Below are 230686 nucleotides of genomic sequence, written 5' to 3'. Positions count from 1 at the left end.
TATGAATCGCTCGTTTTTCATCATCCCGGGACTGGCGAATAAAACAGCAAACGTGATATAGTTCACACAACTTATGTAACGAAAACATTCTGTTTCATTCAGTTCGTCTGTTTTATAGAGGATGGGTTTTATGGCAACCATTACTACCAGCATGGTACTCCTGCGCTGGCCTTTGTTGAGTGCGGTACTGATGTTTTTGGCCAGCACGCTGAACATTCAGTTTCGTAAATCTGACTACGCGGGTCTCGCTGTCATCAGCACGCTGTTGGGGCTGGGGGCTGCCTGCTGGTTTGCAACGGGTCTGCTTGGCATTACCCTGCTGGATATGGCCGCCGTCTGGGAAAATATCAAAGTGGTGATGGTTGAGGCGATGAGCCACACGCCACCAGACTGGCCGATGGTGATTACCTGATCCCTTATGGAATAAAAAAACCCAGACGATGTCTGGGTTTTTTGTTTGGGGAACGCGGAAATCAGAACGGTTCTGTTTACCTGATAAATACAAGAAACATAAAAAACATTAAATTTCAATCGAATGCTATAAATCATCGATATTAAGTAAAATTTTGTGTAAAACTTCATATACTACACTCATCAAACTTTACATTTGTCTTACCTCAGTAAGGCTGAGAAAATTCACCTACTGGGCAGAGATTGTTATAATATTTTCACCATTGATAGATTTTGGGGTATTCTTGAAAAATCAAATTAATATCAAACTCCATACGCAAATAGGGACGCTGTACAACGCCGCGCCCGAAAATTGTAGTAAATTTAAATGGTTAGAAGTAGAGCCTGGCGTCGTCATCACGTATATCGATTAAAATCTAAGCGCAAAAATATAGGGCTGCAACGGTTCAAATACCGAATTCTACCGTTGTAGGGAAAACTTATAGCACACTTTGTGCATGTTCTTGTTATATCTGTGGTAACCAAAAAATTAACCATGGAGTCAACATGCAAGAGCGTAGAGTCAAGTTGCATTTCACTGATTGACTTTCGCAAGTTTCACGTTTTTTAATTCTAATAAAGGCTCCTGTTCCAGGAGCCTAAATTTATAAAAGCTATTGCAACGTACCAAACTCAAATCACTACACAGCAACTTCCATATGCTCACCAACACTTTTTAATAATGCCGTATATTGATCCTCATCCTCTTTGAGTCTTTCAATGATTTGTCGCGCAGCTGTTTGCATCTCGGGCACTTCCACTGGGGTAGCTCCGCGTTCAAATACGCCACACAAATGTGAATACTCATTATTAATTCTGTCGGATAAGATGGCAGGAATTTTATCCTCACCAAAAAACAGCCTGAGCGTACTTTCATTCATCCCTTGATCTGGGTATTTATAATATAAATATATTTCAAAAAATTTTCGCGCATTATTTGCGAAATTATAAAAGGTAATATAATTATTATCATCCACAGAATTAATACTGGAGCATTTATAAATCTGATGAAAGAGATAGTTGAACTCTGTAACATAGTCCTTTAAATACGATGGCATAACTTGAATACTCGATTCTCTATCATTCCTTACAACAACAAAAAATGCTTTTTGGAAGCTAGCCTTCTTATTGTTTTCATCTATAAAGTTATCCTTCAATCTTTTAAGATACTTTAGAAAGTCAAGATTGTGCGTTGAAATAAATAACTGTTTAAACTTCCCAGAAGACACAATTTCTGCATTCAATAAACTGTAAATAAAAAATATGTGATTACCATCCAATGAAGAGATTGGATCGTCAATCCAAATAATTGGCTTCGAATCTCGTGTTTCGATATCGTCCAATTTAGCAAGGAAATAACAAAATGCTAGAAGACTGCATTCACCTTCACTTAGATGATAAGCTTTTTTTCCGTCCCTCATAACTTCAAATCGAATTTGTGTACGATTATTATCGTCAGTCTGTTCTTTTAAAGCTTCAAGAGATAAGAATCTATGGCCAAAGAAGTTATTCAAATATTGATTAACTTTTTTTGCTCCTTTCGCTTCATCATTTAGCTCACGTTTCTTTTCAGTAATTAATGATTGCTTCTGAGAGATCGTCCTAGTAATACGCGCAAGCTCATTATATGAGTTATCAGATTTAATTTTCAACTCAGCCACAGAACTACACAAGTTTTTATAATCTATTGTAATTAGATAGTTATAAACTTCATTATATCTTAGAAACTTCCTCGCTTTAGCTTGTTCAGTGCTTAAGGAGTGGGTAAACATATCCGATTTAATGCAAATTTCTGAATATTGACTCAAAATATTCTCTAATTCATGTGTAAAGTCCAAAGGTATATCAAAATCCTTAGAATTTAATGTATCTTGCTGTCTAGCATTGAGTTGCTGAATCAGGCTATCTAGTGACAACTCATAATTTTTATAGGTAGAGTTTAAATTTAAAATAAAATCATCCAATTCATTATGGAATTTTGTGTAAAATAAAGATTTATTTACTGATAATAAATTACTTATTATTCTTTTTTCGGTCGTGATCTTTGTAATAAGTAAGTCAATATCCCTGTCTAACTGCTCTGACTCTTCATCAAAATGTTTATCAAGTTTGCTCCATCTTTCCGATGATATTGTATTGTCACAAAATCCACATTTATCATGTTTATCTCTATGATGTCTCCGCCCCTCATTAACCCATCGATTTAAGATTGCATCCTTGACTAACTCATCAATCTTATCAGATGCACTAATTTTTTTAGTAATGAGTTTCTCTGCATCTTCCTCAAATAATTTGAAATTAAGGTCTGGAATTTTAAATTTAGGTAAGTTTGGTAACACTCTCTCAGCGATCAACTTATCATATTGCTCTAACTCTTCATCGCTTAGCGGTATATAACTGCTTTTATTTACCTCTGCAATTTCATTTTTAAGTTTTACTATCGTGTAATTCTGATCTCCATAACGCTCAGGCTTATACTTTATTCCAATATCTTTACCTGTAGCTTTATTTGTCAACTGTTTATCTAAATTATCGCTAGCAATTTTATATTCCGAAGAAGCATTATTGTAATCTATAGTTGCCGTTTTTTTACTTGCATATAAAGCAGTTTCTTTCCCTTCGTCATTAATTCCTAATTCTAAATTTAATTCTGCTAACTCCCTTTCTATCTTATTGTTGTCATCGCCAAGGATAGCGAAAGACTCAACACTCTCTTCAGGGTTACTGATGAAACGCAGATTGTCTCGGATAAAATCCTCATTAAATACACGGATTTTTTTATCATGAGTTGATAGATTATCATTAGTTACTTCAACATTATCTGCAAACTTTAAATTAAACGAAGGTGTGCCGTATTTATCTGAGATATTCCCTTTTTCTAAGGAACGAATAATACGAGAAAGTGTTGTTTTTCCTGAGTAATTTCTACCATAAATTATATTAATATCAACAAAGCTTTGAACTGCGCCTCCTTTATTTAAAACTTGCTGATCCCAAATAAAATCATCAAACACACCCAACTTTTTAATATGGTTAAATTTTTTAAGCATTTCATCCCCTTACTGAGTTCTTGCATCAAGCATTAAATTAGCCCATAACATTTTCTATTAAAAGGTAAATGTAGCAATCAAAAAATGATAATCGTCACAATATGAAAAAAAACATCCCAACCTATTGACACTTTATGATTTTAAATAAGGGGTATTTCTTTCATATAAAAAAGAGTAATAAATATAAACTCACAAGAAAACATATTCAATAATATATCTTAATAATTGAGCTATTTTTATTACCGTTTTTGTCCATCACTATGGGTTGTAATTAAGTTGTGTAATTTCCTGTTTTTGATATTCCCACTTCAGAAAAGGAGACAGCCAATTATGGACGAAAAGAAAATCACGGTATATTAACCAACCGGGAGTAGGTCAGATGTATCAGAAACATTTCGTGACTCATTCGATGCAGGCGTTAAAAAAGCTCAAAAACGCTAGAAACGCAAGGCTGACAGAACGGCCGTAGCTTGAAGAGGCCCCCTATAGAGGCTTTTCCTCCCCGAGTCACCCCTTCTGCAACTGAAACGTAACTGGCTTTAGGAATTAATAATAAAATATTAGAGAATCAGATCAGTAGCAGTATCATTGCTCATCTTGTTACCGTTGCGATTCAGACTGCTTCGCAAATAAATATCTGACGCAGGATCCTTTTTGCGTTAGTTTTTGAAGAAATACGGATATTAACGCAGTTAAGGATCCAGATTTACGGATTCGTTTACGGAGTTCATCAAGTCTGAGCACTACATATAGTAGTTCATGTATTTATCCACGGTACTATATATAGTGGATAAGCGAAAAACGGGGAGTGGAGGGCGTGCGGATCTATAACACTTTTGACGCAGTATCAGAAACGAAAAAGGAGCCTTAGGCTCCTTTTGATGAAAATCAGTAAATGCTGAATTTTACTGTTTCGTCAGTAAAAGATTCATTATCAGCCGTGTCTTCTCGTAACTGCCGTGCGAGTTTTACGAGGCCAGAATTTGCAGAGATGAGAGCGGGAGCTGCAGCCTTCTGCCTTGCAATACGATCCTTTTGTTCACGACCGAACTGATTAATACGTTTCCAGTCGGAATCCTGTCTGTTAGGCATTCAGCGTACCTCCTGAGAAAGTAACAGATACATCACCGTTCATATTATAGACAGATTTCATATGTGGTGCAATTCGGATGTTCTTTTTATAGCATGCATCGAACATGCTCTGGAAAACATCATCAAAATATGGGGTTATTTCTTTAATAAATTCAATCTGAGGGGCATAATTGCGATCATGATACAGACCATCCGCGAAGTAAGTATACAAAGAGGTCATTGCCCTGGGTTTATGATAAACAACGCAGACTGCCCCATCTAATTGTACCGAGACATTCGGCGACACAACATTATAAAATGCAAAATAGCAGAGAATATATGCTGCTGCGCTTATCGCGTACTTTTCAAAGATTAATATAATTTGTACTGCTGGGTTGCTGGATTCGATTGCAGCAATGAGATCAACTGCATCCTGAATTGCACCACCATTATTTTGATTAAAATATATTAATACTTTATCTGAAGGTGAAGCATTTGTAATAGTGTTTATAGCAAGGGTTACCCGACTATCATTGCTGTTAATTATATTGTTAATATATATTTTATGTTCTTTCATTATTGTCCATTAATCTTATAATTAAAGCCGCCGTGATAGGATTTATGTAATTTTTCTACTAACTGGATTTTATGATATCTCACAGAATTTAATTTATCGAATGCAACAAGCTTTTCTTTTTCAAAATTATCTCGGATCTGATTATTATCTGAATCCCTAATCATATCATCGCAGTAACTGATATAGTGCTTAATATCATCCATGTCGTTATTAAGAACAGCTAATTCTGACTCTAATTCTTCGATTGATTTCTGATATACGACAGTACCCAATGCTTGAGAACTGAACTCGCACAAATAGTATGGAAGATTTAATACATTTAAATCAGATGCAGATGATGTTGCTGCTGATGCAAGTTCTGTTATTGATGGTTCATCAATTTTCGCATTGAGCGATTTCACGGCATGATGTAAAAAAGAGTCAATCTGATTTAGAAGGAAAACTTCAATATTTGCTTCCTTTTTAATTTCAGTTACGAGTGATTCTGAAGGCCCTCGAATCTTACCATTAATTTTATATACAAAATCTTCTTTTTCGTCATTAGTGACATAAATGATGTTTTTATATTGCTGGTCTTTTGCCTTTTGAACTATTTGTTTCCAGATATATAAATCACCATACTGAGCATCGAAATTTATACCATTAAAGGAGAATCGTTCATTCTGCTTTTCTTTTGCATCTGCAAAACCTGGCCCTGTTGAGTATTTATATCTTGTCGCACCTTCTTTATTAACTTTATCGATAAAATCCTGATCAGGTTCCTCACCTATACAACCTGCTGTTAATTCATCAATGAGATCACGTATTTCATCGTGTGAATTTATAAAATTAATATTCTGCCTGCGGCTCTCCAGACTATTGAGCGTGAATTCTGATACAATTTTTGAAAGGGAATCTTTAAGCTCTCCTAATTCAGTCCTCAAATTAGAATATCGGGATAGGGTTTCCCTTATAGGTCCAGACTTTTCGAATTCCATAAAAACAGTATCGATACCATTATTCAGTACTTTACTGATTGATTTAAGAGAATTTCTAGAACTGTTTATAACGCCTAATCTGTTTCGTTGATATTCGAGGCATACATTGAAAGGTATCCAGACCTGATCTTTTAGATTCCTCCAGACTTCGAGGAACTGCAATCGAGTGGATTCTTCACAGCGATAGAGCGATAAAAGAATGTTTGTGTCGAATATAAACAGTGTATTTTTATCTTTATAGGCACTGTCGATGTCATGCTCTGATGGGCCGTAGAAGCCGGCAAACTGTTGTTTCATAAACGGGCTTTCCATGTTGGACTCTTTGATTACAACATTTTAACTCTTTTAGTGATGTTATGTGAGAGGTGGCTGAGCACAAAAACAAAAAAGGCGCCTTTCTGAGCTTTTCAGAAGAAGATTTGTATCGGGTCTTCCTACTTTCTCAAGCCGATGCCATATTTTGTACAATATTTTCCGTATCCAAAACGGAGCCCTTGCTTACACTGCCACTACACGAGAAACACACCCTCGATATCCACGATATTGGTGAACTCATCATCCAACCAAAGGGTGGAGAGCACCTTTGATGGCATCCTGCCTTGCTTGCGCTGAGCAAAGTCTCTCAGATCGTCCATCTCATGTGACTTGAAGAAATCTTTGGTCAATAACCGTGCTCAAGGTTTATGCCACGACTATCTAGAAAGCGTAACAACAAGACTAGATTGTTAGCAGCAGCTAGCGTCGTTGAGAAGGCATTGCCTTTATTGCGGATTTGGGTTGTTAAAAACAAAGTTGGGTAATACATGGGAAGCCCAGAAGCACGATCCACTACCATGCAATAGCGCTCGCCACTATCCATGACAAATGTTGTAACTCTGTAGTTCTTTTCCATGCACTCACACCCCATAAACATTTCACAATTACAAGGTACACTTTATGTGAAAAATCACCAATTCATACAAGACACTTTTTCCGACGATAGAAACAAAAAACCCCTGAATTAACAGGGGCCTATGTTTTCATTCTATACAGATAACTCTAAGGTCATCTTCAGAACGGAATGTCGTCGTCGAAATCCATTGGCGGTTCGTTAGACGGTGCAGGAGCAGACTGCTGCTGCGGGCGAGACTGCGCGCCGCCGCTGAACTGGTTGCCACCCTGCGGCTGCTGAGGCTGACCCCAACCGCCCTGCTGCTGGCCGCCACCTGCTGGTGCGCCACCGCCCTGACGGCCACCCAGCATCTGCATGGTGCCGCCGACGTTAACCACCACTTCCGTCGTGTACTTCTCAGCACCGGACTGATCGGTCCATTTGCGGGTGCGCAGTTGGCCTTCGATATAGACCTGAGAACCTTTACGCAGATACTCACCGGCCACTTCGGCCAGTTTGCCAAACAGCACAACGCGGTGCCATTCGGTCTGCTCTTTCATCTCACCGGTCGCTTTATCACGCCAGGATTCGGAAGTAGCCAGCGTAATGTTGGCAACTGCGCCACCACTCGGCATGTAGCGTACTTCCGGGTCCTGGCCCAGATTACCGACGAGAATCACCTTGTTTACGCCTCTGCTGGCCATGTTCGTGTCTCCTGAATACGTTTCTTAATAGTGTAAACGCGCGAGTGTACCATTTCCATGCTGCACTTTGATAGTTGCGTAGCACGTTCCAGAGTTCTCCCGCAACTCGACATTGTTACACAGCGAATCAGAAAATGCATTCCAATACTGTATATTCAAACAGGTCAAATTGTGTCATAATTAGCCGTTTCTGACAGCCGTTTGTCCTTCAAACAAACCAGGCAATCCGTGTTCCAACCGGGAAAGGTGAATGGATAAGATCGAAGTTCGGGGCGCCCGCACCCACAATCTCAAGAATATCAACCTGATAATCCCTCGCGACAAGCTGATTGTCGTGACCGGGCTGTCGGGGTCTGGCAAATCCTCACTGGCTTTCGACACCCTGTATGCCGAAGGACAGCGTCGTTACGTTGAATCACTCTCTGCGTACGCGCGTCAGTTCCTGTCGCTGATGGAAAAACCGGATGTCGACCACATTGAAGGGTTGTCCCCTGCTATCTCTATTGAGCAGAAATCCACCTCGCATAACCCGCGTTCAACGGTCGGTACCATTACCGAAATCCATGACTACCTGCGTCTGCTGTATGCCCGCGTGGGTGAGCCGCGCTGCCCGGACCACGACGTCCCGCTGGCGGCACAGACCGTGAGCCAGATGGTGGACAACGTCCTGTCGCAGCCGGAAGGCAAGCGCCTGATGCTGCTGGCACCGATCATCAAAGAGCGTAAGGGTGAGCACACCAAAACGCTGGAGAACCTGGCAAGCCAGGGCTATATCCGCGCCCGTATTGACGGCGAAGTGTGTGACCTGTCCGATCCGCCCAAGCTGGAACTGCAGAAGAAGCACACCATCGAGGTGGTGATTGATCGCTTTAAGGTGCGTGACGATCTCGCCACGCGTCTCGCAGAATCGTTTGAAACGGCGCTGGAACTCTCCGGCGGCACGGCCGTGGTCTCCGACATGGACGACCCGAAAGCGGAAGAGCTGCTCTTCTCCGCCAACTTTGCCTGCCCGATTTGCGGTTACAGCATGCGCGAGCTGGAACCGCGCCTGTTCTCGTTTAACAACCCGGCGGGCGCCTGCCCGACGTGTGACGGCCTGGGCGTGCAGCAGTATTTCGATCCGGACCGCGTGATCCAGAATCCGGAGCTTTCGTTGGCGGGCGGCGCCATTCGCGGCTGGGACAAGCGTAACTTCTATTACTTCCAGATGCTGAAGTCGCTGGCAGAGCACTACAAGTTCGACGTGGAAGCGCCGTGGGCCAGCCTGAGCCCGAACGTACACAAAGTGATCCTGTTTGGCTCTGGCAAAGAGAACATCGAGTTCAAATACATGAACGATCGCGGTGATACCTCCGTGCGTCGCCACCCGTTCGAAGGGGTGCTGCACAATATGGAGCGCCGCTACAAAGAGACCGAATCCAGCGCGGTGCGCGAAGAGCTGGCGAAGTTCATCAGCAACCGCTCCTGCGCCACCTGCGAGGGCACACGCCTGCGTCGCGAAGCGCGCCACGTGTTTGTGGAAAATACGGCGCTGCCGACCATCTCAGACATGAGCATCGGCCACGCGATGGACTTCTTCAATAACCTGAAGCTCTCTGGCCAGCGCGCGAAAATCGCCGAAAAAGTCCTGAAAGAGATTGGCGATCGCCTGAAGTTCCTGGTGAACGTCGGCCTGAACTACCTGACGCTTTCCCGCTCGGCAGAAACGCTCTCCGGCGGTGAAGCTCAACGTATTCGTCTGGCGAGCCAGATTGGTGCGGGCCTGGTGGGCGTGATGTACGTGCTGGACGAGCCGTCAATCGGCCTGCACCAGCGCGATAACGAACGTCTGCTCGGCACCCTGATCCACCTGCGCAATCTCGGTAACACGGTGATTGTGGTCGAGCACGACGAAGATGCCATTCGCGCCGCTGACCACGTGATCGACATCGGCCCGGGCGCTGGCGTGCACGGCGGTCAGGTGGTGGCGGAAGGCACGCTCAAGGACATTATGGCGGTGCCCGAGTCGCTGACTGGCCAGTACATGAGCGGCAAGCGCAAGATTGACGTCCCCAAACAGCGCGTGGCAGCGGATCCGGAAAAAGTGCTGAAGCTGACCGGCGCGCGCGGCAATAACCTGAAAGACGTCACCCTGACCCTGCCCGTCGGGCTGTTTACCTGTGTCACCGGCGTGTCCGGCTCCGGTAAATCGACGCTGATCAACGATACGCTGTTCCCGATTGCACAGACCGCGCTAAACGGTGCGACGCTGGCAGAGCCGGCACCGTACCGCGACATTCAGGGGCTGGAGCATTTCGATAAAGTTATCGATATCGACCAGAGCCCGATTGGCCGTACGCCGCGCTCGAACCCGGCAACCTATACCGGCGTTTTCACGCCCGTACGTGAACTGTTTGCCGGTGTGCCGGAGGCGCGCTCACGCGGGTATACGCCAGGGCGTTTCAGCTTTAACGTACGCGGCGGCCGCTGCGAAGCGTGCCAGGGCGATGGCGTGATCAAGGTTGAGATGCACTTCCTGCCGGATATCTACGTGCCGTGCGACCAGTGCAAAGGCAAACGCTATAACCGCGAAACGCTGGAGATTAAGTACAAGGGCAAGACCATCCACGAAGTGCTGGACATGACCATCGAAGAGGCGCGCGAGTTCTTTGACGCCGTTCCGGCGCTGGCGCGTAAGCTGCAGACGCTGATGGACGTCGGCCTGACCTACATTCGTCTGGGTCAGTCCGCAACGACGCTGTCCGGCGGTGAAGCGCAGCGCGTGAAGCTGGCGCGCGAGCTGTCAAAACGCGGTACTGGCCAGACGCTGTATATCCTGGATGAGCCGACTACCGGTCTGCACTTTGCCGACATCCAGCAGCTGCTGGACGTGCTGCATCAACTGCGCGATCAGGGCAACACTATCGTGGTCATCGAACATAACCTGGACGTGATTAAAACCGCGGACTGGATTGTCGATCTCGGCCCGGAAGGCGGCAGCGGCGGCGGTGAAATCCTCGTCTCCGGTACGCCAGAGACCGTTGCAGAGTGCGAAGCCTCGCACACCGCGCGCTTCCTTAAACCGTTGCTGTAATTGTCACACGGAGAGCTGCTGTCGGGTCGTTTCCGGCAGCAGCTCAACCGCCTGCTGATAGGATGCGTCCACCAGGTAGTAAATTTGTGAGCCTGGAATCGATCCATCCAGATAGACGGTGCTCCAGTGCGCCTTATTGAGGTGCTGGCTCGGCCTCACGTCATCATGCTGCTGACGGAGTAAATCGGCCAGTTCAGGGCTGGTTTTCAGCGACGCCGCCGGACGGCCCTCCACCTCTTTCACCATCGCAAACAGCACATCCCCCACCTTAACCTGCGTGGCCTTCCAGTCGCTGTGGACGCTCTGCTCCGCGCCGGGCTTGCTCATGCAGTACTGAAGTATCTCCGAAATTGTCATCTTTATTCCCCTTGTAGCGTGGCGATAATTTTACGCGAACCACCGTGAATGCGATGCTCTCCCAGCCAGATCCCCTGCCACGTGCCCAGCAGCAGCCGCCCGTTGTGGACCGGCAGCATCAACGATACGCCCAGCAAAGAGGACTTAATATGCGAAGGCATATCGTCCGCCCCCTCATAGTCATGCTCGTAAGGGGCGTTGTCCGGGACGCTCTTCAGAAAATGCCGCTCCATGTCAGACCGGACGGTGGGATCGCAATTTTCATTCAGCGTCAGAGAGGCAGACGTATGCTGAAGCAGCAGATGCAGTAAACCCGTTCTGACGCGCGACAGGTCGCGGAGTTGCCCGATGACTTCATCCGTCACCAGGTGAAATCCGCGTGGCTTCGCGCTTAAGGTCAGGGTCTGTTGGTACCACATAGGCTGCTCCGTGATGAAAGATGAATCTTTCTAAGTGTGCAGCAAGAAGACGAAAGGTAAAACCCGCAGCAGCGAGATTTGATTAAAAAAGAGTCAAACTCGCTGCCAGGGACTCAGTACTCCGAGTTGACGATCACCTCTTCGCCAAACTTTCCGGCCATCGGCAGCGGTCGATAGGTAGAGTTAGACGCGCGTAACACCCTGATCCCTCTGGCTCCTGCATCCTGCGCGGCGGTAATGTCGTTATCCGAATCGCCATAAAACACTTTGATGTTTTTCTTTTCCAGCCACTGGGTTTTGGTGTTTTGCCCCTCTTTGTCACCGGCAAAAATGACCGGGTTCATGTTGGCTGCCGGGATCTGGAAATCGTCCTGCAGTGTTCTGGAGACGGTTTCCGTTTTGGTCTGGCTACGACCGGTGACGAAATAAATACTGTCGCCACGCTTAACATGCATAGCAATTACCGCCCGGGCGACCTCTTTCGGAATGCTGTACTCGTCCCAGCCGTTATTCATCTTTTCCCAGAACTCCGGGTTCTTCAGATACGCTTCGCTGTCGGGAGAATACATTTTTTTGCCGCGCCAGAATCCCGGGCTTGAGAACAACACGGTATCGTCAATATCGAAGCCCACGGCCATTGGTGGGCGCCCCATCAGGCTGTTTTCGATTTGGGCCACGGAAACCCAGTGAATGGGCGCCTGCTCGGCGAGAATGGCGGCGGTAGTGCCGGTGTAAAGCGGCGTCGGGGCGGAAGCTCGCGCGACGACGGCGCTGTTAAGTGAGAACAATAAGCAGGCGGCGCTGAGCGCCAGTGTGATCTTGCGCATATTTTCCCTTGAATATTCAGCTTGTTATCGTTTTATTTTGAGTGAATGGTCAAAAAACTATCCGACCATAACCCCAGCGGGAGGTGAAGGGAAGGAGTTTTTGCTTATGAAGCGGAATAAAAAGAAGCTGATCACAAAGGGTAGATGAGTGATGTAGGCCCGGTAAGGCGCAGCCGCCACCGGGCAAGATTTTCTGCGGCCTGATGCCCTCACCCCAGCCCTCTCCCACAGGGAGAGGGAGATAATAAGTAGTGAGTACTTACATCACAGCTGCAAACGCCTGCGCCACGCGATGAACGTTGCCGGCATTGAGGCCCGCCACGCACATACGGCCGCTGGCGATCAGGTAGACGCCGAACTCTTCGCGCAGGCGATCGACCTGCGCCGCGCTCAGTCCGGTATAGCTGAACATCCCGCGCTGCTTGAGCAGATAATCAAAGTTATGCCCTGGCACGGCCTCTTTCAGGACATTAACCAGCTCCTGACGCATCGACAGGATGCGCTTACGCATCGCCTCCACTTCGCCAAGCCAGGACGCTTTCAGCGTTTCGTCACCGAGAACCGTTGCCACCACCTGCGCACCAAAGTTTGGCGGGCTGGAGTAGATACGGCGCACCGTCGCTTTCAGCTGACCCAGCACGCGGCTGGCTGCTTCGGCGTCTTCACATACCACGGAAAGACCACCAACGCGTTCACCGTACAGGGAGAAGATTTTAGAGAAGGAGTTACTCACCAGAACAGGCAGCCCGGCGCTGGCAGCGGCGCGGATGGCATAGGCGTCTTCTTCCATACCCGCGCCAAAGCCCTGATAGGCAATATCGAGGAATGGGATCAGGTTACGGGCCTTCAGCACCTCGATCACCGCATCCCACTGGGTATTGGTGAGATCGGCACCGGTCGGGTTATGGCAGCACGGATGCAGCAGCACAATACTGCGCTCCGGCAGGGTGTTCAGTTTTTCCAGCAGCGCGTCAACGCGCACGCCGTTCGTTTCGCTGTCGAACCACGGATAGGTCGCCACCTTAAAGCCCGCGCCCTCGAAGATCGCAACGTGGTTTTCCCACGTCGGGTCGCTGACCCACACGCCTGAATCCGGGAAATATTTTTTCAGGAAGTCTGCGCCCACTTTCAGCGCACCCGAGCCGCCCAGCGTCTGGATGGTCGCCACGCGTTTTTGCGCGAGCACCGCGTGATCGGCGCCGAACAGCAGCGGTGCGATGGTGTTGCGATAAGCGTTTAGCCCTTCCATCGGCAGATACAGAGAAGCGCCGTGTGGAACAGCGTTCAGACGCGCTTCGGCTTCAGCTACGGCTTTTAATTGAGGAATAATGCCATCCTCGTTGTAATACAGACCGATGCTGAGGTTCACTTTGTCGCTGCGAGGATCTTCTTTGAAACGCTCCATTAAGGAGAGGATAGGGTCGCCGGCATAGGCGTCAACTTTCTGAAACACGCGATGGTTCTCCGGAATTCGATGAGGCAGGGATTTCAACAATAAACCGGAAGCAGGTGAAGGTCGAGAGCGATATCAGGCCAGACACTCGATATATCGGCAAATGCAATCGATTCGCTCAGGCACCGAGCCCTGCACGCGCAGAAAAGGAATGTTTCGTTGTGATAGCTCTGCTTCATACCATACCTGCTGTCTGTGGCGAAACGCCTCCCCCTGCCGGGTGCCATCCTGCACAAACGGAAAATCATCTCCGCACAGCACGACCAGTGCATAGTCTCGTTCAGCAAGCGCCATTAACGCCTGCGGCGCGCTGCCAAACTGATCGAGCGCGTAAAACAGGGTCGTTAAAGGTGACGTATCACAGACCAGATAAGGCGCCGTGCAGGCTGATTCTTCCCGACGCACCTGCTCGCGGGCAATATGCAGCAAATCCTCCAGATCAAGGATGCCGTTCTTCTTTTCCCAGTGTTCACGACCATACTCTGCAACGTACGGAACGTTTAGCGTTTGCGCCAGTGCCTTTGCAAGCGTGCTTTTGCCCGTCGATTCTCCACCTAATAAGCAGATACGAAAAACAAAGCTGCGGTACACCTCTGGGGACATCATCTTGCGATAACGATGAACATCAGAGCGGATGAGCGTTCCCGATGGAGCTTCTGGTCCCGGTTGACGCTGGAGACGCACGTGCGCAACCGGTCGTCTGAAACGCTGGCTCAGGACAGTGGCAAACCCGTCTCCATAGTCTTCTGCAGTAAATACCGCCTCTGGCTGACAATGCAGAATGTCCTCACATAGCGTTGCAACATAATGCCGGTGAAGATCGTCATCAGCGTCATTCGGTGGCGCAAGGCCATATGAAGCCAACACTTGCGGCGAAAGCACGAGGTGGCGACATTGTGGGAAGCGCGTTGTTAACCAGTTAAGCCGCTTTTCAGGTTCGTAACCGTGTATTTCCGGCGACGAATAGCTGATGATACAGACCGTCTCGCACTGCTCAAGTGCCGTATTGATAAGCGCTTCATGGCCCGCATGTAATGGTGCGAACTTGCCGACCACCAGACCGTTGGCATACAGCGTCATTGCGCACGGATCTCCTTGCGCCACTGATACAGTCCGTGCCACGCATTAAACCAAAACACCAGATATAAACCGGCGGTCAGATACAGTTCTCTCGTCGCATACAGCGGTACTGCCAGCGTGTTAACGGCAAGCCAGATGTACCAGTTTTCCAGACGCCGTCCCATCAACATAAACTGAGCAAGAATGCTGAATGTCAAAATGATGGAGTCCAGCCAGGGGGCCCATGCATTGGTATAGAGATGCAATATCCACCCGTACGCCGCTGCTACGCTTACGGCGCAGGCTAAAAGCATAAAAAAATGTCCCGGTCTGGTACGACGGACAGGCAAGACCTCTCCATGATTGCCTTTAAGCCAATGCAGCCAGCCGGTTATGCTCGTTATGATGAAAAAGAACTGAAGGGTAACGTCAGCATAAAGCTGTACAGAATAGAAGACCCAGGCATAAAGCCCGCTACCAATGATACCTATCCACCATGTATGGATGTTGTTTCTGGCGGCCAGCCAGACGGAGAGAGCATAGGCCAGACACGCAGCGATTTCTGAAGGGGACATTATCCTTCCCTGGAATAAAATGTTAGTCGACGTACTTCATCGCCACCCGAGACGTCAGGCGGGTAATAAGTTCGTAAGCACTCACTTTCGTGATTTCAGCAATACGTTCAACGGGTAAACCTTCCCCCCACATCACCACATCGTCGCCGGGTTTATCCTGGGCTTCAGGACCCAGATCGACACAAATCATGTCCATCGCCACGCGGCCAACGATCTTCACTTCGCGACCGTTGACCAGCACCGGCGTACCCGTGGGTGCAGCGCGCGGATAGCCGTCGCCATAGCCCATCGCCACGACGCCGAGGCGGGTATCACGCTCGCTGATCCAGGTGCCGCCGTAGCCCACCGGCTCACCGGCTTTGTGTTCGCGCACGGCAATCAGAGTAGACACCAGAGACATGACTGGCTGAAAACCCATGTCCGGCCCCCAGGGTTTATTCTCCAGCGGCGACACGCCGTAAAGAATGATGCCTGGTCGCGCCCAGTCGAAATGCGACTGCGGCCACAGCAGGATCCCGCCGGATGCGGCGATCGAGCGCATCCCCGGCTTGCCTTCGCAGAAGGTATTAAAGATATCCAGCTGCCGCTCGGTCGCACCGCACTCGGGCTCATCGGCACGGGCGAAGTGGCTGACAATATTCACCGGCTGGCGCACGTTTTTACACCGGCATAAACGCTGATAAAACGCTTCGGCATTTTCCGGACGCACGCCCAGACGGTGCATGCCCGTATCAAGCTTCATCCACACGGTCACCGGCTCGCTCAGCTCAGCGGTTTCTAGTGCGGCCAGCTGTTCTTCGTTGTGTACCGCCGTGTGCAGATGCTGATCTGCGATGGTTGGCAGATCGGTGGCTTCGAAAAAGCCTTCGAGGAGCAGAATAGGTTGGGTAATCCCCCCCGCGCGCAGGCGGAGGGCTTCTTCAAGACGGGCGACGCCAAAGGCGTCGGCATCGGGGAGCGTTCGCGCGGTCTCAAGAAGACCGTGTCCGTAAGCGTTCGCTTTCACGACTGCAACGAGCTTGCTGGCGGGTGCCAGTTCACGCAGACGTTGCAGGTTGTGTCGCAGAGCGCGGCGGTTAAACACAACAGTTGCCGCTTGCATTTGAATTCCTTAGAAATTACTCATCATCATATTGAGGACCGGCATAGTTGTCGAAACGCGACCACTGTCCGTTAAAGGTCAGACGTACCGTCCCGATTGGGCCGTTACGTTGTTTACCAATAATAATTTCGGCGATCCCTTTCAGGTCGCTGTTCTCGTGATAAACCTCATCACGGTAGATAAACATGATTAAGTCGGCATCCTGCTCGATGGAGCCGGATTCACGCAGGTCGGAGTTGACCGGGCGCTTGTCAGCACGTTGTTCCAGAGAACGGTTAAGCTGCGACAGCGCCACCACCGGCACGTGCAACTCTTTGGCTAACGCCTTGAGCGAGCGGGAAATTTCGGCGATCTCCAGCGTACGGTTGTCGGAGAGCGACGGGACGCGCATCAGCTGAAGGTAGTCGATCATGATAAGGCCGATACCGCCGTGTTCACGGGCGATACGACGCGCGCGGGAACGGACTTCCGTCGGCGTCAGGCCGGAAGAGTCATCAATATAGATGTTACGTTTTTCCAGCAGAATGCCCATGGTGCCGGAGATGCGCGCCCAGTCCTCATCGTCGAGCTGGCCGGTACGGATGCGGGTCTGGTCCACGCGCGACAGCGATGCCAGAGAACGCATCATGATCTGCTCAGAGGGCATCTCAAGGCTGAAAATCAGTACCGGCTTATCCTGCAACATCGCCGCATTTTCGACGAGGTTCATCGCAAAGGTCGTTTTACCCATCGACGGACGCGCCGCGACGATAATCAAATCCGACGGCTGCAGACCGGCGGTTTTCTTGTTGAGATCGTCATAACCGGTGTTTACCCCGGTCACACCGTCGTGCGGCTGCTGGAACAGCTGTTCGATACGGGCGACGGTGGCGTCGAGGACATCGGCGATGTTTTTGGGGCCTTCGTCTTTGTTGGCACGGCTTTCGGCGATTTTGAAGACGCGGGACTCGGCAAGATCGAGCAGGTCTTCACTGGTGCGACCCTGCGGATCAAAACCGGCTTCGGCGATCTCATTCGCCACCGAGATCATCTCGCGGACAACGGCACGTTCACGCACGATGTCGGCATAAGCGCTGATGTTTGCCGCACTTGGCGTGTTTTTTGACAGTTCTGCCAGATAGGCAAACCCGCCGACGCTGTCCAGCTGTCCCTGACGCTCCAGCGATTCCGCGAGCGTGATCAGGTCAATTGGGCTACCCGACTCCTGCAGGCGCGCCATTTCGGTAAAGATATGACGGTGCGGACGGGTGTAGAAATCCTCAGACACCACGCGCTCGGCGACGTCGTCCCAGCGTTCGTTATCCAGCATTAAACCGCCCAACACCGACTGTTCCGCTTCAATCGAGTGCGGCGGGACTTTTAACCCTGCGACCTGGAAATCACGCTCGCGAGGTTCAGTCTGTTTGTTGAAGGGTTTGTTTCCTGCCATAGTGAATGGAGTTACCGAGATAAAGAGTGGGTCGAAAGATTACCACATTCTGGAGGAAGCATGGCAACACGTATTGAATTTCACAAGCATGGTGGCCCTGACGTACTCAACGCGGTGGAGTTCACCCCCACCGCGCCTGGCGAAAACGAAGTGCAGGTTGAAAACAAAGCCATCGGCATAAACTACATCGACACCTATATTCGCGGCGGGCTCTACCCGCCTCCGTCGATGCCGAGCGGACTGGGCACCGAGGCAGCCGGTGTCGTCATCAAAGTGGGCAGCGCGGTTAAGCATCTTAAAGAGGGCGACCGCGTGGTGTATGCACAATCTGCGCTGGGCGCTTACAGCTCCGTCCACAACGTCCCGGCGGATAAAGCCGCCCTGCTGCCTAATGCCATCTCCTTTGAGCAGGCGGCAGCCTCCTTCCTGAAAGGGTTAACCGTTTACTACCTGCTGCGTAAAACCTATGAAATTAAACCCGATGAGCAGTTCCTGTTTCATGCCGCGGCGGGTGGTGTCGGGCTCATCGCCTGTCAGTGGGCAAAAGCGCTGGGTGCAAAACTGATCGGCACCGTGGGCAATGCCCAAAAAGCGCAGCGCGCACTGCAGGCGGGCGCCTGGCAGGTGATTAACTACCGTGAAGAGAGCATCGTCGAACGGCTGAAGGAGATCACAAGCGGCAAAAAGGTGCGCGTCGTATATGACTCGGTTGGGAAAGACACCTGGGAAGCATCGCTGGACTGCCTGCAGCGTCGTGGGCTGATGGTGAGCTTCGGAAACGCCTCAGGTGCTGTCACCGGCGTGAATCTCGGCATCCTGAACCAGAAAGGCTCGCTGTACGTCACGCGCCCTTCCCTGCAGGGTTACATCACCAACCGGGAAGAACTTGAGGAAGCCAGCAATGAGCTGTTCTCTCTGATCGCCAGCGGCGTCATTAAGGTGGATGTGGCAGAAGCGCAGAAATACCCGCTAGCCGATGCGCAGCGTGCGCATGAGGTGCTGGAGAGCCGGGCAACGCAGGGGTCGAGTTTGTTGATTCCCTGAGCCCCAAAAAGAAATTGGGCTTCCCGTGGGAAGCCCTTTCTTTTTTTAGTTCGGCTGTATGTAGGGTACAGCGCGATGAATTCTTTAACGGCAGTCATAGTGACAGATTCGATAAGTAAATCCTATTCTGTTCTAAGCCATGCTGCCGGAAAAGTTACAACTCTGTGACGAACCCCTCAATACCTTAGTAACGGAAGCGGTTATTGCGCTGATAACTGGGCACTTTTGGCGATTTAATCGCCCGTATCACCCACACCACCGCCACGGCCAGCAGTAGCCACGGCAGCAGTTTGATCGTCAGGGCAAACAATCCGCCAATAAACATGACGACCGTCGCCACCACGATAGCCGCCAGAATGCCGAGCAGCGAAATGCCCGTTGCTAACAGCATGACAAAAAAGCCAATCACAAAAAGTAGTTCCAGCATGGTGCTCTCCCACGAGTTCCCGAATGATGCTGCAAACATTACAAGAATCATGCCAGACATAACGTGTTGTTCTTAAAGCAAAACGCCCCGCGAGAATTCGCAGGGCGTGGTGAATTTGACGAACTTTTAGCGAAAGTTATCGCTTGTCTGCCACCAGTCGCAGCGCATGTTCCAGCACCTCGATATCGGCACCGGCTTTATGTGCGTTTTCGCTCAGGTAGCGACGCCACTGACGCGCGCCCGGAATGCCCTGGAACAGCCCAAGCATATGGCGGGTGATATGGCCGAGATACGTACCGTTGCTCAGCTCGCGCTCAATGTAAGGATACATCGCCCGCACGACGGCAACCGGATCGGTGTCTGCACCTTCGATGCCAAAGATTTCGCGATCGACCGTCGCCAGAATGCCCGGATTCTGATACGCCTCGCGCCCAACCATCACCCCATCCATATGTTCAAGGTGCGCTTTGGCCTCTTCCAGCGACTTGATGCCGCCGTTAATGGACATGGTCAGATGCGGGAAGTCACGCTTCAGCTGATACACGCGCGGGTAGTCCAGCGGCGGGATTTCACGGTTCTCTTTCGGGCTCAGGCCGGAGAGCCAGGCTTTTCGCGCATGGATGATGAACATCTCGCATTCACCCTTTCCGGAGACCGTATTGATGAAATCGCACAGGAATTCGTAGCTGTCCTGGTCGTCAATCCCGATACGGGTTTTGACCGTCACCGGAATGGAAACAACATCACGCATCGCCTTGATACAGTCCGCCACCAGTTGGGCATTCCCCATCAGGCAGGCACCGAACATACCGTTTTGCACACGGTCTGACGGACAGCCAACGTTCAGGTTGATCTCGTCGTAGCCGCGCGCTTCTGCCAGCTTCGCACACTGCGCCAGCGCGGCCGGATCGCTGCCGCCCAGCTGCAGGGCAACCGGATGTTCTTCTTCGCTATAGGCCAGATAGTCGCCCTTCCCGTGGATGATTGCGCCCGTGGTCACCATTTCGGTGTACAGCAACGTATGGCGGGAGAGCTGGCGCAGGAAATAGCGGCAGTGTCTGTCCGTCCAGTCGAGCATCGGCGCAATGGAAAAACGGTGTGCAGGGAAAGCGGTCTGTAATTCTGACGACATGGCGAAGTTTTAAGCATCTGGTGGAAAAGGGGCGCTACTATAGCACAAAGAAAAGCCGGAGGCGCAGCGCCTCCGGTTGACTTTAGAACGTCATGCTCAGCTGAGCCCCTGCGCCCCAGGTTTCGTCTTCACCGTACAGGCCCATCAGGTCAACATGCACGGTGCTAAACGGCGCGAAACCGACACCGCCGGTAAAGACATTGCTGTCGTTACCCTTCACGTCGGCACGATAACCCGCACGGACCGCCAGCCAGCTCAGCGGCGTCACCTCGGCACCGACACCCACGTACTGCGACGTATCTTCGCTCTTGAAGCCTTTGGTTTCCGTCAGATCGCCATCGGCGGTCAGCGTCACCAGATCGTTGTGCCAGGCGGCACCGGCGGTCACCAGCGGACGGATCTGGTAGGTGTCTTTATAGCTCACCACTTCTCCCGTACGGCCATTGCGGATACGGATATCTTTGGTGTCGATATCACGCGACATCAGGTTTTGTCCGCTCACGCCAACGGTCCAGTTTTCGCCGAAATCGGCCGCAATACCGGCATCCACGTTGAAGCCCGTATCGTCAGTACGGTAGCGGCTGTCGTTCCACTTGTTACTATCGTAATCGTAGATTGACGTGGTGTAGTTATAGACCCAGGTTTTTTGCAGCTTTGGTGTTACGCCCACGGAAACCGGGACGCCGCCGAGATCAAACTGACGGGCAACGGCAACACCGTAGTCGGAGACAATCGCCGCCCGGCCGGACGCCGTTGAGTTGAGGTTCTTGGTGATCTGATCCGTACCGTTCAGCGCAGCATCCAGCGCAACACCGGCCGCCACCACATTACTTCGTTGAATACCACGCAGATAATCAATGTCTTGCTGATCGATAGACGAGCTCACCCGGCCATGTGCATAACCTTTCGCCATGAAGGCGACGGAAAGGACATCGTTAGGGATACTCACCGCAAGCCCTGCACCAGCCGTTGCGCGTGCGGTTTTGCCTTTGAGATAGTCCAGCTCATCGGCCAGATCTTTGGCCGCGCCCTGGAATTGATTAATGGAACCTAACGGATTGGTGATAATTTCTCGTGGCGTGAGATTATCAACCACATCCTTGTAGTGATTGATTTTGTCATTGATGTTATCAATCTCGTCCTGAAGATTGTCTTCATCCGTCACCTGCACCCCAACGGCTGGCAAGATGACCGTCACATCATCGTCCGGTTTTGCCTTTGCCAGCAGCGCCGGGTTGATTAACGCCCCACTGCCATAGCTTCCCGACGCCACGCCGGTGCCACCCATGGCGTCGCTGCGTGATTCTGTCCAGGTATTGGCTGCTCCCGCCTGATTTGCCATAAACAAGGAGACAGCAATGCTAACCACCGAAAATTTAAAATTTTTTTTCACAGTATGCCCGTTATAGTCTGTTATGAAATAACCCCTGTCTGTTATCACCCAAACAGGAACGAACTATTGCTGTGAATAAGTAGTAAAAGACCCGCTATTTCTTTCCCTAAGTAAAACTCCCTTACGGCCTGTTATATTTTGTGACGGCCCTCAATATTTATAGAAGAGGAAATTATTTTTTCCCAGGTTTTCCATCATGCGGCCCAAAAAACTGTGGGGGATGGTCTACCCAGCGATCTTCCCGCGTGGCGGCATACTCAGGGTTGAGCGGATAGTAGATGCGGTTGTGCTTCTTGTTGGCCTCGCCAACGACCAGTAACCGAACCTCGTCGTCCGTGTTGTTGATAAAGGTATGACAGATGCCGGTTCCGGCGGGAAAACCTACACTGTCGCCAGGCTCCAGCTTCCACAAGTAGCCGTTAATCCAGGCTTCAGGGTAACCTTCGAGCACGTAAATAAACTCTTCTTCGTCGCTCTCCGCATGCGGATAGGACGTTCTGCGCCCCGGCGGCAGGCGCTCATGATGGATGCCAATACGCCCGAGCCCAAGCCTGCGAGCCAGCGGTGCGCCGATAGAGAACAGCTCATCGCTGTCGGGGTAGGTCGAGTCATCCGCGCCTTCCACGTCGCGCCAGTGCCGAATACAGTCAGGTCTTTTCATTATGCATCTCCCGGTTTGCGATGGGTCAGGTATAGCACAGACTGGCGGATCTCGGTGTTTTTAGCAGAACATGATAAAGTGGGGGTTTTCCGTCCTATAACATCCGGGGTGCTACATGGATAAGTCCACAAAAGAGCTGTTAGCGCAGGCCGAAAAGCTGTGTGCGCAACGCAATGTGCGCCTGACTCCGCAGCGCCTTGAAGTCTTACGCCTGATGAGCCTGCAGCAGGGTGCCATCAGCGCCTACGATCTGCTGGATCTGCTGCGCGAAAGCGAGCCGCAGGCAAAGCCGCCGACGGTCTATCGCGCACTGGATTTCCTGCTTGAACAAGGGTTTGTGCACAAGGTGGAATCCACCAACAGCTATGTGCTGTGCCATCTGTTCGATCAGCCCACCCACACATCGGCGATGTTTATCTGTGACCGCTGCGGCGTGGTGAAAGAAGAGGCTGCGGAAGGCGTGGAAGATATTATGCATACGCTGGCAGCGAAAATGGGTTTTGCCCTGCGTCATAACGTGATTGAGGCGCACGGGCTCTGTTCTGCGTGCGTGGAGGTGGAATCCTGTCGTCATCAGGACGCGTGTCAGCACGACCACTCTATTCTGGTGAAGAAAAAGCCGCGTTAACGGCAAAAGAAAAGGCGGCTTAGAGCCGCCCTGTGGGTTATTCAGCGTTACCAGCGGTAGTCGTTGCGTTTTTCCCAATCGCCCACTTCTTTTTCCGCCTGGTCTTTTGCGTAGCCGTAACGTTCCTGAATTTTACCGACAAGCTGATCGCGTTTGCCTTCGATGACGGTCATGTCGTCATCCGTCAGCTTACCCCACTGTTCTTTCGCTTTACCTTTGAACTGCTTCCAGTTGCCGCCGATTTCGTCTTTATTCATCATCGTGTCCTCTTCGTTAAGCGTCGGGTCGTAACGTCCGTTACGTTCTTTTCTGCTGGACGTGATAATTATTGTAGTTAAGGATTCCGTAGTTAATTTCATATTCGGAATCTTTAACCGTCACGATATATCGTGACGCGGGGGAAACCAGGTATTGTTTTGCCAGTGTCGATGCCAGATAAACGCCAGCGACAACCCGCGCAGTGAGAGGAAGACGGCCAGGGCCAGCCACAAACCATGATTCCCCAGCCAGGGGAGCGTCAGCAGCGTCAGGCCAAACCCGGCCGCCGCGACGGCCATGCTGTTACGCATTTCGGCCCCGCGCGTCGCACCAATAAACATGCCGTCCAGCAGATAACACCAGACGCCAACCACCGGTAAAACGACTTGCCAGATGAGATAGTGGCTCGCCAGCTCGCGTAGCGCAGGGAGAGAGGTAAGCAATGCAACGATCTGCTCACCAAAGCAGGCGTAAACCAGGCCAAATGCCAGCGCCACCAGTCCCGACTGACGGCAGGCAGCCCGCCAGACCTCCCGTAGCTGCCCGCTTTCGCGCGCACCGTACGCCTGCCCGGAATGCGCTTCAACCGCATAGGCAAAACCGTCCAGCGCGTAGGCGGTAAACGTCAGCAACGTCATCAATACTGCGTTGACCGCGACGATTTCTGGCCCCAGTCGAGCCCCGAAAACCGTCAGTGCCCCGAAGCAGAGCTGGAGAAGAAGCGAGCGCAGCATGATGTCACGGTTGAGGGCCAGCAGCTTACGGATATTGCCGCGCCATGCGGTTTTGAGCAGCGCCAGGGAGATCCCGCGCATGGCCAGTACCCGCCAGACCATCCACAAGCCAATGATAAAGGTCCCGTATTCGGCAATCGCCGTTGCCAGCGCCGCGCCCCGCACGTTCATATGCAGACCCATGACCAGCCAGACATCCAAAACGATATTGAGCAGGTTACCCACCACCAGCAAAATCACGGGCGCACGGGCGTACTGCACGCCCAGTAGCCACCCTAGCAGAACCAGGTTAGCCAGCGATGCGGGCGCGCTGAGCCAGCGGATTTCAAGGAAACGTCGCGCCTGCTCTAATACCGCCTCGCTGCCGCCAACAATATGAAGCGCAAGATCGATCAGGGGTGCCCGCAATAAAACGATGAACGCACCCGCGCCAAGCGCGAGGATCAGCGGCTGCACCAGCGCGCGCGCCAGACGCAGCGGATCTTTCGCGCCATAAGCCTGTGCGGTAAGACCGGTGGTGCTCATGCGCAAAAAGAGCAGCAGCATAAACAGGAAGCTGGTTGCCGTCGCGCCAATCGCCACTCCGCCAAGATAAACCGGTGAGTCAAGATGGCCTATAACGGCAGTATCGACCAGCCCCAGCAAGGGTACGGTAATATTGGAGAAAATCATCGGCAGAGCAAGACGCCACAATGCCTTATCGGATGCCGTCAGCAGTGACATGAAAGATACCGGGAGTGGGGAATGAATCAGGCTACAGCGGTGCCATAGCCTGTCAGGAAGAGGTTACAGCCATTCACCGTTGCGAATCACCCCGACCGCCAGTCCTTCGATAGAGAAGTTCTGTTCGCGGAGATCGACCACAATGGGTGAAAACTCGCTGTTTTCAGGCAGCAACTGTACGCTGTTACCCTGTTTTTTCAGACGCTTAACGGTCACTTCGTCATCAATGCGCGCCACCACCACCTGGCCGTTTCGCACATCCTGTGTTTTATGCACCGCAAGCAGATCGCCATCAAGAATACCGATGTCTTTCATCGACATGCCGCTGACGCGCAGCAGGAAGTCAGCACTCGGTTTGAACATGCCAGGATCGACCTGGTAATGGCCTTCAATATGCTGCTGAGCCAGTAAAGGCTCACCGGCAGCAACACGCCCTATCAGCGGAATGCCCGTCTCTTCTTCCACCAGCAGGCGGATACCCCGTGACGCGCCCGAGACAATCTCAATCACGCCCTTACGCGCCAGCGCTTTCAGGTGTTCTTCGGCAGCATTTGGAGAACGGAAACCCAGACGCTGCGCGATTTCCGCACGCGTGGGTGGCATACCCGTCTGGCCGATATGATCCCGGATGAGATCAAACACCTCTTGCTGCCTGGTCGTTAACGCTTTCATTCCGCCCCCTGGGTGTATATACAGTTATGCTGTGAGTATATACAGTCAAAGGCGATTTTGGAACCAAAAACTGCACAAAAAACCAGGGACTTAATTATTCCTCGAGGCTCATCGGAAATGTGACCAAAGCAGCGTGACCCAAGTGATAACGGCAGTGATAATCGCCAGCAACACGGCAGCAGAGCCCATGTCTTTTGCACGGCCAGAAAGCTCATGGAAATCGGCACCAATGCGATCCACAACGGCCTCAATAGCGCTATTAAGAATTTCCACTATCATCACCAGAAGAACGGAACCGATAAGCAGTACGCGGGTAATCGCATCAACATCAAGGAAACAGGCGACGATCACCGCGATGATAGCGGCGACGCCCTCCTGGCGAAAGGCGGCTTCGTTGACCCATGCGGCACGGAAACCTTTCCATGAATAGCCGGCGGCTTTGATGATACGTGTTAACCCAGTGGTATTATTGGCCATTAAAAGAACCTTTTTTAAAAAAGAGCGTCAGTAACAGGAGCCGTAGCGCGTTTCGCTACAGCCTGAAGTATGACGGGTAACAACAGAAATTTTGCGCGCTTTCTGTTATCCTTGCGCCGCAATTGCATTATTAACCAGAGGCTTTACATCGTTTATGTCCGGCTGGCCACGAATTTACTACAAATTACTTAATTTACCATTAAGCATCCTGGTAAAAAGCAAGTCTATCCCAGCAGAACCCGCGCTGGAATTGGGGCTCGATACGTCACGCCCCATTATGTACGTTTTGCCTTATAACTCGAAGGCTGACTTACTGACGCTTCGCGCCCAATGTCTGGCGCATGACTTACCTGACCCGCTTGAACCGCTGGAAGTTGACGGTACGCTGCTGCCGCGCTACGTGTTCATTCACGGTGGACCGCGCGTGTTTACCTATTACACGCCAAAAGAAGAGTCCATCAAGCTGTTCCATGACTATCTCGACCTGCACCGCAGCAATCCCGATCTGGATGTGCAGATGGTGCCGGTATCGGTGATGTTTGGTCGTCGTCCGGGCCGTGAAAAAGGCGAAGAGAATCCGCCGCTGCGCATGCTTAACGGCATCCAGAAGTTCTTCGCGGTCTCCTGGCTGGGACGCGACAGCTTTGTGCGTTTCTCCCCTTCCGTTTCGCTGCGTCGCATGGCGGACGAGCACGGCACCGACAAGATCATCGCGCAAAAACTGGCGCGCGTGGCGCGTATGCACTTCGCACGTCAGCGCCTGGCTGCCGTAGGACCACGCCTCCCGGCTCGTCAGGATCTGTTCAACAAGCTGTTGGCCTCCAAAGCGATTGCCCGCGCCGTTGAAGATGAAGCGCGCAGCAAGAAAATTTCGCATGAGAAAGCCCAGCAGAACGCCATTGCGCTGATGGAAGAGATTGCAGCGAACTTCTCTTACGAGATGATTCGCCTTTCTGACCGTATTCTCGGCTTTACGTGGAACCGCCTCTATCAGGGCATTAACGTCCATAACGCCGAGCGCGTGCGTCAGCTGGCGCATGATGGCCATGAGATTGTCTATGTCCCCTGCCACCGCAGCCACATGGACTACCTGCTCCTTTCCTACGTGCTCTATCATCAGGGGCTGGTACCACCGCACATCGCAGCCGGTATCAACCTGAACTTCTGGCCAGCAGGTCCGATTTTCCGCCGCCTGGGCGCGTTCTTTATTCGTCGTACCTTCAAGGGCAACAAGCTCTACTCCACCGTGTTCCGCGAGTATCTGGGCGAGCTGTTCAGCCGCGGCTATTCCGTGGAGTACTTCGTGGAGGGCGGTCGTTCCCGTACCGGACGTCTGCTCGATCCGAAGACCGGCACGCTGTCGATGACCATCCAGGCGATGTTGCGCGGAGGTACCCGTCCGATCACGCTGGTGCCTATCTACATCGGCTACGAGCACGTGATGGAAGTGGGCACGTACGCGAAAGAGCTGCGTGGTGCGACCAAAGAGAAAGAGAGCCTGCCGCAGATGCTGCGCGGCTTGAGCAAGCTGCGTAATCTCGGTCAGGGCTACGTGAACTTCGGTGAGCCGATGCCGCTGATGACGTACCTGAACCATCACGTTCCGGAGTGGCGCGAGTCCATCGATCCTATCGAAGCGGTGCGTCCGGCCTGGCTGACGCCAACGGTTAACGGCATCGCATCCGAGCTGATGGTGCGCATTAACAACGCCGGTGCGGCTAACGCCATGAACCTGTGCTGTACGGCACTTCTGGCTTCACGTCAGCGCTCGCTGACCCGTGAACAGCTCACGGAGCAGCTGGATTGCTATCTGGATATGATGCGTAACGTGCCGTACTCGGTTGATTCGACCGTGCCTTCTGCAACCGCCAGTGAACTTATCGATCACGCGTTGCAGATGAACAAGTTTGAAGTGGAGAAGGACACGATCGGCGACATCATCATTCTGCCGCGCGAGCAGGCAGTGCTGATGACCTACTACCGCAACAACATCACGCATATGCTGATGCTGCCGTCGCTCATGGCCGCCATTATTACCCAGCATCGTCATATCTCCCGTCAGGAGCTATTGCGCCATCTTGAGACCATCTATCCGATGCTGAAAGCGGAGCTGTTCCTGCGCTGGAGTAAGGATGAGCTGGCGACAGAACTGGATAAGATGACGGAAGAGATGCGTCGCCAGGGGCTGATTACCCTGAACAACGACGAGCTGCACATCAATCCGTCACGCTCCCGCACCCTGCAGCTGCTGGCGGCCGGTGCGCGCGAAACGCTGCAGCGCTACGCCATTACGTTCTGGCTGCTGAGCGCGAATCCGTCTATCAACCGCGGTACGCTGGAGAAGGAGAGCCGGACGCTGGCCCAGCGCCTGTCCGTTCTGCACGGCATTAACGCCCCTGAATTCTTCGACAAAGCGGTCTTCAGTTCCCTGGTGCTGACGCTGCGTGATGAAGGCTTCATCAGCGATACGGGTGATGCCGAGCCGGAAGAGACGCTGAAGGTGTACCAGATGCTGGCAGAGCTGATTACCTCGGACGTGCGCTTGACGATTGAGAGCGCCACGCAGGGTGAGTAACACAATGCCGGGTTATGGCCCGGCCTGACGCCATGGATAATAAAAAGGCCCGGTAAGCGCTGACGCTACCGGGCCTTATTTTTAGCCTTGTTAAATCACCGCATTTAGCTGAGCAGCGTAAAGGCAATCATCCCGACAATTGCACCCGTCGTTCCGAGAATGGTTTCCATCAGCGTCCAGGTTTTCAGGGTTTGCGCTTCGGTGGCGCCGGTAAACTTACCGAACAGCCAGAAGCCGGCGTCGTTAACGTGAGAGACCACAATCGAACCACCCGCGATACAAATAGAAAGCGCGGCCATCTGGGCACCGGAGTAGTTCAGCTGTTCAATCACCGGCATCACCAGACCCACGGCGGTTAAACACGCCACGGTAGCAGAACCCTGGATGATACGTACCGCCGCGGCCAGCACAAAGCAGGTCACCGCAATCGGCAGGCCCATCCCGGTCAGCGCTTCACCCAGAGCCGGGCCCACGCCGGAATCCACCAGCACCTGCTTGAACACGCCGCCTGCACCGATCACCAGCAGGATAATCCCCGCAGGCTGCAGCGCCGCACCGCAAATCTCCATCACCCGGTCTTTTGGCATCCCCTGACGCATCGCCAGGCCGTAAATCGCCACCAGGCACGCCACCAGAATCGCCGTAAACGGGTGACCGATGAACTCAAACCACTCGTAGGCAGTGGACCCCACCGGCACAAAGCGCGCAGCGATGGTTTTCAGACCCACCAGCACCAGCGGCAGCAGGATCAGCGACAGGCTGAAGCCGAAGGATGGCATTTTGCCCTCGCCCAGGTGCGGCTCGGTGATGTCATCCGGAATATGCAGCTCAACGTAACGGCTGATGAAGTTGCCCCACAGCGGGCCGGCGATAATCATCCCCGGGATTGCCGCGCACAGGCCAATCAGAATCATCCAGCCAAAGTCGGCGTGCATCTGGGATGCCAGCAGCATCGGGGCGGGTCCCGGCAGCAGAAACGCCGCCGCCGCCGCCACGCCCGCAAACAGCGGAATGACCAGTTTCACGAGGTTAGTACCGGTATGGCGCGCCATGGAGAATGCGACGCTTATCAGCAGCACAACGGCTACTTCGAAGAACAGCGGCAGCGCGCAAATCAGACCGGCCAGACCAATCGCGTAATGCGCACGGCTGTGGCCGAAGGATTTCAGCATCTTGACGGCAATCTGGTCGACCGCACCCGTCTCGTGCAAAATCTTGCCAAACATCGCGCCCAGCGCGACCACAATCGCCAGGAAGCCCAGCGTACCGCCCATCCCTTTTTCCATTGTCGCGGCGATCTTGTCGAGCGGCATACCGGAAAAGAGACCTGCACCAATAGAAACCACCATCAAAGCAACAAAGGCGTGCATACGCGCCTTCATCACTAAAAACAGCAGCAGCAATACCGAACCCACTGCTGTCAAAACTAGCGTTAATGTACTCAAAACTTACTGCCTTTTATTAATGACCTCGATGGTGCTGGCAACAACACCCTCCAGTGACTGATCGATATCAACCACTAAGACGTCTTTCTCGTCTTCACCCGGTTCCTGCAGCGCTTCGAACTGCGTTACCAGCATCTGGGTTTTGAAGAAGTGACCTTTCCGCGCCTTCAGGCGGCTTTCAATCACCTCGAAATCCCCTTTCAGGTAGATGAAAGAGAGGTTTGGGTTGCCGTCGCGCAGCAGGTCGCGATAGGTTTTTTTCAGCGCGGAGCAGACGATCAGGGAGACTTTGTTGGTGCGCTGCATCGCGAACGCGGCGTCATTCAGCGCCTGCAACCACGGTTTGCGGTCGTCATCGTTCAGCGGCTCGCCGGAGGCCATTTTCATGATGTTGCTGCGCGGATGGAGGAAGTCGCCATCAAGAAACGCAGCCTGGAGTTGATGCGCCACTTCGCTGGCCACGGCTGATTTCCCGCTACCGGAAACGCCCATCAGGACGTAGACGTGGTGATCGTGATTAGTCGTGCTCAAAGGGTGTCCCTCAGTCAATTGTTACGGGTAACAGTTATCGGTAACATTGTCCTGCTGGGGCAAAAGAGAAGCAATATCCAAACGTGCGCGAAGTGAATAAGTGTGAGCTACTTCAAATTTGTCAGTTCAAATAGATCCACCCGGTGACAAGGTGAAACCTAAATCTAACATTTTCGGGGTCACCGTCTCGCCACGAATGCGCGCCAGCAGGCGTTCTGCGCCAATACGGCCCATACGTTCACGCGGCGTCAGGACGCTCGCCAGACGCGGCTCCATAACCTGGCCAATATCGTGGCCGTGGAAACCGGCGATCGCCATATCATCAGGGATCTTCAGCCCCAGACGCTGACACTCAAATGCTGCGCCGACCGCAAGGTCATCGTTGGTACAGAAAATACCGTCCAGTTGCGGATACTCGCGTCGCGCCTGACGCATCAGCTCAATACCCGACGTATAGGAAGAGGACTGCTCCACCATCACGCTGTACGGGGTTAAGTTCGCGTCGAGCATCGCCTGCTCGTATCCCTTCTGTTTGATGATAGTACGTTCATCAAGACGCGCACCCAGATAGGCGATATGACGATGCCCACGGGCGATGATGGCCGCCGTCATCTGACGCGCCGCTTCGAAGTTATCAAACCCCACGGCGATGTCGAGGCATGGCGACTGGCTGTCCATCAGCTCCACGACCGGAATACCGGCCACTTCAATCATTTTGAGCGTGCGGGCAGTGTGGGTACGTTCGGTTAAAATCAGGCCGTCAATGTTCCAGGAAAGCATCGATTCAAGACGTTCCTCTTCGAGTTCAGGCTTGTACCCGTAGTGGGCGAGCATGGTCTGGTAGCCAAACGCATCGGTGACGCTTTCAATTCCACGTAATACTTCTGCGAAAACCTGGTTGGTCAAAGAAGGAAGCAGAACGCCCACCGCGCGGCTGGTCGCATTGGAGAGAATATCGGGCGCGCGGTTGGGGATGTAACCCAGTTCATCAAGGGCAGCGGCAATCTTGCCACGTAACGCCACGGAAACCTGTTCCGGGTTACGTAAAAAACGGCTGACCGTCATTTTGGTCACACCGACGCGATCGGCGACATCCTGAAGTACGGGGCGTTTCTTTTTCATCGTCCTGAGAAATCTTGAAGTGAGAGATTTGCTCAGTTTACCACGGACAAAGCCCATCCTTCCCCTGTCAAAGGGAAGGATGGGGATTTATTTATGTTTTATTACACCGGCGGCAGGTCAAACAGCAGAATTTCGCTTTCGCTGTCGGCGTGCACGGAGATCGCCTGCTCGTCCCAGATGGCCAGACCATCGGCGGTTGTCGCTTTGGTCCCGTTGATGGACACGTCGCCTTTCACCACCTGGATCCAGACGCGGCGGTTAGCGGCAATCTGATGCACGGACTGTTCATCTTTCGCCAGCGCCCAGCGGTACAGCTCCATATCCTGATGCACTTTCAGGGAGCCTTCACGCGCATCCGGGGAGAGCACCAGTTGTTTACCCTGTTTCGCGTCGAAGCGGCGCTGCTCGTAGCGCGGCGTGATGCCGGTCTCTTCTGGAATGATCCAGATTTGATACAGGTGCAGTTTTTCCGTTTTGCTTGGGTTGTACTCAGAGTGACGCACCCCGGTACCCGCGCTCATAATCTGGAACTCGCCCGCCGGAACCTGCTCTTTGTTGCCCATGCTGTCCTGGTGCTCAACCGCGCCTTCCAGCACATAGGTCAGGATTTCCATGTCTTTGTGCGGGTGGGTACCAAAGCCCTGGCCTGCATCAATCACGTCGTCGTTAATCACGCGCAGTGCGGAGAAGCCCATGAAGTTCGGGTCGTAGTAGTCGGCAAACGAGAATGAATGCCATGAGTCCAGCCAGCCATGATTCGCGTGACCACGTTCGTTTGCTTTGCGTAAGTAGATCATTGTTTTCACCCTCAGTTCGTTTCGATGGAGTAAGTGTGGACGCAAACGGCCTGGGATCATAGAGGGTGAAAATTGACTCCTCTGTTCAAAAATTGTGAACAAGTGCAGAGGAGCCGTTTTTGCTTATTTTGCGAGGGTTATCGTGGCAGGAGAAGCCTGTTCGAAGGCCCGTTCAAGGATTTCGAGGTTGGTCAGAACGTCAGATTCCTTGACGTAATTCGCCATGCCGTTTGTGAGGGTCTCAAACAGCGCATCATAGACGCGGCCATAGTCGCCGGTTTCCGGCTTCAGCGTTTCTTTGACCGTCACGCCCTCGTCGTTCACATACTCCAGCACGCCCACGGAATCGTCCGCGGCAAAGCCTGGTTCACCCGGCATGATATTGGCCTTCAGGCTGGTCTCCTGCTGGTCGATACCGTATTTGATAAACGAACCTTTAGTGCCGTGAACGATAAATTTCGGGTAGTCGATTTTCACCAGGTGACTGGTTTTGACGATGGCCTTCAGATCGCCGTAGAACAGCTGGGCTTCGAAGGTATCGTCCGGGTTGGCTTTGTTGCGCAGGCTGCGAATGTCATACGCCACGTGGTCCGGGCGGCCAAACAGGGAGATGATCTGGTCCATGGTGTGCACACCCAGACCATAGAACGAACCATCCTGAGGCAGTCCGGGTTGCGTTTCCGCCACCGGACGGTAGTAATCGAAGTGACTTTCGATTTCCACGATGTTGCCGAGCTTGCCGCTTTCAATCGCTTTTTTCGCCGTCAGGAAGCAGCTGTCAAAGCGACGGTTCTGATACGGCGTGACGGTCAGGCCTTTGCTTTTCGCCAGCGCGAACAGCTCTTTCGCTTCGGCAATAGTCGGGGTGAACGGCTTTTCTACCAGCACGTTTTTACCCGCATTGAGCGCGCGTTTGGCATAGTCAAAATGGCTGTCGGCGTGGGTGCAGACAACCACCAGCTTCACTTGTGGGTCGTTAAGCACCTCATCGAGATCGCTGGTGAAGTGGATGTGGGAATACTGCGGAGATTGCTCTTCCGGCTTCGCGCGGCGGCGGTAGATATGGGCCACATGCCAGCTGTCTTTGCGGTTAAGAACATACGGCAGGTGATAGCGGGTCGTACTTTTACCAAATCCAATAAATGCGCAATGTAGTGTCATAGCTCAGTCCTTTTGGAAGGTTACTGAGTCTAACCATAACAAAAAAAAAGCCAGCTAAAAGCTGGCTAAAGTAATACTGGAAGCAATGTGAGCAATGTCGTGCTTTCAGGTTCCCGTAGGGGTCTTCCTGAATGCAGAGCAATAATAATCATTCTCATTCGCACTTGTCCAATACTTTTTGCAAAAAATAGCGGTTGACTCAAATTTTAAAGTCATTGATGTTGGAAGGGACGTTTAACTGACTGAGGAACAAGGAATGAGTGAGATAGTGATACGCCACATCGAACCCAGCGATGCAGAAGCTTTACGTGACATCATGTCGCATCCTGATGTGTATCACGACACGCTACAGCTCCCTCATCCTTCTATGGAAATGTGGCACGAACGCGTTGCGACAAAACCAGGCCGGCGCCATCTCGTTGCCTGTCTGGACCAGCGCGTTATTGGACATATGGCGCTGGACGTAATGGAAAACCCGCGTCGCAGCCATGTTGCCACATTCGGCATCAGCGTGGCTGCGGATATGCAGGGACGCGGCGTAGGCCGCAGGCTCATGAGCGAGATGATCAACCTGTGTGACAACTGGTTGCGCATTGAACGTATCGAACTGACGGTCTTTGCCGATAACCCCGCGGCAGTTGCCCTCTATAAAAATTTTGGTTTTGAAATCGAAGGCACCGGCAAGAAATTTGCCCTGCGCAACGGCGAATATGTGGACGCGTACTACATGGCGAGAATGAAGTAGTGATTTGCCGGGTGGCGGCTTCGCCTTACCCGGCCTACGTTTGTGCAGTTGTAGGCCCGGTAAGCGCAGCGCCACCGGGCAATACATCAATACCCCGCCGTCAAATCATCCACCGAACGCGGATCTGATGCGCCAAACAGCGCTCCGTCCGGCCCCACCATAATGCTCTGGGTGCTGCCCATCGCCTCTTTCACCGCCACCTTCTGCCCACGCTGCTCAAGCAGTTTAATGGTGTCCGGGCTAAAGCCCTTTTCGACGCGCAGCTCGTCCGGCAACCACTGGTGGTGGAAACGCGGGGCGTTGGTGGCTTCGGCGACGTTCATCCCAAAGTCGATGCTGTTCACCACCATCTGCAATACGGTGGTGATAATCCGGCTGCCGCCCGGGCTACCGGTTACCAGCCAGGTTTTGCCCTCTTTCACCACGATGGTGGGCGACATGGACGACAGCGGACGTTTCTTCGGCCCTACCGCGTTCGCATCGCCGCCGACCAGCCCGTAGACGTTCGGCACGCCCGGCTTGGCAGAGAAGTCATCCATCTCGTTATTCAGCAAAATGCCGCTGTTACCCGCCACAATCCCGGTGCCGAAGGTCGTGTTGAGCGTATAGGTCACCGCCACTGCGTTACCGTCTTTATCCACCACCGAGAAGTGGGTGGTCTGGTTGCTTTCATACGGCGCCAGCTTGCCGGGGCGGATCTCGCTCGACGGCTTAGCCTTGTTGATGTCGATCTGATCGGCAATGGATTTGGCATACGCCTTGTTGGTCAGCGCCTGCCACGGCACCTTCACGAAGTCCGGGTCGCCGAGATATTCCGAGCGGTCGGCGTAGGCGCGTTTTTCCGCTTCCGCCATCACCTGCATGGCATCCGCGCTGCCGAAGCCGAACTTGTGCATATCGAAGTTTTCAAGAATGTTGAGGATCTGCACGATGTGAATGCCCCCGGAAGAAGGTGGCGGCATAGAGAAGACCTCGTACCCGCGGTAGGTGCCGCTAATCGGCTCGCGCTCTACCGCCTTGTAGTCCGCCAGATCCGCTTTGGTGATGAGCCCGCCGTTCTTCTGCATCTCATGCGCAATCTGGTCGGCAATCGCCCCTTTGTAGAAGGCGTCAGGACCGTGCTCCGCAATCAACTCCAGGCTTTTAGCGAGGTTCTTCTGCACCAGCTTATCGCCCTTCTTAAGCGGTTCACCGTCTTTCCAGAAGATGGCCTTGCTGTTTTCGTGATTCGGAATCACTTCGCTGCCGTAGGTTTTGAGGTCGTCTGCCAGCGCGTCATTCACCACAAAGCCCTCCCGCGCCAGCTTGATAGCAGGCTGTACCACCTTGTTCAGCGGCATCGTGCCGTATTTTTCCAGTGCCAGCGAGAAGCCCGCAACGGTGCCCGGCGTGCCGGACGCGAGATGCGAGGTCAGGGATTTTTTACTGTCCGGGTTCCCCTGGTCATCGAGGAACATGTCCCGTGACGCCTGAGAAGGCGCCATTTCACGGAAGTCGATAGCGGTGGTTTTCCCGTCTTTGGTACGCAGCATCATAAAGCCACCGCCGCCCAGGTTCCCCGCCTGCGGGTGCGTCACCGCCAGCGCATAGCCCACGGCGACCGCCGCATCCACCGCGTTACCGCCCTGCCTGAGAATATCGACGCCCACGCGGGTCGCCAGCGCATCCACGGATGCCACCATGCCGTGGGTTGCCCGCACGGGATGAAAAACATCTTCCTCCACGCCGTAAGAGACCGGAGGCGCCGCGGGCGGGTTGGCCGCCACGCTAAATGTACCGCCTGCCATCAGCGCGGCGAGGGCGACCCAGCGCAAAAACGTTGGTTTCATCATTATTGTTCTCCAGGTGAAGGGATCCATATTCCCCGCTTAAGCCTGGTTCACAACTCCTAAAAAATCATCGTCATGGTGAAATCAGGGTAAACTTAAGAGAGACCTCAACAGGAGGAAATGACAATGAAACGCTTATTGATTCTTACGGCGCTGATCCCCTTTGCCGCGCTCGCACAGCCACTCAACACCATGAATAACCCGAACCAGCAGGGGTATGTCATCCCGAGCCAGCAGCGTATGCAGACCGAGATGATGAGCCAGCAACAGCAGCAAAAAGGGATGCTGAATCAGCAACTGAGATCGCAGACCCAGATGCAGCAGCAAAGCCTGCAAAATCAGATGAACGCCAACACCCAGCGCGTGCAGCAGGGGCAGGTGCGCGAGCAGCCGTTGCCGAACAAAAACGGCGGAATGTTAGGTGGGATGACCTCGTCAGGTAGCGGACAGCAGCATATGCTGCCGCCGCAGTCGAATGGCAGTATGCTTAATCCGCAGAACTAAAGTCCGGGCCGATCAGGTCAATCGCATCGGTACAGATGCTGTCCACGCCCCAGCGCAGCAGTTCGGCCGCACGCTGGGGTTTATTGACGGTGTAAACCAGAATACGCAGGCCCGCGTCTTTCAGCATCTTCACCCGCGCCTCATCCAGCAGCATGTGATTAAGATGAATAGAGACACACGCTAAGCGCGTCGTCAGCTCGCGCCAGTCCTCGCGCCACTCGTCCAGCAGCAGTCCGCGCGGCAGGTCCGGCGCTGCGGCCTGTGCGGCCTCCAGTGCATCGATTTCAAATGATGACAGCAGCGGCGCGGTCATTCCCTCCCACAGCTCGCGCGCAGTAAGGGCAATGACTTTGCCCGTCAGCGGCCCGGTGCCGGTGGTCGGTTTAATTTCGATATTGGCCATCATGCCATGCTGGCGACAGCGATCGGCCACTTCCGCCAGCAGCGGCAGCGGTTCGCCTTTGAATTCGCCGCTGTACCAGCTTCCGGCGTCGACTTTAAGCAGATCGCGCCACGGCAGCTCGCCCGCGACGCCCCAGCCGTTGCTGGTGCGTTCGAGGTTATCGTCATGCAGCAGGAAAATCTCGCCGTCTTTCGACAGCTTGGCGTCGAACTCGATCATCGTGTGGCCGTAGCGCGCGCCAACGTCAATCGCCGCCAGCGTGTTTTCCGGCGCCAGCTTACCGCCGCCACGGTGGGCGACGACATGGGGATAAGGCCAGTTGCTCATACTCGTTGTCCTGTTTCACCGTCAAACAGGTGCAGATGATTTTCCGGCAGGTGCAGCCACAGCGTGCTGCCTGCTTTAGGGCGCTCCTGATGTGCCAGACGCACCACCATTTTTTGTTCGCCCCAGCGCCCGTGCGCCAGGTTATCTGCACCCAACATCTCCAGCGTGTCCATCACCAGCGGCACGCCGCCTTCCGCCTGAGTGGTTAAACCGATATGTTCCGGGCGGATACCGAGCGTCATCTTACGCCCGGCGTAGCCACGATAGTACCAGTTGATCGGCAATGCCATCCCGCTTTCCAGCTCAAAGTGCGAGCCCGCGCTGCTGATGCGCCCTTCCAGCAGGTTCATCGCCGGGCTGCCGATAAAGCTCGCCACGAAACGGGTGGCCGGTTTCTCGTAGACTTCCACGGGGGTGCCAATCTGCTCGGCAACGCCTTTGTTCATCACCATCACGCGCTGGGCGAGGGTCATGGCTTCGACCTGATCGTGGGTAACGTACAGCGATGTGGTTTTCAGACGACGGTGCAATTGCTGCAGCTCAAGACGCATCTGCACGCGCAGCTTGGCGTCGAGGTTAGACAGCGGCTCGTCGAACAGGAATACCGCCGGGTCGCGCACGATGGCGCGCCCCATCGCTACGCGCTGGCGCTGGCCGCCGGAAAGCTCACGCGGGCGGCGCTTCAGCAGGCCGTCCAGCTCCAGAATGCGGGCGGCTTCTTTCACGCGCTCCTCGATATGGCCTTTGCCCATGCCGCGTATTTTCAGCCCCCAGGCCATGTTCTCTTCCACGCTCATGTGCGGATAGAGAGCGTAGTTCTGGAAGACCATCGCGATGCCTCTGTCTTTCGGCTCCATCTCGGTGACGCGCTGGCGGTCAATCCAGATATCCCCGGAGGTCACGCGCTCCAGCCCCGCCACCATGCGCAGCAGGGTGGATTTGCCACAGCCGGATGGGCCGACCATCACGATAAACTCCCCGTCCGCCACGTCGAGCGTGAGCGGCTGAATCACCTGGGTTTTGCCGTCCCAGCTTTTGGTTACTGCCTGAAGTTTTAAACCTGCCATCTTATTTCTCGCTATCGACCAGGCCGCGGACAAACGCGCGCTGCATGGCTAAAACAATGACTACGGGTGGGATAAGGGTAAGCAGCATCGCCGCCATCACCTGGTTCCAGAGGGTGGTGCCTTCGCCGGTGGCAATCATGCCTTTGATGCCCGCCACGGCGGTGCCGAGATTGACGTCCTGAATAATCAGCAGCGGCCACAGGTACTGGTTCCAGCCGTAGATAAAGGTGATCACAAACAGCGCCGCAAGGTTGGTTTTCGACAGCGGCAGCACGATGTCGCGGAAGAAGCGCATCGGCGAGGCGCCGTCGATGCGCGCCGCTTCAATCAGCTCGTCCGGCAGGGTCATAAAGAACTGGCGGAACAGGAAGGTGGCGGTCGCCGAGGCCATCAGCGGCAGGGTCAAGCCCGCGTAGCTGTCGAGCATCTTCAGGTTGGCGATCACTTCCACCGTCGGGAAGATACGCACCTCCACCGGCAACATCAGGGTGATAAAAATCATCCAGAAAAACAGGTTGCGCAGCGGAAAACGGAACCAGACGATGGCGAAGGCCGAGAGCATCGACACCGTAATTTTGCCGACCGTAATGCCGAACGCCATGATGAAGCTATTGAGCATCATCAGCCAGAACGGCGCGCTGTTGGCGCCCACGCCCTGGGTCCAGATGGTCTTCATGTTCTCGAACAGATGTGTGCCTGGGATCAGCGTCATCGGCGTGTCGAACACCGCTTTGGTGTCCAGCGTGGCGGCGACAAAGGCCACGTACAGCGGGAAGAGGATGACGATAATCCCCAGAATCAGCATGGTGTGGCTGAAAATCGTCAGCCCGCGACGGTTCTCAATCATTGGTAGCGCACCTTACTTTCGACATAGCGGAACTGCACCACCGTGAGGATGATGACGAGGAACATCAACACCACCGACTGCGCGGCGGAGGCGGAGAGATCCAGCCCGGCGAAGCCTTCGCGGTAGATCTTGTAGATAAGCGTCGTGGTCGCCTGCACCGGGCCGCCTGCGGTGGCCGCATCGATCACCGGGAAGGTGTCGAAGAAGGCGTACACGAGGTTAACCACCAGCAGGAAGAAGCTCACTGGGGCGATCAGCGGCAGCGACAGCCTGAAGAAGCGACGAATCGGCCCTGCGCCGTCAATCGCGGCGGCTTCCACCAGCGAACGGGGAATGGACTGCAGCGCGGCAAAGAAGAACAGGAAGTTGTAACTGATCTGCTTCCACACCGAGGCGAACACCACCAGGAACATCGCCTGGCCGCTGTTCTGGGCGTGGTTCCAGTCGTAGCCGAACTCTGCCAGGAAATGGGTGATCAGCCCGCGACCGGGGTTAAACAGGAAAATCCACAGTACGGCAGCGACGGCGGGTGCCACGGCGTACGGCAGCAGCATCAGGGTCTGATAAATACGACTTCCGCGCACCACGTAGTCCACCAGCGCGGCAAAAAACAGCGAGGCAACAAGGCCGCTGACGGTGACCAGCGCGCTGAACTTCATCGTCGTCCAGAAGGCGTCCAGGTAGTAGCTGTCATGGAACAGCGCGGTAAAGTTGTCCAGCCCGACAAACTGGCTGGAGAGCCCAAACGGATCGACGCTTTGTACCGAGTACCACAGCGCTTCGCCCGCAGGCCAGATAAAGAAGATAACGGTGATGACCAGCTGAGGCGCGACCAACAGGTACGGCAGCCAGCGGGAACGGAACACCGGACGGGATGATGACATTGAGATTGGGTTCCTGAGCAATGCCGGGTGGCGGCTGCGCCTTACCCGGCCTACAAATATTTCTCCCTCTCCCCGTGGGAGAGGGTTGGGGTGAGGGCATCAGCCCGCACGATCCCCGTAGGCCCGGATCGCTACGCGTCACCGGGCGAATCACGGATTACGATTTCGTCGACTGCTCAAAGCGGCGCAGCAGCTGATTCCCGCGCTCTACTGCGGAATCCAGCGCCTGCTGTGGCGTTTTCTTCCCGGTCCACACGCTTTCCAGCTCTTCATCCACGATGGTGCGGATCTGCGGCATGTTGCCCAGGCGCAGGCCTTTGGTGAACGGCAACGGCGGCTTGTTCAGCATCTGACGCGTCGCGATATCCGCGCCCGGGTTCTTGCTGTAGAAGCCCTGCTCGCGGGTCAGGTCATACGCGGCTTTGGTGATCGGCAGGTAGCCGGTCTTCTGGTGCCATTCGGCAGCGTTTTCCGGCTTCGCCAGGAAGTCGAGGAATTCGGCCACGCCTTTATAGGTGCCCTTGTCTTTACCCTGCATCACCCACAGGCTCGCCCCGCCGATGATGGCGTTCTGTGGCGCGCCCTTCACGTCAGCGTCGTACGGCATCATGCCCACGCCGTAGTTGAATTTGGCGTAGTGACGGATATCCGCCAGAGAGCCGGACGAGGCGGTGGTAATGGCGCAGTCGCCGTTGTAGAACTTCTCGGTGGATTCGTCTTTACGCCCGAAGTAGCTGAAGTCGCCCTTCTTGTTGAGTTCTTCCAGCAGCGCAATGTGCTTCACCTGCTCCGGCTTGTTGAACTCCAGTACCGCATCGGTGCCGTCGAAGCCGTTGTTTTTGGTCGCCACCGGCAGGCCGTGCCAGGCGCTGAAGTTTTCAATCTGGATCCAGCCCTGCCAGCCGCTGGCGTAGCCGCACTTCATCCCCGCCGCTTTCAGCTTCGCGGTGTATTCGGCCAGGTCCTGCCAGGTTTTTGGCGGCTGCTCCGGGTCTAAACCGGCTTTCCTGAAGGCGTCTTTGTTGTAGTACAGCACCGGCGTGGAGCTGTTAAACGGCTGAGACAGCAGATGTCCGGTTTTGGAATCGGTGTAGTAACCCGCTACGGTCGGCACAAACTGGGATTCATCGAAGTTGATACCCGCTTCTTTGAACACTTCATAGACCGGCTTGATAGCTTTGGAGGCCATCATGGTGGCGGTGCCCACTTCATAAACCTGTAACAGTGCAGGCGCGTTGCCGGTACGGAAGGCGGCGATGCCCGCGCTCAGGCTCTGCTCGTAGTTACCTTTGTACACCGGCACAATTTTGTAATCCGGATGGGTGTCGTTGAAACGCTGCGCCAGGGAGTCAACTTCTTTACCCAACTCCCCTTCCATGGAATGCCAGAACGGAATGGTCGTCACAGCCATTGCGTTCGTCGCAAAAGCCAGACCCAGTGCCAGACCCAAAGCTGTGTGTCGTAACGATGTCATTGTCATCTCTCTTATTGTGCCGGATGCGCGATATCACGCGTTTTATGCTCGCGAGGTAACATGACATGCTCGAATGACAGAAAAATAACTGTTTGTTTACAGATAAGTGACAGTAAAGGGTCAGGGGGATGATGGTTGTGTGAAGGGGGTTTATGTGAAAAAGCCGGGTGGCGGCTTCGCCTTACCCGGCCTACTTGATACCGTAGGCCCGGTAAGCGCAGCGCCACCGGGCGATACAGACGGCTCAGCCGCCCAGGTAAGCGCTCCGCACCGCTTCGTTCGCCAGCAGCGCATCGCCGGTGTCTTCCAGCACCACGCGGCCGTTCTCCAGCACGTAGCCACGGTCAGCGAGCTTCAGCGCCTGGTTGGCATTCTGCTCGACGAGGAAGATGGTCATCCCCTCTTTACGCAGCTGCTCAATGGTATCGAAAATCTGCTGGATGATGATCGGCGCAAGACCGAGCGACGGCTCGTCCAGCAGCAGGAGACGCGGCTGGCTCATCAGCGCGCGGCCAATTGCCAGCATCTGCTGTTCACCGCCGGACATGGTGCCCGCACGCTGAATGCGACGCTCCCACAGGCGCGGGAAGAGTTCGTACACCCACTTGATGCGGGTCTGGTATTCATCGCGATGGGCGAAGAAACCGCCCATCGCCAGGTTCTCTTCCACCGTCATACGCGAGAAGACGCGACGCCCTTCCGGGACAATCGCCACCGCCTCACGCATGATTCTGGCCGTCTGCCAGTCGGTAATGTCCTTACCATCGAACACAATCCGCCCGCTGGTGGCGCGCGGGTCGCCGCACAGGGTGCCGAGCAGCGTGGTTTTGCCCGCGCCGTTGGCGCCAATCAGGGTCACGATTTCACCCTGATTGATATGCAGGCTGACGTCGTGCAGCGCCTGGATCTTGCCGTAGTGCGCGTTGACCTTGTCGAACGTTAACATCGCTTTTTCCATCTTATGCCTCACCCAGGTATGCGCGGATCACGTCCGGGTTGTTGCGGATCTCTTCCGGCGTGCCGTTTGCCAGCGGCGTACCCTGGTTAACCACGTAGATACGGTCGGAAATGCCCATTACCAGCTTCATGTCGTGCTCAATCAGCAGAATGGTGGTGTCGTGGTGATCGCGCAGTTCGGCAATCAGCTCGTCCAGCTCTTTGGTCTCTTTCGGGTTGAGGCCGGCCGCCGGTTCATCGAGCATCAGGATCTCCGGCTGGGTCACCATGCAGCGCACAATCTCCAGACGACGCTGGTCGCCGTAGGCCAGGTTACTCGCCTGACGGTTGGCGTGCTGCAGCAGGCCAATGCGGTCGAGCCAGGTGGCGGCGCGATCGAGCGCTTCATCCTGGGCGCGGCGGAAGGCCGGGGTTTTCAGCAGGCCGGAGAACAGCCCGGTTTTCAGCTGCTGATGCTGCGCGACCAGCAGGTTCTCAATCACCGTCATCTCGCGGAACAGACGCACGTGCTGGAAGGTACGCACCACGCCCATGCGGGCAATCTGCTGGCCCGGCAGCCCTTCAAGATGCTTGTCGCGCAGCATGATGGTGCCGCCCGTCGGCTTGTAAAAACCGGTCAGGCAGTTAAAGACGGTGGTTTTCCCCGCGCCGTTCGGGCCAATCAGGGAGACAATCTCTTTCTTGTGCAGATCCAGTGACACATTGTTGACCGCCAGCAGGCCGCCAAAACGCATCATCAGACCGTTAACGGATAATAATGGCTGACTCATGCCTGCTCTCCTTTCGCTTGCCCGTTCTTCAGCTTCAGCTGTGGACGGGTCATCGGCAGCAAGCCCTGCGGACGCCAGATCATCATCAGCACCATCAAACCACCCAGCATTAACATGCTGTATTCGTTAAAGTCGCGCATCAGCTCGCGCGAGACCACCAGCAGGATGGCCGCGAGGATAACGGCAAACTGCGAGCCCATCCCGCCGAGCACCACAATCGCCAGCACAAAAGCGGATTCGGCAAAGGTGAACGATTCCGGGCTGACGAAGCCCTGACGCGCGGCAAACAGCGTCCCGGCGAAACCGGCAAACGCGGCGCTGATGGTGAACGCGGTCAGCTTGATGCGGGTCGGGTTCAGGCCCAGGGAACGGCAGGCAATCTCATCTTCGCGCAGCGCTTCCCACGCGCGGCCCAGCGGCATGCGCAGCAGGCGGTTAATCACGAACAGGGTAATCACCACCAGCAGCAGCGCCACCAGATAGAGCCAGATGACGCGGTCGGACGGGTCATACTTCACGCCGAAGAAGTTACTGAAGGTGTCCCAGCCGCCTTCGCGGGCGGTACGGCTGAACTCCAGGCCAAAGAAGGTTGGTTTCGGGATCTGGCTGATGCCGTTCGGTCCGCCGGTCACTTCGGTGTTGTTCAGCAGCAGGATACGGACGATTTCGCCAAAGCCTAAGGTCACAATCGCCAGGTAGTCACCGCGCAGGCGCAGTACCGGGAAGCCGAGCAGGAAGCCGGCCGCGGCTGAGACCAGCCCCGCCAGCGGCAGGCAGGTCCAGAAGCCGAGCCCGTAATAGTGATTCAGCAGCGCGAAGGTGTAGGCGCCGATGGCGTAGAAGCCGCCGTAGCCCAGCACCAGCAGGCCAGAGAGCCCCACCACCACGTTCAGACCAAGACCGAGGATCACGTAGATCATGGTGAGGGTAGCGATATCCACGGTGCCACGAGAGACCACAAACGGCCACGCCACGGCAGCCACCAGCAGCGCCACGAGGAACAGCTTCTGCTTAACGGTAGACCCGTCGATGGCCGGCAGAACGAATTTCGGCCCGGAGACGTTTTTCAGCGACTTCTGGAACAGCGGACGCAGCAGCTGGAACAGGAACACCACGGCAGTGCCGATAAATACCCACTGCCAGCGGATGTCGGGGGCGGCATCCACCACCAGCTTCGTCCCATCCAGACCTAACTGGACGCCCATAAAGACGCCTGCCAGCACGAAGAACATGGCGGCAGAGAGCAGCGCCATTGCAAAATGCATCGGTTTCATACTTTCTCTACCTCCGGACGGCCCAGAATGCCGGTAGGCATGACCAGCAGAACCAGAATCAGCAGGGCAAACGACACCACATCTTTATATTCCGTGCTCAGATACGCCGAGGAGAGCGCTTCCGCCACGCCCAGGATCAGGCCGCCAATCATCGCGCCCGGAATACTGCCGATACCGCCCAGCACCGCCGCGGTAAAGGCTTTCATCCCGGCCATAAAGCCGATGTACGGGTTGATTACGCCGTAGAACTGGCCGAGCAGGACACCTGCGACGGCCGCCATCGCGGCGCCAATCACGAAGGTCAGGGCAATCACGCGGTCGGTGTTGATCCCGAGCAGGCTCGCCATCTTCAGGTCTTCTGCGCAGGCGCGGCAGGCGCGTCCCATCCGCGAGTAGCGGATGAACAGCGTCAGGGCAAGCATCGCAATAAAGGTCACGACCCAGATAACCAGCTGCATGGTGGTGATAGAGGCCGCGAAGTTTTCACTGGCCCCCACAATCCACTGGCCGTTAAACAGGCTTGGCAGCGCCACGTCGCGCGAGCCTTCGGTCAGGCTGACGTAGTTTTGCAGGAAGATCGACATCCCGATGGCGGAAATCAGCGCAATCAGGCGTTTGGAGCTGCGCACCGGCCGGTAGGCCACGCGCTCGATGCTCCAGCCGTAGGCGCTGGCAATCACAATCGCGCCGACAAACCCGGCGGCGACCAGCAGCCAGCTACTGTCGATGCCCATCATCATCAGGGCGGCGATAATCATAAAGGAGACATAGCTACCGATCATGTAAACCTCGCCGTGGGCGAAGTTAATCATGCCGATAATGCCGTAAACCATCGTATAGCCGATGGCGATCAGCGCGTAGGTGCTTCCCAGCGTGACGCCGTTAAACATCTGCTGCAGGAAATAGAGAAACTGCTCGGACATATGCAAACCTTTTTATACCCGCCCGTCAGTCCGGGCGGTGGGATAATTATTTGGCGGCCGAGGATGACCCGTCGGCGTGCCACTTAAAGACACCAAACTCAAATCCCTTCAGATCGCCTTTCTCATCCCAGTTCAGCGGCCCAATCACGGTGTTCGCCCCGTGTGCTTTTAAATCTTTCACCAGATCCAGCGGTTCTTTGCTGCCGGTACGATCCAGCGCGGTGGCCAGAGACTGCACGGCGGCGTAGGTGATCCAGACGTACGGACCACTCGGATCTTTCTTCTGCGCCTTGAGCGCATCCACGATAGCCTTGTTGGCCGGATCCTGGTCATAGCGTTTTGGCATCGTCACCAGCATGCCTTCGGCAGAATCCCCGGCGATGTTGGACAGGGAAGCATTGCCCACACCCTCTGGCCCCATAAACTGGGTCTTCAGACCGGTGGCGCGCGCCTGACGCAGCATCTGCCCCATCTCCGGGTAGTAGCCGCCGTAGTAAACAAAGTCGATATTCTCTTTTTGCAGACGAGCGATCAGCGCGGAGAAGTCTTTTTCACCGGCGGTAATCCCGTCGAAGAAGACGATGTTTGCGCCGCCTTTTTTCAGGCCGTCCTGAACGGAGCGCGCCAGGCCTTCACCGTACTGCTGCTTGTCATGAATAATGGCGATACGCTGCGGCTTGACGGTTTCAAGGATGTATTTGGCGGCGGTTGGCCCCTGAGAGGAGTCCAGCCCGGCGGTACGCATGATGTGCTGATAGCCGCGCTGGGTCAGTTCCGGGTTGGTCGCACCGGGGGTGATCATCAGAATGCCTTCGTCTTCGTAGATATCAGACGCGGGCTGGGTGGACGACGAGCACAGGTGGCCGATCACATACTGGATGCCATCGTTGACGATTTTGTTAGCGACCGCGACGGCCTGTTTCGGATCGCAGGCGTCGTCATATTCTACGCCCACCAGCTTGTCGCCTTTGATGCCGCCCTTAGCGTTGATGTCTTTGATGGCCTGGCGCGCACCGTTGAACTCCATGTCACCCCACTGGGCAACAGGGCCGGACATCGCACCCACTACCGCAACTTTAATGTCCTCCGCCATGGCGGCATGCGAGATCGACAGTGCGACCATCCCCGCGATTAACGTCTTCGCGTTCCTTTTCATCTCTGAATCCCCATTCGTGATGTCGTGTTTATATTTTGTTTTATTATGGTTAAAAAGCATTCTGTACTTTTAATGAACAACGCTATTTTTACCAGTGCCTTTAATGGTTTAGCGCAGGTTTTTGTCAAAAACCAGACTAAAATCTCTATTTTTCAGGCGATTAAGCAAAGATAATATTCTGAAATCAGGCAGAGATAAACAACTAAAAGTGCAGTTTGCAGCATAAAATAACGACACAAAGCGCCGAATAAATCACTACCCATCAGGTTAAAATTCTGCGTATTTTTCGATCCATGTGTTTTCAAACTGCCCAACGCGTTGCCAAAAAACTAATCACCTGGCGAATGAGAATAAAAAGAGGAAGCCCCTGAGTGAATAAATTGAGTACACTGCCTCTACTCAATTTGATTTGGACAAGTAGCTAATGAAACTGACTATCGTGCGTCTGGTGACCTTTAGCGACCAGGATCATATCGACCTGGGCAAGATCTGGCCGGAATATTCCCCTTCGTCGCTACGCGTGGATGAAACCCACCGCATTTATGCCGCGCGTTTTAACGAGCGCCTGCTGGCAGCGGTTCGCGTCACCCTGAGCGGTACAGAAGGGGCGCTGGACTCGCTGCGCGTGCGTGACGTCACCCGTCGTCGCGGCGTGGGACAGTATTTAATTGAAGAAGTGATCCGCGAAAACCCGAGCGTGACCTCCTGGTGGATGGCCGATGTTGGCGTGGAAGACCGCGACGTGATGGCGGCGTTTATGCAGGCGTTAGGCTTTACGGCGCAGGAGAGCGGGTGGGAGAAGCGCTAAAAGAAAGCCGGGCGGCGGCTGCGCCTTACCCGGCCTACGAGGTGCTGTGCGGTCTGATGCCCTCACCCCGGCCCTCTCCCACGGCGAGAGGGAGAAAACATTAAAAAAAGGCAACTTACGTTGCCTTTTTGCTTTTATTTGGCGTCGGTCGCCGTGCCGTTAGCATGCCAGTCAAACACGCCGAACTCGAAGCCCTTCAGGTCGCCCTTCGCGTCCCAGGAAAGAGGCCCCATGACGGTCTCAACCGTGTTCGCTTTCAGCCAGGTGGCAATCTCAGCCGGATCGGCTGACTGGTTCAGGCCCGCCTGCAGAGACTGCAGCGCCGCATAAGTGGTCCAGACGAACGCGCCGCTTGGATCCTGTTTCTTCGCCTTGATGGCATCTACGATAGGTTTGTTCGCAGGGACCTGGTCGTAGTTCTTCGGTTTGGTCACCAGCAGGCCTTCAGCGGATTCACCTGCGATGTTCGACAGAGAAACGTTCGCCACCCCTTCCGGGCCCATGAACTGGGTTTTCAGACCCGCTGCGCGCGCCTGGCGCAGGATCTGACCCATTTCCGGGTGGTAGCCGCCGTAGTATACGAAGTCGATATTCTCTTTCTTCAGACGCGCCACCAGGGTGGAGAAGTCTTTCTCACCGGCGGTGATCCCGTCGAAGAACACCACGTCGGCATTGGCTTTCTTGAGGTTGTCCTGCACTGAACGCGCCAGACCTTCACCGTACTGCTGCTTGTCATGAACGATGGCAATGCGCTTCGGCTTCACTTTTTCAACGATGTATTTCGCCGCGGTTGGGCCCTGGTCAGAGTCCAGACCGGTGGTACGCAGGGTCAGCTTGTAGCCGCGCGCGGTCAGCTCCGGTGCGGTCGCAGCCGGGGTGATCATCAGGATACCTTCGTCTTCGTAGATGTCAGACGCGGGCTGAGTAGAAGAAGAGCACAGGTGACCGATAACGTATTTGATCCCGTCGTTCACCACTTTGTTCGCGACCGCGACCGCTTGTTTCGGGTCGCAGGCATCATCATATTTTACGATCTGCAGTTTTTCGCCCTTAATACCACCTTTGGCATTAATGTCTGCAACCGCCTGTTCTGCGCCAGTAAACTCCTGGTCGCCGTACTGCGCTACCGGTCCGGACATGGCGCCAACCACAGCCACTTTAATGTCTGCCTGTGCCATGGTGCTGAATGCCAACGCGATACATCCTGCCAGTAACGCTTTACCCTTCATGTTCATCCTGAGATTCCCCATTATTATGGTTATTACGATTGTTGTGATGTTGTTGTGCAGCGCTTTATGTCAGTTATAGGTGTGCTGTTCGCGCTTTTTCAGCATACTCTGCTAAAACATACCCGATTTTTATGATTTTGGAATAGCTAATTTGAAATGAATATATGATAGGCCCGGCAGGGATTTTCGCCGGGCATATGGCTTTAACGTGTCAGCGAGGCGGAGATAATGTCCAGCGCTTTACGGAACTGCACTTCGGGAATCGTCAGCGGATACAGGAAACGAATGACGTTGCCGTAGACGCCGCAGCTCAGAAGAAGCAGTCCTTCCTGCAACGCACGCTCCTGCACCTGACGGGTAAATTCTGGCGAAGGCTGGCCCGTTTGCGGGTCGTTAAACTCCACCGCCACCATCGAACCCTGGGCGCGAATATCCGCGATATACGGGCAGTGTTCCTTCGCTTTGTTCAGCACTTCCACCAGGTGATGGCCAAGATGCGCCGATCGCGTACAGAGATCTTCCTCATCAATCACGTCCAGTACGGCATGCGCCGCCGCAATCGCCAGCGGGTTACCTGCGTAGGTGCCACCCAGCCCGCCCGGCGCGGGCGCATCCATCACCTCAGCACGTCCCGACACCGCCGAGAGCGGCATCCCGCCCGCCAGGCTTTTCGCCATGGTGATCAGATCTGGTTTCACGCAGTGGTGTTCCATCGAGAACAGCTTGCCGGTGCGGGCGAAGCCGCTTTGCACCTCGTCGGCAATCAGCAAAATGCCGTGGGTATCGCACAGGGCGCGCAGCGCCTGCATAAAATCAGCAGGAGCGATGTTGAAGCCGCCCTCCCCCTGAACCGGTTCGAGAATTATCGCTGCGACCTGGTCAGGAGCAATATCCGCTTTAAAGATACGTTCCAGGCTTTTCAACGCCTCAGCGGTGCTGACGCCGTGCAGTTCATTCGGATACTGCGCGTGATACACCGAGCCGGGGAAGGGCCCAAAGCCGAGCTTGTAAGGCGCAACCTTGCCGGTCAGTGCCATGGTCATAAAGGTGCGGCCGTGGAACGCGCCGCCGAAGGTGATAAGGCCAGGACGTCTGGTAAAGGCGCGGGCAATTTTTACGGCGTTTTCCACCGCTTCTGCGCCCGTCGAGAAGAACGCCGTTTTCGCCGGGCCGTCAATGGGCACGCGTGCGTTGATGCGCTCGGCAAGCGCCACGTAGCCTTCGTACGGCACGATCTGGTACGCCGTGTGGGTAAAGGCGTGGAGTTGTTTTTCGATGGCGGAAATGACTTTGGGATGGCGATGGCCGGTATTCAGCACCGCGATACCGGCGGCGAAGTCGATGTACTCATTGCCCTCGACATCCCACACCGTGGCGTTTTCTGCTTTATCGGCATAGAAGTTACACATCACGCCGATGCCACGCGGCGTCGCCTGTAAACGCCGGTCGTTCAGTTCGTTGTTTTTCACCCTGTCCCCCTGAGAAAGTCGCCTGCTTAGCGCATCAGTAAGTGTTTGCCAGGGGGAGGGAATTCGCCAGAGCGGGCGCTAAAAAAACAAAACCCCCAGACTCTCATCCAGGGGTTCTCGGTGTACTTCGCGGAAATTACGCTTCGATAGCGGCGCGAAGTTTTTTCATGGCGTTCTTTTCAAGCTGACGGACACGTTCCGCAGAGACGCCGTAGCGGTCGGCCAGCTCCTGCAGCGTGGACTTGTTGTCTTCGTCCAGCCAGCGGGCGCGGATAATATCCTGGCTACGTTCGTCGAGGCCTTCCATCGCATAGCTCAGCTTGTTCGCGGCCTGATCTTCCCAGTTGTCCTCTTCGATGCCGTCAGCAAAGTTAGAGGTTTTATCCTGCAGATACAGAACCGGTGCCATTGGCTGGCTGTCGGATGCGTCGTCGTCGGAGGACATATCAAAGGTCATGTCCTGCGCGGCCATACGGGATTCCATCTCACGCACGTCTTTGCTGGATACGCCCAGCTCGCGCGCCACCATTTCCACTTCATCCTGATTGAACCAGCCCAGACGCTGCTTGGTTTTACGCAGGTTGAAGAACAGTTTGCGTTGCGCTTTTGTCGTGGCGACTTTCACGATACGCCAGTTGCGCAGCACGTATTCATGAATTTCAGCTTTGATCCAGTGTACGGCGAAGGAGACAAGTCGCACACCCACTTCCGGGTTAAAGCGACGCACAGCCTTCATCAGGCCGATGTTACCTTCCTGAATCAAGTCCGCCTGCGGCAGGCCATAGCCCGCATAATTACGAGCAATGTGAACAACAAAGCGCAGGTGAGACAGGATCAGCTTTTTCGCTGCTTCCAGATCGCCCTGGTAATGCAGCTTTTCAGCAAGCTCCTTTTCTTCCTCGGCCGTTAACATCGGCCAGGTGTTCGCAGCCCGGATGTAAGATTCCAGGTTACCAACAGGGGCTAAAGCTAAAGTTTGCATTTCTTTGGTCATTCATTCCTCTCAGTGTTTCTTCTGGTCCAGGTTGTCCCCGTCAGGCAACAACCATGCCAAAGCGTTTGAGCAACGAGATTAGCATTCACTCTTTTATCAGACAGTGATTTTATCCACAAGTTCCAGGTGCAACGGTGAATAAATTACGCACAAAATGTGACATGGAGATGATAACAGGGGAAGAGGCAACAGGGACGCTTTCCCTGCAGAGCGAACATCTCGGTGCAGGGAAAGATTATATCACGCTTTTATTAGTCGGGAGTAAAGTGACGTAAATGTTGAACGGTTGCCAGCCACGCTGCCACCCACCCAATCATCGAACACACCAGCAGCAGCAACAGGCACTCATCGAACCCTAAGCCACTGATATCAAACTTCGTTCCGAAAACCTGCGCCACTTCAGTCACGGCAGAGGAAAGCCGCATCACCAAAATTTCTGACAATATCAGTGAAAGAAATGCGCCGGAAAAACCGAGCAGTGCGCCACCGTAAAGGAACGGTCGGAGGATGAAGCCATCTGTCGCACCAATCAGTTTCTGCACGTTGATGGTGTCGCGACGGGCGAAGATGCTCAGGCGAACGCTGTTGCCGATGACGAGGAAGACCGCCGCCACCATCAGCACGCCAATCATCGCCGCGACGCGGCCTACCAGCCCGGTCAGAGCAGAGAGACGCGCAAACCAGCTGTCATCCATGCGCACTTCATCAATCCCCTTAATGCGCGTGATGCGATCGCGCAGGGTGTTAAGCGAATCGGTCCCCTGGAAATCCAGCTTCGGGATCACCACCGCCACGGCGGGTAGCGGGTTCTCCTCGAGCATATCCAGCGCGCCGCCAAAGCCAGACCAGTTCCTGAACTCGCCCAGCGCGTCTTCACGTGAGAGATAATTGACCTTCTCCACGCCCTGCTCGGCCTGAATTTGCCCAACCACCTGCGCCGCTGCGTTATCGTCGAGCGCTTTATCCAGATAGACCGTGATCTGCGGAGACGGATAATACTGCGACGCCGCCTGGTTGACGTTTTTATAGACCATATAGCAGACGCTTGGCAGCGTGAGGGAGATGGCGATCACCATCACCGTCAGGAACGTCGCCAGCGGTTTGCTTTTCAGGTCCTGCAGCGCGCCGTGGAACGCGTAGCGCACCTGCTCGTTGAACACGTTGGTTTTACGGGAGGCTGGCTTTGGCACGGCCTTCTGGCGCTTCGGCGCATTACGATTGCCGTCACCCCCGCCCTGCGGCTTACGGAAACGGTCAAACCGGTTCCCGAACTGCCGAATCTGGTTTATTGCATCACGCTTATTCACCGTGGCCTCCGTGCAAATGACCGTCGCTCAGGGTCAGCATGCGGTACGAACGACGGGAAATCAGCCCGATGTCGTGCGTCGCCATCAATACGGTAACCCCCACGCGGTTAAACTCCTCAAACAGACGCAAAATCCCTTCTGACAGGGCATCGTCCAGGTTACCGGTCGGTTCATCCGCCAGCAGCACCGCGGGCTTGTTCACCACCGCACGGGCGATACCCACGCGCTGCTGTTCACCGCCGGAGAGCTGGATCGGGAAGTTCTTCGCTTTGTCCAGCAGCCCGACCTTATCCAGCGCCGCGGAAACGCGACGGCGGATATCATCATAGCTGGCGCCGGCAATAATCAGCGGAATGGCCACGTTATCGAAAACGGTGCGATCCATCAGCAGGTGGTGATCCTGGAAAATCATGCCGATCTGACGACGCAGGAACGGCACTTCGCGGTTTTTCAGGCGGCTGATCTCATGGCCGCCGAAAAAGATTTTCCCGGCGCTTGGCCGCTCGATCCCACAGATAAGCTTGAGCAGGGTACTTTTCCCCGCGCCGGAATGGCCGGTCAGGAATGCCATCTCGCCCGGCTGCAGGTGGAATGTGACCCCCTGCAGCGCTTGTCTCCCACCGAGATAGGCCTTGCTGACGTGTTCAAAGCGAATCATTGTTAGTCCTCTCGGGCAAATAATGCCTCAATAAAGTCGTCCGCCTTAAACGGACGTAAATCCTCAATACGCTCGCCCACACCGATGTAACGGATAGGAATGCCGAACTGGTCGGCCACGGAGAAGATCACCCCGCCTTTCGCGGTGCCGTCCAGTTTGGTCAGCGTGATCCCCGTCAGTCCTACCGCTTCATGGAACAGTTTTGCCTGGCTGATGGCGTTCTGTCCGGTGCTGGCATCAATGGTCAGCATAATTTCATGCGGTGCGTCTTCGTCCAGCTTCTTCATGACGCGAACGATTTTCTTCAGCTCTTCCATCAGGTGCGATTTATTCTGCAAACGCCCTGCGGTATCGGCAATCAGCACGTCCACGTTGCGCGCCTTCGCTGCCTGGATGGCGTCAAAGATCACGGACGCGGAATCCGCGCCGGTATGCTGAGCAATGACCGGGATGTTGTTGCGCTGGCCCCAGACCTGCAGCTGCTCAACCGCCGCCGCACGGAAGGTGTCGCCCGCCGCCAGCATCACCGATTTACCCTGCTGCTCGAACTGACGCGCCAGCTTGCCGATGGTGGTGGTTTTACCCACGCCGTTCACGCCGACCATCAGAATAACAAATGGCGTTTTGCCTTCAATATTAAGCGGTTCGTCAACTTTTGCGAGAATTTCACCCATCTCGTCTTTCAGCAGGCCGTACAGCGCTTCGGCGTCACGCAGCTGTTTGCGGCTCGCCCCTTCGGTCAGATTAGTGATGATCTTACGGGTGGTTTCGACACCCACGTCCGCAATCAGCAGTTGCTCTTCCAGCTCTTCAAACAGATCGTCGTCGATCTTCTTGCCGCGGAACAGACTGATAAATCCGGAACCTAAGTTTTCTTTGGTTTTAAGCAGGCTGCGTTTCAGACGCGCGAAGAAACCCTCTTTGGTCGGTTTTTCCTGCTCCTGAACGGTCTCTTCTTCGGCCTGCTCTTCTACCGGCACAACGATAACCGCTTCTTCAGCGGCCTCGGCCGCCAGCGCCTGAGCTTCCAGCTCTTCGTCGGTCAGCTCTGGCTCAAGCGCCGCCTCTTCTTCCACCGCCTCAACAATTTCAACGGTTTCCGCTTCGGCCTGCCACTCTTCGGCAGACACCGCTTCGGCTTTCACCTCTTCCGGCAGCGGAAGCTCTTCGTGTTCGATTCCGGCCTGTGGCGCTTCGGTAACGGCGTCGACGACAACCGGCTCTGGCTTCTCGCTTTCCTGAACCTGTTCAGTGACCTCAACCACCTCTTCAGCAAAGGTTTCAATCTCTTCTTTGCTGTGCGCCGTCTCTTCCGCGTCGACAACCGCGGCGGTTTCTACAGGCGTTTCAGGCTGCGACGGCTCTTCAACGGCATGTTGCTCTTCGGTTTTCTGTTCTGTTTCTTGCTCTTTTTCACCGAAGCCCAGCCAGGAAAAGAAGCCACGTTTTTTTTGTTTTGCCATCTGCGACTACACTCCTCGCGGCGCTATATACATGGAAGCTAAAAAAATGATGAAATAGTCTAACACTTTACTTAATTGACATCACCGCCCGCAATCGCAGGCCAATTGTTAACAGAGCTTTCCTGAGATGAAGAAACCCAACCGCGCCCCGGCCGGTCAAATTCGTATTATCGGCGGTCAGTGGCGAGGCCGGAAATTACCGGTGCCGGACAGCCCCGGTTTACGCCCTACTACCGACCGCGTGCGCGAGACGCTGTTTAACTGGCTGGCCCCGTCAATGGTAGACGCCCGCTGCCTGGACTGCTTCGCCGGTAGCGGCGCGCTCGGGCTGGAAGCCCTGTCGCGCTATGCTGCCAGCGCCACGCTGCTGGAGATGGAGCGCGGCGTGGCGCAGACGCTGCAGCAAAATCTGGCGACGCTGAAAGCGAGCAACGCGAAAGTGGTGAACACCAACACGCTGAGCTTCCTCGCGCAAAAGGGCACGCCGCACACCGTGGTGTTTGTCGACCCGCCGTTCCGCAAGGGGCTGCTGGAGGAGACGTTATCCCTGCTGGAGCAAAACGGCTGGCTGGCGGATGACGCATTGATTTACGTGGAAAGCGAAGTGGAAAACGGTATACCGCCGGTTCCCGCCCACTGGGATCTGCACCGTGAAAAAGTCGCAGGTCAGGTTGCTTATCGTCTGTATCACCGTCAGGCACAAGGAGGATCCGATGCCGGTACTGATTAATCTGGGACGCTTGCTGATGCTGGGCGTCTGGGCGTTTTTGCTGCTCAACCTGGTGCACCCGTTCCCGCGCCCGATGAATATTTTCGTTAACGTGGCGCTGATTTTCACCTCGTTCATGCACGCCCTGCAGATGGTGATGCTGAAAAACGGCCTGCCGAAAGACGGCCCGCAGATGACGGGCTGGCAGCAGCTGCGCGTGTTTATTTTCGGCGTGTTTGAGTTGCTGGTGTGGATGAAGAAGTTTAAGGCGCAGGTGAAGAAGTAAGGTGCGCGCTATCGCCCGGTGGCGCTTCGCTTACCGGGCCTACGAAACCCTGTAGGCCGGGCAAACGCAGTGCCGCCCGGCGTTACCGCTCCGGTGCAAACCCTTCGAATCGCGACCCTTTGTAGCTCAGCGTTCCTTTCTCTCCCACCGTCAGCTGGTGGTACTGCTGCGCCTCCAGACGGAAGGTCATCTCCAGGCCGCCCGTTTCCGGCTTAAAGCTCGCTTCATAGCGCATTGTTGTGCCCGCAGGCGTCACCTGCTGCTGGCGCGAGCGGCGGTCATTGAGCGGTTTTTCGCGTTTGTTCGTCACCACCACGCGCTTTTGCATCAGCGGTGCGGCATCGTTATCCGCCTTCTCGCGGCGCTGCTGCACGAAGCGGAACGAGGCGGCAATGACGATAATCGCCACCACGATAATAAAAAACAGCGGCATCTTGCTCATTCTACAATCCCATCAGATTATGCGGAATTCAGGATACCCTGCCTTCCCCGGCATTGCCAAACGCCCGCCCGCGTCACTACACTGGATCAGAAACTGATTATTCAGACTTAACAGATACAGGGAGTTAATATGCTTTGGTCATTTATCGCTGTCTGTTTTTCCGCATGGCTTTATGTCGATGCGTCGTACCGTGGTCCCACCTGGCAGCGCTGGCTGTTTAAACCCGTCACGCTGTTGCTCCTGTTGCTGCTGGCCTGGCAAGCGCCGATGTTCAACGCCGTCAGCTATCTGGTGCTCGCCGGGCTGTGCGCCTCTCTGATTGGCGACGCCCTGACCCTGCTGCCGCGCCAGCGCCTGCTGTATGCCGTAGGGGCATTTTTCCTGTCGCACCTGCTGTATACCATCTACTTCGCCAGCCAGATGACGCTCTCTTTCTTCTGGCCGCTGCCGCTGGTCCTGCTGGTGATTGGCGCCCTGCTGATCGCGGTGATCTGGTCGCGTCTGGAAGAGATGCGTTTGCCGGTCTGCACGTTTATCGCCATGACCCTGGTGATGGTATGGCTGGCAGGTGAACTGTGGTTCTTCCGTCCGACCGCTCCGGCAATGTCCGCATTCTTCGGCGCCGCGCTGCTGCTGATTGGGAATATCGTGTGGCTGGGCAGCCACTATCGCCGCCGTTTCCGGGCGGATAACGCGATTGCCGCCGCCTGTTACTTTGCCGGGCACTTCCTGATTGTGCGTTCGCTGTATATCTAAATAACGCTTGACTCTGGAGTCGACTCCAGAGTGTATGCTGCGGTTAATGAGAAAATTATCATTGCCGGAGACTGCCATGTCGACTCCAGAAACACCCAAAAAAGTTCCTCAATTCTCGGCGCTTAAGCTCAGTCCGGTTCCGCCTCAAGACGACTGCTGCTGCGAAGGCGCGTGCGAAACGCAAACGGAAATGCTGCCCGAAAGCGGCAACCGCTACAGCTGGGTCGTTAACGGCATGGACTGCGCCGCCTGCGCCCGTAAAGTAGAAAATGCGGTGAAACAGGTGCCGGGCGTCAGCCACGTTCAGGTGCTGTTCGCCACCGAAAAGCTGCTGGTTAGCGCCGAAAACGACGTCAGCAAACAGGTGGAAGCCGCGGTAAGCAAGGCGGGTTACAGCCTGCGTAGCGAAGCCGCGCCCGCGGAAAAAACGTCTTCCCTGCGGGAAAACCTGCCGCTCATCACCCTCATCATCATGATGGCACTGAGCTGGGGGCTGGAACAGATTAACCATCCGTTCGGCAACCTGGCGTTTATCGCCACCACGCTGGTCGGTCTGTTCCCGATTGCCCGTCAGGCGCTGCGCCTGATGAAAAGCGGCAGCTGGTTTGCCATCGAAACGCTGATGAGCGTGGCGGCCATCGGCGCGCTGTTTATTGGCGCGACGGCAGAAGCGGCGATGGTGCTGCTGCTGTTCTTAATCGGTGAACGCCTTGAGGGCTGGGCAGCCAGCCGGGCGCGCAAAGGGGTCAGCGCGCTGATGGCGCTGAAGCCGGAAACCGCCACGCGCGTGGTAAACGGCACGCGTGAAACGGTCGCCATCACGACCCTTCGTCCGGGCGACGTGATTGAAGTCGCGGCAGGTGGACGCTTGCCTGCAGACGGTGCGCTGCTTACCGCCACCGCGAGCTTTGATGAAAGCGCCCTGACCGGCGAATCCATTCCGGTTGAACGTGAGGCGGGTGAAAAAGTGCCTGCAGGCGCCACCAGCGTCGACCGTCTGGTGCAGCTCACCGTGCTTTCCGAGCCGGGCGACAGTGCCATCGATCGTATCCTGAAGCTGATTGAAGAGGCCGAAGAGCGCCGCGCGCCAGTCGAACGCTTTATCGACCGCTTCAGCCGCATCTACACGCCCGCCATTATGCTGGTTGCCCTGCTGGTTACCGTCGTTCCGCCGCTGTTCTTTGGCGCGCCGTGGGAGGGGTGGATTTATAAAGGGCTGACGCTATTGCTGATCGGCTGTCCTTGCGCGCTGGTCATTTCCACCCCGGCGGCGATTACCTCCGGGCTGGCGGCGGCGGCACGTCGCGGGGCGTTGATTAAGGGCGGCGCGGCGCTGGAGCAGCTAAGCCAGGTCCAGCATATCGCTTTTGATAAAACCGGTACGCTGACCGTGGGCAAGCCGCGGGTGACCGGTGTGTATCCGCAGGACATCAGTGAAGATGAACTGCTGACCCTGGCCGCCGCCGTTGAGCAGGGGTCCACTCACCCGCTGGCGCAGGCGATTGTGCGAGAGGCGCAGTCGCGCGGGCTGAACATCCCTCCGGCAACCGCCCAGCGGGCGCTGGTCGGGACAGGGATTGAGGCCACCGTTGACGGTAAAAAGGTACTGATTGTCGCGGCGGGCAAGTCTTCTACGCCAGAGGTGGAGGCGTTAGAACAGACCGGACAAACTGTCGTGACCGTTATGCAGGACGGCACCGCAAAAGGGATGCTGGCGCTGCGCGACACCCTGCGCGATGACGCAAAAGAGGCCGTGACGGCGCTACATCAGTTGGGCGTGCAGGGCGTGATTCTCACCGGCGATAACCCGCGCGCAGCCGCCGCCATTGCCGGTGAGCTGGGGCTGGCGTTTAAAGCTGGATTGCTGCCGGCGGATAAGGTCAGCGCGGTGACGGAACTGAATGCTCAGGCGCCGCTGGCGATGGTCGGTGACGGGATTAACGATGCCCCGGCGATGAAAGCGTCCACCATCGGTATTGCGATGGGCAGCGGTACCGACGTCGCACTGGAAACGGCTGACGCGGCGCTGACCCACAACCGCCTGACCGGACTGGCGCAGATGATCGATCTTGCGCGCGCGACGCGGGCCAATATCCGTCAGAACATCGGCATCGCGCTGGGGCTGAAGGGGATTTTCCTGGTGACCACGCTGCTGGGCATGACCGGGCTGTGGCTGGCGGTGCTGGCGGATACCGGCGCGACGGTGCTGGTGACGGCGAACGCGCTCCGGCTGTTGCGTCGCCGGTAAAAAAACGCCCGGTGGCGCTGACGCTTACCGGGCCTACATATCCTGCTAAATCGTAGGCCGGGTAAGGCGAAGCCGCCCCCCGGCTTTTTTTATATGAAGTAGCTCATCGCCAGCCCTAAAAACAGCACCAGACCGACGTAATTATTGTTCATAAACGCCTTGAAGCAGGCGTCGCGTTCGCGCTTCGCAATCAGCTTTTGCTGGTAGGCAAACAGCAGCCCCGCCACCAACACGGACCAGTAAAACTCCCAGTTCAGCCCGTTCAGGCGGCCAATCGCCACCATCAGCGCCAGTACCGTGACCTGCAGGATACCGATAATCAGCTTGTCCTGACGGCCAAACAGAATGGCGGTGGATTTGATGCCAATTTTCAGGTCGTCATCGCGGTCAACCATCGCATACTGCGTGTCGTACGCCACCGCCCAAAGTATGTTCGCCAGGAACATCAACCAGCAGCTGAGCGGTAAGGACTCACTAACTGCCGCAAACGCCATCGGAATCGACCAGCCAAACGCCGCCCCCAGCACCACCTGAGGCAGGTGGGTATAGCGCTTCATAAACGGATACACCCAGGCCAGGGCCAGCGCCGCAACGGAAAGCAGGATGGTCATGGTGTTGAGGGTTAACACCAGCAGGAAAGAGAGCAGCACCAGAATGATGAACAGCACGCGGGCTTCTTTCCCGGTGACCTGCCCGCTGGGTAACGGACGACCGGCAGTACGCTTTACATGGCCGTCGAATTTACGATCGGCATAATCATTGACCACGCAGCCCGCCGCGCGCATCAGCCAGACGCCAGCCACGAACACGCCAAGGATCCACAGCGGCGGCACGCCCGGCGTGGCAACCCACAGCGCCCATAGGGTCGGCCACAGCAGCAGCAACGCGCCAATCGGTTTATCGGTACGCATTAAGCGGTGATACGCCAACAGCTTATTCTGCGTCAGGCTCCACTCCATTTTTTCTTCCTCTTAGTACAACGGCGATGCCGGTAAAAAAAGCTCCGTCAGAATTAACGGCTTACCGCTCAGGCGAAGGCGGGAACGACGCCCCCACAGTTCTGCATCACGACCAATCTCAATAAAATCCCGGGTAAGCTCAGACGAGGTGAAAAGGTAACGCCCCAGCGGCGTTTTCCCCAGACGTTGCAGCGCCAGTTCTGGCCCGGACAAAGTGGACTCGGGCACCACCGTCCGCCCGGCAAGCCATGGCTCGCCATCAGCGCAAAGTAAAATTTCACGCAGCCAGTAACGTGGCTCGTGCGGCAGCAGCGGCAGCTCGTTGGCGATCTCATCGCCAGAGACAAACCCTTCCTGAATCAGGGTCACCGTGACCGTTTTTCCCTGCTGCTCAAAACGTTTCGTCATGGAATCTTCCAGCAGCAACCAGTCCAGTTGCTGGGGATCAAGCGCAGGTATTTGGTCGAAATAGCGCAGCGCACGCAGTTGCGTTAGCGCAGGGTGTGACATGCCAGACTCTCCGATACATAACGTAATGGCATTGTATCGCAGAAACACGGATTGAGGGGGGCCAAACGTTATTTAACGATCACGATCGCAACAAGAGTGCAACAGCCCGGCGGAGACGAAAAAAGTGCGCCCACTCAGGCGCACCAAACGACTAACAAATCAGCACTGCGGGGAAACGGTTACCCCTTGCCTTTTACACTGCTGATAAAGGTGGAACGGGCAGTGGTTGAACCTAAACGTTCGGCTTCATCAAGCAGTTTCAGCGCTTTATCGACATCGCCGCGCTTCACCGCCTGCTTAATGGCGTTGTTGAAGTATTCTTCGGTGTCGTTCAGTACCGGCTCCGCTTTCTTCGCCGGGGCTGGCGCTGCGGTCGCTACCGGTGCGGCTGTCGTGGCAGCAGGTGCGGTATAGGCAGGCGCAGCGGTATTACCTACCGTGACAGGGCCGGTACCGGAGGAGCCAAACAGCGGGCCGACCAGGACGCTGGATGCACTGCTGGTCGATACTTTCAGCTTCACAAGGCCGTCAGTGGTATGGCGGGCAATCGGGTCCGGAATATCCGGTACGGCGTTACCTACGCCTTTGGCATAGGCCTTAGCGGGATCAAGCAGCGTGGTGGTTTGCTGCAAATCTTTTTCCGTGGTGAAGACGAGAACATAAATTTTCTGCTGACCCAGCGCAGGCGTCAGGCGCATTACCCCTTCCAGGCGGTCTGCGCTCATGACGCCGGGTTCCTGATAGGTAAAGTATTCGCTCGGGAAGAATGCAGAAGGCGTCATGTTCTGGTCAAGAATCAGCACGTTCGGGGCAAAGACGCTGGTCTGTTTATTGACTTCACTGGAGAGCGTTAACGTCAGTTCGCCAATGTTAGCGGGCACGCTGTATGCGACCACCGGGCCACTGATGCCTGGAACATTAAGCGGTTGTCCCCCCGTCGAGAGCTGGGTCGTTTGGGCTTTAGATTGATCGACAGGCGTCCAGACCAGCTGTTGCAACGCTGCGGCCGGTATGGCCGGCGCGGATGTTGTGTTTTGCGGAACGAAATTCACATTAGCGAGCGTTACAGCAGGCGCGCTCGCCAGCAGCCCTGCGGATAAACAAAGGGCAAGGAGAGTTTTGTTCATTTTCATTGTTATCACCTCAAAATGCACAGGTCAGCGGTAGCCAGGCAATAGCGCGCCGTCCCAAGGATTGAGGGGCTTGCGCCCCTCAGTTTGGTCATTACGTCAGGTTAAGACGGTATTACCACCAGATTTCCATCTGGGCGCCGAAGGACCACTCGTCGTTGTCACCGCGGCTGTAGGTTGTGGCTTTGGTATCGCTTTTTGCAATGCCGTTGTCATAACCCCATTTCTCATCCCACTTCGCGTAAGTTGCGAAGACACGGATCGCTGGACGGGACCAGATGCTGTCACCGGCCTGCCATTGCTGTGCAAGGGTAATTTTGTACTGGTTGTTGGTATCGTCAGTTTTCTGCGACTTAACGTTGTCGTAGCCTACTTCAAGCAAGGTGCTCATGATTGGCGTCCATTTATACATTGGGCGCACACCCACGGTGTACCAGGTCGTACCGTTGTTGTCGTCACGATCGATATCCTGATACATACCGACGTACATCAGATCCCAGCTGTCACCCAGAGAGATCGCACCGTGGTCGAGAATACGAACCAGAGAGCCGTTGTTGTTGATCTTGTTGTCTACAACACCAATTTCAGCGTCTTTGTCATAGTTGTTGCCGGTGAAGGAACCCTGCGGAATACCTTTGCCCTGAGTGGTCATTGCATCGGTAGCGTACTGAACAACAAACTTGTTGTAGCCTTTCAGCATGCTCTGGGTATGTTCAGCGGTGAACATCCAGCCATCTTTAGATGCGCCATCAGCGAAGCTGTAACCGTCAGTTTTGTTAGCTCGGCCATAGTCAACACCCAGCTCCAGCGTACCGCCCGGGTTGATTTCCATCTGCGCTAAACGCACATCGAAGACGTCGTTAGCGGTGTCTTTGAAGTTATGATAGATATCGTTGCTGGTGAAGATGTATGAACCGCCCGCTTCCTGAGAACGGGTCGCGGCCAGAGACAGTTTACCGAAGCCCAGATCGACGTTTTCGATACCCGCACCAGGACCTGAAATATCCCAGTAGTAGAAGTCGATCATGTGGACGTCATGACGCTGATAGAAGCGCTTACCGGCCCAGATGGTGGAACCTGGCAGCCACTCAATCAGGTTTTTACCCTGCACGTTGGCTTCACGGAACGCCGGATCAGTGGCTTCCCAGTCGTTCTGTTGCGCCACGGAGTACGCTACGTTGGTGTCGAAGTAGAAGCTCTTGTCGCCTTCTTTCCACACTTCCTGGCCCAGCTTCAGTTCCGCATAGGTTTCACATTCGTTACCCAGACGGTATTTACTTTGAGCACCGGTTGCCTGGAAGCACTGTTGTTCGCCGCCACTCCCCGTCCAGCCGATACCGGAACGAGCATAACCATGGAAATCCACGGCCATTGCCTGAGCAGACATTACGCCCGCTGCGACGGCAACTGCCAGAGGAAGTTTGCGCAGAGTAATCATCATTCTATCTCCTGAGATCATTGCTTTTCTTTGAACACTTCACCTGTCGGTTTCGTGTCTTCTTTTGGGATTGCTTAAACGCCTGGCTCTTTGTGCAACCGACGACATGCAGTGCCATCCTCACGGAACAGATGGCAGCGCTCTGGCGGCAAGCCGATAGCGAATGTGGCACCCTCTTCTACCAACACCACGTCATTCTGGCGGTAGACCAGGTTCTGACGGATGGCGGGGATCTGGATATGAATCTGTGTTTCGTGACCAAGCTGTTCGACGACCTGAACTTCACCTTCCAGCGTCACATCGGCGATGTGGCTCGGCAGTAAATGCTCAGGACGAATACCGAGGGACATGTTTGCCCCCACCTGTACGTTGGCGCTGTCGACCGGCAGCCACACCTGCTGGCGGTTTGGCAGCTCCACCTGTACCTGTTCAATCGCTGTCGCGGTCACTTTGACGGGCAGGAAGTTCATCTTTGGCGAGCCAATGAAGCCCGCAACAAAGCGGTCTGCCGGGTAGTGATACAGCTCCAGCGGTTTGCCCACCTGCGCCACGCGGCCGGCATCCAGCACCACAATTTTGTCGGCGAGGGTCATCGCTTCGACCTGATCGTGGGTGACGTAAATCATCGTGCGGCCAAGACGCTTGTGCAGACGGGAGATTTCGATACGCATCTGGACGCGCAGGGCGGCATCCAGGTTGGAAAGCGGTTCGTCGAGCAGGAAGACGCGCGGCTCGGCGACCAGGGTACGGCCGATCGCCACACGCTGACGCTGACCGCCGGAAAGCGCTTTCGGCTTACGCTCCAGCAGGTGCGCCAGCTGTAACACTTCCGCCACCTGCGTCACGCGCTGGTTAATGACCTCTTTCTTCGCGCCGGCCAGCTTCAGACCAAAAGACATGTTCTCGGCGACGGAAAGATGGGGATAGAGAGCATAAGACTGGAACACCATGCCTACGCCACGTTCGGCAGGCGGGATGTCATTCATTCGGGTATCACCGATCAGCAGGTCGCCGCTGGTGATGGTTTCAAGACCGGCAATCATACGCAGCAGAGTTGATTTACCGCAGCCTGATGGGCCGACAAATACCACGAATTCACCTTCGTGGATGTCCAGATTGATGTCTTTCGACACCACAACGTCACCCCAGGCTTTCGTTACATTACGCAGCTGTACGCTCGCCATGCCCTTCTCCCTTCGTTACAACCTGTCACCGACAGAAACATTCAAGATAAGTTCACTATGGGGTATCCATTACTTTCCCGAATCCTCCACCCCCCGGCTTTTTTATGGGGGAGGAGGCGGGAGGATGAGAGAGCAGGCTCTGCGACCGGCACGGGCGGGCCAGGGCAAAATTCGTGAAGCCGCCTGCAAAATTCAGTGCGTTTTTATGTGCGCCAGCACTCATAACTTAAATTTATGCAACGGAGATCACACAAACGGGGGGTGGGGCGTAGGGGTTGGGAGGATGGAAAGAGGATGTCAAATAAGGAGACTGAGTCACGTTGAACCACTGAAGTCATACCACGAGACATCACCAAAAAGGATGGCAGATATGAATATCAAGACTGGCGCACGCGTTTTCGCATTGTCCGCCCTCGCAGCAATGATGATTTCCGCACCGGCGCTCGCCAAAATTGAAGAAGGCAAACTGGTTATCTGGATTAACGGCGACAAAGGCTATAACGGCCTGGCCGAAGTGGGCAAAAAATTCGAGAAAGACACCGGCATCAAAGTGACCGTAGAGCATCCGGACAAACTGGAAGAGAAATTCCCGCAGGTTGCGGCAACCGGCGACGGCCCGGACATCATCTTCTGGGCGCATGACCGTTTCGGCGGTTACGCGCAGTCTGGCCTGCTGGCTGAAGTCACCCCGGACAAAGCGTTCCAAGACAAACTGTTCCCGTTCACCTGGGATGCCGTTCGCTATAACGGCAAGCTGATCGCGTACCCTGTCGCGGTCGAAGCCCTGTCTCTGATTTACAACAAAGACCTGGTCCCTAACCCACCGAAAACCTGGGAAGAGATCCCGAAACTGGATAAAGAGCTGAAGGCGAAAGGTAAATCTGCTCTGATGTTCAACCTGCAAGAGCCGTACTTCACCTGGCCGCTGATTGCTGCCGACGGCGGTTACGCATTCAAGTTTGAAAACGGCAAATACGACGTGAAAGACGTGGGCGTCGACAGCGCAGGTGCGAAAGCGGGTCTGACCTTCCTGGTTGACCTGATCAAGAACAAACACATGAACGCGGATACCGATTACTCCATCGCGGAAGCGGCGTTCAACAAAGGCGAAACCGCGATGACCATCAACGGTCCGTGGGCCTGGACCAACATCGATAAGAGCAAAATCAACTACGGCGTGACGCTGCTGCCAACCTTCAAAGGCAAGCCGTCTAAACCGTTCGTTGGCGTGCTGAGCGCAGGCATCAACGCTGCCAGCCCGAACAAAGAGCTGGCGAAAGAGTTCCTCGAAAACTACCTGCTGACCGATCAGGGTCTGGATGAAGTGAACAAGGACAAACCGCTGGGCGCCGTCGCGCTGAAATCTTTCCAGGATCAGCTGGCGAAAGACCCACGTATCGCGGCCACCATGGATAACGCCCAGAAAGGCGAAATCATGCCGAACATCCCACAGATGGCCGCATTCTGGTACGCCACCCGTACCGCGGTTATCAACGCTGCAAGCGGTCGCCAGACCGTTGATGCCGCGCTGAAAGATGCTCAGGGCCGTATTACGAAGTAAGCAGAAAAACGGCGGGTGGCGCGTGCGCTTACCCGCCCTACGACTACGGCACGATCCGTAGGTCAGGTAAGCGCACGCGCCACCTGACGATAAGATTCCACCGTTGTAGAGGAAGAACCCCATGGATGTCATTAAAAAGAAACGCTGGTGGCAAAGCGACGCGTTGAAGTGGTCAGCGATCGGTCTGCTATGCCTGCTGGTGGGTTACCTTGTTGTTTTAATGTACGTACAAGGGGAATATCTGTTCGCCATCATGACGCTGATTTTAAGCTCTGCTGGCCTGTATATTTTCGCCAACCGTAAAGCCTACGCCTGGCGCTATGTCTACCCTGGCGTGGCCGGGATGGGGCTGTTTGTCCTGTTCCCGTTGATTTGTACCGTCGCCATTGCGTTTACCAACTACAGCAGCACCAACCAGCTTGCGCAGGAACGCGCGCAGCAGGTCCTGCTGGACCGCTCATACCAGGCAGGCAAGACCTTTAACTTCGGCCTCTATCCTGCAGGCAATGAGTGGAAGTTAGCGCTCACTGATGAAGCAAGCGGGAAATACTATGTCTCTGACGCCTTCAAATTTGGCGGCGAGCAGAAGCTGGCCTTAAAAGAGGCGCAAGCCCTGCCGGAAGGTGAACGTGCCAACCTGCGCGTCATTACCCAGAACCGTCAGGCGCTGACCCAGCTCACCGCCGTGCTGCCGGACGAAAGCAAAGTGATCATGAGCTCGCTGCGCCAGTTCTCAGGCACCCAACCGCTCTATACCCTGGCGGATGACGGCACGCTGACCAACAACCAGAGCGGCGTGAAATATCGTCCGAATAACGACATTGGTTTCTATCAGTCCATTACTGCCGACGGCAAATGGGGTGATGACAAGCTCAGCCCGGGCTATACCGTCACCATCGGCTGGGACAACTTTACCCGCGTGTTTACCGACGAAGGCATTCAGAAACCGTTCTTCGCCATCTTCGTCTGGACGGTGGTCTTCTCCGTACTGACCGTGATCCTCACCGTGGCCGTGGGCATGGTGCTGGCCTGTCTTGTCCAGTGGGAATCCCTGAAGGGCAAAGCGATCTACCGCGTGCTGCTGATTCTGCCGTATGCCGTGCCATCGTTTATCTCGATTCTGATTTTCAAAGGGCTGTTTAACCAGAGCTTCGGTGAAATCAACATGATGCTGAGCGCGCTGTTCGGCATCAAACCGGCCTGGTTCAGCGACCCAACTACCGCCCGCTCGATGATCATCATCGTGAATACCTGGCTGGGCTATCCGTACATGATGATCCTGTGCATGGGGCTGCTGAAGGCCATCCCGGATGACCTGTACGAAGCTTCTGCGATGGACGGTGCGGGCCCGTTCCAGAACTTCTTTAAGATTACGCTGCCGCTGCTCATCAAGCCGCTCACCCCGCTGATGATTGCCAGCTTCGCCTTTAACTTTAACAACTTCGTGCTGATTCAGCTGTTGACCAACGGCGGCCCGGACCGCCTGGGCACCACCACGCCGGCAGGCTATACCGACCTGCTCGTGAGCTACACCTACCGTATCGCCTTCGAAGGCGGCGGCGGTCAGGACTTCGGTCTGGCGGCGGCGATTGCCACCCTGATCTTCCTGCTGGTAGGCGCACTGGCGATAGTGAACCTGAAAGCCACGCGTATGAAATTTGACTAAGGAGGGCACTGAACATGGCTATGGTACAACCCAAATCTCAGAAACTGCGCCTCCTGGCGACGCATTTAGGCCTGCTGATTTTTATCGCGGCGATCATGTTCCCGCTGCTGATGGTAATCGCCATCTCCCTGCGTTCGGGTAACTTCGCCACCGGGAGCCTGATCCCGGACGAAATCTCATGGGAGCACTGGAAGCTCGCGCTGGGCTTCAGCGTGGAGCACGCGGATGGTCGCGTCACGCCGCCGCCGTTCCCGGTGCTGCTGTGGCTGTGGAACTCGGTGAAAATCGCAGGCATTACTGCGATCGGTATCGTAGCGCTGTCCACCACCTGCGCTTACGCCTTTGCCCGTATGCGTTTCCCGGGCAAAGCGACGCTGCTGAAAGGGATGCTGATTTTCCAGATGTTCCCGGCGGTGCTGTCGCTGGTGGCGCTGTACGCCCTGTTTGACCGCCTGGGCCAGTACATTCCGTTTATCGGTCTGAACACCCACGGCGGCGTGATCTTCGCCTACCTTGGCGGTATCGCACTGCATGTGTGGACCATTAAAGGCTATTTCGAAACCATCGACGGTTCGCTGGAAGAAGCGGCCGCGCTGGATGGGGCTACCCCGTGGCAGGCGTTCCGCCTGGTGCTGCTGCCGCTGTCGGTGCCGATTCTAGCGGTGGTGTTTATCCTGTCGTTTATCGCTGCGATCACCGAAGTACCGGTTGCCTCACTGTTACTGCGTGATGTGAACAGCTACACCCTGGCCGTGGGTATGCAGCAATACCTCAACCCGCAAAACTACCTGTGGGGCGACTTTGCCGCGGCGGCCGTACTCTCTGCCATCCCGATTACCGTGGTGTTCCTGCTGGCGCAGCGCTGGCTGGTCAACGGCCTGACGGCGGGCGGTGTGAAAGGTTAAGTTTCATTTTGTTATGCCACTGCAACCCTCAACTTTAGACGTATTGTATTGACCCAACTTGTGACTGTTGTTAGGCGGCCTCCGGGCCGCCATTTTTTTATTCGCGTTTCAGCCGCTTCGAGTTACACAGCCAGAGGGTGATCACCAGCAGCAGGATCGCCGCCGAGTAGATCAGCACGTCGAGCGGGGATTTATGATCGACGATGATCAGCCGCACAATCGCGGTGATCCCGATGTAGACAAAATAACGCAGCGGGAAGTGAAAGCCGGACTGAAAATACTTCACAATCAGGGCGATAAATTCAAAGTAGAGAAAATAGACCACCAGTCCTTCCACCAGCGCATATTTGCTGGTTTGTTCAGGGGCAAACAGCACATCCGCCAGATGCACCGTCTCCTTACCCAAAAAGACGACCAGTATCAGGCCAAGGCTCAACAGACCGAGGTTCAGCACGGTCTGGAGGATAGTTGAGATAAACTCAACGCGCGGGCGAGTCAGGGATGTCATACAGCACCTCATTCTCCAGGGCGAGGTTTCTGTATAACGCAAAAATGTGACGGAGATCTATATTTTTTAATTATGTTTTATGTAGGGAGGTAACCGATGGATCGTAAACCAACCGGGGTTCGCAACGTGACGTGCGGCGACAATGTGACCGTATATGAACCCACTAATCTTTACGACTGTGTACTGGGCAACGGCGTGTTCGTCGGCCCGTTTGTTGAAATTCAGGGCAATTCGCGCATCGGTGACGACAGCAAAATTCAGTCGCACACCTTCATCTGTGAGTATGTGACCATCGGTAAGCGTTGCTTTGTTGGCCATGGCGTGATGTTTGCCAACGATATGTTTCGTGAGGGGAAACCGAACGCCGACCGGACCAGCTGGGGCCACATTACCATCGGAAATGATGTGTCGATTGGCAGCGGTGCCACCATTCTGGCGGTCTCCATTTGCGACGGAGCGGTGATTGGGGCGGGAAGCGTGGTGACAAAATCGATCGTCGAGAAAGGTGTCTATGCCGGGAACCCGGCGAGGCTGCTGCGCCGCTTGTGATTCGCCCGGTGGTGCTGCGCTTACCGGGCCTACAAAAACCGTAGGCCGGGCAAACGCAGTGCCGCCCGGCGTGAAGCATCAGCGGAAGTTAATGTTCTTATCGCTCGTCATGTCGTACAGCTGGAACTTACGTCCAAGCTGCTGACCGCCGTCGCGCGTCAGCGGCGTCCAGCCGATGGCCGCGCGGCTGCGGGTTGGACCGGATGAGAACAGATCCAGCGGAATCGACACGTAAACCCCTTTGGTGAAGTCTCCTTCCCCGTACTCGTCCGGCGAGACGTTGGTAATGGTGGCGTAGCCGCCCACCACGACGCCGCTGTCGAAGTGTTTGGAGATGTCCAGCGTGCCGCCCTTGTCGCCCGCCAGGTACTGGCCGACGCTGGCTTTCACCAGCACGTCAGGCGCGAACGACGGCGTCCAGTAGGCGGTCAGGTGGCCGGTTTTGACGCTGTAGTCGGTGAACTTCATCATGTCCTGGGCGCTGCGCCAGTCACGCTGTTTGACGTAGTTGGCATCAATCCCGAACGCCCAGTTGCTGTCGACAGGACGATAAAGCACTTCTGCCCCCGCGCCGCCGTACATGGTTTCCAGATACCCGCCGTACACCTGGCCGTAAAAGCCGTTGCCGAAGTACTGGAAGTAGTTGGCCTGCAGGTTATTCACGTAGGCATCGTTCTGCACGTACTCACGCACGCGGGTACGCACGCGCGGTAGCGTCGAGTCTTTTGGCGGATTGGTGTAGTTGAACTTGTCGTAGTTGTTGGCGATGTTGCCGAACAGGCTGCCGGTGGTCAGCAGGTGGTCGGTGAGCCACAGATCCGCCGTCGCCATGACGCCCAGCTGATACATGTAGAAGTTTTCCGGCCCGCCGACGGACTGGTTCAGCACCGGATCGATATGGAAATCGAAGCGCGACTTGTCGATATACCAGCCCTGCTCGGTGGTCTCCGGCACGATCGGCTCAACGCGTTTTTGCACCAGCTCGGTTTCATGCCCAAGCGGTTCGCCCTCCAGGTGGCGCTTAAGGCTGGCAACGTCCGTTTCCGTCGTCACCTGCGGCAGGTTGAGACGATTCTCCGTCACGCGGATCGTGCGGATCCCGTCCGGGAGATCGTTCATGATGATCCGGTTGGCGCGCTCGATCCCTTCCCGCGAGTCGCGGTATTTCACCTGCTCGCCGGTGACGTAAAGCGTATCGCCTTTCACCTGAATTTTCGGATCCGCCAGACCGGCATTGTATTTCAGCAGCGTCAGCTGGTTTGCCACCACGGAGTGCTGCAGAATCGCATCCTGCGGCTCCGGCTGGTATGCAGGCCGCGCGTTATCATTGTAGTGCGGCCGCATGTCGTTAAAGTTGGTGCGCAGCGTGAAGCCAAACATCACCGTATTGCCGCGCTCGTAGCTGAGGTTAACGTCGGCCCAGTCGGTGACGCGATAAATGGCGCCGACGTTAAACTTGCTCTTCTGCTCAATCTTCCCGGCGAAGTCCTGCGAGTAGTCATTCCCCTCGTACTCCAGCTTCAGGCGTAATGGCTGCCAGGGCGTCTGATATTCAACGCCGCCAAACAGTGACGCCGGACCGTGGAACATCTGGTCACCGTTGATGGAGCCCGCTTTCTGGTAGCTGTTATCGCGGTAGCAGTATTTATCGCTGTAGGAGCAAAACGGGTTTTTCACGTTGCCGCTGGTGCCGAGATAGCCCCATCCCAGACCGAGTGAGAAATCAAACGGTCCCCAGGCCTTGCTGGCCACGATGTATTCCGCGTCAAACAGGCCGGTACCGCCGATATCTTTGGCACCCACGGAGACCTGCGGCATCCAGTAGCTCTCTTCCCACAGGCGCAGCTTGACGTCGAAGGCTTTATCTTTGTAGGTCTGATCGCCTGAGAACGCCTCGACGCTGCTGTATTGTTTCGTCCGCACGTCGGTATAGCGCAGCGTGGTTTCAAGCCACGGGAACAGCTGCACCGACGCCGAGTAGTAGCGATACTGGTCGTTATCACGGTAGTTAAGGCTAATTTCCCCTTCACGCGCCATACGCGCGGTGGGCGTTTGCAGTAAACCGACGCCGCCGAAGTCTGACTGAGACGGGCCAATGGGTGCCGGATACGTTTCTGCATGGCAGGCGGCACTCACGCAGAGCGCCAGCATGCTGTAGAGATAGGTTCTTTTCATTATTCCGGTATCCGCTGAATCAGGGAGTGAAGGATATCGGCGTTAAGCCCGTCATACGCCTTCGTCCAGAAATGGTCGGCAAAACCGACAAAAATAATACTGCCCGGCATGGGTTCGATATGACGCTTATTCCAGTAAGCGACGGGGGCTTTTTGCGTGTGGCCGTCAGGGTAAACCACCCAGGCATAGCTGTTATCCGCGCCGCTCAGCAGACTCTGCTCGTCGAGATAGCTCGCCACGTCACGACCGGGGGTAAAGGGCTTCTTACCTGGGCTGCTGATAAGCCCCATCACGGTCACCGTCGTCGGCTTCGCCGGAAGCCAGAGCGTATAGTCCCCTTCCAGCGTGGGGTTGCCGTTTTCCGTGACGCGCACGTCATCCGGGTCAAGATTGACGTTCTGTCGGCCCGTCACCTTCAGCGCCTGCAGTTGCTGACGGACGCTATTAATGGCCGCCGCGTCGTCGCCATCTTCCTGTTCCGCGAGTCCCGTTAGCCTGGCAAGAAGCGCCTTGTGCTGCTGTTCCGCTTCCACGGTCTTCTGCCGTTCAGCGATGACCGCGCCTGGCCACCAGCTGTTGGCGAGCCTTGGCTGTCCGACAAGATCGAGCAGGTGTTCGGCGTGGGTTAAGGTTTTGGGTTTTTCACTGTCCGGCGTGTAGACCTTTACTGTCCCGGCGGACCATGCCAGCGGCGCGGCAAAACTGGCGATAAGCGCAACGTGAATGAGCGTTTTCATGATTTCGCCGCCTTGATCAGGGTGGTTTTGACCGGGAAGAAACCGGCACCGAGATACTGTAAGGACTGACGGATCTGCCCTTCCTCGTCGATCCAGAAGCGGTTATGCCAGGTGGCCTGGTCGGTGGTGACCTCTTCATCCAGCACGCGAACCTGCGTTTCGTCGCTGCCGACTTTCACGCTGTCGGTGGCGTCCCAGCGGAAGGTCGAGCGTGCCGTGGCGTAACGCACCTGCTTGTGTTCGGTCCAGCCCATCGTGCGCGTCCAGCCTGCGCCGTCGGCGATCTGGTTCGGCTTGATCAGCGGGTCGTCGGCGATATTATTCACCTCCAGCAGGTTATCGCCGCCCAACAGGGTTTTCACGATACGGCCATGCTGCGTCACGATGGTGGCCTGATCCTGCGTCACCCATTTCTGCTGCCCGTTTTCATCGAAAGCGAGCACCACAAACAGTTGCGGGCCATCGTTAAGCTGCATGTACTGACTGGCATAGGGCATGTTCTGAAGTTCGTCATCGGTCAGATGCACGCCCGGTGTGCCGAACAGGCTTTCCCACAGTGAGTTTCCCAGCCCCTTAGTGGTGGCCGAGCACGCCTGCAGCAGCAGGCAAATCAGAATGATTGCAGGTCGCTTCACGACTCTTCTCCGAAGGGGCGAAATAACCACACCGAAGTGTGGTTATGATTAAAACACCCGCTATTACTGGGTGCTGGTTGTCGTGGTGGTCGTGGTTCCGGTGTTGGAGCCATCACCGCCACCGGTTGCCGCCAGCGCGACACCCACGGCTGAACTTACGGTGCTGGCGCTGGCTGCGGTAGAACTCCCCGCAGACGCAGACGTCGCAGCCGACCCTGCCGCTTCCCCGACCTGAACCGGAGCTGCATAGACAGATGTCGCCGCAAGCGCAGATATGGCAAAAATGCCATACAGTACTTTCTTCATAACAATTTCCCTTCAATGAATGAATGGAGATTTGCCCGAAAAGAATTTCAGGCGGAATCGAGTATACACAACTACTGCCGCGGGTTTGCCGTAAGGGGAAATAGGGAGAGGGTTTTCGGACTAATGGATAAAATCGAAATGAAAGGAAAAACAGGAAAATATATAACCAATAAAAATCAAGAAGTTATAATATAGAGATATTAACTGACTTCTGCGTATTTTCTTAAAATAAACCGCAGCAATTAACGGGTTAAGCGTCTTTTTCGGATTAAACTCAGAACCAGAATTTGAGTTAACTAACAGACATCAGGAATTATCCGATAAAAAAATGCCGGCATTAAGCCGGCACGTTTTCATGACGTTTTAATTACGCACGCCATGCTTTATAACGGTTGATCAAACCATTGGTCGAGCTGTCATGGCTGGTAATCGCTTTATCATCACCCAGCTCTGGCAGAATACGGTTTGCCAGCTGTTTGCCCAGCTCAACGCCCCACTGGTCAAAGGTGAAGATGTTCAGGATCGCGCCCTGCGTGAAGATTTTGTGCTCGTACAGAGCAATCAGCGCACCCAGGCTGAACGGCGTGATTTCGCGCAGCAGGATGGAGTTGGTTGGACGGTTGCCTTCGAACACTTTGAACGGGACAACGTGGTCCAGCGTGGCCGGATCTTTACCCTGGTCGCGGTATTCCTGCTCTACCACCTCGCGGGATTTACCGAACGCCAGCGCTTCGGTCTGAGCGAAGAAGTTAGACAGCAGTTTCGGATGGTGATCGGACAGCGGGTTATGGGTGATAGCCGGGGCGATGAAATCGCACGGTACCATTCTGGTGCCCTGGTGAATCAGCTGGTAGAAAGCATGCTGGCCGTTAGTACCCGGCTCGCCCCAGATGATTGGGCCAGTCTGGTAGTCCACCGCGTTGCCATTACGGTCAACGTATTTACCGTTGGATTCCATGTTGCCCTGCTGGAAGTACGCAGCAAAGCGGTGCATATACTGGTCGTACGGCAGGATCGCTTCGGTTTCAGCGCCGAAGAAGTTGTTGTACCAGATCCCGATCAGCGCCAGCAGTACCGGCAGGTTTTTCTCTGGTGCGGTGGTGGAGAAGTGTTTGTCCATCGCGTGCGCGCCGGAGAGCAGCTCAACGAAGTTGTCGAAGCCCACGGACAGGATGATGGACAGGCCAATTGCAGACCACAGAGAGTAGCGGCCACCAACCCAGTCCCAGAATTCGAACATGTTCGCGGTGTCGATACCGAACTCGCTGACGGCTTTACCGTTGGTAGACAGTGCCGCGAAGTGTTTCGCCACGTGCTTGTTGTCGCCCGCGGTTTTCAGGAACCAGTCGCGCGCGCTGTGGGCGTTGGTCATGGTTTCCTGGGTGGTAAAGGTTTTAGACGCAACCAGGAACAGGGTGGTTTCCGGGTTCACGTTCTTCAGCACTTCGGCGATGTGGGTACCATCGACGTTAGACACAAAGTGCATATTGAGGTGGTTTTTGTACGGACGCAGCGCTTCGGTCACCATGAACGGGCCAAGGTCAGAACCGCCGATACCGATGTTTACCACGTCGGTGATCGCTTTGCCGGTGTAGCCTTTCCAGCTACCGGAGATGATCGCTTCGGAGAAGGTTTTCATCTTTTCCAGCACCGCGTTCACTTCCGGCATAACGTCTTTGCCGTCAACGATGATTGGCGTATTGCTACGGTTACGCAGAGCGACGTGCAGCACGGCACGGTCTTCGGTGCGGTTGATCTTCTCACCGGAGAACATGGATTTGATGGCGTCCGCCAGCTCGGTTTCTTTCGCCAGATCCTGCAGTTTTGCCAGCGTCTCTTCGGTAATGCGGTTTTTAGAGAAATCCACCAGCATCAGGTCGTCGAAAGTCGCGGAGAACTTGTTGAAACGATCGGCATCTTTCGCGAACAGATCCGCGATGGTGACGTCTTTCATTTCATCAAAATGTTTCTGGAGTGCCTGCCAGGCAGCGGTCTGCGTTGGGTTGATGTTTTTCATTAGCAATACTCTTCTGATTTGAGAATTGTGACTGCGGTCGATTGTAGCGCCTGCAAATAAAAATTGTGATGGTTTTTATGCCATTGCCCTGGCCTGCATCAAACACAGGTGAAAAGACCCGAAAAGTATAGCTGCTGAAGCGCCTTCCAGGAGCGGTGAAATGTCGGTCAAAATGCCCTAAAACGGAGCATAAAATCTGGCCCTGTTATAAGTCCTGTTTCTCAGGGGTACCCCCCCATAAAAAATCCGCATAATCCCAGCATTGACAGGACCTCCCCCGCATTTTATTTATAGGGCCGTATTTTGCGCCTGCACCTGTTTTCGTTTCACTCTTGTGCCAAGGTCGCTTATTCATTCCCTGACACGAGGTTGTTATGACGAGTTTTGTGGTCGCCAAATTTGGCGGCACCAGTGTGGCCGATTACGATGCCATGAACCGCAGCGCCGATGTGGTGCTGGCCGATCCGAATACCCGCCTGGTGGTGCTGTCTGCATCTGCCGGCGTGACGAACCTGCTGGTTTCTCTGTCTGAAGGACTGGAAGCGACAGAACGTTTCGTGAAGCTGGATGCACTGCGCAAAATTCAGTTCGACATTCTTGAGCGTCTGCAGAACCCGAACGTCATCCGCGAGGAAGTGGAACGTCTGCTGGAAAACATCACCACCCTGGCAGAAGCCGCCTCGCTGGCCACCTCCACCGCCCTGACCGACGAGCTGGTCAGCCACGGTGAACTGATGTCCACCCTGCTGTTTGTTGAAATCATGCGCGAGCGTAACATTCAGGCGCAGTGGTTTGACGTGCGTAAAGTGATGCGCACCAGCGACCGCTTTGGTCGCGCCGAGCCGGACGTTGAAGCACTGGCCGAGCTGACCAATCAGCAGTTGGCCCCGCGTCTGGCAGACGGCATCGTGATCACCCAGGGCTTTATCGGCAGTGAAGCGAAGGGCCGCACCACCACGCTTGGCCGTGGCGGCAGCGACTACACCGCCGCGCTGCTGGGCGAGGCCCTGCATGCCACGCGCGTGGATATCTGGACTGACGTTCCGGGTATTTACACCACCGACCCGCGCGTCGTTTCTGCGGCGAAACGTATTGATGTGATCGCGTTTGAAGAAGCGGCGGAAATGGCCACCTTCGGCGCGAAAGTGCTGCACCCGGCAACGCTGCTGCCTGCTGTGCGCAGCGATATTCCGGTCTTTGTCGGCTCCAGTAAAGATCCAAAAGCCGGCGGGACGCTGGTCTGCAAGAAAACGGAAAACCCGCCGCTGTTCCGCGCCCTGGCCCTGCGCCGTCGCCAGACGCTGGTCACCCTGCACAGCCACAATATGCTGCACTCCCGCGGTTTCCTGGCGGAAGTGTTTGGCATTCTGGCACGCCACAATATCTCCGTGGATCTGATCACCACCTCTGAAGTGAGCATTGCGCTGACGCTGGACACCACCGGTTCTACCTCAACCGGTGATACCCTGCTGACGCAGTCGCTGCTGATTGAGCTGTCTGAGCTGTGCCGCGTGGAAGTCGAAGAAGACCTGGCGCTGGTTGCCATCATCGGTAACAAGCTGTCACGCGCCTGCGGCGTGGGCAAAGAGGTGTTTGGCGTGCTCGACCCGTTCAACATCCGCATGATTTGCTACGGTGCGTCCAGCTATAACCTCTGCTTCCTGGTGCCAGCCGATCAGGCCGAGCAGGTGGTGCAGAAACTTCATCAGAATTTGTTTGAATAAAATTCGTTAGCACGATAAATAATACCTATAAGCCGGGCACAGACCCGGCTTTTTTATAACTAAACAACACGACAATACTGCAAGGAATCCATTATGTTATCCGCTATTACGCGGCTCTTCCCGTTATGGGCGCTGCTGCTCTCCGTACTCGCGTATTACACGCCCACCACGTTCACCGGTATTGGTCCGTGGGTCACCACGCTGCTGATGCTGATCATGTTCGGTATGGGCGTGCATCTGAAAGTCGACGACTTCAAACGCGTGCTGTCTCGCCCTGCGCCCGTCGCGGCAGGAATATTTCTGCACTACCTGGTGATGCCGCTCGCGGCGTGGCTGCTGGCGATGGCCTTTAAGATGCCGCCCGACCTTTCCGCCGGGATGGTGCTGGTGGGCAGCGTGGCCAGCGGCACGGCGTCCAACGTCATGATCTATCTGGCGAAAGGCGACGTGGCGCTCTCCGTCACTATCTCGTCCGTCTCTACGCTGGTGGGCGTGATTGCCACGCCGCTGTTAACCCGCCTGTACGTGGATGCGCATATTCAGGTGGACGTGATGGGTATGCTGCTGAGCATTCTGCAAATCGTGGTGATCCCGATTGCGCTGGGGCTGGTCATTCACCATCTTTTCCCGCGCGTGGTGAAGGCCGTTGAGCCATACCTGCCCGCATTTTCGATGGTCTGTATTCTGGCCATCATCAGCGCCGTGGTGGCGGGCTCCGCCTCGCACATTGCTTCCGTAGGCTTTGTGGTGATCGTCGCGGTGGTGCTGCATAACACCATTGGCCTGCTGGGCGGCTACTGGGGCGGGAAACTGTTTGGCTTCGACGAATCGACCTGCCGCACGCTGGCAATCGAGGTAGGGATGCAGAACTCCGGCCTGGCGGCGGCGCTCGGTAAAATCTACTTCTCGCCGCTGGCGGCCCTGCCGGGTGCGCTGTTCTCCGTCTGGCATAACCTCTCCGGCTCGCTGCTGGCGGGCTACTGGTCCGGCAAACCGATTGAGGAACAAACGAAAAAAGATGCGGTGAAGCAGGGTTAATTGACTCAGCTTGCTTTACACTGAAGCCTCTCTCTCAGGAGGCTTCAGCAATGGCGACACCACGTTTGACCCAGAAAGACATGACGGAAGCCGAGCAGCGCGAACTGAAAACGCTTCTCGACCGCGCCCGCATCGCGCATGGCCGTACGCTGACCAACGCCGAAACCAATCAGGTGAAAAAAGAGTACATCGACAAACTGATGGCGCAGCGTGACGCCGAGGCGAAAAAAGCCCGCAAACTGAAAAAGCAGCAGGCTTACAAGCCGGATACCGAAACGACCTTTTCCTGGTCGGCCAATACCTCTACCCGTGGAAGGCGCTAGCTAGCGCCCTTTCTTTTTACGGCCAGGCTGGGTAAATCGCTTCCCGTTGCCCGGTTTGCCGCGTCCTTTCTCTTCCGCCTGCGGTGCCTTCACGACCGGACGTTTAATCGCCTGGGTTTTCGGTTTTGCTTTGGCCTTCGGCTTCGCTTCGGACGAGGAGTTCTCGATAAGCTTGAACAGCTCGATCAGTTCGTCGTCCGTTAAGTCGCGCCATTCGCCCAGCGGAATGCCAGTCAGGCTGACGTTCATGATGCGCGTGCGCTCCAGCTTCGTCACTTCATAACCGAAGTACTCGCACATGCGGCGGATCTGGCGGTTTAAGCCCTGCACAAGGGTAATACGGAACGCGAACGGCGCTTCTTTTTTCACCTTACACTTTTTCGTAACGGTACCGAGGATCGGCACACCGGCGCCCATACCGCGAATAAAGTCGTCCGTGACCGGCTTATTTACCGTCACAATGTACTCTTTCTCGTGATCGTTACCGGCACGCAGGATCTTATTGACCAGATCGCCGTGGTTAGTGAGGAAAATCAGCCCCTGAGAGTCTTTATCCAGACGGCCAATCGGGAAGATACGGCTGCTGTGGTTCACGAAATCAACGATGTTGTCCCGCTCGCCATCTTCCGTGGTGCTGACAATCCCAACCGGTTTGTTCAACGCGATAAACACCAGGTCTTCGGCATCACGCGGTTCGATGAGCTGACCATTCACTTTAACCACATCGCCAGGCATCACCTGGTCACCAATCGTGGCGCGTTTGCCGTTGAGGAACACATTACCTTGTTCAATGTAACGGTCCGCCTCGCGACGTGAGCAGATCCCGCTCTCGCTAATGTATTTGTTTAATCGGGTTGATTGAGTTGGCAGCATAGTTTCTCCTGTGAAGGGCGAAATATACCTTAGGTATGGACTGGAAAAAAAGATTAGCCGACGGTAACTGAGACGGGTTTTTTAGTTTGCGAGACGCTTTCAGGATTTTGCATCCTGTCATTTACCCATGTGTTCAAGCCTTTTAGTTTTACTCTCCATGGAGAAGTATTTGTAGTTTATAAATCACAGGGAGTAATATGAAGGAGATTGTTCAGACAGAATCCTTCCGACGCTGGGAGCAAAACTTAAAAGATCGACGAGCGAAGACCATTATCGCTTCCCGCCTCTTTCGGTTGGCAAATGGCTTAGCGGGCGACGTTAAACCCGTGGGAGAAGGTATAAGTGAGCTAAGGATCCACTTTGGTCCGGGCTACAGAATCTATTTTAAAGACCAGGGCAATTACATCATCGTGCTGTTATGTGGTGGTGACAAAAGCAGCCAGGCCAGAGACATACTGATGGCAAAAATGCTGAGCAATGTATCCCAATGGCAGGAGTGAATGAGCATGCATAAATTAACACCTTACGATCCCGCCAACGCGTTGGTGGATGACGAGGAAATCGCCGTGTTTATCGCTGATGCACTAGAAACAGGCGACTCGACATATATCGCTAAAGCCCTTGGTGTTGTCGCGCGAGCCAAAGGCATGTCGAACATTTCACAGCAAACCGGTTTATCACGTGAGCAGCTTTATCGGTCATTCAGTGATAAAGGAAACCCAACGCTCAAAACCACGCTCGCGGTCATGAAAGCATTGGGTTTTGGGCTAACACTCAAACACGCCGGGGATTAATACTCATCCCGCTGGTCATCTTCATCCGGCTGTTCCATCACGCTGTACGCCACGGCACAGAACAACGAGTTGAGGCGCTTCATATCCCCCAGCAGTCCCAGGTGGAGTGAGCTGGTTTCGATACTTTGCACGTTTTGCTGATGCAGACGCTCAACGTGGGCGTGCGAGTAGCGGCGGTTAAGAATGCGGAATCGATGCTTGTTGCGGCGCAGGCGGCGCGCGCTCGGGACGTCGCTGGAAAAGAAGACCAGCATCGCCAGCTTCAGGTTACTGACCAGCTGCTCGTGCAGCGCTTCCAGCTCCTTCAGGCCTTCAACGGAGAACGCCCGGCGTGCGGCCAGCGACTTATCGGCGATCTCGCTGCCCATGCGCTCAACGATATCGGAGGCCTGCTCAAGGTTGAGCGACATCTCAATGATTTCCGCCCAGCGGCGGGACTCCTCCTCCGCCAGCTCGTCCTGCGGCATGCGCGCCAGGTAGAGCTTAATGGCGGTATAGAGCACGTTGATATCGTCCGCCAGTCTGCGCAGCTCTTTCTCCTCCCGCGGCTCGCCGTGCATTACCTTTTGCAGGCCTTCGAGCATGGTCTCCATCGCGTCGCCCATGCGCAGCGTCTCGCGCGCGGCATTCGCCAGCGCCAGCGCCGGGGTGTCCAGCGCGGAGGTATCCAGGTGCTTCGGCTTCAGGCGCGCATCCAGCTCCGGTTCGTCCTGAATGAGTCGTTCGCAGAAGCGGGCCATCGACCCGGCAAAAGGGATCATCGCCAGGCAGCGCACCAGGTTGTAGAACACGTGGAAATAGATCACCAGCTCCGCCTTCGGCAGCGGGAGGTTGTCCATCAGGTTCGCCAGCGGATGGATAAAGGGCAGGATAATCAGGCTGCCCACCAGCTTAAACAGCAGGCTACCGAGTGCCACGCGGCGGGCGGCAGCATTGGCGGCGCTGTTATTGAGCATCGCCAGCAGGCCAGAGCCGAGGTTGGCACCGATCACCAGACACAGCGCGACCGGGAAGGAGATCGCCCCGGCGGCGGTGAGCGTGGCCGTCAACAGCACGGCGGCCAGGCTGGAGTAGCTGACGATGGCAAACACCGCGCCAATCAGCGCGTCAAGCATGATGTCCCCGGTCAGGGAAGCGAAGATGACCTGAACGCCGTTGGCCTCAGTAATCGGGGTGACCGCCTGCACAATCAGCTCCAGCGCCAGCAGAATCAGCCCCAGGCCAATGCCCACGCGTCCAAGCTGGCCGGCCCGCGTCTGTTTGCGGCCGAGGAAGAAGATGACGCCGACAAAAATCAGCAGCGGCGACAGCCAGGAGAGGTCAAACGTCAGGATACGCGCCATCAGCGCGGTACCCACATCAGCCCCCAGCACAATGACCAGCGCCGGGGCCAGCGCCACCAGATCCTGCGCCACAAAGGAGGTGACAAGCAGGGTTGTGGCGTTGCTGCTCTGAACCAGTGCCGTTACGCCAATGCCCGCGCAGAAGGCGAGCGGCTTCTTCTCAACGCTACTGCTGAGAACGGTACGTAAACGGGCGCCAAAAACGCGCATCACGCCGGTACGGACGATATGGGTGCCCCATACGAGCAGTGCAACTGCAGAGAGCAGATGTAACAGGGTCAGCACGGAAGGTCTTCCTCCTTATCATTATTCGTTTTCCATAGGTTTAGTATAAGGGGTTAAGCGTAAGAAAGAGACAAGGCACCCTTGAGGTGCCTTGTTTGTTGTAAGGAAAAGTGACGTTAGTCGGCGTCGTAGCCTAAGTTCGGGGCCAGCCAGCGCTCGACTTCTGATACGCTCATGCCTTTGCGCAGGGCATAATCTTCAATCTGATCGCGCTGCAGCTGCGCCACGGCAAAGTACTTGCTGTCCGGATGACTGAAGTACCAGCCTGAAACTGACGCACCCGGCCACATGGCGAACGACTCGGTGAGCTTCATCCCGGTATGGGCTTCGACGTCCAACAGTTGCCAGATCGTGCCCTTTTCGGTGTGCTCCGGGCAGGCCGGATAGCCCGGTGCCGGACGAATCCCCTGGTAGTTTTCGCGGATCAGCTCCTCGTTGCTGAGGTTTTCATTCGCCGCGTAGCCCCAGTGCACCTTACGCACGCGCTCGTGCAGGTACTCGGCGAAGGCTTCCGCCAGGCGGTCGGCTATCGCTTTCACCATGATTTTATTGTAATCGTCGTGCTGCGCTTCGAACGCGTCCGCCAGCGCATCTTCTTCCAGACCGCCGGTCACGGCAAAGGCGCCAATATAGTCGGCTTTACCGCTCAGCTTCGGCGCGACAAAATCGGCCAGGCAGTAGTTGGCAAAGCCCACTTTCTCGGTTTGCTGACGCAGATGGCGGCTGACCGCCAGTATGTGGGTGCGAGTTTCATCGCGGTAAATTTCGATGTCGTCACCCACACGGTTAGCCGGGAACAGGCCCACGACGCCGCGCGGGTTAAGGGTTTTCTCCGCACTCAGCCTGTCGAGCATGTCGTTAGCATCTTTAAACAGGCGTTTCGCCTCCTCACCTACCACCTCATCTTCCAGGATGCGGGGATATTTGCCCGCGAGCGACCAGGTCATAAAGAACGGCGTCCAGTCGATGTAGTTGCGCAGCGTTTCAATGCTGGCGCTGACCTCCTGAACGCCCAGGCGGTGCGCGACCGGCGGCGTATAGCTCGACCAGTCAAACGCCAGATCGTTATCGCGTGCCGCCTGGAGTGAAACTGGCGGGGTACGCGGTTTCTTGCGCCCGTGCTGGATGCGAACGGTTTCGTACTCTTTGCGGGTGCGCTCAACAAACTCGTCGCGCTGGGTGTCAGAGAGCAGCGCGGAGACCACGCCCACCGTACGCGAGGCGTTCTGCACGTACACCGTCGGCCCGCTGTAGTTCTGCTCGATTTTCACTGCCGTGTGCGCTTTAGAAGTGGTCGCGCCACCAATCAGCAGCGGAATGGTGAAGCCCTGACGCTCCATCTCCTTCGCCACGTTAACCATCTCGTCCAGCGACGGGGTGATCAGCCCGGAGAGGCCAATCAAATCGGCATTCACTTCGCGCGCGGTCTTGAGGATTTTATCCGCCGGGACCATCACGCCGAGGTCGATAATCTCGTAGTTATTACACTGCAGCACCACGCCGACGATATTCTTGCCGATGTCGTGCACGTCGCCCTTGACGGTGGCGATGACCATCTTGCCGTTGCTGGAGCCTTTCTCTTTGCTGGCCTCGATAAACGGCTCCAGGTACGCCACGGCCTGCTTCATCACGCGGGCGGATTTCACCACCTGCGGCAGGAACATTTTGCCTTCACCGAATAGATCGCCCACCACGTTCATGCCGTCCATCAGCGGCCCTTCGATCACTTCAATCGGGCGGGCTGACAGCTGACGCGCCTCTTCGGTGTCCTGCTCGATAAACTCGGTGATGCCTTTTACCAGCGAATATTCCAGACGCTTTTTCACGTCCCAGGCACGCCACTCGGCCTGCTGAACATTGGCTGCGTCATCCGACTTGCTGCCGCGGTATTTCTCCGCCAGGTCCAGCAGCCGTTCGGTGGCGTCGTCGCGGCGGTTAAGGATCACGTCCTCTACGGCATCGCGCAGCTCGGCAGGCAGGTCGTCGTAAATCGCCAGCTGGCCGGCGTTAACGATCCCCATGTCCATCCCGTTGCGGATGGCGTAGTAGAGGAACACGGCGTGGATCGCTTCACGCACCGGGTCGTTACCGCGGAACGAGAACGAGACGTTCGACACGCCGCCGGAGATGAGGGCATGCGGCAGCTCGCGCTTAATGTCCTCGCACGCGCCGATAAAGTCCTGGGCGTAGTTATTGTGCTCTTCGATGCCGGTCGCCACGGCGAAGATGTTCGGGTCAAAGATGATGTCTTCCGGCGGGAAGCCCACCTCTTCGGTCAGTATTTTGTACGCGCGGCGGCAAATCTCAATTTTACGCGCGCGGGTATCGGCCTGGCCCACTTCGTCGAAGGCCATGACCACCACGGCGGCACCGTAGCGGCGGACCCTCTTCGCGTGGTGGATGAAGACATCAACGCCCTCTTTCATGGAGATGGAGTTGACGATGCCTTTACCCTGAATGCACTTCAGCCCCTTCTCGATCACGTCCCATTTGGAGGAGTCGATCATGATCGGCACGCGGGCGATGTCCGGCTCACCGGCAATCAGGTTGAGGAAACGCACCATCGCCGCTTCGGCGTCGAGCATCCCCTCATCCATGTTGATATCGATAATCTGCGCGCCGCTTTCCACCTGCTGGCGGGCAACGTCCAGCGCTTCGCTGTACTTCTCTTCTTTGATCAGGCGTTTAAACTTCGCGGAACCGGTGACGTTCGTACGCTCACCCACGTTCACAAACAGGCTGTCTTCACCAATGGTCAACGGCTCAAGGCCGGAGAGGCGACAGGCAACCGGCAGTTCGGGCAGCCTGCGTGGCGGCAGCCCGGCGACGGCATTGCTCATGGCGGCGATATGCTCCGGCGTGGTGCCGCAGCAGCCGCCGACGATGTTCAGAAAGCCAGACTCGGCCCACTCGCGGATTTGTGCCGCCATGGTGTCGGCATCCAGATCGTATTCACCGAAGGCATTTGGCAGACCGGCGTTCGGGTGCGCGGTGACGTAGCATTCCGCGATGCGCGACAGCTCCTGCACGTACTGGCGCAGTTCATCCGGGCCCAGCGCGCAGTTCAGGCCGAAGGAGAGCGCGTCGGCGTGGCGCAGGGAGTTATAAAACGCTTCGGTGGTCTGGCCGGACAGGGTACGGCCAGAGGCGTCGGTGATGGTGCCGGAAATCATGATCGGCAGGTCAACGCCCAGCGCCTCGAACTCCTCTTTCACCGCGTAAATCGCGGCTTTGGCGTTGAGGGTATCGAAGACGGTTTCAATCAGGATCAGATCGGAACCACCTTCCACCAGCGCTTTGGTCGATTCCCGGTAGGCCGCAACCAGCTGGTCAAAGGTGATATTACGAAACGCCGGGTCGTTGACATCCGGTGAAATCGACGCGGTGCGGTTCGTCGGGCCAAGCACCCCGGCAACGTAGCGCGGTTTATCCGGCGTGCGGGCCGTCCACTCGTCGGCGCAGGCGCGCGCCAGCTTCGCGGCTTCAAAGTTGATTTCCGCCGACAGGGATTCCATCTGGTAATCCGCCATGGCGATGGTTGTCGAGTTAAAGGTGTTGGTTTCAACGATATCCGCACCCGCTTCGAAGTAGGCGTTGTGGATATCCTTAATAACGGACGGCTTGCTGAGCACCAGCAGGTCGTTGTTCCCTTTCAGGTCGCAGGGCCAGTCGGCAAAGCGTTCGCCGCGGAAATCATCTTCACTCAGGCGATAGCCCTGGATCATGGTGCCCATGCCGCCGTCCAGCACCAGAATTCGTTCATTTAACTGCGCACGCAGTTGCTCTACTTTGCTGCTCACACTTGCTCCCGACAACGCTCAACAAGGCCAAAAGGCTGCGTTCCATACTGGCACAATCTCGCAGGGTGGAAAAGCCGCTCAGCGGTAACATGAGACATGTTCACCATCACTCCTCCGATCAGTCAGGATAACGGTTGCAAATTCACCAAATAAAACGAAAATGATTTCCACGATACAGAAAAAGGAGATCGTCATGGTCGCGACCGTTCCCGCTAAACGCGGCAGAAAACCTGCTGCCACCACCGCTGCACAACAGGGCGGACAGGTTCAATCGCTCACGCGCGGTCTGAAGCTGCTGGAGTGGATAGCCGAGTCGCACAGCAGCGTGGCCCTGACGGAGCTGGCCCAGCAGGCTGGCCTGCCGAACTCCACAACACACCGCCTGCTGACCACCATGCAGCAGCTGGGTTTTGTCCGCCAGGTGGGCGAGCTGGGGCACTGGGCGGTAGGCGCGCATGCGTTTATCGTGGGCAGCAGCTTCCTGCAGAGCCGCAACCTGCTGGCGATTGTGCACCCGATTCTGCGCAAGCTGATGGAGGAGTCCGGAGAGACCGTAAACCTGGCGGTGCTGGACCAGAGCGATCACCAGGCGATTATCATCGACCAGGTACAGTGCACGCAGCTGATGCGCATGTCCGCGCCAATTGGCGGTAAGCTGCCGATGCACGCGTCCGGGGCGGGGAAAGCATTTCTCTCGCAGCTGAGCGAGGAGCAGGTGACGGGGCTGCTGCACCGTAAAGGGCTGCACGCCTATACCCACGCCACGCTGGTTTCGCCGGTGCATCTGAAAGAAGATCTGGCCCTGACCCGCAAACGCGGCTATTCGTTTGACGACGAGGAGCACGCCCTCGGCCTGCGCTGTATCGCAGCCTGTATTTTTGACGAGCACCGCGAGCCGTTTGCCGCCATCTCTATCTCCGGGCCGATTTCGCGTATGACCGACGATCGGGTCACTGAGCTGGGTGCGCTGGTGATTAAAGCGGCGAAAGAGGTGACGCTGGCGTACGGTGGGATTCGTTAAGCATGCATTGCCGGGTGGCGGCTTCGCCTTACCCGGCCTACATGATGCCCTCTGAAAACCTGATGCAAAACCGCTGCTTGCGGCGGTATGCATACACATCTTCGACATGCCCATTTTTGATCCGCGTTTGCAGTCCGCGCCAGTAACTGGCGCGAAACAGATCGGCATGCATCTCTTCGAATAGCGGCCCGATGCGCGGATCGGCGCACAGCCAGTGGCGAAACTCTTCGGGAAACACATCGCCCGGCGAAACGCTGTACCACGGCTCGCTGGAAAGCTCATCTTCCGGGTAGCGGGGCGGTGGGATATCGCGGAAGTTTACCTCGGTCATGTAGCAAATTTCGTCGTAATCGTAGAACACCACCCGACCGTGACGGGTGACGCCGAAGTTTTTAAACAGCATATCGCCCGGGAAGATGTTGGCGGCGGCAAGCTGGCGAATCGCGTTGCCGTACTCTTCAATCGCATCTCTTAAAGCCTGACCTTCGGACTGCTCCAGCCAGATATTCAGCGGCACCATGCGTCGTTCAATATAGAGATGGCTGATGGCGATCTTGTCGCCAAGATCGGTGATTTTGGCAGGTGCTTCCTGCAATAAAAGCGCCATGAGTGCCGGATCGATCTGCTGCTTATCCAGCACAAAGTTTTCGAATTCCTGAGTATCCGCCATGCGCCCGACGCGGTCATGCTCCTTAACCAGCTGGTAGCATGCGCGGACGTGCGCGGCGGTCATCTCTTTCTGCGGCGCGAATCTGTCCTTAATTACCTTAAAGACCCGGTCAAAGCCCGGCAGCGTAAACACCAGCATCACCATGCCGCGAATGCCGGGCGCTTCGATAAACTGCTCATCAGCGGTAGTGACATAACGCAGGTATTCCCGGTAGCTTTCCGTTTTAGCGTGCTTCTGGCAGCCAATAGCCATATACAGCTCGGCGGTGGTTTTGCCCGGCAGGATCTCGCGCAGCCACTCCACCAGCGCGGCAGGTAACGGTGCATAGACCATAAAATAGGAGCGGGCGAAGCCAAACACGATGCTGGCCTCGGCGCTGGTGGTCAGGCAGGTATCGACAAACAGTTCCCCGCCGTCGGTGCGGTGAATGGGCAGCAGAAACGGCACAATGGCCGTCGTCGTAACCAGTTTGCCCACCAGCCAGGCGGCTTTATTGCGGTAGAAAAGCTCGTTGGCCACCTGCAAATGGCTGTGGTTGAGCACCTCCGCGCCGAAGGCTTCATTGAGATGGGCGTGGATATACCCGATATCCCGGGTTTTATTCTCCCAGGGCAGGCGCAGAGGCAGATCTGTAAGCACGCGGTGCAGGAGCTTTTCCCATCCGCGATCGGGGAAGAAATCTTTCGCCAGCGGACGCGGAATGGTACGAAAGCGTCGCTCGGGCTGGGAGCTGAAGATAAATAACCGCTCAGGAGATAATGAGCGGTGGTCAAATAACCGGCAATAGACGGAGTTGAAAAAGCTCTCCGCAATCTCGAAGCGCGGGTAGTCGGGTAACAAATGGGTGTAATGCTCTTTTACGCGCAGTAAAAATTCCGCGTCCGGACTTTTACCGTCGGTAATACAGCGCAACTGCTCCACCACCAGACCCACGTGGTGGTCATAAAGATGGATACGCTGCTTCATGGCCTGCTGAACCGCATGCCAGTCTGCGTGTTCGAAGCGCTGCTGCGCGCCGGAGGTCACTTCAAGAAAACGACCATACTGGGCATCGAAGCCCTGCAAAATAGTTTGGGCAATCAGTAATTCCAGGCCACGCGACATATATTCCCCCTCACCACCAACCCTCTCCCCAGGGGGGAGAGGGGAAAAGATTAGAACTGTGCTTCTTCCGTTGAACCCGTCAAGGCGGTGACGGAGGAGGTGCCGCCCTGAATAATCGTGGTCACATTATCAAAGTAGCCGGTGCCCACTTCCTGCTGGTGAGAGACGAAGGTGTAGCCATCTTTGCCCGCCGCAAATTCTGGCTGCTGCACCTTCTCAACGTAGTGCTTCATGCCCTCACCCTGCGCATAGGCGTGCGCCAGGTCGAACATGTTGAACCACATGCTGTGGATGCCTGCCAGAGTAATGAACTGGTATTTGTAGCCCATGTCGGACAGCTGCTGCTGGAAGCTGGCGATCGTTTTGTCATCCAGCTTTTTCTGCCAGTTGAAGGACGGCGAGCAGTTGTAGGCCAGCAGTTTGCCCGGGTACTTCGCATGAATGGCATCAGCAAAGCGTTTTGCCAGCGCCAGATCCGGCGTGGACGTTTCACACCAGACCAGATCCGCGTACGGCGCGTACGCCAGACCGCGGCTGATCGCCTGCTCGATACCCGCGTGGGTACGATAGAAACCTTCACTGGTGCGCTCGCCGGTGATGAACTCGCTGTCGTACGGATCGCAGTCAGAGGTGATCAGGTCAGCCGCGTCGGCATCGGTACGGGCAATGACCAGCGTCGGCACGCCGAGCACGTCAGCAGCCAGACGCGCGGCAACCAGCTTCTGAACCGCTTCCTGTGTGGGAACCAGCACCTTCCCGCCCATATGTCCGCACTTCTTCACTGACGCCAGCTGATCTTCGAAGTGAACGGCCGCTGCACCGGCTTCAATCATCGATTTCATCAGCTCAAAGGCGTTCAGCACGCCGCCGAAGCCCGCTTCCGCATCTGCAACGATCGGCAGGAAATAGTCAATAAAGCGCGGATCGTTAGGTTCGATGCCCGCCGCCCACTGGATCTGATCCGCACGACGGAAGGTGTTGTTGATCCGATCCACGACCGACGGCACGGAGTTAGCCGGATAGAGCGACTGATCCGGGTACATGCTGGAGGCCAGGTTGGCGTCCGCCGCCACCTGCCAGCCGGAGAGGTAGATAGCCTCAATACCGGCCTTCGCCTGCTGCAGAGCCTGACCGCCGGTCAGCGCACCGAGGCTGTTGATGTAGCCCTTTTTAGAGCCACCGTGCAGCAGCTTCCACATTTTAGCCGCGCCATTTTGCGCCAGCGTGCATTCCGGATTGACCGAGCCGCGTAATTTCACCACGTCCTCCGCGCTGTACGGACGGCGGATGCCTTCCCAGCGAGGTTGTGTCCACTCTTTCTTTAATTCTTCGATTTGTTGGGTACGGGTTTTCATGTGCAGATGCTCCATATTGTTATGTGGTGAGTTACGCCAGGAAGCGGTAGCCCGGCAGGGTCAGGAAGTCGATTAAGTCATCTGATGTGGTGATTTGCTCCATCAGGCGCGCAGCGTCGTCAAAGCGTCCGCTGCTGAAGCGGTGTTCGCCCAACTCGTCCTGGATCACCCTCATCTCTTCGGCCAGCATCTGGCGGAACAGGGATTTGGTCACCGGCTTGCCGTTGCTGAGCGTTTTTTGATGGTGGATCCACTGCCAGATAGAGGTACGTGAGATCTCCGCCGTCGCAGCATCTTCCATCAGGCCGTAGATCGGCACGCAGCCGTTGCCGGAGATCCACGCTTCGATGTACTGCACCGCAACGCGGATATTGGCCCGCATCCCCTCTTCCGTCCGTTCGCCCGCGCATGGGGCCAGCAGCTGTTCTTCAGCCGTTGGGGCATCATCTTCACGCGTGACAAACAGCTGGTTTTTATTGTCGCCAAGCACGCGGTTGAAGACGTCCATCGCCGTATCGGCCAGACCCGGATGCGCGATCCACGTCCCGTCATGGCCGTTACGTGCTTCAAGCTCTTTGTCGGCTTTAACCTTGTTGAGCACCTGATTGTTGCGCTCAGCATCTTTGCTCGGGATAAAGGCCGCCATGCCGCCCATCGCGAAGGCACCGCGCTTGTGGCAGGTTTTGATCAGCAGACGCGAGTAGGCGCTCAGGAACGGTTTATCCATGGTCACGACCTGGCGATCCGGCAGTACGCGATCGGGATAGTTTTTCAGCGTTTTGATGTAGCTGAAAATATAGTCCCAGCGTCCGCAGTTCAGGCCGACAATGTGGTCACGCAGGGCGTGCAGAATTTCATTCATCTGGAACACGGCAGGCAGCGTTTCAATCAAAAGGGTGGCTTTGATGGTGCCGCGCGGCAGATTGAAACGATCTTCCGCATAGCTGAAGACTTCGCTCCACCAGGCCGCTTCCTGCCAGGCCTGCGTTTTAGGCAGATAGAAATACGGGCCGCTGCCCTTCGCCAGCAGAGCTTTATAGTTGTGGAAGAAATAGAGCGCAAAATCAAACAGGCTTCCCGGAATGGCTTCACCACGCCAGGTGACATGTTTTTCCGGCAGGTGCAGCCCGCGCACGCGACAGATCAGTACCGCCGGGTTCGGTTTAAGCTGGTATATTTTGCCGGCTTCGTTGGTATAGCTGATGGTGCCGTTTACGGCATCGCGCAGGTTGATCTGTCCGTCGATAACCTTACGCCAGTCCGGTGCCAGCGAGTCTTCAAAATCAGCCATAAAGACCTTAACGTTGGCGTTCATGGCGTTGATCACCATTTTGCGCTCTACCGGACCGGTGATCTCAACGCGACGATCCTGTAAATCTTCAGGGATGCCGCGGATTTTCCACTCGCCACGGCGAATGGAAGCGGTTTCCGAAATAAAACCAGGCAACTTGCCGTTATCAATTTCCTGCTGCTGATGAATACGTGCCGCCAGCAGCTTATTGCGCTGCGGCGTAAAGCGGGTCACCAGTTCAGTCAGAAATTCTACCGCTTCTGCCGTCAAAACTTGCTGTTCTTGCTCGCCATACGGCTGGGTAAAGGCCAGTTCATCGACCGTCGTTGCCTGTTGAGTCATTACTCTGCTCCTCATCAAAGATCCAAAATCACGCTCCCGATGCGAACGAAAGATCGTTGGGTAGTTTTCGCTCAGCAGAATTAAGACTATCTCTATTTTTTCTAAAATCAAAAACAATTTCCATTTTAATTATAAATTGCAATTAATTGATTGATTTTATTGAAATTAAAGTTTTAAAGAATGATGAGTGACATTTCGGAAATAAAAAAGGCACCCGAAGGTGCCTGATTTGAATAGCTGAAACGCTTTAGGATCGTTTAGTGCAGACGATTACTCCAGCGTTGGATTCATGTGACGCAGATCGTATGGTGTTATCTGGTAGACGTAATAGTTGAGCCAGTTAGTAAAAAGCAAATTCCCGTGGCTGCGCCAGGTCGCTCTCGGTTTGTTTTGCGGATCGTCTTTCGGGAAATAGTTGTACGGGACATCCGGGTTCAGACCCGCTTCGACATCACGGAAATACTCTGACGCAAGGGTGTGCGGATCGTACTCAGGATGTCCGGTCACAAAGGCAATGCGCTTATCTTTACTGGCAAACAGGTAAGCGTCCCCATCTTCCGTTTCGGCCAGAATCTCCAGATCGGTGTAATCACGAATCAGCTGGGCCGGGAAGTCAGCGTAGCGAGAATGCGGAGCCAGGAAAGAATCATCAAACCCGCGCGTCAGCAACGCATGGGGATGGAGAATATGGTGTTCGTATACGCCGGAGAGCTTTTCAGTGCGGGTTTGCTTGGGGATGCCATAGAGAATATTCAGTGCGGCTTGTACCGCCCAACAGACAAACAGTGTGGACGTGACGTGATCTTTTGCCCACTCCAGAACCTGTTTGATCTGCGGCCAGTAAGCGACATCGTTAAATTCCACCAGGCCCAGCGGCGCGCCGGTCACAATCAGACCGTCGAAGTTTTCACCCTGAATGTCATCGAAGTTGCAGTAGAAGTTGTTCAGATGCTCAGAAGGCGTATTGCGTGACTCGCGGGCGTCGATTCGCAGCAGTTGAATATCGACCTGCAGCGGGGAGTTCGACAGCAGACGCAGGAACTGGTTTTCTGTTTCGATCTTTTTGGGCATCAGATTGAGAATAAGCACCTTCAGCGGGCGAATTTCCTGACCTGTCGCACGTGAAGTCGTCATCACAAAGACATTTTCTTCACGCAAGAAATTGACGGCTGGTAGCTCGTCCTGCACCCGAATCGGCATAGCTTTGTATCCTCACAGCATACGTATAAACGTTTAGACATCCAGACAGCTAACGATACCCAGAAATGGCTTGAATGTCGAGTCTGCAAGCAGAAGGTGAGAAAGTTTCAAGGAGAGGGAGAAAACAAAAGCAAAAAACCCCGCACCTTACGGTACGGGGTTCTTCTTAATTGATGCCTGGCAGTTCCCTACTCTCACATGGGGAGACCCCACACTACCATCGGCGCTACGGCGTTTCACTTCTGAGTTCGGCATGGGGTCAGGTGGGACCACCGCGCTAAAGCCGCCAGGCAAATTCTGTTAAATCTGTATCAGAGCTGAAAATTGATTGTCTGTCTCTTCGCCGAAACAGCTTCGGCGTTGTAAGGTTAAGCCTCACGGTTCATTAGTATCGGTTAGCTCAACGCATCGCTGCGCTTACACACCCGACCTATCAACGTCGTCGTCTTCAACGTTCCTTCAGGAGACTTAAAGTCTCAGGGAGAACTCATCTCGGGGCAAGTTTCGTGCTTAGATGCTTTCAGCACTTATCTTTTCCGCATTTAGCTACCGGGCAGTGCCATTGGCATGACAACCCGAACACCAGTGATGCGTCCACTCCGGTCCTCTCGTACTAGGAGCAGCCCCCCTCAATTCTCCAGCGCCCACGGCAGATAGGGACCGAACTGTCTCACGACGTTCTAAACCCAGCTCGCGTACCACTTTAAATGGCGAACAGCCATACCCTTGGGACCTACTTCAGCCCCAGGATGTGATGAGCCGACATCGAGGTGCCAAACACCGCCGTCGATATGAACTCTTGGGCGGTATCAGCCTGTTATCCCCGGAGTACCTTTTATCCGTTGAGCGATGGCCCTTCCATTCAGAACCACCGGATCACTATGACCTGCTTTCGCACCTGCTCGAGCCGTCACTCTCGCAGTCAAGCTAGCTTATGCCATTGCACTAACCTCCTGATGTCCGACCAGGATTAGCTAACCTTCGTGCTCCTCCGTTACTCTTTGGGAGGAGACCGCCCCAGTCAAACTACCCACCAGACACTGTCCGCAACCCGGATCACGGGTCTACGTTAGAACACCAGCCATTAAAGGGTGGTATTTCAAGGACGGCTCCATGCAGACTGGCGTCCACACTTCAAAGCCTCCCACCTATCCTACACATCAAGGACCAGTGTTCAGTGTCAAGCTATAGTAAAGGTTCACGGGGTCTTTCCGTCTTGCCGCGGGTACACTGCATCTTCACAGCGAGTTCAATTTCACTGAGTCTCGGGTGGAGACAGCCTGGCCATCATTACGCCATTCGTGCAGGTCGGAACTTACCCGACAAGGAATTTCGCTACCTTAGGACCGTTATAGTTACGGCCGCCGTTTACCGGGGCTTCGATCAAGAGCTTCGCGTTGCCGCTAACCCCATCAATTAACCTTCCGGCACCGGGCAGGCGTCACACCGTATACGTCCACTTTCGTGTTTGCACAGTGCTGTGTTTTTAATAAACAGTTGCAGCCAGCTGGTATCTTCGACTGATTTCAGCTCCACCCGCAGGGGCTTCACCTACATATCAGCGTGCCTTCTCCCGAAGTTACGGCACCATTTTGCCTAGTTCCTTCACCCGAGTTCTCTCAAGCGCCTTGGTATTCTCTACCTGACCACCTGTGTCGGTTTGGGGTACGATTTCGTGTTACCTGATGCTTAGAGGCTTTTCCTGGAAGCAGGGCATTTGTTACTTCAGCACCGTAGTGCCTCGTCATCACACCTCAGCGTTAAAAGGTACCGGATTTACCTGGAACCTCCGCCTACATGCTTAAACCGGGACAACCGTCGCCCGGCTAACATAGCCTTCTCCGTCCCCCCTTCGCAGTAACACCAAGTACAGGAATATTAACCTGTTTCCCATCGACTACGCCTTTCGGCCTCGCCTTAGGGGTCGACTCACCCTGCCCCGATTAACGTTGGACAGGAACCCTTGGTCTTCCGGCGAGCGGGCTTTTCACCCGCTTTATCGTTACTTATGTCAGCATTCGCACTTCTGATACCTCCAGCATGCCTCACAGCACACCTTCAACGGCTTACAGAACGCTCCCCTACCCAACAACACATAGTGTCGCTGCCGCAGCTTCGGTGCATGGTTTAGCCCCGTTACATCTTCCGCGCAGGCCGACTCGACCAGTGAGCTATTACGCTTTCTTTAAATGATGGCTGCTTCTAAGCCAACATCCTGGCTGTCTGTGCCTTCCCACATCGTTTCCCACTTAACCATGACTTTGGGACCTTAGCTGGCGGTCTGGGTTGTTTCCCTCTTCACGACGGACGTTAGCACCCGCCGTGTGTCTCCCGTGATAACATTCTTCGGTATTCGTAGTTTGCATCGGGTTGGTAAGCCGGGATGGCCCCCTAGCCGAAACAGTGCTCTACCCCCGAAGATGAATTCACGAGGCGCTACCTAAATAGCTTTCGGGGAGAACCAGCTATCTCCCGGTTTGATTGGCCTTTCACCCCCAGCCACAAGTCATCCGCTAATTTTTCAACATTAGTCGGTTCGGTCCTCCAGTTAGTGTTACCCAACCTTCAACCTGCCCATGGCTAGATCACCGGGTTTCGGGTCTATACCCTGCAACTTAACGCCCAGTTAAGACTCGGTTTCCCTTCGGCTCCCCTATACGGTTAACCTTGCTACAGAATATAAGTCGCTGACCCATTATACAAAAGGTACGCAGTCACACCACGAAGGTGCTCCCACTGCTTGTACGTACACGGTTTCAGGTTCTTTTTCACTCCCCTCGCCGGGGTTCTTTTCGCCTTTCCCTCACGGTACTGGTTCACTATCGGTCAGTCAGGAGTATTTAGCCTTGGAGGATGGTCCCCCCATATTCAGACAGGATACCACGTGTCCCGCCCTACTCTTCGAGTTCACAACCTGTGCATTTTCGTGTACGGGACTGTCACCCTGTACCGTGCGACTTTCCAGACGCTTCCACTAACACACAAGCTGATTCAGACTCTGGGCTGCTCCCCGTTCGCTCGCCGCTACTGGGGGAATCTCGGTTGATTTCTTTTCCTCGGGGTACTTAGATGTTTCAGTTCCCCCGGTTCGCCTCGTTAACCTATGTATTCAGTTAACGATAGTGTGACGAATCACACTGGGTTTCCCCATTCGGACATCGCCGGGTCAAAGGTTCATATCACCTCGCCGGCGCTTTTCGCAGATTAGCACGTCCTTCATCGCCTCTGACTGCCAGGGCATCCACCGTGTACGCTTAGTCGCTTAACCTCACAACCCGAAGATGTTTCACTTCATGATTGCGAAAATTTGAGAGACTCGAACACACCATTAAGATGTGTCGTTTCAATTTTCAGCTTGATCCAGATTTTTAAAGAGCAAAACTTCTTAATGCACTCAAAAGTACATTCAGAAGTTCATCATTCATCAGACAATCTGTGTGAGCACTGCAAAGGCAGGTTCTTTAAGGTAAGGAGGTGATCCAACCGCAGGTTCCCCTACGGTTACCTTGTTACGACTTCACCCCAGTCATGAATCACAAAGTGGTAAGCGCCCTCCCGAAGGTTAAGCTACCTACTTCTTTTGCAACCCACTCCCATGGTGTGACGGGCGGTGTGTACAAGGCCCGGGAACGTATTCACCGTAGCATTCTGATCTACGATTACTAGCGATTCCGACTTCATGGAGTCGAGTTGCAGACTCCAATCCGGACTACGACGCACTTTATGAGGTCCGCTTGCTCTCGCGAGGTCGCTTCTCTTTGTATGCGCCATTGTAGCACGTGTGTAGCCCTACTCGTAAGGGCCATGATGACTTGACGTCATCCCCACCTTCCTCCAGTTTATCACTGGCAGTCTCCTTTGAGTTCCCGGCCTAACCGCTGGCAACAAAGGATAAGGGTTGCGCTCGTTGCGGGACTTAACCCAACATTTCACAACACGAGCTGACGACAGCCATGCAGCACCTGTCTCAGAGTTCCCGAAGGCACCAATCCATCTCTGGAAAGTTCTCTGGATGTCAAGAGTAGGTAAGGTTCTTCGCGTTGCATCGAATTAAACCACATGCTCCACCGCTTGTGCGGGCCCCCGTCAATTCATTTGAGTTTTAACCTTGCGGCCGTACTCCCCAGGCGGTCGACTTAACGCGTTAGCTCCGGAAGCCACGCCTCAAGGGCACAACCTCCAAGTCGACATCGTTTACGGCGTGGACTACCAGGGTATCTAATCCTGTTTGCTCCCCACGCTTTCGCACCTGAGCGTCAGTCTTTGTCCAGGGGGCCGCCTTCGCCACCGGTATTCCTCCAGATCTCTACGCATTTCACCGCTACACCTGGAATTCTACCCCCCTCTACAAGACTCTAGCCTGCCAGTTTCGAATGCAGTTCCCAGGTTGAGCCCGGGGATTTCACATCCGACTTGACAGACCGCCTGCGTGCGCTTTACGCCCAGTAATTCCGATTAACGCTTGCACCCTCCGTATTACCGCGGCTGCTGGCACGGAGTTAGCCGGTGCTTCTTCTGCGGGTAACGTCAATTGCTGAGGTTATTAACCTCAACACCTTCCTCCCCGCTGAAAGTACTTTACAACCCGAAGGCCTTCTTCATACACGCGGCATGGCTGCATCAGGCTTGCGCCCATTGTGCAATATTCCCCACTGCTGCCTCCCGTAGGAGTCTGGACCGTGTCTCAGTTCCAGTGTGGCTGGTCATCCTCTCAGACCAGCTAGGGATCGTCGCCTAGGTGAGCCATTACCCCACCTACTAGCTAATCCCATCTGGGCACATCTGATGGCAAGAGGCCCGAAGGTCCCCCTCTTTGGTCTTGCGACGTTATGCGGTATTAGCTACCGTTTCCAGTAGTTATCCCCCTCCATCAGGCAGTTTCCCAGACATTACTCACCCGTCCGCCGCTCGCCGGCAAAGTAGCAAGCTACTTTCCGCTGCCGCTCGACTTGCATGTGTTAGGCCTGCCGCCAGCGTTCAATCTGAGCCATGATCAAACTCTTCAATTTAAGTTTGATGCTCGTGAATTAAACTTCGTAATGAATTACGCATGTTCACTCAGAGACTTGGTATTCATTTATTGTCCGAAGACATTAAGAATCCATGTCACTTTGAGTGCCCACACAGATTGTCTGATAAATTGTTAAAGAGCAGTGCAACGCGGCTTTCGCTCACCGTCGCGAGGTGGCGTATATTACGCTTTCCTCTTTCAGAGTCAACCCGTTATTTCAGGATTTTTTCTCTTCAACCGAACCGCTTGTTGTGTGAAGTGATTCACATCCGCCGTGTCGATGGAGGCGCATTATAGGGAGTTATCCGCAGGCCGCAACCGCTAAATGACAGAAAAATGACTGACTGCTGCATTCCACAGCAAAACCCCGCCTTATACCTTTTTACGCACAGACTTATCCACAATGATACGAAAAAGTAAAAATGTGCGAGCGTTGCGCAAACGTTTTCGTTAAAATGCTCGCGCTAAACAAGGATGCCTCGTCAGGTGTGTTAGATGAGTTTTTCACAGGAAAATTCATCTAACGCTCTCTGTAATCGTGAAATCCAGGGGATTTACCATGCAACAACGTCGTCCAGTCCGCCGCGCTCTGCTCAGTGTTTCTGATAAAGCCGGTATCGTCGAATTCGCTCAGGCACTTTCTGCACGCGGTGTGGAGCTGCTTTCCACAGGCGGTACCGCTCGCCTGTTAGCAGATAAAGGTCTGCCGGTAACCGAAGTGTCCGATTACACCGGTTTCCCGGAAATGATGGATGGACGCGTCAAAACCCTGCATCCGAAAGTCCACGGCGGTATTCTTGGCCGTCGCGGCCAGGACGACGCCATTATGGAACAGCACGACATCGCGCCGATCGACATGGTTGTCGTTAACCTCTACCCGTTTGCCCAGACCGTTGCCCGCGAAGGCTGCTCTCTGGAAGATGCTGTAGAGAACATTGATATCGGCGGCCCGACCATGGTGCGCTCTGCGGCCAAGAACCATAAAGATGTCGCCATCGTGGTAAAGAGCAGCGATTACACCACCATTATTAATGAGATGGACGCCAACGAAGGGTCGCTGACCCTGGAAACGCGTTTCGACCTCGCCATCAAAGCCTTCGAACACACCGCGGCGTACGACAGCATGATCGCCAACTACTTCGGTAGCCTGGTACCGGCTTACCACGGTGAAAGCAAAGATCCTTCCGGCCGCTTCCCGCGCACCCTGAACCTGAATTTCATTAAGAAGCAGGATATGCGTTACGGTGAGAACAGCCACCAGCAGGCGGCCTTCTATATAGAAGAAGAGGTAAAAGAAGCCTCTGTTGCAACCGCTCAGCAGGTGCAGGGCAAAGCGCTCTCCTATAACAACATTGCCGACACCGACGCGGCGCTGGAATGCGTGAAAGAGTTCAGCGAGCCGGCCTGCGTTATCGTCAAGCACGCCAATCCATGCGGCGTGGCGGTAAGCACATCGATTCTGGAAGCTTACGATCGCGCATACAAAACTGACCCAACCTCCGCGTTCGGTGGCATCATTGCCTTCAACCGCGAGCTGGATGCTGAAACGGCTCAGGCCATCATCTCCCGCCAGTTTGTCGAAGTGATCATCGCGCCATCGGCCTCCGAGGAAGCGCTGAAAATCACGGCGGCAAAACAGAACGTGCGCGTACTGGTTTGCGGCCAGTGGGCAGAACGCGTGCCGGGCCTGGACTTCAAACGCGTAAACGGCGGTCTGCTGGTTCAGGATCGCGATCTGGGTATGGTGACAGAAGCCGACCTGCGCGTGGTGACCAAACGTCAGCCGACCGAACAGGAACTGCGTGACGCGCTGTTCTGCTGGAAAGTGGCGAAGTTCGTGAAATCCAACGCCATCGTCTACGCGAAAGAGAACATGACCATCGGGATAGGCGCAGGCCAGATGAGCCGCGTTTACTCTGCAAAAATCGCGGGTATTAAAGCAGGTGACGAAGGCCTGGAAGTCAAAGGCTCCGCCATGGCCTCTGACGCCTTCTTCCCGTTCCGTGACGGTATCGACGCCGCAGCCGCTGTCGGCATCACCTGCGTGATCCAGCCTGGCGGTTCAATCCGCGACGACGAAGTGATTGCCGCTGCCGACGAACACGGCATCGCGATGATCTTCACCGACATGCGCCACTTCCGCCATTAATTCCCGGAGCTGAAAATGAAAGTATTAGTGATTGGTAACGGCGGACGCGAGCACGCGCTGGCGTGGAAAGCGGCGCAGTCTCCGCTGGTGAAAACGGTCTTCGTGGCACCGGGCAACGCCGGTACCGCACTGGAACCCGCGCTGCAGAACGTGGCTATCGGCGTGACCGACATTCCGGCGCTGCTGAGTTTTGCCCAGAGCGAGAAAATCGACCTGACGATTGTGGGCCCGGAAGCGCCGCTGGTGATTGGCGTGGTGGATGCGTTCCGCGCAGCGGGCCTGAAAATCTTCGGCCCAACGGAAGGCGCCGCGCAGCTGGAAGGCTCCAAAGCCTTCACCAAAGATTTCCTCGCGCGTCATAACATCCCGACGGCGGAATATCAGAATTTCACTGAAGTGGAGCCTGCTTTGGCCTACTTACGTGAGAAGGGGGCGCCGATTGTTATCAAGGCCGACGGTCTGGCCGCCGGTAAAGGCGTGATCGTCGCGATGACGCTCGACGAAGCCGAAGCCGCGGTTCAGGACATGCTGGCAGGTAACGCCTTTGGCGATGCGGGCCACCGCATCGTGATTGAAGAGTTCCTCGACGGTGAAGAGGCGAGCTTTATCGTCATGGTCGACGGCGAGCACGTTCTGCCGATGGCCACCAGCCAGGATCACAAGCGTGTGGGTAATGGCGACACGGGTCCTAACACCGGCGGGATGGGCGCTTACTCCCCTGCTCCGGTCGTGACTGACGACGTCCACCAGCGCACCATGGATCGCATCATCTGGCCTACCGTGAAGGGAATGGCAGCAGAAGGGAATACCTACACCGGTTTCCTTTACGCAGGTCTGATGATCGACAAGCAGGGTAACCCTAAGGTCATCGAATTCAACTGCCGCTTTGGCGATCCGGAAACGCAGCCAATCATGCTGCGCATGAAATCCGATCTGGTGGATCTGTGCCTGGCAGCCTGCGATGGCAAGCTGGGCGAGAAAACCTCCGAGTGGGACGAGCGTGCGTCTCTCGGCGTGGTGATTGCTGCGGGTGGTTATCCTGGCAACTACAGCACCGGAGATGAAATCCACGGTCTGCCGCTGGAAGAGAGGGAAGGTGCGAAGGTGTTCCACGCCGGTACGAAGCTGGCTGAGGACGATCGCGTTCTGACCAACGGCGGCCGCGTGCTGTGTGCAACCGCGCTGGGCCATACCGTGGCAGAAGCGCAGAAGCGCGCCTATGCGCTGATGGCGGATATTCACTGGAACGGTAGCTTTAGCCGTCAGGATATCGGCTATCGCGCGATTGCGCGCGAGCAGGGGGAGTAATTCCTCCTCGCCCTCACCCTAACCCTCTCCCATGGGGAGAGGGGATCGTTCGTAGGCCGGATAAGCGTCAGCGCCATCCGGCTTAATTCACAGAACTCAGAAACTCTTCTCTGTTGGCTGCCAGGTGCAGAAGTCTTCGTTCGCCACCAATAGCAATTGAGAACCTTCCGGCGCCTCAAGCCACGCCACACTCACTTCCATTGATGAATGACGCTGACGGCGTTGAATGTGTTCGGTCGCCCAGGACTCGAGCTCAGGCTTGACCGTTTGCCCTTCGCAGGTCGTCACCGTCCCGTCGTTATGCCAGCGCCCCTGGCGCAGCACGACGCGTCCCAGACGAAGCGCATCGCTGGTCTGGCGGATTTGTTCGGCACGGTAACGGTAGAGGGCGATTTGATCGCTGGAAAGCTGCTGTTTTTGACCGCTGACTTCGCGCTGCATAAAGCTCAGCTCGCCATGGTCGTCAAAACGCACTTTCACGTGTTCGGGGGTCTTGCTGTAGACGTTCAGCTCAATCAGCGACAGGTCATCTCCCTGCCAGCGATACTCCGCCGTCGACGTATTGCCGCTATGCCACGGGCTGAAGGCAGAAAGCAGATGCACTTCGCCGCCGGAATCTTTACGCCAGATCCTGACCGCGCCCTGGTTGTCCGCGTAGCCGCTGGCGGTAAACGGCGGCAAAGCGGTGTCGTGGCTACAGGCTGACAGCAGCAGCATGCCTGCCAGCGCGAGCGTTCCGCGCCAGAAAGACAAAAGGGGCGTTGCCGCCCCTTCGCTAAAACTGTTCACTGCCACGCGTCTTACTTAACTGCGTCTTTCAGTGCTTTACCAGAAACAAATGCCGGCACGTTCGCTGCGGCGATTTTGATTTCTTTACCGGTCTGCGGGTTGCGGCCAGTACGCTCAGCGCGGTGGTTCACTTTGAAGGTACCGAAACCAACCAGTTGTACAGCATCGCCTTCTTTCAGAGACTCAGTAATAGCAGCCAGGGTAGATTCCAGAGCAGCTTTAGCCTGCACTTTAGACAGATCAGCCTTGTCCGCAATTACATCAATCAGTTGAGTCTTGTTCATAAGTTATCCTTTCAATGTGTTTATCGCTTGCTAAGCATCGAGTGCGACGAAAATGCCAAAAAAGCACTCTCCTGCATACACGCACCGATAGCCACTTTTTTTCGCCCCCCAAATGTAGACCAGACAAGGGGCGAAAGGGAAGAGTCGAGGAGCGACAAAACGGGCGTTATCTCAAGTTTTCTTATCTCATTGGTTAAAAATTATACCAATATTACTCTCGCCGGCCTCACGTAAGTCCGCACGCAGCCCTTTTATCAGTTCAATATCGCGTTCTTCACACTCTGCCAGCAGGCGGAAAATTTCCCACTGGATATCCCATTCTTGCTCAACGGCCGGGTTTGCGCGCAGCTCTTCGTCGGTCATTTCGCGACCTTCCTGGGTCATTTCCAGCATCGCCACGGTAGTGATAGAGGCCTTACTGACTTCGATAGCGTGCTCCAGCGTCTCACCGCTCAGGCGGGAGTGGAGCAATTCGCTTAACGCCACACAGGCATCAATTGCCGGGTAGACGCCGTACAGGTCAAAATCATCCGCCACCGGAATCGCCTCTTCCAGCTTTTCGAGCTGAGAGTCGAAATTCACCTTCGCGTCTTTCACCGTCAGCGTTTCCCAGATGAGATCCAGAATGCGGCGGTAGATATGGCCATCACCAAAGCCCGTCTGCTTGCAGAACGCGGCATAGTTGGGATACATGCGCTCGCACAGGCAAGCCATAAAGGTGACGTGCTGCCAGCTTTCCAGCTTTTCAAGGCGCAGGTGAATCGGGTTTTGTAGCATGATGATCTCTCGAATCGAAAATTAGGCGCAGTTTACCTGAATCATCGCTGAATTTCCTGCCAACGAACAAAAGCCGGACGCGAAGAGGCCACCGCGTCAGCCCAGCGCGTCGGCTCCGGTAAGCGGTAGCCCTTCATGCAGCGCTGTACCCACGCCAGGGCGCTGTCCATGCTCACCCGATGGCCGGTGGCGATGAACAGTGGATTACAGCGAGCCTTGCTGCGCCAGACCCACGCCAGCTGCTCGCCCTTATGGATGAGCGGCGCCAGCGCCCCCGGCTCAGCGGAGAGTGGCTCAAACGCGCCGCACAGGCGTTTCTTGGCAACGCCAATGGTCGGCACATCCACCAGCAGCCCAAAGTGGCTGGCAACGCCTAAGCGGCGCGGGTGTGAGATCCCGTGCCCATCGACAAACAGCAGGTCAGGTTTTTGCGAGAGCTGCTCCCACGCGGCCAGCAGCGCGGGATATTCGCGAAAGGAGAGAAAGCCGGGAATATAGGGCATGGTGGTGGCAATACGCGCGACCTTGTACTCCACCAGCTCGAGCGAAGGGTACTTCAGTACCACCATCGCCGCTCGCGTCACGTCCCCACCCTGCTCGAACCCGACGTCTGCTCCGCCAATGTACTGCGGAGGATCCTTATCCAGACGATCCTCGCGGATCACCGATGAGGCCAGTTCGATTTGTTGAGCGCGTAGCGACGCGAGATCCATAACGACTCCTTACTTGTGATACTGGGCAGAAAGCCGATGCACCGCCTCCACAAATACGCCTGCGTGCTCTGGCGGTACATCCTGATGAATACCGTGGCCGAGGTTAAAGACGTGGCCTTCCCCCTGGCCGAAACCAGACAGTATAGTCGACACTTCTTCTTCAATGCGGGCAGGCGGCGCATAGAGCATGGACGGGTCCATATTGCCCTGCAGCGCCACTTTGTCGCCCACGCGGCGGCGGGCATCGGCAATATCGGTGGTCCAGTCGAGACCCAGCGCGTCGCAGCCGGTGGCCGCCATCGCTTCCAGCCACTGGCCGCCACCTTTGGTGAACAGCGTCACCGGCACGCGGCGACCTTCGTTTTCACGCAGCAGGCCGTCGACGATTTTATGCATGTAGTACAGGGAGAACTGCTGATAATCGCGGCCGGTCAGCACGCCGCCCCAGGTGTCGAAAATCATCACCGACTGCGCACCCGCCTTAATCTGCGCGTTCAGATAGAGCGTGACGCTCTTCGCCAGCTTGTCTAGCAGCGCATGCAGGGCCAGCGGCTCGGCGTACATCATCTTTTTAATCAGGGTGAAGGCTTTGCTGCTGCCCCCTTCCACCATATAGGTCGCCAGCGTCCACGGGCTGCCGGAGAAGCCAATCAGCGGCACTTCGCCTTTCAGCTCGCGGCGAATGGTGCGCACGGCGTTCATCACGTAGCCCAGCTCGCCTTCCGGATCGGGGATCGGCAGCTTGTCCACGTCGGCTTTGCTTTTAATCGGAGAGGTGAAACGCGGGCCTTCACCCGTTTCAAAGTACAGGCCAAGGCCCATGGCATCCGGAATGGTCAGAATATCCGAGAAGAGGATCGCCGCATCCAGCGGGAAGCGGCGCAGCGGCTGGAGCGTCACTTCACAGGCCAGCTCGGCGTTTTTGCACAGCGACATAAAATCGCCCGCCTGCGCGCGCGTGGCTTTGTATTCTGGCAGATAGCGTCCCGCCTGGCGCATCATCCACACCGGGGTGACATCAACGGGCTGTCGCAGCAGCGCACGCAGATAACGATCGTTCTTCAGTTCGGTCATTTTTGCAGTTCCTTAAGCGTCATGGCCTCAGTGTAACACTACTCATACTCGGCCCGACACATCGCTACGGTATCTTCTATCAGCCGGCGCGCCACGGTGCCCGGCGGTGGTAACAGCGGTAAATCGTCGTAGCGATACCAGTTCGCGTCCAGCAGCTCTTTCTGATCGATAACGATCTCGCCGCTGTCGTATTCGGCCATAAAGGCCGTCATCAGCGACTGCGGGAACGGCCACGGCTGGGAGGTAACGTAGCGCAGGTTCTTCACTTTGATCCCGCTCTCCTCCATAACCTCGCGCGCCACCGCCTGCTCCAGCGTTTCGCCCACCTCGACGAAGCCGGCCAGCACGGTGTGAACGCCGTTGCGATGGCGGGTATGTTGCGCCAGCAGGATGGAATCCTCCCGGCGGATAGCGACGATGATGCACGGCGCAATCTGCGGATAGTAGCGCTCGCGGCAGTGGCTGCAGAGCATCGCCCACTCGGTTTTGCTCGGACGCATGGTATGACCGCAATAGCCGCAGTATTTATGCGAGCGATAAAACTCCGCCAGCTGCACGCCGCGCCCCGCCAGCTGGAACAGGCCCACGTCCAGATCCAACACCTGGCGAACGGATCCCATATCCTGACGACGCGCTTGCTGGATCAACCACACGGGCTCACCCTGCCACTCGCCGATCTTTAGCGCTGGCTGGCCCACGAGATCGAACGTTTCCGCCGCACCATAGGGCAGTTCTCCACCGGGCAACCATAATTTTTGTTCGTGGCTGACGATCCACCAACCCAGATCTGATTTTTCAATAATACGATCCATATCTATTGCACTACCTTCGCTTCACTGACATGTTGTTAGCATTGTGGTTACATTCTGGATAAGCAGATTCAATCCTACACTTTGCGGAGTCGACCATGTTAAACCAGCTAGAAAGCCTGACTGAGCGCGTTAGAGGAAGTAACAAACTGGTGGATCGCTGGCTTCATGTGCGCAAGCATCTACTCGTGGCTTATTACAATCTGGTCGGCATTAAGCCTGGCAAAGAATCGTTTATGCGGCTGAACGAAAAAGCGCTGGATGATTTTTGTCAGGGCCTGGTCGACTATCTGTCCGACGGCCATTTCAATATTTATGAACGCATTATCCGCGAAATGGAAGGGACAACGCCGTATTTAGCGGCCAGCAAACTCTATCCGCTGCTGGAGGCCAACACCCAGCAGATCATGGATTACTATGATTCCACGCTCGAGAATGCCATCGATCACGATAACTACCTTGAGTTTCAGCGGGCATTATCCGACCTCGGTGAAGCGCTGGAGGAGCGATTCACGCTGGAAGATAGGCTGATTAGCCTCGTCCTGGATGCCAGTCCCGAAGATAACGTCGCGCGCCCGGCTTGAGTTCTTAATCGTTAACGAGTAATTTACAACCATTCGCCCCTCTCACGAGGGGGATTTTTCTTGTCGGAGTGCCCAGAGCGAAAGCCGGGCTGAGACCGTTAATTCGGGATCCGCGGAACCTGATCAGGTTAATACCTGCGAAGGGAACAAGAGTCACACTGCTGTTGTATCGCCCCCCGGGCGATCCTCTCTTGCTTCATCCGTCGTCTGACAAGCCATGTCCTTCACTTTTGGAATGAGCTATGTCTACTGCAAAACTGACCCGCCGCGAACAGCGCGCACAGGCCCAACACTTCATCGACACCCTGGAAGGCACCGCTTTCCCGAACTCGAAACGCATCTACATTTCCGGCTCGCAGGCCGATATCCGCGTCCCGATGCGCGAAATCCAGCTTAGCCCGACGCTTATCGGCGGCAGCAAAGAGAATCCGCAGTATGAAGACAATGAAGCCGTACCGGTGTATGACACCTCCGGCCCGTACGGCGATCCCTCTGTTACGATCAACGTTCAGCAGGGTCTGGCAAAGCTGCGCCAGCCGTGGATTGAGGCGCGTAACGACTGCGAAGAACTCAGCGTACGCAGTTCTGCGTACACCAAAGAACGCCTGGCCGACGACGGTCTGGACGCGCTGCGCTTTACCGGCCTGCTGACGCCAAAACGTGCCAAAGCGGGCAAATGCGTGACCCAGCTGCACTACGCCCGCCAGGGGATCGTCACGCCGGAGATGGAGTTCATCGCCATCCGCGAGAACATGGGCCGCGAGCGTATCCGCAGCGAAGTGCTGCGCTACCAGCATCCGGGAGAGGGCTTTGGCGCGCGCCTGCCGGAGAACATCACGCCGGAATTTGTGCGTGACGAAGTGGCCGCCGGGCGCGCGATTATCCCCGCCAACATTAACCACCCGGAATCCGAGCCGATGATTATTGGCCGCAACTTCCTGGTGAAGGTCAACGCTAACATCGGTAACTCGGCCGTCACCTCCTCCATCGAAGAAGAGGTTGAAAAGCTGGTCTGGTCAACGCGCTGGGGCGCGGACACGGTAATGGACCTCTCCACCGGCCGCTACATTCACGAAACCCGCGAGTGGATCCTGCGTAACAGCCCGGTTCCGATTGGCACCGTCCCGATTTATCAGGCGCTGGAGAAGGTCAACGGCATTGCCGAAGACCTGACCTGGGAAGCGTTCCGCGACACGCTGCTAGAGCAGGCCGAGCAGGGCGTCGACTACTTCACCATTCACGCGGGCGTGCTGCTGCGCTACGTGCCGATGACCGCGAAGCGTCTGACCGGTATCGTCTCGCGCGGCGGTTCCATCATGGCGAAGTGGTGCCTCTCCCATCACCAGGAAAACTTCCTCTACGAACACTTCCGCGAGATCTGCGAAATCTGCGCCGCTTATGACGTCTCCCTCTCGCTGGGCGACGGCCTGCGCCCGGGCTCCATCCGTGACGCCAACGACGAAGCGCAGTTTGCCGAGCTGCACACGCTGGGCGAACTGACCAAAATCGCCTGGGAGTATGACGTGCAGGTGATGATTGAAGGCCCGGGACACGTGCCGATGCAGATGATCCGCCGCAACATGACCGAGGAGCTGGAGCACTGCCACGAAGCGCCGTTCTACACCCTGGGGCCGTTGACCACCGATATTGCGCCGGGTTACGACCACTTCACGTCAGGCATTGGCGCGGCGATGATCGGCTGGTTCGGCTGCGCCATGCTCTGCTACGTGACGCCGAAAGAGCACCTCGGCCTGCCAAACAAAGAGGACGTGAAGCAGGGGCTGATTACCTACAAAATTGCCGCCCACGCGGCGGATCTGGCCAAAGGCCACCCGGGCGCGCAAATCCGCGATAACGCCATGTCGAAGGCGCGCTTTGAATTCCGCTGGGAAGATCAGTTCAACCTGGCGCTGGACCCGTTCACCGCCCGCGCCTACCACGACGAAACCCTGCCGCAGGAATCGGGCAAAGTCGCGCACTTCTGCTCCATGTGCGGACCAAAATTCTGCTCGATGAAAATCAGCCAGGAAGTGCGCGACTACGCCGCCACGCAAACCATTGAAGTGGGTATGGCGGACATGTCTGAAACCTTCCGCGCCAAAGGCGGCGAAATCTACCTCAAAAAAGAGGAGGCGTAATGTACCAGCCCGATTTCCCACCCGTCCCCTACCGTTTAGGGCTCTATCCGGTGGTGGACAGCGTGGCGTGGATAGCGCGACTGCTGGAGGCAGGCGTTCGCACCCTCCAGCTTCGCATCAAGGATAAGCGCGATGACGAGGTGGAAGCCGATGTGGTTGCCGCCATTGCGCTGGGGCGTCGGTATAACGCCCGCCTGTTTATCAACGACTACTGGCGGCTGGCCGTTAAGCACCGGGCGTACGGCGTGCATCTGGGTCAGGAGGACCTGGAAACAACGGATCTGAGCGCAATCCGTGAAGCCGGGCTGCGTCTTGGCGTGTCAACGCACGATGACATGGAGATCGACGTGGCCCTGGCGGCCCGTCCCTCATACATCGCGCTCGGTCACGTCTTCCCGACGCAAACCAAGCAGATGCCCTCCGCACCGCAGGGTCTGATGCAGCTGGCGAGTCACGTTAAACGCCTTGCCGATTACCCCACCGTCGCCATCGGCGGAATCAGCCTTGAACGTGCCCCGGCGGTGCTGGAGACCGGCGTCGGCAGCATCGCCGTCGTCAGCGCCATCACCCAGGCTGCAGACTGGCGGTCCGCCACCGAACAGCTTTTACAGCTGGCAGGAGCCGGTGATGAATGATCGCGACTTTATGCGCTACAGCCGTCAGATCCTGCTGGAGGATATCGCCATCGACGGCCAGCAAAAACTGCTCGCCAGCCGGGTGCTGATTGTTGGCCTGGGGGGATTAGGTGCACCCGCCGCGCTCTATCTGGCAGGTGCGGGTATCGGCACGCTGGTGCTGGCCGACGACGATGAGGTCCACCTCAGCAATCTGCAGCGGCAAATCCTCTTTACTACCGACGATATCAACCAGCCGAAAGCGAAAATCACCCGGCAGCGGCTGAACCTGCTTAATCCGGATATCGAGCTGATTGCCTTACAGGAGCGTCTTAGCGGTGAAAGCCTGCACCGTGAAGTCGCCCTTGCCGACGTGGTGCTGGACTGTACCGACAACATGGCGACGCGCCAGGCGATCAACGCCGCCTGCGTGGCAAATCATACGCCGCTTATCACCGCCAGCGCGGTGGGGTTCGGCGGGCAAATGATGGTTCTGACGCCACCGTGGACGCAGGGCTGCTATCGCTGCCTGTGGCCGGACGATGCCGAGCCGACGCGCAACTGCCGTACGGCGGGTATTCTGGGTCCGGTGGTCGGCGTGATGGGCACCATGCAGGCGCTGGAGGCGATCAAGCTGCTCAGCGGCATGGAGACGGAACGCAATACGCTGCGGCTGTTTGATGCCCGCTCCAGCGGCTGGCGCCAGCTGGCGTTACGCCGCGCCAGCCGCTGCCCGGTATGCGGAGGCCGCGATGCGCATTCTGTTTAACGATGAGCCGATGAGATGCGACGACGGGCTTACCGTTGCCGGACTGCTCGACAAGCTGCGTCAGCTCAAGCCGGGAACGGCGCTGGCGCTCAATCAACAGATCCTGCCGCGCGAGCAGTGGGAACATCAGCAGGTCAATGAAGGCGACCAGATCCTGCTGTTTCAGGTTATCGCAGGGGGCTGAGATGTTACGTATTGCCGATAAGGTTTTTGATTCGCATCTGTTTACCGGAACCGGAAAATTCGCCTCGCCGCAGCTGATGGTGGAGGCCATTCGTGAAAGCGGCAGCCAGCTGGTGACGCTGGCGCTCAAGCGCGTGGATCTGCGCCATCACAGCGATGCCATTCTGGCTCCGTTGCTGGAAGCAGGCGTGACGCTGCTGCCCAACACCTCCGGAGCGAAAACCGCCGAAGAGGCGATTTTCGCCGCACAGCTGGCGCGTGAAGCGCTCGGCACCGGCTGGCTGAAGCTGGAAATCCATCCGGATGCCCGCTGGCTGCTGCCCGACCCGATTGAAACGCTGAAAGCGGCTGAAAAGCTGGTTCAGCAAGGATTTACCGTTCTGCCTTACTGCGGGGCCGACCCGGTGCTGTGCAAACGTCTGGAAGAGGTCGGTTGCGCCGCCGTCATGCCGCTGGGGGCCCCCATTGGCTCCAACCAGGGGCTGGAAACCCGCGCGATGCTGGAAATCATTATTGAGCAGGCTACCGTGCCGGTGGTGGTTGATGCGGGCATTGGCGTGCCCAGCCATGCCGCGCAGGCGCTGGAAATGGGGGCTGACGCGGTGCTGGTCAATACGGCTATCGCGGTTGCCGACGATCCGGTCATGATGGCGCGGGCATTCCGCCTGGCCGTAGAGGCCGGCCTGCTGGCAAAGGGATCCGGCCCCGGCTCGCGCAGTTTCCAGGCGCAGGCCACCAGCCCGCTGACCGGTTTTCTGGAGGCGATCTCATGAGCACGTTTACCGAGCGCTGGCGACAGCTTAACTGGGACGACATTGCCCTGCGCATCAACAGCAAAACGGCGGCTGACGTGGAGCGCGCGCTGCATGCCCGTCAGCTGACCCGCGAGGATCTGATGGCCCTGCTCTCCCCGGCGGCCAGCGCGTACCTCGAACCGATGGCTCAGCGAGCGCAGCGGCTCACCCGCCAGCGTTTTGGCAACACGGTGAGCTTCTACGTGCCGCTCTATCTCTCCAACCTGTGCGCCAATGACTGTACCTACTGCGGCTTCTCCATGAGCAACCGCATCAGGCGTAAAACCCTTGATGAGGGTGAGATTGCCCGTGAGTGTGCAGCCATCCGTGAAATGGGCTTTGAACATCTTCTGCTGGTCACGGGCGAGCATCAGGGGAAAGTGGGAATGGACTATTTCCGTCGGCATCTTCCTGCCATTCGTCGTCAGTTTGCGTCGTTGCAGATGGAAGTGCAGCCTCTGTCGCAGGGGGAGTACGCGGAGCTCAAAACGCTCGGGCTGGACGGCGTTATGGTCTATCAGGAAACCTACCACGAGGCGACGTACGCCCGGCACCACCTGAAAGGCAAGAAACAGGATTTCTTTTTCCGCCTGGAAACGCCGGACAGGCTGGGTCGCGCCGGCATCGACAAAATCGGTCTGGGTGCGCTGATCGGGCTCTCCGACAGCTGGCGGGTGGATTGTTACATGGTGGCGGAACATCTGCTGTGGCTTCAACAACGCTACTGGCAGAGCCGTTATTCCATCTCCTTCCCGCGCCTGCGTCCCTGCGCGGGAGGAATTGAACCGGCTTCTCTGATGGATGAACGCCAGCTGGTGCAGACCATCTGCGCGTTTCGCCTGCTTGCCCCGGAAGTGGAATTATCGCTCTCAACGCGCGAGTCCCCGGCGTTTCGCGATCGCGTTATCCCGCTTGCGATTAACAACGTCAGCGCATTTTCCAAAACGCAGCCTGGCGGCTACGCCGACGATCGTCCGGAGCTGGAACAGTTTGTACCGCATGATGGCCGACGTCCGGAAGCGGTCGCTGCCGCCCTGACGGCGCAGGGTCTTCAGCCTGTCTGGAAAGACTGGGACAGCTGGCTGGGAAGAGCCTCGCAGTGACGTTGAAACGCACTGCAACACGTTAAAAAATTATCGAGGCGCAACGAAAAGGCAAAACCGGAGGATTGTCAGCGATCGTCCGGTTTTTTAATGTCACACGGTCAGCAACGGAAGCTGACCAGGGCGAAAAGCTTCTTCCTCGTTTCGCCCTGCCTCTGGTGCATTGCACAAACGGTCCCAGCCAGTTTAATAAGTATTTTCTTAATGGTTCTTAAGATAAATCATCCCGTCAGAAATCGTGTGCCGTATAATTCACCGCTAACCGCAGGACAGCGACTATGCTGAGAGGATATCGGCAGACGAAAAGTATTCACCATCAGGAACGATGTACAGCTCATGGCACTTCACAGCAAAAAGCTCTCTTTTACCCGGCCCATTATGCTCAGCTTCGCGGGGATCCTCTGCAGTTTTGCGGTGATCGCGATCGCAGTGACGCTTTCGCAACGGAAGGATTTTCTTGAGGATTATCATAAGATCAATAGCAACTTCACGCACAACCTGGCGGTGAACTACACCGAATCTATCCTGCGTGAAAACGACTATATCCTGGGCCGTTCCGCGATGTACTTTGCGCGCGACGACAGGTTAAACGAGACGCTCAACGTCAATCCGACGCAGGGACTGCAGATGATGATGCATCTGCAGAACCTGATGCCGACCGTCTCCTCCATCTCGCTGGCGGACACGCAAGGGCATTATCTCCGCGCACCGGAAGTGCTCTCCACGGAGACGAGTAAAACCTTCGATCCCCGGACGCGACCGTGGTTTGTCGCTCAGGCGGAAGCCAGCATCTTTAGCCACTATACCCGTCCTTACATGGACTACTTCACCGGTCATCCGACGGTGACCCTTTATAAACCTTTGATTTCGCCTGAAGGGAGACTGAAGGGAACGCTCGCTTTCCATCTCGATTTGACCTCAATGGGCTTCACCCTGCGCCAGATGGTGGCGCCCGTTCAGGGGGAATTCTTCGTCGTCGAACGCGATGGTGCCGTGGTGCTGCATCCGGATACCGGCGCGCTCTTCAAGCAGTATGTGAGCGAAGCGCTGATGGATAAAATGACCAGCGGCGAAGGTCATCTTTACGACAAGAAAAGCAACGCCTGGTATTACTACTATTCGTTTACCAACCCGGACTGGTTTGTCATCTACCGGGTATCCGGCGCGACGCTTACTGATATTACCCGCCACGAAACGACAATCGTTGGCTGGGGGTTTGCGCTGGCGGCCATCATCATCATTCTCTTCGGCTTATACCTCCGCCACGCCTCGCGTAGCGTGCTGATGCACATTATCAATGCCATCAAAACCGGCGATGTCAGCGAGGCGCCGCGCCTGGAAGCGATGCTGAGCCACACGATTCAGTCCAATAAAGAGCGCGAAATGGCGTATGTGCGCCAGGCCACCCACGATGCGCTGACGGGCTGTAAAAACCGCCGCGCGTTCGACAGCGATGTCGCAGAGCTGCTGAATACCCAGCAGCCTTTCGCGATGGCGCTGGTGGATATCGATAACTTCAAGTCAATTAACGACACGCTGGGTCACCTGACCGGTGATATCGTTCTGCGCAACGTGGCTCGGGAAGGGATCCAGATTATGCAGCCACATCATGTTTCGGTTTACCGTTATGGTGGAGAAGAGTTCGCGGTCATCTTCCAGGCGGAGCAGATGTCTTCCGCGCTCTCCTTGCTCGAAGCATGGCGTACCGCCGTTGAAAATCGCGTCTGGCGGGAAGAAAACCTGCGGGTTACGTTCAGCGGTGGTCTTGGGGAGTGGCATTTTGAGCCGCTGGAACAATTCGTCGGAAGCGTTGATAACGCCCTCTACAGCGCCAAACAGCAGGGAAAAAACCGCATCATTCGCACATCCATCAGCTAATCCTCTCTCCTTCACCCTGCCCGTTTCGACGGGCCGGGTACCCGCCAGTGTAAAATTGTAACCGGTTTCAGAAAATCACCTGTTTCTTTGTGATGCCTGACACACAATCGCGGTAAAGCGGTTGTTGAAGCGGTCTGCACGGGATAATTATCAATAAACACATGTAGATCGAGGCTGATTATGAAGAACATCGTTTTATGCTGTGCAGCGGGAATGTCAACCAGCATGCTGGTTCAACGTATGAAAGACGCCGCGCAGAAAAAAGGGGTTGAAGTCACCATTAAAGCCGTTCCGGTTGCGGAGTTTAAAGACAACATCGCGACGGCCGACATCGTATTACTGGGGCCACAGGTTAAATACGAGCAGGCTAAATTACAGGCACAGGCCGACCCGTTAGGTAAAAAGGTCGCGGTGATCGACATGATGGATTACGGCATGATGAAAGGTGATGCCGTACTGGATAAAGCGCTCAAACTTCTGGAGTCATAATGGAAGACTTAGAAACCACGATTATGGAACTGCTTGTTAACGCAGGTGCAGCGCGCAGTGCGGCCCTGACGGCGTTGCAGATGGCGCGTAAAGGTGAGTTTGACAAAGCTGAAAAAGCGATGGAAGAGTCGCGTGAATATGTGAAGCATGCGCACACCATACAGACGCAGCTTATTGGTCTTGATGAGGGGACCGGGAAACTTCCGGTTAACCTGATCACCGTCCACTCTCAGGATCACCTGATGAACGCCATGGTCATTCAGGACCTGGCAGGCGATATGATTGAGCTTTATCGCCGGATCCCGTTAGTGAATTGAAAACATGCAGATGTAAAAAAACCCGCCGAGGCGGGTTTTTTATTAGCGGCTCAACGATTACTCGTTGTCGGAACCACCCAGACCTGCGTTCAGCAGTTCTGCCAGGCTCGCGGATGCATCTTCAGCAGTCACCTGCGGTGCAGCTGGCAGTTCGCCCGCAGCACGACGACGCATACGATCCTGATGGTACGCATAACCGGTACCAGCCGGGATCAGACGACCCACGATAACGTTCTCTTTCAGACCGCGCAGTTCATCACGTTTACCTGCAACAGCGGCTTCGGTCAGGACACGAGTCGTTTCCTGGAACGATGCTGCAGAGATGAAGGACTCGGTTGCCAGAGACGCTTTGGTGATACCCAGCAGATCGCGCGAGAAGGTCGCACCGATTTTGCCGTTCGCTTCCAGTTCGCGGTTAGCGATCTTGACGCGTGAGTATTCAACCTGCTCGCCTTCCAGGAACTCGGAGCTGCCCGCGTTTTCGATGGTTGCTTTACGCAGCATCTGACGAACGATAACTTCAATGTGCTTATCGTTAATCTTAACGCCCTGCAGACGGTAAACGTCCTGTACTTCGTTGGTGATGTAACGCGTTACCGCGTGTACTCCACGAAGACGCAGAATGTCGTGCGGTGCTTCTGGACCATCGGAAACCACGTCACCACGTTCTACACGTTCACCTTCGAACACGTTGAGCTGACGCCACTTAGGAATCATCTCTTCGTACGGTTCGCTGCCATCTACTGGCGTGATAACCAGACGGCGTTTACCTTTGGTCTCTTTACCGAAGGAGATGATACCGCTGATTTCAGCCAGGATTGCAGGCTCTTTCGGACGACGCGCTTCGAACAGATCCGCAACGCGTGGCAGACCACCGGTGATGTCCTTGGTACCGCCGGATTCCTGAGGAATACGCGCCAGGGTGTCACCAGAGCTGATCTGTACGCCATCTTCCAGCTGTACAATCGCTTTACCCGGCAGGAAGTACTGCGCAGGCATATCGGTACCCGGGATCAGAACGTCGTTACCCTGAGCATCAACGATTTTCAGTGCAGGACGCAGATCTTTACCACCAGTAGTACGTTCAGCAGAATCCAGAACCACCAGAGAAGACAGACCGGTCAGCTCGTCTGTCTGACGAGTAATGGTCTGGCCGTCAATCATGTCAGTGAAGCGGATGAAACCACTTACTTCGGTGATAACCGGCATGGTGTGTGGATCCCAGTTTGCAACGGTTTCACCGCCGGCAACCTGCTCGCCATCACCTTTCGCCATAACCGCACCGTAAGGCACTTTATAGCTCTCTTTGGTACGACCGAATTCGTCGATCAGCTTCAGCTCGGTGTTACGGGAAGTGATAACCAGTTTACCGCTGGAGTTCACAACCGACTTCGCGTTGCTGAGCTTGATGCTACCTTTGTTTTTCACCTGGATGCTGGATTCAGCAGCCGCACGAGATGCCGCACCACCGATGTGGAACGTACGCATCGTCAGCTGTGTACCCGGCTCACCGATGGACTGTGCCGCGATAACGCCGATGGCTTCACCTTTGTTGATGATGTGGCCACGCGCCAGGTCACGACCGTAGCAGTGTGCACATACACCAAAGTCGGTGTCACAGGATACAACGGAACGGACTTTCACGGAGTCAACAGAGTTCGCTTCCAGCAGGTCACACCAGTGCTCGTGCAGCAGCGTGTTGCGTGGAACCAGAATGTCTGCCGTACCCGGCTTCAGAATGTCTTCCGCGGTTACACGACCCAGAACGCGATCGCGCAGTGGCTCTTTAACATCACCACCCTCGATAACCGGGGTCATGGTGATACCTTCGAGGGTGCCACAATCGTCTTCGGTCACAACCAGGTCCTGCGCAACGTCAACCAGACGACGCGTCAGATAACCGGAGTTCGCTGTTTTCAGTGCGGTATCCGCCAGACCTTTACGCGCACCGTGCGTGGAGATGAAGTACTGGAGTACGTTCAGACCTTCACGGAAGTTCGCGGTGATTGGCGTTTCGATGATGGAGCCATCTGGCTTCGCCATCAGACCACGCATACCTGCCAGCTGACGAATCTGTGCTGCAGAACCACGCGCACCGGAGTCGGCCATCATGTAGATGCTGTTGAAGGAAACCTGCTGCTCTTCAACGCCGTCACGGTTAATCACGGTTTCGGTCTGCAGGTTATCCATCATCGCTTTGGATACACGATCGTTCGCCGCGGCCCAGATATCGATAACTTTGTTATAGCGTTCGCCCGCGGTAACCAGACCAGACTGGAACTGCTCCTGGATCTCAGCAACTTCAGCTTCCGCTTCAGAGATGATCTCGTGTTTCTTCTCTGGGATGACCATGTCATCGATACCAACAGATGCACCTGAACGCGCTGCATACGCAAAGCCGGTGTACATTGTCTGGTCAGCGAAGATAACGGTCGGCTTCAGACCCAGAATGCGGTAACAGGTGTTCAGCATTTTGGAGATCGCTTTCTTGCCCAGCGCCTGGTTGACGATGGAGAAAGGCAGACCTTTCGGTACGATCATCCACAGAATGGCACGGCCAACGGTCGTGTCTTTCAGGCTGGTTTTCGCAACGAATTCGCCGTTTGCATCTTTTTCGTATTCGGTGATACGCACTTTAACGCGCGCATGCAGAGAGGCCAGGCCAGCGCGATAAATACGCTCAGCTTCTTTCGGGCCAGTCAGCACCATGCCTTCGCCTTTGGCGTTAACACAGTCACGGGTCATGTAGTACAGACCCAGTACAACGTCCTGAGAAGGAACAATGATTGGCTCACCGTTCGCTGGAGACAGGATGTTGTTGGTAGACATCATCAGCGCACGCGCTTCGAGCTGGGCTTCCAGCGTCAGCGGTACGTGAACAGCCATCTGGTCACCATCGAAGTCGGCGTTATATGCCGCACAAACCAGCGGGTGCAGCTGGATAGCTTTACCTTCGATCAGGACCGGCTCAAATGCCTGGATACCCAGACGGTGCAGGGTTGGTGCACGGTTCAGCAGTACCGGGTGTTCGCGGATCACTTCGTCCAGGATATCCCAAACGACAGCTTCTTCACGCTCAACCATTTTCTTAGCGGCTTTGATGGTGGTGGCCAGGCCACGCAGTTCCAGCTTGCCGTAGATGAATGGTTTGAACAGCTCCAGTGCCATTTTCTTCGGCAGACCGCACTGATGCAGACGCAGGTATGGACCTACGGTGATTACAGAACGACCGGAGTAGTCAACACGCTTACCGAGCAGGTTCTGACGGAAACGACCCTGTTTACCTTTGATCATGTCGGCCAAAGATTTCAGAGGACGTTTGTTAGAACCGGTGATCGCACGACCGCGACGACCGTTATCCAGCAGGGCATCTACCGCTTCCTGCAGCATACGTTTTTCGTTGCGTACGATGATGTCCGGGGCAGCCAGATCCAGCAGACGTTTCAGACGGTTGTTACGGTTGATCACGCGACGATACAGATCGTTCAGATCGGACGTTGCGAAACGACCACCATCCAGCGGAACCAGTGGACGCAGATCTGGCGGCAGAACCGGCAGAACGGTCAGGATCATCCACTCTGGCTTGTTACCAGACTGAACGAACGCTTCCAGCAGTTTGATACGCTTGGTCAGCTTTTTACGCTTGGTTTCGGAGTTGGTTTCGTTCAGCTCTTCACGCAGCTGCTCGCACTCTTGCTCCAGATCCATGCTCTTCAGCAGGGCCTGAATAGCTTCCGCACCCATCTTCGCGTCGAATTCGTCACCGAACTCTTCCAGCGCGTCCAGATACTGCTCTTCAGTCAGGATCTGATGACGTTCCAGGTTCGTCATCCCGCCTTCGATAACCACATAAGATTCGAAGTACAGAACACGTTCGATATCACGCAGCGGCATATCCAGCAGCAGACCGATACGGGACGGCAGGGATTTCAGGAACCAGATGTGAGCAGTCGGAGACGCCAGCTCGATGTGGCCCATACGCTCACGGCGTACTTTGGTCTGGGTCACTTCAACGCCGCACTTCTCACAGATCACACCACGGTGTTTCAGGCGCTTGTACTTACCGCACAGGCACTCGTAATCTTTTACTGGCCCGAAAATACGCGCACAGAAAAGGCCGTCACGCTCAGGTTTGAACGTACGGTAGTTGATGGTTTCCGGCTTTTTAACTTCACCGAAAGACCATGAACGGATCATGTCTGGCGAAGCCAGAGCAATTTTGATCGCATCAAACTCTTCGGTTTTAGTCTGCGCTTTCAGAAACTTTAATAAATCTTTCACGGATTTGCTCCCGTCGGAGTTAGCACAATCCGGTGCCGGGGATTAACCCGGCACCAGTGACCTGTTTGAGCGAGAATTACTCGTCTTCCAGTTCGATGTTGATACCCAGCGAACGAATCTCTTTCAACAGTACGTTGAAGGATTCTGGCATGCCCGGTTCCATCTGATGGTTGCCGTCCACGATGTTTTTATACATCTTGGTACGACCGTTCACGTCATCAGACTTAACGGTGAGCATTTCCTGCAGGGTGTATGCCGCGCCGTATGCTTCCAGCGCCCACACTTCCATCTCCCCGAAGCGCTGACCACCGAACTGTGCCTTACCACCCAGCGGCTGCTGAGTAACCAGGCTGTAAGAACCGGTAGAACGAGCGTGCATCTTGTCGTCGACCAGGTGGTTCAGTTTCAGCATGTACATGTAACCTACGGTTACCGGACGTTCGAACTGTTCACCAGTACGGCCGTCAAACAGCGTAATCTGACCAGACGTTGGCAGACCACCCAGTTGCAGCAGCTCTTTAATTTCAGCTTCTTTTGCACCGTCGAATACCGGCGTTGCAATTGGCATACCTTTGCGCAGGTTTTCTGCCAGACGCAGCACTTCTTCATCGCTGAAGGTGTTCAGGTCGACTTTCTGACGCACGTCGGTACCCAGATCGTAGGCACGCTGGATGAATTCGCGCAGTTTCGCGACTTCCTGCTGCTGTTTCAGCATGGCGTTAATCTTGTCGCCGATGCCTTTCGCAGCCATACCCAGGTGAGTTTCCAGGATCTGACCAATGTTCATACGAGACGGTACGCCCAGTGGGTTCAGTACGATATCTACCGGCGTACCGTTAGCATCGTGCGGCATATCTTCGATCGGGTTGATCTTAGAGATAACACCCTTGTTACCGTGACGACCTGCCATCTTATCACCAGGCTGGATCTGACGTTTAACAGCCAGATACACCTTAACAATCTTCAGCACGCCTGGTGCCAGATCGTCGCCCTGAGTGATTTTGCGGCGTTTCGCTTCGAGTTTTTTCTCGAACTCGTGTTTCAGTTCGTCATACTGCTCAGCCAGCTGTTCCAGCTGATTTTGTTTCTCTTCGTCGGTCAGGCCCAGTTCCAGCCAGCGATCGCGTGGCAGTTTGTCGAGCTTCTCAGCTTCAACGCCACCGGCAACCAGCACCGCATAGATACGGCTGAACAGACCCGCTTCGAGGATCTGCAGTTCTTCAGACAGGTCTTTCTTAGCCTGTTTGAGCTGCATCTCTTCGATTTCCAGCGCACGCTTATCTTTCTCAACGCCGTCACGAGTGAAGACCTGAACGTCGATAACCGTACCGGAAACACCGTTTGGTACGCGCAGAGAAGAGTCTTTAACGTCAGACGCTTTCTCACCGAAGATGGCACGCAGCAGTTTCTCTTCTGGCGTCAGCTGGGTTTCACCTTTAGGCGTAACCTTACCTACCAGAATGTCGCCGCCGGTCACTTCCGCACCGATGTAAACGATACCGGATTCATCCAGTTTGGAGAGCGCAGCTTCACCCACGTTAGGGATGTCAGCGGTGATCTCTTCTGGCCCCAGCTTGGTGTCACGGGACACACATGCCAGTTCCTGAATGTGGATGGTGGTGAAACGATCTTCCTGAACCACACGCTCGGAGACGAGGATGGAGTCTTCGAAGTTGTAACCGTTCCACGGCATGAACGCTACGCGCATGTTCTGACCGAGCGCCAGTTCACCGAGGTCGGTGGACGGACCGTCTGCCAGCACGTCGCCGCGCTCAACTGGCTCACCCAGAGATACGCAAGGCATCTGGTTGATACAGGTGTTCTGGTTAGAACGGGTGTATTTGGTCAGGTTATAAATGTCGATACCTGCTTCGCCCGGATACATCTCGTCTTCGTTAACTTTGATAACGATACGGGATGCGTCGACGTACTGAACGGTACCGCCACGCTTAGCAACTGCAGTAACACCGGAGTCAACGGCAACAGCACGTTCCATACCGGTACCAACCAGCGGCTTATCAGCGCGCAGAGTTGGAACGGCCTGACGTTGCATGTTCGCACCCATCAATGCACGGTTGGCGTCATCGTGTTCCAGGAACGGGATCAGGGACGCACCGACGGATACCACCTGCTGGGTGGATACGTCCATGTAGTCAACCTGGTCGCGGCTGAACAAGCTGGATTCGCCTTTGCTACGGCAGGTCACCAGATCTTCTACAAAGTGGCCTTCGTCATCCAGGTTGGAGTTCGCCTGAGCGATAACGTAGTTGCCTTCTTCGATAGCAGACAGGTAGTGAATTTCGTCGGTTACAACACCGTCAGTCACTTTACGGTACGGCGTCTCAAGGAAACCGTATTCGTTCGTCTGTGCGTACACGGACAGGGAGTTGATCAGACCGATGTTTGGACCTTCAGGCGTTTCGATTGGACATACGCGACCGTAGTGCGTCGGGTGTACGTCTCGAACTTCAAAGCCTGCGCGTTCACGGGTCAGACCGCCTGGGCCGAGTGCAGAGATACGACGTTTGTGCGTAATCTCAGACAGCGGGTTGTTCTGGTCCATGAACTGAGACAGCTGGCTGGAACCAAAGAACTCTTTCACTGCTGCAGAAATCGGCTTGGCGTTGATCATATCCTGAGGCATCAGGGTATCCAGATCGCCCAGAGACAGACGCTCTTTCACCGCACGCTCTACACGCACCAGGCCAACGCGGAACTGGTTTTCCGCCATTTCGCCGACGGAACGGATACGACGGTTGCCGAGGTGGTCGATATCGTCCACTTCGCCTTTACCGTTACGGATATCGATGAGCTTCTTCATCACTTCGATGATGTCGTCTTTGCTCAGGATACCGGAACCTTCAATTTCGTCGCGCAGCAGAGAACGGTTGAACTTCATACGACCAACCGCAGACAGATCGTAGCGGTCTTCGGAGAAGAACAGATTCTCGAACAGGCTTTCCGCCGCTTCGCGAGTTGGTGGCTCACCAGGACGCATCATGCGGTAGATTTCAACCAGCGCACTCAGACGATCGGTCGTTGGGTCGACGCGTACAGTCTCAGAGATGTACGGACCGTGGTCCAGATCGTTGGTGAACAGCGTTTCGATACGTTTGTGGCCAGCCTGACTCAGCTTAGCCAGCAGATCCAGGCTCAGCTCCATGTTCGCCGGGCAGATCAGCTCGCCAGTTGATTCATCAACGTAATCTTTCGCGGCTACTTTTCCTGCAATGTATTCAACCGGAACTTCGATGTGTTTGATATCATCTTTTTCCAGCTGGCGGATGTGGCGCGCGGTGATACGGCGACCTTTTTCCACATACACTTTGCCGTCGGCTTCGATGTCGAACGACGCGGTCTCACCACGCAGACGTTCCGGCACCAGCTCCATCTGCAGCTTGTTGTCGCGGATTTCAAAGATCACTTTCTCAAAGAACAGGTCCAGGATCTGCTCAGTGGTATAGTTCAGTGCACGCAGAATGATGGTTGCAGGCAGTTTACGACGACGGTCGATACGGACAAACAGGTTGTCTTTTGGATCGAACTCGAAGTCCAGCCAGGAACCACGGTAAGGAATGATGCGTGCGTTATACAGTACTTTACCGGAAGAGTGTGTTTTACCTTTATCGCTGTCGAAGAAGACGCCCGGGCTACGATGCAGCTGGGAAACGATAACACGCTCAGTACCGTTGATAACGAAAGTACCGTTGTCAGTCATGAGTGGAATTTCACCCATGTAGACTTCTTGTTCTTTAATGTCTTTTACGGTGCCTTCCGGCGCTTCGCGCTCGTAGATCACCAGACGCAGTTTTACGCGCAGCGGTGCGGAATAGGTCACGCCACGGATCTGACATTCCTGAACGTCAAACACCGGTTCGCCAAGGCGGTAGCTGACGTACTGCAGCTCGGAGTTACCGCTGTAGCTCTGAATCGGGAACACGGAGCGGAAGGCTGCTTCCAGACCGTACTGCCCTTCAGGATCTTGCTCGATAAACTTCTGGAACGAGTCAAGCTGGATAGAAAGGAGATATGGAATGTCCAGAACTTGTGGACGTTTACCAAAATCCTTACGAATACGTTTTTTCTCGGTATAGGAGTAAACCATAGGGTTCCTCAGCTCGCTGACAAGTCGACCCATCTGTCCGACGAAGGGACAGTTTGTGCAACACCATTTTGTGGACCGGAAAATTGAATACTTTCCGCAATACCTGTTGCTATCACGCTTAAATCATTTCGTCGCGATTTACACAGAGCGAGCACCCTGTCGCAATATATTAAGTCGTCGATAGAAACATGCATTGTCAGGACAATCAGCAGTCAAACAGTGTGAAATGCTACTGATGCCTTACAGCGCAAAAAGGCTGGTGACTAAAAAGTCACCAGCCATCAGCCTAATGACTTAGGCTGCAACCAGAAAAGTTGGCTTATTTAACTTCAACTTCAGCGCCAGCTTCTTCCAGAGATTTTTTCAGTGCTTCTGCGTCGTCTTTGCTCACGCCTTCTTTCAGCGCAGCTGGAGCAGATTCTACCAGGTCTTTAGCTTCTTTCAGACCCAGGCCAGTTGCGCCACGTACTGCTTTGATAACAGCAACTTTGTTCGCGCCAGCAGCTTTCAGAATTACGTCGAATTCAGTTTTTTCTTCAGCAGCTTCAGCCGGGCCCGCAGCTACAGCTACAGCAGCAGCAGCAGAAACACCGAATTTTTCTTCCATTGCAGAAACCAGCTCTACAACGTCCATTACGGACATAGCTGCTACTGCTTCAATGATTTGATCTTTAGTGATAGACATTTAAATTGTTCCTGAAAATCAGAATAAGTTTATACGTAAGCAAATGCTTTATAAAGATAACTGCGATTAAGCAGCTTCTTTCGCATCGCGTACAGCAGCCAGAGTGCGAACCAGTTTGCCAGCCGCAGCTTCTTTCATGGTTGCCATCAGGCGTGCAATTGCTTCTTCGTAGGTCGGCAGGGTTGCCAGGCGATCGATTTGCGATGCCGGGATCAACTCACCTTCAAAGGCTGCAGCTTTGACCTCAAATTTTGCATTCGCTTTCGCGAACTCTTTGAACAGACGAGCAGCAGCGCCCGGGTGTTCCATAGAGTATGCAATCAGGGTCGGACCAACAAACGTGTCTTTCAGGCACTCGAACTGAGTACCTTCAACTACGCGGCGCAGCAGGGTGTTACGAACAACACGCATGTATACGCCAGCTTCACGACCTGCTTTACGCAGTTCAGTCATTTTGTCTACAGTAACGCCACGGGAATCCGCAACTATTGCAGACAGCGCGCCTTTGGCTACTTCGCTGACTTCAGCAACAATCGCTTGTTTGTCTTGAAGATTTAAAGCCATTAGCTTTGCTCCTGGATGTTTGCCGGAACTCATGTTCCGGAACTCACTTCACTCTTCCCAACGGAAAGAGCGTCTTAATACGGTGAGCAGAAACAAGCCAGAGTATCCAAAAATAATCTTAGCGTTCTGTCACCGTCTACGCAGGGGATTAAGTCTCTTGCGAAACACCTGCGGTCTTCGACGGAGGCCTGGATTAGGCCAGGCTCCAACGAACAAATCTTTTAGCCGCTAACTTTTGTTAGCAAACGTGGGGGTAAGATTGTAGACAAAATCACCGCCCACGTAAAGGCATTAGTTTGCAGCAGCGCTCAGGCCAGCCTGGTCAACTGCAACACCTGCACCCATGGTGGTGGAGATGCTAACTTTCTTGATGTACACGCCTTTCGCCTGAGTTGGTTTTGCTTTTTTCAGCGCAACCAGCAGAGCTTCCAGGTTTTCTTTCAGTTTGTCAGCGTCAAAGTCCACTTTACCGATGGTGGTGTGGATGATGCCGTTTTTGTCGTTACGATAACGAACCTGACCTGCTTTAGCGTTCTTAACCGCTTCAGCAACGTTAGGCGTTACAGTACCCACTTTCGGGTTTGGCATCAGGCCGCGTGGACCCAGAACCTGGCCCAGCTGGCCAACAACGCGCATTGCATCTGGAGAAGCAATAACAACGTCAAAGTTCATTTCGCCTTTCTTGATCTGATCAGCCAGATCTTCCATACCTACCAGTTCAGCGCCGGCAGCTTTAGCAGCTTCAGCGTTTGCACCCTGAGCAAATACAGCTACACGAACGGAACGGCCAGTACCGTGTGGCAGTACAGTTGCGCCACGAACGTTCTGATCAGATTTACGCGCGTCGATGCCCAGGTTAACGGCAACGTCAACGCTTTCAACGAACTTAGCAGTTGCCAGTTCTTTCAGCAGAGCGATAGCTTCGTTGATGTCGTACTGTTTGGTCGCATCAACTTTGTCACGGATCACGGACATGCGCTTGGTCAGTTTAGCCATTTCTTAGTCCTCCACTACCAGGCCCATGGAACGTGCAGTACCTTCGATTGAGCGAGTCATCGCTTCAATGTCGGCACCAGTCATGTCGGCAGCTTTGGTCTGCGCGATTTCCTGCAGCTGAGCGCGGGAAATTTTACCCACTTTGTCTTTGTTCGGTTTACCGGAACCAGACTTGATACCAGCCGCTTTCTTCAGCAGAACTGCTGCTGGAGGGGTTTTGGTAACGAAAGTGAAAGAACGGTCAGCGTAAACAGTGATTACGACTGGGATTGGCAGACCTTTTTCCAGGGATTCAGTTTTTGCGTTGAACGCTTTACAGAATTCCATGATGTTCACACCCTGCTGACCCAGAGCTGGACCAACTGGTGGACTTGGGTTCGCCATACCAGCTGCAACCTGCAGCTTGACGTAGGCTTGTACTTTCTTAGCCATTCTAAAATCCTCTGATTGGGTAATAGCGCCTCAGCGAGGCTCCCCGTGAATAAAATTCGTTTTACGGGCCGGGCCCATAAAAACAAAAGGCGCGAAATTGTATTCCAATCTCGCGCCCTGTGCAACGATTAAATCGTCGCTTTTTTGATCGCTGCTTAGGCTTTTTCGACCTGAGCAAAGTCCAGTTCTACCGGAGTCGCACGACCGAAGATAGATACAGAAACTTTCAGGCGGGACTTCTCGTAGTCCACTTCTTCAACGACGCCGTTAAAGTCAGCAAACGGACCGTCATTAACACGCACCATTTCACCCGGTTCAAACAGCGTTTTCGGACGCGGCTTATCACCAACCTGCTGCAGGCGGTTCATAATCGCATCCACTTCTTTGTCGCTGATTGGCGCCGGACGGTCAGACGTGCCGCCGATAAAGCCCATCACGCGCGGTACGCTGCGCACCAGGTGCCAGCTCGCGTCGTTCATCACCATCTGAACCAGCACGTAACCCGGGAAGAATTTGCGTTCGCTTTTGCGACGCTGGCCGCCACGGATCTCGACCACTTCTTCGGTCGGAACCATAACTTCGCCAAATAACTCTTCCATGTTGTGTAATTTGATATGCTCACGCAGCGACGTTGCTACGCGGCCTTCAAAACCGGAAAACGCCTGAACGACGTACCAGCGCTTTTTAGGGGCTTCAGACATCTCAGAACCTCAGGCCAGTGATAAAGGATACCAGGCGAACCAGAATACCATCCAGTCCCCACAGGATCAGTGACATTACAGCGGTAACCGCCGCTACGATCAGCGTGGTGTGCAATGTTTCCTGGCGAGTCGGCCAAATTACCTTACGGACTTCGGTACGCGCTTCGCGAGCAAAAGCGACAGTCGCTTTGCCTTTCGTCGTCAACAGCGCGACACCACCCGCTGCAGCAATCAGAATTACCACTGCAAGCGCGCGTAGCGGCAGCATCATGTCACGATAAAGGTAGTTGCCGACAATCGCTACGATCAGCAGAACGGCTACTACTACCCATTTCATCGCTTCCAGGCCGCGCCCGCTCCCTTGAGCTTCGGTATTCGCACTCATAAACCAACCTGTCAGAAGTATTCTACAAACATTTTCACCCCGCGATTGCGAGGCAAACCAAATCGAAATGCTAATTCGCTTTTCGAATTATACGCTCTCTGCAGAGCCTGTCTCAGCAATGATTATGACAAAAATAATCACTGATGAGCCAGGTTCTGACGTGAAAGCGTGCAAAAAGGGCATCAAATGATGCCCTTTTATTGCGCATTGCGTCAAATGTTATCAGCAATTAGCCGAGAACTTTAGCAACCACGCCCGCGCCAACGGTACGGCCACCTTCACGGATTGCGAAACGCAGACCGTCGTCCATCGCGATTGGGTGGATCAGCGTCACAACCATCTTGATGTTGTCGCCTGGCATTACCATCTCAACGCCTTCTGGCAGTTCGATGGTACCGGTCACGTCAGTAGTACGGAAGTAGAACTGTGGACGGTAGCCTTTGAAGAACGGAGTATGACGGCCGCCTTCGTCTTTGGACAGGATGTACACTTCAGATTCGAACTTGGTGTGTGGCTTGATTGAGCCTGGCTTAGCCAGAACCTGACCACGTTCGATTTCTTCACGTTTGATACCACGCAGCAGAACACCAACGTTCTCACCAGCACGGCCTTCGTCCAGCAGTTTGCGGAACATTTCAACGCCAGTACAGGTAGACTTCGCAGTCTCTTTGATACCAACGATTTCAACTTCTTCACCAACTTTGATGATACCGCGCTCTACACGACCGGTAACAACGGTACCACGACCGGAGATGGAGAATACGTCTTCGATTGGCAGCAGGAATGGCTTGTCAATCGCACGCTCTGGCTCTGGGATGTAAGAATCCAGGAAACCAGCCAGTTCGATGATTTTCGCTTCCCACTCTGCGTCGCCTTCCAGCGCTTTCAGAGCAGAACCACGAACGATTGGGGTATCGTCGCCTGGGAAATCGTACTGAGACAGCAGTTCACGAACTTCCATCTCTACCAGTTCCAGCAGCTCTTCGTCATCAACCATGTCGCACTTGTTCAGGAACACGATGATGTAAGGAACGCCTACCTGACGACCCAGCAGGATGTGCTCACGAGTCTGAGGCATTGGGCCGTCAGTCGCAGCAACAACCAGGATCGCGCCGTCCATCTGCGCAGCACCGGTGATCATGTTTTTAACATAGTCGGCGTGGCCTGGGCAGTCTACGTGTGCGTAGTGGCGAGTCGGGGTGTCGTACTCAACGTGAGAGGTGTTGATGGTGATACCACGAGCTTTTTCTTCTGGTGCGTTATCGATCTGGTCGAATGCACGAGCAGAACCACCGTAGGTTTTTGCCAGAACGGTAGTGATTGCAGCGGTCAGCGTTGTTTTACCATGGTCAACGTGGCCGATAGTACCGACGTTAACGTGCGGTTTTGTACGTTCAAACTTTTCTTTAGACATCGATTGTCCCTCTAAGACACGGATAAATCGGTGATATCACCACATCAACCAGGCGAAATGCCTGAATTGTTGAATACAGTAAAATTGAAACAGAGAGAAACGGGAAGGAGAAGTGAAGTGGTGCTGATACCCAGAGTCGAACTGGGGACCTCACCCTTACCAAGGGTGCGCTCTACCAACTGAGCCATATCAGCACGTATTGGAGCGGGCAGCGGGAATCGAACCCGCATCATCAGCTTGGAAGGCTGAGGTAATAGCCATTATACGATGCCCGCATCCTGAAACTCGGCTACCCAGTTCTTTCTGTAACAAAAAAAGAGATTTCTCTCTTTTTCAGTTTGAGCTGGCTAATTTTTCCAACCAGCTCCGGCGGCATTTACGCTGCCAGAAAGTGGTGGTGGGGGAAGGATTCGAACCTTCGAAGTCTGTGACGGCAGATTTACAGTCTGCTCCCTTTGGCCGCTCGGGAACCCCACCGGACTTGATGGTGCCGACTACCGGAATCGAACTGGTGACCTACTGATTACAAGTCAGTTGCTCTACCTACTGAGCTAAGTCGGCATCAAGTAGCGCGCATTCTATGGATACCTGCGCGGTCATGCAACTAAAAATTTGCATAAAACGTTCTTTCGCTCACATTTTATGCGAACGAAGCGCTAAGCGCTGTAAAAGTAGTCATTGCGGGTCAAATAATCAACATGCACGCGTGATTTACACTATATACACCATAGCGTGACGGCTTCCGCGTAACGCAGCGCTATCCATCTTTTTTCTTATTATTCCTGCCATCTGGTGTTAACCTCCTGCCCATTGTCCAAAATTAACTGTGTGATGAGCCACGATCCGGCAGTGTAGCGCTGGCTCACTGAAGCATGCTTATGAGCAAAAAAGAGCAAACGTTAATGACGCCTTATCTTCACTTTAACCGCAGCCAGTGGGCTGCCCTGCGTGATTCCGTCCCTATGACGCTGACGGAAGGTGAAATCGCACGGTTAAAAGGGATAAACGAAGATCTGTCCCTTGAAGAGGTGGCAGAAATTTATCTCCCCCTCTCTCGCTTGCTTAACTTCTATATCAGCTCGAACCTGCGTCGTCAGGCGGTGCTGGAGCAGTTTCTCGGGACGAACGGTCAACGCATTCCTTATATCATTAGTATCGCAGGCAGCGTGGCCGTGGGTAAAAGTACCACCGCACGCGTTCTGCAGGCGCTGTTGAGCCGCTGGCCGGAACACCGCAGCGTGGAGCTGATCACGACCGACGGCTTCCTGCATCCAAACGAAGTCTTAAAAGAACGCGGGCTGATGAAGAAGAAAGGCTTCCCGCTCTCTTATGATATGCACCGTCTGGTGAAATTTGTCTCCGACCTGAAATCCGGCGTGCCTCACGTGACAGCGCCGGTCTATTCGCACCTGATCTACGATCGCATCCCGGGTGGGGATAAAACGGTGGTCCAGCCGGATATTCTCATTCTGGAAGGTCTGAACGTGCTGCAAAGCGGCATGGACTATCCTCACGACCCGCATCACGTCTTTGTCTCGGATTTCGTCGATTTCTCTATTTATGTCGATGCGCCGGAAGACCTGCTGCAGAACTGGTACATCAACCGCTTCCTGAAGTTCCGCGAAGGGGCCTTCACCGATCCGGACTCCTATTTCCACCACTATGCTCAGCTGTCTGAAGAAGAAGCGATCAATGTGGCGACGGGGCTGTGGAATGAGATCAACTACGTGAATCTCAAAGAGAACATCCTGCCGACGCGCGAGCGTGCGAGCCTGATCCTCACCAAGAGCGAGAAGCACGCCGTCGACCAGATTCGCCTGCGGAAATAATAAAGCAGACATAAAAAAACCGGCTTAACGCCGGTTTTTTTCGTTATACGTGTGGCTTCTCGCCGTTTTCATCCTGATCGACCGCGAAGCAGGCCACCAACTGGCCGCCATAATCCTTCAGCTGCGGCTGTAGCTGGGTGCAGGGGCCAAAGCGGCGGCTGCAGCGGGCGTTGAATGCACATCCCGGAGGCGGATTCAGCGGGCTTGGCAGCTCTCCCGTCAGCTTAATACGCTCACGACGATCGTCCGGGTTCAGACGCGGCGTCGCGGACAGCAGCGCCTGGGTGTACGGGTGGCGAGGGTTATTAAAGATCTGGTCTTTGGTCCCCTTCTCCACGCAGCGCCCCAGATACATCACCATCACTTCATCGGCAATATGCTCTACCACCGACAGGTCGTGGGAGATGAACACGTAAGAGAGTCCCAGCTCCTGCTGCAGATCCATCATCAGGTTCAGCACCTGCGCACGCACGGAGACGTCGAGCGCCGATACCGGCTCGTCGGCAATCACCACGTCCGGGTCAAGCATCAGACCGCGTGCGATGGCGATACGCTGACGCTGGCCACCGGAGAACATATGCGGATAGCGGTCGTAATGCTCGGTTTTGAGGCCGACCTTCGCCATCATCGCCAGCGCTTTTTCACGGCGCTGCTCTTTGCTCAGATTGCTGTTAATCAGCAGCGGTTCCTCCAGAATCTGCCCCACTTTTTTACGCGGGTTCAAAGAACCATACGGGTTCTGGAACACAATCTGGATTTTCTGGCGACGCAGCTTCTGCGCCTGCGGATCGTGCTTGAGCAGATCCTGGCCCTGATAATAGAGCTCACCGCCGGTCGGCACTTCAATCATCGTCAGCAGACGGCCCAGCGTCGATTTCCCGCAGCCTGACTCTCCCACCACCGCCAGCGTTTTACCGCGTTCGAGGTTAAAGGAGACGCCGTCCAGCGCTTTCACCAGGCGTTCAGGGGCAAACAGTCCCTTCTTCACCGGGTAATATTTTTTCAGGTCGATGGCCTGCAACAGCGGCTGTTGCGTGGTGGCCTGTTGCGTACTCATAGTGTTGGCCTCCCGGCATCATCGAGTGGGTAGTGGCATTTCGACTGACGACCGTCAGCCAGCTGGTTCAGCTCTGGCTCTTCCGCCCGGCATTTGTCCGTCGCATACGGACAGCGCGGATTGAGCAGACAGCCCTGCGGACGGTCATATTTACCCGGCACCACACCCGGCAGCGATGCCAGACGCGCTTTATCCTGAGCAAACTCCGGCAGCGCGCGTAAAAGCGCCTGGGTATACGGGTGACGCGGCGCGCGGAAGATATCGTGCGAATTTCCGGTCTCGACCACCTGGCCGGCATACATCACGATGATTTTGTGCGCGGCTTCGGCCACCAGCGCCAGATCGTGCGTAATCAGCACCAGCGCCATATTCTCTTTCTGCTGCAGCTCCAGCAGCAGCTCGATGATTTGTGCCTGAATGGTCACATCCAGCGCCGTCGTCGGTTCATCCGCAATCAGCAGCTTTGGCCGACAGGCAATCGCCATGGCGATCATCACGCGCTGGCTCATCCCGCCGGAAAGCTGGTGCGGGTAAACGTCCAGACGCGAAGCCGGGTCAGGAATACCCACCTGGTTCAGCAGATCGATCGCCCGCTGACGACGGGTTTTCTTATTCCCGCCCTGGTGCACCTTAATCGCTTCCATAATCTGGAAACCGACGGTGTAGCACGGGTTCAGGCTGGTCATCGGATCCTGGAAAATCATCGCCACTTCCGCGCCCACCAGCTGGCGGCGCTGTTTTTCAGAAATGCGCTTCAGGTCCTGACCGTTGAACTGCAGGTTTTCCGCCATCACGCGGCCCGGGTAATCAATCAGCCCCATGATCGCCAGCGAGCTGACGGACTTACCGGAACCGGACTCTCCAACGATACCCACCACTTCGCCCTGATTGACGCTGTAGCTGATGCGGTCCACGGCGCGAAACGGGGTGCCTTCATCGCCGAAGTGCACCGATAATTTATCTACATTTAATAACGCCATCTCGTGCCTCTTACTGCTTCAGTTTGGGATCAAGCGCATCACGCAGGCCATCACCCATCAGGTTAAATGCCAGCACCGTCAGCAGGATTGCCAGACCCGGGAAGGTGACAACCCACCAGGCGCTTTGTGCGAACTGCAACACGTCGGAGAGCATGGTGCCCCACTCCGGTGTTGGCGGCTGCGCACCCATGCCCAGGAAGCCAAGAGCGGCCATATCAAGAATGGCGTTAGAGAAACCGAGCGACGCCTGAACGATCAGCGGCGCAAGGCAGTTCGGGAAGATATTGACAAACATCTGGCGCATCGCACCGGCCCCCGCTACGCGAGACGCCGTGACGTAGTCGCGGTTCACTTCCACCAGCACCGCCGCGCGGGTTAAACGCACGTAGTGAGGAAGCGCCACGAACGTCAGCGCCAGGGCGGCGTTACCGATCGACGGCCCGAAGATCGCCACCAGCACCAGCGCCAGCAACAGGCTTGGCAGCGCCAGCATGATGTCGACGATACGCATGATGATGTTATCAACAATGCCGCCGAAGTAACCGGCAACCAGACCCAGTACGATCCCCATAATCAGGGATAACACCACCACCAGACAGCCGACCAGCAGCGACAGGCGCGCACCGTACATCAGACGCGACAGCACATCGCGGCCCACATCATCGGTCCCCAGCAGGTGCGCCAGGCTACCGCCGTCCTGCCAGGCAGGCGGGGCGAGCAGCGCATCGCGGAACTGATCCGCCGGGTTATACGGCGCCAGCACGTTTGCGAACACCGCAATCAGGATCATGATAGCGACATACACCAGCCCCACCACCGCGCCTTTGTTGCGCTTGAAGTAGTGCCAGAACTCCTGCATCGGCGTCATCGGAACCGGTGCAGCAACAACTTTGTTTTCAGAAACCTGTGACATGATGGCCCCTTACTTCTTATGACGAATACGCGGGTTCACCACGCCGTAGAGCAAATCGACCAGCAGGTTGACGAGGATAATCATCGTCGCGACCAGCAGAACACCGCCCTGCACAACCGGATAGTCACGGCGCTGCAGCGCGTCAATCAGCCAGCGACCCAGGCCCGGCCAGGAGAAGATGGTTTCGGTCAGGATCGCCCCCGCAAGCAACGTCCCCACCTGGAGACCGATAACGGTCACTACCGGCAGCATGGCGTTACGCAGCGCATGGACGATAATGACGCGCATACGCGTCAGGCCTTTGGCGCGGGCGGTGCGGATGTAATCCTCACCCAGCACTTCCAGCATTGATGAACGGGTCATACGGACGATCACCGCCAGAGGAATGGTACCCAGAACCATGGCAGGCAGGATCATGTGCGCGACGGCATCCATGAAGTTGCCCTCTTCACCCCAGATAGCCGTATCAATCAGCATAAAGCCGGTGAGCGGGTTGGAGTCGTCCAGGAAGACCATATCGCTGACGCGCCCGGAAACTGGTGTCAGGTTTAGCTGCACCGAGACCAGCATGATCAGCATCATGCCCCACCAGAAGATAGGCATGGAGTAGCCGGTCAGCGCCAGGCCCACGGCGGTATGGTCAAAAATAGAGCCACGCTTGACGGCAGCCAGTACCCCGACAGGGATACCCACCGCGGTGGCGAAAATCATGGCGCAGACGCCAAGCTCCAGTGTCGCTTTAAAACGCGGCACGAACTCGTCCCACACCGGAAGACGGCTTTTCAGTGAAATCCCTAAATCACCGTGCAGCACGCCCCAGATATAGTGGAGATACTGCTGCCACATCGGCTTATCAAGACCGAGTTCAGCCAGCAGCTGTGCATGGCGCTCAGGGGAAATACCACGCTCGCCCGCCATAATCATTACCGGGTCGCCGGGGATCATATGGACGAAGGCAAAAGTGAGAAGGGTGATACCGATAAACGTGGGGATAACAAGTCCCAGACGTCGGAGGATGAACTGCAACATAACCCGGATTCTCTCTGATGACGCACGACCAGTGGCGTGACGTCTGTATTGCTCACAAATCTTATCCCCTCTCCTTTCAGAGAGAGAATTAAGCACTGCTGCCGGGTGGCGCTACGCTTACCCGACCTACAGACCGTAGGCCAGTGCAAGCGCAGCGCCGCCTGGCGTTGCTTTTAATTATTCAACCGATACGTTTTCGAAGTGGTGTTTGCCCAGTGGATCAACCACGTAGCCTTTCACTTCTTTACGCACTGGCTCGTACACGGTGGAGTGAGCAACAATCAGCGCCGGAGCCTGATCGTGCATAACAACCTGTGCCTGCTTGTACAGTTCAATACGTTTGTTGTGATCGTCGGTCGCACGCGCCGGCTGGATCAGGTCTTCAAACGGCTTGTAGCACCAGCGAGAGTAGTTAGAACCGTCTTTTGCCGCCGCGCAGCTGAACAGGGTGGCGAAGAAGTTGTCCGGATCCCCGTTATCACCGGTCCAGCCCATCATGACTGCCTGGTGCTCACCCGCTTTGGCGCGCTTCAGGTACTCGCCCCACTCGTAGGTCACAATCTTGGCCTGAACGCCAATCTTAGCCCAGTCAGCCTGAACCATTTCTGCCATACGGCGTGCGTTCGGGTTGTACGGACGCTGTACCGGCATCGCCCACAGCTCGACGGTGAAGCCTTTATCCTGGCCCGCTTCTTTCAGCAGCGCTTTCGCTTTCTCAGGATCGTAGGAGTAGTCTTTAACGTCGTCGTTATAGCCCCACATGGTTGGTGGGATCAGGTTTTTGGCTGCAACGCCAGCGCCCTGGTAAACCGCCTTGATAATCGCTTCTTTGTTCACCGCGTAGGTCAGCGCCTGACGCACTTTCACGTCATCAAACGGTTTCTTCTCGGTGTTGAAGGAGAGATAGCCCACGTTCAGGCCAGCCTGCTCCAGCAGGTTGATGTTCTTGTCCTGCTTCATGCGGGCGATGTCTGCCGGGTTCGGGTATGGCATCACCTGGCATTCGTTTTTCTGCAGTTTTGCATAACGTACGGACGCATCAGGCGTGATGGAGAAGACCAGACGGTCAATCTTCGGCTTGGTGCCCCAGTAGCCTTCGAACGCTTTATACAGAATACGGGAGTCTTTCTGGTACTGCAGCAGTTGGAATGGACCGGTACCGATTGGGTTCAGGTCGACTTTCTCCGGCGTACCGGCTTTCAGCATGTTGTCCGCGTACTCTTTGGACAGAATAGAGGCGAAGTCCATGGCCAGGTCTGCCAGGAACGGCGCTTCAGGACGCGTCAGCACGAACTGAACGGTATTATCGTCCACTTTTTTCACTTCAGAGATCAGATCCGGCAGGCCCATCCCTTCGAAGTATTCATAGCTGCCGCCAGAGACTTTGTGGTACGGGTTCTGGGTGTTTTTCTGACGGTCGAAGGAGAACACAACGTCGTCGGCATTAAAGTCGCGCGTTGGTTTGAAATCTTTGCTGTCCTGCCACTTCACGCCCTGGCGCAGGTGGAAGGTATAGGTTTTACCGTCTTCGCTGACGTCCCACTTCTCAGCCAGACCCGGAATCACTTCCGTGGTACCGGTTTTGAATTCAACCAGACGGTTATAGATCGGTACAGAGCTTGCGTCGTACGTCGTACCAGAGGTAAAGAGCTGTGGGTTAAAGCCTTCCGGCGAGCCTTCAGAACAGTAAACCAGGGTTTTTGCCTGTACGCTTGCTGCCACGGTCATAGCCACCAGGCTCAGACCAAGCTTCAGCATCCCTGACTTCTTCAAGGAAATACTCATTATTCTGCTCCAATGTGATGTTTTGCTTTGTTGTGTTACGCCGCCAGACCTTTATTTATTTTTTACCCGGTCCGGTCGGAGGTGCCCGAAGGCGTTAAAGGGATGGAGAATCCTTTCAGAAGAGCGTTTGAGTTGCAGCGCAGATCGTCCCTGAAATGCCCCTCATGCCCTACAATCTGTCAACAGAATGTGAAAACGTCAATACAGGTGACGGGGATTTACGCTGAGTGTGAGAAACCGCAAACAAAGATTAAAAAAACCATGAGCGCCAGTTTTCAGCAGGGAAATTTATGCTACTCGCCATGTTGCAGCACAACTCTCTCCCTATTTCGCCACAATCAGTGATTAACTTTTATTCAGAATGGGTAAATTTTCTTGCAGAATGGTGATTATCTGAGCACTAAATACCGCGAACGTTAAAACGCACAGCGAAAAATGCTGAGGTTATCCATAAGCAACGCGAAAAAAGATCAATCTATATATAAAAAAATACAATGGATTATGTCACAAAATCGTTAACAGACAGGGAGAAGCCGGTCTAACAGGCGTTTTGGATACTCTGGTGGGGTAAGGTCATAATGCAAAAAGGGCTAACCTTGCGGTTAGCCCTTTTCAGAATGTGGTCGGCGAGAGAGGATTCGAACCTCCGACCCACTGGTCCCAAACCAGTTGCGCTACCAAGCTGCGCTACTCGCCGAATGCGGAGCGCATCTTACTGCTGAGGTGCGCGCCCGTCAATCCCTTATTTTCAAAAAGCCATTCAACTGGCGATATTCTCGCCAGAGCAGCTACTGCGCGGCTTTTGCGCTGTTATCGGGGAGTTTACACCAGTTGTTGTTTTCGTTAATTCCACCATCCGGTGAGGTATAGCCGAGACAACCCATGATGGTGTCATACAGCTCAACGTGACGACGCGGCACCTTCATCTCCGCCTCTTTCTTCAGCTGAGCAAACATCTTCGCTTTCTCCGGGTCTTCCAGATACTTGTCGGACATCCACACCATCATTGGCACGCGGAACTGCTCCGGCGGCGCCATCTTGCGTGGCGTACCGTGGAGATGCTCGTATTCATTGATGGATTCACCGTGGTCCGCCGCATAGAAGACGATCGCTTTCTTATCACGAACCTGGTCAATCACGGTATCAATAAAGTGATCCACATACATCACGGAGTTGTCGTAGGAGTTAATCAGCTGAGCCTTGGTGCAGTCTTTATCCACCCCGACACATTCCGGCGTCCATTTGGCAAAGCTACGCGGATAGCGTTGGGTGTAATTAAAGTGCGACCCTTTGGTATGCAGGATGATCATGTGCTTGCCATCAGGCTTACCGTTGAGAGAGAGTTTCATCTCATCTATCAGCAGCATGTCATCGACAGGTTTTCCGCGGTTGCGCGCCTCTGCGCCAATCTGCTCGCGGTAGGAGATGTTTTGCGCCATGGTGTTGCTGTAGAACCACATCTCACTCTGCATCGCATAGAGGTCGGAGGTAAACCCAAGCTGATGCAGCACCGAGAAGACGTTTTGCTCTTTTAGCGTACGCTGCGGGTTATCGCTCGCCCCGCCCTCGCGTACAAACATGCAGCGCAGGGAGAGCTTGGTGGCGGTATCACAGGAATAGCCACGATAGGCAATCAGGTTCTTTTCCTGCGCCAGTTTAGGTGTGGTATCACGGTTATAGCCGAGAATACCCATATGATCCCAGCGCGTGGTCTCTCCGATAATAAAGACAACGTAGGTATCGTCGATATCCTTTGGCGCAACATAGGTAAATTTCTTCGCCGGGTTTATCAGCGACTTATTATCCGAGGATTCATCCACCTGCGCCCACGCATACAGCCCCAGCGCGGAGATCCAGTTAGACGGCAAATACGAGTTGGCGACCACACCGCCATAGCTTGGCAGATCCACGCCGGAGGTACGTTCATCATTCTTCTGCTTCACTTCCAGCAGGCGAATCGGCCCCCAGACCATCAGGCCCGCCAGCAACACCACGGCGACGCTTCTGAATCGCTTTCCGGGCGTGCGGATCTGGTGAACCAGCGTGTAGCGGCAGCGGTTGCTCCAGATGAGCAGCAGCGGCAAGGCGCTGACGGCCACCAGCCAGAGAATAAAGTGGAGCCCAACAACCTCTTTAGAGAGGTCGATATCCGTGGTCATCACCGAGGCAATAATGCCGTAGCCAATCACCACGTTCATAAAGGTCATGTAATAGCTGGCACCCGCCGAGCACAGCACGATAAACGTTGCCAGCACTCGCCACACGCGACGGCCAAACAGAGTAAGAATACGGAATAAAAAGAAGGTGACCAGTACCGCAGCGACCAATTCGACAACCGCTGCAATTCCTTTCCAGACGGTAAAATCATGCGCATAACCGTCAAACCGACGAAAAAAAACTGCGCCATTCATAAACAGGCCGATGTACAACGCCAGCAAAAAGCAGAGCTTTTGTTGCGCCATCGATTTAATGTATTTCATGCAAGCTACCCGGAACAAGGGACAGTACCACCGCCCACGCTGATTATTACGTGGGCAGATTACATATACGCACAGGGGATCGTTCAGTGAAACGACGACAGGCGTGGTAAGTAGACCACAGAGGAAGGGAAAAGTGGCAGCAGAGTGTGTGATCGGTACAGTTATTTACAAAAAACACTTCAGGAATTTGACAACGCCAGCAAAGCCTCGGTTTTCACATAAGAAACAGGCCGGATAACCGGCCTTATTTAACGTCTCAGGCATGCACCTCTTTGAAGACTTCACGCTGCGGCTGACGAATCGTCGTGGACAGTGCCAGCGAGATAATCAGCAAGGCAAAGATCACGCAGAAGGTCACGTAGAACCCGCCGAATAGGGAGGCAATCAGCGAGCCGCAGATACTGCCAATCCCGAAGCCCAGATAGATAACCCCATAGTTTTTCGCCAGATTGTTCAGGCCAAAGAACTCGCTCACCAGTGACGGGAAGACGGTAATGGTGCCGCCGAAGTTAAAGGCCACGCAGGCAATCGCCGCGAAGAAGGTGGCTTCATTCAGCGGAGCAAACAGCAGCGCCGCCATACCGACCAGCGAAACCACCTGCCCAATCGTAATCACGCGGATGCGGGCAATTTTGTCAGACAGAATACCGAGGACCAGACGACCTGAGAGGTTAGCAATGGAAATCACGGTCACCGCGTTGGCCGCCGTGGCTGCATCCAGTTTCACCATCCCCTGCGCGATATCTTTCGCCACGCCGATGACATACAGACCGCTCATGCAGGCCGTCAGGAACATCACCGCCAGCATCCAGTACTGTGGCTTACGCATGGACTGCGAGAGGGTGAAGTCGTTCTCCACCACGCCGTTTACAGATTTCACTTCCTGCTGCGGCGCATCTTTCATCAGCGTGGCGCCGAACAGAATCATCACCAGCACGATAGCGCCCCAGATCATGAAGGTTTTTTCGAGACCGACGGACGCCAGCAGATGGGCGTCGATAAATTTGAACCCGAGGCTGCCCAAACCGTAAGAACCAATGGCAAACGCCGAGATTAAGCCTTTACGTTCCGGGAACCACTTCACGCAGTTTGACAGCGTCAGCAGATACCCCGCACCGTCCGCCAGCCCCACCAGCACGCCAGCGCTTAGCCACAACATCATCAGGTTGCTTGAATGCGCGGTCAGGAAAAAGCCCAGACCCAGCAGGATACCGGACGCCATGGTCACGCGCTTCACGCCAAAACGCTCCTGCAGCTTGCCCGCGACGGAAGATGAAATCGCCAGACCCAGGCTCAGCAAACCAAAGGAGAACGCGACCTGACTGACCGGCGCGCCGAGTTTGTCGGAAAGCGCGCTGTTAAACAGGCTCCAGGTATAGACCGACCCCAGCGCAAACTGAGTGACGATGGTACCAAAGAGCGTGAGCCAGCGCGTGCGGTTATAGGTTGATGTGTTCATGGCAGTTGTCCTGCAAGAGAAATTAAGGAAGTTCGCTGAGGACAACGATAAACAAAACCTTAATATGCCTGGGGTAAAACGGCATGAAATGCAGGCGGAACGGAATGAAATGCCTGGAATCGGGAATGAATGACCTGGCACGGGAATAAAGCGATAGCGTGTTAGTACCTGCTATCGCTGTAAACCCTGTGGTTGTTGTATTTGAGATGTTATCGTAACGTTTAAAAAAGTAACAACTCTAGAAATTCGCGCTGACGCCGAGGGTGTATAAAAACTCCTCACCGGTAGTGGTATGCTCCCCCTGAGCCAGCGACGCATAGGCCGCCATGTGCGTATTAAAGGGAATATCCGTTCCTACGGTGACATCCATCCAGCTACCGTTTTGAGCAGGGGCGGGCGTTTGTGGCATACCAAACTGCGATTTCCACTGGTTTTCACCAAACTGCTGGTTATAGCTGATCTGCGCCCAGGGCCGGAGATCGCCGTACTGGGTATTCACGCGCCACCCCAGCGTGCTGATGCTGGCATGCCAGAGCGGGTCCGTGACTGACTGTGTCGACGCGCTATCCCCAAACTCGTTGATCATCATGGGAGCCGTGCCGTCATAACGCCACGCCACCACCGGGCCAGTGGTGATGCGCGCTGAAACGGGAAAATTCCAGCCCACGCTCATCGCCCCCTCTGCCGTACTGCCAGACGGTATATTCAGGGCAAGACCCGGGGCGTTTTGCGAAGACTGAATACGCTCAGCGAGAATATCCTCATAGCGCGGTTGGTGATCCGCGTCCCATGTATAGCGTTCCGCCGTATTATTTTGGGCGTCTGAAACGATATATTCCTGTTGCCAGGCAGACGCTGTATTACAAAAAAACAGGCAGGCTGAAATTCCCACCAGGCCAGACACAGCATGGCGACCACTGATTTTTTTTATCATCATCAACGCGACCCCAGAGAGAGCCGAATTCGGCGATATTTGTCGTTATTCAGGAAGAGCTTATAGCCCTGTATTAACTATTGTCTTTATAGTAAACACGTCAAGCCAGTCAGAACGAAATTTTTGCGAAATCAGTATCAATAAGGGAGATGACGGATGGAACGTTGCGGTTGGGTAAGCCAGGATCAGCTTTATATCGACTATCACGATCGGGAATGGGGCGTGCCGGAAACGGATGGCAAAAAGCTCTTTGAGATGATCTGCCTTGAGGGCCAGCAGGCGGGGTTGTCATGGATTACGGTACTGAAGAAACGCGAAAATTACCGCAACGCCTTCCATCAGTTCGATCCCGTCGCCGTCGCCGCGATGACCGATGAGGACGTGGAACGACTGGTGCAGGATGCCGGCATCATCCGCCATCGCGGTAAGATCCAGGCCATCATCGGTAACGCACGCGCTTATCTGGCGATGGAGCAAAACGGCGAATCATTTTCAGATTTTGTCTGGACGTTTGTGAACAACACTCCGCAAGTCACGCAGGCCGCCACGCTCGCGGACATCCCGGCCTCCACCCCAGCCTCGGATGCGCTCTCGAAGGCCCTGAAAAAACGCGGCTTTAAGTTTGTCGGCTCCACCATCTGCTACGCCTTTATGCAGGCCTGTGGCCTGGTCAACGACCACGTTACCGGCTGCTTCTGTCATCCGGGAGGCCATCATGATCCGCAAATGGCAAAGTGAAAATACCGCGCCGCTTCTGAGCCTGTGGCTTGAAAGCACTACAGAAGCGCATCCGTTTATCGCGCCGAATTACTGGAAAGAGAATGAGGCCATGGTGCGGGATGTTTACCTGCCGTCCGCTGAAACCTGGGTCTGGGAACAGGATGGCGAGCCATACGGATTTATCAGCGTGATGCAGTCTCAGTTTGTCGGCGCCCTGTTTGTGGCGCCGTCATGCATCGGGAAAGGTATCGGGCGCGCGCTGCTGAACCATGTTCAACAGCGCTTTCCGCACTTAACCCTGGAGGTGTATCAGAAAAATGTCCGGGCGGTGAACTTCTACCATGCGCAGGGCTTTCGCATTGAAGACAGCGCCTGGCAGGATGACACCCAGCACCCGACCTGGATCATGAGCTGGCAGGCGGATCAAACGCCGTTAAGGTAAGCTCGGGACCCGTATATTTCTCGACCCAGGCCAGCGCCGTGTTTCCTGCGCAGCCATTCCCCAGCTTAGAGCTGGGGAGATCTTTGGTCAGCACGTTAACCGCCCCGTTTTTACAGATACCGCCTTCGGCGAGCTCAAGGTCAGGCCATGCGCCCTGATGAATGCAGATCACGCCCGGCTTAATACCGTCGCTCACCACCGCCCCTGCCAGCACCTGTCCACGCGAATTCCAGACGCGCACCACGTCGCCGTCCGCAATCCCGCGCGCTTTCGCGTCGAGGGTATTCAGCGTGATCGGCTCTCGTCCGGCGACCGCATACTGCTCGCGCAGGGAGGTATAGTTAAGCTGACTGTGCAGACGGTGCGCGGGATGGGCAGACAACACCTGCAGCTGATCCGGCCGGGCGTTGCCGTGCCATTCGTCCGGCTCGAGCCACGTAGGATGCGGCGGGCAGTCAGCATAGCCAAAGCTGGCGATACGCTCGCTGTAGATCACAATCTTTCCGCTCTCGGTTTTCAGCGGATGGTTCTCCGGATCGCGTCGAAAATCAGCGAAACGAACAAACTGCGCGTTCTGTTCGTTCTCCGGCATTTCAATAATCTGGTTCGCCTCCCAGAACTCAGCAAATGGCGGAAGCGTCACGCCCTGCGCCGCGCCGCGCTGCCCGGCAATCTGGTAGAATGTCTCCAACCATTGCAGATCGCTTTTCCCTTCAGTAAAACGCGCGCGACCGCCCGCTTCCCACAGTTCGCTCAGTTCAGCAAACACGTCAAAATCATCACGCGCTTCATCACGCGGGGCCACCACGCGCTTCATCGGGACCATATGCTGATTGCTGTAGTCGCCGGTCATGGTGAGATCGTTACGCTCAAACGAGGTGGTCGCCGGGAGGACGATATCGGCGTGTTTCGCCGAGGCGGTCCAGAAGCACTCTGAAATCACCACCAGCTCCGGCTTCTGCCAGGCGCGGATCAGGCGATTGGTATCCTGATGGTGCGTGAAGTTTGACCCACCCGCCCACCAGACAAATTTAATATCCGGGAAGTGGCGGTCCAGACCATTGTGCTGATAGAACCCGCCCGGATTTTCCAGGGCTTCAACAATACGCGCCACCGGGATTTTATCCACCGCATCCACGCCGCCCTGCACCGAGCCCTGCAAAGACGCCAGCACCGCCGCTTTACGCGTGGGGTTACCGCCATTGGCAAAATGATAGGAGAGACCAAAACCGCCGCCCGGCGTACCGATCTGCCCAAGCATCGCGGCAAGGGTCACCAGCATCCAGTGTTTCTGCTCGCCAAACTGCTGGCGCTGCATCCCCCAGCCAGACATTAACATCGTGGCATTTTTATGGAATAACGCCGCCAGTTCGCGGAGTTTATCCGCAGGAACACCGCAAATCTCTGCTGCCCACTCTGCCGTTTTCGCCACGCCATCGGACTGGCCCGTCAGGTAGTCGGCGAACTTATCGAAGCCGGTGGTACAGCGCGTCAGGAATTCGACATCGTGCCAGCCGTTTTCCACCAGCGTATGGGCGATACCCAGCATCATTGCCACGTCGGTGCCCATATGCGGGGCAACCCACTCGGCGCTGTCGCCGAAGAAATCCAGGGTTTCAGAGCGCATCGGGTCAATGCAGATGATGCGCTTGCCGCTTTTGCGCAGCGCGTCGAAATAGCCAATGCCCTGCTCGTCGCTGGCATTCCAGGCAATTTTCAACGTGTTAAGGGGGTTAGCGCTCCACAGCACCACCACATCGGTATGCGCCAGCACCAGCGGCCAGCTGGTCTGCTGCTGATACACTTCGTTCCCGCCCACGACGTACGGCATGATCGCCTGCGCCGCACCGGTGGAGTAATCCCCCAGATGACCGGTATAGCCTCCCGCCAGGCTCATATAGCGCTGCAGCAGTGTCGACGCCTTATGCAGCACCCCGTTAGAGCGCCAGCCGTAGGACCCGGCGAAAATCGACGACGGACCGTAACTGTCGCGAATGCGCTTGTGCTGGGTGTGGATCAGCGCCAGCGCGTCATCCCAGCTCACGCGAACAAACTCATCCTGCCCGCGAATACCCTGCGGCTTGTCCGGCGAGGCCAGAAAACCTTTACGCACCATCGGCCAGCGCACGCGCGTTTTGCTATGCACCTGATCGCGAACGACGGTCTGTAAAGAGTTGGGATGTTGTGTTGGCAATGCTCCGCGAGACGACAGAACATTTTCGCCATCGGTTTCGACCAGCATCGGCCCCCAGTGGGCGGCGGTCAGAATGGTTTTCGTTGAGGTGCTCAAGCGTGCGCTCCTGGTTGCGTGCAGGTTTACGGCCTTCTTGTTGAGGCCGTTTATGGTTTGTCACAAATTTCAGAGTTATAACCGGAATTTTCTCCGTATCTGGACGTCATAATCAACTGCCACGCTCGCCGTGGCAAAGAATAAAAAGGATTAAGGAAAGAAGATGAAAAAACGCGTACTCGTTATTGCCGCTCTGGTGAGCGGTGCCCTGGCTGTTTCTGGCTGCACAACCAACCCTTACACCGGTGAACGCGAAGCGGGTAAATCCGGCATTGGCGCGGGTATCGGCTCGCTGGTCGGCGCAGGCGTTGGGGCGCTCTCCTCCTCCAAGAAAGACCGCGGCAAAGGCGCGCTGATTGGCGCAGCGGCAGGCGCAGCGCTGGGCGGCGGCGTCGGCTATTACATGGACGTGCAGGAAGCGAAGCTGCGCGACAAAATGAAGGGAACCGGCGTGAGCGTGACGCGCAGCGGCGATAACATCATCCTGAACATGCCGAACAATGTGACCTTCGACAGCAGCAGCGCAACGCTGAAACCGGCTGGCGCGAATACCCTGACCGGCGTGGCGATGGTGCTGAAAGAGTACAACAAGACCGCGGTGAACGTGATGGGCTATACCGACAGCACCGGCAGCCAGGATCTGAACATGCGTCTGTCCCAGCAGCGCGCCGATGCCGTGGCAAGCTCACTCATCACCCAGGGCGTTGAAGCAAACCGCATCCGCACCAGCGGCATGGGCCCTGCCAACCCTATCGCCAGCAACAGCACGGCGGAAGGCAAAGCGCAGAACCGCCGTGTTGAGATTACGTTAAGCCCAATTCAGTAGGTAAAAGCAAAACGGCAACCCGTTGCCGTTTTTAGTGTTTGCGCCCTCTCCCGTGGGAGAGGGTTGGGGTGAGGGCATCAGACCGCAACCTCCGGTAAGCGCAGCGCCACCGGGCAAATTACTTGATTCGTCCGATTTTCCCGCTAAGGTATTCTCACTAAATTCAGGGAAATCAGTGATGAGCAAACCAGCCCGGGCCACCATCAGCGACGTGGCGAAAGCCGCCAAAACCGGTAAAACCAGCATTTCGCGCTATCTTAACGGCGAGAAACACCTGCTGTCCGATGCGTTGCTGGCGCGTATTGAACAGGCCATTGCCGATCTCGACTACCGTCCCAGCCTCATGGCGCGCGGGCTCAAACGCGGCCGCACCCGCCTTATCGGGCTGATCATCGCCGATATCACCAACCCCTACTCCGTGAACGTGCTCAGCGGTATCGAAGCCGCCTGTCGCGAGAAAGGCTTTACGCCGCTGGTCTGTAATACCAACAACGAAGTCGACCAGGAGCTGCATTATCTCGACCTGCTGCGCAGCTATCAGGTGGAAGGGATTGTGGTCAACGCGGTAGGCATGCGTGAAGAAGGATTAAATCGCCTGCAGCAATCCTCCCTGCCCATGGTCCTCATCGACCGTAAAATCCCGGAATTTGCCTGTGACGTGGTCGGGCTGGACAACACCCAGGCCGCGACGACCGCCACCGAACATCTGATTGAACAGGGCTTCGAGGCCATTCTGTTTCTGAGTGAACCGCTGGGGATGGTCAACACCCGTCGTGAACGCCTGAGCGCATTTCGCGCCACGCTGGAGCGTTATCCCGGCGTGATCGCCGAAAATGCCGAAACGCCGCTGCACGAAGCCGCGCAGCTCGACAACACCCTGCGTCAGTTCCACATGCGCCATCGCGGGATGCGAAAAGCCGTTATCTCCGCCAACGGGGCGTTGACCCTGCAGGTTGCCCGCTCGCTCAAGCGCATTGGCCTGCACTGGGGCAGCGACATTGGTCTGCTGGGATTCGATGAACTGGAGTGGGCGGAACTGGCTGGCGTAGGCATTACCACCCTCAAACAACCCACCTGGCAGATTGGCTATGCTGCTGTTGAACAAGTGGTTCGTCGTATTGAAGGCACCAGCGATGCCGTTCGCGAGCAGGTCTTCTCCGGTGAACTGATCGTTCGTGGCTCTACCGCGCGTTAAATTTCCCTTGTGATAGCGATCATAAATTCAACATCCTGACCTTTTCTTTGGAACCGGTTCCATCTAGCGTAATAGTATTGATATGTTGCGATGGAGTCCGAAGATGGGCAGAAAAATTATGGTGGTCACCGCCGCGTACGGTGCGGAACAGGTGCGGCAGGCGGGCGGTCAACGGGCGATGCTCCCTGTTATTGCTGGTGCGGGGGCAGACGGCGTGGAGATCCGCCGCGAGCTGTTCAACAGCGAAGAGCTGCTGGCGCTGCCTGCGCTGGGCGAATCCATTGAGCTGCTGGGCCTGCTGGCGTGCTACTCCGCACCCGCCGCCCTGTTTATGCCCGACGGCACCCTCAACCCGGACCTGCCCCACTATCTCTCTGAAGCCAACACCCTGAACGCCCTGTGGCTGAAGGTTTCCCTCGGCCATTTCAGCGACACGCAACCGCTCGACGCCCTGCGTACGCTATTGAACACCAGCGGTATGGCGCTGGTCGTGGAGAACGATCAGACCGACTGCGGACAGCTCGCGCCCATGCAGCGCTTCCAGGCCGCCTGTCGGGAAATGGCGCTCCCCGTCACGCTGACCTTCGACATGGGGAACTGGCTGTGGGTGGGCGACTCCCCGGAAGAGGCCGCGCGTCATCTGGCCCCTGCGGTGAGCTATATCCACGTGAAAGCCGCCGTGCCGCATAAAGATAACTTCCGCGCCGTCGCACCGGACCGCGCAGATGCGCGCTGGCTGGATCTGCTCGGCCAGCTGCCTGCCGATGCCCCGCGCGGTATCGAATTCCCGCTGGAAGGGTCGGATTTAACCGCCGTTACCCGCCATTACGTCAACCTGCTGCGCGAGGAGTAAACCATGCACAAGACGCTGGATGTCATCACGATTGGTGAAGCCATGGCCATGTTTGTCGCCACCGAAACGGGCGAGCTGAGTGCGGTGGAGCACTTTATCAAACGCGTCGCAGGCGCAGAACTGAACGTCGCGACCGGCCTGGCGCGTCTCGGCCTGAACGTGGGCTGGGTCAGCCGCGTGGGGGATGACAGCTTTGGCCATTTCGTTCTCGATTCGCTGAAAAAAGAGGGGATTGATGCCGCTGGCGTCACCCTCGACGGACGCTTCCCTACCGGCTTTCAGCTTAAATCCAAGGTCGAAAATGGAACCGATCCCATCGTAGAGTATTTCCGTAAAGGCTCGGCCGCAAGCCACCTCTCTGTCGCGGATTACCACGCCGATTACTTTGCCTCCGCGCGCCATCTTCATCTGAGCGGCGTGGCGGCCGCGCTGTCTGCCAGCTCGTATGAACTGCTGGATCATGCGGCAGCTACCCTGAAAGCCCAGGGCAAAACGATCTCGTTCGATCCGAATTTGCGCCCGGTGCTGTGGAAAAGCGAAGCGGAAATGGTGGAGAAACTGAACCGTCTGGCGTTCAGGGCGGACTGGGTTCTGCCAGGCCTGAAAGAAGGGATGATCCTGACCGGCGAAAGCACGCCGGAAGGCATTGCCGACTTCTACCTGAATAAAGGGGTAAAAGCGGTGGTGCTGAAGACCGGTGCCGATGGCGCATGGTTTAAAACGACCAACGGTGAACAGGGTGCGGTCGCGGCAGTGAAGGTCGAGAACGTGGTCGACACCGTCGGCGCGGGCGACGGCTTTGCCGTGGGCGTGATTAGCGCCCTTCTGGAAGGCAAAACGCTGCCGCAGGCCGTCGCACGAGGCAACAAGATTGGCTCGCTGGCCATTCAGGTGCAGGGCGACAGCGAAGGATTACCAACGCGAGCACAGCTCGGCGTTTAAATTCTCTCTCCCTGTGGGAGAGGGCCAGGGTGAGGGCAGCAAGCCGCACCAAATAATTAAGCCACCGTGTACCCTACAGACAACGGCGGTAACAACCTCAACAACAGAGGCAAGCCTATGAACAGTTCGACCAATGCAGTAAAACGCTGGTGGTACATCATGCCAATCGTGTTTATCACGTACAGCCTGGCGTACCTTGACCGTGCCAACTTCAGCTTCGCGTCCGCAGCGGGGATCACCGAGGACCTCGGGATCACCAAAGGTATCTCTTCCCTGCTGGGTGCCCTTTTCTTCCTGGGTTACTTCTTCTTCCAGATCCCCGGCGCGATTTATGCGGAACGCCGCAGCGTGCGTAAGCTGATCTTCATCTGTCTGATCCTGTGGGGCGCCTGCGCGTCACTGACCGGCATGGTGAACAATATTCCTGCCCTGGCCGCCATTCGCTTTATCCTCGGCGTCGTTGAGGCGGCGGTTATGCCCGCGATGCTGATCTACATCAGCAACTGGTTTACCAAATCTGAGCGCTCGCGCGCGAATACCTTCCTGATCCTCGGTAATCCGGTCACGGTACTGTGGATGTCGGTGGTGTCGGGCTACCTGATCCAGTCCTTCGGCTGGCGCGAGATGTTTATCATTGAAGGGGTGCCGGCGATTATCTGGGCCTTCTGCTGGTGGGTGCTGGTGAAAGATAAACCTGCCCAGGCGAAATGGCTTTCCGAAGATGAAAAAGCAGCGCTGCAGGCGCAGCTGGATAAAGAACAGCAAGGTCTGAAGGCGGTACGTAACTATGGTGAAGCCTTCCGCTCGCGTAACGTGATCCTGCTCTGCGCACAGTATTTTACCTGGAGCATTGGCGTGTACGGCTTTGTGCTGTGGCTGCCGTCCATTATCCGCAGCGGCGGTGAAAACCTCGGCATGGTCGAAGTAGGCTGGCTGTCATCCGTACCGTATCTGGCGGCAACCATCGCGATGATTATCGTCTCCTGGGCGTCGGACAAGCTGCAGAACCGCAAGCTGTTTGTCTGGCCGCTGCTGCTGATTGCTGCCTTCGCCTTTATTGGCTCCTGGGCCGTGGGCGCAAACCACTTCTGGGTCTCTTATACGCTGCTGGTGATTGCCGGTGCCGCCATGTACGCCCCGTACGGACCGTTCTTCGCCATCATCCCCGAGATGCTGCCGCGTAACGTTGCGGGTGGCGCGATGGCGCTGATTAACAGTATGGGTGCACTGGGTTCGTTCTGCGGCTCCTGGTTCGTGGGTTACCTGAACGGTGCTACCGGCAGTCCGTCCGCATCGTACATCTTTATGGGGGTGGCGCTTTTCGCCTCGGTGTGGCTTACTCTGATTGTTAAGCCTGCTAATAATCAACAACACCCTGTCGGCGCTCGCCACGCCTGAATCCTTAAAAAAATCAACGGAGATTAGCATGAAGCCGTCCGTCATTTTGTATAAAGCCCTGCCGGAAGATCTGCAGAAACGTCTTGAAGAGCACTTCACCGTCACGCAGGTGAAGAACCTGCGCCCGGAAACCGTGGCACAGCACGCCGACGCGTTCGCCAGCGCCGAGGGTCTGCTGGGTTCAAGCGAAAAAGTGGATGTCGCCCTGCTGGAGAAAATGCCGAAGCTTCGTGCTACCTCAACCGTTTCCGTGGGTTACGACAACTTCGACGTGGATGCCCTAAACGCCCGCAAGATCCTGCTGATGCATACGCCGCATGCCCTGACGGAAACCGTGGCCGATACGCTGATGGCGCTCATGCTCACCACGGCCCGTCGCGTGGTGGAAGTGGCTGAGCGCGTCAAAGCGGGCGAATGGACAAAGAGCATTGGTCCGGACTGGTTCGGTGTGGATGTTCACGGCAAAACGCTGGGCATTGTCGGTATGGGGCGTATCGGGCTGGCGCTGGCGCAGCGCGCGCATTTTGGTTTTAACATGCCGATTCTGTATAACGCGCGTCGCCATCACAGTGAAGCCGAAGAACGCTTCAACGCCCGTTACTGCGAGCTGGATACCCTGCTGCAGGAAGCCGATTTTGTCTGCCTTGTTCTGCCGCTGACGAACGAAACCCGTCATCTGATCGGCAAAGAGGCGTTTGAAAAAATGAAGACGTCCGCCATTTTCATCAACGCGGGTCGAGGCCCGGTGGTGGATGAGAAGGCGCTGATTGAGGCCCTGCAAAACGGTGAGATCCATGCAGCAGGTCTGGACGTGTTTGAGCAGGAGCCGCTGCCGGTGGATTCGCCACTGCTTTCGCTGCCTAACGTGGTTGCCCTGCCCCACATCGGCTCAGCCACCCATGAGACGCGCTACAACATGGCGGCCACCGCGGTTGATAATCTGATTGCCGCATTAGGTGGAAAGGTGGAGATAAACTGCGTGAACCCGCAGGTGCAACGGTAGAAACGAAAAAACCCGCCAGAAGGCGGGTTTTTAAATTCTTTGCTACTGGGTTGGAAGCTTACAGGCTTACAACGTTACCAGCTGCTGGGCCTTTAGCGCCGCTTTCGATGGTGAAGGACACTTTCTGACCTTCGTCCAGAGATTTGTAGCCATCGTTCTGGATAGCAGAGAAGTGTACGAACACGTCTTTAGAGCCATCGTCAGGAGTGATGAAGCCGAAACCTTTATCAGCGTTGAACCATTTTACCAGACCAGTCATTTTAGCAGACATAGAAATTACCTTATTAACAAATATATTGTGCCTTCCGGCTTGATGGATTGCGTTACAGATTTTTAAGCGATGAAGGAAGGGTCACTACGAAGGGTATCTATGGATAACAATCTGGACTGCTTTACTAAACTGCTTTAGGTCTGTGTAACAAACCGACGGGAACAGTTATACCGATGTGGTAGAGGAATGACAAGCGTTATTTTCTGTATGCATAAAAAAAACCCCGCCAGAAGCGGGGTTTTTCGTCTTATTCTGTGGCAGTGACTGCCGCACTCCAGGCCTGGCTAAAGGCCTGATGCTGGGAGGCCAGCGGCCCAATCAGCGTATTGTACTGGCTTGCCTGCTGGGAGGTCGGGAACTGAATACCGTTGGCAACAAAGCTCACCTGCGTATTCTGCTGGGCGATAAAGTCACCCACCTGGACCAGCTGCTGCGTGAAGATTTGCGCGGCTGGAATCAACGGCTGCAGTGCTTCAGACGGTTTGGTCACCACTTTCTCATACACTTTGTCGAAGACCGGTTTGAGATCGTCGCCCTGCTTCAGCGCAGAACGTGACGCGTCAGCCTGCATTTTCGCATTTTGCAACTGCTGGCTCAGCACGCCAAGCGCACCGTTGGACTGGCGCAGCGGTTCACGTTGCGTCATATAATCCTGTGGAACGCGGATGGCGTTCACGCTATCCACTACCGGGCGGATACCGGAATCCATCGCCTGGCTCACCTGCTGTGAATAACCATAAAGAATGGCGTAATCGGACACGAAGGGGCCAAACTGTTTTTTCTGATCCGCAGTCAGCGTCGGCAACCGCTCGCCGCTGCGCATCACTGTATTCTGCAGAAAATCGATAAACGCTTTGCGCTGATCGCCTTCTTTATCAAAACACCCACTCAGGCTAACAACCATCAACAACGCCGCAATAGGCGCAAACCAGCGAGAGCAGGACTTTCCTGTCGCCATTTTATTACTCCTTTCACCCAAAAAAGCGCACACCGGCACACGCGTGCCCGACGCTGACAAGGATAGTCCAGGTCAGCCTTGCAAGATACTCTTTTCATGCAAAACGGCTATTGCCGATTTATTTCTTATCATTTACAAAAAAATACCTGGCGAAGCCGACATATGACTAATCAGGGAATTAGCATAACTCTCCATATTGCTGAATCGGATACAGCGATCGTTACCGCACGATTAATCACACCCGTGACGATCCTGGGTTGGTATTAGGGACTATTCTTAATTGGCTCTCTGATGTTCTTGATCACGATGTGAGATTTAAGAGGAGTCCTCAATGGAATATAAAGATCCTGAGTTTGAACTGCTGAGCAGTCTGGAACAGATCATTTTTAAAGATGTACCGCAGACGATTACCCTGCAACAAAAATCCAATCCCTTTACAGAATATGAGCAATTGCGCAAAGGGACAGGACTGAAAACCGAAGAATTCGCCAGAGCGATGGGTGTCAGCGTGGCTATGGTGCAGGAGTGGGAGTCAAAACGTGAGAAACCCACCCCAACCGAGTTAAGGCTGATGCGCCTGATTCAGGCCAACCCTGCACTCAGCAAACAGATAGCGTAGTGAAGATTGAATGCCCCCGCCTTTGCGGGGGCTTGTGTTTTACAGGCTATCACAACGCCAACCCGCCTCTTCCCACACCAGCGCATGCGTTAACGTTAAGCCGCTTAAAAACGCCTCATCGTGTGATACCACCAGCAGTGCCCCAGGGAAACCGGCCAGCGCCGCTTCAATGGCCTGGACTGAAGCCAGATCCAGATGATTGGTCGGTTCATCCAGCAGCAGAAGCTGCGTGGCCTCCGCGCGCCACAGCACGCAGGCCAGGGCAGCCTTAAGACGCTCACCGCCGCTGAGCGCCGCCAATGGGAGCATCACTTTGTCAGCCCCCAGTTGAAGCTGCGCTAAACGGGTTCGCAATACCCCCTCTTCCAGAGGGGTATGACTCAAATTGAGATGCGTCATGACCGACTGCGAGAGATCGAGCCGGGAGAGATGCTGGTCGAGATAAGCACAGCTAACGGAGACCTTACAGGTACCCGAACGGGGAGCCATCTCGCCGAGGATAGTTTTTAACAGCGTCGATTTTCCGCAGCCGTTCGGTCCCTTTAACGCCACGCGCATCGGTCCGTCCATCCGCCAGGTAAGCGGTGGAACAGGCACATGCGGCAGCACCAGATCCTCCAGCACCAGTACCTGTTTGCCCTCCGGGACCTGACTCCCCGGCAGAGTGAACATGACCGGATTATCGTCTTCAACCCGCTCACGCGCCTTGTTAACCGCGGCGTTCAGCGCTTCATTTTGCTCGCTGTGCTGTTTTTTCCAGCTGCCGATACGTTCCTTTGCCGCGCCTTTATATTTGACCCGCTCAAACGACGCGATATTCAGGGTATCGACGGTGCGTAACGTCTTTGCCGACCGCCGCTGGCTGTCATCATGCTCTTTTTGCATGCGTGCGCGGGTGCGTTTGCGCTCGGTTGCCGCATGTTCCAGCGCCGCGCGGGCCGCCTGCTGTTCGGCATCGCGCTGGGCTTGATAATCCGCATAATTTCCGCCGTAGCTGCGTAGACCCGAGGCGCTCAGCTCAAGGATACGGGGTACCTGAGCCAGTAACTCACGGTCATGGGAGGCCACCAGTACGCCGCCCTGATACCGACACAACTGGTCGTAGAACCATGCCCGGCCTTGTCGATCCAGATGGTTAGTGGGTTCGTCCAGCAGCATGAAATCCGATTCAGCCGTAAACGCCCCGCACAGCAGGGCACGAATGCGCTCGCCGCCGCTGAGTTCACCGGCAGGTTTATCCGGATCAAACGGTGGGAGCTTCGCATTGATAAACGCTTCGCTCAGACGTTCGGCTATATCCCAGTAACCGTCGAGCAACGCCAGATCGTCGGGCTGGTAATCGCCGCTGTCGATGCGCTTACGCGCCGCAAAAATCGCGTCATATCCGAGCAATTCAGCCAGCGTCGTCTGCGAAGAAATGACGTGCTGCTGCGCCACCCAGGCATGCGAGCCAAAGCGTTCGATATGACCGGTAGCCGGTTCGTCCAGCCCCGCCAGCAGACGCAGCAGACGCGTTTTTCCGCTGCCGTTGCGGCCAACCAGCGCGCACAGGGAGGGTTCCAGCGAAAGATTCAGCGGACCAAAAAGGGTATCGCCCGTCGGAAACTGACAGGTGACCTGATGCAAAATAAAAGAAGGGGGCTGCGCAAAATGAGCCATAAGCACTCCTGAATGAAATCAAAACATCCCCTGCCGACGCGGTGGCGTTTAGCAAGGATCGAAATTCATCAGTCGTGTTTGTTCATTTTTGGGGGGTGCTCCAGCGCGAGAAAGTTAACGCGATAAGGATAGCGGTAATGTGTTGACGGTTTCAAGGTTAAATTTTGGACGACTTATACTCCCTCTCCCTTTGGGCTGAGGGATCCCCACAAATTAATGCGAGCAGTGAACAATCCCCTCGCCCCTTTGGGGAGAGGATTAGGGTGAGGGGAAGCATACGGCTCTGGTGGTCATTCCGTTCACTTTATGTTCCTTGCTACTCTGTAACGACAATACCCGTGAACGTGCCAGGGTGGCTCAGTCTGCACTGAACCCCTAAACCTGGACACCATGCTTTCATTGTTGTTCTGTCAGAGTCCGGTATTCAACCGGACTCATCCCGCCCGTTTTTAAACTGATTCGTTCGGTATTGTAATAGCGAATATACCTGCCAATATCGCTTTCAAGCTCTTTCACTGAACTGTACTTTTTCCTGTAATACATCTCTACTTTCAGGTGACTGAAGAAGTTTTCCATCACTGCATTATCCAGACAGTTGCCCTTACGCGACATACTTTGTGTTATGCCTGCATCAGCCAGCATTCTGCGCCAGACAGGCGTTCTGTAAGCCCAGCCCTGATCACTGTGCAACATCGCACCTTCTTTGTTTCTGCATGCATTAAGCGCTTTTTTTAGCATCCTGCAGACCAGAGGTTGCGACTGACTGGTTGATGTTTGCCAGGCCACAATTTCATTATTGAACAGATCCTGAAGGGCCGAAAGGAACAGTTTTTGACCACCGGCACGGAACTCCGTCACGTCTGTGCACCACTTTATCCCACTGCGTTCGGCTCTGAAGTTGCGAGCAAGAAGATTATCGGAAGCCGGGCCACCACCGGCCATACAGGAACGGTATTTTCTTCGGCGCAACTGGCATGTCAGATCATACTTTTTCATCAATATACGAACCGTTTTATGGTTCAGCGTGAAGGCCTCATTACGCAGTGCCGCCGTCATTCTTCGGTAACCATAGCATTGGGCGTTTCTCTGACTGATCGTGAACATAGCACTGACAGCAGCCGCATACCGAACCGGCTCACCTGCGGGTCTGGATATCTGGTAATAATACGTGCTGCGCGCCAGCCCTGCGGCACAGAGCAGGTAAACAAGTCGGTGGTCTGCAAGCAGACTCTGTATCACTCGCGCTTTTTCTGCTGTTCCCTGAGAGTCTTTTCTTCCCTCAGGGCTTTGAGCTTTTTTAGATATGCGTTTTCCGCCCGCAGATATTCCAGCTCTCTCAGAAGTTCTGAGGGAGTCATCTCACTGAGCGGTCTGGAGTCAGGTATAAACTTTTTCTGTGACATAGCGGGCCCGGATTTGGCTGTATTAAGCGCCTGTGCGCCGCCTTTCCGGTAACGTCTTGTCCAGTCGAGAATGAGCGACTCATTTGGAATGGCAAAGCGCGCTGAAGCTTCCGCATAGCTGCACCCGTGTTCAGCAACATAACGGATTACGCGGAGCCTGAAAGCTGAAGTATAGGTCCGTGCAGGACGGTCCTCCAGCCCGGCCTTCCCCTGACGCCTGTAAGACCGTATCCAGCGGGTAAGAGGTGTTCGGCCAACACTGAACAGACGGGCTGTTTCTTTAATGCTCGACTGGCCAGTCATGTAATGCTGAACAGCCTCAAGACGGATGTGGAAGGGATATCTCATAAGGACCTCCAGATTCTATGATCTGGTGTCCTGGATATGGGGTTCAGTGCAGTCGCCACCACCCTGGCTACCCGGGCTCCCGGCGGTAAATCGCCGCTACGCGGTACCTTCGGCTTATTCCTTCCGGCTTATCGGGGACGGGCGGAGGTAACATCCCTGTAAAGCCCGCCCTCTCGGCGCATCCATGCGCCTCGCCCCGGCCTACAGGAAACGCCTCAGCGATTTACAGCCGGACCATAGCGTCGCTGTAAGACCTCTGCCCGCAGTATGCTTTTCACTGCGGTGATTTTGCGAGTCTCTTTCCAGAAATGGTAATATCCTCAGTGGCATAGCTCAAATCTGTTGCCGCCTGTTTTGATGAGCAGTAAGTTCTCTTCGCACCTGCAAAATCAGGTGCCGGGTTTAGCATCCTGGCTTATCTTATCGGCGGCACATTTTGTGCAGCATGCTTTGCTACATCTCAATGGTGGGCTGAGCAGGGGCATCGAAAGATGCGCCGGTATCCGATAAGGCCGGTAATGCTAACTCTGTTCAGTCCACCACCAGCGAAGTTAGCATTTCCGGTGGTGGAAGCTTTATCACTTATCGGAGGCTGCCAATAAGGCTACTACCCCAACCCAAGTTCATTCTTTAATCACTCTGCCCTTCAACCACGCCACCGACTTCACCGAACTGGCGGATAACTGCGAACGTTTTACCGACGCACTGGTAGATTGCGAAGAACCCGCCCCAAAAATGGCGCTTTACGGCAGACTTTATGCCTGTCTGAATCTTCTGCAACCCGCGCTTCTGGATCCTGTTCCGGACGCTTTAAAAGCCAGCCTGATCGCGATCGGCTAAACCTGCCGGATGGCGCTGCGCTTATCCGGCGTACGAAAGCCCCATAAAAAAACCCGCCGAAGCGGGTTTTTAGCATTTGTCACAACGGGCACATTACTGCAGCAGCGAAATATCCGCCACGCGCAGGAACAGCTCACGCAGTTTCTCGAGCATAGAGAGACGGTTAATACGCAGCTCTTTATCTTCTACGTTTACCATCACTTTCTCGAAGAAGGCGTCGATAACGTCACGCAGCTCGGCCAGTTCCACCAGCGCTTCCTGGTAGCGACCTTCCGCGAAGACCGGCTCGAGCTTGTCGCGCAGCACCACAACCTGCATCGCCAGGGCGATCTCTTCCGGCTCTTTCAGCGTCGCGGCGTTTACGCGCTCGTTAAGCGTCTCGTCGGATTTCGCCAGAATGTTGGATACACGCTTGTTGGCTGCCGCCAGAGCAGATGCCGCTTCCAGCGTACGGAAGTGGGAAACCGCCTTCATACGCGCATCGAAATCAGCCGGACGGGTCGGACGACGCGCCAGCACCGCCTGAATGGTGTCGACGGTGTAACCTTCATCCTGATACCAGGCGCGGAAACGACCGAGCATAAAGTCGATCACGTCATCCACCACGTTCGCGTTGGTCAGCTTGTCGCCGTACAGACGCACCGCTTCTTCGGTCAGGGTCTGCAGATCCAGGTTCAGGTTCTTCTCAACGATGATACGCAGCACGCCGAGCGCAGCACGACGCAGCGCAAACGGGTCTTTGTCGCCTTTCGGATGCTGACCGATACCGAAGATACCCGCCAGGGTGTCCATCTTATCGGCAATCGCCACCGCGCACGCAACCGGGTTAGACGGCAGTTCGTCACCCGCAAAGCGCGGCTGATACTGCTCGTTCAGGGCCACGGCCACGTCTTCCGCTTCGCCATCGTGACGCGCGTAATGCATACCCATCACGCCCTGGGTGTCGGTAAATTCGAACACCATGTTGGTCATCAGGTCGCATTTAGACAGCAGGCCAGCACGCGTTGCGTGATTAACGTCCGCACCGATTTCACGGGCAATCCAGCCGGACAGCTCCGCGATACGGTCGGTCTTGTCGCGCAGCGTACCCAGTTGCTGCTGGAACAACACGGTCTGCAGGCGTGGAAGATGATCTTCCAGACGCTTTTTACGGTCGGTATTGAAGAAGAACTCGGCATCCGCCAGACGCGGACGAACGACCTTCTCGTTACCAGAGATAATCTGGATCGGATCTTTCGATTCGATGTTTGCCACGAAGATGAAGTTTGGCAGCAGTTTGCCGTCGTTGGCATAGACCGGGAAGTACTTCTGGTCACCCTTCATGGTGTAAACCAGCGCTTCAGCCGGAACGGCCAGGAATTTCTCTTCGAACTTTGCAGTCAGCACAACCGGCCATTCCACCAGCGAGGTCACTTCTTCCAGCAGGCTGTCGCTCAGATCGGCTTTACCGCCAATCTTGCGCGCCGCGTCTTCCGCGTCCGCTTTGATTTTGGCTTTACGCTGTTCGTAGTCAGCAATGACCTTGCCGCGCTCCAGCAGGATCTGCGGATACTGGTCGGCATTGTCGATGGTGAACTCTGGCTCGCCCATAAAGCGGTGGCCGCGGATCACGCGATCGGACGCCACGCCCAGAATGGTGGCCGGAATAACGGTGTCGCCCAGCAGCAGGGTCACGGTGTGAACCGGACGCACAAAGTGCACGTCAGACGCGCCCCAGCGCATCAGCTTCGGAATAGGCAGCTTCGCCAGAGACGTGGCAATCATGTCCGGCAGCAGCGCTTCCGCGCTTTCGCCCTTCACGTGCGCACGGTACAGCAGCCACTCGCCTTTATCCGTGGTCAGACGCTCGGCCTGATCGACGGTGATGCCGCAGCCGCGCGCCCAGCCTTCCGCCGCTTTGCTCGGCTTGCCTTCCGCGTCAAAGGCCTGGGCAATCGCCGGGCCACGTTTTTCGACTTCGCGATCTGGCTGGGACGCCGCCAGATTTGCCACTTTTAGCGCCAGACGGCGCGGCGCGGCAAACCACTCAATTTTACCGTGTGCCAGGCCAGCGTTATCCAGCTCGGCAGTCACGTTCGCAGCAAAAGATTCAGCCAGGCTGCGCAGGGCTTTTGGTGGCAGCTCTTCGGTGCCGATTTCCACCAGGAAAGTTTTCTCAGACATGGCCGCCTCTTATTTGTTTCGGTTGCACATCGGGAAGCCAAGGGCTTCACGGGACGCGTAGTAAGCTTCTGCAACGGCTTTGGTCAGGGTACGAATACGCAGAATGTAGCGCTGACGTTCAGTCACGGAGATGGCTTTGCGGGCGTCCAGCAGGTTGAAGCTGTGGGCGGCCTTCAGAATACGCTCGTAGGCAGGCAGCGGCAGCGGAGTCTCCAGCGCCAGCAGCTGCTGCGCTTCTTTCTCATACTGCTCGAAGCAGGTGAACAGGAAGTCCACGTCCGCGTATTCGAAGTTATAAGTGGATTGCTCCACTTCGTTCTGATGGAACACGTCGCCGTAGGTGGTTTTACCCAGCGGGCCGTCGCTCCAGACCAGGTCGTAAACGCTGTCTACGCCCTGAATGTACATGGCCAGACGTTCCAGACCGTAGGTGATCTCACCGGTGATCGGCTTACATTCCAGACCGCCCACCTGCTGGAAGTAGGTGAACTGGGTCACTTCCATGCCGTTCAGCCACACTTCCCAACCAAGACCCCAGGCACCCAGCGTTGGGTTTTCCCAGTTATCTTCCACGAAACGGATGTCGTGGATGGTAGGATCCATACCCAGCTCTTTCAGCGACCCGAGGTACAGTTCCTGAATATTGTCGGGTGATGGCTTAATCACCACCTGGAACTGATAGTAATGCTGCAGACGGTTCGGGTTTTCACCGTAACGACCATCGGTCGGACGACGGGAAGGCTGCACATACGCGGTCGCCATTGGCTCTGGCCCCAACGCGCGCAGGCTGGTCATCGGGTGTGAAGTGCCGGCGCCGACTTCCATGTCCAAAGGTTGAACAATGGTACAGCCCTGACGAGCCCAGTAATCCTGTAAGGTCAGGATCAGGCCCTGGAAGGTCTTGGTATCAAACTTTTGCATAGTATTTCGTGCTGGATACGTGTGGTTTTAAATGGAAGGGACCAGTATACCCGCTGGCTGCAAGATATACAGTACGAAACGGGGTTGTTTAGGGAAAATTGGGAAATAAGCCTTCCGGCCAGAACGCTGACGGCGTCTGGCTGTTGATTATCCGAGCAGGCTAGCGCATGGAGAGGTGTAAAAACTGACCGTCCGCATCAAACGAGCAGACAAAGCCCTCTTTACGCGACGTATGGCCCCGCAGCTCATAGCTGCCCTGAAAACGTTCAAAACCGGTAACGTCAATTTTCTGCACGTCCGAGTTATAGCGGCGAGCGGCCCGATCTTTACAGAGCGCTTCCATATTCAGTGATCGTTCCGGGCTCATTTTACCCTGCTGCGCTTTTTGCACAGGTGCTTCCTGTGGCGCACTGCATCCCGCCAGTATGCACAGCAGAAAGAGTGACGCCACACGCTTCATCATCATTTTTATTACCGCCCTGGTCAGTGGCTGTTATTTTTAGTATCAACGCTTTTATAGATTATGGTCCGGCATTCTGCGAATCTCGTGGCCTCCCGACAAGCCTGCGGAATAAAACTCAGAATTTTCCAAACGAAGACATTTGGACAATGGGAGTCACACTCAATTTACAGGGAATACGAGGAACTGATGCAGTCAAAAATTAACTGGATTGATAACCTGCGAGGAATAGCCTGTCTGATGGTGGTCATGATCCACACGACGACCTGGTACGTCACGAATGCGCACAGCATCAGCCCCGTTAACTGGGATATCGCCAATATTCTCAACTCTGCGTCGCGGGTCAGCGTGCCGCTGTTCTTTATGATTTCCGGCTTTCTCTTTTTTGGTGAACGCAGCGCGCAGCCAAGGCACTTCATCCGCATCGCGGCCTGCCTGGGGTTCTACAGCGCCGTTGCCTTGCTCTATATCACTCTGTTTACCTCAATAAACGCCGGACTATCGCTAAAATACGTGCTGCAAAAGCCGGTGTTCTACCACCTGTGGTTCTTCTTCGCCATTATCGTGATCTATCTGGTCTCCCCCCTCATTCAGGTGAAAAACGTCAGCGGAAAAATGCTTCTGGCCCTGATGGTGGTGATTGGCATTGTCGCCAACCCAAATACGGTCTCGCAGAAAATCGACGGTTTTGAGTGGTTGCCGGTCAACCTTTATATCAACGGCGATACCTTCTATTACGTGCTTTACGGCATGCTGGGGCGCGCCATCGGAATGATGGACACGCAAAAACGTGGTCTGAACTGGCTCTGCGGGGCACTGTTTATCGCTGGCGTGGCGGTGATTTCACGCGGGACGCTGCATGAGCTTCAATGGCGCGGTAATTTTGCCGATACCTGGTATCTCTACTGCGGGCCGATGGTCTTTATCTGTGCCGTATCGCTGCTCACGCTCGTTAAAAACACCCTGAATGCGCGTCCCCTTCCCGTACTGAGCGTCATTTCACGACACTCTCTCGGGATTTACGGTTTTCACGCGCTGGTGATCCACGCGCTTCGGACAAGAGGCGTTGAGCTTAAAAGCTGGCCGGTGCTGGATATCGTCTGGATTTTTGCCGCGACCCTGGCGATCAGCCTGCTGCTGTCGATGCTGCTGCAAAAAATCGACACTCGCCACTTCGTCAGCTAATGCTTCGCTGCCGGGCGCGATGGTACTGGCGCGGGGAGGAAAACCCTGCCGCCAGTGAAGCCTGCTCCACGCCGCGCCCCTGCAATAGCCACTGCTCCGCCACCGCCAGACGCAGCTGCTCCAGATAATCGCGAACGCTAATCCCTAAATGTGACTGAAAAAGCCGGGTGAGATGGCGCGGGCTGACGTGCGCCAGCGCGGCGATATCAGGCAAGCTCCACGTTTTTTGTGGCTCGGCCGTGAGCGCATCCTGCGCCCGATGAATCGCCGGATGAAGATGATTGCGGTAGCGTAGCCACGGGGAGAGCTGGGGATCGTCACCGGAACGGCGGAACCAGACCACCATCTCGCGCGCCACGGCCAGCGCCTTTTCGGGACCGCACAGGCGGTTAATCATATGCAGCGCCAGATCGATGCCAGACGTGATCCCCGCGCTGGTCCAGATGTTCTCATCCTGCACAAAGATGCGGTTTTCTTTAATCGTCGCTGTGGGGGCTGCGGTGCGTAAACGACTGATAACGTCATGGTGGGTTGTACACTGCCGGTTGTTCAGCAGGCCCGATTTCGCCGCCAGCAGCGCGCCAGAACAGACGCACATCACCGTGATATCCCGGCGCTGAATAATCGGCTGCAGGTGCATCAGCCAGTGCTGTATCCGTAACGCCTGTGGTGTCGAAAACTGAGCGCGGGAGTCGCTCACGCCGGGCAATACCAGCAGGCTCCCCTCAGGAAGCCTTTCCGGTAGCGGCTGAATGCCGCTCATCGTCAGGCCTATCGACGTCGGAACGTCCGGTTGCGGCCCAATGTAATGCAGACGAAACGCGTCGCCAGCCAGCACAAAGGTCTCTGCCGGGCCCGTCATATCTAATGACAGCACCCCGGGCAACATGACGAACCAGACGTCGATGGGCATTACAGTGACTCCAGCGTCTCCGCTACCGTTTTAATGTCGGCAAAACGCCCGGACAGTACCGTTTCGGTACGGTGGCGAATTTCCGCTGCACTCAGGGTAATGCCCCTGTACGTCATGGGGAACGTCAGCGTGGCCTCGCTAACAAAGGTCACAGCATAACCCAGATCGGATGCCACCCGGGCGGTGGTTTCGCAGCATTGCTCCGTGCGAATGCCGCAGATAATCACACTATTGATATCACGCTCGCGCAGCCAGCGATCGAGCCCGGTATCCGTGAAGGCATTATGGACGTGTTTCTGGAAAATCACATCTGGCTGATGACGCAAAAAGGCCATGGGTTTAACAAAGCCGCTTTGCAGCGTGAAGGGGCCGTCTTCATCCACATGGAAAATATCAACGACCGGAATACCGCGCGCCTGGCAGCCTTCAATCAGCCCCAGCATCGCCTGCTGAAAGGCAGGAATGTCGTCCTCCTGCCAGTAATTGCGATGATGGAACGACTGCTGAGTATCAATATTGATGAGTGCAATGCGTGACATGGTGGATCTCCTCGCCAGTGGGTGTGACACCATACTGGCAAGGAAATAAAGGCACGCACAGACCAAAAAAGGACATCCTCGTGCCGCGGTCGGACAAGCGTGTTTACGACATCAGCGGCAGCAGTTGCTGATAGATTTTACGGAATACCGCGCGCCTTTCCGCGTACCGCGCATGGTTTGTCGCGTCAGGGAAATGCGCCTGCTCAAGGGTAAGCTGCGGCAGCAGTTGCGAAATCGGTTGTTCCGGATGAATGGCTATCTGCGCCAGACGCGCGGCGCCGAGCGCGGGGCCTACATCCCCTCCCGTACGAAAATCCAGCTGCAACCCGCTGATATCCGAAAGCATTTGCCGCCAGTAAGGGCTTCGCGCACCGCCGCCAATCAGGGTGACGCTTGCGGGTTTCAGGCCGCAGTCATGGACCACGTCCATTCCGTCGGCCAGCGCATACCCCACCCCTTCCAGAACCGCACGCGCCAGTTCTGCCGGGCCATGCTGATGGGTTAAGCCAAAGAACACCCCTTTCGCTTCCGGGTTGTTGTGCGGCGTACGTTCTCCAGAAAGATACGGTAAAAACCAGACGGCACCCGCAGCGTCATCCGCCTGCTGTGCTGCGGCAATCAACGCAGGAACATCAGCCATCCCGGTCAGTTTCGCCGCCCAGTCCAGGCAGGACGCCGCGCTCAGCATCACCGACATCAAATGCCATTTTCCCGGAAGCGCATGACAGAAACTGTGCACAGCGCTTTCGGGATTACTGCGATAGCCGTCGCTGACGGCAAAATAGACGCCAGAGGTTCCCAGAGACAGCATCGCCTGCCCTGCCTCAACCATGCCGACGCCCACGGCACCCGCAGCGTTGTCACCGCCCCCGGCAACCACCGGTACGGCAGGCATATTCCAGCGTTCCGCAACGTCTGGCAGCAATGTGCCTGTTACCTCGCTACCTTCGAACAGCGCGGGCATGTGTTCACGGGTCAGGTGGCAGGCATCCAGCATCGCCTCGCTCCAGTCACGTTTCGCCACGTCGAGCCACATCGTGCCTGCGGCATCGGACATGTCGGAAGCAAAATCGCCCGTCATACGAAAGCGCAGATAGTCTTTCGGTAGCAGGACTTTCGCCACCTGCCGGAAAATCTCCGGCTCGTGTCGCTGCACCCACAGCAGCTTGGGCGCGGTAAAGCCGGGCATCATCAGGTTGCCGGTGATCGCGCGGGAAGTGGGTACGCGCGCCTCAAGAAGCGCACACTCTTCCGCACAACGGCCGTCATTCCAGAGGATCGCAGGACGCAACACGCGATGCTCGCTGTCCAGCAAGGTTGCACCGTGCATTTGCCCGGCAATCCCCAGCGCTTTCACGTCACGCAGAGAATGCTGTTCACCTAACGCCTTGATTGCACGATCCGTTGCCTGCCACCACTGCTCCGGGTCTTGTTCCGACCACAGCGGATGCGGACGTGAAACCTGCAGCTTTTCCGTCTGCGTTGCTAACACCTCGCCCTGTTCGCTTAACAGGATGGCTTTCACACCCGATGTGCCAAGATCGATCCCGATATACATTACGGTGACTCCTTTAACAGAAATGCCCGGTGGCGCTAACGCTTACCGGGCCTACGTGCTGTTATTTATCGAACAGGTAGTGATTGACCAGATTTTCCAACAGCTCCTGGTGCCCGCTCTGGTGCTGCGGCGCCAGCTGATGTTGTTCAGCGTACTTCGCGATGTCCGCAAGTGATAACTGACCTTTCAAAATTTGCTGGCCCAGCTCACTGTTCCAGCCGCTGTAACGCTTCGCCACGCGTTTATCGAGCTCGCCGTCTTCAATCATACGAGCCGCCACTTTCAACGCCAGCGCCATGGTGTCCATCGCACCAATGTGGCCGTAGAACAGATCGTATTTGTCGGTGCTCTGGCGACGCACTTTGGCGTCAAAGTTCAGGCCGCCGGTAGTGAAACCACCCGCTTTGATGATTTCGTACATCACCAGCGCATTCTCTTCCACGCTGTTCGGGAACTGGTCTGTGTCCCAGCCCAGTTGCGCGTCGCCGCGGTTAGCATCGACCGAGCCGAAGATGCCCAGCGCAATCGCAGACGCGATCTCGTGGTGGAAAGAGTGGCCCGCCAGCGTGGCGTGGTTGGCTTCAATGTTCACTTTAATCTCTTTTTCCAGACCGAACTGCTTCAGGAAGCCATACACCGTCGCCACGTCGTAGTCATACTGGTGCTTGGTCGGTTCCTGCGGTTTCGGCTCGATCAGCAGCGTGCCGCGGAAGCCGATTTTGTGCTTATGGTCGACAACCATCTGCATAAAGCGGCCAATCTGCTCGCGCTCCTGACGCAGATCGGTGTTGAGCAGGGTTTCATAGCCTTCACGGCCACCCCAGAGGACATAGTTTTCGCCGCCCAGCTGATGCGTGGCATTCATTGCCGTCACCACCTGCGTGGCTGCCCAGCTAAACACTTCCGGATCCGGGTTGGTTGCCGCACCCGCGCCGTAGCGTGGGTTAGTGAAGCAGTTTGCTGTGCCCCAGAGCAGCTTCACGCCGCTTTGCTGCTGTTTTGCAGCCAGTACATCCACCATCTGCGCAAAGTTGTTCAGATACTCTTTCAGCGATGCGCCTTCCGGTGACACGTCGACGTCATGGAAGCAGTAGTACGGCACGTTCAGCTTGTGGAAGAACTCAAACGCCACATCGGCTTTGCGCTTTGCCAGTTCGATGGCCTCACCCGGCTGCTGCCATGGGCGGTCAAAGGATCCCACGCCGAACATATCGGCACCGTTCCAGCAGAAGGTATGCCAGTAACAGGCGGCAAAGCGCAGATGATCTTCCATGCGCTTACCCAGCACCAGCTCATCCGGGTTGTAGTGACGAAATGCTAAAGGATTGGTCGTTTTCGGGCCTTCGTAACGAACACGATCGAGTTGGTCGAAATAAGCTTGCATATTGAGCTCCATAATCAGGGTATGCGGCGAGTCGTTGATACAGGAGTAATAGTGAATAGACATTTTGGGTTGCTCAATTACGTTATTTCACACTGCTATTGAGAGAATGCACAACTGTGCGCTGGCTCGCAAAATAATGCGCAGACAAACTATTTTTCGGCGCGGATTCCAGAATCAAATGTAATTAAGACGTTACGTATTTTAAAATCCGATCGCGGTCATAAATTCAGAAATAAACCAAATATCGTAATGAGAAGATAAAAATCTGTAATTGCCAGCCCGCCTTTCCGCGTTAAAAATTTGCTGCGTCTCAGCAGTGAATGTTTCTTTTATCTCAGCAACACATACCCCTACAAAAAGGCCTAATAATTATGAAGATAAAGAACCTGACCCTAACGCTCTGCACTACGCTCCTGCTTGCCAGTTTTGCCGGTCATGCCAAAGAGGTCAAAATTGGCATGGCGATTGACGACCTGCGCCTGGAGCGCTGGCAAAAAGATCGCGATATCTTTGTAAAAAAAGCGGAATCCCTCGGCGCAAACGTGTTTGTTCAGTCGGCTAACGGCAACGAAGAAACGCAAATGTCGCAGATCGAGAATATGATTAACCGCGGCGTCGATGTGCTGGTCATTATCCCCTATAACGGCCAGGTATTAAGTAACGTGGTGAAAGAAGCCAAACAAGAAGGCATAAAAGTGCTGGCTTATGACCGCATGATTAATAATGCGGACATTGATTATTATATTTCGTTCGATAATGAAAAAGTCGGCGAATTACAGGCACAAAGCCTGATCGACAAAGTGCCTCAGGGCAATTATTTCCTGATGGGCGGCTCTCCGGTGGATAACAACGCCAAGCTGTTCCGCGAAGGGCAAATGAAGGTCCTTAAACCGTACATCGACAACGGGAAAATTAAAGTGGTTGGCGATCAATGGGCCGACGGCTGGCTGCCAGAAAACGCGCTGAAGATTATGGAAAATGCGCTGACGGCCAACAACAACAAAATTGATGCGGTTGTGGCCTCTAACGATGCCACCGCAGGCGGTGCGATTCAGGCATTAAGCGCCCAGGGGCTGGCGGGTAAAGTCGCCATTTCTGGACAGGACGCCGATCTGGCTGGCGTAAAACGCATTATCGCAGGCACCCAAACCATGACGGTCTACAAACCGATTACCGAGCTTGCCAATACGGCGGCGGAAATCGCCGTGGAACTGGGCAATGGCAAGCAACCTAAAGCAGACGCAACGCTGAATAACGGGCTGAAAGACGTTCCGGCTCGCCTGCTCACCCCTCTTGAAGTCAATAAAGAGAACATTGACGCCACCGTCATTAAAGACGGCTTCCACAAGAAGAGCGAACTGTAATCCGGCGCTGCCCCTGCTTTGCGGGGGCGCATCACGTTGTACTGTTCTTCCCTCGGTTTATGTGGAGCAGTTATGCCTTATTTACTTGAAATGAAAAGCATCACCAAGCGCTTCGGCACGGTGAAAGCCGTCGATAACGTCAGTCTCCGGTTGAACCCCGGCGAAGTCGTTTCGCTGTGTGGCGAGAACGGCTCAGGCAAGTCAACGTTGATGAAAGTGTTGTGCGGGATCTACCCGTATGGCAGTTACGAAGGCGAAATCGTTTTTGCTGGCGAAGTTATCCAGGCGACTCACATTCGTGATACCGAACGTAAAGGCATCGCCATCATCCACCAGGAACTGGCGCTGGTGAAGCATCTCACCGTGCTGGAGAACATTTTCCTTGGGGCCGAAATTTCCCGCCACGGCGTGCTGGATTACGACACCATGACGCTACGTTGTGAAAAGCTGCTCGCGCAGGTGAGCCTCAGCATTTCACCGGATACCCGCGTGGGCGACCTGGGACTGGGGCAACAGCAGCTGGTTGAAATCGCTAAAGCGCTCAATAAACAGGTCAGGCTGCTGATCCTTGATGAGCCCACGGCCTCACTCACCGAACAGGAAACTGCGGTACTGCTCGATATCATTCGCGATCTGCAAAATCACGGCATCGCCTGCATCTACATTTCGCACAAGCTGAACGAGGTTAAAGCCATTTCGGACACCATCTGCGTGATCCGCGACGGGCAGCACATCGGCACGCGTGAAGCCGCGGGCATGAGTGAAGATGACATCATCACCATGATGGTAGGACGCGAGCTGACGGCGCTCTACCCGAATGAGCCTCACACCAAAGGTGATGAAGTGTTGCGCGTGGAAAATCTGACCGCGTGGCACCCTGTTAACCGCCATATCAAGCGTGTGAATAACGTCTCGTTTTCTCTGCACAGCGGCGAAATCCTCGGTATCGCCGGGTTAGTCGGCGCCGGGCGCACGGAGGCCGTACAGTGTCTGTTTGGCGTGTGGCCAGGGCGATGGGAGGGCACGATTTATATCGACGGCCAGCCGGTGAAAATCGACAACTGCCAGCAGGCGATCGCCCGCGGCATTGCCATGGTGCCGGAAGACCGCAAAAAAGACGGCATCGTGCCGGTTATGGCGGTGGGGAAAAACATTACGCTGGCGGCGCTCGATCGCTTCTCCGGCGCGCTGAGCAGCCTGGACGATGCCGCCGAGCAGCAGTGCATCCTTCAGTCACTCGCCCGGCTGAAGGTCAAAACCTCCTCACCGGAACTGGCCATTGGCCGCCTGAGCGGCGGCAACCAGCAGAAGGCGATTCTGGCGCGCTGCCTGCTTCTCAATCCACGCATATTAATCCTTGATGAGCCGACGCGCGGAATTGATATCGGTGCCAAATATGAAATCTACAAACTGATTAATCAGCTTGTACAGCAAGGGATTGCCGTCATTGTCATTTCGTCTGAGTTACCCGAAGTGCTCGGCCTGAGCGACCGTGTACTGGTCATGCACGAGGGAAAACTGAAAGCCAACCTGATTAACCAGAACCTGACGCAGGAGCAGGTGATGGAAGCCGCTTTAAGGAGCGAACGTCATGTCGAAAAGCAACCCGTCTGATATCAAAGTCGCCGTTCCGACGCCCGGTGCGTTCGCAGGGCTAAAAGCGCTGAACCTGCAGGTTTTCGTGATGATCGCGGCGATTATCGTCATCATGCTCTTTTTTACCTGGATGACCGATGGTTCGTACCTCAGCGCGCGTAACGTCTCTAACCTGCTCCGCCAGACCGCTATCACCGGCATTCTGGCCGTCGGTATGGTTTTCGTGATTATCTCCGCGGAAATCGATCTGTCGGTCGGTTCAATGATGGGGCTCCTCGGCGGTGTGGCGGCGATTTTTGACGTCTGGCTCGGCTGGCCGCTGCCGCTGACCGTGGCGGTCACGTTGGTATTGGGGCTGGTACTGGGGGCCTGGAACGGCTGGTGGGTAGCCTACCGTAAAGTGCCGTCGTTCATTGTCACCCTGGCGGGGATGCTGGCCTTCCGTGGGATCTTAATCGGCATTACTAACGGCACCACCGTCTCCCCGACCAGCGCGGCCATGTCGCAGATTGGTCAGAGCTACCTCCCGGATGGTGTGGGCTTTACCATCGGCGTGGCGGGATTGCTGGCATTTGTCGCGTGGCAGTGGCGTGGACGCATGCGTCGTCAGGCGCTGGGGCTGGCGTCGCCAGCATCCACGTCGGTGGTGGGACGTCAGACGCTCACTGCCGTCATTGTGCTGGGCGCCATCTGGCTTTTAAACGACTATCGCGGTGTTCCGACCCCCGTGCTGCTGCTGACGCTTTTGCTGCTGGGCGGCATGTTTATGGCCACGCGCACCGCGTTTGGCCGCCGTATTTATGCCATCGGCGGCAACCTTGAGGCTGCCCGCCTCTCGGGCATTAACGTTGAACGCACCAAACTCGCGGTCTTCGCCATTAACGGCCTGATGGTCGCCATCGCCGGGTTGATCCTCAGCTCGCGTCTGGGGGCGGGTTCCCCCTCTGCCGGTAACATCGCCGAGCTGGATGCTATCGCCGCCTGCGTTATTGGCGGTACCAGCCTCGCAGGGGGTATCGGCAGCGTCGCGGGCGCGGTGATGGGGGCATTTATCATGGCGTCGTTGGATAACGGGATGAGTATGATGGACGTCCCGACGTTTTGGCAGTATATCGTCAAGGGGGCCATTCTTTTACTGGCAGTCTGGATGGACTCGGCCACCAAGCGACGGGCCTGATAACGGTATTGTGACTTAATTGGGAAGTGAGCCATGTTTGAAAAGCGTCACCGCATTACGTTGTTATTCAATGCCAACAAAGCCTACGACCGTCAGGTGGTAGAAGGCGTGGGTGAATATTTGCAGGCGTCGCAATCCGAGTGGGATATCTTTATTGAGGAAGATTTTCGCACCCGTCTGGAGAACATCAAAGACTGGCTGGGCGATGGCGTTATCGCCGACTATGACGACCCCGTCATTGAGCAACTGCTGACCGACGTCGACGTTCCAATCGTGGGCGTCGGCGGCTCCTACCATTCGCCCGAACACTATCCGCCGGTTCACTATATCGCCACCGACAACCATGCCCTGGTCGAGGCCGCGTTTCTCCATTTAAAAGAGAAAGGCGTCCATCGCTTCGCGTTTTATGGTTTACCCGCCACCAGTGGCAAGCGCTGGGCCGTAGAGCGTGAGCACGCGTTTTGCCAGTTGGTCGCACAGGAGAAGTATCGCGGCGTGGTCTATCAGGGGCTGGAAACCGCCCCGGAAAACTGGCAGCACGCGCAGAACCGTCTCGCTGACTGGCTGCAAACGCTGCCGCCGCAAACCGGCATTATTGCCGTGACGGACGCCCGCGCGCGGCACGTGCTGCAGGTCTGCGAACACTTACACATTCCGGTGCCCGAAAAACTGTGCGTGATTGGCATCGATAACGAAGAGCTTACCCGCTACCTGTCCCGCGTGGCGCTCTCGTCCGTTGCCCAGGGCACGCGTCAGATGGGCTATCAGGCGGCAAAGCTGCTGCATCGCCTGCTGGATAAAGAATCTCTGCCGCTTCAGCGCCTGCTGGTGCCACCGGTTCGCGTCGTAGAACGTCGCTCAACCGATTATCGCTCCTTAAGCGACCCGGCCGTCATTCAGGCCATGCACTATATTCGCAACCACGCCTGCAAAGGGATTAAGGTCGATCAGGTGCTGGATTCGGTGGGCATTTCGCGTTCGAATCTGGAGAAGCGCTTCAAAGAAGAGGTGGGCGAAACCATTCATGCCGTTATCCATGCTGAAAAGCTGGAGAAAGCACGCAGCCTGCTCATCTCCACGTCGCTGTCGATCAACGAAATCTCGCAGATGTGCGGTTACCCGTCGCTGCAATATTTTTATTCGGTGTTTCGCAAAGAGTATGACACCACGCCGAAAGAGTACCGGGATCGCCACAGCGAGGTGCTGATCTAGAAAAGAAAACGCCTTCCGGTGGAAGGCGTTTTTTTTGAGATTACATATGGGCGGCGATTAAGCGCTGATTATCCTGGTACATAGCGAACAGATAGTTGTTATAGCTCTGTCCCTTCGTCGAATACCCTTTCAGCTTGTGGATCATCGTACTGGCCGTCACTTCCTGGTCCGCTTTACGCAGCTGAGCGCGTGATTTACGGAACGATGAGTAGGCCGGGTGCGTATTCAGATTCACCACATAGGCGTTCACGGAATCTTTCACGGATTCAAACTGCGAATAGCCTTTCACCTTGCCGGGCGCATTCGTACAACGGCCTTTCACGCATTTCATGCCGAAAAGGTTGTTGTTGTTACGCGCAAGCTTAGACGTTCCCCAGCCGCTTTCGGCTGCAGCCATGGTCGCAACCATGCTGCCCGGGATGATATCCACACGCTCAAGAAGAGCATTCCACGGAACACGACGCGTGTTACCGTTCCAGCTCAGCTTGTAGCGCTTCGTGATATCTTTCAGACGCGCGCGCTCTGATGGCGACCAGCGGCTATCGTACTGTTTGGAAATCAGCCAGTTACGATCCGCAGTAATCGCGGCATTTTGACTCGTGATGTAAGGCATTACCGTCCGGAGAAACGCTTTTTTCCTTGGTGTTCCGGAAGGGTATTTTCGCAAATCAGGAAGTGAACTACTCTTTGCACTATTGCGAGAATACTCTTGTTTACTGCTAACCTTACTACTTGTCGTCTTTATTACGTGGGCTTTCTTACTCGTTGTATCCGTGTGCGTCTTCGCAAGCACCTCACCCGAAAATGCCGTGGTGAGTAACATGAGTATCGCAGCCCCATATCGTCGAATGGGAGTCGATATCATTAGGTCTCCTGGTCGGATGTAATCATCCTAACACCTTATTTTTTTCACAAATTTGAGAGCGGAATCTCAAATCATATCAAAAATAGACTTCAAGAGCACGTATAGAAATAGTCCAATTCCGAAACTATGTCACCTGAAACTTGCTCATAAAAACATCATTTCCGGAAAAATGTGTGCGTTATCGCAGATAACTGCCTAATTTGGCGCAAGATCACTCATCCTCACGCATCCTCCTGGCAGAAAGCGACAGGGGATGAGTTTTTCCCGCCCGCCTGCTGGCACACTGGTCAAAAAATCCGCGACAGGAACCAGGAATGAAACGCACCGCAATAGCCTTTCTGATGTTACCCGCACTGGCACATGCCGACTGGTCATCGCCGGGGTTTGGCGCATTTCGCGCCGAGGGCACCGGGATTTTCACCAGCCAGGCAAAGCTTGCGAAGGGTACGCGTCCTCTTACGCTGAGTTTTGACAAGACGTGCTGGCAGCCCACAGGCGCGATAAAACTCAATGAGATGCTGTCGCTCAAGCCCTGTGACGGCGCTCCGCCGCAGTGGCGCCTTTTCCGCGACGGTGAATACCAGATGCGGATTGATACCCGATCAGGCACGCCCACCCTGCTGCTGGCGGTTCAGAGCGCGACAGAACAGCCAGTGACCAACGTTATCCGCCAGTGTCCGAAGTGGGACGGTAAGCCGCTGACGCTGGACGTCAGCCATACCTTCCCGGAAGGCTCCGTCGTGCGCGACTACTACAGTAAACAGACGGCAACCGTACAAGATGGGAAAATCACCCTGCAGCCAGCAGCCAACAGTAACGGCCTGCTGCTGCTTGAGCGCGCCGAAACCGACAAGCCGGCACCGTTTAGCTGGCAAAACGCCACTGTCTATTTTGTACTGACCGACCGCTTTGTGAATGGCGACCCGAGCAACGACAACAACTATGGCCGCCATAAAGACGGCATGCAGGAGATTGGCACGTTCCACGGTGGCGATCTGAAGGGGCTGACCAGCAAGCTCGATTACTTGCAGCAGCTGGGAGTGAATGCGCTCTGGATAAGCTCCCCGCTTGAGCAGATCCACGGCTGGGTAGGCGGCGGAACCAAAGGTGATTTCCCGCATTATGCCTATCATGGCTACTACACCCAGGACTGGACAACGCTCGATGCCAACATGGGCACCGAGGATGACCTGCGCCAGCTTGTTGATGAAGCGCATAAGCGCGGCATTCGCATCCTGTTTGATATCGTCATGAACCACACGGGCTACGCGACGCTTGCGGACATGCAGGCGTATCAGTTTGGTGCCCTGTACCTCCAGGGTGATGAGGTGAAAAAGACGCTGGGAGAGCGCTGGACCGACTGGACGCCGGGCCCAGGCCAGACCTGGCATAGCTTCAACGACTACATCAACTTCAGCGACAAGGCCGCATGGGAAAAATGGTGGGGCAAGAAATGGATCCGTACCGACATCGGTGATTACGATAATCCCGGCTTCGACGATTTAACGATGTCGCTGGCGTTCCTGCCCGACCTGAAAACGGAATCCACCGTCCCTTCCGGGTTACCCAATTTCTATCAACACAAGCCCGATACCCACGCGAAAGCGATTCCGGGCTATACCCCGCGCGACTACCTGACCCACTGGCTCAGCCAGTGGGTACGTGACTACGGCATCGACGGTTTCCGGGTGGATACCGCAAAACACGTTGAGCTTGCGGCCTGGCAACAGCTGAAAGATCAGGCAAGCCAGGCGCTGGCCGCCTGGAAAGGCGCTCACCCGGATAAAAAGCTCGACAACGCACCGTTCTGGATGACCGGGGAATCCTGGGGCCACGGCGTCATGCAGAGCGATTATTACCGCCACGGTTTTGACGCGATGATTAACTTTGATTATCAGGAGCAGGCGGCAAAAGCGGTGGATTGTCTGGCCGATATGGATCTCACCTGGCAGCAGATGGCGGAGAAACTGCAAAGCTTCAACGTGCTGAGCTACCTCTCATCCCATGATACGCGCCTGTTCCGCGAAGGGGGTCAGCGCGCGGCGGAGCTGCTTCTGCTGGCACCGGGCAGCGTGCAAATCTATTACGGGGATGAGTCCGAGCGTCCATTCGGGCCGACAGGCTCCGACCCGCTGCAGGGCACCCGCTCGGATATGAACTGGCAGGACGTCACGGGCAAGCAGGCCTTAACCGTCGCCCACTGGCAAACGCTGGGTCAGTTCCGCGCCCGCCACCCGGCGATTGGTGAAGGCAAACAAACCACGCTGTCGCTAAAAGAGGGGTATGGCTTCGTGCGCGAGCACAAGGGCGATAAGGTGATGGTGGTATGGGCGGGTAATCAATAGATCAACCCCCTCACCCTAACCTTCTGCCCTGAGGGGAGAGGGCCGGGGTGAGGGGAATTCCACCAGAACTATTCACTACACAAGCCCACTACTGCCCTATAAAACAACAAATCCGACCACACCACCCGATTTGCACCAACACGGTGCTAGCGTTATGGTTACCCACTTTCAAAATAAGCTCGACAGATCACCTGCTATGACGTTTTCACTTTTCGGCGACAAATTTACCCGCCATTCAGGCATTACTCGCCTGATGGAGGACCTCAACGACGGGCTGCGCACACCGGGCGCAATCATGCTCGGCGGCGGAAATCCGGCTCAAATCCCGGAGATGAATACCTATTTCCAGACCCTGCTCGCTCAGATGCTGGAAAGCGGCAAAGCAACCGATGCGCTTTGCAATTACGACGGCCCGCAGGGTAAAACCGAACTGCTGGCACTCCTCGCCGAAATGCTGCGTGACGAGCTGGGCTGGGATATCGAACCACAGAATATTGCACTGACAAACGGCAGCCAGAGCGCGTTTTTCTACTTGTTTAACCTGTTCGCAGGACGTCGCGCCGACGGCACCACCAAAAAAGTGCTGTTCCCGCTGGCACCGGAGTATATCGGCTACGCTGATTCCGGCCTGGAAGAGGATCTGTTCGTCTCCGCGCGCCCGAACATTGAGCTGCTGCCGGAAGGCCAGTTCAAATATCACGTCGATTTTGAACACCTGCATATTGGCGAAGAGACGGGCATGATCTGCGTATCGCGCCCGACTAACCCAACGGGCAACGTAATCACTGATGACGAACTGATGAAGCTGGATGCGCTGGCAAATCAGCACGGCATCCCGCTGGTGATCGATAACGCCTACGGCGTACCGTTCCCGGGCATTATCTTCAGCGAAGCACGTCCGCTGTGGAACCCGAACATTGTCCTGTGCATGAGCCTCTCTAAGCTGGGTCTGCCGGGCAGCCGCTGCGGCATCATCATCGCCAATGAGAAAATCATCACCGCCATCACCAATATGAACGGCATTATCAGCCTTTCTCCGGGCGGCATTGGCCCGGCGATGATGTGCGAGATGATCAAACGCAAGGACCTGCTGCGTCTGTCGAATGACGTGATCAAGCCTTTCTACTACCAGCGCGTTCAGGAGACAATCGCGACACTTCGTCGCTATTTGCCGGAAGAACGTTGTCTTATCCACAAACCGGAAGGGGCGATTTTCCTGTGGCTGTGGTTTAAGGATTTACCTATCACCACCGAACTGCTTTACCAGCGCCTGAAAAAGCGCGGCGTACTGATGGTGCCGGGCGATTATTTCTTCCCAGGTCTGGATAAGCCGTGGCCGCATACCCATCAGTGCATGCGCATGAACTACGTCCCCGATCCGGAGAAAATCGAAGCGGGTGTTAAAATTCTCGCCGAAGAGATCGAAAAAGCCTGGCGCGAAGGCAATTGTTAAATAATAAGGCTCTTCAAATGAAGAGCCTTATTTTTCCGTGATCTGAATCTTATATTAAGGATATATCCTGTAGCGTTTAATTTATCATCCCTCTTGAGTTTCCTTAGGAATATTCCTTTAATTTACGCTCACTAACTTTCCCCTCAATAATTAAGCACCGATTAAAGATCTTAACTTATTGTTATTTTGAAATAACCCTCTGCAACGCAGGAAAATACCTTCCAGAGTCACTTTCATGCATATTTAAAAATAGGGCATATACTCACTAATACGCCGCTCGGCGTTCTTTTGCGTGGAGTATTCATATGCTACCTAATAATGTTAGCCGCATCAGCGCTATCGCTGTTGCGGTACTGCTCGCGTTCTCTCTTTCTGCCTGCAGTGGAAGCGGTGGCGGCTCTCATCACTCAACGGCCAAAAATAACCCTGCGACGGGAAGCAGCAGCGGCTCAGGTGATGGTAGTGGCACGACCGCGAACAATGGCGGTTCGGGCAGCAACGGCTCGGGTACCGGGACGGGTTCAGGTACCGGGACAGGCGCTGGTGGCGGAACGGGTTCTGGTTCAGGATCGGGCTCAGGCTCAGGAGGCAATGGCAGCGGAGGAACCGGAACAGGCAACACGGGCGGTGGCGGAACCACTACCGCAGGCGTAAATACGATACTGGGTGATGCCGGTAAAACCGTAACCAGCGTCGGATCGACGGTGGATGGCCTTGGAAGCCAGCTTCCGACAAATAACCCCGTCACGTCAACCGTTTCAACCACCGTCAGCGGTGTTGGCAGTGCCGTGTCCACCGTGGGGACAGGCGTCACGACTGGCGTTGGCGATCCAAATAATCCGAACGGTGTGGGTACCACGGTTAAAGGCGTGACCACGTCCGTCACCTCCCTTGGCAATACCGTTTCAACAGTAGGCACGGGCCTGGCGAGCTCCACTTCCGGAACACCGGTCAGCGGCGTAACCGGCCTGACGGGCAGCGTGGTCAACAGCACCGGGCAACTGGTCAGTAACACCGGCACGGGTCTCACCAACACGGTAAGCAGCCCAGCGGTCACTCAGGTAACAACCGATACCACGACCCTGGCTAACAAGACGCTGGGCGGAGTACAAGGCGTGACGCAAAGCGTAGGCACCACAACGGGTCTCGGCACACCGGTCAACGGTCTGCTGACACAGGTGGGTGGCACCGTCAGCGGCGTGGGGACCAACATTAGCAGCAGCAACAGCGGGCTTAGCGGTGTCGGTCAGGTCGTTCAAAATGTCGGCCAGACGGTCACGGATAGCGGTACGCTGGTCAAACCCGCCTCTTCGACAACGGGAGGAAGTTCAGGCTCTCTCACAGCCAATGCAAATGTGGCGGCCACGAACAACAGTCTGGGTGCAACGGTCAATACGACCCTCAATACCCTGACTGCAGGCGTTACGGCCAACGCAGCAACAACATCAAGTCAAAATACGTTAACAGCGAATCCGATTAACGGACTCAACACGTTAACCACCGGTCTGCTGACGCCAAAACAGTAACCTGCTTATTGTCATTCTGCGCCCCTGGTTCAGGGGCGCTTTATACAGCGACACTCCCCCTAACCGGGAATGATGAACAGGGATAGCGCGATGAAACACCACTTCCTTTTTTCGCTGACGGGGCTGGTTGTGCTGAGCATGGCCCGCGCCGATACACTGCCCTCTATTATTAACCCTGATAACCCGGCGCAAGTTTCTCGTAACGTTGCCCCCGAACAGACGGAGGCCGTCCCGCAGCCGAAAGTCAAAATAGAAAAACCGCAGTCAACGCTGACGCCTGAAACGCCCATTACCATTAATCACATTCAGTTTATTGGCGGCACGCGTTATCCCTTGCAGGAATTACTTCAGCCCTTCAGGCCTTACGCCGGAAAAACCGTGCCGCTAAAAACGCTCACCGGGCTGGTAAACGATATTACGGCGCGCTATAAGGCTGACGGTTTTCCGCTCTCCTATGCGTGGCTGCCCGATAATAATTTCCAGCAGGGGAATATTAAAATTGTTCTGGTTGAAGGCTATGTCGCTCACAGCGACATTACCAGTAATAACCCGCACATCGCCGAACGTCTTAAACGTTTGTCCGAAAAAATCATGGCGGAAAAACCGCTGTCTCAGGATACGTTCGATCGCTACAGCCAGCTGATGACGCGCACCCCGAACGTTCCGGTCACGGCTAACGCCCAGTTGCCAACCAATATTTATGGCGCGGCGGCAATGCAAATAACCGGCAACCAGGAGCGGAGCTGGAATATCGCCTCGACGATCGATACCCGTAAAGGGCAAGATTTAATGATGCTGAACGGCACGCTCAGCAACATGACAAGTTATGGCGATCAGCTTGGCGTGGCCACGCTTGTGCCGTTAGATAGCAACACGCGAAAAAACTATGTCGGGCTCAACTGGCAGCAGTTTTTAAACGATGAAGGGCTGACGATGCAGCTCAAAGGCAGCTATTACCGTGAAGATCCGCGAGATTTTTCGCCCCTGCTCTCTTTGCCGAATAATATCAGCGTCGATTCGAAGCAAAAAACAACGCAATACAACGGTGGCGTGACGTTTGGCTATCCCCTGCTGCTGACGCAAAAATCACAAATTAATCTGACCGGCGGTTTTGATTACACCGACCGCCAGGATGATTATGCTCTTCAGGCCAGACTGCAGGGCAAAACCTATCGTCTGGACTCCGTCAACCAGCACGCGCGTTATCCGGCGCTGGAAGTGGGCGTTAATGGTGCGCATCAGTTCACAACCGCCAGCATCAGCGGCCGACTCAACGTGCGTCAGGGCATTGATGCGATGGGTGCCGATATCGTCTCGGCTCCCAGGCCCGATATTAATTTTACGCTCACGAAAAGCTATCTGGACGCAGCCTGGCTGTTTGCCGACAAGTGGCGGCTTTCAACGTCCTGGGAGGGTGACTGGTCAAATAACACGTTGCCAGAACCCGAACGCGTTAGCTTCGGTGCCCAGCGGTTTGGCCGTGGATACCAGGACAGTGAAGCAAGCGGTGATTACGGCTATGGCGGGCAGGTAGAACTGCGCTATATCCAGATGCGAAAAGAGAGTACCTGGCTTGCCACAATCCAGCCCTACATCCTGGCCGATACCGCGCAAACCTGGTTTAACACCTCAGGTTTGCCTCATCAACGGCTCGGGTCAGTGGCGACCGGCGTGATGATAGGCGATACCCGCCACTATAGCGTCACGGTTGAGGCGGCAAGACCCGTAGGGGATGTTCCGACAGACAGTCGCAACAGAGACTGGCGCTACAGCCTGACGTTTACGTGGAATTTCAATAAAATGCAGTAAGCCTTTCAGCCCGAATACTGACAGGATCAACGCAGCGCAGCGCGTGGGTTGGACAGGCCTCCACGCAGGCCGGTCCGCCTTCGCGATGACGGCACAAATCACATTTCAGCGCTTGTGCCCTGTTTCCCACCAGCCGTACCTGCATCGCCCCAAACGGACAGGCGACCATACAGCTCTTGCAGCCAATACAGCGCGTCTGCTCAACAAGCCAGGCGCCCGCCGTACGGCTGATGGCATGGGTTGGGCAGACGTTGGCACAGGGGGCGTCCTCGCACTGATGGCACCCCACCGCCGTTGTGAAGTCGTCCCCTTTCACCACCCGAAGGCGGGAGGTAAAAGCCTGCGCGGTGAAATCGTCCTGATGCGCGACCGCACAGGCTACTTCACAGGTGCGGCACCCGATGCATTTTTCCGCATCCGCCATGATAAATCGGTTCATCTGTTACGCCTCGCGTACGTTAAAACCCAGCTCTTTTGAGATAGCCTCTGCCGTTTCGCGCAGCGGTTTGAGCAGGTTCTTCTCGCCCACCTGCTTCATGCGCGACGTCGATAGCGAGATAGAGATCGCATACGGGACGCGGCCGTGAATATCAAACACCGGCACGGCAATACAGGAGACGCCCAGCTCGTTCTCTTCTTTGTCCATCGCCATGCTGCGATCGCGAATTTCCGCCAGTTCATCATACATGGCGCTCAGTTCAGTGATGGTGTTGCGCGTCAAAGGTTGGATCTGTTCCTGGTGGCTTTCCCAGTAGCTCGCCACGTAATCCTGATGGCCAAACGCCATGTAGATCTTGCCCATCGCGGAGCAGTAGAGCGGCATATGCTGGCCGATATAGGCGCGCGTGCGCAGCATACCGGTTGTCGGTTCGAGCTTATAAATCAGGATTGCGTGGTCATCTTCCCGGCTGGAGAAGTTCACCGTCTCGCCGGTCGCAATGTTCAGCGCTTCGAGGTGCGGAGCGGCCACGTGAATGATATTCAGCGACGACAGCGCCTTTTGCCCGACGGCGATAAATTTGGTGGTCAGGCGATAGCTTCCCGCGGCGGGTGCCGGGGTCACGTACCCGCACGACTGTAGCCCCTGCAGCAAGCGGTGCACGGTGCTCTTGTTCAGCCCCGCCAGTTCCGATAAATGCGCAAGCGGACACCCGTTCGGATAGTTGCTGAGGATCTCAATCAGCATCAGGCCACGAAACAAGCTCTGGCTGCCTGCTGGCCTCTCTTTTTCTTGCGTCATTTCGCTCTCTTTCATGCTCATTACATGGCTCCTTTTCATCGCGACCTGATGGTAGCGCAAAGTGTGGGTCAGTTCACGATCTCAACAGAAAAAACACAACCAGTTGATTTTAATCGATTTTGAAAAACATGAATGTCGTTGATCTGACAAAATTTGATCGCTATATTTGAAATCAGATTTCGCATAGTGGAATTTAGCGATAAAAAAGCACTCACACTTGCCCTTAAAAGAACAGGAGAACAGGGATGAAAGTGACCTTCGAAGAGTTGAAAGCGGCGTTCAATCGGGTTCTGCTCGATCGCGGCATAAAAGCGGAAACCGCAGACGCTTGCGCCGAGATGTTTGCCCGCACCACGGAATCCGGCGTCTATTCGCATGGTGTGAACCGCTTCCCACGCTTTATTCAGCAGCTTGATGCAGGCGATATCATCCCCGACGCTCAGCCCAAACGGATGATGACATTAGGCGCCATCGAACAGTGGGATGCCCAGCGCTCCATTGGCAACCTGACGGCGAAGAAGATGATGGATCGCGCCACCGAGCTGGCGTCCGATCACGGTATTGGTCTGGTGGCACTGCGTAACGCGAACCACTGGATGCGCGGCGGCAGCTACGGCTGGCAGGCGGCGGAGAAGGGCTATATCGGCATTTGCTGGACCAACTCGATTGCCGTGATGCCCGCGTGGGGATCAAAAGAATGCTGCATCGGCACAAACCCGCTGATCGTTGCCATTCCGTCGAACCCTATCACCATGGTCGACATGTCGATGTCGATGTTCTCCTACGGCATGCTGGAGGTGAACCGCCTGGCCGGGCGCGCGTTGCCGGTAGATGGCGGCTTTGACGACGAAGGTCACCTCACCAGAGAGCCGGGCGTGATCGAGAAAAACCGCCGTATTCTGCCCATGGGCTACTGGAAAGGGTCCGGCTTATCCATCGTCCTCGATATGATCGCCACCCTGCTCTCAAACGGATCTTCCGTCGCGGAAGTGACCCAGGACAACAGCGACGAGTACGGCGTATCGCAGATCTTCATCGCCATTGAGGTGGATCGCCTGATCGATGGCCCAACCCGCGATGCCAAACTGCAGCGCATTATGGACTTCATCACCACCGCCGAACGCGCGGATGAGAATGTCGCCATCCGCCTGCCGGGGCATGAATTTACCCGTTTGCTTGAAGAGAACCGCTGCAACGGCATCACGGTTGACGACAGCGTGTGGGCGAAAATCCAGTCTCTGTAAGGAGTGGGCCATGATATTCGGACATATTTCCCAGCCAAATCCGTGTCGCCTGCCGCGGGCAATTGAAAAAGCCCTTCATTTTCTGCGCACGACGGATTTCTCTCTCCTGGCGCCAGGCGTGGTAGAAATAGAAGGTCGCAAGATTTTTGCCCAGGTTCTGGATCTGACAACAAAGGATCTGCACGAGAATCGCCCGGAAGTGCATCGCCGCTATCTGGATATCCAGTTCCTGGCCTGGGGTGAAGAGAAAATCGGTATCGCGATTGATACCGGTAATAACGAAATAAGCGAATCATTGCTGGAACAGCGCGATATTATTTTTTATCACGACAGTGAAAATGAGTCGTTTATCGAAATGACACCCGGCAGCTATGCCATATTTTTTCCGCAGGATGTGCACCGTCCTGCCTGTATTAAAAACAAGGAAACCACAATTCGTAAAATTGTGGTGAAAGTGGCAATCAGCGAATTAGATTAATTTTCTGAGATACCCTAAATAATTCGAGTTGCAGGAAGGCGGCAAGAGAGTGAATCTCCAGGAGCTTACATAAGTAAGTGACTGGGGTGAACGAGCGCAGCCAACGCACATGCAACTTGAAGTATGACGGGTATAAATACAGGAACGCGAAATGACCAACACCAGTTTTATTATTGGTGCGTACCCCTGCGCACCCTCGTTTCACCAGAAAGGCGAACAAGAAGAACAAACCTTCTGGCGGGAACTTTCCGACACGCCGAATATTCGCGGGCTGGAACAGCCTTGCCTTGAAAATCTTCATCCCCTTGGTGACGAATGGCTGTTCCGCCATACCCCGGGGGACTGGCAAATCGTGGTCACGGCAGTAATGGAAACCATGCGCCGCCGCGGCAGCAACGGCGCATTTGGCCTGGCCTCGGCTGACGACGCGCAGCGTAAAGCATGCGTGGACTTTTACCGACATCTGCACCAGAAAATTAACGCCGTGAATGCCCGTTATCCAGGCAAAGTGATTGCTCTGGAAATGCAGGCCGCCCCGCAGGCGGGCAATGCTTCCGTCGAACAGGCTACAGAAGCGTTTTCCCGCTCGGTTCGGGAAATCGCGGGCTGGGACTGGGACTGCGATCTGGTGCTGGAACACTGCGATGCCATGAACGGCCCGGCACCGCGCAAGGGCTTCCTGCCACTGGAGCAGGTGCTGGAGGTGGTGAAAGACACGGATATCAGCGTCTGCATCAACTGGGCGCGGTCGGCCATCGAAGGCCGTAACACTACCCTTCCCCTTGACCACGTTCAGGCCGCGCTTAATGCCGGGAAACTGGGTGCGCTGATGTTTTCAGGCACCACCCCCGGCGGGGAGTACGGTGAATGGCAGGATCTTCACGCGCCATTTTCCTCCTTCTGTGCCGACAGTCTGATGTCCACTGAACGTGCAAAAGCACTCTTTACTGCGGCGAGCGCCGCAACGTTGAAATTCTCCGGTATTAAATTACTGGAAATAAATGCTAATGCTGATGTCAGCCATCGCATCGCCATTTTGCGCGACGGTATTAGCGCAATGAATAAAGCAACGCAATAACAATAAGAAAAGTTTATTCCGGTTACCTACTGAGAGATTAACTATGAATATTTCTACTCATGCTCTACATGCGGATATTCCGCGCCAGCGCTGGCTAAGAATCATTCCTCCTATTCTTATCGCCTGTATTATTTCATATATGGACCGCGTGAATATCGCGTTTGCAATGCCGGGAGGGATGGACGAAGAATTAGGTATTACCGCCACCATGGCAGGCCTCGCGGGCGGCATATTCTTTATCGGCTATCTGTTCCTGCAGGTACCCGGCGGCAAGATTGCGGTGCACGGTAGCGGCAAGAAATTTATCGGCTGGTCACTGGTCGCCTGGGCGGTGATCTCAGTGCTCACGGGTCTCGTGACGAATCAGTACCAGCTGCTGGTGCTGCGCTTCTTACTCGGCGTGGCGGAAGGCGGGATGCTGCCCGTTGTGCTCACCATGATCAGCAACTGGTTCCCGGATGCCGAACGCGGTCGCGCCAACGCAATTGTGATCATGTTTGTACCCATCGCCGGGATAATCACCGCCCCGCTGTCGGGCTGGATTATCACCGCGCTTGACTGGCGCTGGCTGTTCATCATTGAAGGTCTGATGTCCATTGTTGTGCTGGTGCTCTGGGCATTCACGGTCTACGACCGTCCGCAGGAAGCCCGCTGGATCTCAGCGGCAGAGAAAAACTATCTGGTACAAACGCTGGCGGCTGAACAGCAGGCCATCGCCGGAAAAGAGGTGAAAAATGCCTCGCTCAGCGCGGTGCTGTCTGACAAAACCATGTGGCAACTGATCGCCCTGAATTTCTTCTATCAGACCGGGATTTACGGTTACACCCTCTGGCTGCCGACCATTCTGAAGGAGCTGACGCACACCAGCATTGGTCAGGTGGGGATGCTCGCCATCCTGCCCTACATCGGCGCCATTGCGGGCATGTTCTTGTTCTCCTCGCTTTCTGACCGCACCGGCAAGCGCAAGCTGTTTGTCTCCCTGCCGTTGATTGGCTTCGCGCTCTGCATGTTCCTCTCCGTAGCCCTGAAAGCAAACATCTGGCTGGCCTATGCCGCACTGGTGGGCTGCGGTTTCTTCCTGCAATCCGCCGCCGGCGTGTTCTGGACGATCCCGGCAAGACTGTTTAGCGCAGAGATGGCGGGCGGCGCGCGCGGCGTGATCAACGCCCTGGGCAACCTCGGTGGCTTCTGCGGCCCGTATGCCGTTGGCGTGCTGATCACCCTGTACAGCAAAGATGCGGGCGTCTACTGCCTGGCCGTTTCACTCGCGCTGGCGTCGCTGCTGGCCCTGCTGTTGCCGGCGAAATGCGATGCCGGGGCAGAGCCCAATCCCACGATAAATCCCCATAAACGTGCGGCCTGATGCCCTCACCCCAGCCCTCTCCCACGGGGAGAGGGAGAAAACCAAACCGTAGGCCGGGTAAGCGCAGCGCCACCCGGCAATTAAGCGAGATGAAGATGAGTGAAAAAGAGACCTTCTGGCTGGGTATCGATTGTGGCGGTACTTATCTGAAAGCCGGTTTATACAACAGCCAGGGCAAAGAAGTCAGTATCGAACGCCGCTCCGTTGCCACGCTCAGCCCGCGAGCGGGCTACGCCGAGCGGGATATGCATCAGCTGTGGCAGCACTGCCACGCAACCATCGCCGCGTTGCTCAAGAATGCAGGCGTAAACGCCAACCAGATCAATGGGGTCGGCATTTCTGCTCAGGGTAAAGGGCTGTTTCTGCTCGATAAACAGGACCAACCGTTGGGCAACGCCATCCTCTCCTCCGATCGCCGGGCACTGGAGATTGTGCAGCGCTGGCAGCAGGACGGCATTCCCGAAAAACTCTACCCGCATACGCGCCAGACGCTGTGGACCGGGCATCCGGCCTCGCTTCTGCGCTGGGTCAAAGAGAACGAGCCGCAGCGCTATCAGCAGATTGGCTGCGTGATGATGGCGCACGACTATCTGCGCTGGTGCCTGACCGGCGTGAAGGGCGGTGAAGAGAGCAACATCTCCGAGTCCAATCTCTACAACATGAATACCGGGCAGTATGACCCGCAGCTTACGCGCTGGCTCGGGATCAGCGAGATTGACGGCGCCCTGCCGCCGATTGTCGGTTCAGCAGAAATCTGCGGGGAAATCACCGCTCAGGCAGCCGCCCTTACCGGTCTCGCGGCGGGCACGCCCGTCGTGGGGGGACTGTTTGATGTGGTTTCCACCGCGCTCTGCGCCGGACTGCAGGACGAGCACACGCTGAACGCCGTGATGGGCACCTGGGCCGTCACCAGCGGGATCGCCAGTGCACTTCGCAGCAACGAACCCTTCCCCTACGTTTATGGCCGCTACGTGCATCCGCAGCAGTACATCGTTCACGAAGCCAGCCCGACCTCGTCCGGCAACCTTGAGTGGCTCACCGCGCAGTGGGGCGACATGTCGTTCAGCGAGATCAACCACGTCGTCGCCAGCCTGCCGAAAGCCGAAAGCGATGTGTACTTTCTGCCGTTCCTCTATGGCTGCAACGCCGGGCTGGAGATGACCAGCGGCTTCTACGGGATGCAGGCGCTACACACCCGCGCGCACCTGTTGCAGGCGGTTTATGAGGGCGTGGTGTTCTGCCACATGACCCACCTCAACCGCATGCTCGAACGCTTTACCCACGTTCATGCCCTGCGCGTGACGGGTGGTCCAACCCATTCGGACGTGTGGATGCAAATGCTTGCGGACGTCAGCGGGCTGGCGATTGAACTGCCGCAGGTAGAAGAGACCGGCTGTTCTGGCGCGGCGCTGGCCGCCCTGGTCGGCACCGGCGTGTATCCCGATTTCCATACGGCGCAATGCGCCCTCCGACACGACATTCGTGTCATTGAGCCTGACATGCGCGCCCATGCGGCCTATCAGCGCAAGTATCAGCGCTATCAGCTACTGATTTCAGCACTACAGGGCTATCACGCCCGAGTTAAGGAGAACAACCTATGAGCCGACCATTACTGCAGCTGGCGCTCGACCATACCTCTCTTCAGGCCGCGCAGCGTGATGTCGCGACGCTTGCCGATCACGTTGATATCGTCGAAGCGGGCACCATTTTGTGCCTGACCGAAGGGCTAAACGCCGTGCGCGCCCTGCGCGAGCAGTGCCCGGATAAAATCATCGTTGCGGACTGGAAAGTGGCCGATGCCGGAGAAACGCTGGCAGAGCAGGCATTTGGCGCGGGTGCAAACTGGATGACCATCATCTGCGCCGCCCCGCTGGCCACCGTTGAACGCGGCCACGAGGTAGCCCTGCGTCGCGGGGGGGAAATCCAGATGGAGCTCTTTGGTCACTGGACGCTGGACGATGCTCGCGCATGGCATCGCATCGGCGTGAAGCAGGCCATTTATCACCGCGGACGGGACGCACAGGCGAGCGGCCAGCAGTGGGGTGAGGCGGATCTCGCAAAAATGAAAGCGCTCTCCGATATCGGTTTGCAGCTTTCGGTTACCGGCGGTATCACCCCCGCCGACCTGCCGCTGTTTAAGCAAATCAACGTCAAAGCCTTTATTGCCGGACGCGTGCTGGTAGGTGCCGCCAATCCACCGCAGGTGGCACAGGCATTCCATTCGCATATTCGCGACATCTGGGGAGCGTAACCATGCGTCAGCATCCGTTGGGTATTTACGAAAAAGCGCTGCCAAAAGATCTCTCCTGGCCCGAGCGGCTGGTACTGGCGAAAAGCTGCGGGTTCGATTTTGTCGAGATGTCTGTCGATGAAACCGACGAGCGATTATCACGCCTCGACTGGAGCACCACGCAGCGCGCCTCTCTGGTGGAAGCGATGCTGGAAACCGGCGTGGCGATCCCCTCTATGTGCTTGTCTGCCCACCGTCGTTTCCCGTTTGGCAGCCGCGATGAAACCGTGCGCGAACGCGCCCGTGAGATCATGAGCAAAGCCATCAGGCTGGCGCGTGATTTGGGCATTCGCACCATCCAGCTTGCCGGGTATGACGTCTATTACGAAGCGCATGACGAGGGGACGCAACAGCGCTTTGCCGACGGGCTGGCCTGGGCCGTAGAACAGGCCGCCGCCGCACAGGTGATGCTGGCGGTGGAGATCATGGACACCGCGTTTATGAACTCCATCAGCAAATGGAAAAAGTGGGACGACATGCTCGCCTCACCGTGGTTCAGCGTTTATCCGGACGTCGGCAACCTGAGCGCGTGGGGCAACGACGTCACCGCCGAGCTGACGCTGGGCATTGACCGCATTGCGGCTATTCACCTGAAAGATACCCAGCCCGTCACCGCACAAAGCCCCGGGCAGTTCCGCGACGTGCCGTTTGGCGAGGGCTGCGTCGATTTCGTTGGCGTGTTTAACACGCTGCATCAACTGAACTATCGCGGCGCATTTCTGATTGAAATGTGGACCGAAAAAGCAAAAGAACCGGTGCTGGAGATTATCCAGGCGCGCCGCTGGATTGAAGCCCGTATGCAGGAAGGAGGCATGACATGCTAGACGAACTTAAAGCCGAGGTACTGGCAGCAAACCTGGCGTTGCCCGCCCACCAGCTGGTGACGTTTACCTGGGGGAACGTCAGCGCAGTGGACCGCAAAAGCGGCATGATGGTCATTAAACCGTCCGGTGTGGAATACGACGTGATGACGGCGGAGGATATGGTGGTGGTGAATATCGCCACGGGCCAGGTTATTGAGGGGAATAAAAAGCCCTCTTCGGACACGCCTACCCATCTTGCGCTGTATCGTCGTTACCCGGAGATTGGCGGCATCGTGCATACCCATTCGCGCCACGCCACTATCTGGTCCCAGGCGGGGCTGGATTTACCGGCCTGGGGTACCACGCACGCGGACTATTTCTACGGGACCATCCCCTGCACGCGCCTGATGACCACGGCAGAGATTGCAGGAGAATACGAATACCAGACGGGTGAAGTGATCATCAAAACCTTCGAGGAGCGCGATCTTAGCCCGATGCAGATCCCGGCGGTGCTGGTCCACTCCCACGGTCCGTTCGCCTGGGGTAAAGACGCGGCCGATGCGGTTCACAATGCCGTGGTGCTGGAAGAGTGCGCCTATATGGGCCTGTTCTCTCGCCAGCTCGCGCCACAGCTTCCGGTTATGCAGCAGGAACTGCTCGACAAGCATTATCTGCGCAAGCATGGAGCGAATGCCTATTACGGGCAGTGATCACTGATAAAGGCTTTAGGGAACAGCAGTACAGGCACGATCGTAGGCCGGGTAAGGCGAAGCCGCCACCCGGCTTTACCGCATCAGAAACGCCAGGTCAGGCCGGTCATCAGCGCGAAGCTGTCGTCGCGGTCGATCATCGGGCTATTCTTCACGTCGTCAGGCAACACGGTGTAGACCGCGCTGGCATTGAGATACAGCTTCTGGGTTAACTGATATTTAGCCGCCAGACCAACGTATGGCGTCCAGCTGTCACCGGCGGTGTATTGATCCAGTCCGGAGCGGCGAGATTCGCTGCCGGATACGCCGTAGTAGTAGTCGTTATAGCTTTCGTCGCTGTAGAACACCCCCACAGAAGGCGTCAGGGTCAGGCGATCCATTTTGATTGGACGGAAGTATGATACTTCGCCGATCACGCCGCCGCTTTCATCCGTGGCATCACCAGAGACCGCCACTTTCAGCGACCCCCAGCTCTCGTGGCGGTAGTACGCACCGCCGAGGAAGGCGGACGTTTTACGCTCATCCAGCTGCTTCATCTGATGGTCGTCATTATCGTCAGGGTCGAAATGCAGCGGCATCCACGTTGCGGTCAGGCTTAATTCATTTTTTGCATCTTTCCACAGGATCCATCCGCCCGTGGTCTGGCGAACGTAAAAGCGATCGCCTTCGTAGCTAATTAACGGTACCGCAGTCGTATTTTCGTTATAGCCTTTGTATGGAGACTCATTAAATACAGCCCCCGCTCCAAGTGAAAATTCACCGGCCATGGCAGACGTTGATGCAAATAACGTGGCAGCGATGAGTAAATTGTATTTAATAGTCATTCTATGTAATCCATTTAAATGCCAAACAAGCGAGGCGCATAATAATGGTTACAAAATTGCCAATGCAACGCTGCGGTTTATATAATATTATATATAAAATCATATAGATGGGTGTGCATGATGAGTACATTACAGCTAAAACCACGCGAATTAAAAATTATCTCCGTCATCGCCGCCACCCACAGTATTGGTGATGCCGCCGCCCTGCTGGGTATGGCGCAGGCCAACGTGAGTAAATATCTGTCTGATTTTGAAACGCGGGTTGGGCTCAAGGTTTTTGAGCGCACCACGCGCCAGCTGGCCCTGACCCAGTTTGGTGAAGCGTTACTCCCCTACGTGAACGCCACGCTGGATAAGAACAGTCAGCTTGTTAATTTCATTGCTGATTATAAGCACGAAAAGCGCGGAAAAGTGACGATCTATGCCCCAACAGGTATCGTGACCTACCTCGCGCGACACGTGATCCATCAGATAGAAGACATCGGTGACATCCGCATCTCCCTGAAAACCTACAATCTGGACCGGAATGAATTTTCAGAAGGCGTTACCTTTCCGGATGACTGCGACATTTTAATTACCTATGCTCAGCCAAAAGACGAAAGTCTGGTTGCCAGCGTGCTGACAAAATATTCCGTTACGGCCTTCGCAACCGTAGAATATTTAAATAAACATCCCTTAACCGGACCTGAAGATTTAATTAATCACTCCTGTATTCTCATTGACTCCATGCTGGTCGATGATGCCAACATCTGGCGTTTCCGCGTGCACGGCAGCGATGACGTGCACGACTACCGGGTGACCGGTAATTATATTTGCGACAATACGCAGACTGCCCTGGAGTTGGCCAGAAATAATCTTGGGATTGTTTTTGCACCAAAAGAGAGTCTGAAAAAGGAATTAACGAAAGGCATGCTGGTCCCCTGCTTCCCGCATCAGGAAGAGTGGTGGCTCGATCTGACGGCCATCTTCCGCAAACGCGAATACCAGCCCTGGCGCGTGCAATACGTTCTGGATGGCGTCCTTAACTGCCTGCGCCAGCAAATTGCTCAGGCCGCCCACGGACGGCCTGAGCTGGGCGACTAGAACAGCCCCAGTGGTTTATCAGAATAGCTGACCAGCAGACATTTGGTCTGCTGGTAATGCTCCAGCATCATCTTGTGGGTTTCACGTCCGATGCCCGACTGCTTATAACCGCCAAAGGCCGCGTGCGCCGGATAGGCGTGGTAGCAGTTGGTCCAGACGCGCCCGGCCTGAATGCCGCGGCCCATTTTATAGGCCAGATTACCGTTGCGACTCCAGACACCTGCGCCCAGGCCATACGGCGTGTCGTTGGCAATCTCCAGCGCCTCCTCTATCGTTTTAAAGGTGGTCACGGCCAGCACCGGGCCGAAAATCTCCTCCTGGAAAACGCGCATGTTGTTCTGGCCGAAGAGGATCGTCGGCTCAAGGTAATAGCCGTCCTGCAAATCCCCTCCCAGCACCTTACGACGCCCGCCGGTGAGAATATCCGCCCCCTCTTTCTTGCCGATGTCGATGTAGTTGAGGATCGTTTCCAGCTGTCCGTGCGAGACCTGCGCCCCCATCTGGGTAACGTTATCGAGCGGGTTACCGCTGCGGATAGACTCGACGCGGCGAATGGCCCGCTCCATAAAGCGCTCGTAGATGGATTCCTGCACCAGCGCGCGGCTTGGGCAGGTACAGACTTCGCCCTGGTTAAACGCAAACAGCGCAAACCCTTCCAGGGCTTTATCGAAGAAGGCATCCTCTTCCTCCATCACGTCCGCGAAGAAGATGTTCGGGGATTTCCCGCCCAGTTCCAGAGTCACCGGGATAATGTTCTGCGTGGCGTACTGCATGATCTGCTGGCCCACCTCCGTCGACCCGGTAAACGCCACTTTGGCGATACGTTTTGAGGTAGCCAGATATTCGCCTATCTCCCCGCCCGCGCCGTTCACCACGTTAATCACGCCCGGCGGCAGGAGATCGCCAACGATTTCCATCAGCAACAGGACCGAGAGCGGGGTCAGACGCGCCGGTTTGAGCACAATACAGTTTCCGGCCGCCAGCGCGGGCGCCATTTTCCAGCTCGCCATCAGCAGCGGGAAGTTCCACGGAATAATTTGCCCGACGACGCCCAGCGGTTCGTGGAAGTGATACGCCACGGTGTCGCTGTCAACTTCGCTGATCCCGCCCTCCTGAGCGCGAATACAGGAGGCAAAATAGCGGAAGTGGTCAATAGCCAGCGGCACGTCAGCCGCCATCGTTTCCCGGATCGGCTTGCCGTTATCCCAGGTTTCCGCCGTCGCCAGCAGCTCCAGATTCTGCTCCATCCGGTCGGCGATTTTGAACAGGATCGCCGCCCGCTCCTGCACGGAGGTGTGAGCCCATTTCTCTTTCGCTTTGTGCGCCGCATCCAGCGCCAGGTCGATATCACGCTTACCGGAGCTGGCAATCTCGCACAGCGGCTGGCCGGTAACCGGGGTCAGGTTGGAATAGTATTCGCCGTCGACGGGAGCGACCCAGTCGCCGCCAATAAAGTTGTCATAACGGGGCTTCAGCTTGAGGGGAAAACCATACTCGCCGGGCTGGATACGCGATGAGGGAGGATTGTTTGTCATGTCCGTCTCCTTGCTGTTGGTGTACAACAAGGGTAGTTCCGGCCGGCGATTTTCTCGCCAGCCGGTAACGGTGTTTACGACGGAGGTCACGGAGTTTCAGGAAATAATAACGAATCGCGTAACAGATGATCGTTACCGCGACGGCGGGTAAAGCCGATGCGGTTGAAGTATTCCAGGATCTGGATCGCCAGCTTGCGCCCCACGTTCAGCCGATCGCGGAAATCCGCTGCGCAGGTCGAGCCGCGCGCCTGATCCAGCTCGCGGATCAGGTTGGCAAACGCCACAATGCGATCGTTACGGTAGTAACGATCTTTCACGATCGCGACGATTAGCCCCTGCTGCGCCGCATGGCGCAATACCTGGCGCATCACCTGCTCATCGGTGTTGGTTTCGCGAGCCAGATCGCGAACCCACCACGGCTCATCGCCAAACAGCGGGGCCGCTTTTTGCCATATGGCCTCTTGCTCGGCGGTGAACCCGGCCTTGTGATCCGGCAGGTGCAGCCAGCCGTGGTGGCTTTTAATCACGCCGCTTTCGCGCATGTTTTCGATCAGCAGCAGCACCAGCGCATCGTCTTCCATCGGCAGCGCCATGCGTCGCAGACGCTCGCGCCCCGGGCCAGGCTCGTCCTGATGCTGTTCATGGTAAGTCGCAAGCGTGTTCAGTATTTTACGCTGCCATTGCGCAGCAACCGGGGCATTGAGCAGGCTGTTGCCGGCCTGAATAAAGCCCGGCTCCTGGGTCAGCTGCCGTAAGCCTTCCCCACTCAGCTGGCGCGCCCATGCAAAATCACGCAGACTCACCGCCCCGCGATCGAGGTGCACCCGCAGCGCGGCGTTATCCTCTCTGGCCTCTGCCAGCGCGGCCAGCCACTGCAAATATTCCGGCTTACGCTTGCCGCGTCGGGGTGGGTTAAGCGCCACCACGCGCGCGCCTGCCAGCGTTTCCCTTGCAGAAATGTCACGCAGTACCAGACGATCGTTATCTGCCAGCCAGAGCGGCGAATCGAATACCAGCTCGGCAAGATCGTTTTCCAGCAGCGACACGCGCCCGGTGATATGGCTTGCCGCGTGGTGAATATGCAGCGGCTGCCATTGGGTCAACGGCATGTGTGTCTGCAGGGAGACGATCACGCGTTCAGACGGTTCCGGCGGGGCATCGGCCAGCAGCCAGTCTCCGCGATTAAGCTGCTCTTTTTCCGCATCCCCGGCAATGTTCAGCGCGATACGCTGCCCGGCATGAGCGCGGTCAGCGGGCTGGTTTTGTGCATGCAGCCCGCGCACGCGCATCGGTTTGTTCATGCCCGTCAGCCAGAGCGTATCTCCCACGCTGACTTCACCGCTCAGCGCGGTGCCGGTCACGACCAGCCCCGCACCTTTTACGGTAAACGCCCGGTCGATCGCCAGACGAAAACGATGATGGCTGGCGTGGTCGCGTGATGAAAGGTGCTGCAAATGGTGGCGAAGTTCGTCGATACCACGCCCTTCTGTCGCCACGGTGACAAAAAGCGATGCGTCGGCAAAACCATACTCCCGCAGGGTCGCCTGGACCGTTTCGCGCACCTCGCTGACGCGCGCATCATCCACGCGATCGGCTTTGGTCAGCGCCACGGTCAGCTGCGGGTTGCCGGTTAGCTGCAGGATCGCCAGGTGCTCGCGGGTTTGCGCCATCACGCCGTCATCGCAGGCCACCACCAGCAGGGCATGATCGATGCCACCCACGCCCGCCAGCATGTTGGACAGAAACTTTTCATGCCCCGGCACATCAATAAAGCCCAGCACGCGACCATCAGGCTGGGGCCAGTAGGCATAGCCCAGATCGATGGTCATGCCGCGCTTTTTCTCTTCCGGCAGGCGATCGGCGTTTACGCCGGTAATCGCCTGCAGTAACGTGGTTTTTCCGTGGTCGACGTGACCGGCGGTGGCAATAATCATTTCAACAACATCTCCAGAAATCGCTCTTCATCTTCAAGGCAGCGCAGATCCAGCCACATTCGGCCGTCGTAAATCCGCCCGATAACCGGCGTCGAGAGACCGCGCCAGCGCGACGACAGGGCGTCAAGCTGGCTGCCGCGCCCGTCACGCGGCATGAACGTCAGCGCCTCACTCGGCAGCCTGTCCACCGGCAGCGACCCGCTGCCAATCTGCGACTGGCAGGGCTCAATGCGAACGTCAAAATCGGGGTAGTGCGCGGCGACGCGCGGCAGCAGCAGTTCGGCCTGGGCGCGAATCGAGGCGGCATCGCGGCTTAACAGACGCAGCGTGGGCAGACGGTTAGCCAGTTTTTCCGGGTGGAGATAGAGCCGCAGCGTCGCCTCCAGCGCGGCAAGTGTCATTTTATCGGCGCGCAGGGCGCGCTTGAGCGGGTGCTGCTGCAGCTGCGCAATCAGCTCGCGCTTGCCGACGATAATCCCGGCCTGCGGTCCGCCCAGCAGTTTGTCGCCGGAAAAGCTGACCAGGCTAACGCCCGCCGCAATCATCTCCTGCGGCATCGGCTCTTTTGGCAGCCCGTACAGGCTCAGATCCACCAGCGAGCCGCTGCCGAGATCGGCAATCACCGGTATATTCAGTTCGCGCCCAATCGCCGCCAGCTCCGCCTCGTCAACCGTTTTGGTGAAGCCTTCAATATGGTAATTGCTGGAGTGAACCTTCATCAACAGGGCGGTATTTTCATTCACCGCCGCGCGATAATCTTTCGCATGGGTACGGTTTGTCGTGCCCACTTCATGCAACGTGCAGCCTGCCTGGCGCATCACGTCCGGAATACGAAACGCCCCGCCAATCTCCACCAGCTCGCCGCGGGACACCACCACCTCTTTGCCACTGGCGGTGGCCGCCAGCATCAGCAACACCGCGGCGGCGTTGTTATTCACAATGCAGGCATCTTCCGCGCCGGTCAGCTGGCACAGCAGCTCCGCCAGCGCGCGGTCGCGGTGCCCGCGCCCGGCACCGTCCAGATCGTACTCCAGCGTCACGGGCGTTCGCATGGCCTGCACGACCGCGGCAACGGCCTCTTCCGCCTGCTGCGCGCGCCCCAGGTTGGTATGCAGCACGGTTCCGGTCAGGTTTATCACCGGGCGTAATGCGCTTTGCGCCTTCTTATCCAGCCGCTGTTCAACTTCCTGCTCCCACGCGCTACACCAGTCGGGCAAGGCGTTTTCTGCTTGAATCGCGCATCGGGCTTCGTCCTGAAGCAGGCGTAACATTTCCACCGTCGCGGTATGGCCGAAACGCTCAACAACAGCATGAATGCGGGGTTCGCGAAGAAGACGGTCGGTAGCGGGGATCTGGCTGTACAGCGAATGATGAGTAGTCATGAAAGCGCCTGGCGAGTAAATATCTTCCCCCCTCCCGACGGGAGAGGGAGTTAACATGTGAGGGGATTGTACCGCCTCCGACGGCGAAGTGTTATAACCCGCGTCAAGCCTTTGGCGGTTCGGTACGGGCAAAGCTCTCGCGGCTAAACAGCGTGTCTGCAAGCTTCACCAGCAGCGGACGGTCGACGCACCAGCCCGGGGAGACGCGGCGGAAGTTGAGATAACCAATCGCGCAGGCGATGGCGATGGTCCCCAGGTTCAGGCTGTCGGTGTCGATCTTACCCTCCCGGATTAGCTGTTCGCATCTGTCCAGGCTGCGGCTGATTTTTTCTCGCTGGCGTAACAGTTCTGTTTCCGACTGCTGGGCGGCGGGCCTTGCCTGTTCCCGTACGGAGGTTAACGCCGCATCCATAATGCCATCGGCCAGGGCTTCAACCTGCTTCACCGCCAGCGCCGCTTTTGGGTCTGCTGGCAGCATTGCCGGGGCAACGCCCAGCAGCTCGATATACTCCGCAATAATCGGGGAATCAAACCAGTATTCGCCCTCGTCCGTGACCAGCGCCGGGACTTTCCCCAGCGGGTTGTACTGCGCGACGCCGTTTTCCGCGTTGTAGGGCTGTTCATTCACGAATTCAAATTCAATCCCCTTCTCCAGCAGGAGAATCGAGATTTTTCGCACGAAGGGACTGGTATAGCTGCCGATGAGTTTCATTGCCTGATCCTTGATGCCGGAAAAAAGTCAGTATGGATCAAGCGATGAAAAAAGGGCAGGTCTGCATGTCGCATTCCTGCCCTGGAAGGATTAGTGATCGAGGTAGAGGTAGTGCATCCAGCTGGTCATACGCAGCAGTACTTTACGCATAACCGAGACGTGGGCGAAGTGGTCCGAATAGACCGCCACCTGGGCATAGATACCGTCCGGCAGGGCATCGACTTCAGCGTTGGGTTCCAGCTCAATAAGTGCCTGAACGCCGTCCGTTCCCGGCACCACCGTCAGCGACTGCAGCGCGCCCTGCGCCTGATAGGTTCCCCCTGGCACGACCGGCAGAATACTGGTGAGCTTCCCGGAGAACACCTGGCCCGGCAGCGCGTTAAACACCACTTCCGCTTCATCGCCCGGCTTCAGACGCAGCAGCGAGTTCTGGCGGAACTGGGCCACAATCTGACGCTTCTGTTCAGGGATAAAGACCATCACCGGACGCAGAGGCAGCGCGGCGGCATAGGTCCCCGGACGAATCAGTACCTGAGTGATATAACCATTGCTCGGCGCACGCACCACGGTCTGGTCCAGATTGTATTTGGCTTCGGCAAGCTGGGCGCGTAAGGACGCAATCTGCGACTGTTCACCGTTCACCATGCTGTCTAACTGGCTTTGGATCTGCACCTGTTCAGCCACGGAGCCTTTCACCAGCGCATCCTGTGCCAGATAGTTCTGACGCGCGTTGTCGATATCGCTTTCAGAGAACGGATTCACCTTCGCCTGGCTGCCTTTCAGGTAGCGCTGATAATCTTTATAGAGGCGATCGCGTTCAGCGGAGACGCGTGTGGTATTGGCAACGGCTTCCGCCAGCTGCGCTTTCAGATTATCGATATTGTGCGTCGCGGTCACCAGGTCAGCCTGAAGTCTGTCGACGCGCGCCTGATAGCGGCCTGGATCCAGTTTAAATAACACTTCGCCTTTTTTAATGAGCTGGTTATTTTTATCGGTCACTTCGCTGACCACACCGGTCACCTGCGGCGTGATTGGAATAGAAATAACCGCTTTTTGCGCCGTAAAGGTATACGGGTGGTTATAGTTCATTAACAGAATAAGTCCGGCAACAATAAATACGCCGCCTAATGTTGCGGTGGCAAGCGTCCACTGGTTGACCGGAATTCGGAATATTTTAAAGATGGCCCAGGCAAATGCCACGTAGGTCAAAATAATCAACAGATCCATGATTAGCGCTCCAGCGTGTTCTTATCAGCAGTGGGCTGTACTGCAGCCAGCTTTTGTTCGAGTTCCGCCACGCGTTTGGCCAGCGCATCCATGCCCGGAACTTCATCAGGCTTTGTAATGTGGTTTTGCATGCCCCAGCCGCGATCCTCGCGGTACAGCGTGGCCCAAATCCACAGGAATGGCCAGATGGCATGAAGCGTAAACAGGCTAATCCAGCCAGCCGTATGAATGGCATCGGCATGCGGATGGTTACGCTTTTTGGCCATATTATAAGGAATATCATGGATGGCGATGATTCCGTAAAAGAGAACCAGAAATACAAAAATCAATACGCCCAGCGCAAAATAGTTGAGAAACATATTCTCCTCACTTAAACAACGTCAACTCATTAAATTAATAAAACGGTACGCAACCTAATTAATTTTTTATAAACACGGGGTTGTGCTTACTATTTCCGAGCCGGGGAGTATCGGTTTTTATAATATCTCCATGCAAGTTTATAAGCGTGTCAAAATATATCCTGAATAATAATAGACTTAACCTTACAATATGAGCGTAATCCACCTTTTAACTTTTCGCCATACCACACATCAAAAGTGGTTTTTTAGCTTATCGTGTCGTGCAATATCATCCTGGCGCTGAATCGCGAAGCAGAGTTTGCCGCCGATCACAGCCGGAGAAATCCGCATAAAAATATTTTGTGAAATAAGTCACAATCCAGAAACAAACCCACCAGAACAAAACGTGACAACAATCACATAAAAGGGTGGATCTTGCTTTTTTTGTCGCCATTGTATTTTTTTTACCCGCAAATTTTGTGATTGAGATCACTCCATTGATATCCCTACCCCCTGCCTTTACGTGACACGCATCACACAAATTTTCCCTGTCTGGACAGTTGAACGATTCAGTGCCAGATTTCACAGCATCAGAACAGGGTCCGGCTACCTCTGCCGCCTCATTAACAATAAACCTCGGGCCGCAAGCCTAAGCGTAAACAGAAGAAGGGGTGTTTTATGTCATCCGATTTCAAGATCAAAGTTCAAAGCTTTGGTCGTTTCCTCAGCAACATGGTGATGCCAAATATCGGCGCGTTTATCGCGTGGGGTATCATCACCGCATTGTTCATTCCGACAGGGTGGTTGCCTAACGAAACGCTGGCGAAACTTGTTGGCCCAATGATTACCTATCTCCTGCCGCTGCTCATCGGTTTCACCGGGGGTCGTCTGGTGGGCGGTGACCGTGGTGGCGTCGTGGGTGCCATCACAACCATGGGTGTTATCGTCGGTGCGGATATGCCGATGTTCCTCGGTGCGATGATTGCCGGTCCTCTGGGCGGCTGGGCGATTAAGAAATTCGACGTCTGGGTTGATGGTAAGATCAAATCCGGCTTCGAAATGCTGGTGAACAACTTCTCTGCGGGCATCATCGGGATGATCCTCGCCATTCTGGCGTTCCTCGGCATTGGCCCTGCGGTTGAAGTGCTGTCCAAAATTCTGGCGGCAGGCGTTAACTTCATGGTGGCGCACGAGATGCTGCCGCTGGCGTCTATCTTCGTTGAACCGGCGAAAATCCTGTTCCTTAACAACGCCATCAACCACGGCATCTTCTCTCCGCTGGGTATCCAGCAGTCTCACGATCTCGGCAAGTCTATCTTCTTCCTGATTGAAGCCAACCCGGGTCCGGGTATGGGCGTTCTGCTGGCGTACATCTTCTTTGGCCGTGGCAGCGCTAAACAGTCTGCTGGCGGCGCGGCGATCATCCACTTCCTGGGCGGTATCCACGAAATTTACTTCCCTTACGTGCTGATGAACCCACGTCTGATCCTGGCCGTTATCCTCGGCGGTATGACCGGTGTGTTCACCCTGAGCGTGCTGGGCGGCGGTCTGGTTTCTCCGGCCTCTCCGGGTTCTATCCTGGCGGTACTGGCGATGACGCCAAAAGGCGCTTACTTCGCGAACCTCGCGGCTATCTTTGCGGCAATGGCCGTCTCCTTCGTGGTCTCTTCTATCCTGCTGAAAACCAGCAAAGTGAAAGAAGATGATAACATCGAAGCCGCAACCCGTCGTATGCACGACATGAAAGCCGAATCCAAAGGCGCGACGCCACTGGCAGCCGGTGATGTCTCTAACGACCTGAGCCACGTGCGTAAAATCATCGTTGCCTGCGACGCCGGTATGGGTTCCAGCGCAATGGGTGCAGGCGTGCTGCGTAAGAAAGTGCAGGATGCGGGCCTGACCAACATCTCCGTGACCAACAGCGCCATTAACAGCCTGCCGCCGGATGTTGACCTGGTTATCACGCACCGCGACCTGACCGAACGCGCCATGCGTCAAGTACCACAGGCACAGCACATTTCGCTGACCAACTTTCTCGACAGCGGCCTGTATACCAGCCTGACCGAACGTCTGGTTGCCGCGCAGCGTCACGAAGACAACGAAGTGAAAGTGCGCTCCAGCCTGCAGGACAGTTTTGACGAGAGCAACGCCCACCTGTTTAAGCTGGGTGCGGAAAACATCTTCCTCGGTCGTACCGCGGCCACCAAAGAAGAAGCGATTCGCTTTGCCGGTGAGCAGCTGGTGAAAGGCGGCTACGTTCAGCCTGAATATGTCGACGCGATGCTGGAACGCGAAAAACTGACCCCGACCTATCTGGGCGAATCCATCGCGGTGCCGCACGGTACGGTTGAAGCGAAAGATCGCGTCCTGAAAACCGGCGTCGTATTCTGTCAGTACCCGCAGGGCGTTCGCTTCGGTGAAGAAGAAGACGACATCGCCCGTCTGGTGATTGGTATCGCCGCTCGCAACAACGAGCACATTCAGGTGATTACCAGCCTGACCAACGCGCTGGATGATGAGTCCGTCATTGAGCGTCTGGCCAACACCACCAGCGTTGAAGAAGTTCTGGCTCTGCTTAACAAATAACGGTACTCCTCCCTCTCCCCCCGGGGAGAGGGCTAGGGTGAGGGGAAAACGTTCCTCACCCCAGCCCTCTCGGGTAAAAACATTGATGAAGGTTAACACTATGAAAGCATTACATTTTGGCGCAGGTAATATCGGTCGTGGTTTTATCGGTAAACTGCTGGCAGACGCGGGCATTACCCTGACATTCGCCGATGTGAATCAGGTTGTCCTGGATGCCCTGAATGCCCGTCATAGCTATCAGGTCCATGTGGTCGGTGAAAACGAGCAGGTTGAGACGGTATCTGGCGTCAACGCGGTCAGCAGCATCGGCGACGACGTTATTGACCTTATCGCCAGCGTCGATCTGGTTACCACCGCCGTGGGTCCGGTTGTGCTTGAGCGCATCGCCCCTGCGGTCGCGAAAGGCCTGGCAAAACGTAAAGCGCAGGGTATCGATACCCCGCTGAACATCATCGCCTGTGAAAACATGGTGCGCGGCACTACGCAGCTGAAAGGCCATGTGCTCAACGCTGTGGCAGACGAAGACAAAGCCTGGGTTGAAGCGCACGTGGGTTTTGTGGATTCCGCCGTGGATCGCATCGTTCCGCCTTCCGAATCCGCGACCAACGATCCGCTGGAAGTGACCGTAGAAACCTTCAGCGAGTGGATCGTCGATAAAACCCAGTTTAAAGGCGCGCTGCCGACCATTCCGGGAATGGAATTAACCGATAACCTGATGGCATTTGTCGAACGCAAACTCTTCACGCTGAACACCGGGCATGCTATAACCGCGTACCTCGGAAAATTGGCCGGTCATCAGACCATTCGTGACGCGATCCTCGATGAGAAGATCCGCGCGGTGGTAAAAGAGGCAATGGAAGAGAGCGGCGCGGTGCTGATTAAACGCTACGGTTTCGATGCGGATAAACATGCAGCATACATCCAGAAAATCCTCGGTCGCTTTGAAAACCCGTATCTGAAAGATGACGTTGAGCGCGTGGGCCGTCAGCCGCTGCGTAAGCTGAGCGCGGGCGACCGCCTGATTAAGCCGCTGCTGGGCACGCTGGAATACGGCCTGCCGCACGCCAATCTGGTGAAAGGGATTGCCGCCGCAATGCACTACCGCAGCGAGCAGGACCCGCAGGCGCAGGAACTGGCTCAGCTGATTGATACCCAGGGCGCGCAGGCTGCGCTGGCGCAGATTTCCGGTCTGGACGCCAACAGCGACGTGGTTGTGGAGGCGGTTAACGCATACAACGCAACCAAATGATGCAGAATGCGGCGCAGGTTAGCCTGCGCCCGGATAACAGATTGTCAGATATGCAGGCAATAATGGAACAAACCCAGGCCTTTGAAAATCGTGTGCTTGAGCGTCTGAATGCTGGCAAAACCGTACGAAGTTTCCTGATTGCCGCCGTCGAGCTGTTAACCGAGGCGGTGAATATCCTGGTGCTTCAGGTGTTTCGCAAAGACGACTACGCGGTAAAATATGCTGTAGAACCGTTACTGGACGGAGACGGACCGCTGGGCGATTTATCCGTGCGTCTGAAACTGATTTATGGTCTTGGCGTGCTGAACCGCCAAGAGTATGAAGATGCGGAGCTGCTAATGGCGCTGCGCGAAGAACTCAACCATGACGGTAATGAATACACCTTCACCGACGATGAAATCCTGGGGCCGTTCGGCGAGCTGCACTGCGTCACCGCGCTTCCTCCGGCACCGCAGTTTGATAACAGCGACCCTGAGCTCTACGCGATGCAAAAGCTGCGTTATCAACAGGTTGTCCGTTCCACGATGGTTCTCTCCCTGACTGAGCTGATTTCCCGAATCAGCTTAAAAAAAGCGTTTCAGAAGTAAGCCTGCTCACATTGGTGTATCCTTCCCTGTAAATTCCCCGTTTTCAGAGTTATTTGTCATGAAAGAAGTCGAAAAGAACGAAATTAAACGCCTGAGCGACCGCCTGGATCTCATCCGCCACCAGATGGCGGGCCTGTCACTGGTCGAGTCCGCCGAGAAGTATGCCGAGCTTGAAAAAGAGACCGCGAAGCTGGAAGCAGAGATCGAGCGCCTGCGCGAAGTCAAAGGCCAGAAGCTGAGCAAAGAAGCGCAGAAGCTGATGAACATGCCGCACCATCGTGCGATCACCAAAAAAGAGCAGGCCGACATGGGCAAGCTGAAGAAAAGTGTCCGTGGTCTGGTGGTGGTTCACCCGATGACCGAGCTTGGCCGCGAAATGGGCCTGAAAGAGATGACGGGTTTTTGTAAGACGGCGTTCTGATTTCATGCCGGGTGGCGCTACGCTTACCCGGCCTACTCTTTTCCCCTTCGTGTGAATTGGTCCAACCAATAGCGCAACCAATCCTTCCCCGGTTCACAATTCCATTATTTCCGCTCACAAAACCATTGCTAGCTCATAACATCTGGTTAACCATTCATTGTCATTAACCCTACAACACAACATTGGCAGGACCACTTTTACACAGACTGTGACGCAGAGATGAGCGGAGACTCGCCCGCAGCGCAGGCTGTCTGGTCCCCAGGAGACCTGCATGAGCCTCTGGCAACAAAACTACGACCCGGCCGGCAATATCTGGCTGTCGAGCCTGATCGCATCGCTTCCGATCCTGTTCTTCTTCTTTGCGCTGATTAAGCTCAAACTGAAGGGCTACCTTGCCGCGACGTACACCGTCGCCATCGCCCTGCTGGTGGCGCTGTTCTTCTACAAAATGCCGGTCGATCGCGCGCTGGCCTCCGTCGTCTACGGTTTCTTCTACGGCCTGTGGCCGATTGCGTGGATCATCATCGCGGCGGTCTTTGTCTATAAAATCTCGGTGAAAACCGGACAGTTCGACATTATCCGCTCGTCGATTCTCTCCATTACGCCGGACCAGCGCCTGCAGATGCTGATTGTCGGCTTCTCCTTTGGGGCGTTTCTGGAAGGCGCGGCAGGCTTTGGCGCACCGGTGGCGATCACCGCCGCGCTGCTGGTGGGCCTGGGCTTTAACCCGCTGTATGCCGCGGGCCTGTGCCTGATTGTGAACACCGCACCGGTGGCGTTTGGTGCGATGGGTATTCCAATTCTGGTGGCGGGCCAGGTGACCGGCCTGGACAGCTTTGAGATTGGCCAGATGGTGGGTCGCCAGCTGCCGTTCCTGACCATTATCGTCCTGTTCTGGATCATGGCGATTATGGACGGCTGGCGCGGCGTGAAGGAGACCTGGCCTGCGGTGATGGTGGCGGGCGGTTCGTTCGCGATTGCCCAGTACCTCAGCTCGAACTTCCTTGGCCCGGAACTGCCGGACATCATCTCTTCGCTGGTTTCCCTGGTCTGCCTGACGCTGTTCCTGAAACGCTGGCAGCCGGTCCGTATTTTCCGCTTCGCCGACATGGGCGCCTCGCAGGTCGATCAAACCCTGGCCCGCACCGGTTATACCGCAGGACAGGTGATTCGCGCCTGGTCGCCGTTCCTGTTCCTGACCGCCACGGTTACGCTGTGGAGCATCCCGCCGTTTAAAGCCCTGTTCGCCCCGGGCGGCGCGCTGTACGACATGGTGATTAACGTTTCGGTACCGTTCCTCGACAAGATGGTCGCCCGTATGCCGCCGGTGGTGCACGCCGCCACGCCGTATGCCGCAGTCTATAAATTCGACTGGTTCTCCGCCACCGGGACCGCCATCCTGTTTGCCGCTATTCTTTCCGTGGTGTGGCTGCGCATGAAGCCTGCGGCTGCGGTGCAGACTTTTGCGGCGACCGTTAAAGAGCTGATGCTGCCGATCTACTCCATCGGCATGGTGCTGGCGTTCGCGTTTATCTCGAACTACTCCGGTCTCTCATCAACGCTGGCACTGGCGCTGGCGCATACCAGCCACGCCTTCACTTTCTTCTCGCCGTTCCTTGGCTGGCTGGGGGTGTTCCTGACCGGTTCCGATACCTCGTCTAACGCCCTGTTTGCCGCGCTGCAGGCCACGGCGGCCCAGCAGATTGGCGTGTCGGATGTTCTGCTGGTGGCCGCAAATACCACCGGCGGCGTGACCGGGAAAATGATCTCCCCACAATCCATCGCCATTGCCTGTGCGGCGGTGGGACTGGTCGGTAAAGAGTCGGATCTGTTCCGCTTTACCGTGAAACACAGCCTGATATTCACCTGCATGGTCGGGGTGATCACCACCCTGCAGGCCTATGTCTTAACCTGGATGATCCCATGATAGTGATGCCCAGACGCCTGTCCGACGAGATTGCCTCTCGCGTGCGGGCGCTGATTGAAGAACAACAGCTGGAAGCGGGCATGAAGTTGCCCGCCGAACGCCAGCTCGCCGCCCAGCTTGGCGTGTCGCGCAATTCACTGCGCGAGGCGCTGGCAACACTGGTCAGCGAAGGGGTGCTGGTAAGCCGTCGCGGCGGCGGCACCTTTGTACGCTGGCAGCATGACGACTGGTCCGAGCAAAACATCGTTCAGCCGCTGAAAACGCTGATGGAGAACGACCCGGACTACAGCTTCGACATCCTTGAAGCGCGTCACGCCATCGAAACCAGTACCGCCTGGCACGCGGCCATGCGGGCAACCGACGCCGACAAAGAGAAACTCATCGCCTGCTTTGAGGCCACGCAAAGCAGCGACCCGGACATCGCCTCCCAGGCGGACGTGCGTTTTCACCTGGCGATTGCCGAGGCGTCGCACAACGTCGTGCTGCTCCAGACCATGCGCGGGTTCTTCGACCTGCTGCAATCCTCCGTGAAGCAGAGCCGCCAGCGTATGTATCTGGTTCCTCCGGTGTTTGCCCAGCTGACCGAACAACACGAGGCGGTGCTCAACGCCATTCTGGCCGGTGATGCCGAAGCCGCGCGCAAAGCGATGATGGCGCATCTCGGTTTCGTGCATACCACCATCAAACGATTCGATGAAGACCAGGCCCGACAGGCGCGTATTACCCGTCTGCCTGGCGACAGTGATATTTCCAGGGAGAACAAAGCATGATCATTTCAGCAGCCAGTGACTATCGCGCCGCGGCGCAGCGCATTTTACCCCCGTTCCTGTTCCACTACATTGACGGCGGGGCGTATGCCGAATACACCCTGCGCCGCAACGTGGAAGATCTGTCGGAGGTGGCTCTGCGCCAGCGCGTGCTGAAGAATATGTCTGACCTGAGCCTTGAGACAAAACTGTTCAACGAAACGCTTTCCATGCCCGTCGCGCTCGCACCTGTCGGTTTATGCGGCATGTACGCCCGTCGCGGTGAAGTGCAGGCCGCCGCCGCCGCAGATGCTAAAGGCATTCCGTTTACCCTTTCCACCGTGTCCGTCTGCCCGATAGAAGAGGTCGCCCCAACCATCAAGCGGCCGATGTGGTTCCAGCTGTACGTCCTGCGCGATCGCGGCTTTATGCGTAACGCGCTGGAGCGCGCCAAAGCGGCGGGCTGCTCCACGCTGGTCTTTACCGTTGATATGCCGACCCCCGGCGCACGCTATCGTGATGCCCACTCCGGCATGAGCGGCCCAAATGCGGCGCTCCGCCGCTACTGGCAGGCGGTAACGCATCCACAGTGGGCGTGGGACGTTGGCCTGAACGGTCGTCCACACGATCTGGGGAATATCTCGGCGTATCTGGGTAAACCCACCGGGCTGGAGGATTACATCGGCTGGCTGGCGAATAACTTCGATCCGTCCATCTCCTGGAAAGACCTGGAGTGGATCCGCGAATTCTGGGATGGCCCGATGGTGATCAAGGGGATCCTCGACCCGGAAGATGCCCGCGATGCGGTCCGCTTTGGCGCAGACGGGATTGTGGTCTCTAACCACGGCGGACGCCAGCTCGACGGGGTGCTCTCCTCTGCCCGCGCCCTGCCAGCTATTGCCGATGCGGTGAAAGGCGATATCGCCATCCTGGCCGACAGCGGGATCCGCAACGGGCTGGACGTGGTGCGTATGATTGCGCTGGGTGCCGACAGCGTGCTGCTGGGACGCGCGTATCTGTACGCCCTGGCGACGGCCGGTCAGGCAGGCGTGGCGAATCTGCTTAACCTGATCGAAAAAGAGATGAAGGTGGCGATGACGCTGACCGGTGCGAAAACCATTAGCGAAATTAGTAAGGATTCTCTGGTGCAGGAGTTAAGCAAATTACCGGCAGCGCTGGCTCCGCTTGCTCAGGGAAATGCGGCCTGAATTCTCACCCATTTTAAATTCTCTTTCTCACGCGTCTGATCTCCCCCTCGGGCGCTTTTTTATGCCGAAAATAACATCTAGATAACATATTGGATAAGAAAATTTGACATCCACCTGCCGTCCGCAATTGTATAGACAAGAAAAGACAAGAACACAAAAACAACATCACATCAGAGGGGAGCGTATGACCTATTCAGGTAAGGTGGATATTCAGCAGGTGATCGACGACAGTCGCTTTTCAGGGTTTCACTGGCTACTCATTGTGCTGGGCTTTCTGGTTCTGGCGATCGATGGCTTTGATACGGCGGCAATGGGCTACATCGCGCCCACGCTGTCGGCAGAATGGGGGATCCATAAACAGGATCTGGGGCCGGTGCTGAGCGCGGCGCTGCTGGGGCTGTCGTTGGGCGCGCTGATCGCCGGTCCGGTATCGGACCGGATGGGGCGCAAGCGCGTGCTGGTCTTTTCGTGTCTGTTCTTCGGCCTGGCAAGCCTGGGCACGGCCTGGGCGCAAAGCCTCAATACCCTGACGCTGTGGCGCTTTCTGACGGGCCTGGGGCTCGGCGCCGCCATGCCGAATGCCATTACGCTGATCTCCGAGTTTGCCCCCCAGCGCTGTCGCGCCATGGCGATCAATACCATGTACTGCGGCTTCCCTCTGGGTGCGGCGGGCGGCGGCGCGATCTCGTCCTGGCTGATTCCCCACCACGGCTGGCGAAGCGTGCTGCTGACCGGCGCAATTGCGCCGCTGATTTTAACGCTGCTGCTGGCACTGCTGTTGCCGGAGTCGGTGAAGTTTCTGGTGCAGCGCGGGAAAGACGTCATGCAGGTTCGCCGCATTGCCAGCCGGTTCGCCCGCGGTACGCTGGAGGGCGTCACGGGCTTTTTCCTGGCGGAGGAGAAAGTCGCGTCTAAAAAAGGGAGCGTGTCGCAGCTGTTTTCCATGCCCTGGCTGCCTGGCACCCTGATGCTGTGGGTGACCTACTTTATGGGGCTGGTCATCTACTACGTCCTGCTGAGCTGGATGCCGACGCTGATGCAGGGGATGGGTTATGCGCTGGCGGAGTCCGCCTGGCTCACCTCGCTGTTCACCTTCGGCGGCACGGCCGGCATTCTGCTCGCCGGCTGGATGATGGACCGCTGGGAAGCGCACAAGGTTGTCGCGGGCGGGTTTATCCTGACGATGGGGCTGATCCTGCTACTCGGCATGGAGCATAACCATATCGCCCTGTTTGGCGGGTTGATTTTCCTGATGGGGATCGCGATGAACGGCGCGCAGTCGGGCATGCAGACCCTGGCCGCCACCTTTTATCCCACCGAGTGCCGCGCGACGGGCATCGCCTGGATGCAGGGGATTGGCCGCTTTGGCGGCGTGGCGGGCACCATGACCAGCGCCCAGCTTCTTTCGATGCAATGGCAGGCAGACAGTATTTTAATGATCCTCAGCGTACCCGCTCTTGTGGCCGCAGCGGCAACCGTCTACAAAATGCTGTACAGCCGCTCGCAAGAACCCGGCGTCGCGTAGTTCCTCTCTTTTCTGCTATCCTGCCCCCGCAATTAAGGGGGCAGCATGCTTAACATCGTTTTATTCGAACCAGAAATTCCGCCGAATACCGGCAATATTATCCGCCTGTGCGCCAACACCGGTTTTCGTCTGCACATCATTGAGCCAATGGGCTTTACGTGGGACGACAAACGCCTGCGCCGCGCGGGGCTGGATTATCATGAATTTACCGCCGTTATTCGCCACCATGATTACGCCGCGTTTCTGGAAGCCGAGCAGCCGCAGCGCATGTTCGCCCTGACCACCAAAGGTACGCCAGCGCACAGCGCCGTAAGCTATCAGGAGGGTGACTATCTTATGTTTGGCCCGGAAACCCGCGGCCTGCCGGCCACGATTCTGGATGCCCTGCCCGCTGAGCAGAAAATCCGTATTCCGATGATGCCGGACAGCCGCAGCATGAACCTGTCGAATGCGGTATCGGTAGTGGTGTATGAAGCATGGCGCCAGCTTGGGTATCCGGGCGCCATTCTCAGACGTTAAATGCCGTCACCATACTCAAACGTATGGTGAATACCGTTGAAGTGCTGATCCATATCCATGGACGGCTTATCGCTGTCTGGCTTACCGACGATGCGCGCCGGTACGCCAGCGGCGGTGGTATGCGGTGGCACAGGCTGGAGCACCACGGAGCCTGCGCCGATTTTCGCGCCGCGTCCGACTTCGATATTGCCGAGGATTTTGGCACCCGCGCCTATCATCACCCCTTCGCGAATTTTCGGATGGCGATCGCCGCTGGTTTTCCCGGTACCGCCCAGGGTAACCGACTGCAGGATCGAGACGTCGTCTTCAATCACCGCCGTTTCCCCGACAACAATCCCGGTGGCGTGGTCGAGCATGATCCCACGGCCAATCTTCGCCGCCGGGTGAATATCAACCTGAAACGTCACGGAAACCTGGTTTTGCAGGAAGATGGCCAGCGCGCGGCGGCCTTCATTCCACAGCCAGTGCCCAATGCGGTACGCCTGCAGAGCGTGGAAGCCTTTCAGGTACAACAGCGGGGTAGAATATTTATCGACCGCCGGGTCACGCGTGCGCACGGCCTGGATATCACAGGCGGCAGACGCGATCATTTCCGGGTCAGCGGCGTAAGCCTCTTCCACCACCTCACGAATGGCAATCGCGGGCATGATCGAGGACGCCAGCTTGTTGGCGAGCATATAGCTGAGCGCGCTGCCGAGGTTTTCGTGCTTGAGTAGCGTTGCGTGGTAGAAACTGGCCAGCATAGGCTCACAGTCGGCCAGCGCCCGGGCTTCGGCTTTAATGTTATTCCAGACGATATCCAGTTCTTCACACGGCATTGCTAACTCCAGACGATAGTATAATGACCAGCCAGTTCTGCGCTGGCTGGGTCATTCAGGTGACAACGGTTCCGACTAGTTACTGCTGCGCTCGTCCTTGCGCGCACGACCTAATAAGGTCAATGCTGCCTCGCGCGCATTTTTTCCGCAATACAATACCTGATAAATTTCCTCGGTTATTGGCATTTCGACACCGAAACGGTGCGCCAACTCGCGGACTTCTTTGGTATTGCGGTAGCCTTCAACCACCTGGCCAATCTTCTCCTGCGCATCTTTCACATCGCTGCCCTGTCCGAGCATCATGCCAAAGCGGCGGTTACGAGACTGGTTGTCGGTACAGGTCAGCACCAGGTCGCCCAGGCCAGCCATCCCCATAAAGGTGGCCGGATCGGCACCCAGCGCTTCGCCCAGGCGGGACATTTCGGTCAGACCGCGGGTGATCAGCGCCGTACGAGCGTTAGCACCAAAACCAATGCCGTCGGACATCCCGGCGCCAATCGCAATCACATTCTTCACCGCCCCACCCAGCTGCACGCCGATAAAATCGGGGTTGCTGTAGACGCGGAAGCTCTTGCCGCAGTGCAGCAATTGCTGGAGATCGTCGGAGAAGGCCTGATCGGTTGAGGCCAGCGAAATCGCCGTCGGCAGGCCAGCGGCCAGCTCTTTGGCAAAGGTCGGGCCGGAGATGACCGCCAGCGGGATCGCATCACCCAGCGCTTCGCGGGCAACGTCCTGCAGCAGGCGTCCGGTTTCGGCTTCCAGTCCTTTTGTCGCCCAAACAATGCGCGCATCCGGGCGCATCAGCGGCTTAATCTGACGCAGCACGTCGCCAAAGACATGGCTCGGAACCACAATCAGAATGTTGCGGCTGGCCGCCAGCGCGGTCGCAAGGTCGCTTTCAAGGTGCAGGGAGTCAGGGAACGGAACGTCCGGGAGAAACGCGACGTTGCAACGATCGCGCTGCAGCGTGGCGATATGTTTTGGGTCGTGGCCCCACAGGACCACCTCGTGACCATTTCTTGCCAGAGTAATGGCAAGAGCGGTGCCGTATGAGCCGGCACCGATCACAGTCATTGACGCATTAACAGTGCTCATCAGGCATCCTGATGTTGTTCAGCACCTTCGCCAGCCTGCTGCTGCAGATAGTTCATGAACAGCGCATCAAAGTTAACTGGCGCAAGGTTCAGTTGCGGGAATGTACCGCGAGAAACCAGGCTGGTGATGCATTCACGCGCATACGGGAACAGAATGTTCGGGCAGTACGCACCCAGGCAATGCGCCATCTGGTTGCCTTCGATGCCGCCGATAGAGAAGATACCGCCCTGCTGTACTTCACACAGGAATGCAGTTTCTTCGCCCAGAGAGGCGGTAACGGTCACACGCAGCACGACTTCATACACGTCATCTGCCAGCTGGGTAGATGCGGTATCCAGATCAAGTTTAACCTCTGGCTGCCAATCTTTCTGGAAAACGTGTGGCGCATTTGGCGCTTCGAAAGAGACATCTTTGGTGTAGATACGCTGGATCTGGAAAGTCATCTCGGTGTTGTTTTGTTCTGACATGGAAATACCCTTTTTAATTGTCCTAAAGTCTCTTAGCTCAGCAGCGGATCGAGTCCACCACGGGCGTCGAGCGCATACAAGTCATCACAGCCGCCAATGTGCTGCGCATCAATAAAAATCTGTGGAACCGTCGTACGACCACTACGTTGGATCATCTCTTCGCGTTTAATCGCGTCACCGTCGATCGGCAGTTCCTGGAACGTGACGCCTTTACTGTTCAGCAGCGCTTTCGCACGATGGCAGAACGGGCACGTCGCTTTGGTATAGATCTCAATATGGGCCATGACTGAACTCCTTATTTACCGCGCACCAAAGGAAGATTTTCCCCGCTCCAGCCGGAAATACCTTCTTTCAGCACCGTTACGTTTTCGAAGCCTGCTTTATGAAGCGCGCTGGCAGATTCCTGTGCCTGCATGCCGGTCGCATCCACAACGATAATCGGCTGGGCTTTGTGTTTTTCAAGCTCACCGACGTTGTTCGCTTTGATTTCAGCTGGCAACAGGTTGATTGCGCCCGCAATGTGACCTTTGCGGAAATCGTCACGCTGACGCAGATCGACAACGACGGCATCTTCTTTGTTAATCAGACGCGTCGCTTCACCACGGGTGATAACCTTAATCTTAGACGTCAGGCTCTTAAATGTGGTGAACAGCACAGCAGCCAGCAGGCCAATCCACGCGATGCTCAGAACCGGATGGCGGCTAACGAATTGCATAATTTCTTGCATGGAGGGTAACTACTCCCGACTAAGTGATAAAAAAAACCAGGACAGGAGTATACCTGTGCGTTCTGGCAAATACAGCCAGCGACCCTAACCTAATCCATTTTCTGCGGCATGCCACCTAAAAAAATGCCTCAAAATGGTCTGGTCAGCACCTTGCCCCTGCGCTTTCTTTGATCTTCTGCGGCTATTTGATCGATTCAGCTGTAGTAAAATTACGCAAATTTTGACTCTTGAGCATGAGGTTGTCGCAATGTCGGTTTCTAAAAAACCTATGGTACTGGTGATTCTGGATGGCTATGGCTACCGTGAAGACAGCCAGGATAACGCTATTTTAAACGCCAAAACCCCGGTCATGGATGCCCTGTGGGCAAAACGTCCGCATACGCTGATTGACGCGTCTGGCCTGGAAGTGGGCCTGCCGGACCGCCAGATGGGCAACTCCGAAGTCGGTCACGTTAACCTGGGCGCCGGGCGTATTGTGTATCAGGACCTGACGCGTCTGGACGTTGAAATCAAAGAACGCACCTTCTTCTCCAACCCAACGCTGTCAGGCGCGGTTGATAAAGCCGTTGCTGCTGGCAAGGCCGTTCACATTATGGGCCTGCTCTCTGCCGGCGGCGTTCACAGCCACGAAGATCACATCATGGCGATGGTTGAGCTGGCCGCTGAACGCGGTGCGGAAAAAATCTATCTGCACGCCTTCCTGGACGGTCGCGACACGCCACCACGCAGTGCAGAAGGCTCCCTGAAAGCCTTTGAAGACAAATTCGCCGCGCTGGGCAAAGGCCGCGTGGCCTCCATCATTGGTCGTTACTACGCCATGGACCGCGACAACCGCTGGGATCGCGTTGAACAGGCCTATGACCTGCTGACCCTGGCAAAAGGGGAATTCCAGTTCGCGACCGCCGTTGAAGCGCTGGAAGCCGCCTACGCACGTGATGAAAACGACGAATTCGTGAAAGCATCCGTGATCCGTGCTGAAGGCCAGGCCGATGCCGCGATGGAAGACGGCGATGCGCTGATCTTCATGAACTTCCGCGCTGACCGCGCGCGCGAAATCACCCGTGCGTTCGTCAACAGCGACTTCGACGGTTTTGCCCGTAAGAAAGTGGTTAACATCAACTTCATCCAGTTGACCGAATACGCGGCAGACATCAAAGCCCCATGCGCGTACCCACCCGCCTCGCTGGCCAATACCTTCGGTGAGTGGATGGCGAAGAACGACAAAACGCAGCTGCGTATCTCCGAAACGGAAAAATACGCACACGTGACCTTCTTCTTTAACGGCGGCGTTGAAGAGCCGTTCAAGGGCGAAGAGCGCATTCTGATCAACTCCCCGAAAGTCGCCACTTACGATCTGCAGCCAGAGATGAGCTCTGCAGAATTGACTGAAAAACTGGTTGCGGCCATCGAGAGCGGTAAGTACGACACCATCATCTGTAACTACCCGAACGGCGACATGGTCGGTCATACCGGGGTGATGGAAGCGGCAGTGAAAGCGGTTGAAGCGCTGGACCACTGCGTTGAGCAGGTGGCGAAAGCGGTTGAGTCCGTTGGCGGCCAGCTGCTGATCACCGCGGATCACGGTAACGCTGAACAGATGCGCGACCCGGCGACCGGCCAGGCGCACACCGCCCACACCAACCTGCCGGTTCCGCTGATTTATGTGGGTGATAAATCAGTGAAAGCCGTAGAAGGCGGCAAGCTTTCTGACATCGCGCCAACCATGTTGTCGCTGATGGGGATGCCGATCCCTGAAGAGATGACTGGTAAGCCGCTGTTCATCGTGGAATAATCGCTCCCCATGAGGGGAAAGGCGATTTTTTCAATCACATGGGTCGTGAAGCCGCTTAGGTTATCAGTCAGACCTCTGTTTTACGCCAGCGCACTCAGCGCTGGCGTATTGCTGTGCGCCGCATCCGCCCACGCGGATGACCGCGACCAGCTGAAATCCATTCAGGCCGATATCGCCGCCAAAGAGCGTGCGGTACGCCAGCAGCAGCAGCAGCGCGCCGCCCTGCTCGCCCAGCTTAAGCAGCAGGAAGAGGCCATCTCCGCTGCCACGCGTAAACTCCGTGAAACGCAAAACACCCTCGCCCAGCTGAATAAGCAGATCGACGAGATGAACGCGTCGATTGCCAAACTCGAGCGCCAGCGCGATGCGCAGGAGCGCAATCTTGCGGCACAGCTTGATGCCGCATTCCGCCAGGGTGAACATACCGGACTCCAGTTGATCCTCAGCGGCGAAGAGAGCCAGCGCGGCCAGCGCCTGCAGGCCTACTTTGGCTATCTGAACCAGGCGCGTCAGGAGACGATCGCGCAGCTGAAGCAGACGCGCGAAGAGGTCTCCACGCAAAAAGCCGAGCTGGAAGAGAAGCAGAGCCAGCAGCAGACGCTGCTCTACGATCAGCAGGCGCAGCAGGCGAAGCTCGAGCAGGCGCGCAACGAGCGTAAGAAAACCCTGGCCGGTCTCGAGTCCTCGATTCAGGAAGGACAGAGCCAGCTGAGCGAAATGCGCGCCAACGAATCCAAACTGCGCAACAGCATCGCCCGTGCGGAAGCCGCGGCGAAAGCGCGCGCCGAAAAAGAGGCTCGCGAGGCGCAGGCCGTTCGCGACAAGCAGCAGGAAGCCTCCCGCAAAGGCACCACCTACAAGCCAAGCGAAAGTGAACGTTCCCTGATGTCGCGTACCGGCGGCCTGGGCTCACCTCGCGGCCAGGCTTTCTGGCCCGTTCGCGGTTCAATTCTGCATCGCTATGGCGAACAGCTGCAGGGTGAGCTACGTTGGAAAGGGATCGTTATCGGTGCGTCTGAAGGTAGCGAAGTGAAAGCGATTGCCGATGGTCGTGTGATTCTGGCCGACTGGTTGCAGGGTTACGGACTGGTGGTGGTAGTCGAACACGGTAAAGGTGATATGAGCCTTTACGGCTACAACCAGAGCGCGCTGGTCAGCGTCGGCACGCAGGTGCGCGCGGGCCAACCCATCGCCCTTGTGGGCAGCAGTGGCGGTCAGGGCCGCCCGTCACTCTATTTCGAAATTCGTCGTCAGGGTCAGGCGGTCAATCCACAGCCGTGGTTGGGAAGATAAGTTTTGCTTCAATTTCGTCGAATCGTTTTCTCCGTCGTCAGCGCGCTGGCGCTGGCTGCACCGGTATACGCAGGTAAGCTCGCTATCGTGATTGATGACTTTGGTTATCGTCCGCACTATGAAAATCAGGTGCTGGCGATGCCGTCAGCCATCTCCGTTGCCGTCCTGCCAAATGCCCCCCACGCGCGTGAGATGGCGACCAAAGCCCACAGCAGCGGGCATCAGGTTCTCATCCACCTGCCCATGGCCCCGCTCAGCAAGCAGCCGCTGGAAAAAGATACCCTGCGCCCGGATATGAGCAGCGAGGAGATCGAGCGCATCATCCGTGACGCCTACAACAAGGTGCCGTATGCCGTAGGGCTGAACAACCATATGGGCAGCGCGATGACCTCCAGCCTGTACGGGATGCTAAAAGTGATGCAGGCGCTGGAGCGTTACAATCTCTACTTCCTCGACAGCATGACCATCGGCAACAGCCAGGCGATGCGCGCCGCTCAGGGAACGGGCGTAAAGGTGATTAAGCGCAAGGTGTTCCTGGATGACACCCAGAACGAAGCCGATATTCGTATGCAGTTCAATCGCGCGGTACAGCTGGCCCGCCGCAATGGTTCGGCCATTGCCATCGGTCACCCGCACCCGTCGACCGTCCGCGTTCTGCAGCAAATGCTGCCGACCTTACCTTCCGATATCACGCTGGTGCGCCCGAGCGATCTGCTTAACGAGCCGCAAGTGGATACCTCTACGCCGAATTCTGCGCAGCCCGTGCCGACCGCACCGCGTAATCCGTTCCGCGGCGTAAAGCGCTGTGTACCGAAGCAGCCGCTTGAACCGGTCTACGCGACCCGCTTCTTCTCTGTCATCGGAGACAGCATCAGTAACAGTACGCTGGTGAAATACGTCCAGCAGCAGTGGCAGGGATGGGGTAAGAAAGCCTGACCGCCTGACGCTTATTTCGCAATCTGAGAGTCCGTCTGCTCATTCGCAACGGGCTCTTTTTTCTCCTGATGCTGATACCAGGATTTGAAATACTTCAAAAAGCTGTAGGCTGTGGCATACAGTCCTGTCACGACCCCAACCTTGCCCTGACGCCAGGCTCCGCTGAACAGATACCATTTGAAGAACGCCCCGATGGCGCTGATGATGCCGCGTCCGATCGAAGGGCGAGCCGGCTGGTACTTCACCAGCCGGGTGGTGTAGCTGTTGAGCTTGTTGAACACTTCATGAAGGTTATAAAACGTGTCGTGACGCACCCGCCCTGGCATTTTCATGGCGACAATCTTGCCTTCAACTTTGTCATCCACGGGTCGTTGGTTGAAGCGAGCCTGGGTACGATTGAACAGCCGCACCGGGAAATCAGGGGAGGAAACAGGGTAGATTGTACGCACCTCTTCACCCAGCACATGCCAGTACCGGGCGATACGCCAGGCGCGATCGGCGGAAGGTTCATCCCCGGCTTTCAGGGTCAGAATAAAGTCGACAGTCTCCGCGTCCAGAATCTCGTCGCTATCCATGCAAAGCACCCAGTCATTGCTCGCCAGATCGATCGCATGGTTCATCTGCACGCCATGCATAGCATAGGGGTGATGATGAAGGGAGAGCCCGTACTCGCGGCAAATAGAAAGAGTGGCATCCGTACTGCCGGAATCCAGAACGACAATTTCATCTGCCACCGTCAGCAGCGGAGGAATCACCTCGCGCAGCAAACGCGCAGAATTACAGGTCAATAAACAAACGGTAAGCTTGAACATAGGCGCTGTAAACTTAAACGGATAATCAACAAACTTTATAAGTGTGCGGGTAAAAAAGCGAAGGAAAAATCGAAATAATCTGATTGCGGATGTAAGAAACGTGAAGAGGTCGTAAAAAAAGCGCCCGAAGGCGCTTTCTCTGTTACTCCCAGCTCAGGATCACTTTCCCTGACTGGCCGGAACGCATCGCGTCAAAGCCCTGCTGGAACTCATCGATGGAGAAACGGTGAGTAATAATCGGGGACAGATCCAGGCCGGACTGAATCAACGCCGCCATCTTGTACCAGGTCTCAAACATCTCGCGGCCATAGATGCCCTTGATGAACAGCCCTTTGAAGATCACTTTATTCCAGTCGATAGACATATCCGACGGCGGAATGCCCAGCATCGCGATACGACCACCGTGGTTCATGGTGTCGAGCATGGTGCGGAACGCCGGCGGCGCGCCGGACATCTCCAGGCCCACGTCGAAGCCCTCGGTCATGCCCAGTTCTTCCATCACGTCGGTCAGGCTCTCTTTCGAGACATCCACCGCGCGGGTGACGCCCATTTTGCGCGCCAGCGACAGGCGGTATTCGTTCACGTCGGTGATCACAACGTTGCGTGCACCCACGTGCTTCGCCACGGCCGCCGCCATGATGCCGATTGGGCCCGCACCGGAGACCAGCACGTCCTCACCCACCAGATCGAAGGAGAGCGCCGTGTGTACCGCGTTGCCAAACGGGTCGAAGATGGAGGCCAGATCGTCAGAGATATTGTCCGGGATTTTGAAGGCGTTAAAGGCCGGGATCACCAGATATTCCGCGAAGCAGCCCGGACGGTTCACGCCCACGCCGATGGTATTACGGCACAGGTGCGTACGCCCGCCGCGGCAGTTACGGCAGTGGCCGCAGGTAATATGGCCTTCACCGGAAACGCGGTCGCCGATTTTGAAGCCTTTCACTTCCTGACCGATACCCACCACTTCACCGACATATTCGTGACCGACAACCATCGGTACAGGAATGGTTTTCTGCGACCACTGGTCCCAGTTATAGATGTGAACGTCAGTACCGCAGATAGCCGTTTTACGAATTTTGATCAGCAGATCGTTATGACCGACTTCCGGCTCCGGCACGTCGGTCATCCAAATCCCTTCTTCCGCTTTCAGTTTGGATAACGCTTTCATCACACGTCCTCAGGCAATGACGCCCAGCTGTTTACCGATGCGGGTAAAGGCTTCCACCGCACGTTCAATTTGTTCAGGCGTATGCGCCGCAGACATCTGGGTGCGGATACGCGCCTGACCTTTTGGCACCACCGGGAAGAAGAACCCGGTGACGTAAATCCCTTCTTTCTGCAGTTCGCGGGCAAATTGCTGCGCCACGACCGCATCGCCCAGCATCACCGGAATGATCGCATGGTCAGCACCGGCCAGGGTGAACCCTGCTGCGCTCATTTTTTCACGGAACAGACGGGCGTTAGACCACAGACGGTCGCGCAGCCCGGCACCGGACTCCACCATCTCCAGCACTTTGATAGAAGCGGCAACAATCGCCGGCGCCAGGGAGTTGGAGAACAGATACGGACGGGAGCGCTGACGCAGCCACTCAACCACCTCTTTGCGCGCAGCGGTATAGCCGCCGGATGCGCCGCCGAGCGCTTTGCCCAGCGTACCGGTGATGATGTCCACGCGGCCCATGACGTCGCAGTATTCGTGGGAGCCCCGGCCGTTTTCGCCGACAAAGCCCACCGCGTGAGAGTCATCAACCATCACCAGCGCGTCATATTTATCTGCCAGGTCACATACGCCCTTCAGGTTGGCGATCACGCCGTCCATGGAGAACACGCCGTCGGTGGCGATTAGCACATGGCGAGCGCCCGCTTCACGAGCCTCTTTCAGGCGCGCTTCCAGCTCAACCATGTCGTTGTTGGCGTAGCGGAAACGCTTCGCTTTGCACAGGCGCACGCCGTCGATGATGGAAGCATGGTTGAGGGCGTCGGAGATAATGGCATCTTCTGCGCCGAGCAGGGTCTCAAACAGGCCGCCGTTGGCATCAAAGCAGGAGGAGTACAGAATCGCATCTTCCATTCCGAGGAAGGTTGCCAGCTTTTGCTCAAGCTGCTTATGGCTGTCCTGGGTTCCGCAGATAAAGCGTACGGAGGCCATGCCGAAGCCGTGGGTATCCATGCCGTTTTTGGCAGCGGCAATCAGCTCAGGGTGATTCGCAAGACCTAAGTAGTTGTTCGCACAAAAGTTGATCACATGGCTGCCGTCGGCAACGGTGATGTCCGCCTGCTGGGCAGACGTGATAATACGCTCTTCCTTGAACAACCCTTCCGCACGTGCGGTCTCGAGGTCGCTGTTTAACTGTTTGTAAAAATCACCACGCATTGCAATTCTCCAGACTCGGCAAATTTCGGGACATATTACCCAAACCTATAGTTCATGACGAGATGACACGTCATCTCTTGTCGTTTTTGCAGCATAAATCACGTGTACCCTTGCGCTATGTCGGTGAATGGCTGAAGGGCAGCCATACTAATGATATGATAGAAACATTAGCGTCCGGGATTGTCCCCGGGCTCCACACTTCAAAGGTTACAGTTATGATCATCGTTACCGGCGGCGCAGGCTTTATCGGCAGCAATATTGTTAAGGCTCTCAATGACAAAGGCATCACCGACATCCTGGTGGTTGACAACCTGAAAGACGGCACCAAGTTCGTTAACCTGGTGGATCTGAACATCGCTGACTACATGGATAAAGAAGACTTCCTTATCCAGATTATGGCAGGTGAAGAGTTCGGCGAGATCGAAGCCATCTTCCACGAAGGTGCCTGCTCGTCCACTACCGAGTGGGACGGCAAGTACATGATGGACAATAACTATCAGTACTCCAAAGAGATCCTGCATTACTGTCTGGAGCGTGAAATTCCGTTCCTGTATGCCTCTTCTGCTGCCACCTACGGCGGGCGCACCTCGGACTTCATCGAGTCCCGCGAATATGAGCAGCCGCTGAACGTCTACGGTTACTCCAAGTTCCTGTTCGACGAATACGTACGTCAGGTACTGCCAGAAGCGAACTCGCAGATCGTCGGTTTCCGCTACTTCAACGTCTACGGACCGCGCGAAGGCCACAAAGGCAGCATGGCGAGCGTAGCGTTCCACCTGAACACCCAACTGAATAACGGTGAAAGTCCAAAACTTTTCGAAGGCAGCGACGGCTTTAAGCGTGACTTCGTCTACGTGGGTGACGTGGCCGCCGTAAACCTGTGGTTCTGGGAAAACGGCGTGTCCGGCATCTTCAACCTCGGTACCGGCCGCGCAGAGTCCTTCCAGGCGGTGGCTGACGCCACGCTGGCGTACCATAAAAAAGGCAGCATCGAGTACATTCCGTTCCCTGATAAGCTGAAAGGCCGTTACCAGGCGTTCACGCAGGCCGATCTGACTAACCTGCGCGCCGCAGGTTATGACAAGCCGTTCAAGACCGTTGCCGAAGGCGTAACGGAATATATGGCCTGGCTGAACCGCGACGCGTAAGTATGAGAATTCTGGTGATCGGCCCGTCATGGGTGGGCGACATGATGATGTCGCAAAGTCTCTATCGCACGCTCAAGGCGCGTTATCCCCAGGCGATAATCGACGTGATGGCACCCGCGTGGTGCCGTCCGCTGTTATCGCGTATGCCGGAAGTGAATGAAGCGATCCCGATGCCGCTCGGCCACGGGGCGCTGGAGATTGGCGAGCGCCGCAAGCTCGGCCATAGCCTGCGCGAAAAGCGGTACGATCGTGCGTATGTCCTGCCCAACTCCTTTAAATCCGCGCTGGTGCCCTTCTTTGCGGGCATCCCGCATCGCACCGGCTGGCGCGGCGAAATGCGCTACGGTCTGCTGAACGATGCGCGGGTGCTGGATAAAGCGGCCTGGCCATTAATGGTGGAGCGCTACGTGGCGCTGGCCTATGACAAAGGCGTGATGCGCAGTGCGAAAGACCTGCCGCAGCCGCTGCTCTGGCCCCAGCTTCAGGTTAACGACGGTGAAAAATCCCAGACCTGCAGCGCGTTTGGCCTTTCGTCTGAACGCCCGATGATTGGCTTCTGCCCTGGCGCCGAGTTCGGTCCGGCAAAACGCTGGCCGCACTACCACTATGCGGAGCTGGCGAAACAGCTGATCGACGAAGGCTACCAGATTGTCCTGTTCGGTTCGGCAAAAGACCACGAGGCGGGCAACGAAATTCTCGCCACACTCAGTAATGAACAGCAGGCCTGGTGCCGCAACCTGGCGGGAGAAACGCAGCTTGAACAGGCCGTTATTCTGATTGCCGCCTGTCACGCCGTGGTCACCAACGATTCAGGCCTGATGCACGTCGCCGCTGCACTCAACCGCCCGCTGGTAGCGCTGTATGGCCCAAGCAGCCCGGACTTCACGCCGCCGCTGTCACACAAGGCGCGCGTTATCCGTCTCATTACCGGCTATCACAAGGTGCGCAAAGGCGATGCGGCAGAAGGTTACCATCAGAGCCTGATCGACATTACGCCAGCGCGTGTTCTCGAAGAACTCAACGCACTGCTGTTGAGCGAAGAAGGATAACGAATGCGGGTATTGATCGTTAAAACCTCTTCGATGGGTGATGTTCTGCATACGCTGCCGTCGCTGACGGACGCCATGCGGGCCATCCCCGGCATTCGTTTTGACTGGGTGGTGGAAGAAGGCTTCGCGCAGATCCCCACCTGGCATGAAACGGTTGACCGCGTGATCCCGGTGGCGATTCGCCGCTGGCGCAAAGCGTGGTTCTCCGCGCCGATTAAAGCCGAACGCAAAGCCTTCCGCGAGGCGGTGCGGGCACAGCATTACGACGCCATCATTGACGCGCAGGGGCTGGTCAAAAGCGCCGCGCTGGTAACGCGTCTGGCACACGGCGTAAAGCACGGGATGGACTGGCACAGCGCCCGAGAACCGCTGGCGAGCCTGTTTTATAACCGCCGCCACCACATCGCAAAGCAACAGCATGCGGTGGAACGTACCCGAGAGCTGTTTGCCAAAAGCCTGGGCTATGCGAAACCGGAAACCCAGGGCGATTATGCGATTTCCCGGCATTTCCTGCACACCTCATCGCAGGAAAGCGATCCTTATCTGATTTTCCTTCACGCGACAACCCGCGATGACAAGCACTGGCCGGAAGCGCACTGGCGCGAACTGATCGGCCTGCTGGCAAGCGCGGGGCTGCGTATCAAACTCCCGTGGGGCGCACCGCACGAAGAGGCACGGGCCAAACGACTGGCAGAAGGATTTGATTACGTGGACGTTCTGCCGCGCATGAAACTTGACGGCGTCGCTCAGGCGCTGGCAGGCGCTACGGCTGTAGTCTCCGTGGATACGGGCCTCAGCCACCTGACGGCGGCGCTGGACCGTCCTAACATCACGCTTTACGGCCCAACGGACCCGGGCCTGATCGGCGGCTATGGAAAAAATCAGTATATCTGCCGCCCGGAACACTCATCGCAGTTGAGCGATCTCAGCGCCGCTGCGGTATTTGCGCAATTAGAGCCTTTGCTGGCAGCAGAGAGAGCCTATGTCTGATTTTTTCTCAGTGGAGCGCCCGCCAAAGCGCGTGCTGATTATTAAGCTGCGTCACCACGGTGACGTTCTGCTTACCTCGCCGGTGTTTACCGTGCTGAAAAAGAACTGGCCGAACGTGGAAGTCGATGCGCTGGTTTATGACGATACCCAGGCGATGCTGACCAGCCATCCGCATATCGACCAGGTGCATACTATTGGGCGCAACTGGCGCAAGAAGGGCTGGTTTGAACAATTTCGCCTCTACCGCGCCCTGCTGAATACCCTGAAAGGCCGTCAGTATGACGTGCTGATTAATCTGACCGAACACTGGCACGGCGCGCGTCTGGCGCGTCGCCTGAAACCGCGCGTCTCCGTCGGCTTTAAGCCGGATAAACGCGGGGGCCTGGCACGTCGTCGCTGGGTGAAATCGTTCACCACGCTCTACCCGGCCATTCAGGACAACAGCCGCCATATGGTGGAAGTTAATCTGGATGCCCTGCGCCGAATCGGTATTCATCCGCAGTCCGACGAAGACAAGCATACGCTTTTTGTGCCTGGTGACGCGGCAGAAGCCTCTGTGGCCGAAAAACTGGCCGGGTTTGGGCTCACGAGTAAATCCTACATTCTGGTTCACCCGACCTCGCGCTGGATGTTTAAGGCCTGGGATATCAAAAAACTGGCTGCGACCATTGATAACCTGGCGGCGCGCGGCCTGCCGATCGTCCTCTCCGCCGCACCGTCAAAAGAAGAGAAGGCCTACATGGATGAGCTGCGCGCAGCCCTCACCCAGCCGGTCTTTGATTTAAGCGGTCAGCTGAACCTGAAAGAGCTGGGTGCGCTGATGAAGCACGCCCGGGTGTACTTTGGCGTGGATTCCATGCCGATGCACCTTGCAAGCGCCGTCGGTACGCCGACCGTTGCTATCTTTGGCCCTACCGGCGCCATCAAATGGGCGCCGTGGGGGGTAAATTATCGCGTAATCGTTGCCGGGTTTACCTGCCAGCCGTGCGGCAAAGCGGGCTGCGGAGACAGCGGTGTCTCAGACTGCATCACCGCCATCACCCCGCAGCAGGTGCTGAGCGCCATCGATACGATGCTCTTGGAAACGGAAACACCTGCATGAAGCTGGCCATTGTCCGACAGACCTACAACCCCAACGGTGGCGCAGAGCGTTTTGTCTCACGTGCGCTAAACGTGCTGGCGCAGGATACCTCCCTTGATGTCACGCTGATTGCTCGCCAGTGGGAGGATGCCGCAGGCTGGAAAACGTTGACGGTCAATCCGCCGTTTCGCAATCGCATCGCGCGTGAATCTGGTTTTGCCGTCGAAGCCGCCGCGCATTTTGCGCAGTTTGATATTGTGCAAAGCCACGAACGCATACCGGGTGCCACCATCTTCCGGGCGGGCGACGGTGTTCACGCCACCTGGCTTGAGCAATATGGTCGTATTCTGTCGCCACTGGCGCGTTGGGCGCAGTCTCTGAGCCGTTATCACCGCTACATTCTGCAGGCCGAGGCGCAGATGTTTACCCATCCGCAGCTGCGCAAGGTGATCTGTAATTCGAAGATGGTTCGCGATGATATCGCCCGTCGCTTCGGACTGTCGGAAGACAAGCTGACGGTGATCTACAACGGCGTAGACACCGTTCAGTTTAGTCCTGAGGTCCGCGCCCTTTCGCAGCGTGATGCACTGGGTATTCCCCTTAACGCACCGGTACTGGCGTATGTTGGGTCAGGCTTCAGCCGCAAAGGCGTCGCCACCGCGCTGCGCGCTATTGTGGCGCATCCTGACGTCTGGCTGCTGATTGCCGGCCGCGATAAACATGCGCGGAAGTTCGAAAAGCTGGCGCAGGCGCTGGGAATTTCCTCTCGAGTGACGTTCCTGGGCCCCGTAGCCAACGTGCGTGAAGTGTATGGCACGGCTGATGCCCTTATCCTGCCGACGCTCTACGATCCCTTCCCGAACGTCTGTGTGGAAGCCCTGGCCTGTGGTTTGCCACTGCTCACCAGCCACGGTTGTGGCGCGGCGGAGTGGATAACCGAGGGTCAAAACGGCTGGGTACGCGATGCGCTGGACAGCGAAGGTTACCAGCAGGCCATCTCGCTGTGGCTGAAAGGCCGTGAACAGGGTGTCGATTACGCCGCTGCCGCGCGTGCGACTGCGGAGCCTTTCACCCTGGACAGAATGGCCCGAGAGCTACAAACGCTTTATCGCGATTTGCTGCGCTGAGCGGCATCGGAGAAGACCTTCTCCATCGCGTCCAGCATACATTCGCGGGTAAAGTGCGTGCTCAGGTAGTCATACCCCTGTTGCGCGAGCGTCTCGCGAAGGGCTGAGTCGGCATAGAGTTTCATTATGGCATCGCGCAGTGCGTTTTCGTCGCGCTGGGCGACCAACAATCCCGTCTGCCCGTTAATCACCGCATCCCCCGTTCCACCGGCATCCGTCGCAATGGTGGCAATACGGGTGGCTAACGATTGCAGTACGCCCTGCGGCACACCTTCCATATCATGCGAAGGACTCAGCGCAATATCAAAGGCCGGAAACCAGCGTTCCGGATCGGGTTGATGTCCCGCCATGACCACGCGCTGCTGTAATCCCAGCGCGGCGATTTCCTGTTCCAGCGTCGCCTTGTGCGGGCCTTCGCCAACAATCGCCAGCTTGATGTGTGGATTGTCGATTTTCGCCAGGGCATGCAACAGTACGCTATGGCCTTTGTTCGGGCGCAAATGCGACACCACGCCCAGCCAGAAATCTTCCTCAGACAGGCCACAATGCGCGCGAGCTTCGTGCTTATCTCCCGGATGGAAACGCTGCGTATCGACACCGCTTGGCACCGACGTACTCTGAGACATCGGCACGCCAATATTTGCCACCTGATGGCGCAGCGCCTCCCCGGTAGTCACGATGTGCGCGCAGGCGGTGCGGAACAGCCAGCGTGTCGTCCAGTTGTTACGCGGAACGCCGGACGCATGACGGGTTCTCACCAGTGGTACGGGGTTGGAGAGCGTCAGATTCGCCAGCGCCACCAGCCAGGTATCGGCAGAGTTATGGCTATTGATGACGTCAATCGACTGACGGTTATCCTTCAGCCAGCGACGCAGCAGCTGCAGGTTTTTAAGGTTCTTACGCTTCAACGGCATCGTGACCACCGTCAGACCGGCACTGCGTGCCAGCGCGTGAAGCGGCGCAGTTTCCGGACAAAGGAGAGTCACCTGATGGCCACGCTGAATCATCCCAAGCGATTCGTTGATAATGCGCAGAGGCTGCCCGCCTTTGCCACCGTCTGCTTCAGTGTGAACAATGTGCATATATTTCCTGTCGTTTAGCTGAAACCGCTGTCCAGGCTGCCGATTATATACGTGGGTATTACGATAATGCACAGGCGGATTAATCTTGCTTACAAACATTGTCCTTCTGTAGTTATGGCTTATGTGGTAATTTTCTCAGGCTTTTATTCCACTCAAAATCAGTGGAATCTGCGTATGGCATTGTTAACTAACCGGTATTAACGCCGAGATCCTTTACCAGTACCAAAATTATGACAAATACTCGTAACATCCTGACAGGTCTTTTAGTACTGTCTGTACTGGCTTTATGTTTTATCTGGCCAATCCCAAACGATCAGCTACCTTTTCATCGTAATGGACTGATTTATCCTAATATTGTGGTGGCGCTCGGTCTTTTCTTTAGCTCCTCAGTGGCGAGAAAAGCGCTGGACTTAAACAAAATTAAGTTCGTGCTTATTGTGCTCTGGGCATTAACCTTCTTTATCCTGATTAACGGCTTTTTTGTCGCGCCAGATATTAAAGAAATGGTGTCGACCTGGGATGGTCAGTGGTTCCGTCCGGTATTGCTTTTCTGCGCGGGTCTGGTGTTATTACCGGTGATTCAGGAGCGCTTCCCCTCTTTATCGGCAGCCCGTTTCTTTACTCTCGTCGTCCTTTTTTTCTGGGGCGTCGTCTGTATCCACCTCCTTGATACCGTCTGGCTTTACTGGCGAGACGGCGTGATCCACTGGGGCGAAACGCGGATTGTTTATAACCGCACGCGCATGAGCTTCCAGGTCAATATGATCACCGGTTTCCTGATCGCTGAACTGCTTGCACGCGGCCTGCTTCATCAGCGTTTCTTACGCCTGAAGACACCGTTCCTCGCCTTTATGCTGCTGTGTAACCTTGTCTGCACGGCGTTAGTCGATACCCGCTGGGGAACGATCGGCCTGGTTGGTAGTCTGTTCTCCACCTTCATACTGCTCAGCCTGCACAGTATGCGTCGCAGCCGGGTAGTACTAACAGGCATTATTCTTGTGAGCATCATTATCGTTTCCGCGCTTCTGGGCTATGCTTCCTGGAAAACCGATCCGCGCTGGCAAAACCTGGAAGATGATGCAGTAACAGGCTGGAACGCGCCTTTCACCAGTTTTTGCTATAACAGAACCAACGGAACTGTACCGACTAACGATCTCGGTCGACCAATGGACCACTCCAACGGCTGTCGCGCGAGTTTCTTCCATCAGGGCTGGAAACTGGTGGGTGAACATCCTGCGGGAATGGGACCTCGCAAAGAGGCCTTCCGCTATGTGCTGCGTCGCGACACGCAGGACAATCGCATTGATATTCCGCACAGCCACTACGGCCTGATTGAGTTTGGTATCCAGAACGGGGTTGTGGGCATTGCAGGCTGGCTGATTCTGCTGGCAGGCTGCTGGTACATCGGCTGGCGCGAGTTCCGCCATGGCAATATGATGGCAGGCATGTTCCTGCTGCTGTTTACGGTTGGTTTCTTCTCCCGCACCATGGTTGACCACAATTTGAAAGATCACTACCTGGAACAATATATGCTGTTAACCGGGTTACTTGTGGGAATGTGCGCGTTACGACCCGCTAAACGGACAGAAACAACCTCCTGATCGCGTATATTGCGCCGATGATAACAGGCATCGGCGCAACGTTACCCATCAGAACTCTTTTGCCTGCCGGCTGTCGAAAAGCCATTGCACATTGCTGTATCGCTCGTTAGCCGCATCTCACCGCGTTAAATTACGGAGTAAGCATGTCTGGAACGCCTCAATTAAGCCTCGTTGTCGCCGTCTATAATGGCGAGAATTTCCTGAGCGCTTTTTTTGACAGCATAAAGAAACAGAATCTGCCCAGCCTGGAACTTGTTATCGTTAATGACGGCTCAACTGACGGCTCCGCAGATATCATCGCCCGCTACGCCAGTGAATTCAGTCATTTTAACGTCATCGACCAGCCTAATGGGGGTGTCTCTGCAGCCCGTAATACCGGTCTGGCCGTGGCTACGGGCGAGTACGTCGCGTTCCCGGATATTGATGACGTTATCTATCCCGGAATGTATCCGCGCCTGCTGGAGATTGCACTCGCCGGGCAGTTGGACGTCGCGACCTGCAACGGTACCTATATTTATGATGACGGACGCCCGTCGAAGAAGATTTTCCCTTCAGATAAACTTGCGTCAACCGGCGTGCTGGACGGCCCGACCTGGCTGCAGATGGCGCTCGAATCGCGCAAGTTCCTGCACGTAACATGGCTGAATATCTATCGACACGCCTTTATAAAAGAGCAGGGCTTCAGCTTTGAACATGGTCTGCGCCATCAGGACATCCCCTGGACTACGGAAGTGCTGCTCACCGCCAGACGCGTGCAATATATTGATGAGGTCTATTACGATTACCTGATCCATTCCGCTTCCGTTTCCCATACGCCAGGCACGGACGACACGCGCATGCGCTCTTCGCGCCATTACATGAAGATTCTGGAGATGTTGGACGCCATCAACAAACGCTATCCGGAACAGGTGAAACGCGTACCCGCCTGCCGCTGGCAAATCGCCAAAGAGGGTCTGGGGATCCTGCATAGCATTAACAACATTGACGATATGGCCAAAAAACGCGAGATCACCCGTGAGCTTTTCGATCGCGGTATCTGGACGCTGATTTGGCAAAATGCGCGCGGCTTCCGCCAACGGTGGCGTCTGGGACGTCGCTACTTCCGTCTTAAAAAACTCGTCAAATGAGTGGAAATATGAGCAAGCTTAAACTGCATGTTGTCTCCCGCCCTGAGTTTATCGCGACGAATTTTGCCGATTTTCAGGAACTGATTGATCAGAAAATCAATCCGGATGATATTCCGCATCGTTTTTACTGTGGGGGAAGAGGCGTCTGGACATTTCAGACGATGCTCAGCCTTAACTATTACTATAACGGTCAGATTGAATGTTCATGGGGCACTGAATGCCGCCCGGACGCAATTAATCTGATGCACAACGATCACTATGGTTCCCGCGTAAAACCCTGGGTCGGCGTGACCGTTGTTGCTCGTGCCGATCGTCCGCCGGTTATCGGCGCGGATTACGTCATCGAACAAAACCCTGAAGTTGCTAACATCCCAGGGCGTATCTTTATTCCTAACTGGCCACAGCCGGGCGTAAAACCCCGTGAGCGCACCGACGAGACAATCAAAACCGTCGCATTCTTCGGCCGTGTAGACAGTTTCCCGGACCAATACCGCGAAGGGAACTTTAAGCAACGCCTTGCCGAACAAGGTATCGAGCTACGCATCTCGTTCGATAACTGGACAAACTACCAGGACGTGGACGTGTGCATCAGCTTCCGCAAATCACACGATCATAAACTGGCGCGTAAGCCTGCCAGCAAGCTCATTAACAACTGGCTGGGGAAAACGGTGATGGTCTGCGATGACGAGCCGTCTTATCGCGCGATCCGCGAAAGCGAGCTGGACTACCTGATCGCCAAAAACCCTGATGAAGCCTTCGATGCCATCATGCGTCTTAAAAATTCCCCTGAACTGTATCGTCAGATGCGCGAACAGGGTGAAAAACGCCTACAGGTCTATTCCCGCGAAGCGGTCGCCGCACGCTGGTACGCCCTGTTTGAGGATATCTGGCGTAAAGGATTGCACAATCGTCCTACGGTAGTTCGCGCACTGCGCTTTGGTTTTGGTAAAGCCATTCGCCCGCTGACTAAAAAGTTCTGATCGGAATAGAGTCCTTCCATGTTCAAAACAACGACACACTCTTCGTTCACCCCACGCAGCAATCTGTTGCGCACCCTGGGGTTGACGCTGGCATTCTTGCTGCTGTTCTCGCTCTCAGAAATCATCATTCTGCTGAAAGATCATGTCTACCAGCCGAAATCCGGTGATATCTCGCTATATCTGATCATCTCCCTGCTTGCCGCGGCCAGTGCGCGTTTCTTCCTGACTCGCCTGCTGCTGGCCGTCACGTTTATCGTTCAGATATCGGAAGCGGTGTACTACCAGTTCTACGGTCAGTTCTATGGCCCGAGTGAAGTCTGGCTGGCGTTCGTGGAAACGAAAGATATTGCCAGTGGGATCACCGACAGCCTGGGTTCACTGGGCATCTACTTCGCCATCATGATTGTGGCGGTCGTGTTTGCGCTGGGCTTTGCGCGTCGTCTGGCGCCGCTTTGGCACAAATGGATTGCGCTTCCTTGCCTGCTTGCCATCGTCGTGATGTTTGTCGGCCAGTTCTACAAAGCGGTCGACGGGCAGATGTACAAGTTCAACCCGGACCTGCGTCACTCACTGCTGCGTAACGGCCTGTCTGCGATGAGCTTCAGCGCCATACGCCTGATCCCGGAAGCGATGTCAGGAGAAAACCAGAATCTGACCCATTACGATCCCTACCAGGTCAAACCTGTTAAGGATACGCGTGCGGGCAAATATTCGATTATTCTGGCGATAGGTGAAAGCCTTAACCCGCACCACGTCAGCGCCCTGGGCTACGAACGCGATACCACGCCCGAGCTGAAAGCGCTGCTCCAGCAGTATCAAGGTACGGGCCGTCTGATTGTCTCCAACGCCGTATCCACCCGCGTGGCCATCCCGATGCTGGTGAATAATCTGCGCGAACCGGATAACTACGGGGCCTATAAATCGAAATCCACCAATATCTTCGCCAACGCGAAGAAACAGGGTTATCAGACCGCCTTTATCTCCGCCCAGGGACTGGAAGGGCTGAGCAACTGGATTGGTATCCATGATATTGATCTGTGGGAAGATACCCAGATCCGCCCGGCACCGGATGTCGGCGCGGACGTTGTTCTGACGCCATCCGTTGAGAAAGCAACGCTGGACTGGAACAAACCGTTCCTGATGGTGCTTAACAGCCGTGCTCCACATATCCCGTACGAGCGTAATATCCCGCAGGGCTTCGCGAAGTTCTCTACACCGCGTCTGAGTGATGATGTGGCGCAGAAGAAAAATGAGTATGACGATGCAGTCCGCCTGTATGACAAAGAACTCGCGTCCGCGATTCGCACCGCGCTGGCAAAATCCAAACTGCCGGTGCTGGTGTTTATCACCTCCGATCACGGGGAACGCGTGGGCGATAACGGTCTGTTTGGCCACTCGGTTGTAGAAATGCCAATTGCTCAGGTACCGTTCCTCTACTTCAGCAACGATCCAGCTTATGCCATGAAGGAGATCAGCCCGCAGATGCCGCTCAACCATTATCAGGTGGCAACGCTGATCAACAAGATGCTGGGCTACGACGTCAGTAATCCAAATCAAAAAGATGACAGCTTCTTTATCACTGGCGGTGACATTCGCGGGCTTTCGGAGCGCGTAACCTACCATCTGAACGCCCTCCCCGAAGCGGAGCGCTAAACGGTGAGACAAGAAACGGGCAAGAAATTGCCCGTTTTTTTCAGGCGAATGAGCGTAACGCAGGCAAATGGGTGTCTTAAAACACCAAAGAGATAGCTTTAGACGGCTCAAATGCTTAGAATTTGCCCGCCGAAACTAAAAAAACGGATAATCGCTTGGAATTGTTGTATACCGCTCTGCTCTACATCATTCAGCCACTGGTGTGGCTGAGACTGTTGCTTCGTAGCCGTAAAGCGCCTGCGTATCGTAAACGCTGGGCTGAACGCTATGGCTTCTGCCGCAATAAAGTCGCGCCGGACGGTATTTTGCTGCATTCCGTTTCTGTCGGTGAAACGCTGGCGGCAATCCCGCTGGTTCGCGCCCTGCGTCACCGCTACCCGTCGCTGCCGATCACCGTCACGACGATGACGCCAACCGGCTCGGAGCGCGCGTTATCCGCTTTTGGCAAAGACGTTCATCACGTCTATCTCCCTTACGACCTGCCCTGCGCCATGAATCGTTTCCTGAATACCGTTCGCCCGAAGCTGGTGATTGTGATGGAAACCGAACTGTGGCCGAACATGATTTCCGCCCTGCATGCCCGTAAAATCCCGCTGGTGATTGCCAACGCGCGCCTGTCAGAGCGATCGGCGAAAGGTTACGGCAAGCTGGGTAAATTTATGCGCCGCTTGCTGAGCAAAATCACGCTGATCGCCGCGCAGAATGAAGAAGATGCGGCACGCTTTGTCTC

Annotated in this window: 201 protein-coding genes, 5 tRNA genes, 3 rRNA genes, 2 pseudogenes and 1 riboswitch (1 of these 212 only partly in view); of the genes and pseudogenes, 86 read left to right on the top strand and 125 right to left on the bottom strand. The window is 55.6% G+C overall.

Annotated features, from left to right (window positions below; all coding sequences use genetic code 11):
- Positions 1–130 precede the first annotated feature (130 nt).
- Positions 131–412, top strand: a complete 282-nt coding sequence (locus ACMGGQ_RS22745; protein ID WP_045261050.1) for a YjcB family protein — start codon at positions 131–133, stop codon at positions 410–412.
- A gap of 679 nt (positions 413–1091) precedes the next feature.
- On the opposite strand, the gene ACMGGQ_RS22740 is transcribed toward ACMGGQ_RS22745, so the two are convergent.
- The 6 genes from ACMGGQ_RS22740 to ssb1 form a co-directional block, all read right to left on the bottom strand.
- On the bottom strand, positions 1092–3500 hold the full coding sequence (locus tag ACMGGQ_RS22740) for an AAA family ATPase (protein WP_420290539.1): 2409 nt from the start codon (positions 3498–3500) through the stop codon (positions 1092–1094).
- Between the two features lie 888 nt (positions 3501–4388).
- Positions 4389–4592: a hypothetical protein gene (locus ACMGGQ_RS22735; RefSeq protein ID WP_420290538.1), complete on the bottom strand. Its 204-nt coding sequence runs from the start codon at positions 4590–4592 to the stop codon at positions 4389–4391.
- Positions 4585–5148, bottom strand: a complete 564-nt coding sequence (locus ACMGGQ_RS22730) for a hypothetical protein (RefSeq protein WP_420290537.1) — start codon at positions 5146–5148, stop codon at positions 4585–4587. The genes ACMGGQ_RS22735 and ACMGGQ_RS22730 overlap by 8 nt, the downstream gene beginning before the upstream one ends.
- Positions 5148–6422, bottom strand: coding sequence for a PIN-like domain-containing protein (locus tag ACMGGQ_RS22725; RefSeq protein ID WP_420290536.1), 1275 nt, complete (start codon positions 6420–6422; stop codon positions 5148–5150). Before ACMGGQ_RS22725 ends, ACMGGQ_RS22730 begins: the two co-directional genes overlap by 1 nt.
- Before the next feature lie 364 nt (positions 6423–6786).
- A complete protein-coding gene (locus ACMGGQ_RS22720) occupies positions 6787–7017 on the bottom strand; it encodes a hypothetical protein (protein ID WP_420290535.1) in 231 nt (76 codons plus the stop codon).
- A gap of 158 nt (positions 7018–7175) precedes the next feature.
- The gene (gene ssb1, locus ACMGGQ_RS22715) at positions 7176–7700 is read right to left on the bottom strand and encodes a single-stranded DNA-binding protein SSB1 (protein WP_008503384.1); all 525 of its coding nucleotides are present in this window, start codon (positions 7698–7700) and stop codon (positions 7176–7178) included.
- Between the two features lie 250 nt (positions 7701–7950).
- On the opposite strand from ssb1, the gene uvrA reads away from it, so the two are divergent.
- Entirely contained in the window at positions 7951–10773 is a 2823-nt protein-coding gene (uvrA, locus tag ACMGGQ_RS22710) for an excinuclease ABC subunit UvrA (RefSeq protein ID WP_045909175.1), read from the top strand.
- Between the two features lie 3 nt (positions 10774–10776).
- On the opposite strand, the gene ACMGGQ_RS22705 is transcribed toward uvrA, so the two are convergent.
- The 8 genes from ACMGGQ_RS22705 to dnaB all read right to left on the bottom strand — a co-directional run bounded on the left by ACMGGQ_RS22705 (position 10777) and on the right by dnaB (position 17994).
- Complete coding sequence (locus ACMGGQ_RS22705) at positions 10777–11130, bottom strand: MmcQ/YjbR family DNA-binding protein (protein WP_008503382.1); 354 nt, start codon at positions 11128–11130, stop codon at positions 10777–10779.
- Between the two features lie 2 nt (positions 11131–11132).
- Positions 11133–11549 (bottom strand): secondary thiamine-phosphate synthase enzyme YjbQ, encoded by a 417-nt coding sequence (locus ACMGGQ_RS22700; protein ID WP_045909174.1) that lies wholly within the window; start codon positions 11547–11549, stop codon positions 11133–11135.
- 113 nt (positions 11550–11662) lie between these two features.
- Positions 11663–12376, bottom strand: coding sequence for an acid phosphatase AphA (gene aphA, locus ACMGGQ_RS22695; RefSeq protein ID WP_111967844.1), 714 nt, complete (start codon positions 12374–12376; stop codon positions 11663–11665).
- A 259-nt stretch (positions 12377–12635) separates the two neighbouring features.
- The gene (tyrB, locus tag ACMGGQ_RS22690) at positions 12636–13829 is read right to left on the bottom strand and encodes an aromatic amino acid transaminase (protein ID WP_420290534.1); all 1194 of its coding nucleotides are present in this window, start codon (positions 13827–13829) and stop codon (positions 12636–12638) included.
- A gap of 75 nt (positions 13830–13904) precedes the next feature.
- Positions 13905–14909, bottom strand: coding sequence for an AAA family ATPase (locus ACMGGQ_RS22685; protein ID WP_420290533.1), 1005 nt, complete (start codon positions 14907–14909; stop codon positions 13905–13907).
- The gene (pnuC, locus tag ACMGGQ_RS22680; protein ID WP_023293520.1) at positions 14906–15463 is read right to left on the bottom strand and encodes a nicotinamide riboside transporter PnuC; all 558 of its coding nucleotides are present in this window, start codon (positions 15461–15463) and stop codon (positions 14906–14908) included. Before pnuC ends, ACMGGQ_RS22685 begins: the two co-directional genes overlap by 4 nt.
- A 22-nt stretch (positions 15464–15485) precedes the next feature.
- Entirely contained in the window at positions 15486–16565 is a 1080-nt protein-coding gene (gene alr, locus ACMGGQ_RS22675; RefSeq protein ID WP_420290532.1) for an alanine racemase, read from the bottom strand.
- Between the two features lie 16 nt (positions 16566–16581).
- A complete protein-coding gene (gene dnaB, locus ACMGGQ_RS22670) occupies positions 16582–17994 on the bottom strand; it encodes a replicative DNA helicase (protein ID WP_008503375.1) in 1413 nt (470 codons plus the stop codon).
- Between the two features lie 60 nt (positions 17995–18054).
- Between dnaB and ACMGGQ_RS22665 the strand changes: the two genes are divergently transcribed.
- Positions 18055–19038: a quinone oxidoreductase gene (locus ACMGGQ_RS22665; RefSeq protein WP_048226446.1), complete on the top strand. Its 984-nt coding sequence runs from the start codon at positions 18055–18057 to the stop codon at positions 19036–19038.
- A 184-nt stretch (positions 19039–19222) separates the two neighbouring features.
- Here the strand turns inward: ACMGGQ_RS22665 and pspG are convergent, their stop codons facing one another.
- The 4 genes from pspG to ACMGGQ_RS22645 form a co-directional block, all read right to left on the bottom strand.
- Positions 19223–19465, bottom strand: a complete 243-nt coding sequence (pspG, locus tag ACMGGQ_RS22660) for an envelope stress response protein PspG (RefSeq protein ID WP_008503373.1) — start codon at positions 19463–19465, stop codon at positions 19223–19225.
- A 136-nt stretch (positions 19466–19601) separates the two neighbouring features.
- Complete coding sequence (dusA, locus tag ACMGGQ_RS22655) at positions 19602–20597, bottom strand: tRNA dihydrouridine(20/20a) synthase DusA (protein WP_032623124.1); 996 nt, start codon at positions 20595–20597, stop codon at positions 19602–19604.
- 82 nt (positions 20598–20679) lie between these two features.
- A complete protein-coding gene (locus ACMGGQ_RS22650) occupies positions 20680–21990 on the bottom strand; it encodes a conjugal transfer protein TraF (RefSeq protein ID WP_048030222.1) in 1311 nt (436 codons plus the stop codon).
- A 172-nt stretch (positions 21991–22162) separates the two neighbouring features.
- The gene (locus ACMGGQ_RS22645; protein ID WP_048030220.1) at positions 22163–22651 is read right to left on the bottom strand and encodes a cupin domain-containing protein; all 489 of its coding nucleotides are present in this window, start codon (positions 22649–22651) and stop codon (positions 22163–22165) included.
- A 115-nt stretch (positions 22652–22766) separates the two neighbouring features.
- Here ACMGGQ_RS22645 and zur point away from each other — a divergent pair, with 115 nt between their 5' ends.
- The gene (gene zur / locus ACMGGQ_RS22640; protein WP_048226444.1) at positions 22767–23279 is read left to right on the top strand and encodes a zinc uptake transcriptional repressor Zur; all 513 of its coding nucleotides are present in this window, start codon (positions 22767–22769) and stop codon (positions 23277–23279) included.
- Positions 23280–23326: 47 nt separating this feature from the next.
- On the opposite strand, the gene ACMGGQ_RS22635 is transcribed toward zur, so the two are convergent.
- From ACMGGQ_RS22635 to ACMGGQ_RS22620, 4 genes are all read right to left on the bottom strand, one after another.
- Complete coding sequence (locus ACMGGQ_RS22635; protein ID WP_014830284.1) at positions 23327–23536, bottom strand: CsbD family protein; 210 nt, start codon at positions 23534–23536, stop codon at positions 23327–23329.
- 120 nt (positions 23537–23656) lie between these two features.
- Positions 23657–24994, bottom strand: a complete 1338-nt coding sequence (gene dinF / locus ACMGGQ_RS22630) for an MATE family efflux transporter DinF (protein ID WP_420290531.1) — start codon at positions 24992–24994, stop codon at positions 23657–23659.
- A gap of 63 nt (positions 24995–25057) precedes the next feature.
- Positions 25058–25666, bottom strand: coding sequence for a transcriptional repressor LexA (gene lexA / locus ACMGGQ_RS22625; RefSeq protein WP_045909165.1), 609 nt, complete (start codon positions 25664–25666; stop codon positions 25058–25060).
- A 108-nt stretch (positions 25667–25774) separates the two neighbouring features.
- A complete protein-coding gene (locus ACMGGQ_RS22620) occupies positions 25775–26143 on the bottom strand; it encodes a diacylglycerol kinase (protein WP_063622866.1) in 369 nt (122 codons plus the stop codon).
- Between the two features lie 154 nt (positions 26144–26297).
- Here ACMGGQ_RS22620 and plsB point away from each other — a divergent pair, with 154 nt between their 5' ends.
- Complete coding sequence (gene plsB / locus ACMGGQ_RS22615) at positions 26298–28718, top strand: glycerol-3-phosphate 1-O-acyltransferase PlsB (protein ID WP_021242749.1); 2421 nt, start codon at positions 26298–26300, stop codon at positions 28716–28718.
- 104 nt (positions 28719–28822) lie between these two features.
- On the opposite strand, the gene gntU is transcribed toward plsB, so the two are convergent.
- The 5 genes from gntU to ACMGGQ_RS22590 all read right to left on the bottom strand — a co-directional run bounded on the left by gntU (position 28823) and on the right by ACMGGQ_RS22590 (position 33774).
- Complete coding sequence (gene gntU, locus ACMGGQ_RS22610; protein WP_014833577.1) at positions 28823–30163, bottom strand: gluconate transporter; 1341 nt, start codon at positions 30161–30163, stop codon at positions 28823–28825.
- Positions 30164–30166: 3 nt separating this feature from the next.
- On the bottom strand, positions 30167–30694 hold the full coding sequence (gene gntK, locus ACMGGQ_RS22605) for a gluconokinase (RefSeq protein WP_008503362.1): 528 nt from the start codon (positions 30692–30694) through the stop codon (positions 30167–30169).
- A gap of 126 nt (positions 30695–30820) precedes the next feature.
- Positions 30821–31816: a gluconate operon transcriptional repressor GntR gene (gntR, locus tag ACMGGQ_RS22600; protein ID WP_021242747.1), complete on the bottom strand. Its 996-nt coding sequence runs from the start codon at positions 31814–31816 to the stop codon at positions 30821–30823.
- A 101-nt stretch (positions 31817–31917) separates the two neighbouring features.
- A complete protein-coding gene (locus tag ACMGGQ_RS22595; RefSeq protein ID WP_021242746.1) occupies positions 31918–32613 on the bottom strand; it encodes a pirin family protein in 696 nt (231 codons plus the stop codon).
- Positions 32614–32736: 123 nt separating this feature from the next.
- Positions 32737–33774 carry an oxidoreductase gene (locus ACMGGQ_RS22590; RefSeq protein WP_069719701.1) on the bottom strand — a complete coding sequence of 346 codons (1038 nt, stop codon included), beginning with the start codon at positions 33772–33774 and terminating at the stop codon, positions 32737–32739.
- 256 nt (positions 33775–34030) lie between these two features.
- On the opposite strand from ACMGGQ_RS22590, the gene yhhY reads away from it, so the two are divergent.
- Positions 34031–34519 carry an N-acetyltransferase gene (gene yhhY, locus ACMGGQ_RS22585; RefSeq protein ID WP_021242744.1) on the top strand — a complete coding sequence of 163 codons (489 nt, stop codon included), beginning with the start codon at positions 34031–34033 and terminating at the stop codon, positions 34517–34519.
- A gap of 86 nt (positions 34520–34605) precedes the next feature.
- Here the strand turns inward: yhhY and ggt are convergent, their stop codons facing one another.
- Complete coding sequence (gene ggt / locus ACMGGQ_RS22580) at positions 34606–36351, bottom strand: gamma-glutamyltransferase (protein ID WP_420290530.1); 1746 nt, start codon at positions 36349–36351, stop codon at positions 34606–34608.
- 123 nt (positions 36352–36474) lie between these two features.
- On the opposite strand from ggt, the gene ACMGGQ_RS22575 reads away from it, so the two are divergent.
- Positions 36475–36852, top strand: a complete 378-nt coding sequence (locus tag ACMGGQ_RS22575; protein WP_420290529.1) for a DUF2756 family protein — start codon at positions 36475–36477, stop codon at positions 36850–36852.
- On the opposite strand, the gene ugpQ is transcribed toward ACMGGQ_RS22575, so the two are convergent.
- From ugpQ to livK, 10 genes are all read right to left on the bottom strand, one after another.
- Entirely contained in the window at positions 36836–37582 is a 747-nt protein-coding gene (gene ugpQ / locus ACMGGQ_RS22570) for a glycerophosphodiester phosphodiesterase (protein WP_420290528.1), read from the bottom strand. The genes ACMGGQ_RS22575 and ugpQ overlap by 17 nt on opposite strands.
- Positions 37579–38649 (bottom strand): sn-glycerol-3-phosphate import ATP-binding protein UgpC, encoded by a 1071-nt coding sequence (locus ACMGGQ_RS22565; RefSeq protein ID WP_045909162.1) that lies wholly within the window; start codon positions 38647–38649, stop codon positions 37579–37581. The genes ugpQ and ACMGGQ_RS22565 overlap by 4 nt, the downstream gene beginning before the upstream one ends.
- 1 nt (position 38650) lies before the next feature.
- Positions 38651–39496, bottom strand: coding sequence for a sn-glycerol-3-phosphate ABC transporter permease UgpE (gene ugpE, locus ACMGGQ_RS22560; RefSeq protein WP_013099125.1), 846 nt, complete (start codon positions 39494–39496; stop codon positions 38651–38653).
- Positions 39493–40380 carry a sn-glycerol-3-phosphate ABC transporter permease UgpA gene (gene ugpA, locus ACMGGQ_RS22555; RefSeq protein WP_032650577.1) on the bottom strand — a complete coding sequence of 296 codons (888 nt, stop codon included), beginning with the start codon at positions 40378–40380 and terminating at the stop codon, positions 39493–39495. Before ugpA ends, ugpE begins: the two co-directional genes overlap by 4 nt.
- Positions 40381–40537: 157 nt before the next feature.
- On the bottom strand, positions 40538–41854 hold the full coding sequence (gene ugpB, locus ACMGGQ_RS22550) for a sn-glycerol-3-phosphate ABC transporter substrate-binding protein UgpB (RefSeq protein ID WP_008500103.1): 1317 nt from the start codon (positions 41852–41854) through the stop codon (positions 40538–40540).
- A gap of 244 nt (positions 41855–42098) precedes the next feature.
- On the bottom strand, positions 42099–42812 hold the full coding sequence (gene livF, locus ACMGGQ_RS22545; RefSeq protein ID WP_008500102.1) for a high-affinity branched-chain amino acid ABC transporter ATP-binding protein LivF: 714 nt from the start codon (positions 42810–42812) through the stop codon (positions 42099–42101).
- Between the two features lies 1 nt (position 42813).
- Positions 42814–43581 carry a high-affinity branched-chain amino acid ABC transporter ATP-binding protein LivG gene (livG, locus tag ACMGGQ_RS22540; protein ID WP_024906698.1) on the bottom strand — a complete coding sequence of 256 codons (768 nt, stop codon included), beginning with the start codon at positions 43579–43581 and terminating at the stop codon, positions 42814–42816.
- A complete protein-coding gene (gene livM / locus ACMGGQ_RS22535; RefSeq protein ID WP_048226437.1) occupies positions 43578–44855 on the bottom strand; it encodes a branched chain amino acid ABC transporter permease LivM in 1278 nt (425 codons plus the stop codon). The genes livG and livM overlap by 4 nt, the downstream gene beginning before the upstream one ends.
- Complete coding sequence (gene livH / locus ACMGGQ_RS22530; protein ID WP_008500099.1) at positions 44852–45778, bottom strand: high-affinity branched-chain amino acid ABC transporter permease LivH; 927 nt, start codon at positions 45776–45778, stop codon at positions 44852–44854. The genes livM and livH overlap by 4 nt, the downstream gene beginning before the upstream one ends.
- Positions 45779–45824: 46 nt before the next feature.
- Positions 45825–46934 (bottom strand): high-affinity branched-chain amino acid ABC transporter substrate-binding protein LivK, encoded by a 1110-nt coding sequence (gene livK, locus ACMGGQ_RS22525; protein WP_008500098.1) that lies wholly within the window; start codon positions 46932–46934, stop codon positions 45825–45827.
- 424 nt (positions 46935–47358) lie between these two features.
- Between livK and panM the strand changes: the two genes are divergently transcribed.
- On the top strand, positions 47359–47742 hold the full coding sequence (panM, locus tag ACMGGQ_RS22520; RefSeq protein WP_045909159.1) for an aspartate 1-decarboxylase autocleavage activator PanM: 384 nt from the start codon (positions 47359–47361) through the stop codon (positions 47740–47742).
- A gap of 134 nt (positions 47743–47876) precedes the next feature.
- Here the strand turns inward: panM and livJ are convergent, their stop codons facing one another.
- The 6 genes from livJ to ftsY all read right to left on the bottom strand — a co-directional run bounded on the left by livJ (position 47877) and on the right by ftsY (position 54862).
- Positions 47877–48977 (bottom strand): branched chain amino acid ABC transporter substrate-binding protein LivJ, encoded by a 1101-nt coding sequence (gene livJ / locus ACMGGQ_RS22515; protein WP_072163886.1) that lies wholly within the window; start codon positions 48975–48977, stop codon positions 47877–47879.
- Between the two features lie 197 nt (positions 48978–49174).
- Complete coding sequence (locus tag ACMGGQ_RS22510) at positions 49175–50440, bottom strand: 4-aminobutyrate--2-oxoglutarate transaminase (protein ID WP_048030200.1); 1266 nt, start codon at positions 50438–50440, stop codon at positions 49175–49177.
- Positions 50441–50576: 136 nt separating this feature from the next.
- Complete coding sequence (gene rpoH / locus ACMGGQ_RS22505; protein WP_008500093.1) at positions 50577–51434, bottom strand: RNA polymerase sigma factor RpoH; 858 nt, start codon at positions 51432–51434, stop codon at positions 50577–50579.
- A gap of 251 nt (positions 51435–51685) precedes the next feature.
- Positions 51686–52741, bottom strand: a complete 1056-nt coding sequence (gene ftsX, locus ACMGGQ_RS22500) for a permease-like cell division protein FtsX (protein WP_420290527.1) — start codon at positions 52739–52741, stop codon at positions 51686–51688.
- A complete protein-coding gene (gene ftsE, locus ACMGGQ_RS22495) occupies positions 52734–53399 on the bottom strand; it encodes a cell division ATP-binding protein FtsE (RefSeq protein ID WP_025758973.1) in 666 nt (221 codons plus the stop codon). Before ftsE ends, ftsX begins: the two co-directional genes overlap by 8 nt.
- 2 nt (positions 53400–53401) lie before the next feature.
- Positions 53402–54862, bottom strand: coding sequence for a signal recognition particle-docking protein FtsY (gene ftsY, locus ACMGGQ_RS22490; RefSeq protein WP_420290526.1), 1461 nt, complete (start codon positions 54860–54862; stop codon positions 53402–53404).
- A 127-nt stretch (positions 54863–54989) separates the two neighbouring features.
- Here ftsY and rsmD point away from each other — a divergent pair, with 127 nt between their 5' ends.
- Positions 54990–55592 carry a 16S rRNA (guanine(966)-N(2))-methyltransferase gene (gene rsmD, locus ACMGGQ_RS22485; RefSeq protein ID WP_223539873.1) on the top strand — a complete coding sequence of 201 codons (603 nt, stop codon included), beginning with the start codon at positions 54990–54992 and terminating at the stop codon, positions 55590–55592.
- Positions 55576–55857: a DUF1145 family protein gene (locus ACMGGQ_RS22480; RefSeq protein ID WP_008500088.1), complete on the top strand. Its 282-nt coding sequence runs from the start codon at positions 55576–55578 to the stop codon at positions 55855–55857. Before rsmD ends, ACMGGQ_RS22480 begins: the two co-directional genes overlap by 17 nt.
- Positions 55858–55939: 82 nt before the next feature.
- Here ACMGGQ_RS22480 and ACMGGQ_RS22475 read toward each other — a convergent pair whose 3' ends face one another.
- Positions 55940–56299, bottom strand: a complete 360-nt coding sequence (locus ACMGGQ_RS22475; RefSeq protein ID WP_048030196.1) for a DUF2500 domain-containing protein — start codon at positions 56297–56299, stop codon at positions 55940–55942.
- Between the two features lie 129 nt (positions 56300–56428).
- On the opposite strand from ACMGGQ_RS22475, the gene ACMGGQ_RS22470 reads away from it, so the two are divergent.
- Both ACMGGQ_RS22470 and zntA read left to right on the top strand, forming a co-directional pair.
- Positions 56429–57055 (top strand): lysoplasmalogenase, encoded by a 627-nt coding sequence (locus ACMGGQ_RS22470; RefSeq protein WP_045909154.1) that lies wholly within the window; start codon positions 56429–56431, stop codon positions 57053–57055.
- A gap of 76 nt (positions 57056–57131) precedes the next feature.
- On the top strand, positions 57132–59303 hold the full coding sequence (gene zntA / locus ACMGGQ_RS22465; protein WP_420290525.1) for a Zn(II)/Cd(II)/Pb(II) translocating P-type ATPase ZntA: 2172 nt from the start codon (positions 57132–57134) through the stop codon (positions 59301–59303).
- Positions 59304–59392: 89 nt separating this feature from the next.
- Here zntA and ubiA read toward each other — a convergent pair whose 3' ends face one another.
- The 5 genes from ubiA to malK all read right to left on the bottom strand — a co-directional run bounded on the left by ubiA (position 59393) and on the right by malK (position 64524).
- A complete protein-coding gene (gene ubiA, locus ACMGGQ_RS22460; RefSeq protein ID WP_420290524.1) occupies positions 59393–60262 on the bottom strand; it encodes a 4-hydroxybenzoate octaprenyltransferase in 870 nt (289 codons plus the stop codon).
- A 12-nt stretch (positions 60263–60274) separates the two neighbouring features.
- Positions 60275–60772 (bottom strand): chorismate lyase, encoded by a 498-nt coding sequence (ubiC, locus tag ACMGGQ_RS22455; protein WP_021242729.1) that lies wholly within the window; start codon positions 60770–60772, stop codon positions 60275–60277.
- 179 nt (positions 60773–60951) lie between these two features.
- A complete protein-coding gene (malM, locus tag ACMGGQ_RS22450) occupies positions 60952–61905 on the bottom strand; it encodes a maltose operon protein MalM (protein ID WP_048030189.1) in 954 nt (317 codons plus the stop codon).
- Between the two features lie 112 nt (positions 61906–62017).
- Positions 62018–63343 (bottom strand): maltoporin, encoded by a 1326-nt coding sequence (locus ACMGGQ_RS22445; protein WP_074168353.1) that lies wholly within the window; start codon positions 63341–63343, stop codon positions 62018–62020.
- A 71-nt stretch (positions 63344–63414) separates the two neighbouring features.
- Positions 63415–64524: a maltose/maltodextrin ABC transporter ATP-binding protein MalK gene (gene malK / locus ACMGGQ_RS22440; RefSeq protein WP_008500080.1), complete on the bottom strand. Its 1110-nt coding sequence runs from the start codon at positions 64522–64524 to the stop codon at positions 63415–63417.
- A 370-nt stretch (positions 64525–64894) separates the two neighbouring features.
- Between malK and malE the strand changes: the two genes are divergently transcribed.
- The 3 genes from malE to malG all read left to right on the top strand — a co-directional run bounded on the left by malE (position 64895) and on the right by malG (position 68656).
- Positions 64895–66085 carry a maltose/maltodextrin ABC transporter substrate-binding protein MalE gene (malE, locus tag ACMGGQ_RS22435; protein WP_045909150.1) on the top strand — a complete coding sequence of 397 codons (1191 nt, stop codon included), beginning with the start codon at positions 64895–64897 and terminating at the stop codon, positions 66083–66085.
- 121 nt (positions 66086–66206) lie between these two features.
- Positions 66207–67751 (top strand): maltose ABC transporter permease MalF, encoded by a 1545-nt coding sequence (gene malF, locus ACMGGQ_RS22430; protein ID WP_048030187.1) that lies wholly within the window; start codon positions 66207–66209, stop codon positions 67749–67751.
- 14 nt (positions 67752–67765) lie between these two features.
- Positions 67766–68656 (top strand): maltose ABC transporter permease MalG, encoded by an 891-nt coding sequence (gene malG, locus ACMGGQ_RS22425; RefSeq protein WP_008500077.1) that lies wholly within the window; start codon positions 67766–67768, stop codon positions 68654–68656.
- A gap of 97 nt (positions 68657–68753) precedes the next feature.
- On the opposite strand, the gene psiE is transcribed toward malG, so the two are convergent.
- On the bottom strand, positions 68754–69164 hold the full coding sequence (psiE, locus tag ACMGGQ_RS22420) for a phosphate-starvation-inducible protein PsiE (protein WP_000202963.1): 411 nt from the start codon (positions 69162–69164) through the stop codon (positions 68754–68756).
- A gap of 96 nt (positions 69165–69260) precedes the next feature.
- Between psiE and ACMGGQ_RS22415 the strand changes: the two genes are divergently transcribed.
- Positions 69261–69713, top strand: coding sequence for an acyltransferase (locus ACMGGQ_RS22415; protein WP_028015127.1), 453 nt, complete (start codon positions 69261–69263; stop codon positions 69711–69713).
- 78 nt (positions 69714–69791) lie between these two features.
- Here ACMGGQ_RS22415 and ACMGGQ_RS22410 read toward each other — a convergent pair whose 3' ends face one another.
- The 5 genes from ACMGGQ_RS22410 to pgi form a co-directional block, all read right to left on the bottom strand.
- Positions 69792–71888 carry a YjbH domain-containing protein gene (locus ACMGGQ_RS22410; RefSeq protein WP_023345255.1) on the bottom strand — a complete coding sequence of 699 codons (2097 nt, stop codon included), beginning with the start codon at positions 71886–71888 and terminating at the stop codon, positions 69792–69794.
- Positions 71888–72625, bottom strand: a complete 738-nt coding sequence (locus tag ACMGGQ_RS22405) for a capsule biosynthesis GfcC D2 domain-containing protein (RefSeq protein ID WP_045909148.1) — start codon at positions 72623–72625, stop codon at positions 71888–71890. Before ACMGGQ_RS22405 ends, ACMGGQ_RS22410 begins: the two co-directional genes overlap by 1 nt.
- Positions 72622–73260, bottom strand: a complete 639-nt coding sequence (locus ACMGGQ_RS22400; protein WP_420290523.1) for a YjbF family lipoprotein — start codon at positions 73258–73260, stop codon at positions 72622–72624. The genes ACMGGQ_RS22405 and ACMGGQ_RS22400 overlap by 4 nt, the downstream gene beginning before the upstream one ends.
- A 63-nt stretch (positions 73261–73323) precedes the next feature.
- Positions 73324–73566, bottom strand: coding sequence for an exopolysaccharide production protein YjbE (gene yjbE / locus ACMGGQ_RS22395; protein WP_008503423.1), 243 nt, complete (start codon positions 73564–73566; stop codon positions 73324–73326).
- A gap of 367 nt (positions 73567–73933) precedes the next feature.
- On the bottom strand, positions 73934–75583 hold the full coding sequence (gene pgi / locus ACMGGQ_RS22390; protein ID WP_420290522.1) for a glucose-6-phosphate isomerase: 1650 nt from the start codon (positions 75581–75583) through the stop codon (positions 73934–73936).
- 374 nt (positions 75584–75957) lie between these two features.
- Here pgi and lysC point away from each other — a divergent pair, with 374 nt between their 5' ends.
- From lysC to ACMGGQ_RS22375, 3 genes are all read left to right on the top strand, one after another.
- The gene (gene lysC, locus ACMGGQ_RS22385) at positions 75958–77307 is read left to right on the top strand and encodes a lysine-sensitive aspartokinase 3 (protein ID WP_045909145.1); all 1350 of its coding nucleotides are present in this window, start codon (positions 75958–75960) and stop codon (positions 77305–77307) included.
- 93 nt (positions 77308–77400) lie between these two features.
- Entirely contained in the window at positions 77401–78345 is a 945-nt protein-coding gene (gene panS, locus ACMGGQ_RS22380) for a ketopantoate/pantoate/pantothenate transporter PanS (RefSeq protein ID WP_045909140.1), read from the top strand.
- 50 nt (positions 78346–78395) lie between these two features.
- Entirely contained in the window at positions 78396–78668 is a 273-nt protein-coding gene (locus ACMGGQ_RS22375) for a DUF3811 domain-containing protein (RefSeq protein WP_014830263.1), read from the top strand.
- Here the strand turns inward: ACMGGQ_RS22375 and rluF are convergent, their stop codons facing one another.
- Entirely contained in the window at positions 78669–79541 is an 873-nt protein-coding gene (gene rluF, locus ACMGGQ_RS22370; protein ID WP_023293552.1) for a 23S rRNA pseudouridine(2604) synthase RluF, read from the bottom strand.
- Positions 79542–79738: 197 nt separating this feature from the next.
- Here rluF and ACMGGQ_RS22365 point away from each other — a divergent pair, with 197 nt between their 5' ends.
- Positions 79739–80041, top strand: a complete 303-nt coding sequence (locus ACMGGQ_RS22365; RefSeq protein ID WP_023293553.1) for a type II toxin-antitoxin system RelE/ParE family toxin — start codon at positions 79739–79741, stop codon at positions 80039–80041.
- A 6-nt stretch (positions 80042–80047) separates the two neighbouring features.
- Positions 80048–80335 carry an addiction module antidote protein gene (locus ACMGGQ_RS22360; RefSeq protein ID WP_021242718.1) on the top strand — a complete coding sequence of 96 codons (288 nt, stop codon included), beginning with the start codon at positions 80048–80050 and terminating at the stop codon, positions 80333–80335.
- Here the strand turns inward: ACMGGQ_RS22360 and ACMGGQ_RS22355 are convergent.
- Entirely contained in the window at positions 80332–81963 is a 1632-nt protein-coding gene (locus tag ACMGGQ_RS22355) for a Na/Pi cotransporter family protein (RefSeq protein WP_048226411.1), read from the bottom strand. The two genes, ACMGGQ_RS22360 and ACMGGQ_RS22355, sit on opposite strands and share 4 nt — an antisense overlap.
- A 116-nt stretch (positions 81964–82079) precedes the next feature.
- Positions 82080–85763, bottom strand: coding sequence for a methionine synthase (gene metH / locus ACMGGQ_RS22350; protein ID WP_420290521.1), 3684 nt, complete (start codon positions 85761–85763; stop codon positions 82080–82082).
- A gap of 193 nt (positions 85764–85956) precedes the next feature.
- Here metH and iclR point away from each other — a divergent pair, with 193 nt between their 5' ends.
- The gene (iclR, locus tag ACMGGQ_RS22345) at positions 85957–86784 is read left to right on the top strand and encodes a glyoxylate bypass operon transcriptional repressor IclR (protein WP_074180457.1); all 828 of its coding nucleotides are present in this window, start codon (positions 85957–85959) and stop codon (positions 86782–86784) included.
- Positions 86785–86821: 37 nt separating this feature from the next.
- Here the strand turns inward: iclR and aceK are convergent, their stop codons facing one another.
- The 7 genes from aceK to ACMGGQ_RS22310 form a co-directional block, all read right to left on the bottom strand.
- Positions 86822–88558: a bifunctional isocitrate dehydrogenase kinase/phosphatase gene (aceK, locus tag ACMGGQ_RS22340; RefSeq protein WP_420290520.1), complete on the bottom strand. Its 1737-nt coding sequence runs from the start codon at positions 88556–88558 to the stop codon at positions 86822–86824.
- 50 nt (positions 88559–88608) lie between these two features.
- Positions 88609–89913 carry an isocitrate lyase gene (aceA, locus tag ACMGGQ_RS22335; protein WP_008503407.1) on the bottom strand — a complete coding sequence of 435 codons (1305 nt, stop codon included), beginning with the start codon at positions 89911–89913 and terminating at the stop codon, positions 88609–88611.
- Positions 89914–89944: 31 nt separating this feature from the next.
- Positions 89945–91546, bottom strand: coding sequence for a malate synthase A (gene aceB, locus ACMGGQ_RS22330; RefSeq protein WP_045909135.1), 1602 nt, complete (start codon positions 91544–91546; stop codon positions 89945–89947).
- A 270-nt stretch (positions 91547–91816) separates the two neighbouring features.
- Complete coding sequence (gene metA, locus ACMGGQ_RS22325; RefSeq protein WP_008503405.1) at positions 91817–92746, bottom strand: homoserine O-acetyltransferase MetA; 930 nt, start codon at positions 92744–92746, stop codon at positions 91817–91819.
- Positions 92747–92921: 175 nt separating this feature from the next.
- Positions 92922–93037, bottom strand: a 5S ribosomal RNA gene (gene rrf, locus ACMGGQ_RS22320).
- A gap of 73 nt (positions 93038–93110) precedes the next feature.
- Positions 93111–96014, bottom strand: a 23S ribosomal RNA gene (locus tag ACMGGQ_RS22315).
- A 199-nt stretch (positions 96015–96213) separates the two neighbouring features.
- Positions 96214–97755, bottom strand: a 16S ribosomal RNA gene (locus ACMGGQ_RS22310).
- The 16S, 23S and 5S rRNA genes sit together here, the layout of an rRNA operon.
- 561 nt (positions 97756–98316) lie before the next feature.
- Here ACMGGQ_RS22310 and purH point away from each other — a divergent pair.
- Positions 98317–99906 carry a bifunctional phosphoribosylaminoimidazolecarboxamide formyltransferase/IMP cyclohydrolase gene (purH, locus tag ACMGGQ_RS22305; protein ID WP_069720473.1) on the top strand — a complete coding sequence of 530 codons (1590 nt, stop codon included), beginning with the start codon at positions 98317–98319 and terminating at the stop codon, positions 99904–99906.
- A gap of 15 nt (positions 99907–99921) precedes the next feature.
- On the top strand, positions 99922–101214 hold the full coding sequence (gene purD / locus ACMGGQ_RS22300) for a phosphoribosylamine--glycine ligase (RefSeq protein ID WP_248223601.1): 1293 nt from the start codon (positions 99922–99924) through the stop codon (positions 101212–101214).
- Positions 101215–101310: 96 nt separating this feature from the next.
- Here purD and ACMGGQ_RS22295 read toward each other — a convergent pair whose 3' ends face one another.
- The 6 genes from ACMGGQ_RS22295 to nudC form a co-directional block, all read right to left on the bottom strand.
- On the bottom strand, positions 101311–102003 hold the full coding sequence (locus ACMGGQ_RS22295) for a DUF1481 domain-containing protein (protein ID WP_045909513.1): 693 nt from the start codon (positions 102001–102003) through the stop codon (positions 101311–101313).
- Positions 102004–102014: 11 nt separating this feature from the next.
- A complete protein-coding gene (gene hupA, locus ACMGGQ_RS22290) occupies positions 102015–102287 on the bottom strand; it encodes a nucleoid-associated protein HU-alpha (protein ID WP_002445246.1) in 273 nt (90 codons plus the stop codon).
- Between the two features lie 186 nt (positions 102288–102473).
- Positions 102474–103064: a YjaG family protein gene (locus ACMGGQ_RS22285; RefSeq protein ID WP_008503468.1), complete on the bottom strand. Its 591-nt coding sequence runs from the start codon at positions 103062–103064 to the stop codon at positions 102474–102476.
- Positions 103065–103105: 41 nt separating this feature from the next.
- A complete protein-coding gene (gene nfi, locus ACMGGQ_RS22280; RefSeq protein WP_021242964.1) occupies positions 103106–103777 on the bottom strand; it encodes a deoxyribonuclease V in 672 nt (223 codons plus the stop codon).
- 9 nt (positions 103778–103786) lie between these two features.
- A complete protein-coding gene (hemE, locus tag ACMGGQ_RS22275; protein ID WP_024908252.1) occupies positions 103787–104851 on the bottom strand; it encodes a uroporphyrinogen decarboxylase in 1065 nt (354 codons plus the stop codon).
- 38 nt (positions 104852–104889) lie between these two features.
- Positions 104890–105663, bottom strand: coding sequence for an NAD(+) diphosphatase (nudC, locus tag ACMGGQ_RS22270; protein ID WP_048226934.1), 774 nt, complete (start codon positions 105661–105663; stop codon positions 104890–104892).
- Between the two features lie 95 nt (positions 105664–105758).
- Here nudC and ACMGGQ_RS22265 point away from each other — a divergent pair, with 95 nt between their 5' ends.
- The 10 genes from ACMGGQ_RS22265 to ACMGGQ_RS22220 all read left to right on the top strand — a co-directional run bounded on the left by ACMGGQ_RS22265 (position 105759) and on the right by ACMGGQ_RS22220 (position 114529).
- The gene (locus ACMGGQ_RS22265) at positions 105759–106244 is read left to right on the top strand and encodes an Rsd/AlgQ family anti-sigma factor (protein WP_045909516.1); all 486 of its coding nucleotides are present in this window, start codon (positions 105759–105761) and stop codon (positions 106242–106244) included.
- A gap of 54 nt (positions 106245–106298) precedes the next feature.
- Positions 106299–106407: riboswitch (TPP riboswitch) on the top strand.
- A gap of 79 nt (positions 106408–106486) precedes the next feature.
- Positions 106487–108382, top strand: coding sequence for a phosphomethylpyrimidine synthase ThiC (gene thiC, locus ACMGGQ_RS22260; RefSeq protein ID WP_045909517.1), 1896 nt, complete (start codon positions 106487–106489; stop codon positions 108380–108382).
- Positions 108382–109017 carry a thiamine phosphate synthase gene (gene thiE, locus ACMGGQ_RS22255; RefSeq protein ID WP_126535173.1) on the top strand — a complete coding sequence of 212 codons (636 nt, stop codon included), beginning with the start codon at positions 108382–108384 and terminating at the stop codon, positions 109015–109017. The genes thiC and thiE overlap by 1 nt, the downstream gene beginning before the upstream one ends.
- Complete coding sequence (locus ACMGGQ_RS22250) at positions 109010–109765, top strand: HesA/MoeB/ThiF family protein (RefSeq protein WP_248223598.1); 756 nt, start codon at positions 109010–109012, stop codon at positions 109763–109765. Before thiE ends, ACMGGQ_RS22250 begins: the two co-directional genes overlap by 8 nt.
- Positions 109749–109949, top strand: coding sequence for a sulfur carrier protein ThiS (gene thiS / locus ACMGGQ_RS22245; protein ID WP_334756190.1), 201 nt, complete (start codon positions 109749–109751; stop codon positions 109947–109949). The genes ACMGGQ_RS22250 and thiS overlap by 17 nt, the downstream gene beginning before the upstream one ends.
- Position 109950: 1 nt before the next feature.
- Positions 109951–110721: a thiazole synthase gene (thiG, locus tag ACMGGQ_RS22240; RefSeq protein ID WP_420290519.1), complete on the top strand. Its 771-nt coding sequence runs from the start codon at positions 109951–109953 to the stop codon at positions 110719–110721.
- Complete coding sequence (gene thiH / locus ACMGGQ_RS22235; protein ID WP_420290518.1) at positions 110718–111845, top strand: 2-iminoacetate synthase ThiH; 1128 nt, start codon at positions 110718–110720, stop codon at positions 111843–111845. The genes thiG and thiH overlap by 4 nt, the downstream gene beginning before the upstream one ends.
- Before the next feature lie 336 nt (positions 111846–112181).
- Positions 112182–113723: a sensor domain-containing diguanylate cyclase gene (locus ACMGGQ_RS22230; protein ID WP_420290517.1), complete on the top strand. Its 1542-nt coding sequence runs from the start codon at positions 112182–112184 to the stop codon at positions 113721–113723.
- A 180-nt stretch (positions 113724–113903) separates the two neighbouring features.
- The gene (locus tag ACMGGQ_RS22225) at positions 113904–114212 is read left to right on the top strand and encodes a PTS sugar transporter subunit IIB (protein ID WP_008503456.1); all 309 of its coding nucleotides are present in this window, start codon (positions 113904–113906) and stop codon (positions 114210–114212) included.
- Positions 114212–114529, top strand: a complete 318-nt coding sequence (locus ACMGGQ_RS22220; protein ID WP_248037428.1) for a PTS lactose/cellobiose transporter subunit IIA — start codon at positions 114212–114214, stop codon at positions 114527–114529. Before ACMGGQ_RS22225 ends, ACMGGQ_RS22220 begins: the two co-directional genes overlap by 1 nt.
- 57 nt (positions 114530–114586) lie before the next feature.
- On the opposite strand, the gene rpoC is transcribed toward ACMGGQ_RS22220, so the two are convergent.
- The 13 genes from rpoC to ACMGGQ_RS22155 form a co-directional block, all read right to left on the bottom strand.
- Positions 114587–118810, bottom strand: coding sequence for a DNA-directed RNA polymerase subunit beta' (gene rpoC / locus ACMGGQ_RS22215; protein ID WP_045909523.1), 4224 nt, complete (start codon positions 118808–118810; stop codon positions 114587–114589).
- Between the two features lie 76 nt (positions 118811–118886).
- Positions 118887–122915 carry a DNA-directed RNA polymerase subunit beta gene (rpoB, locus tag ACMGGQ_RS22210; RefSeq protein ID WP_045909524.1) on the bottom strand — a complete coding sequence of 1343 codons (4029 nt, stop codon included), beginning with the start codon at positions 122913–122915 and terminating at the stop codon, positions 118887–118889.
- A 319-nt stretch (positions 122916–123234) separates the two neighbouring features.
- Complete coding sequence (gene rplL, locus ACMGGQ_RS22205) at positions 123235–123600, bottom strand: 50S ribosomal protein L7/L12 (protein WP_002445276.1); 366 nt, start codon at positions 123598–123600, stop codon at positions 123235–123237.
- Between the two features lie 66 nt (positions 123601–123666).
- A complete protein-coding gene (rplJ, locus tag ACMGGQ_RS22200) occupies positions 123667–124164 on the bottom strand; it encodes a 50S ribosomal protein L10 (RefSeq protein ID WP_420290516.1) in 498 nt (165 codons plus the stop codon).
- 291 nt (positions 124165–124455) lie between these two features.
- A complete protein-coding gene (rplA, locus tag ACMGGQ_RS22195; protein WP_006810530.1) occupies positions 124456–125160 on the bottom strand; it encodes a 50S ribosomal protein L1 in 705 nt (234 codons plus the stop codon).
- Between the two features lie 3 nt (positions 125161–125163).
- Positions 125164–125592 carry a 50S ribosomal protein L11 gene (gene rplK / locus ACMGGQ_RS22190; RefSeq protein ID WP_008503452.1) on the bottom strand — a complete coding sequence of 143 codons (429 nt, stop codon included), beginning with the start codon at positions 125590–125592 and terminating at the stop codon, positions 125164–125166.
- Between the two features lie 155 nt (positions 125593–125747).
- Positions 125748–126293, bottom strand: coding sequence for a transcription termination/antitermination protein NusG (nusG, locus tag ACMGGQ_RS22185; RefSeq protein ID WP_003862341.1), 546 nt, complete (start codon positions 126291–126293; stop codon positions 125748–125750).
- A 1-nt stretch (position 126294) separates the two neighbouring features.
- Positions 126295–126678, bottom strand: a complete 384-nt coding sequence (gene secE / locus ACMGGQ_RS22180; protein ID WP_003862342.1) for a preprotein translocase subunit SecE — start codon at positions 126676–126678, stop codon at positions 126295–126297.
- A 229-nt stretch (positions 126679–126907) separates the two neighbouring features.
- Complete coding sequence (gene tuf, locus ACMGGQ_RS22175; protein WP_014830236.1) at positions 126908–128092, bottom strand: elongation factor Tu; 1185 nt, start codon at positions 128090–128092, stop codon at positions 126908–126910.
- Positions 128093–128210: 118 nt separating this feature from the next.
- Positions 128211–128286 (bottom strand) — tRNA-Thr (locus ACMGGQ_RS22170).
- A gap of 6 nt (positions 128287–128292) precedes the next feature.
- Positions 128293–128367 (bottom strand) — tRNA-Gly (locus ACMGGQ_RS22165).
- Positions 128368–128484: 117 nt separating this feature from the next.
- Positions 128485–128569 (bottom strand) — tRNA-Tyr (locus tag ACMGGQ_RS22160).
- A gap of 8 nt (positions 128570–128577) precedes the next feature.
- Positions 128578–128653: transfer RNA gene (locus ACMGGQ_RS22155), tRNA-Thr, on the bottom strand.
- A 317-nt stretch (positions 128654–128970) separates the two neighbouring features.
- Here ACMGGQ_RS22155 and coaA point away from each other — a divergent pair.
- Complete coding sequence (coaA, locus tag ACMGGQ_RS22150) at positions 128971–129921, top strand: type I pantothenate kinase (protein WP_021242480.1); 951 nt, start codon at positions 128971–128973, stop codon at positions 129919–129921.
- Positions 129922–129964: 43 nt separating this feature from the next.
- Here coaA and dppF read toward each other — a convergent pair whose 3' ends face one another.
- From dppF to ACMGGQ_RS22105, 9 genes are all read right to left on the bottom strand, one after another.
- A complete protein-coding gene (dppF, locus tag ACMGGQ_RS22145; protein WP_048028026.1) occupies positions 129965–130978 on the bottom strand; it encodes a dipeptide ABC transporter ATP-binding subunit DppF in 1014 nt (337 codons plus the stop codon).
- Positions 130975–131958, bottom strand: coding sequence for a dipeptide ABC transporter ATP-binding protein (gene dppD, locus ACMGGQ_RS22140; protein WP_008502772.1), 984 nt, complete (start codon positions 131956–131958; stop codon positions 130975–130977). Before dppD ends, dppF begins: the two co-directional genes overlap by 4 nt.
- A 10-nt stretch (positions 131959–131968) precedes the next feature.
- The gene (gene dppC, locus ACMGGQ_RS22135; RefSeq protein ID WP_008502771.1) at positions 131969–132871 is read right to left on the bottom strand and encodes a dipeptide ABC transporter permease DppC; all 903 of its coding nucleotides are present in this window, start codon (positions 132869–132871) and stop codon (positions 131969–131971) included.
- Between the two features lie 9 nt (positions 132872–132880).
- Positions 132881–133900 carry a dipeptide ABC transporter permease DppB gene (gene dppB, locus ACMGGQ_RS22130; RefSeq protein ID WP_008502770.1) on the bottom strand — a complete coding sequence of 340 codons (1020 nt, stop codon included), beginning with the start codon at positions 133898–133900 and terminating at the stop codon, positions 132881–132883.
- Between the two features lie 177 nt (positions 133901–134077).
- Entirely contained in the window at positions 134078–135685 is a 1608-nt protein-coding gene (dppA, locus tag ACMGGQ_RS22125; protein WP_262802684.1) for a dipeptide ABC transporter periplasmic-binding protein DppA, read from the bottom strand.
- Between the two features lie 620 nt (positions 135686–136305).
- Positions 136306–136382, bottom strand: a tRNA-Pro gene (locus ACMGGQ_RS22120).
- A 91-nt stretch (positions 136383–136473) separates the two neighbouring features.
- Positions 136474–138165 carry a kdo(2)-lipid A phosphoethanolamine 7''-transferase gene (gene eptB, locus ACMGGQ_RS22115; protein ID WP_045907857.1) on the bottom strand — a complete coding sequence of 564 codons (1692 nt, stop codon included), beginning with the start codon at positions 138163–138165 and terminating at the stop codon, positions 136474–136476.
- A gap of 256 nt (positions 138166–138421) precedes the next feature.
- Positions 138422–139624, bottom strand: coding sequence for an MFS transporter (locus tag ACMGGQ_RS22110; RefSeq protein WP_420290515.1), 1203 nt, complete (start codon positions 139622–139624; stop codon positions 138422–138424).
- A 238-nt stretch (positions 139625–139862) separates the two neighbouring features.
- The gene (locus ACMGGQ_RS22105; RefSeq protein WP_048028038.1) at positions 139863–140561 is read right to left on the bottom strand and encodes an autotransporter domain-containing protein; all 699 of its coding nucleotides are present in this window, start codon (positions 140559–140561) and stop codon (positions 139863–139865) included.
- 153 nt (positions 140562–140714) lie between these two features.
- Here ACMGGQ_RS22105 and tag point away from each other — a divergent pair, with 153 nt between their 5' ends.
- The gene (tag, locus tag ACMGGQ_RS22100; protein ID WP_045907859.1) at positions 140715–141296 is read left to right on the top strand and encodes a DNA-3-methyladenine glycosylase I; all 582 of its coding nucleotides are present in this window, start codon (positions 140715–140717) and stop codon (positions 141294–141296) included.
- A complete protein-coding gene (locus ACMGGQ_RS22095) occupies positions 141274–141720 on the top strand; it encodes an N-acetyltransferase (protein WP_063622838.1) in 447 nt (148 codons plus the stop codon). Before tag ends, ACMGGQ_RS22095 begins: the two co-directional genes overlap by 23 nt.
- Here ACMGGQ_RS22095 and ACMGGQ_RS22090 read toward each other — a convergent pair.
- Positions 141683–143962, bottom strand: a complete 2280-nt coding sequence (locus ACMGGQ_RS22090; RefSeq protein WP_420290588.1) for a molybdopterin guanine dinucleotide-containing S/N-oxide reductase — start codon at positions 143960–143962, stop codon at positions 141683–141685. The two genes, ACMGGQ_RS22095 and ACMGGQ_RS22090, sit on opposite strands and share 38 nt — an antisense overlap.
- Before the next feature lie 211 nt (positions 143963–144173).
- On the opposite strand from ACMGGQ_RS22090, the gene ACMGGQ_RS22085 reads away from it, so the two are divergent.
- The 6 genes from ACMGGQ_RS22085 to ghrB all read left to right on the top strand — a co-directional run bounded on the left by ACMGGQ_RS22085 (position 144174) and on the right by ghrB (position 150227).
- Positions 144174–144836: an OmpA family lipoprotein gene (locus ACMGGQ_RS22085; protein ID WP_024909080.1), complete on the top strand. Its 663-nt coding sequence runs from the start codon at positions 144174–144176 to the stop codon at positions 144834–144836.
- 178 nt (positions 144837–145014) lie between these two features.
- Positions 145015–146031 (top strand): LacI family DNA-binding transcriptional regulator, encoded by a 1017-nt coding sequence (locus ACMGGQ_RS22080; protein WP_045907861.1) that lies wholly within the window; start codon positions 145015–145017, stop codon positions 146029–146031.
- A 103-nt stretch (positions 146032–146134) separates the two neighbouring features.
- A complete protein-coding gene (locus tag ACMGGQ_RS22075; protein WP_025910491.1) occupies positions 146135–146884 on the top strand; it encodes a sugar phosphate isomerase/epimerase family protein in 750 nt (249 codons plus the stop codon).
- A 3-nt stretch (positions 146885–146887) separates the two neighbouring features.
- The gene (locus tag ACMGGQ_RS22070) at positions 146888–147826 is read left to right on the top strand and encodes a sugar kinase (protein WP_126348576.1); all 939 of its coding nucleotides are present in this window, start codon (positions 146888–146890) and stop codon (positions 147824–147826) included.
- Between the two features lie 117 nt (positions 147827–147943).
- On the top strand, positions 147944–149224 hold the full coding sequence (locus tag ACMGGQ_RS22065) for an MFS transporter (protein ID WP_045907864.1): 1281 nt from the start codon (positions 147944–147946) through the stop codon (positions 149222–149224).
- A 28-nt stretch (positions 149225–149252) separates the two neighbouring features.
- Positions 149253–150227: a glyoxylate/hydroxypyruvate reductase GhrB gene (gene ghrB, locus ACMGGQ_RS22060; RefSeq protein WP_069720483.1), complete on the top strand. Its 975-nt coding sequence runs from the start codon at positions 149253–149255 to the stop codon at positions 150225–150227.
- Positions 150228–150285: 58 nt separating this feature from the next.
- Here ghrB and cspE read toward each other — a convergent pair whose 3' ends face one another.
- On the bottom strand, positions 150286–150498 hold the full coding sequence (cspE, locus tag ACMGGQ_RS22055; RefSeq protein WP_003860775.1) for an RNA chaperone/antiterminator CspA: 213 nt from the start codon (positions 150496–150498) through the stop codon (positions 150286–150288).
- Positions 150499–150745: 247 nt separating this feature from the next.
- On the bottom strand, positions 150746–151456 hold the full coding sequence (locus ACMGGQ_RS22050) for a DUF3053 domain-containing protein (protein ID WP_024909075.1): 711 nt from the start codon (positions 151454–151456) through the stop codon (positions 150746–150748).
- Between the two features lie 331 nt (positions 151457–151787).
- Here ACMGGQ_RS22050 and ACMGGQ_RS22045 point away from each other — a divergent pair, with 331 nt between their 5' ends.
- The gene (locus tag ACMGGQ_RS22045; protein ID WP_008502755.1) at positions 151788–152075 is read left to right on the top strand and encodes an HTH-type transcriptional regulator; all 288 of its coding nucleotides are present in this window, start codon (positions 151788–151790) and stop codon (positions 152073–152075) included.
- Positions 152076–152114: 39 nt separating this feature from the next.
- Here ACMGGQ_RS22045 and ACMGGQ_RS22040 read toward each other — a convergent pair whose 3' ends face one another.
- A complete protein-coding gene (locus ACMGGQ_RS22040; protein WP_420290514.1) occupies positions 152115–153734 on the bottom strand; it encodes an ABC-F family ATP-binding cassette domain-containing protein in 1620 nt (539 codons plus the stop codon).
- A 396-nt stretch (positions 153735–154130) separates the two neighbouring features.
- Positions 154131–155485, bottom strand: a protein-coding gene (locus ACMGGQ_RS22035; protein ID WP_348957715.1) for an IS3 family transposase whose coding sequence is annotated in 2 segments (ribosomal slippage) — positions 154131–155035 and positions 155035–155485 — 1356 coding nt in all. Because the reading frame shifts where the segments join, the coding sequence is not laid out codon by codon here.
- Between the two features lie 526 nt (positions 155486–156011).
- On the opposite strand from ACMGGQ_RS22035, the pseudogene ACMGGQ_RS22030 reads away from it, so the two are divergent.
- A pseudogene (locus ACMGGQ_RS22030) lies at positions 156012–156119 on the top strand (hypothetical protein); the annotation flags it as partial.
- Positions 156119–156310, top strand: a pseudogene (locus ACMGGQ_RS22025) (hypothetical protein); the annotation flags it as partial. The pseudogenes ACMGGQ_RS22030 and ACMGGQ_RS22025, both read left to right, overlap by 1 nt.
- 108 nt (positions 156311–156418) lie before the next feature.
- On the opposite strand, the gene glyS reads toward ACMGGQ_RS22025, so the two are convergent.
- The 3 genes from glyS to ACMGGQ_RS22010 form a co-directional block, all read right to left on the bottom strand.
- Complete coding sequence (gene glyS / locus ACMGGQ_RS22020; protein ID WP_045907867.1) at positions 156419–158488, bottom strand: glycine--tRNA ligase subunit beta; 2070 nt, start codon at positions 158486–158488, stop codon at positions 156419–156421.
- Between the two features lie 9 nt (positions 158489–158497).
- The gene (gene glyQ, locus ACMGGQ_RS22015) at positions 158498–159409 is read right to left on the bottom strand and encodes a glycine--tRNA ligase subunit alpha (RefSeq protein WP_003860141.1); all 912 of its coding nucleotides are present in this window, start codon (positions 159407–159409) and stop codon (positions 158498–158500) included.
- Positions 159410–159569: 160 nt separating this feature from the next.
- Positions 159570–159875, bottom strand: a complete 306-nt coding sequence (locus ACMGGQ_RS22010; protein ID WP_420290513.1) for a YsaB family lipoprotein — start codon at positions 159873–159875, stop codon at positions 159570–159572.
- A gap of 183 nt (positions 159876–160058) precedes the next feature.
- Between ACMGGQ_RS22010 and ACMGGQ_RS22005 the strand changes: the two genes are divergently transcribed.
- The gene (locus ACMGGQ_RS22005) at positions 160059–161054 is read left to right on the top strand and encodes an acyltransferase (protein WP_414455885.1); all 996 of its coding nucleotides are present in this window, start codon (positions 160059–160061) and stop codon (positions 161052–161054) included.
- On the opposite strand, the gene ACMGGQ_RS22000 is transcribed toward ACMGGQ_RS22005, so the two are convergent.
- From ACMGGQ_RS22000 to xylA, 4 genes are all read right to left on the bottom strand, one after another.
- Positions 161047–161967, bottom strand: coding sequence for a GlxA family transcriptional regulator (locus tag ACMGGQ_RS22000; RefSeq protein WP_414455884.1), 921 nt, complete (start codon positions 161965–161967; stop codon positions 161047–161049). The two genes, ACMGGQ_RS22005 and ACMGGQ_RS22000, sit on opposite strands and share 8 nt — an antisense overlap.
- Positions 161967–162506 carry an isochorismatase family protein gene (locus tag ACMGGQ_RS21995; RefSeq protein WP_262780866.1) on the bottom strand — a complete coding sequence of 180 codons (540 nt, stop codon included), beginning with the start codon at positions 162504–162506 and terminating at the stop codon, positions 161967–161969. The genes ACMGGQ_RS22000 and ACMGGQ_RS21995 overlap by 1 nt, the downstream gene beginning before the upstream one ends.
- A gap of 103 nt (positions 162507–162609) precedes the next feature.
- Positions 162610–164064, bottom strand: coding sequence for a xylulokinase (gene xylB / locus ACMGGQ_RS21990; RefSeq protein ID WP_420290512.1), 1455 nt, complete (start codon positions 164062–164064; stop codon positions 162610–162612).
- A gap of 61 nt (positions 164065–164125) precedes the next feature.
- A complete protein-coding gene (gene xylA, locus ACMGGQ_RS21985) occupies positions 164126–165448 on the bottom strand; it encodes a xylose isomerase (protein ID WP_086374966.1) in 1323 nt (440 codons plus the stop codon).
- 371 nt (positions 165449–165819) lie between these two features.
- Between xylA and xylF the strand changes: the two genes are divergently transcribed.
- The 4 genes from xylF to xylR all read left to right on the top strand — a co-directional run bounded on the left by xylF (position 165820) and on the right by xylR (position 170797).
- Positions 165820–166812 carry a D-xylose ABC transporter substrate-binding protein gene (gene xylF / locus ACMGGQ_RS21980; RefSeq protein WP_420290511.1) on the top strand — a complete coding sequence of 331 codons (993 nt, stop codon included), beginning with the start codon at positions 165820–165822 and terminating at the stop codon, positions 166810–166812.
- A 72-nt stretch (positions 166813–166884) separates the two neighbouring features.
- Positions 166885–168426 carry a xylose ABC transporter ATP-binding protein gene (locus tag ACMGGQ_RS21975; RefSeq protein WP_111967672.1) on the top strand — a complete coding sequence of 514 codons (1542 nt, stop codon included), beginning with the start codon at positions 166885–166887 and terminating at the stop codon, positions 168424–168426.
- On the top strand, positions 168404–169585 hold the full coding sequence (xylH, locus tag ACMGGQ_RS21970) for a xylose ABC transporter permease XylH (protein WP_229226531.1): 1182 nt from the start codon (positions 168404–168406) through the stop codon (positions 169583–169585). Before ACMGGQ_RS21975 ends, xylH begins: the two co-directional genes overlap by 23 nt.
- A 33-nt stretch (positions 169586–169618) precedes the next feature.
- Complete coding sequence (xylR, locus tag ACMGGQ_RS21965; protein ID WP_021242460.1) at positions 169619–170797, top strand: D-xylose utilization transcriptional activator XylR; 1179 nt, start codon at positions 169619–169621, stop codon at positions 170795–170797.
- A gap of 40 nt (positions 170798–170837) precedes the next feature.
- Here the strand turns inward: xylR and ACMGGQ_RS21960 are convergent, their stop codons facing one another.
- Positions 170838–171662: a protein bax gene (locus ACMGGQ_RS21960; protein ID WP_048028064.1), complete on the bottom strand. Its 825-nt coding sequence runs from the start codon at positions 171660–171662 to the stop codon at positions 170838–170840.
- Positions 171663–171976: 314 nt separating this feature from the next.
- Here ACMGGQ_RS21960 and ACMGGQ_RS21955 point away from each other — a divergent pair, with 314 nt between their 5' ends.
- From ACMGGQ_RS21955 to ACMGGQ_RS21940, 4 genes are all read left to right on the top strand, one after another.
- Positions 171977–174007 (top strand): alpha-amylase, encoded by a 2031-nt coding sequence (locus ACMGGQ_RS21955; protein ID WP_420290510.1) that lies wholly within the window; start codon positions 171977–171979, stop codon positions 174005–174007.
- A gap of 196 nt (positions 174008–174203) precedes the next feature.
- Positions 174204–175460: a valine--pyruvate transaminase gene (gene avtA, locus ACMGGQ_RS21950; protein ID WP_045907877.1), complete on the top strand. Its 1257-nt coding sequence runs from the start codon at positions 174204–174206 to the stop codon at positions 175458–175460.
- A 305-nt stretch (positions 175461–175765) separates the two neighbouring features.
- Complete coding sequence (locus ACMGGQ_RS21945) at positions 175766–176986, top strand: collagen-like triple helix repeat-containing protein (RefSeq protein WP_233096308.1); 1221 nt, start codon at positions 175766–175768, stop codon at positions 176984–176986.
- A 90-nt stretch (positions 176987–177076) separates the two neighbouring features.
- Complete coding sequence (locus tag ACMGGQ_RS21940) at positions 177077–178795, top strand: ShlB/FhaC/HecB family hemolysin secretion/activation protein (protein ID WP_048226571.1); 1719 nt, start codon at positions 177077–177079, stop codon at positions 178793–178795.
- On the opposite strand, the gene ACMGGQ_RS21935 is transcribed toward ACMGGQ_RS21940, so the two are convergent.
- A complete protein-coding gene (locus ACMGGQ_RS21935; protein WP_024909056.1) occupies positions 178779–179234 on the bottom strand; it encodes a 4Fe-4S dicluster domain-containing protein in 456 nt (151 codons plus the stop codon). The two genes, ACMGGQ_RS21940 and ACMGGQ_RS21935, sit on opposite strands and share 17 nt — an antisense overlap.
- Positions 179235–179237: 3 nt before the next feature.
- Positions 179238–180056: an IclR family transcriptional regulator YiaJ gene (yiaJ, locus tag ACMGGQ_RS21930; protein ID WP_021242452.1), complete on the bottom strand. Its 819-nt coding sequence runs from the start codon at positions 180054–180056 to the stop codon at positions 179238–179240.
- Positions 180057–180280: 224 nt separating this feature from the next.
- Here yiaJ and yiaK point away from each other — a divergent pair, with 224 nt between their 5' ends.
- From yiaK to araD, 8 genes are all read left to right on the top strand, one after another.
- A complete protein-coding gene (gene yiaK, locus ACMGGQ_RS21925) occupies positions 180281–181279 on the top strand; it encodes a 3-dehydro-L-gulonate 2-dehydrogenase (protein WP_069720496.1) in 999 nt (332 codons plus the stop codon).
- 10 nt (positions 181280–181289) lie between these two features.
- Positions 181290–181757, top strand: a complete 468-nt coding sequence (locus tag ACMGGQ_RS21920; protein ID WP_420290509.1) for a YhcH/YjgK/YiaL family protein — start codon at positions 181290–181292, stop codon at positions 181755–181757.
- A gap of 151 nt (positions 181758–181908) precedes the next feature.
- Positions 181909–182835, top strand: a complete 927-nt coding sequence (locus tag ACMGGQ_RS21915; protein WP_252074051.1) for a DUF4862 family protein — start codon at positions 181909–181911, stop codon at positions 182833–182835.
- 43 nt (positions 182836–182878) lie between these two features.
- On the top strand, positions 182879–184198 hold the full coding sequence (locus ACMGGQ_RS21910; protein WP_047745807.1) for an MFS transporter: 1320 nt from the start codon (positions 182879–182881) through the stop codon (positions 184196–184198).
- Between the two features lie 95 nt (positions 184199–184293).
- Complete coding sequence (locus tag ACMGGQ_RS21905) at positions 184294–185799, top strand: FGGY-family carbohydrate kinase (RefSeq protein ID WP_420290508.1); 1506 nt, start codon at positions 184294–184296, stop codon at positions 185797–185799.
- Positions 185796–186449, top strand: a complete 654-nt coding sequence (gene ulaD / locus ACMGGQ_RS21900; protein WP_420290507.1) for a 3-keto-L-gulonate-6-phosphate decarboxylase UlaD — start codon at positions 185796–185798, stop codon at positions 186447–186449. Before ACMGGQ_RS21905 ends, ulaD begins: the two co-directional genes overlap by 4 nt.
- Before the next feature lie 2 nt (positions 186450–186451).
- The gene (locus ACMGGQ_RS21895) at positions 186452–187312 is read left to right on the top strand and encodes an L-ribulose-5-phosphate 3-epimerase (RefSeq protein WP_025910545.1); all 861 of its coding nucleotides are present in this window, start codon (positions 186452–186454) and stop codon (positions 187310–187312) included.
- Positions 187306–188001, top strand: coding sequence for an L-ribulose-5-phosphate 4-epimerase (araD, locus tag ACMGGQ_RS21890; RefSeq protein WP_048028083.1), 696 nt, complete (start codon positions 187306–187308; stop codon positions 187999–188001). The genes ACMGGQ_RS21895 and araD overlap by 7 nt, the downstream gene beginning before the upstream one ends.
- 83 nt (positions 188002–188084) lie before the next feature.
- Here the strand turns inward: araD and ACMGGQ_RS21885 are convergent, their stop codons facing one another.
- On the bottom strand, positions 188085–188825 hold the full coding sequence (locus ACMGGQ_RS21885) for a MipA/OmpV family protein (protein WP_420290506.1): 741 nt from the start codon (positions 188823–188825) through the stop codon (positions 188085–188087).
- Between the two features lie 117 nt (positions 188826–188942).
- Between ACMGGQ_RS21885 and ACMGGQ_RS21880 the strand changes: the two genes are divergently transcribed.
- Entirely contained in the window at positions 188943–189908 is a 966-nt protein-coding gene (locus ACMGGQ_RS21880; RefSeq protein ID WP_063622816.1) for a LysR family transcriptional regulator, read from the top strand.
- Here the strand turns inward: ACMGGQ_RS21880 and aldB are convergent.
- The 6 genes from aldB to ACMGGQ_RS21850 all read right to left on the bottom strand — a co-directional run bounded on the left by aldB (position 189905) and on the right by ACMGGQ_RS21850 (position 197057).
- Positions 189905–191443 (bottom strand): aldehyde dehydrogenase AldB, encoded by a 1539-nt coding sequence (gene aldB / locus ACMGGQ_RS21875; protein WP_420290505.1) that lies wholly within the window; start codon positions 191441–191443, stop codon positions 189905–189907. The two genes, ACMGGQ_RS21880 and aldB, sit on opposite strands and share 4 nt — an antisense overlap.
- An 86-nt stretch (positions 191444–191529) precedes the next feature.
- Complete coding sequence (gene selB, locus ACMGGQ_RS21870; RefSeq protein WP_420290504.1) at positions 191530–193377, bottom strand: selenocysteine-specific translation elongation factor; 1848 nt, start codon at positions 193375–193377, stop codon at positions 191530–191532.
- Positions 193374–194759, bottom strand: a complete 1386-nt coding sequence (gene selA, locus ACMGGQ_RS21865) for an L-seryl-tRNA(Sec) selenium transferase (protein WP_420290503.1) — start codon at positions 194757–194759, stop codon at positions 193374–193376. Before selA ends, selB begins: the two co-directional genes overlap by 4 nt.
- A gap of 103 nt (positions 194760–194862) precedes the next feature.
- Positions 194863–195471 (bottom strand): glutathione S-transferase, encoded by a 609-nt coding sequence (locus tag ACMGGQ_RS21860; protein ID WP_045907894.1) that lies wholly within the window; start codon positions 195469–195471, stop codon positions 194863–194865.
- A 90-nt stretch (positions 195472–195561) separates the two neighbouring features.
- Positions 195562–196698, bottom strand: a complete 1137-nt coding sequence (locus ACMGGQ_RS21855; protein WP_025758413.1) for an HlyD family secretion protein — start codon at positions 196696–196698, stop codon at positions 195562–195564.
- Positions 196699–196700: 2 nt separating this feature from the next.
- Entirely contained in the window at positions 196701–197057 is a 357-nt protein-coding gene (locus ACMGGQ_RS21850) for a DUF3302 domain-containing protein (protein WP_008502729.1), read from the bottom strand.
- A gap of 657 nt (positions 197058–197714) precedes the next feature.
- Here ACMGGQ_RS21850 and ACMGGQ_RS21845 point away from each other — a divergent pair.
- The 9 genes from ACMGGQ_RS21845 (at position 197715) to trmL (ending at position 207804) form a co-directional block, all read left to right on the top strand.
- Positions 197715–199622, top strand: a complete 1908-nt coding sequence (locus tag ACMGGQ_RS21845) for a PTS mannitol transporter subunit IICBA (protein ID WP_420290502.1) — start codon at positions 197715–197717, stop codon at positions 199620–199622.
- 100 nt (positions 199623–199722) lie between these two features.
- Positions 199723–200871 carry a mannitol-1-phosphate 5-dehydrogenase gene (gene mtlD / locus ACMGGQ_RS21840; protein ID WP_111967658.1) on the top strand — a complete coding sequence of 383 codons (1149 nt, stop codon included), beginning with the start codon at positions 199723–199725 and terminating at the stop codon, positions 200869–200871.
- Entirely contained in the window at positions 200868–201458 is a 591-nt protein-coding gene (gene mtlR, locus ACMGGQ_RS21835) for a mannitol operon repressor MtlR (protein WP_047071159.1), read from the top strand. The genes mtlD and mtlR overlap by 4 nt, the downstream gene beginning before the upstream one ends.
- Positions 201459–201516: 58 nt before the next feature.
- The gene (locus tag ACMGGQ_RS21830) at positions 201517–201879 is read left to right on the top strand and encodes a YibL family ribosome-associated protein (protein WP_420290501.1); all 363 of its coding nucleotides are present in this window, start codon (positions 201517–201519) and stop codon (positions 201877–201879) included.
- Between the two features lie 271 nt (positions 201880–202150).
- The gene (gene lldP, locus ACMGGQ_RS21825) at positions 202151–203806 is read left to right on the top strand and encodes an L-lactate permease (RefSeq protein ID WP_039267048.1); all 1656 of its coding nucleotides are present in this window, start codon (positions 202151–202153) and stop codon (positions 203804–203806) included.
- On the top strand, positions 203803–204576 hold the full coding sequence (gene lldR, locus ACMGGQ_RS21820; RefSeq protein WP_023294814.1) for a transcriptional regulator LldR: 774 nt from the start codon (positions 203803–203805) through the stop codon (positions 204574–204576). The genes lldP and lldR overlap by 4 nt, the downstream gene beginning before the upstream one ends.
- The gene (gene lldD / locus ACMGGQ_RS21815; RefSeq protein WP_023334042.1) at positions 204573–205760 is read left to right on the top strand and encodes a quinone-dependent L-lactate dehydrogenase; all 1188 of its coding nucleotides are present in this window, start codon (positions 204573–204575) and stop codon (positions 205758–205760) included. The genes lldR and lldD overlap by 4 nt, the downstream gene beginning before the upstream one ends.
- A 184-nt stretch (positions 205761–205944) precedes the next feature.
- Positions 205945–207285: an MFS transporter gene (locus tag ACMGGQ_RS21810; protein WP_063622811.1), complete on the top strand. Its 1341-nt coding sequence runs from the start codon at positions 205945–205947 to the stop codon at positions 207283–207285.
- A 45-nt stretch (positions 207286–207330) separates the two neighbouring features.
- Positions 207331–207804, top strand: a complete 474-nt coding sequence (gene trmL, locus ACMGGQ_RS21805; RefSeq protein ID WP_045907900.1) for a tRNA (uridine(34)/cytosine(34)/5-carboxymethylaminomethyluridine(34)-2'-O)-methyltransferase TrmL — start codon at positions 207331–207333, stop codon at positions 207802–207804.
- Here trmL and cysE read toward each other — a convergent pair.
- The 5 genes from cysE to ACMGGQ_RS21780 all read right to left on the bottom strand — a co-directional run bounded on the left by cysE (position 207801) and on the right by ACMGGQ_RS21780 (position 210911).
- Positions 207801–208622 carry a serine O-acetyltransferase gene (cysE, locus tag ACMGGQ_RS21800; RefSeq protein WP_008502718.1) on the bottom strand — a complete coding sequence of 274 codons (822 nt, stop codon included), beginning with the start codon at positions 208620–208622 and terminating at the stop codon, positions 207801–207803. The two genes, trmL and cysE, sit on opposite strands and share 4 nt — an antisense overlap.
- Before the next feature lie 75 nt (positions 208623–208697).
- Entirely contained in the window at positions 208698–209717 is a 1020-nt protein-coding gene (gene gpsA, locus ACMGGQ_RS21795; protein WP_045907901.1) for an NAD(P)H-dependent glycerol-3-phosphate dehydrogenase, read from the bottom strand.
- A complete protein-coding gene (secB, locus tag ACMGGQ_RS21790) occupies positions 209717–210184 on the bottom strand; it encodes a protein-export chaperone SecB (protein WP_003860835.1) in 468 nt (155 codons plus the stop codon). Before secB ends, gpsA begins: the two co-directional genes overlap by 1 nt.
- A gap of 32 nt (positions 210185–210216) precedes the next feature.
- Positions 210217–210468, bottom strand: coding sequence for a glutaredoxin 3 (gene grxC, locus ACMGGQ_RS21785; protein ID WP_008502715.1), 252 nt, complete (start codon positions 210466–210468; stop codon positions 210217–210219).
- Positions 210469–210479: 11 nt separating this feature from the next.
- Positions 210480–210911: a rhodanese-like domain-containing protein gene (locus ACMGGQ_RS21780; protein ID WP_023309913.1), complete on the bottom strand. Its 432-nt coding sequence runs from the start codon at positions 210909–210911 to the stop codon at positions 210480–210482.
- A gap of 247 nt (positions 210912–211158) precedes the next feature.
- On the opposite strand from ACMGGQ_RS21780, the gene gpmM reads away from it, so the two are divergent.
- From gpmM to ACMGGQ_RS21765, 3 genes are read left to right on the top strand one after another with little or no spacing between them, the layout of a single operon-like run.
- Positions 211159–212703 carry a 2,3-bisphosphoglycerate-independent phosphoglycerate mutase gene (gene gpmM / locus ACMGGQ_RS21775; RefSeq protein ID WP_420290500.1) on the top strand — a complete coding sequence of 515 codons (1545 nt, stop codon included), beginning with the start codon at positions 211159–211161 and terminating at the stop codon, positions 212701–212703.
- A gap of 33 nt (positions 212704–212736) precedes the next feature.
- Positions 212737–213996, top strand: a complete 1260-nt coding sequence (envC, locus tag ACMGGQ_RS21770) for a murein hydrolase activator EnvC (RefSeq protein ID WP_025910576.1) — start codon at positions 212737–212739, stop codon at positions 213994–213996.
- Positions 213997–213999: 3 nt separating this feature from the next.
- Positions 214000–214932, top strand: a complete 933-nt coding sequence (locus tag ACMGGQ_RS21765; RefSeq protein ID WP_045907903.1) for a divergent polysaccharide deacetylase family protein — start codon at positions 214000–214002, stop codon at positions 214930–214932.
- An 11-nt stretch (positions 214933–214943) separates the two neighbouring features.
- Here ACMGGQ_RS21765 and ACMGGQ_RS21760 read toward each other — a convergent pair whose 3' ends face one another.
- The 3 genes from ACMGGQ_RS21760 to kbl form a co-directional block, all read right to left on the bottom strand.
- Positions 214944–215744: a glycosyltransferase family 2 protein gene (locus ACMGGQ_RS21760; protein WP_045907904.1), complete on the bottom strand. Its 801-nt coding sequence runs from the start codon at positions 215742–215744 to the stop codon at positions 214944–214946.
- 142 nt (positions 215745–215886) lie between these two features.
- Positions 215887–216912, bottom strand: coding sequence for an L-threonine 3-dehydrogenase (gene tdh, locus ACMGGQ_RS21755; protein ID WP_024906616.1), 1026 nt, complete (start codon positions 216910–216912; stop codon positions 215887–215889).
- Between the two features lie 9 nt (positions 216913–216921).
- Complete coding sequence (kbl, locus tag ACMGGQ_RS21750; protein ID WP_048028122.1) at positions 216922–218118, bottom strand: glycine C-acetyltransferase; 1197 nt, start codon at positions 218116–218118, stop codon at positions 216922–216924.
- A gap of 215 nt (positions 218119–218333) precedes the next feature.
- Here kbl and rfaD point away from each other — a divergent pair, with 215 nt between their 5' ends.
- The 5 genes from rfaD to ACMGGQ_RS21725 are packed head-to-tail and all read left to right on the top strand — an operon-like array spanning position 218334 to position 223513.
- Positions 218334–219266, top strand: coding sequence for an ADP-glyceromanno-heptose 6-epimerase (gene rfaD, locus ACMGGQ_RS21745; RefSeq protein ID WP_008502707.1), 933 nt, complete (start codon positions 218334–218336; stop codon positions 219264–219266).
- A 2-nt stretch (positions 219267–219268) separates the two neighbouring features.
- The gene (gene rfaF, locus ACMGGQ_RS21740) at positions 219269–220315 is read left to right on the top strand and encodes an ADP-heptose--LPS heptosyltransferase RfaF (protein ID WP_045907906.1); all 1047 of its coding nucleotides are present in this window, start codon (positions 219269–219271) and stop codon (positions 220313–220315) included.
- A 3-nt stretch (positions 220316–220318) separates the two neighbouring features.
- On the top strand, positions 220319–221305 hold the full coding sequence (rfaC, locus tag ACMGGQ_RS21735; protein ID WP_420290499.1) for a lipopolysaccharide heptosyltransferase RfaC: 987 nt from the start codon (positions 220319–220321) through the stop codon (positions 221303–221305).
- Positions 221298–222407: a putative lipopolysaccharide heptosyltransferase III gene (gene rfaQ, locus ACMGGQ_RS21730; protein ID WP_420290498.1), complete on the top strand. Its 1110-nt coding sequence runs from the start codon at positions 221298–221300 to the stop codon at positions 222405–222407. The genes rfaC and rfaQ overlap by 8 nt, the downstream gene beginning before the upstream one ends.
- Positions 222404–223513: a glycosyltransferase family 4 protein gene (locus ACMGGQ_RS21725; RefSeq protein WP_420290497.1), complete on the top strand. Its 1110-nt coding sequence runs from the start codon at positions 222404–222406 to the stop codon at positions 223511–223513. The genes rfaQ and ACMGGQ_RS21725 overlap by 4 nt, the downstream gene beginning before the upstream one ends.
- Here ACMGGQ_RS21725 and ACMGGQ_RS21720 read toward each other — a convergent pair.
- Positions 223492–224595, bottom strand: coding sequence for a glycosyltransferase family 4 protein (locus tag ACMGGQ_RS21720; protein WP_196346917.1), 1104 nt, complete (start codon positions 224593–224595; stop codon positions 223492–223494). The two genes, ACMGGQ_RS21725 and ACMGGQ_RS21720, sit on opposite strands and share 22 nt — an antisense overlap.
- A gap of 230 nt (positions 224596–224825) precedes the next feature.
- Here ACMGGQ_RS21720 and ACMGGQ_RS21715 point away from each other — a divergent pair, with 230 nt between their 5' ends.
- The 5 genes from ACMGGQ_RS21715 to waaA all read left to right on the top strand — a co-directional run.
- Positions 224826–226196: an O-antigen ligase family protein gene (locus tag ACMGGQ_RS21715; RefSeq protein ID WP_229226546.1), complete on the top strand. Its 1371-nt coding sequence runs from the start codon at positions 224826–224828 to the stop codon at positions 226194–226196.
- A gap of 143 nt (positions 226197–226339) precedes the next feature.
- On the top strand, positions 226340–227323 hold the full coding sequence (locus ACMGGQ_RS21710) for a glycosyltransferase (RefSeq protein WP_045907911.1): 984 nt from the start codon (positions 226340–226342) through the stop codon (positions 227321–227323).
- An 8-nt stretch (positions 227324–227331) separates the two neighbouring features.
- The gene (locus ACMGGQ_RS21705; protein WP_420290496.1) at positions 227332–228303 is read left to right on the top strand and encodes a glycosyltransferase family 1 protein; all 972 of its coding nucleotides are present in this window, start codon (positions 227332–227334) and stop codon (positions 228301–228303) included.
- Positions 228304–228321: 18 nt separating this feature from the next.
- Positions 228322–229956, top strand: a complete 1635-nt coding sequence (locus tag ACMGGQ_RS21700; protein ID WP_069720516.1) for a sulfatase-like hydrolase/transferase — start codon at positions 228322–228324, stop codon at positions 229954–229956.
- 155 nt (positions 229957–230111) lie between these two features.
- Positions 230112–230686 carry the 5' end (the start) of a lipid IV(A) 3-deoxy-D-manno-octulosonic acid transferase gene (gene waaA, locus ACMGGQ_RS21695; protein WP_024906625.1) on the top strand. It continues 700 nt past the right edge of the window, so only the first 575 of its 1275 coding nucleotides appear in the window; its start codon is at positions 230112–230114; its stop codon lies beyond the right edge, outside the window.

The organism is Enterobacter sp. BNK-13 (genome assembly GCF_048685015.1).
Lineage (GTDB): Bacteria > Pseudomonadota > Gammaproteobacteria > Enterobacterales > Enterobacteriaceae > Enterobacter > Enterobacter quasiroggenkampii.
Note: the sequence above shows the minus strand (reverse complement) of the source record. Positions and strands in the feature narration are given on the sequence as shown.

Coding starts and splice junctions, on each gene's coding strand:
- ACMGGQ_RS22745 (WP_045261050.1), top strand. CDS start 131: ATGGCAACCATTACTACCAGCATGGTACTCCTGCGCTGGCCTTTGTTG.
- ACMGGQ_RS22740 (WP_420290539.1), bottom strand. CDS start 3,500: ATGCTTAAAAAATTTAACCATATTAAAAAGTTGGGTGTGTTTGATGAT.
- ACMGGQ_RS22735 (WP_420290538.1), bottom strand. CDS start 4,592: ATGCCTAACAGACAGGATTCCGACTGGAAACGTATTAATCAGTTCGGT.
- ACMGGQ_RS22730 (WP_420290537.1), bottom strand. CDS start 5,148: ATGAAAGAACATAAAATATATATTAACAATATAATTAACAGCAATGAT.
- ACMGGQ_RS22725 (WP_420290536.1), bottom strand. CDS start 6,422: ATGAAACAACAGTTTGCCGGCTTCTACGGCCCATCAGAGCATGACATC.
- ACMGGQ_RS22720 (WP_420290535.1), bottom strand. CDS start 7,017: ATGGAAAAGAACTACAGAGTTACAACATTTGTCATGGATAGTGGCGAG.
- ssb1 (WP_008503384.1), bottom strand. CDS start 7,700: ATGGCCAGCAGAGGCGTAAACAAGGTGATTCTCGTCGGTAATCTGGGC.
- uvrA (WP_045909175.1), top strand. CDS start 7,951: ATGGATAAGATCGAAGTTCGGGGCGCCCGCACCCACAATCTCAAGAAT.
- ACMGGQ_RS22705 (WP_008503382.1), bottom strand. CDS start 11,130: ATGACAATTTCGGAGATACTTCAGTACTGCATGAGCAAGCCCGGCGCG.
- ACMGGQ_RS22700 (WP_045909174.1), bottom strand. CDS start 11,549: ATGTGGTACCAACAGACCCTGACCTTAAGCGCGAAGCCACGCGGATTT.
- aphA (WP_111967844.1), bottom strand. CDS start 12,376: ATGCGCAAGATCACACTGGCGCTCAGCGCCGCCTGCTTATTGTTCTCA.
- ACMGGQ_RS22685 (WP_420290533.1), bottom strand. CDS start 14,909: ATGACGCTGTATGCCAACGGTCTGGTGGTCGGCAAGTTCGCACCATTA.
- pnuC (WP_023293520.1), bottom strand. CDS start 15,463: ATGTCCCCTTCAGAAATCGCTGCGTGTCTGGCCTATGCTCTCTCCGTC.
- alr (WP_420290532.1), bottom strand. CDS start 16,565: ATGCAAGCGGCAACTGTTGTGTTTAACCGCCGCGCTCTGCGACACAAC.
- dnaB (WP_008503375.1), bottom strand. CDS start 17,994: ATGGCAGGAAACAAACCCTTCAACAAACAGACTGAACCTCGCGAGCGT.
- ACMGGQ_RS22665 (WP_048226446.1), top strand. CDS start 18,055: ATGGCAACACGTATTGAATTTCACAAGCATGGTGGCCCTGACGTACTC.
- pspG (WP_008503373.1), bottom strand. CDS start 19,465: ATGCTGGAACTACTTTTTGTGATTGGCTTTTTTGTCATGCTGTTAGCA.
- dusA (WP_032623124.1), bottom strand. CDS start 20,597: ATGTCGTCAGAATTACAGACCGCTTTCCCTGCACACCGTTTTTCCATT.
- ACMGGQ_RS22645 (WP_048030220.1), bottom strand. CDS start 22,651: ATGAAAAGACCTGACTGTATTCGGCACTGGCGCGACGTGGAAGGCGCG.
- zur (WP_048226444.1), top strand. CDS start 22,767: ATGGATAAGTCCACAAAAGAGCTGTTAGCGCAGGCCGAAAAGCTGTGT.
- ACMGGQ_RS22635 (WP_014830284.1), bottom strand. CDS start 23,536: ATGAATAAAGACGAAATCGGCGGCAACTGGAAGCAGTTCAAAGGTAAA.
- dinF (WP_420290531.1), bottom strand. CDS start 24,994: ATGTCACTGCTGACGGCATCCGATAAGGCATTGTGGCGTCTTGCTCTG.
- lexA (WP_045909165.1), bottom strand. CDS start 25,666: ATGAAAGCGTTAACGACCAGGCAGCAAGAGGTGTTTGATCTCATCCGG.
- ACMGGQ_RS22620 (WP_063622866.1), bottom strand. CDS start 26,143: ATGGCCAATAATACCACTGGGTTAACACGTATCATCAAAGCCGCCGGC.
- plsB (WP_021242749.1), top strand. CDS start 26,298: ATGTCCGGCTGGCCACGAATTTACTACAAATTACTTAATTTACCATTA.
- gntR (WP_021242747.1), bottom strand. CDS start 31,816: ATGAAAAAGAAACGCCCCGTACTTCAGGATGTCGCCGATCGCGTCGGT.
- ACMGGQ_RS22595 (WP_021242746.1), bottom strand. CDS start 32,613: ATGATCTACTTACGCAAAGCAAACGAACGTGGTCACGCGAATCATGGC.
- ACMGGQ_RS22590 (WP_069719701.1), bottom strand. CDS start 33,774: ATGACACTACATTGCGCATTTATTGGATTTGGTAAAAGTACGACCCGC.
- yhhY (WP_021242744.1), top strand. CDS start 34,031: ATGAGTGAGATAGTGATACGCCACATCGAACCCAGCGATGCAGAAGCT.
- ggt (WP_420290530.1), bottom strand. CDS start 36,351: ATGATGAAACCAACGTTTTTGCGCTGGGTCGCCCTCGCCGCGCTGATG.
- ACMGGQ_RS22575 (WP_420290529.1), top strand. CDS start 36,475: ATGAAACGCTTATTGATTCTTACGGCGCTGATCCCCTTTGCCGCGCTC.
- ugpQ (WP_420290528.1), bottom strand. CDS start 37,582: ATGAGCAACTGGCCTTATCCCCATGTCGTCGCCCACCGTGGCGGCGGT.
- ACMGGQ_RS22565 (WP_045909162.1), bottom strand. CDS start 38,649: ATGGCAGGTTTAAAACTTCAGGCAGTAACCAAAAGCTGGGACGGCAAA.
- ugpE (WP_013099125.1), bottom strand. CDS start 39,496: ATGATTGAGAACCGTCGCGGGCTGACGATTTTCAGCCACACCATGCTG.
- ugpA (WP_032650577.1), bottom strand. CDS start 40,380: ATGTCATCATCCCGTCCGGTGTTCCGTTCCCGCTGGCTGCCGTACCTG.
- ugpB (WP_008500103.1), bottom strand. CDS start 41,854: ATGACATCGTTACGACACACAGCTTTGGGTCTGGCACTGGGTCTGGCT.
- livF (WP_008500102.1), bottom strand. CDS start 42,812: ATGGAAAAAGCGATGTTAACGTTCGACAAGGTCAACGCGCACTACGGC.
- livG (WP_024906698.1), bottom strand. CDS start 43,581: ATGAGTCAGCCATTATTATCCGTTAACGGTCTGATGATGCGTTTTGGC.
- livM (WP_048226437.1), bottom strand. CDS start 44,855: ATGAAACCGATGCATTTTGCAATGGCGCTGCTCTCTGCCGCCATGTTC.
- livH (WP_008500099.1), bottom strand. CDS start 45,778: ATGTCCGAGCAGTTTCTCTATTTCCTGCAGCAGATGTTTAACGGCGTC.
- livK (WP_008500098.1), bottom strand. CDS start 46,934: ATGAAAAGGAACGCGAAGACGTTAATCGCGGGGATGGTCGCACTGTCG.
- panM (WP_045909159.1), top strand. CDS start 47,359: ATGAAACTGACTATCGTGCGTCTGGTGACCTTTAGCGACCAGGATCAT.
- livJ (WP_072163886.1), bottom strand. CDS start 48,977: ATGAACATGAAGGGTAAAGCGTTACTGGCAGGATGTATCGCGTTGGCA.
- rpoH (WP_008500093.1), bottom strand. CDS start 51,434: ATGACCAAAGAAATGCAAACTTTAGCTTTAGCCCCTGTTGGTAACCTG.
- ftsE (WP_025758973.1), bottom strand. CDS start 53,399: ATGATTCGCTTTGAACACGTCAGCAAGGCCTATCTCGGTGGGAGACAA.
- ftsY (WP_420290526.1), bottom strand. CDS start 54,862: ATGGCAAAACAAAAAAAACGTGGCTTCTTTTCCTGGCTGGGCTTCGGT.
- rsmD (WP_223539873.1), top strand. CDS start 54,990: ATGAAGAAACCCAACCGCGCCCCGGCCGGTCAAATTCGTATTATCGGC.
- ACMGGQ_RS22480 (WP_008500088.1), top strand. CDS start 55,576: ATGCCGGTACTGATTAATCTGGGACGCTTGCTGATGCTGGGCGTCTGG.
- ACMGGQ_RS22475 (WP_048030196.1), bottom strand. CDS start 56,299: ATGAGCAAGATGCCGCTGTTTTTTATTATCGTGGTGGCGATTATCGTC.
- ACMGGQ_RS22470 (WP_045909154.1), top strand. CDS start 56,429: ATGCTTTGGTCATTTATCGCTGTCTGTTTTTCCGCATGGCTTTATGTC.
- zntA (WP_420290525.1), top strand. CDS start 57,132: ATGTCGACTCCAGAAACACCCAAAAAAGTTCCTCAATTCTCGGCGCTT.
- ubiA (WP_420290524.1), bottom strand. CDS start 60,262: ATGGAGTGGAGCCTGACGCAGAATAAGCTGTTGGCGTATCACCGCTTA.
- ubiC (WP_021242729.1), bottom strand. CDS start 60,772: ATGTCACACCCTGCGCTAACGCAACTGCGTGCGCTGCGCTATTTCGAC.
- malM (WP_048030189.1), bottom strand. CDS start 61,905: ATGAAAATGAACAAAACTCTCCTTGCCCTTTGTTTATCCGCAGGGCTG.
- ACMGGQ_RS22445 (WP_074168353.1), bottom strand. CDS start 63,343: ATGATGATTACTCTGCGCAAACTTCCTCTGGCAGTTGCCGTCGCAGCG.
- malK (WP_008500080.1), bottom strand. CDS start 64,524: ATGGCGAGCGTACAGCTGCGTAATGTAACGAAAGCCTGGGGTGACGTT.
- malE (WP_045909150.1), top strand. CDS start 64,895: ATGAATATCAAGACTGGCGCACGCGTTTTCGCATTGTCCGCCCTCGCA.
- malF (WP_048030187.1), top strand. CDS start 66,207: ATGGATGTCATTAAAAAGAAACGCTGGTGGCAAAGCGACGCGTTGAAG.
- malG (WP_008500077.1), top strand. CDS start 67,766: ATGGCTATGGTACAACCCAAATCTCAGAAACTGCGCCTCCTGGCGACG.
- psiE (WP_000202963.1), bottom strand. CDS start 69,164: ATGACATCCCTGACTCGCCCGCGCGTTGAGTTTATCTCAACTATCCTC.
- ACMGGQ_RS22415 (WP_028015127.1), top strand. CDS start 69,261: ATGGATCGTAAACCAACCGGGGTTCGCAACGTGACGTGCGGCGACAAT.
- ACMGGQ_RS22410 (WP_023345255.1), bottom strand. CDS start 71,888: ATGAAAAGAACCTATCTCTACAGCATGCTGGCGCTCTGCGTGAGTGCC.
- ACMGGQ_RS22405 (WP_045909148.1), bottom strand. CDS start 72,625: ATGAAAACGCTCATTCACGTTGCGCTTATCGCCAGTTTTGCCGCGCCG.
- yjbE (WP_008503423.1), bottom strand. CDS start 73,566: ATGAAGAAAGTACTGTATGGCATTTTTGCCATATCTGCGCTTGCGGCG.
- pgi (WP_420290522.1), bottom strand. CDS start 75,583: ATGAAAAACATCAACCCAACGCAGACCGCTGCCTGGCAGGCACTCCAG.
- lysC (WP_045909145.1), top strand. CDS start 75,958: ATGACGAGTTTTGTGGTCGCCAAATTTGGCGGCACCAGTGTGGCCGAT.
- panS (WP_045909140.1), top strand. CDS start 77,401: ATGTTATCCGCTATTACGCGGCTCTTCCCGTTATGGGCGCTGCTGCTC.
- ACMGGQ_RS22375 (WP_014830263.1), top strand. CDS start 78,396: ATGGCGACACCACGTTTGACCCAGAAAGACATGACGGAAGCCGAGCAG.
- rluF (WP_023293552.1), bottom strand. CDS start 79,541: ATGCTGCCAACTCAATCAACCCGATTAAACAAATACATTAGCGAGAGC.
- ACMGGQ_RS22365 (WP_023293553.1), top strand. CDS start 79,739: ATGAAGGAGATTGTTCAGACAGAATCCTTCCGACGCTGGGAGCAAAAC.
- ACMGGQ_RS22360 (WP_021242718.1), top strand. CDS start 80,048: ATGCATAAATTAACACCTTACGATCCCGCCAACGCGTTGGTGGATGAC.
- iclR (WP_074180457.1), top strand. CDS start 85,957: ATGGTCGCGACCGTTCCCGCTAAACGCGGCAGAAAACCTGCTGCCACC.
- aceK (WP_420290520.1), bottom strand. CDS start 88,558: ATGTCGCGTGGCCTGGAATTACTGATTGCCCAAACTATTTTGCAGGGC.
- aceA (WP_008503407.1), bottom strand. CDS start 89,913: ATGAAAACCCGTACCCAACAAATCGAAGAATTAAAGAAAGAGTGGACA.
- aceB (WP_045909135.1), bottom strand. CDS start 91,546: ATGACTCAACAGGCAACGACGGTCGATGAACTGGCCTTTACCCAGCCG.
- metA (WP_008503405.1), bottom strand. CDS start 92,746: ATGCCGATTCGGGTGCAGGACGAGCTACCAGCCGTCAATTTCTTGCGT.
- purH (WP_069720473.1), top strand. CDS start 98,317: ATGCAACAACGTCGTCCAGTCCGCCGCGCTCTGCTCAGTGTTTCTGAT.
- purD (WP_248223601.1), top strand. CDS start 99,922: ATGAAAGTATTAGTGATTGGTAACGGCGGACGCGAGCACGCGCTGGCG.
- hupA (WP_002445246.1), bottom strand. CDS start 102,287: ATGAACAAGACTCAACTGATTGATGTAATTGCGGACAAGGCTGATCTG.
- ACMGGQ_RS22285 (WP_008503468.1), bottom strand. CDS start 103,064: ATGCTACAAAACCCGATTCACCTGCGCCTTGAAAAGCTGGAAAGCTGG.
- nfi (WP_021242964.1), bottom strand. CDS start 103,777: ATGGATCTCGCGTCGCTACGCGCTCAACAAATCGAACTGGCCTCATCG.
- hemE (WP_024908252.1), bottom strand. CDS start 104,851: ATGACCGAACTGAAGAACGATCGTTATCTGCGTGCGCTGCTGCGACAG.
- nudC (WP_048226934.1), bottom strand. CDS start 105,663: ATGGATCGTATTATTGAAAAATCAGATCTGGGTTGGTGGATCGTCAGC.
- ACMGGQ_RS22265 (WP_045909516.1), top strand. CDS start 105,759: ATGTTAAACCAGCTAGAAAGCCTGACTGAGCGCGTTAGAGGAAGTAAC.
- thiC (WP_045909517.1), top strand. CDS start 106,487: ATGTCTACTGCAAAACTGACCCGCCGCGAACAGCGCGCACAGGCCCAA.
- thiE (WP_126535173.1), top strand. CDS start 108,382: ATGTACCAGCCCGATTTCCCACCCGTCCCCTACCGTTTAGGGCTCTAT.
- ACMGGQ_RS22250 (WP_248223598.1), top strand. CDS start 109,010: ATGAATGATCGCGACTTTATGCGCTACAGCCGTCAGATCCTGCTGGAG.
- thiS (WP_334756190.1), top strand. CDS start 109,749: ATGCGCATTCTGTTTAACGATGAGCCGATGAGATGCGACGACGGGCTT.
- thiG (WP_420290519.1), top strand. CDS start 109,951: ATGTTACGTATTGCCGATAAGGTTTTTGATTCGCATCTGTTTACCGGA.
- thiH (WP_420290518.1), top strand. CDS start 110,718: ATGAGCACGTTTACCGAGCGCTGGCGACAGCTTAACTGGGACGACATT.
- ACMGGQ_RS22230 (WP_420290517.1), top strand. CDS start 112,182: ATGGCACTTCACAGCAAAAAGCTCTCTTTTACCCGGCCCATTATGCTC.
- ACMGGQ_RS22225 (WP_008503456.1), top strand. CDS start 113,904: ATGAAGAACATCGTTTTATGCTGTGCAGCGGGAATGTCAACCAGCATG.
- ACMGGQ_RS22220 (WP_248037428.1), top strand. CDS start 114,212: ATGGAAGACTTAGAAACCACGATTATGGAACTGCTTGTTAACGCAGGT.
- rpoB (WP_045909524.1), bottom strand. CDS start 122,915: ATGGTTTACTCCTATACCGAGAAAAAACGTATTCGTAAGGATTTTGGT.
- rplL (WP_002445276.1), bottom strand. CDS start 123,600: ATGTCTATCACTAAAGATCAAATCATTGAAGCAGTAGCAGCTATGTCC.
- rplJ (WP_420290516.1), bottom strand. CDS start 124,164: ATGGCTTTAAATCTTCAAGACAAACAAGCGATTGTTGCTGAAGTCAGC.
- rplA (WP_006810530.1), bottom strand. CDS start 125,160: ATGGCTAAACTGACCAAGCGCATGTCCGTGATCCGTGACAAAGTTGAT.
- rplK (WP_008503452.1), bottom strand. CDS start 125,592: ATGGCTAAGAAAGTACAAGCCTACGTCAAGCTGCAGGTTGCAGCTGGT.
- nusG (WP_003862341.1), bottom strand. CDS start 126,293: ATGTCTGAAGCCCCTAAAAAGCGCTGGTACGTCGTTCAGGCGTTTTCC.
- secE (WP_003862342.1), bottom strand. CDS start 126,678: ATGAGTGCGAATACCGAAGCTCAAGGGAGCGGGCGCGGCCTGGAAGCG.
- tuf (WP_014830236.1), bottom strand. CDS start 128,092: ATGTCTAAAGAAAAGTTTGAACGTACAAAACCGCACGTTAACGTCGGT.
- coaA (WP_021242480.1), top strand. CDS start 128,971: ATGAGCAAAAAAGAGCAAACGTTAATGACGCCTTATCTTCACTTTAAC.
- dppF (WP_048028026.1), bottom strand. CDS start 130,978: ATGAGTACGCAACAGGCCACCACGCAACAGCCGCTGTTGCAGGCCATC.
- dppD (WP_008502772.1), bottom strand. CDS start 131,958: ATGGCGTTATTAAATGTAGATAAATTATCGGTGCACTTCGGCGATGAA.
- dppC (WP_008502771.1), bottom strand. CDS start 132,871: ATGTCACAGGTTTCTGAAAACAAAGTTGTTGCTGCACCGGTTCCGATG.
- dppB (WP_008502770.1), bottom strand. CDS start 133,900: ATGTTGCAGTTCATCCTCCGACGTCTGGGACTTGTTATCCCCACGTTT.
- dppA (WP_262802684.1), bottom strand. CDS start 135,685: ATGAGTATTTCCTTGAAGAAGTCAGGGATGCTGAAGCTTGGTCTGAGC.
- eptB (WP_045907857.1), bottom strand. CDS start 138,165: ATGAAATACATTAAATCGATGGCGCAACAAAAGCTCTGCTTTTTGCTG.
- ACMGGQ_RS22110 (WP_420290515.1), bottom strand. CDS start 139,624: ATGAACACATCAACCTATAACCGCACGCGCTGGCTCACGCTCTTTGGT.
- ACMGGQ_RS22105 (WP_048028038.1), bottom strand. CDS start 140,561: ATGATGATAAAAAAAATCAGTGGTCGCCATGCTGTGTCTGGCCTGGTG.
- tag (WP_045907859.1), top strand. CDS start 140,715: ATGGAACGTTGCGGTTGGGTAAGCCAGGATCAGCTTTATATCGACTAT.
- ACMGGQ_RS22095 (WP_063622838.1), top strand. CDS start 141,274: ATGATCCGCAAATGGCAAAGTGAAAATACCGCGCCGCTTCTGAGCCTG.
- ACMGGQ_RS22090 (WP_420290588.1), bottom strand. CDS start 143,962: ATGCTGGTCGAAACCGATGGCGAAAATGTTCTGTCGTCTCGCGGAGCA.
- ACMGGQ_RS22085 (WP_024909080.1), top strand. CDS start 144,174: ATGAAAAAACGCGTACTCGTTATTGCCGCTCTGGTGAGCGGTGCCCTG.
- ACMGGQ_RS22080 (WP_045907861.1), top strand. CDS start 145,015: ATGAGCAAACCAGCCCGGGCCACCATCAGCGACGTGGCGAAAGCCGCC.
- ACMGGQ_RS22075 (WP_025910491.1), top strand. CDS start 146,135: ATGGGCAGAAAAATTATGGTGGTCACCGCCGCGTACGGTGCGGAACAG.
- ACMGGQ_RS22070 (WP_126348576.1), top strand. CDS start 146,888: ATGCACAAGACGCTGGATGTCATCACGATTGGTGAAGCCATGGCCATG.
- ACMGGQ_RS22065 (WP_045907864.1), top strand. CDS start 147,944: ATGAACAGTTCGACCAATGCAGTAAAACGCTGGTGGTACATCATGCCA.
- ghrB (WP_069720483.1), top strand. CDS start 149,253: ATGAAGCCGTCCGTCATTTTGTATAAAGCCCTGCCGGAAGATCTGCAG.
- cspE (WP_003860775.1), bottom strand. CDS start 150,498: ATGTCTGCTAAAATGACTGGTCTGGTAAAATGGTTCAACGCTGATAAA.
- ACMGGQ_RS22050 (WP_024909075.1), bottom strand. CDS start 151,456: ATGGCGACAGGAAAGTCCTGCTCTCGCTGGTTTGCGCCTATTGCGGCG.
- ACMGGQ_RS22045 (WP_008502755.1), top strand. CDS start 151,788: ATGGAATATAAAGATCCTGAGTTTGAACTGCTGAGCAGTCTGGAACAG.
- ACMGGQ_RS22040 (WP_420290514.1), bottom strand. CDS start 153,734: ATGGCTCATTTTGCGCAGCCCCCTTCTTTTATTTTGCATCAGGTCACC.
- glyS (WP_045907867.1), bottom strand. CDS start 158,488: ATGTCTGAGAAAACTTTCCTGGTGGAAATCGGCACCGAAGAGCTGCCA.
- glyQ (WP_003860141.1), bottom strand. CDS start 159,409: ATGCAAAAGTTTGATACCAAGACCTTCCAGGGCCTGATCCTGACCTTA.
- ACMGGQ_RS22010 (WP_420290513.1), bottom strand. CDS start 159,875: ATGATGATGAAGCGTGTGGCGTCACTCTTTCTGCTGTGCATACTGGCG.
- ACMGGQ_RS22005 (WP_414455885.1), top strand. CDS start 160,059: ATGCAGTCAAAAATTAACTGGATTGATAACCTGCGAGGAATAGCCTGT.
- ACMGGQ_RS22000 (WP_414455884.1), bottom strand. CDS start 161,967: ATGCCCATCGACGTCTGGTTCGTCATGTTGCCCGGGGTGCTGTCATTA.
- ACMGGQ_RS21995 (WP_262780866.1), bottom strand. CDS start 162,506: ATGTCACGCATTGCACTCATCAATATTGATACTCAGCAGTCGTTCCAT.
- xylB (WP_420290512.1), bottom strand. CDS start 164,064: ATGTATATCGGGATCGATCTTGGCACATCGGGTGTGAAAGCCATCCTG.
- xylA (WP_086374966.1), bottom strand. CDS start 165,448: ATGCAAGCTTATTTCGACCAACTCGATCGTGTTCGTTACGAAGGCCCG.
- xylF (WP_420290511.1), top strand. CDS start 165,820: ATGAAGATAAAGAACCTGACCCTAACGCTCTGCACTACGCTCCTGCTT.
- ACMGGQ_RS21975 (WP_111967672.1), top strand. CDS start 166,885: ATGCCTTATTTACTTGAAATGAAAAGCATCACCAAGCGCTTCGGCACG.
- xylH (WP_229226531.1), top strand. CDS start 168,404: ATGTCGAAAAGCAACCCGTCTGATATCAAAGTCGCCGTTCCGACGCCC.
- xylR (WP_021242460.1), top strand. CDS start 169,619: ATGTTTGAAAAGCGTCACCGCATTACGTTGTTATTCAATGCCAACAAA.
- ACMGGQ_RS21960 (WP_048028064.1), bottom strand. CDS start 171,662: ATGATATCGACTCCCATTCGACGATATGGGGCTGCGATACTCATGTTA.
- ACMGGQ_RS21955 (WP_420290510.1), top strand. CDS start 171,977: ATGAAACGCACCGCAATAGCCTTTCTGATGTTACCCGCACTGGCACAT.
- avtA (WP_045907877.1), top strand. CDS start 174,204: ATGACGTTTTCACTTTTCGGCGACAAATTTACCCGCCATTCAGGCATT.
- ACMGGQ_RS21945 (WP_233096308.1), top strand. CDS start 175,766: ATGCTACCTAATAATGTTAGCCGCATCAGCGCTATCGCTGTTGCGGTA.
- ACMGGQ_RS21940 (WP_048226571.1), top strand. CDS start 177,077: ATGAAACACCACTTCCTTTTTTCGCTGACGGGGCTGGTTGTGCTGAGC.
- ACMGGQ_RS21935 (WP_024909056.1), bottom strand. CDS start 179,234: ATGAACCGATTTATCATGGCGGATGCGGAAAAATGCATCGGGTGCCGC.
- yiaJ (WP_021242452.1), bottom strand. CDS start 180,056: ATGAGCATGAAAGAGAGCGAAATGACGCAAGAAAAAGAGAGGCCAGCA.
- yiaK (WP_069720496.1), top strand. CDS start 180,281: ATGAAAGTGACCTTCGAAGAGTTGAAAGCGGCGTTCAATCGGGTTCTG.
- ACMGGQ_RS21920 (WP_420290509.1), top strand. CDS start 181,290: ATGATATTCGGACATATTTCCCAGCCAAATCCGTGTCGCCTGCCGCGG.
- ACMGGQ_RS21915 (WP_252074051.1), top strand. CDS start 181,909: ATGACCAACACCAGTTTTATTATTGGTGCGTACCCCTGCGCACCCTCG.
- ACMGGQ_RS21910 (WP_047745807.1), top strand. CDS start 182,879: ATGAATATTTCTACTCATGCTCTACATGCGGATATTCCGCGCCAGCGC.
- ACMGGQ_RS21905 (WP_420290508.1), top strand. CDS start 184,294: ATGAGTGAAAAAGAGACCTTCTGGCTGGGTATCGATTGTGGCGGTACT.
- ulaD (WP_420290507.1), top strand. CDS start 185,796: ATGAGCCGACCATTACTGCAGCTGGCGCTCGACCATACCTCTCTTCAG.
- ACMGGQ_RS21895 (WP_025910545.1), top strand. CDS start 186,452: ATGCGTCAGCATCCGTTGGGTATTTACGAAAAAGCGCTGCCAAAAGAT.
- araD (WP_048028083.1), top strand. CDS start 187,306: ATGCTAGACGAACTTAAAGCCGAGGTACTGGCAGCAAACCTGGCGTTG.
- ACMGGQ_RS21885 (WP_420290506.1), bottom strand. CDS start 188,825: ATGACTATTAAATACAATTTACTCATCGCTGCCACGTTATTTGCATCA.
- ACMGGQ_RS21880 (WP_063622816.1), top strand. CDS start 188,943: ATGATGAGTACATTACAGCTAAAACCACGCGAATTAAAAATTATCTCC.
- aldB (WP_420290505.1), bottom strand. CDS start 191,443: ATGACAAACAATCCTCCCTCATCGCGTATCCAGCCCGGCGAGTATGGT.
- selB (WP_420290504.1), bottom strand. CDS start 193,377: ATGATTATTGCCACCGCCGGTCACGTCGACCACGGAAAAACCACGTTA.
- selA (WP_420290503.1), bottom strand. CDS start 194,759: ATGACTACTCATCATTCGCTGTACAGCCAGATCCCCGCTACCGACCGT.
- ACMGGQ_RS21860 (WP_045907894.1), bottom strand. CDS start 195,471: ATGAAACTCATCGGCAGCTATACCAGTCCCTTCGTGCGAAAAATCTCG.
- ACMGGQ_RS21855 (WP_025758413.1), bottom strand. CDS start 196,698: ATGGATCTGTTGATTATTTTGACCTACGTGGCATTTGCCTGGGCCATC.
- ACMGGQ_RS21850 (WP_008502729.1), bottom strand. CDS start 197,057: ATGTTTCTCAACTATTTTGCGCTGGGCGTATTGATTTTTGTATTTCTG.
- ACMGGQ_RS21845 (WP_420290502.1), top strand. CDS start 197,715: ATGTCATCCGATTTCAAGATCAAAGTTCAAAGCTTTGGTCGTTTCCTC.
- mtlD (WP_111967658.1), top strand. CDS start 199,723: ATGAAAGCATTACATTTTGGCGCAGGTAATATCGGTCGTGGTTTTATC.
- mtlR (WP_047071159.1), top strand. CDS start 200,868: ATGATGCAGAATGCGGCGCAGGTTAGCCTGCGCCCGGATAACAGATTG.
- ACMGGQ_RS21830 (WP_420290501.1), top strand. CDS start 201,517: ATGAAAGAAGTCGAAAAGAACGAAATTAAACGCCTGAGCGACCGCCTG.
- lldP (WP_039267048.1), top strand. CDS start 202,151: ATGAGCCTCTGGCAACAAAACTACGACCCGGCCGGCAATATCTGGCTG.
- lldR (WP_023294814.1), top strand. CDS start 203,803: ATGATAGTGATGCCCAGACGCCTGTCCGACGAGATTGCCTCTCGCGTG.
- lldD (WP_023334042.1), top strand. CDS start 204,573: ATGATCATTTCAGCAGCCAGTGACTATCGCGCCGCGGCGCAGCGCATT.
- ACMGGQ_RS21810 (WP_063622811.1), top strand. CDS start 205,945: ATGACCTATTCAGGTAAGGTGGATATTCAGCAGGTGATCGACGACAGT.
- trmL (WP_045907900.1), top strand. CDS start 207,331: ATGCTTAACATCGTTTTATTCGAACCAGAAATTCCGCCGAATACCGGC.
- cysE (WP_008502718.1), bottom strand. CDS start 208,622: ATGCCGTGTGAAGAACTGGATATCGTCTGGAATAACATTAAAGCCGAA.
- gpsA (WP_045907901.1), bottom strand. CDS start 209,717: ATGAGCACTGTTAATGCGTCAATGACTGTGATCGGTGCCGGCTCATAC.
- secB (WP_003860835.1), bottom strand. CDS start 210,184: ATGTCAGAACAAAACAACACCGAGATGACTTTCCAGATCCAGCGTATC.
- grxC (WP_008502715.1), bottom strand. CDS start 210,468: ATGGCCCATATTGAGATCTATACCAAAGCGACGTGCCCGTTCTGCCAT.
- ACMGGQ_RS21780 (WP_023309913.1), bottom strand. CDS start 210,911: ATGCAAGAAATTATGCAATTCGTTAGCCGCCATCCGGTTCTGAGCATC.
- gpmM (WP_420290500.1), top strand. CDS start 211,159: ATGTCGGTTTCTAAAAAACCTATGGTACTGGTGATTCTGGATGGCTAT.
- ACMGGQ_RS21760 (WP_045907904.1), bottom strand. CDS start 215,744: ATGTTCAAGCTTACCGTTTGTTTATTGACCTGTAATTCTGCGCGTTTG.
- tdh (WP_024906616.1), bottom strand. CDS start 216,912: ATGAAAGCGTTATCCAAACTGAAAGCGGAAGAAGGGATTTGGATGACC.
- kbl (WP_048028122.1), bottom strand. CDS start 218,118: ATGCGTGGTGATTTTTACAAACAGTTAAACAGCGACCTCGAGACCGCA.
- rfaD (WP_008502707.1), top strand. CDS start 218,334: ATGATCATCGTTACCGGCGGCGCAGGCTTTATCGGCAGCAATATTGTT.
- rfaF (WP_045907906.1), top strand. CDS start 219,269: ATGAGAATTCTGGTGATCGGCCCGTCATGGGTGGGCGACATGATGATG.
- rfaC (WP_420290499.1), top strand. CDS start 220,319: ATGCGGGTATTGATCGTTAAAACCTCTTCGATGGGTGATGTTCTGCAT.
- rfaQ (WP_420290498.1), top strand. CDS start 221,298: ATGTCTGATTTTTTCTCAGTGGAGCGCCCGCCAAAGCGCGTGCTGATT.
- ACMGGQ_RS21725 (WP_420290497.1), top strand. CDS start 222,404: ATGAAGCTGGCCATTGTCCGACAGACCTACAACCCCAACGGTGGCGCA.
- ACMGGQ_RS21720 (WP_196346917.1), bottom strand. CDS start 224,595: ATGCACATTGTTCACACTGAAGCAGACGGTGGCAAAGGCGGGCAGCCT.
- ACMGGQ_RS21715 (WP_229226546.1), top strand. CDS start 224,826: ATGACAAATACTCGTAACATCCTGACAGGTCTTTTAGTACTGTCTGTA.
- ACMGGQ_RS21710 (WP_045907911.1), top strand. CDS start 226,340: ATGTCTGGAACGCCTCAATTAAGCCTCGTTGTCGCCGTCTATAATGGC.
- ACMGGQ_RS21705 (WP_420290496.1), top strand. CDS start 227,332: ATGAGCAAGCTTAAACTGCATGTTGTCTCCCGCCCTGAGTTTATCGCG.
- ACMGGQ_RS21700 (WP_069720516.1), top strand. CDS start 228,322: ATGTTCAAAACAACGACACACTCTTCGTTCACCCCACGCAGCAATCTG.